Consider the following 226,166-nt stretch of genomic DNA (forward strand, 5'->3'; position numbering starts at 1 on the left):
GGTTACATTCCGAACCCGGAAGCTAAGCCTCACAGCGCCGATGGTACTGCAGGGGGGACCCTGTGGGAGAGTAGGACGCCGCCGAACAATCATTCCAGAGAACCCCCACCCGATTCCGGGTGGGGGTTCTCTGCGTTTACCCCTTGACGTATGGTCAGAGCCATGGACGATCAGGACGCTCGGCAGGAACGGCTCTACAGCGGAAGCGGAACGTCGGCGGCCGGCGAGGGTGTGGTCGTCGCGTACGAGGTGCTGCGACCGGACCGGCGCGACGGCGCGCTCGGCGTCCTGGCGGATGCGCAGTCGGCGGACGGCCGGGCGGCGGTGTCCGAGCAGGGGCGGCTGCGGTTGCGCTCCTCGGAGACGGCTCGGCCGGGGGTGGTCCACCTCGTCCAGCACGCGAGCGGTCCGGACGCCGGCGGCCAGGCCGTCGTCGGATACGGGCAGCTGGAGGTTCCGCAGGGGCAGGGCTCGGACGCCAATCCGTCGGCCGAGCTGGTGGTGGCTCCGGCTGCCCGGGGGAACGGCTTCGGCCGTCACCTGGTGGACGCCGTGCTCGCCGAGGCCCATGGCGCCGGCCGTGACTTCGTCGACTTCTGGGTGCACGGCGGCCATCCGGCGGCCCGCCATCTCGCCGAGCGCTACGGTGCCGAGCTGGTCCGCGAGCTGCGGCAGATGCGCCGGACCGGTCCGCAGACCGAGGCCGTGCCGCTCCCGGACGGCATCGAGCTCCGTACGTTCCGGCCCGGCGAGGACGACGCCGAGTGGCTGCGGCTGAACGCGCTGGCCTTCGCCCACCACCCGGAGCAGGGCGCCTGGACCGGGCAGGACCTCGCCGACCGGCTGGCCGAGCCGTGGTTCGACCCGGCGGGCTTCTTCCTCGCCACCCGGGACGGCAGGGCGGTGGGTTTCCACTGGACCAAGGTGCACCCGGCGACCGCCACCGAGCCGGCCCTCGGCGAGGTGTACGTGGTCGGGGTGGACCCGGCGGAGCAGGGCAGTGGTCTCGGCCGGGCGCTGACCGCGGCCGGTCTGCGTCATCTGACCGGCGGCGGCCCGGCCGAGCGGGGGCTGGAAACCGTACTGCTGTACGTCGACGCGGACAATCCGGTCGCTGTGCGGGTATATGAACGACTGGGGTTCACCGTTCACGAGGTGGACCTGATGTACCGCGCCCAGTACCGCGAGGACAGGACGGCATAGCGGAGGGATGGGCCCGGGGCAACGGTTCGGCACCGTCGGACCGGCCCCGACCGATTCAGCTTTCCTCCTGGCCATGCGGTGTTTACCGTGGATTCAATTGCTGCCGCGAAGATCACAGGATGAAGTCCGTGGTGTCTCGCTCGTGCAGCGTCGGCCGACATCCGCTGGCCGGTCCTGTACGGACCGCGCCGGGCGGGTGGGCGTTGGCGCTGGGCGAGGACGACGGCCCGCAGAGCAACTCGCGTCCGGACGCCGTCCTGCTGGAGGAGCTGGAGCCCATGAGCATCCCCCGCCCTGTCTCTGCACCGCTGCCCCCGCCGGCCCGGATGTCCAGCGCGCTCGCGATACCGCCGGAGCTGCCGGCCGCGGACGAGCAGGACTTCGACGAACTGCCGCAGGGCCGCTTCCTGGACCGCGAGCGCAGTTGGCTGGCCTTCAACGAGCGCGTCCTGGAGCTGGCCGAGGACCCGGAGATCCCGCTGCTGGAGCGGGCCAAGTTCCTCGCGATATTCGCGAGCAACCTGGACGAGTTCTTCATGGTCCGGGTGGCCGGCCTGAAGCGCCGGATCGCCACCGGCGTCGCCCAGCGCAGCGCGTCCGGCCTTCAGCCGCGCGAGGTGCTGGACCTGATCTGGACCCGCTCCCGTGAGCTGATGGCGCGGCACGCCGCCGCCTTCCAGCAGGAGGTCCTGCCGGACCTCGCCGCCGAGGGCATCGAGCTGGTCCGCTGGGCCGAGCTGGCGGAGAAGGAGCAGGCCCGCCTGCACACCCTCTTCCGGCAGAAGATCTTCCCCGTGCTCACCCCGCTGGCGGTGGACCCGGCGCACCCCTTCCCGTACATATCGGGGCTCTCGCTCAACCTCGCGGTCGTCGTGCGCAACCCGGTCTCCGGGCACAAGCACTTCGCCCGGGTGAAGGTGCCGCAGTCCCTCGCCCGCTTCCTGGAGGCCTCCCCGCAGCGGTACGTCCCGCTGGAGGACGTCATGGGGGCGCACCTGGAGGAGCTCTTCCCCGGCATGGAGGTGCTCGCGCACCACGCCTTCCGGGTGACCCGCAACGAGGACCTCGAGGTCGAGGAGGACGACACCGAGAACATCCTCAAGGCCCTGGAGAAGGAGCTGATGCGGCGGCGCTTCGGCCCGCCGGTGCGGCTGGAGGTCGAGGAGTCGATCGACCCCTACATCCTGGACCTGCTGGTGCGGGAGCTGAACATCACCGAGGCCGAGGTCTTCCCGCTGCCCGGCCCGCTCGACCTGACCGGCCTGTTCGGCATCGCCGACCTGGACCGGCCCGAGCTGAAGTACCCGAAGTTCGTGGCGGGCACCGCCCGTGGCCTGACCGACGTGGAGTCGGCCTCCCAGCCGGACATCTTCGCCGCGATGCGCGAGCGGGACGTGCTGCTGCACCACCCGTACGACAGCTTCTCCACCTCGGTGCAGGCGTTCCTGGAGCAGGCGGCCGGCGACCCGGACGTCCTGGCGATCAAGCAGACGCTGTACCGGACCTCCGGTGACTCGCCGATCGTGGACGCGCTGATCGACGCGGCGGAGTCCGGCAAGCAGGTCCTCGTGCTGGTCGAGATCAAGGCGCGCTTCGACGAGCAGGCCAACATCAAGTGGGCCCGCAAGCTGGAGGAGGCCGGCTGCCACGTCGTCTACGGCCTGGTCGGGCTGAAGACGCACTGCAAGCTGTCGCTGGTGGTCCGCCAGGAGGGCGACACCCTGCGCCGCTACTCGCACGTGGGCACCGGCAACTACCACCCGAAGACGGCCCGGCTGTACGAGGACATCGGGCTGCTGACCTCGGACCCGCAGGTCGGCGCGGACCTCTCGGACCTCTTCAACCGGCTCTCCGGCTACTCGCGCCGCGAGTCGTACCGGCGGCTGCTGACGGCGCCGCGCGGCCTGCGCGACGGGCTGGTCGCGCGGATCCACAACGAGATCGCCCACCACCGGGACGGCCGGCCGGCGTACGTGAAGCTCAAGGTCAACTCGATCGTCGACGAGGCCGTGATCGACGCGCTGTACCGGGCCTCGCAGGCCGGAGTGCCGGTGGACGTCTGGGTGCGCGGGATCTGCGCGATCCGCCCGGGGGTGCCGGGGCTGAGCGAGAACATCCGGGTGCGCAGCATCCTGGGCCGCTTCCTGGAGCACTCGCGGATCTTCGTGTTCGGCAACAGCGGCGATCCGGAGGTGTGGATCGGCAGCGCCGACATGATGCACCGCAATCTGGACCGCCGGATCGAGGCCCTGCTGCGGATCACCGATCCGGCGCACCGGGCCGAGCTGTCCGGGCTGATCGACCTCGGGGTGTCGGACGAGACGGAGTCCTGGCACCTCGGGCCGGACGGCACCTGGACCAGACGCTCCCAGGCCGCCGACGGGAAGCCGCTGCGGCACGTCCAGGACCTGCTGATCGACTCCCGCCAGCGCCGCCGGGCCGCTGCCGCCCGCTGACCGCGGGTCCCCGCCCACGACCCGACGACGCGATGACCCACTGACGCGACGACCCACTGAAGCGAGCCGCTGAGCGGTCGGGACCCGCCGCAGCGGTCGGCCACCAGCCCCGGGGGACGGCCCCGGGGGAACGGGGATCTACCTAGTCATGACCGATGCGCCGATGACGGCCCAGGCGGCCTCCACCGCGACCGCCGGGGACATCCTCTCCAGCCATCTCACCGCCCAGGCCGGCGCGTTCCTGCGCACGCTGCCGCTCGCGGTGGGCGAGGTCGGCGCCAGACCGGGGGCGGTCGCCGTCCCGTCCGCCGGTACGGCCGACCTGCTGCGGGCGGTGCGGCGGATCGGGGGGCTGCTGCACACCTTCGGCGGGAGCTTCGAGCAGGCCTGGGCGCACGAGTCGCGCACCGAGCTGCGCTGGCTGCTCAATCTGCTGGCGCTGGAACCGGGGTACGTCCGCCGCTCGGCCCGGCTGCTGGGCGCGCTGGACTCACTGAACGGGACGGAGCCGGACGGGCCCGGGATGCTCGCCGGACACGCCGGGGCGCCGAAGGCCCGGGCGCTGCTGGACCGCCAGCTGACCCTGGCCCGGACCAGGGCGCACTCGACGGTGCTGCAGGAGCTGCGGTCGGCCCGGCTGCACGCGCTGGCGGACCGGATGACGCTGCTGGTCGGCGAGGCCCCGCTGCTGGAGTCGGCGGGCGGCCGGGCGGGGACGGTGCTGCTGCCGCAGGCCGCGGCCGCGTTCACGGCGCTGACGGTCGGCGCCCAGCAGCTGCCGCTGCGGCGGGCCGCGAGGCCGTACGGCGGGGACGGACTGCGTCGGCTCGGCACGGTGCAGCCCACGCTCCCCGGCGCAGGGCCGGAAGCGCCGGCGGTCAGGGGCGCGGTCGACGCGGACGCGGCGCTGGCGGCGGACGACGCGCCGTGGCTCCGGGTGCGGATCCTGGTGAAACGGGCCCGGTACGCGCTGGAGGTGTGCGGTCGGCCGTCCGTCGAGCTGGACGAGCTGGACGAGGTGCTCGGCCGGCACCAGGAGGCGGCGGACGCGGCGGTCACCGCGGCCACCGCGGCGCGGACACCGCGGATCACCCCGGCGACCGCCTATGTGCTCGGCGTGGTGCATGCTGATCAGCGACTGGAGGTGGAGGCGGCGCGGTACGCCTTCGGCCGCCGGTGGCCCGAGCTCCCACCCGGCCCGGACGGCTGGCTGGAGATCCCCCCTGCCGAGGGCTGGGGGCAGACCCCCGCACCACGGATGGCCTGAATTGCGCAACCGCCTGAGCACCGAGCAGGCCGACGGCCCCGGCACGGGCGGAACCCGTACGAGCGCCCCCGCCGGGCGCGGCCCGGGCGCGAACGGGTCCGGTGCCGCGCGGGGGAGGGTCGTCCTGGCGGCGGGCGCGGTGCTGTGGCTGCCGGGCCGGCCGAAGAAGAGCGGCCGGCTCGGGCGGCCGCGGATCGCGGTGATCCACCGGCCCAAGTACGACGACTGGAGCCTGCCGAAGGGGAAGCTCGACCCCGGTGAGGGGGTGGTCGAGGCGGCGCTGCGCGAGGTGCGGGAGGAGACCGGGTTCGACTGCCTGCTGGGGCCGGAGCTGCCGGCCCAGCACTATCTGGCGCAGGGCCGGCCCAAGGAGGTCCGGTACTGGGCGGCGGTACCGTCCGCCGGGGCGTTCCGCCCGAACCGCGAGGTGGACCGGCTGGAGTGGCTGCCGGCGGGCAAGGCACGTACCCGGCTGACCCACGAGCGCGACCGGTTGCTGGTCGACGCGCTGTTGGAGATCCTGACGGAGAAGCCGGTGCGGGCGGCCGACCCGGGCGCGGTGAAGGAACGGTGGAAGTGATCTCTCCGCGCCCTTGCCGTGACGCAACCGTTACTACCTGACGTAGTTTCCTGTCATCCGTTCGAGGTTCACTCCCCGTTCACTTCTGACCGGCTGTCGTGTCACCTACCCGGCCTAACTTCGGGTTTACCGGAGGGCCGAACGGGCCCCGGACCACAGCAAAACCCGCGCTCCCCCGTCCTCGGACGGCCCGCGCGACGGGCAATGCCACAGAAAGGGACACCCCAGTGAAGCTCCAGCGGAACGGCCGCTCCAAGGCCCTCGCCATCGGTGCCATGGCGCTCGTCAGCTCGCTGTCGCTCGCCGCCTGCGGCTCGGACAACAACAACGACACCAAGGCGTCCGGTGGCTCCAGCGGCGCCTCGTCGGCTGCGGCGATCAACTGTGGCAAGCCGGGTGCGCTGCTCGCCTCGGGCTCCACCGCCCAGGGCAACGCGATGGACGTCTGGAAGACCAACTTCGGCGCCGCCTGCTCCGGCACCACCATCAACTACGGCGGCGGCGGCTCGGGCACGGGTGTCCAGCAGTTCACCCAGGGCAAGGTCCAGTTCGCCGGTTCGGACTCGGCCCTGAAGCCGGCCGAGGTCGACGCCACCAAGGCGGTCTGCACCGGTGGCCAGGGCATCGACCTGCCGCTGGTCGGTGGCCTGATCTCGCTCGTCTACAACATCGATGGCGTCGACAACCTGGTCCTGGACGGCCCGACCGCCGCCAAGATCTTCGACTCGCAGATCACCAAGTGGAACGACCCGGCGATCGTCGCCCTGAACCCGGGCGCCAAGCTGCCGGACGCCGACATCCAGGCCTTCCACCGCGCGGACGACTCCGGCACCACGGAGAACCTGACCAAGTACTTCGCCAAGACCTCCGGTGGCGCCTGGTCGTACCCGCCCGCCAAGGCCTGGGCGGGCAAGGGCGGCCAGTCGGCCAAGGAGTCCGCCGGTGTCTCGGCGCAGGTGAAGCAGGTCAAGAACTCGATCAGCTACGCCGAGCTCTCCTACGCGCAGACCAACAACCTGAAGAGCGCCTCCATCGCCACCGGCGCCTCCAAGCCGGTCGAGGCCACCGCCGCCAACGCCGCCAACACCTTCGCCAAGGCGAAGGTCGCCGGAACCGGCAGCGACCTGGCGCTGACCCTCGACTACGCGACCAAGGACGAGGGCTCGTACCCGCTGGTCCTGGTCACCTACGAGATCGTCTGCGACAAGGGCAACAAGGCCGACACCCTCGACACCGTCAAGGCCTTCCTGACCTACGCCGCCAGCGACGCGGGCCAGAAGGCCATCGGCGACACGGGCTACGTGCCGCTCCCCAAGGAGCTGACGGACAAGGTCAACGCCGTCATCCCGACGCTGGCCTGATCCAGTAGGACCTCCCGGTGGGGCGGCCCCGTGAACGAGGGGGGCCGGGGCCGCCCACCGGGAAGCACTGACGAAGAAGCACGTCCGGGGCACCGCCGCCAGGGTGCCGCCCCCTCGGGGCAGCACCACCAGACCGGAGTAGACCAATGACTTCATCCTCCCCTGCCGCCCCGCGAGGCAGGGAACGCCGCAAGCGTGACAGCCGGGTCGGCGACAAGATCTTCATGAACGCCGCTCGTGGGTCGGGCATCCTGCTGCTGGTCATCATGGCCGCCATCGCGGGCTTCCTGGCCTGGCGCTCGGGCATCGCCCTGAGCAAGAACGAGGGCAACTTCCTCACCACCTTCGAGTGGACGCCGGACGCCCCGAAGCCCGTCTTCGGCATCGCCGTCCTCGCGTTCGGCACCATCGTCAGCGCGGTCATCGCCATGGCGATCGCCGTTCCGGTGGCCATCGGGATCGCGCTGTTCATCTCGCACTACGCGCCGCGCCGGATCGCCCAGCCGTTCGCCTACCTGGTGGACCTGCTCGCCGCCGTCCCCAGCATCGTGTACGGCCTCTGGGGCACGCTGTTCCTGGTGCCGCACCTGGACGGGCTGACCAGCTGGCTGAACGACTACCTCGGCTGGACGTACATCTTCGACCAGTCCAGGGCCGGCACCACCCCGCGCAACCTGTTCACCGTCGGCATCCTGCTGGCCATCATGATTCTTCCGATCATCACTGCGGTCAGCCGCGAGGTCTTCCGGCAGGTGCCGCGGATGCACGAGGAGGCGGCGCTCGCGCTCGGCGCGACCCGCTGGGAGATGATCCGCACCGCGGTGCTGCCGTTCGGCCGCCCCGGCATCATCTCGGCCTCGATGCTCGGCCTCGGCCGCGCGCTCGGCGAGACCATCGCGGTGGCGATCGTGCTCTCGTCCAACAGCGTGCTGTCGCTGCACCTGCTCGACCCGGGCGGCGGCACCTTCGCCCAGAACATCGCGCTGAAGTTCAACGAGGCCGGCGATACCGGCCGCGACGCGCTGATGGCCTCCGGCCTTGTCCTGTTCGTCATCACCCTGCTGGTGAACGGTGCCGCGCGGCTGATCGTCGCCCGCCGCAAGGAGTACTCGGGGGCCAACGCATGAGTGCCGCGACCACGTCCGTCCCGGCGGACACCCGGCCGGTCAGCCGGCCGCTGACCGCCAACCGGCTGCCCAAGTGGACCCCGGCCGCCGTCGCCGGCGGCTCCATCGCGCTCGGCTGCGCGATCGGCGCGCTCGGCGGCCTGGCCAGCCACCTGCAGTGGGGCCTGATCTCGGCCACGCTGTTCCTGCTGATCAGCTACGGGCTCTCGGCCCGGATCGAGGGCCGCCGCCAGGCCAAGGACCGGTTCGCCACCTCGGTGATCTGGGTCGCCTTCATCCTGGCTGTCGTCCCGCTCGTCGCCCTGACCGTCTACACGGTCCAGCAGGGCGTCGGCGTGGTGAACGGCAACTTCCTGAGCCACTCGATGAAGGGCGTCCGCTCCGCCGGCGCCGGCGGTGGTATCTACCACGCGCTGATCGGCACGCTGGAGCAGGTCGGCCTGGCCACCGCGATGGCCGCCCCGGTGGGTCTGCTGACCGCCGTCTACCTGGTCGAGTACGGCCGCGGCAGGCTCGCCAAGGTGGTCACCTTCTTCGTCGACGTCATGACGGGCATCCCGTCGATCGTCGCCGGTCTGTTCATCCTCTCGCTCTGGAACCTCGCCCTCGGCTTCAACTACTCGGGCTTCTCGGGCAGCCTCGCGCTGGCGATCCTGATGATGCCGGTCGTGGTCCGCTCCACCGAGGAGATGCTCAAGCTCGTCCCGAACGAGCTGCGCGAGGCCTCGTACGCGCTCGGCGTGCCGAAGTGGAAGACCATCCTGCGGATCGTCCTCCCCACCGCGATCGGCGGCATCACCACCGGCGTGATGCTCTCGGTCGCCCGCATCACGGGCGAGACCGCCCCGGTGATGATGCTGGTCTTCGGCGCCGACTACATCAACAGCAACCCGTTCGACGGACCGCAGCAGTCCCTGCCGATGTACATCTGGCAGCAGTACTCGATGGTCAACAACGACTTCGGCTACGCCCGCGCCTGGGGCGCCGCGCTGGTGCTGATCGCCTTCGTGATGGGGCTCAACCTCATCGCCCGGGGCATCGCACGCTGGCGCTCGCCCAAGGGCGGACACTGAGCGACCGACTGACGTACGAAGACAGACGAGAGAAGCAACGATCATGGCCAAGCGCATCGACGTCAGCGGACTGTCCGCCTACTACGGCACCACCAAGGCCATCGAGGACATCTCGATGAGCATCGAGCCCCGCTCGGTGACGGCCTTCATCGGCCCCTCCGGCTGCGGCAAGTCGACCTTCCTGCGCACCCTCAACCGGATGCACGAGGTGATCCCCGGCGCCCGCGTCGAGGGCAAGGTGCTCCTGGACGACGAGAACCTGTACGGCGCCAGCGTCGACCCGGTAGCCGTCCGCCGTTCGGTCGGGATGGTCTTCCAGCGCCCGAACCCGTTCCCGACCATGTCGATCTACGACAACGTGGTCGCCGGGCTGAAGCTCGCGGGTGTGCGCAAGAAGTCCACCCTGGACGGCGTGGTGGAGAAGTCCCTCAAGGGTGCCAACCTGTGGAACGAGGTCAAGGACCGGCTGAACAAGCCGGGCGCCGGCCTCTCCGGCGGCCAGCAGCAGCGCCTCTGCATCGCCCGCGCCATCGCGGTCGAGCCGCAGGTCCTGCTGATGGACGAGCCCTGCTCCGCGCTCGACCCGATCTCCACCCTCGCCATCGAGGACCTGATCGGCGAGCTGAAGTCGGAGTTCACCATCGTCATCGTGACCCACAACATGCAGCAGGCGGCCCGCGTCAGCGACCGCACCGCCTTCTTCAACCTGGCCGGCGTCGGCCAGCCGGGCAAGCTGGTCGAGCTGGACGACACCCAGCGGATCTTCTCCAACCCGTCGGCCCAGGCGACCGAGGACTACATCTCCGGCCGCTTCGGCTAGGAGCAGCGACTGCTTCGCGGTGCTGCATGGCGGTGCCGCCGCGAAGTACGGGACAGGGCCCGCCCCCGAGATGTGGGGGCGGGCCCTGTCGGTTCTGCGGGGCGTCAGCCCCAGAACAGGTGGACGAACCAGTACATCAGCGCCGCGACGACGGCGGCCGCCGGCATCGTGATGAACCAGCCGAGCACGATGTTCTTCGCCACGCCCCAGCGCACCGCGCGGATCCGCTTGGTGGCCCCCGCGCCCATGATCGCCGAGGTGATCACGTGCGTGGTGGAGATCGGCGCCTTGAAGACGAACGAGGTGACGTACATGACGGTCGCGGCGGTGGCCTCGGCCGCGAAGCCCTGCGGCGGGTCCAGCTCGATGATCTTGCGGCCGAGGGTCCGCATGATCCGCCAGCCACCCGCGTAGGTGCCCAGCGAGAGCATGGTGGCGCAGGAGATCTTGACCCAGACCGGGATGCCGTCGGAGTCGTGGTGGCCCGAGATGGTGAGGGCCATCACCACGATGCCCATGGTCTTCTGGGCGTCCTGGAGGCCGTGCGCGAGGGCCATGGCGGCGGCCGACGCGGTCTGGGCGACCCGGAAGTTGCGCTTGGCCTTGTGCGGGTTGGCCCGCCGGAAGATCCAGAGGATCGCCAGCATCACCAGGAAGCCGCCGATCAGGCCGACGATCGGGGAGACGATCATCGGGATGACGATCTTCTCCAGGACGCCGTTCCAGATCACCTCGGTCCCGCCGGCCATCGCCGCGCCCACCATGCCGCCGAACAGCGCGTGCGAGGAGGAGGAGGGGAGACCGAAGTACCAGGTGACGAGGTTCCAGGCGATCGCGCCGACCAGGGCGGCGAACAGGATCGCCATCCCCTGGTTGCCGACCGGGGTCGCGATGATGCCCTGCGAGACGGTGTGCGCCACGCCGCTGCCGAGGAAGGCGCCGGCCAGGTTCATCACGGCGGCCATCGCGAGCGCGGCCCGCGGGGTCAGCGCCCGGGTGGAGACCGACGTGGCGATGGCGTTCGCCGAGTCGTGGAAGCCGTTGGTGTAGGTGAAGAAGAACGCAACGCCGATGACGGCGATGAGTGCTGCCGTGTCCACGAGGGTCAGGACTCCTTGACGGCGATGGTCTCCACCGTGTTGGCGACGTGCTCGAACGCGTCCGCCGCCTCCTCAAGGACGTCCACGACCTGCTTCAGCTTGAGCACCTCGATGGCGTCGTACTGACCGGAGAAGAGGTGGGCGAGCAGCTTGCGGTGGATCTGGTCGGCCTGGTTCTCGAGCCGGTTGACCTCGATCCAGTACTCGGTCAGGTTGGACATGCTGCGCAGGTTCGGCATCGCCTCGGCGGTGAGCTCGGCGGCGCGGGCCAGGACCTCGATCTGCTGCTCGATGCCCTTGGGGAGGGTCTGGATGTCGTACAGCACGACCAGGTCGACGGCCTCCTCCATGAAGTCCATGATGTCGTCCAGCGACGAGGCGAGGCTGTAGATGTCCTCGCGGTCGAAGGGCGTGATGAAGGACGAGTTCAGCTGGTGGAAGACCGCATGGGTGGTGTCGTCCCCGGCGTGTTCGGCGGCGCGCATGCGCTCGACGATCTCCGCACGAGCCGACACGTCTGCTCCCAGCAGTTCCAGCAGAAGCTTTGATCCGACGACGAGGTTCTCCGCTGCGGCGGCGAACATGTCGTAGAAGCTCGTCTCCTTCGGGGTCAGGCTAAAACGCACGGAAATCTCCGATGTGCGGGGTAGGGACTGAACGATGCTAGGTGCAACCAGGCGCAATTGCGCAAACGGGGTGGTGGTGGGGGAGGCGGAACCTCCCCTTCCGTTTGGCTGCCGCACCAGTGGAACCGGCCCGCACAGCCATGTGCGGACGTGAGCCCCCAGTCTGACGGAACCTCGCCCGGATTGCCCCCGTCGTGCGCGCGGAAGAACCGGGGCGCCGCCCGTACGGGGGAACCGTCCGGCCTGCCGCTCCGGGCCCGTCGGGCCCGCCGGAGGAACACCGTGACCGGCCCGGGTGTTGGACACTGGAGGCCGACGCAGCCACCCAGGCACTCAGGAGAAGGCGGGCCGATGACCACGACGCAAGCGCGAACCGAGCCGGACCACGCGCACGGGAGCGAGCCGCCGGCCGACCACACCGCCGAGGCCGCGGCCCCCGCGGCGGCCGGTCACCACGGGCCGCACGGGTACAGCGCGCAGAAGGACGCCCACCTCAAGCGGCTGCGCCGGATCGAGGGCCAGATCCGCGGTCTGCAGCGCATGGTCGACGAGGACGTCTACTGCATCGACGTGCTCACCCAGGTCTCGGCCGGCACCAAGGCGCTGCAGTCCTTCGCGCTCTCGCTGCTGGAGGAGCACCTGCGGCACTGCGTCGCCGCGGCCGCCGAGGAGGGCGGGGCGGAGCTGGACGCCAAGGTGGCGGAGGCCACCGCCGCGATCGCCCGGCTGCTGCGCAGCTGACACCGGGCCGAGCGCCGGTCGCTCCGGCCGTCCCGTCGCGGTCGGCCCTGGCCGTTTTCAGCCGTCTCTAGTCGTCCCGCTCGGCCGGGGGCCCGGCGGCCGAACCGCCGTCGGGCCGGTCGAGCAGCACCTCGTCGATCCGCTCGGTCGGCAGCCGCTCGCCGGCGCTGGCCGTCGCGGCGATCATCAGCTCGCCGGCCAGCTCGATCTCGTCGAGGGCCGCGTCGTCGTGGCCGCCGCTGCGGCCGCCCGTGGACGACACCACCTGCACCACCCCTTCAGCGCCTCGCCAGCCCGGGCGGCAGCCACCCGACATCCAGCCTAGGCACTTCGGAGCCCGTCCACATGGCACGGACGGGCCATCTCGGCGCCGCCGAAACGGGTGGGCGCCAGGCGCCGGACACCCACCCGGTCCGGCGGCGCCCCTCCCCGAGCCCTCCTCGCCCCCGGCCGCTACTTCGGGCTCTCCGTGGGCTTCGTCGCGAAGATGTCCGCGGTGGCCGGCTCGGCCGCCTCCACCGGCTTGCCGAAGTCCGTCAGGGAGGTCGTCGAGGTCACCTTCACCTGGTCCTTCGCCTCCTTGGAACCCGCGACCCCGGCGAAGGTGAACACCTCGACCACCTTGTGCAGCCGGCCCTGGTCGTCCAGCCAGGCGTCGTACGGGACGTCCCGGACGGTGAAGGTCTGGGCCGCCATCCGCAGGCCGTCCCCGCCCCGGCCACCGGTCGCGTCGGCCGCCTTCGACAGGTCGAGAACGCCGCGGTAGTGCTTGAGCGCCACCCCGCCGACCGTCTCGGTACCGACCAGGTCCGCCTTCTGCGCCCCGCGCAGCGCGCCCGCGGCGGAGGCCGGGTCGGTGGCACCGCTGCTGACGAGGTTGCCGTCGGGCAGCTGGCGCACGTCCAGCTTGACCCACTTGCCCTCGGGCACCTTGGCCCCGCTGTTCTGCAGATAGACGGTGCCGGGCAGGACCACCTCGACGATCTTCCCGGTGGTCGCCGCGCCCGGCGGCACCGCCACCTCCAGCCGGCCGATCCGCTTCACGTAGTCGTAGCCGCCGCTGCCGGTGAAGACGGCCTTCTTCTCGGCCGACTCCGTCACCAGCTCGGTGGCGGTGTGCGCGGAACCCGTCCGGCCGGTGATGTCGGCGGCGCTGCGGACGGCCGTCACCGGGTCGCCGGAGAGCTGGTCGGGGGTGCTCGACCGCTGGTCGGACGAGCCGCCGGGGCCGTCCGAGCAGCCGGCCAGCCCGGTCAGGGCGGCGGCGAGCACGGCGGCCCCGGCCGCCGCGCGCAGGTGCGGCAGCGGACGGCGCCGCTGCCGGCCGCTGCGCTGCTGGTCGGTCATCTTCATCCTCGCGACAACCCCCTTGGGCCCGACTGCCCCGCCGACCACCACCAGGTGGGCAGAGCTCTTTCCGGGCAAACGAGTTGAGGCGCGCCGGGTTACGCGAAACCCGGCGCGCCGGAGGCATCGCGCGCCGGGGCCCCCGGGCGTTACCGTGAACCACGTGCACAGTGAGCTGCCGGCTGCCCCCGGCACCACCCGGATGCCCGAGCACCGCGTCGAGATCGACGAGCGCGGTTCCTTCTCCTTCGCGACCTGCGCCTGTGGCTGGTTCTCCCCGGCCCGCCGGTCCCGCGACCTCAGCCGGCGGGAGGCCGCCGACCACCTCACCGAGCACGCCGGGGAGTCCCCGTAGCGGCCGCTAGGCCGCCAGATCGGACTCCGGCGGCTGCTCGTCGGCCCGGAGGGTGCCGCGCTCGCCGCCGCGCCGCCGGCCGCGCGGACGCGGGCCGCTCCGGGGCGCCCTGATCAGCGGGGCGACGACGGTCCGGCTCAGCGCGTGGCAGAGCGGGACCAGCACGGCCATCGCGATCGGCGCCAGCAGCAGGACGACCGCGGTGGCGAGCGCGAACCCGCCGATCACGTCGGTGGGGTAGTGGACGCCCATGAACATCCGGCAGAAGCCCTGCAGCAGGGCGAGGCCGCCGGCGATCCAGCCCAGTCGCCGGTTCACCAGGAACAGCGCCACCGCGATGCCCATCGACATCGTCGAGTGGTCGCTGACGAAGGAGTGCGTGCCCGCCTTGCCGTCCACCAGCACGTCCAGGCCGGTGTGATCGACGAAGGGGCGCGGGCGGTTCACGATGGCGGCGATCGGCAGGTTGGCCAGCTCGGCGATGGCGACCGAGAGCGGTGCCCAGAGCAGCCCGGCGACCGCCACCGGGGCGTCCGGACGGCGTCTGGCCTGCAGCCAGCCGACCAGGCCCAGCAGGGCCAGGCCGAGCAGGATGCCGTACTCGCCGATCCACGAGACCAGGTGGTCCAGCCACTCCGGAGAGCGTTTGGCCAGGCCGTTGACGGCGTAGAGCAGACCGAGGTCGGGGTTGGTCGTGTCGGCAAGCGGCGTCGACACGCCGCACCTCCTTCTGGTCCGCTGCACCTGTTCGTTCCGGCCGAGGTCCGCCCGGCCCAGGGGGCTGACGGTGGACCATCGGACACAACGTCATAACCGGGGCGCGGCGTTCCACGGAAACGCACTGTTATCGAAAATTGACTCAGCGTCCACAGTGCGCTCACACCGTGCGGCCCGGGGGTTCAGCTTTTCACGGCGGGTTGACCCGGACCTGTCGGACCGGGACCTGCGGGGTCGGGGCCGGCCGGCCCCGCGGGTGCGGCCGCGGCGGCCTGGCCGGCCGACGGGTTGGCCAGTGGGCTGCCGGTGCCGCTCGGAGGTGTGGCCGGATCCTGGGTGGCCGCGCCCGGACCGCCCTTGCCGGTGATGGTGCCGTCCGCGTTGCGCACGGGCAGGGCCTCGGCGCCGTCCGAGGTGATCCGGGTGGCGCCGATGTACTCCCTGGTGTCGATCTTGTCGTAGCGGATCACCGCGCCGGTGTGCGGCGCGTTGATCATGTACCCGCCGCCCACGTAGATGCCGACGTGGTGGATGCTGCGCGGGTCGTTCAGATCCGTCGCCCAGAAGACCAGGTCACCCGGGCGCAGTTGGTCGCGCGAGGGGTGCGGCCCGGCGTACCACTGGTCGTTGGCGACCCGGGGGAGCGTGATGCCCACACTGGCGAACGCGGCCCAGGTGAGCCCGGAGCAGTCGAACCGCCCGTTCTGCGACGGCAGGCCCTCGCCGCCCCACAGGTACGGCGTGCCGAGCTTGCCCTGGGCGAAGTAGATCGCGCCGGCCGACTGCTGGACCACCTCCACCGGCGCGGTGGGCGCGGTGAAGCTGCGGGCCAGCGCCTTGATGCTCCGCACGTACCCCTGGGTCTCCCGGTACGGCGGCACGCCGTCGTACTTCTCCACCGCGTACGGGCCCGCGTTGTAGGCGGCCAGCATGTTGTCCTGCCGGTCGCCCGGCACCTTCGCCACGTCACGGGCGAGCGCGCAGTCGTACGTCGCCGCCGAGGCGATCGCGTCCGCGGGGTCCCAGATGTCCTTCTTGCCGTCGCCGTTCGCGTCGGTGCCGTAGATCGCCCAGGTGCTCTCCAGGAACTGCGCCATTCCGTACGCCTTCGCGGGCGATCGGGCGCCCGGGTCGAAACCGCTTTCCTGGTACAGCTGTGCCGCGAGCATCGGCGGGGAGATCTCCGGGCAGAGCGTTCCCCACTGCTGGATCAGCCCCTGGTAGGCGGCCGGCACGGTTCCCGCCGAGAGGTTGGCGCGATTGGCGGACGGTTGCGGTGTCCCACTTGCCGCATACGTCCCGACGGTCACCAGACCGACGAAGCCGAATGCGACAACTCCCGCTGCTGCGGCGGCCATCCCGGCCTTGCGGAGTACCATCAGCACCATCCCGACGAATCGTCAGTCGAAGTGTCCCGGAAGGCGTTGCTCACCGCAATCATCAGAGATACAAAGAGTGAGCGCTATCCTTCGTACGGTGGACATCCTCGCGCACGTGTCCGATGCCTCACGACCAATCCGCGAGAAGCAGCCAAGTCGACGTCAGATCTGGCCAAGAATAGGTACCGACCCTTCGCGCGGACGGGGTCTGGGCCCTTGAATTTGCCTGATCGGGCGGTGAGATGGAAATGAACCTGAGCAGCGTGGACAGTATCGCGATCGGCCACCTGGCCGAAGACCCTCCTAAGAAGCCGAATATCGACACCATCATCGGCGGGATCGCCCCGGACTGGGGCCCGTTCGCGAGCCTCGGGTCGGAGGCCCGGGTGATGGTCGAGGTCGTCATGGCCGTGGCCATCCTGGCCTGCCTCGGCCTCGCCGTCTGGGGCGCGGCCAAGCAGCGGATCGGCGCCACCGCCATGCGTGACAGCTTCGGCGCCGAGCAGGGCAAGGGGCTGATCATCGCCGGGCTGACCGGCGTGTTCATCATTGGATCACTTGGCACTCTGTTCACCATTGTGTACGGCATGGCCATCTGACGATCGGACAGCAGGCGGTGCCCCCGCCTGACGTCCGTCCCGTCAGGACCTTCCGGAGCCCCCGCCGGGGGTCCACCCACCTCACCTCCCTTCCCGCCCGTCCACGGGCGGAGGGGCCCCCGGAGCCGCCCAGGCTCCCCGCACCAGGAGGGCCGCCGTGCCGTTGTCCGACGACCAGCCGCACACCCGTACGCGGCTGCCGGTCGGCGAACAGCCCTCCTCACAGGTGAGCGCTCGTCAACCGAGGCCGTTGCGAACGCTGCTGACCGTCCTGGTGGTCGTCACCCTGCTGGTGGTGGCGATCTCCATCGCCAACCGGGGCAAGGCCGACCCCGGCGCCTCCGGTACCGCCGGCCGCTCCGCCGACGGCGCCACCGCCACCGCCGGCGCGGGTCCCGGCCCCAGCGGCGAGCAGCCGGTCAGCACCACCACCAACGGCATCGCCGGCGGCTTCCCGCACACCGACCAGGGCGCGCAGTCGGCCGCCGTCAACTACGCGGTGGCCATCGGCTCCGCCGACATGTTCCGCGCCGAGAGCCGCCACACCATCGTCGCCACCATCGCCGACCCGGGCGCCGCCGCAGCCCTCCAGGCCCGCCTGGACCAGGGGTTCTCGCCCGAGACCGCAGCCAGGTTCGGAGTCGATGCGCAAGGGCGACCGCCCAAGGGGCAGACGTTCGTCAGCCGGACCATCCCGGTCGGTGCGAAGAGCAGTGCCTACAGCGAAGAGAGTGTCAAGGTCGAGGTCTGGTGCACGGGACTCTTCGGCCTCGCCGGCGAGCGATCGATCCGGCCGGTCTCGGAGGAATGGTTCACCCTGACGCTCAACCTGCGGTGGACCGGAACGGACTGGAAGCTCACTGACTTCAGTCGGGTAGCCGGCCCCGCACCTGTCCCGCCGGACCAGCAGGCTGCGACCTCTGAGGAAATCACTGGTGCTGTCGAGCAGTTCGGAGGCTTCCGCTATGCACGCTGACGGTGGTTCGGCTCGGGCAAGGCGACGTGCGGGTCGATTGGCCGGAGGGACGGCGGCAGGCCTCATCTCCGTCGTGCTGACGGCCTCACGTGCGTTCGCCGAGCCGTCGGCCGCACCGAGCCCCGGCGCGACCAACACAAGCTGCCCTGGGGTTCCGCTTCCGGGGAACGATGTCTACTGCGCTCCTGGTGGCAACGGCTCCCTTCCCGGCAGCGGGACCGTCGGGAGTGTGGCCGATCCGCTCGGGTCGTTGGCGAAGGGGTGTGCGCAGGCGGCGGCGTGGGTGGTGCGGAAGCTGTCGAGTGCGATCGACGGGACGACGCAGGTGGACTTCACCAATGCGTCGTTCCTGCAGCAGTACGCGGTGGTGTTCGCCGCCTCGACGATCATCACGTTGGTGCTCTGGCTGCTGGCGGTGACGAAGCGGGCGGTGCGCGGGGCGCCGCTGACGACGGCGATCTCGGAGGCGATCGGCTTCCTCTGGCTGACCGTGGTGGCGTCGGCGTTCACGCCGCTGATCCTGTACACGGTGGTGAGCGCGACGGACGGGCTGACCAAGGCCGTCGCGGTGGGGACGAAGTCGGACACCGGGACGTATCTGGGCGGGTTCGCCGACACCTTGGAGAAGGGTGACATGGGCGGTGGGCCGCTGATCCTGATCATCGTGTCGCTGGTGGCCGTGCTGGCCGCGGCGGTGCTCTGGATCGAGCTGCTGATCCGGGCGGCGATGCTGTACGTGGGTGCGCTGCTGGGGACCGCGGTGTACGCCGGGCTGGTGGACAAGCAGCTGTGGAAGCACGTGCGCCGCTGGGCGGGGGTGATGGTGGCGGTGGACCTGGCCAAGCCGATCATCGTCATCATCCTCGGGCTGGCCGGTGCGGTGGCGACCGGTGCCGGGGCGAACGACGACTTCGCGCGGGTGCTGTCGGGTCTGGCGATCCTGTTCCTGTCGATCTTCGCGAGCACCGCCGTCTACCGTTTCGTGCCGGGCTTCGGCGACGAGATCATGAACATGCGCTCGGCCCGGGCGAGCGCGGTCTCGGCCGGCTCGGCGATGATCAACGGCACCGCGAACCTGATGAAGCAGGGCATCAGCACCCACGGCGACCGCGGCCCGCAGGGGGCGGGCGGCGGCGGTGGGGCCGGCGGCGGTTCGGTCGCGCCGGGCATCGCCGCGCACGCCGGCCGCACCCCGGCCCCGCCGCCGCAGGGCGGGCCGCCGGCCTCGGCAGCGATCCGCGACAGCAATCCAGCGAAGGGAGGGTGACGGGTAAGTGAGCAGCGAACCACTCGGCCAGTACGGCGCCCAGTACGCCCAGCCGTACGTGCACCAGCGCCGCACCTACCTGATCGGCAAGGCCCGCCCGAACGCGCCGATCGGCCGGAACCGGGAGTCCGGCGAGATCATCCTGATCATCTTCGGGGCGTTCCTCGGCATGCTCTGGGGCCTGATGATGCCCGTGCTGCCGCTGCGTATCGCGGGTCTGATCGGGCTGCCGCTGCTGGCGATCGCCGCGGTCTACGTGCCGTACCGCCGCCGGACGTTCTACAAGTGGGTGGAGATCAACCGCACCTACCGCCGGACGGTCCGCAGCGGCCGGGCGGTGTGGAAGTCGGACGCGATGGACGCCGGCACCCGGCTGGACGGGCGCGAGGTGGAGGTCGGCCCGCCGCCCGGGGTGGGCCGGCTGCGCTGGCTGGCCGCGCCGTTCGGGCCGGACGAGGTCGGGGTGCTGATGCACCTGGAGCGGCGCACGGTGACGGCGGCGATCGAGATCGAGGGTCCGGGTGTCGGCCTGCGGGACTCGGAGGACCAGGAGGCCCTGGTCGACCGGTTCGGCACGCTGCTGAAGCACGTCGCCAACGGGGACGGCTTCGTGACCAGGCTGCAGATCCTCGCCCGGACGCTGCCCGCCGACCCGGACGCACACGCCAAGGACGTGGAGCGGCGCGGGGACCACGACGCGCCGCGGTGGCTGCAGGACTCGTACGACCAGTTGCAGTCGATGGTCTCGACCTCCTCCGAGCAGCACCGGGCCTACCTGGTGGCCTGCATGCACTACACCCGTGACCTGGCGGCCGAGGCGCACGCCATGGGCCGGACCGCGACCGGACGGCGGGCCCGGGACGACGAGGGGCTGGCCGCGGTGATGGCGCGCGAGCTGACCGACATCTGCGCGCGCCTCGCGGAGGCGGACATCCGGGTGCGTCAGCCGCTCGGCCAGGCCCGGCTCTCCTCGCTGCTGCACTCGATGTACGACCCGGACCACCCGATCGACCACATCCAGGCGATGTCGAAGCGCAACGCCTGGCCGGCCGAGCTGGACGCCACGCACCCGCAGTACCTGCAGGCGAAGACCAGGGAGTCGGCGACCCGGGCCCCGTGGTGCCACGCCACCGCCTGGATCAAGGAGTGGCCGCTGACCCCGGTCGGCGTCAACTTCCTGGCCCCGCTGCTGGTCCACACCCCGGACGTGATCCGGACGGTGGCGGTGACGATGGACCTGGAGCCCACCGACGTGGCCATCGAGCGGATGCTCACCGAGAAGACCAACGACGAGGCGGAGGCCAGCCGCGCGGCCAAGATGAACCGCACGGTCGACCCGCGCGACCTGGCCCACACCGGCCGGGTGGACCAGCGCGGTGACGACCTGGCGTCCGGTGCGGCCGGGGTCAACCTGGTCGGTTACATCACGGTCTCCTCGCGCAGCCCCGAGGCGCTGGCCCGCGACAAGCGGACCATCCGCGCCTCGGCCGGCAAGAGCTACCTCAAGCTGGAGTGGTGCGACCGCGAGCACCACCGGGCCTTCGTCAACACCCTCCCGTTCGCCACCGGCATCCGCCGCTGACCGGCGCACCAATCCACCAGGAGGCCGCCCATGGCGATCGGCAACCTCACCGACGCGTTCACCAGCCTGATGTTCGGCAAGGTGGAGACCACCCGTCTGCCGGTGCGTACGTCCACCGGCCAGGCGCAGGCGGTCTACCTGCCGACCGCCGCACCGGGGCTGGGCGACTCCGGCGTGATCATCGGCCGTGAGGTGTACAGCGGCAAGGGGTATGTGTACGACCCCTTCCAGCTGTACGGCCAGCAGCTGCCGGCCCCGCACTGGCTGGTGCTCGGCGAGTCCGGCAACGGCAAGTCGGCGCTGGAGAAGACGTATGTGCTGCGCCAGCTGAGGTTCCGGGACCGGCAGGTCGTGGTGCTGGACGCGCAGGGCGAGGACGGCGTCGGCGAGTGGAACCTGATCGCCAACGCGCTGGGCATAAAGTCGATCCGGCTCGACCCGATGGCGGCCCGGGACGGCGGGGTGAAGCTCAACCCGCTGGACCCGGCGATCACCACGACCGGCCAGCTGTCGCTGCTGCGCACCATCATCGAGGTGGCGATGGGGCACGGTCTGGACGAGCGGGCCGGCTTCGCGCTGAAGGCCGCGCACGCCCATGTGGTAGCGACGGTGACCGGCCGTCAGCCGGTGCTGAACGACATCATCGACACCCTGCGCAGCCCCGAGCTCTCCTCGGTGGAGTCGCTGGGCGTGGCGGTGAACGAGGTGCAGGCCTGGGGCCTGGACGTGGCGCTGGTGCTGGACCGGCTGGTCGACGGCGACCTGCGCGGCATGTTCGACGGCTCGACCACGGACGGCATCGACCTGGACGCGCCGCTGATCGTCTTCGACCTGTCGCACATCGACCGCAACTCGATCGCGATGCCGATCCTGATGGCGATCGTCGGGGTCTGGCTGGAGCACACCTGGATCAGGCCGGACCGGAAGAAGCGCATCTTTCTGGTCGAGGAGGCCTGGCACATCATCAACAGCCCGTTCGTGGCCCAGCTGTTCCAGCGGCTGCTGAAGTTCGGGCGCCGGCTCGGCCTCTCCTTCGTCGCGGTGGTCCACCACCTCTCGGACGTGGTGGACGGCGCGGCGGCCAAGGAGGCGTCGGCGATCCTGAAGATGGCCTCCACCCGGACGATCTACATGCAGAAGGCCGAGGAGGCGAGAGCCACCGGCCGGGTGCTGGGTCTGCCGCGCTGGGCGGTGGAGATCATCCCGACCCTGTCGCCGGGTATCGCGGTCTGGGATGTCAACGGCAACGTCCAGGTGGTCAAGCACATCATCACCGAGGCCGAACGGCCGCTGGTGTACACCGACCGGGCGATGACCGAGGACGCGGTGGCCGAGCGGGTCCGCGCCGAACGCCAGTTGGCGGCCGAGCCGGGCGTCTGAGCGGGTGCCGGAGAGGGCGGGGAGCCGGGCGGTCCGGGCGGGGTGAGCCGGCTGTCCGGGGCGATTGTCCGGCGACGATTCGTCAGTAGGTAACCCTGTCGTTACGTCCGGGGTCCTGACAGCTACGCGCGTTGACTCTAGGCTGCATTCGCGCAACGACATCTTCGCCCACCCGGACCTGTCCACAGCTGGGCGCTCTCTCAAGGTGCAGGGGACCCTCATGCTCACCGTCAGATCCCGACGCGCGGCGCTCGCCGTCGCGGCCGCCGCCGGCCTGCTCGGCACGGTGGTCGTGCCGACCGCCGCCCAGGCCGCGGACGCCAAGCGTCAGAAGACCGTCAACCTCCAGGTGCTGGCGATCAACGACTTCCACGGCAACCTGGAGCCCCCGGCCGGTTCGTCCGGCACCATCCAGGAGATCGACCCGGCGACCGGCCGGCCGGTCAGCACCCCGGCCGGTGGCATCGAGTACCTGGCCACCGCGCTGCGCCAGGCCCGGATCCCCGCCGACGACTCGATCACCGTCGCCGCCGGTGACATCGTCGGTGCCAGCCCGCTGACCTCGGCGCTCTTCCACGACGAGCCGACCATCGAGGCGATGGACAAGCTCGGCCTGGACGTCACCGCGGTCGGCAACCACGAGTTCGACGAGGGCGCCAAGGAGCTGCTGCGCCTTCAGAACGGCGGCTGCCACCCGGTCGACGGCTGCTACGAGAAGGGCCGCAAGTTCAAGGGCGCCAACTTCAACTACCTGGCCGCCAACGTCACCGACGAGAAGACCGGCAAGCCGGTCCTGGCCCCGTACTGGGTGACCAAGTCGCAGGGCGTGAAGATCGGCTTCATCGGCGCGACCCTGGAGGGCACGCCGAACATCGTGACCGCCGAGGGCGTCAAGGGCCTGAAGTTCGGCAACGAGGTCGCCACGATCAACAAGTACGCCGCCGAGCTGAAGAAGCAGGGCGTCAACTCGATCGTCGCGCTGATCCACGAGGGCGGCCTGCCGGCCAGCAGCACCTACAACTACGACTGCGGCACCGCCGGTCAGGGCATCTCCGGCCCGATAGTCGACATCGCCAAGAACCTGGACCCGGCGATCGGCGCCATCGTCACCGGCCACACCCACAACGCGTACGCCTGCACCATCCCCGACCCGCAGGGCGTTCCGCGTTCGGTGACCAGTGCCGCCTCCTTCGGCCGGCTCTACACCGAGATCGACCTGAAGCTCGACAAGACCACGGGCACCATCGTCCGTCCGTCGGTCAAGGCCGAGAACCACATCGTGCGCCGCACGGTCGAGAAGGCCCCGGACATGACGGCGCTGATCTCGCGCTACTCCAAGCTGGCCGCGCCGATCGCCGACCGCCCGGTCGGCTACATCGCCTCGGACATCAACGGCCGCGGCAACAGCGACCCGGAGAAGCCGCTGGGCGACCTGATCGCCGACGCGCAGCAGGAGGGTCTGGCCCCCGCCGACAAGGGCGGTGCGCAGATCGCCTTCATGAACCCCGGTGGCATCCGCTCCGACCTGGTCTACAAGGCCAGCGGCGCCGAGGGCGACGGGGTGGTGACCTACGGCGAGGCGTTCACCGTCCAGCCGTTCACCAACATGATGCAGGTCAAGACGCTGACCGGCGCCCAGCTGCTCCAGCTGCTCCAGCAGCAGGTGAGCGGCGGCAACGAGGCCTCGCCGAAGATCCTGCAGCCGTCCAGGGGCCTGGCCTACACCCTGGACATGCGCAAGAAGGGTGCGGACCGGGTGCTGGTCGACTCGGTCCGGCTGAACGGCGCGCCGATCGACCCGGCCGCCTCCTACCGGGTCGCGGCCAATGAGTTCCTGGCCGGCGGCGGCGACGGCTTCCCGGCCTTCGCGGCCGGCACCGACAAGCTGGTCGGCGCCTCGGACCTGGACGTCTTCGCCGCCTACCTCGGCGCCCACAGCTCGGCCGCCGCGCCGCTGCAGGCCCCGGCACAGGACCGCATCAAGGTCATCGGCCCGGGCGGCGGCATCGGCTGACCGAGAGCCGGAAAGGGCGGGCGGGGCGCTGTCGGGGCGCCCCGCCCGCCCTTTCGCCGTCCGCGGGCGTTACTCGGGAGCCGGGCCGCCCGGCAGCCGTACGGTCGCGAGCGCGCCCGGGCCACCGTCCCCGGCCGGGCCGAGCGACACCTCGCCACCGGCCTCGCGGACGCTCTGCGCGACGATCGACAGCCCGAGGCCGGAGCCGGGGAGCTGCCGGGAGGAGGGCGAGCGCCAGAACCGGTCGAAGACGTACTGCAGCTCGTCCGGCGGGATGCCGGGGCCGTGGTCGCGGACGGTCAGCACGCCCTGGTGGAGCCGTACTTCGACGGTGCCGCCGGGCGGGCTGTACTTGACGGCGTTGTCCAGCAGGTTGATCACCGCGCGTTCGAGGGCGGCGGCGTCGCCGTGGACGAACCAGGGCTCGGTGTCGGTCTCGAAGACCAGTCCCGGCCCGCGCAACTTGGCGCGCTCGACCGCTCGTTGAGCTATCTCGTGCAGCGCGACGACGGTGAGGTTCCGGATCGGTTTGGGGGAGTCGGGACGGGAGAGCTGGAGCAGGTCGCCGATCAGGACGGTGAGCTCCTGCATCTGTGCCTTCATGTTGCCGAGCAGCTTGGTCCTGGTGGCGGCGGGGAGCGGACGGCCGGTGTCGTCACTGCGGATGAGGAGATCGACGTTGGTCCGGAGCGAGGTGAGCGGGGTGCGGAGCTCGTGCCCGGCGTCGGCGATCAGCCGGGTCTGGCGGTCGCGGGAGTTGGCGAGGGCGGTGCTCATGGAGTTGAACGAGGTGGAGAGACGGGCGATCTCGTCGCTGCCGCGAACCGGGATGGTGGCTCCGACCTCCTCGGTGCGGGCGATGTGCTCGACGACGTCGGTGAGGTGGTCCACGGGCCTGAGCGCGGAGCGGGCGACCAGGCGGCCGGCCGCTCCGGCGAGGATGACGCCGCCGAGGGCCACGCCGCCGAGGATGAGGGCGAGTTGGTTGAGGGACTTCTCGACCGCGTCGGTCGGAGTCGCGGTCAGGAGGACGAACCTGTTGCCCGCGTCGTCGTGGACGCCGTTCAGCCGAACCCTGGCGGGAGTGCCGTCGACGTAGCGGCCGTCACGGTAGGTGTACTTGCCCTGGGAGATGGCAAGCAGGTCGGAGGCCTTGACCTCGACGCCCTTCGGGGGCGAGACATCCGGAATGCAGATCTGCCCGTTCGGACTGTAGAGCTCGGTGGTGAACTGACCGGCCCCTCCCGCTGATCCGCCGCCGATCATATCGGGACGAATCTCCCTGGCCTTCGCCTTGGCGGCGGTTTCGGCCGCGGCCTCGGCCTTCGCGACCGAGGTGCTGCAGAATCCCAGACTGTAGGTGCGCCGGATCGGGTCGACCAGCTCAAGGGGTGGCACTTTGGCGCGGGACAGGTTCTCCTGCACCTGGTCGTAGAGCTTCTGCTCCACGATGAACCAGCAGGCCAGCGCCGAGAGGGCGATGGCGACCGCCACCGCCGCCGCCGTCAGGAAGGTCAGCCGGCTGCGCAGCGACTGGGCGCGGTACCAGCGGAGGAGGCGTTGGCGGCGGGGGATCCGGGGCGGCGCCGACGGCGGGGGCGGGAGGGGGGCCGTGCTGCTCACGCGCCGGTGCCGGCGGCCGGGCGCAGGGCGTAGCCGACGCCGCGTACGGTCTGGATGAGGCGGGGCATGCCGCCCTGCTCGGTCTTGCGGCGCAGGTACATCACGTAGACGTCCAGGGAGTTGGAGGAGGGCTCGAAGTCGAAGCCCCAGACGGCCTTGAGGATCTGTTCGCGGGTGAGGACCTGGCGGGGGTGCGAGAGGAACATCTCCAGCAGCATGAACTCGGTCCGGGTCAGCTCGACCGGCTTGCCGGCCCGGGTCACCTCCCGGGTGGCGGTGTTCATGCGCAGGTCCCCGAAGGCCATGACCTCGTTGTCCTCCTCGACGGCCGCGGCCCGGGCGGCGGCCTCGGTGGCGAGGGCGTTGCGCCGCAGCAGGGCGCGGACCCGGGCGAGCAGTTCGTCGAGCTCGAAGGGCTTGGCGAGGTAGTCGTCCGCGCCGACGTCGAGGCCGGTGACCCGGTCGCCGACGGCGTCCCGGGCGGTGAGCATCAGCACCGGGACGCTGTCGCCGCGGGAGCGCATCCGGCGGACGGCGGTGAGGCCGTCCATCCGGGGCATCATGATGTCCAGCAGGACGAGGTCGGGCTTCTCGCGTTCGACGGACTCCAGTGCCTCGTAGCCGTCGGTGGCGGTGGCGACCTCGTAGCCCTCGAAGGCGAGGCTGCTCTCCAGGGCGTCCCGGAGGGCGGGTTCGTCGTCGACCACGAGGAGCCGGGCGGTGGTGGGCCCGGACTCGGCGGGGGTGCGGTCGTCGGCGGACGGGGTCATGGGCGGTTGCCCTTTCTCGTGGTCGGAGGGCCGGGATTACTGCAATTGTCCGTCTAGATGTTCTGGCCGGCCTGCAGTTTCGGGAGTACCTGCTTGATGTCGTTGATCGGGATGGCGAAGCCGAGGCCGACGCTGCCGGCGCTGCTGCCACCGGCGGTGGAGTTGGAGCCGTTGGCCGAGTACATCGCCGAGTTGATGCCGATGACCTGTCCGCTCGCGTTGATCAGCGGCCCGCCGGAGTTGCCGGGGTTGAGCGCGGCGTCGGTCTGGAAGGCCTTGTAGGTGGTGGTGTCGCCGCTGCTCTGCGGGGTGCCGCCGCGCAGGCCGGGCAGGTTGGGGAAGCCGAAGCCGCCGTTGCCGCTGGTGCTGCTCTCGTCGACCTGGACGGTGACCTCGCGGTTCTCGGCGCTGATGATGCCCGAGGTGACGGTGCCGGTGAGGCCCTCGGGGTTGCCGATGGCGACGACCGGGTCGCCGACCGAGACGGCGGAGGAGTCGCCGAGGACGGCGGGGGCGAGGTTCCTGGCGCCGCTCGCGGTGATCACGGCGACGTCCAGGGCCTTGTCGGTGCCGGTGACGGTGGCCTGGGTGGTGGAGCCGTCCTTGAAGGTGACGGTGAGCCGGCCGCCGTCGACCGCGCCGGAGATCACGTGGTAGTTGGTGAGGATCTGGCCGTCCTTGTTGAGGACCACGCCGGTGCCGGTGGCGGTGCCGCTCGCGCCCTGCACGGTGATCTGGACGACGCTCGGTGCGACGGCGGTCGCGACGGCGGCGACGTCGGCGCTGCCGTCCGAGCGGGCGGAGACCGGGCTGGCGATGGTGGTGGTGCGGGTGCCGGAACCGTGCTCGTCGGCGGCGACGACGCCGCCGGTGACCCCGCCGAGGACGGCGGCGACCGCCGCGACGGCGGTGACCAGGGCGACCCGGCCGCGCAGCAGTCCGCGCCTGCCCCGGCCGCCGTGGCCGCCGGGGGTGCCCGGTCCGCCGGCGGCGGGCGGGGCCGGCGGCACGGGGGGCGCCGCGGGCGGGGGAGGCGGCGGGCTGTCGAAGCCGCCGCGGGAGTGGTCCTCGCGGTAGCCGTGGCCGGCGGTGCTCTCGGCGACGGTGCTCCCGAGGACGGTGCCCGGGATGATCCGGTTCTCGTGCGGAGCCGGGTGGGCGGCGTAGGCGCCTTGGGCGGTGTCCGTGCCGTACGGCTCGTGGGGCTGGGAGGGCCGGGCCGGGTCGTACGTGCCGTAGGGGTCGTACCGGTCGTCCTGCCCGCGCTGTCCGTACTGCTCGCTGCCGTGCTGCTGATCGCTCATGTCGACCAACGTCCGCCCGCTGGATGAGGATCGGATGAGAGCGGGCTCAGAAGGGCCCGAGAAGCCCGTTGACTTCTCATAAAGCCTGGTCAGGCGGTAGATGGCGGATGCCGGGCCGGATCGCGCTATTCCGCTTCGGCGGTGGCGCCCGGGGCCGTTCCGCCGCAGCCGCAGGAACGGCGGATGACCAGGCGGGACGGGAACTTCCGGACCCGTTCGGTGTCCGAGCCCGGCACCATCAGCGAGTCGTCGAGCACCAGGTCCACGGCGGCCCGGGCCATCGCGTCGCGGTCGGAGGCGACGGTGGTCAGCGGCGGGTCGGCGAGGGCGGCCTCGGGCACGTCGTCGAAGCCGGCCACCGCGAGGTCCTCCGGCACCCGCAGGCCGAGTTCGCGGGCGGCCCGTAGCACGCCGATCGCCTGGTCGTCGGTGGAGCAGAAGATCGCGGGCGGGCGGTCGGCCGAGCGCAGCAGCCCCAGCGCGACGTCATAGGCGCCGTAGCGGTGGAAGGGCGCGTCGATCAGGTGCGGCTCGGTGGGCAGGCCGTGGGCGTCCATGGCGCGCTGCCAGCCCTCGACGTGGTCGATGACCGGGTCACCGGGGGCCGGGGATTCGACCGGGCCGCCGAAGCAGGCCACGTACGGGTGTCCGTGTACCTCCAGCAGGTGGCGGACGATGGCCTCGGCGCCGCCCACGTCGTCGGTGACCACCGCGACATCGTCGATCGCCTCGGGACGGCGGTGCAGCAGCACCACCTTCGCCCCCTCCATCGCGGCGAACTCCTCGGCGGCCCGCTGCGAGGGTCCCTGGCTGACCAGGATCAGGCCGGAGACCCGCATACCGAGGAAGGCGCGGACGTAGTGGACCTCGCGGTCGTCCACGTAGTCGGAGTTGCCGATCAGCACGAGCTTGCCGCGCTCGGAGGCGGCGCGTTCCACCGCGTGCGCCATCTCGGCGAAGAACGGCTGGCGGGCGTCGGGGACGACCATGCCGATCAGGTTGGTACGGCGGGAGGCCATCGCCTGGGCGACGCTGTTCGGCCGGTAGCCGAGCTGCTCGATCGCGGCGAGGACCTTCTCCTTGGTCGCGGGCGCGACCGGGCGCGGCCCGTTGTTGATGACGTAGCTGACGACCGCGGTCGAGGTACCAGCCAGTCGGGCTACATCGTCGCGCGTCACTTTGGCCACGGAGGGGAGTCTACGCGTGTGGTGTCCGCCCGGGCAGTGCCACCTGGGGCTATCGGCGGGCGGGGTGCGGACGCGGCGGGGCGAATACGGACAAGCCGGGCGAGAAGCCTCGCCCGGCCGACCGGTCAGGCCTCCAGCGGCGCCGAGGAGCGCTGCGAGAGGTCCGGGCGCTCGCCCTTGTCGGGCTTCTCCGGTACGACGAAGCGGTAGCCGACGTTGCGTACGGTGCCGATCAGCTGCTCGTGCTCGACGCCCAGCTTGGCGCGCAGCCGCCGGACGTGGACGTCGACCGTCCGGGTGCCGCCGAAGTAGTCGTAGCCCCAGACCTCCTGCAGCAGCTGGGCCCGGGTGAAGACCCGGCCGGGGTGCTGCGCGAGGTACTTGATCAGCTCGAACTCCTTGAAGGTGAGGTCGAGTGCCCGGCCCTTGAGCTTGGCGGAGTAGGTGGCCTCGTCGACCGTGAGGTCGCCGGTGCGGATCTCCATCGGGCTGTCCTCGGTGGCCACGTTGAGCCGGCCCAGGGCGAGCCGCAGCCGGGCCTCGACCTCGGCGGGGCCGGCGGTGTCCAGCAGGACGTCGTCGATGCCCCACTCGGCGGTGACGGCGGCCAGGCCGCCCTCGGTGACGACCAGGATCAGCGGACAGCCGATGCCGGTCGAGCGCAGCAGCTGGCAGAGGCTGCGGATCTGCGGCAGGTCGCGCCGGCCGTCGACCAGGATGACGTCGGCGCCGGGCGTGGTCACCAGGGCGGAACCCTCGGCTGGCGCCACGCGGACGTTGTGGAGCAGCAGGCCGAGGGCCGGCAGCACCTCCGCGGACGGTTGCAGCGCATTGGTGAGGAGGAGGAGAGAACTCATACCCGGTAGTCCCCTTTCCGGGTCGTCGCGGTCGCGTCACGGCTGCCGCCACAGCCGGATGGCGCTCGTGCTGAGGAGGGGGTGGGGGCGGGCGCCCGGCAGGGACCGGAGGGTTTGCCGGCGTGCGCGGCGGAGCGGGGCGTACGACAGAGGTCCCGCAACCCCTGCTGCACCGTTTCTGCCCTGCTCATCCCGCGAACCTTCCGGTCTGTCCCCGTGTCGGGCGGCGGCCCGGCGTCGGGTTTCCGACACCCCGGCCGGCCCGGGCACGTCGTTGTGCCTCGAATGGCGGGGCGGTTCCTGCTCCGCGCCGGGGGTGGGCCGACGATTCGCACGAACGTCCGTACTGGCGTCCTGAAAGCACAAAAGGATCCGGGGGCGACTCTGCCCGGATCCCTCAGGGATCGAGGATAGCCGACCCGGTCCCGCGTCGGGAGGGTCGGAAAGCGGCGCTCCGGCTGTTCCGGGCGCGCTCCGGGTGTGCCCGGCCACCGTGCGAGCGGGCCGTCGGCGCTCGCCGGGCCAGGGCGATTGCCGGTCGCGGCGGCGGACACGCCATCATGGGACGCGCATCGACGGCACCGTGCGCGTACCTCTTTCGGGTGGTGGCGCGGCCGCCCCGGTGTGGACCCGGACCGGGGTACCGGGACGGGGCGAGGACGACGAGAAGGGGTTGCCATGGGCGCGACCACCGAGCCCGCGAGCGCCGCTCGGGTGCGCGGGACGATCCGCTACTGGGCGGCGGCGAAGTCCGAGGCCGGGCTGGCCGAGGAGCCGTACGAGGCGGCGACCCTGGCGGAGGCGCTGACGGCGGCCCGGCGGCGGCACGCCGACCGGCCGAAGCTCGTCCAGTTGCTCGGGCACTGCTCCTATCTGGTCGACGGCTCGCCCGTCGGTGGCCGTGACCACGCGACCGTCGCCCTCACCGAGGGCGGGACGGTCGAGGTGCTCCCGCCGTTCGCGGGAGGGTGAGCGGCGTGACCGACATGAGCGACGCGAACGAAGGCCGCGGCAGACGTCGGCGGCGGCCCGGCGGCCCGCAGGACGCCCAAGCGGGCGGCCTGCCGTACCCGCAGGCGCAGCACCCGTACGCCCCCCAGCAGGGGTACGCGCCGGAGCCGTACTCGCAGCAGGGGCGTGAGGCGCAGCCGTACGCCCCCGGCACGGGCCACGCGCCTGGCTACCCGCAACCGGGCGCGCCCGGGGGGCAGGCTCCGTACGGCGGTTACCCGGCGTACGAGCAGTACGGTCAGCAGCCGCACGGTCAGCAGGAGTACGGGCAGCAGTACGGCCAGCCGCAGCACGGAGAACCACAGCCCGGACAACCACAGCCCGGACAAGCGCAGTACGGCCGGCCGCAGTACGCGCAGCCGCCCGTCGGCGACGCGGCGACGACCCTGCTGCCGCCGGTCCCGCCGGTGGACGACGCGCCGACGGCGCTGATCCCGCCGGTGCCGCCCCTCGACGACGCGCCGACGGCGCTGATCCCGCCGGTGACCGCGGCGGCCCCGGGGCCTGCCCCGGGGCCGGCCCCGGTGCCCCCGCCGGCCCCGGTGCCGGTCTTCGACCCGCCGACCATGACGCTCAAGCTCCCGAAGGCCCCCGCACCTCCGGGCGCCTTCGCGGGTCAGCCCCCGGCCGGCCGGCCGGCCGCCGGGCCGCGTCACGGGGTCCCGGCGCAGTCCGTTCCCGCCCCTGCCCCCGCTTCCGCACCCGCCGCGCCCGGCGCCCGGACCGGCTCGCCGATCATCGACCCGGGTCTGCAGCCCGCGCTGATCACCGCCGGCGCGGCCGCGCTGCTGGCCGCCGGAGCGGCGCTCGGGCAGGTGGCGCTGGCCCTGGTGGTCGCGCTGCTCCAGGCGCTGACCGCGGCCGGCTGGTTCCGGCTGAACGGCATGTGGCCGGCCCGTCAGGGCATCGCCCTCGCCGCGCTGGCCGGCTTCACCGCGGACGCGGCGGTGCTGCTGGCGGACTCCGACGGCGGCGCGGCGGCCGTGGTCGGCGCCCTCGGCGGGTTCTTCCTGCTGGTCCTGGTCCTTCAGACGTTCCGGCCCTCGGACCCGAAGGAGCGGTTCTACGCGCTCACCGTGCTCGGCTCGGCCACCGTGGTGACCGTGCTCTGCACCGCGCTGCTGCTGGCCGACTGGGTGCCGGCGGCGGTCGGCGCGGTCGCGCTGGCCACCGTGCTGGCGGCGGCGCCGCTGCCCGGTCCGAAGCGGCTGGGCCCGGTGCTCGGTGTGCTGGCGGCGGTGCTGCTGGGCCTGGTGGTGGGCGCGCCGCTCGCGCTGGGCGCCCTGGCCGGCCTCGGCGCGCTGATCGGCCGCCGGGTGGCGGGGTACGACTTCCCGTCCCGGTTCGTGCACATGACGGCGGGTGTGGCGTTGCCGCTGGCGGTGGCCTCGCCGTTGATCTGGATCGCCACCCGGCTGCTGGCCGGCTGACATCCGCTGGCAGCCGTACGACGTCCCGCGCCGGAACCATGCTCCGGGGCGGGACGTCGTACGGTCGTACGAGGGCGGTCGCATCGGAGCGGCCGGCGGACACCGGACCGGAACGACGAGCAGCGGCGACGAGAACGACGACGGCGACAGGCCACGACGGGGGAGAGCGATGCGCGGTTGGCTGAAGGCGACGATCGGCCTGGTGGTGCTCTCCGGCCTGCTGGTGGGCGCCGACCGGATCGCGGTCGGGGTGGCCGAGGACGAGGCCGCCGACCAGATGGTGAAGAGCGGCCGGATGAGCCAGCGCCCGGACGTCTCGATCGCGGGCTTCCCCTTCCTGACCCAGGTGCTGTCGATGAAGCTGGACGACGTCCGGGTCTCCGCCGAGGGGCTGACCGTCGGGGACGGCGGCCACCAGGTGGCGCTGCACTCGTTCAAGGCCGAGCTGTCCGGCGTCGCGGTGAGCAGCAGTCTCTCCAGCGCGACGGTGGACAACGGCACCGGCAGCGGCCTGATCACTTATGCGGACCTGGCCCAGCTGCTGCCGCCGGCGGCCCAGATGGTGCCGAACGCGGCCCGGCTCTCGGGGGGCTCCAGCACCCGGCTGAACCTCTCCTACGGCGGGCCGGGCAAGATCAAGGCCTCGCTGGGCCCGCTCCCGATCGGCGAAGGCTCCTTGCACAGCCAGGGCAACACGGTGACGGTGGACGGCTTCCAGCTCAGTGGTGTGGCCGGAGCGGTGGCCGGTCTCACCAACCAGAAGATCGAGCCGGTGAGTTTCACCCTCGACGCGATGCCGGCCGGGCTGCACCTGGCCGGCGTGTCGCCGCAGGAGGAGGGCGTCCGGCTGACCTTCGACGGCAAGGGCGTCAAGGTCATCGGCTGACCCCTCCCGCCGCCGGCCCCTCCTCCGGCCCTCCCGCGGTCTCCGCACCGTTCCGCTCCGCGAGACGCGCTGTCCATCGTCGGCCGCGGAGCGGCGTCGTTCCCGCCCGGTGAGGGGCCCGGCACGGCCGGTGGCCGGTTCCCACCGGCCGTGAAATCCTCAAATCTCAACATTCGAAGCATCTGGTCTCACCATTCGATACGCTGATGACAGCAGGTGTCCGATGTCCCTAGCATCGTCCGCATGAAGCGACAGACGGACCTCACGAAGCGGCGGGCGGTAGACCTGTGCCGCGTGGCCGCCTGTCTGTGTCGAATGCGCTAACTCGGCGTCCTGGCAGGGCAGTTGCCGCCCGCCGCCGATTCCCCCGGTGACCTGGCCCGGTATGTGTGGCCGATCGTCGCCCCTGCACTCCGCAGACCAGCGCCCGGCCGTACCGGACACCTCTCCCCGTCCCAGTATTCGGACGGAAATTCGGACCGCCGCCACCGGGCAGCCCGCAGCATCCTGATAGCAGCACCTTCCGCCAACCGCCCCCGGATGGAGAACATCACCATGAGCCGCAGCGACGTCCTGGTCGACGCCGACTGGGTCCAGGCCCACCTGGACGACCCGAAGGTCGTGATCGTCGAGGTCGACGAGGACACCTCCGCGTACGAGAAGAACCACATCCGCAACGCCGTCCGGATCGACTGGCAGAAGGACCTGCAGGACCCGGTCCGCCGCGACTTCATCGACCAGGCCGGCTTCGAGGCGCTGCTCAGCGCCAAGGGCATCGCCAACGACGACACCGTCGTCCTGTACGGCGGCAACAACAACTGGTTCGCCTCGTACGCCTACTGGTACTTCAAGCTGTACGGCCACGGTGACGTCCGCCTGCTGGACGGCGGCCGCAAGAAGTGGGAGCTGGACTCCCGCGACCTGGTCGCCGAGGTGCCGGAGCGCGCCGCCACCGAGTACCGGGCGCAGGCCGCCGACTCCTCGATCCGCGCCTTCCGCGACGAGGTCATCGAGGCCATCGGCAACCTCAACCTGGTCGACGTCCGCTCGCCCGACGAGTTCTCCGGCAAGCTGCTCGCCCCGGCCCACCTCCCGCAGGAGCAGTCGCAGCGTCCCGGCCACGTGCCGACCGCCAGCAACATCCCGTGGGCGAAGAACGCCAACGACGACGGCACCTTCAAGAGCGACGACGAGCTCAAGGCGCTGTACGAGGCCGCGGGCGTCGACCTGGCGGTCGACACCATCGCCTACTGCCGGATCGGCGAGCGCTCCGCGCTCACCTGGTTCGTGCTGCACGAGCTGCTCGGCCAGGAGAACGTGAAGAACTACGACGGCTCCTGGACCGAGTACGGCAGCCTGGTCGGCGTGCCGATCGAGCTCGGTAACTGAGCCACCGGCTCCACGCGTAAGTCAGAAGGGAAGACCCAACATGTGCGGTGCGAAGGCCGGCGGCCCGGACCTGGCAGGAGTTGACGTGGCTAACGAGACGATCATCCAGGGTTCCGTGACCCGCGACGGCGAGCCGGTCAACGGCTACGTCCGGCTGCTCGACGAGGGCGGCGAGTTCACGGCTGAGGTGCCCACCTCGGCGACCGGCCAGTTCCGGTTCTTCGCCCGCCCGGGCAAGTGGACGCTGCGCGCGCTCGTCCCGGGCCAGACCGTGGACCGCCAGGTGGTCGCCGCCCAGGGCGTCCCGGTCGAGGTCGCGATCGCGGTCTGATCCGGCCGCGGAAAGACGGTGAGGGCCCCTGCTCCGGCAGGGGCCCTCGGCCGTACCGTGGAAGTGTGCAGGCACGCCGGCGGCATCGCTACTACTTCGCCATGATGGGCGTCTGCCTCGGGCTGTTCGTCCTGGCCTGGGGCCTGGTGCGGTTCTGGTCCGTCCCGGCCGCGATCGGTATGTGCGTCTTCGCGATGGTCATCCCACCGGCCGCCGCGGTCTTCGCCAACAAGCGGGACCCGGAGGACGACTGGTGGAACGACCCGCGCTGGGACGACCCGAAGTGGGACGACCCCGGCCACGACCGGGACCGCCCCGACCACGAGGAACGTCAGTAGACGAGCGCCTGCACGCCGTCGGCCATGATCTCGCTGACGAAGACCTGCGCGCCCGCGATCCGGACACCCTCGACGGTGTCCTTCTGCTCGATCCCGCGCCGCACCGCGCACTGGGTGCACAGGGTGACCGTGCCGGCCGCCAGGACCGACTCCAGCAGGTCCGGCAGCGGCGCCGCGTGCGGCAGCTCGAACTCGGCCGCCCGCCCGGGCAGGGCGAACCAGGAGGACTCCCCGGTGAGCCAGAGCGAGACCTCGATCCCGCTGGCGACGGCCACCGCGGCCACCGTGAAGGCCTGCGAACAGCGCTCCGGCGCGTCCGCCCCGGCGGTGACCTTGATGACGAGCTTCTTCTGGCCCGGCTTCGTGTTCGACGACATGCCGACACCCTAGGGTGTCGGCGAAATTCCGACGGGGTGGGGCTCACCGAGACCCGTCGACGACCGGCGGATAGAGTGAGCGGCAGCAAAATCCACCACACTGTCGCCGCCCTGGGAGCCCCCCGTGTCCGGTCTGGAAATCTTCTTCGACGGTCTGCTGGCCCTCATGGCCGTGCTGATCACCTGGTTCGCCATCTTCTCGGTGATGAAGCTGTACCAGGGCCAGCGCTGAGTCGACTGCCGTACGGTTGAAGCAGCCCCACACCGACGACAGCGACCAGGAACATGATCGAGATCCCCTCTGACCTCCACAAGGACGTCGTCCCGCTCGCCTTCCTCCTCGGCACCTGGGAGGGCGCGGGCGTCTACGCGCCGCTGCCCGGTGAAGAGGGCGCCGGCACCGAGAAGTGCAACTTCGGCCAGGAGATCGTCATCCGGCACGACGGCCGGCCCTTCCTGGAGTTCCGTTCCCGCACCTGGGTGCTGGACAACGAGGGCGAGAAGGTCCGCCCCCTGGAGAACGAGCACGCGTTCTGGCGCATCACCAGCAACCAGCACGGCACCGGCGGTGCCCGCGGGATCGAGATCTCCTCCGTCCGTGACGACGGCACCGTGGAGATCTGGTACGGCGAGCTGGCCGACGGCAAGCCCCAGATCGACGTCTCCACCGACGCGGTGGCCCGGATCGAGGGCTCGGCGCCGTACTCCGGCGGCAAGCGTCTGTACGGCTTCGTCAACGAGGAGCTGCTCTGGGTCGGCGAGAAGGCCGCGCCCGAGGTGCCGCTGCGCCCGTACATGTCGGCGCAGCTGAAGAAGGTGCTCAGCCCGGCCCAGCTGGTCAAGGACATCAACGACCTGCCGGACGACGGCATCGCGTTCTTCCGCTGAGCACGACTCGTCAGCGCTTGAGGTAGGGACCGGCCGCGGGCCGGTCCCTACACTTGCATCAGGACTCCCCGACCTTGGCAGGGACAGCACCGTGGCGGACACCGGAACCACCGACTGGCAGCTCTCCGGCGACTGGAAGGCCGACCTGCGCGAGCGCGGCTACCGCCTCACGCCCCAGCGGCAGCTCGTCCTGGAGGCGGTCGACGTGCTCGACCACGCCACCCCGGACGACATCCTCTGCCATGTCCGGCAGACCGCCAGCGGTGTCAACATCTCCACCGTCTACCGCACCCTGGACCTGTTGGAGGAGCTGGGCCTGGTCTCGCACGCGCACCTCGGCCACGGCGCCCCCACCTACCACCTGGCCGGCCGGCACCACCATCTGCACCTGGTCTGCCGGGACTGCCAGAAGGTCACCGAGACCGGGACCGAGATCGCCCAGCCGCTGATCGACAGCCTGCGCGCCCAGCACGGCTTCGACACCGATCTCAAGCACTTCGCCATCTTCGGCCGCTGCGCCGACTGCGCCGCCGAGCACCGGCGGGCCCAGTCGTAAGCTGGCCGGTATGAAGAGCCCGCTGCTTGCGCTGCCCGGTGCCGTCCCCGCCGAGGGAACCGACGAGGGCGTGGCCGCCCACTACGGCGACATCTTCCGCGAGCAACGCGAGCTGGCCCGGGGCACGGGCTTCGTGGACCTCTCGCACCGGGGCGTGGTCACCGTCACCGGCGCGGACCGGCTGGCCTGGCTGCACCTGCTGCTGACCCAGCACGTCAGCGCGCTGCCCGCGCAGCAGGCCACCGAGGCGCTGGTGCTCTCCCCGAACGGGCACGTCGAGCACGCCCTCTACCTGGTCGACGACGGAACCACCACCTGGGCGCACGTCGAGCCGGGCACCCAGCGGGAGCTGGTCGGCTACCTGGAGAGCATGAAGTTCTTCTACCGGGTGGAGGTCGCCGACGCGACCGCCGACTACGCGGTGGTCCATCTGCCGGCCGGTTCCACCGCCTCCGCCGAGGGCGCCGCCGCGGTGCGCGAACTGCCGTACGGGCGGGACCTCTTCCTGCCGCGCGCCGAGCTGGAGACGCTGGTCGAGGGGTACGGACCGGCGGCCGGGATCTGGGCGTACGAGGCGCTGCGGATCGAGGGCCACCGGCCGCGGCTCGGCTTCGAGACCGACCACCGGACCATCCCGCACGAGGTGGACTGGCTGACCACCGCCGTCCATCTGCAGAAGGGCTGCTACCGGGGGCAGGAGACGGTCGCCCGGGTGCACAACCTGGGCCGGCCGCCGCGCCGGCTGGTCTTCCTGCACCTGGACGGCACCGAGGAGACGCTGCCCCCGCACGGGACGCCGGTGCATCTCGCCTCGGACCCGGACGGGCGGGCGCTGGGCTTCGTCACGTCCTCGGCGCGCCACTACGAGCTGGGGCCGATCGCGCTGGCCATCGTCAAGCGGAACGTCCCGGTGGACGCCGTCCTGCTGGCCGGGACGGTCCCGGGCACGCAGGACGTGATCGTCCCGCAGTAGCGCTCGGACCCGGGCAGCGGGGCTCAGACCTCGACGAGGACGGTGAAGGGGCCGTCGTTCACCAGCGCCACCCGCATGTCGGCGCCGAAGCGGCCGGTCTCGACCTTGGCGCCGAGCGCGCGCAGCTGGGCGACCACCTCGTCCACCAGCGGTTCGGCGACCGGGCCGGGGGCGGCGGCGTTCCAGGTGGGGCGGCGGCCCTTGCGGGCGTCCCCGTAGAGGGTGAACTGGCTGATCACCAGCAGCGGGGCGGCCAGGTCGGAACAGGACCGCTCGACCCCGTCGGAGTCGGCCTCCAGCAGCCGCAGGGTCCAGAGCTTGCGGGCCAGCTGGGCCGCCTTGGCGGGGGTGTCGTCATGGGTGACGCCGACCAGGACGCAGAGCCCGGGTCCGTCGATCGCGCCGACACTCTCGCCGGCCACCGTCACCCTGGCCTCGGTCACTCGCTGCACCACTGCTCGCATGCGGCCATTGTGCCGGAGGCGGGTGGTTCGTTTGAGGGCGCACTCCACTATGTGCACGCCGGGCAGTGTGCGCCTGCGCCACGAAGGGCGCCACTCTTGCTGCGGAAAGCCCCGGTCATATCAGCCACCCCGGTTCGCCAGGGGGCCGTTCGGGTGCACAGGCGGTGCACCGGCGCCGGGCGGGGTGGCACGCTGGTGGACCGTACAAGGGGTCCGGGGCGTCAAGGTCCGCCGCGCCGGGCCCGGTTCGGTCGGGAGGCCGGACCGCTGGGTCAGGCGTTCCGGCGGTGCCGTCCCCGAGGGGTGGCACCGGCCGGGGGCGGGAACCTTCGGGGGTGTCCGGGCGTGCTGTCCGTCGGGCGGGGAGCAACAGCCCGCCGGGGGGACGGGACCGGACCGGCGGCAGGCGACGGGGTGCCGCGAGCGGGCGGGATCGGGACGACGGCAGGTGGTTGGTTGATGGACGCGAGCAGCGCGGCGCAGCAGCGGTCCGGGCGGGTGCCCGAGGGCCCGGAGCCGGCGGCGGCGCCCGATCTGGAGCGGCTGGGCCTGGACCGGTTGCGGACCCTGCGCCGGGAGACCCTGGAGCAGGAGGCCGACCTGTCCTATCTGCGGCGGCTGCTGCACGGGCGGATGGACATCCTGCGGGCCGAGCTCGACCGGCGGCCGGACGACGGCCCGGTCCGGGAACCGGCGGCGGGCGAGGAGCCGGCCGGGGCCCTGCTGGACCGGCTGCCGGCCATCCTCACGGACGCGCCGTCCACGGTGCGCCGCTCCGCCCGGCACGTCACCTTCGGGCCGCCGCGCGGCGAGCAGTCCCAGCTGGAGGCGGACACCCTGATGGGCGATGTCCAGCTGGCCGATCTGGCCGCGCACCCGGCCGAGGAACTGCTGGCGGCGCTGGAGCGGCTGCGCGCGCACGAGCGCGAGGTGTCCGGGCGGCGGCAGCTGCTGCTGCGGACGGCGGACGGCTGCAGCGCGGAGATCACCCGCAGGTACCGTGATGGGGAAGCACGGGTCGACGACCTGCTCCTGGGTGGCCCGCTCTGACCGGGTGAGGCGCCCTGGGCGGGAGCGGTGCCCGGCTCGCCCCCGGCCCACCCTCGCCCCCGGAAGGCATCCGCCATGTCCCAGTCCGCCGCCCTGCCCGTTCTCGCCGAGGTCATCCGCTCGGGCTTCACCGAAGGGGGGCACCGCGGCTCCCTGGTGCTGCTCGCCGCCGACGGTTCGGTCGAGTTCGCGCTGGGCGACCCCGATGCGCCGGTCTTCCCGCGCTCGACCGCCAAGCCGTTCCAGGCGGTGGCCACCCTGCGGGCCGGCCTGGCGATCGGGGGCGAGTTGCTGGCACTGGCGGCTTCCAGCCACTCCGCAGAAACGTTTCACCTCGACGGCGTACGGCGGATCCTGGCCGGCGCCGGGCTGGACGAGACCGCCCTGCGGACCCCGGCGGACCTGCCGCTGGACGAGACCGAGGCCGAACTCCTCCTGCGGGCCGGCGCCGGGCGGGCACCGATCCTGATGGACTGCTCGGGCAAGCACGCCGGCTGGCTGGCCGCCTGCGTCGCCAACGGCTGGTCCACCGGGAGCTACCTCGACCCGGCGCACCCTCTCCAGCTGCTCGCCCGCGAGGCGCTGGAGGAGGCCACCGGTGAGCCGGCCGGGCACCTCGGGGTGGACGGCTGCGGCGCGCCTCTGCTGGCCGTCAGCCTGACCGGCCTGGCCCGCGGCTACCGCGGCCTCCTGCTGGCGGAGCCCGGCACTCCGGAGCGCCGGGTGGCCGACGCGATGCGCGCGCACCCCGAGTACGTGGCGGGCACCCGCCGGGCCGACACCTGGCTGATGCGGGCGGTCCCGGGCCTGCTGTCCAAGATGGGCGCCGAGGCCGTGCAGGTCGTGGCGCTGCCGGACGGCCGGGCACTCGCCTTCAAGATCGAGGACGGCGCGGAGCGGGCCCGCGGGCCGGTCCTGGCGGCCGCGCTGCGCCGGCTCGGTGTGACGACGGCGGACGACACCCTCGACCGGATCGGCGCGGCCCCGCTGCTCGGCGGCGGGGTGCCGGTGGGCCTGATCAGGGCGGCGTTCTAGGCCCGGGAGAGGGCGGGCAGAGGACGGGGAGCGGCGGGGTCCGGTCGGCTTAGACGCCTCCGGACGGCGGTCGGCGTGCGGGCGGACCCCCCTCGGTGCACGGTGGACCGGGGGCCGTCACACAGCTGAGGGAGTCCGTCATGAGCGAGCACGTGTACCGGGTGACCGAGATCGTCGGGTCCTCGACCGAGAGCGTCGACGACGCGATCCGCAAGGGCGTCGAGCGGGCGTCCCGGACGCTGCGCAACCTCGACTGGTTCGAGGTGACGCAGATCCGGGGCCACCTCGCGGACGGCCGGATCAAGCACTACCAGGTCGGTCTGAAGGTCGGTTTCCGGCTGGACGACGAGGGCTGACCGCGCCCCCGCACCGGGTGGTCAGCGGTCCCGCTCCGGCAGCACCAGCGGGACGCCGGTGCGCGGGTGCGGCAGCACCTCGACCGGGTGGCCGTACACCTCGCTGAGCAGCGGCGCGCGCAGCACCTCGGCCACCGGCCCGTCCGCGACCGTGGCACCGGCGGTCAGCAGCACCACCCGGTCCGCGTAGGCCGCCGCCAGTGAGAGGTCGTGCAGCACCACGACCACGCCGTCCCCGGCGGCGGCCCGCGCCCGGGCCACCCCCAGCACCAGCTCCTGGTGGCGCAGGTCGAGGGCGGCGGTCGGCTCGTCCAGGAGCAGCAGTGGGGCGCGCTGCGCCAGGACCCGGGCGAGCGCCACCCGGGCCCGTTCGCCGCCGGAGAGCGCGGTGAACGGGCGCTCGGCGAAGGCGGTGGACTCGGTGGCGGCCATCGCCTCGGCGATCACCGGTTCGTCCTCGGCGGCGGCCGCCGTACCGGACCAGGGGGCGCGGCCCATCCGGACCACCTCGCCGGCCGGGAACGGGAAGGACAGCGCGGCGGACTGCGGCAGCAGCGCCCGGTGCCGGGCGAGTTCGGCGGTGCCGTACCCGGCCAGCGGGCGGCCGTGCAGCCGGACCTCGCCCGCGGTCGGCGGGAGGTCCCCGGCGAGGACGGAGAGCAGGGTGGACTTGCCGGCGCCGTTCGGGCCGAGCAGCGCCAGCACCTCGCCCGCCGCGACCCGGACCGAGGCGCCGGCCAGCAGTTCGCGCCCGCCGACGGTCAGCCGGACGGCGTCGGCGGTGAGCAGTTCGTCCCCGGGCAGCGGGCGTCGGGGTACCGACCGGTCGGTGCGCAGTCTCATGCCCAGCCTCCCTGCTTGGTCCTGGTCCGGCGCAGCAGCCAGAAGAAGAACGGGCTGCCGATCAGCGCGGTGAGCACGCCGAGCGGCAGTTCGGCGGGCTCGGCGAGGGTGCGGGCGGCGAGGTCGCCCGCGACCAGCACCAGGGCGCCGCCGAGGGCGGAGGCGGGCAGCAGGAAGCGGTGGCCCGGGCCGGCCGCCATCCGCAGCAGGTGCGGGACGACCAGCCCGACGAAGCCGATGATGCCGCTGACGGCGACGGCGGCGGCGGTCAGCAGCGCGACGACGGTGATCAGCACCAGCCGCATCCGCTCGACGTCCACCCCGAGGTGGCGGGCCGGGCGTTCGCCGAGCGCCAGCAGGTCCAGCTTCCGCGCGTGGAGCGGTGCCACGGCGAGGCCGACGGCGGCGAACGGGAGGACGGCGAGCACCTTGCCCCAGGTGGCCTGGGAGAGCGAGCCGAGCTGCCAGAAGGTGACCTGGCTGATCGCCGCGGAGTCGGCGGTGAACAGGAAGATGCCGATCAGGGCGCCGCAGAAGGCGTTGACGGCGGCCCCGGTGAGGATCAGCGTGACCACCTCGGTGCGGCCGCCGGAGCGGGACATCGCGTACACCGCGAAGACCGTGACCAGGCCGCCGGCGAAGGCGAAGACGGTCACCGTCCAGTTGCCGAGGGCGTCCAGGCCGAGCACGATGCAGGCCACCGCGCCGACCGCGCCGCCGGAGGAGACGCCGATCACGGCCGGCTCGGCGAGCGGATTGCCGAACACGCCCTGCATCAGCGCGCCCGCGCAGCCCAGCGAGCCGCCGACCAGCAGGGCCAGCACCACCCGGGGGAGGCGGACGTTCCAGAGCACCGACTCGGGGACGCGGTCCAGCGCGTGCCCGCCGAGGCCGAGCCGGTGGGCGAAGGAGGCGAGGATGTCGCCGAGCGGGATCCGGTAGGCGCCGATGCCGGCCGCGAGCAGGGCGCAGAGCACCAGGGCGGCGGCGAGCGCGGTGGTGATCAGGGCGGTGCGGCTGCGGGCCCTGGGCGGCGGGACGGGCTTCTCCCGTACGGCGGTGCTCACTTGGCGGCCGTCGGGTAGAGCTGCTCGGCGATCTCGCGCAGCACCTGCGGGGTGCGCGGGCCGTAGCTGAGCAGCTGGCCGTCCTCGATCGAGACGATCCGGCGGTCCAGCCCGGCCGGGGTCTGGGCGACACCGGGCAGCTTGAGCAGGCCGTCGACGCCGCCGACCGAGTCCAGGCCCTTGCTCATCACCAGGATCGCGTCGGGCGCGGCCTTGACCAGGGCCTCGCTGGTGAGCGGGGTGAAGTCGCCGGTGAGCCCGGCGGCCTGGCCCGCGTCCTCGCCGCCGACGGCCTCGATCAGCGAGGTGGCGCCGGAGGCGGGGCCGCCCAGCAGGAAGACGGAGGCGCTGCCGCGCAGGTAGAGGAAGGCGACCCTGGGACGGCGGTCGGCGCCGGGGAGCGCGGCCCTGGCCTCGGTGATCCGCTGCTCGGTGCGCTCCTTCAGCTGCCGTCCCGCGTCCGGGACGCCGAGGGCGGCCGCGACGGTGTCGATCCGGGGGCCGACGTCGGCGAGCCGCTTGGCGTCGTCCAGGACGATCAGCGGGACGCCGGCCGCCCGGATCTGCGCGATGGCCTCGGCCGGGCCGGTGGAGCGGTCGGCGAGGACGACGGTGGGGTGCAGCGAGAGCACGCCCTCGGCGGAGACGTCGTGGGCCTGGGTGATCACCGGCAGCGCGGAGGCCTGCTGGAAGGTGGTGGAGACGTCCCGGGCGACCACCTTGGGGCCGAGGCCGAGGCTGAACACGATCTCGGCGAGGCTGCCGTTCAGCGGGATGATCCGGTCGGCGCTGGTGACGGTGACCGATCGGCCGTCGGCGGAGGCGGCGGTGGCCGGCAGCTGCGGGGCGGGCTCGGCGGGCAGCGGCTCGACCGCGTCCGGGGCGCGCGAGGTGCCGGCCGAGCCGGCCGCTCCGGTGGCGCCGGTGGCCGCGCCGCAGGCGGTCAGGGCGAGCAGCAGGCCGAGGGCGAGCAGCAGGAGGGCGGGCCCGCGGGTGGCCCGGGTTCGGATCGTGCTGCTCAACATGCGGCCCTTCACTGGGAGTTGTCACCACCGGCGGCCGGGTGCGAGGGGCGGCAGGGGGACTCTTGACTCATATATTAGGTTAGCCTTACCTCAGTTTCGCAAGGGGGTCGGCGTCGTGCCGACCCCTTCCCCCGTTGTGTCCCCTGTCGTGCCGAGGAGTGATCCCCCGTGCCTCTGCCCAGACGGCTCCGTCGCCTGGCCGCCTCCCTGGTGGCCGCTCTGGCAGCCCTCCTCACCGCGGCGCTGCTGCCCTTCCAGGCGGCCGCCGCCGAGGGGAAGGTCTCCGGCGGGAGACTGGACTGGGGGATCAAACAGTCCTTCCTGACGTACGTCACCGGGCCCATCGCCAAGGGGAGTTGGGGGCTGACCGGAGGCGCGGCCACGGTCGGTGGCAGCACCTTCCGGTTCCACTCCGCCACCGGCACGTACGACCCGGCGAGCGGGGCGCTGAGCGCCGGGTTCTCCGGCGGCGTCCGGTTCACCGGGCACCAGGAGAACGGCGTCAACGCGCTCGACCTGAGCGTCGGACGGATCACCTTCCGGGCCGTCCAGGGCGGCGCGGCCGGGCTCTACGCGGACGTCAGCAGCAAGTCCAGGGAGACCGGACAGGTCAGCAGCGCCAGTCAGGCGAAACTGGCCGATCTCTCGCTGGCCGGCGTCGATCTGCGCGGCGCGGCCGGGACCCTGACGCTCAGCAATGTGCCCGCGACGCTGACCGACGCCGGGGCCAAGGCCTTCGGCAGCTTCTACACCGCCGGGACGGCGCTGGACCCGGTCACGCTCTCGGTCAACCTGCCCGCGACGCAGCCCGCCGCGACGCAGCCCACCACCGCGCGGGGCACGCCCTCCCCGGCCGCCACCACGCCGCCGGCCACCACGCCGGCCGCCGAGCCGCCGACCGCGCAGCCGACGACCGGTCAGCCGTCGAGCGCCGCCCCGCAGGCCCCTGCCCGCACCGAGTTCGCCAACGGCGCGCTCGACTGGGGCGTACGGCGGACCTTCCGCGACTACGTCACGGGTTCGATCGCCAAGGGCCGCTGGGAGCTCGGCGGCGGCGCGGCGGACGGCGGCGCGTTCTACCGCTGGACCCCGGCCAGGGGTGGCTACGACGCCGCCACCGGAGAGCTCACCGCCGCCTTCTCCGGCAGCGTCCGCTTCACCGGGATGCGGAGCGGCGACGGCTACGGGCTGGATCTCACCCTCGCCAACCCGGGGGTGACGGTGGCCGGCGGCCGGGGCCGGCTGGTCGCGGACATCTCCGGCCGGACGCCGGACGGCGGCTCGCAGCAGCTCACCGGCGTGAGGCTGGCCGTCTTCGACGCGGCCGGCCTCACGCCCGAGGGCGGTCTGCTGAAGGCCGTCGAGCTGCCGCTGAAGCTCACCGAGGAGGGGGCCAAGGCGTTCGGCAACCTCTACCCGGCGGGCACCGACATGGACCCGCTGAGCTTCGCGGTCGCCCTCGACCCGGCCGCCGCCCTGCCCCCGCTGCCCGACATCGGCAGCGCCCCGGCCGCCACCGCGACGCCCTCCGCCGCGCCGGTCGCCTCCTCCGCTTCCTCCTCGGGCGGTGTCCCGGTGGTGGCGGTGGCCGGCGGCCTGCTGGTGGCGGCGCTCGCCGCGGCCGGCGGCGTGCTCGCCCGGCGCCGGAGCCGCCGGTCCGCCCCCGGCGACGCGTCCTGACCCGGCCCCGCCCCGGTCTGACGCCGCACCACCTTCCCCCGCCCACCGAACGGAGTACCACCATGTCCCGCAGCACCGCCCAGCGGCCGGGCCGCCGCAACCGCACCCGCCTCGCCGCCCTCGCGGCCGCCACCGCCGGCCTCGGCCTGACCGCCTTCGGCGCCCCCGCGCTGGCCCTCGCCGCAGGCGGCCCCGGCAGCGTCACGTACGACACCGGCGGGCTGGACTGGGGGGTGAAGGCCAGCTTCCGTAGCTACGTCACCGGGCCGATCGGCCAGGGTGGTGTGGAGCTGACCGGGGGCGCCACCACCAACGCCGACGGCAGCTTCCACTTCGGCCTGGCGAGCGCCACGTACGACCTGTCCACGCACGTCCTCAGCTCGGCCTTCACCGGTGGCGTCCGGTTCAGCGCCCACCACGGCGCGCTGGACGTGGCGCTGAGCGACCTGAGGATCAGCACCTCGGGGACGGCCGGCACGCTCACCGCCGACACCGCGTCCAAGGAGACGGCCGGCGCCGAGATCACCCGACGGGACGACGTGCCGCTGGCGACGTTCACCGTCGGCCGGGACACCACCACCGGCGTGCCTACGGCGGCCAAGCTCACCGAGGAGGGCGCCAGGGCGTTCGCGGGCTTCTACCAGGCCGGCGCGGACCTCGACCCGTTGTCGCTGCTGCTGAAGCAGAGCCCGGCCACGCCCTCGCCGACCGCCACGCCGTCCGCCACGCCGTCCGCGACCCAGTCGCCGAGCCCCACCCGGTCGCCGTCCGCCACGGGTACCCCGGCGCCGACCGGTTCGCCGTCCGCGACCGGCACCCCGTCGCCGACCGCCTCCGCCACCACGACCGGTACTCCTTCGCCGACCGGCTCGCCGTCGGCGAGCGCGACGGGCACCGGTACCCCCTCGCCGACGGGTACGCCGTCCGCCACCGGCACCCCCTCGGCCACCACCGCGCCGAGCGGCAACGGCGAACTCGCCATCGTCAACGGCACCCTGGACTGGTCGGTCAAGGCGAGCTTCCGCAAGTACCTGGAGAGCCCGGTCGCCAACGGCAAGGTCGAGTTCGGCGGCGGCGCGGCCGACTACCGCTTCGCCGGCGCCACCGGCACGTACGACACCGCGACCCACTCGGTGGCGGCCGGCTTCAACGGCTCGGTCCGTTTCCTCGGCCACCCGGAGAACGGCGGCTACAAGCTGGACACCACCATCTCCAAGCCGGGCCTGACGATCGACCGGGACGGCGCGTACCTGACCGCCGACGTCAACGCCAAGTCCATGGACGGGAAGAGCACCTCGCTCTCCGCCGCCAGGATCGCCAAGCTGGACCTCTCGAAGGCCGACCTCGCCCCGGTCGACGGCGTGGTGACGCTCTCCGCGGTGCCCGCCACGCTGACCGCCGAGGGCGTGCCCGCGTTCGCCAACTACCAGGCGGGCGAGGCGCTGGACCCGGTCTCGGTCTCGCTGGCCTTCGACCGGAACGCCCAGCTGCCGACCACCCCGCCGGCCGGTGGCACGACCGGTGGCACGGCGGGTGGCACGACCGGCGGTGCCGACTCCGGTACGGGCGGCGCGGGTACGGCCGGTGGTGCCACGCTGACCACCGGCGGCGCCGGCCTCGGCGGTGGCGGCCTGCTGGCCTCCACCGGCTCCGGCACCCCCGTGGTGCCGCTGCTGGCCACCGCCGCCGGACTGCTGCTGGTCGGCGGCGGCGCCACCGTCCTGGTCCGCCGCCGCGGCGCGCAGGCCTGACGGACCCCCGCCCGAAGCGGCCCGCCCACGAAACGGCCCCGGCGAGCGGTTGCTCGCCGGGGCCCACGTGTGCGGGGAGAAACGTTTATGCACTCAGCGGGTAGCGCGCGTCCAGGTCGCGGAAGACCGCGCCGTTGAGCACGAAGGCGCGCTTGCACTCGTCGACCACCCGGCGGCGCTCGATGTCGTCCAGCGCCAGGCCGGCGGCGTCCAGCCTGGCCCGGTACTCGCGCTTGAAGGCGGCCGGGTTGTCGACCTCCTCGAAGACGTAGAACCGCACGCCGTCGCCCTTGCGCTCGAAGCCCCAGGTCTTCTCGGCTATGCCGCGGATGATCTGACCGCCGGACAGGTCGCCGAGGTAGCGGGTGTAGTGGTGCGCGATGTACCCGGCCGGCCACTCGGCCGCCAGCTCCTCCACCCGGGCGACGTACGCGGCGGTGGCGGGCAGCGGCGCCAGCCCCGCGCGCCAGTCGGCTCCGCGCAGGTGCTCCAGATCGCGCTCGATGGCGGCGGTGCGCAGCAGCGCGCGGTCGATGAACGGTCCGGCCACCGGATGGTCCGCAAGCTCGGCGGTCCGGCCCTCCAGCGCGCGGTAGACGTACCAGAGCTGGCTCGTGAGGTCGGCGTAGGCGTCGATCCCGAGCCGTCCGCCGAGCAGGTGGCTCATGAACGAGGACTGTTCCGCGGTCTCGTGTTCCTCGCTGCTGGCGGTGCGGAGCACGGTGGAGAACGGAGCGGGCTGCTCGGGCGTGGGCATGCGGGCCTCCAGGGGATCGGGATCACCCCCGATTGTTATGGTTAGCCTAACCTAAGTCAACGTCATGCCGACAGGTTGTCGGTAAACCCGGACCATAGTCCCGGCCCCGGACACGGCGAAGGCCGGGGCCCGCGGATCGCTCCGCAAACCCCGGCCTCCGACTGCCTCGACCTGCCTCGAACGGCCCTGGACGAACGAGATCGGTACGACGGCTCAGTGACCGCCGGACTCCGCCAGACGCTTGATCGAGGCGGTGACCTCGGCCTCGGCCTCGGCGCGGCCGACCCAGTTGGCGCCCTCGACCGACTTGCCCGGCTCCAGGTCCTTGTAGACCTCGAAGAAGTGCTGGATCTCCAGGCGGTCGAACTCCGACACGTGGTGGATGTCGCGCAGGTGCTCCCAGCGCGGGTCGGTCGCCGGGACGCACAGCAGCTTGTCGTCGCCGCCGGCCTCGTCCGTCATCTGGAACATGCCGATGGCGCGGCACTTGATGAGGCAACCGGGGAAGGTCGGCTCGTCCAGGATGACCAGCGCGTCCAGCGGGTCGCCGTCCTCGCCGAGCGTGCCCTCGACGTAGCCGTAGTCGGCCGGGTAGCGGGTCGAGGTGAAGAGCATCCGGTCAAGCCGCAGACGACCGGACTCGTGGTCGACCTCGTACTTGTTGCGGGAGCCCTTCGGGATTTCGATAAGGACGTCGAACTCCAACGGTTCCTCCAAGGTAGGGACTGACAGAATCCAAGTGTCTCCTACGGGAGTGAGTGCTCGGGAAAGGGGCCGTCGGTGAGAGCTGGGGTCGGGGCGGGGCATCGCCGCCGGGGAACGGCCGCAGGGCTGTTCGGAGCGGCGGTGCTGGTCGCCGGTACGGTCCTGACCTCGGGTGGTGCGTACGCGCAGCCGTCCCCCTCGCCCGGCGGGCACACCGCCGGGCACGGCGAGGGCGACGAGCGGTCCCCCGTCCCGTCCGGCTCCGCGGCCCCGTCCGCCGCCGGCCGCCCGGCGCCCGCCGCGACGGGCGTCCTGACCGCCGCCGAGGCCGGTCCGACGGCCGGGGTGCCGACCCTCCAGGGCCTCCAGCAGGCGCTCGCCGGCGCGCTCGGCGACAAGAGCCTCGGCACCGTCACCTTCGCCGTCGCGGACGCGGCCGGCGGCCGGCTCCTGTACGGCTCCGGGGCGGACACGCCCGCCACCCCCGCCTCCACCACCAAACTGGCGACCACGGTGGCCGCGCTCTCGCTGATCCCGGCGGACACCCGGCTGAGCACCCGGGTCGTCAAGGGAACGGACCCGGACCGGATCACCCTCGTGGGTGGCGGGGACCCGACGCTCACCGCGCTGCCCGCCGACCAGGTGCAGATCGGCGGGCTCCCGGCCGACGCCGACACCGCGCCGGCCTCGCTGGACGCACTGGCGCGCCAGACCGCCGCCGCCCTGAGGGCCGTCGGCACCACCACGGTCAGGCTGGACTACGACCTCTCGCTCTACTCCGGCAACCCGCAGCACAAGAACCACGACGCGGCGAACATCGCCCTGGTCACCCCGCTGATGATCGACGAGGGCAGGGTCGACCCGAAGAGCCGCGAGGAGGCGCCGGCCCGGGTGGCCGACCCGGCCGCCCAGGCGGCCGACGCCTTCGCCGCCCTGCTCAAGGCCCAGGGCATCACCGTCGACGGCAAGGCCAGGCCGTCCGCCGCCCCGGCGCCCGCCGCCGCACCGGTCCTCGGCCGGGTGGACTCGCCGACCGTCGCCCGGCTCGTCGAGCGGCTGCTGACCACCTCGGACAACACCCTCGCCGAGGCGATCGCCCGTCAGGCCGCGCTGGCCGCAGGCCAACCGGCCAGCTTCGAGGGCGCCGCCACCGCCGTCACCCAGGAGCTCGCCCGGCTCGGCGTGCCGACGGCCGGAGTGGTGCTCAACGACGGCAGCGGGCTGCACCCCGACAACGCGATCCCGCCGGCCGTCCTGGTCCACCTGCTCGCGCTGGCCGCCTCGGACCAGCACCCGAAGCTGCGCCCGGTGCTGACCGGCCTGCCGATCGCCGGTTTCACCGGCACCCTCGGCAAGCGCTTCGGCGTCAACTCCGGTGCGGCGGAGGCGGCCGGTCTGGTCCGCGCCAAGACCGGCAGCCTGAGCGGCGTCAACACGCTGGCCGGGACGGTGGTGGACGCCGACGGCCGGCTGCTCTCCTTCGCCGTGATGACGAGGACCGCCGCCCCCGCCGACACCGCCCGCGCGGCCATGGACCGCATCGTCGCCCGGCTGGCCGCCTGCGGCTGCCACTGACCCGGACGCACCGGAGCGGTCCACTCCCCAGGACGTCGGCGCCTGTGGCTCCCCCCGACGGACGGGAGCACGTACGGTGAGGGCATGACGAGCGCGAGCGGCGGTGCTGACATGGTCGACTGGAATCTCGCGGTCGCAACCGCGACCAGGCTGGTACGGCCGGGGCCGGAGGTGAGCCGCGCCGAAGCGGCGGCCGTGGTGGCGGAGCTGCGCCGGCACGCCCTGGAGGCCGAGGAGCACGTCCGGGGGTTCACCGGGATGCGCTCCAGCAGTCTCACCGAGGCGGCCGCGACCCCGGTGCTGATCGTGGACCGCCCCGGCTGGGTGCGGGCCAACGTGGCGGGCTTCCGCACCATCGTCCAGCCCCTGGTGGAGAAGCTCCAGGCCCGCCGGGCGGGCAGCACCACGGCGGGCGTCCTCGGCACGGTGGGGGAGAAGGCCACCGGCATCGAGGTCGGCGCCCTGCTGGCCTTCCTCTCCACCAAGGTGCTCGGGCAGTACGAGACCTTCGCCCCGGCGGAGCCCTCGCTGGAGGCGCCGGACAGCCCGGCCGCGCTGTTCGACAAGCCCCGGCTCGGCCCCGAGGACCCGGGCCCGGGCCGGCTGCTGCTGGTGGCCCCGAACATCGTGCACGTCGAGCGCGAGCTGGACGTCGACCCGTCGGACTTCCGGCTCTGGGTCTGCCTGCACGAGGAGACCCACCGCACCCAGTTCACCGCCGTCCCGTGGCTGCGCGACCACATCCAGTCCGAGGTGCAGTCCTTCCTGGCCGAGACGGACGTCGACCCGGGCGCGCTGCTGGACCGCCTGCGGGACGCGGCCGGTTCGCTCGGCGGCGGCCTGCCGGGTCTGGCCGGCCGCGGCGACGGCTCGGCGTCCACCGGTCTGCTGGAGGTCGTCCAGTCGCCCGCGCAGCGCGAGATCCTGGGCCGGCTGACGGCCGTGATGTCGCTGCTGGAGGGCCACGCCGACGTGGTGATGGACGGCGTCGGCCCGGCCGTGGTGCCGAGCGTGGCGGAGATCCGGGAGAAGTTCCAGCAGCGCCGGGACCGCGGCGCCAACCGCCTCGACCTGGTGCTCCGCCGACTGCTCGGCATGGACGCCAAGCTCCGTCAGTACCAGGACGGCGCGGTCTTCGTGCGCGGTGTGGTCGAGCGGGTCGGCATGGACGGCTTCAACCGGGTCTGGACCTCGCCGAACACCCTGCCGACCAAGGACGAGATCCACGACCCGGCCGCCTGGGTCGCCCGCGTCGCCCACTGATCCGACCAGCCGACCAGCCGCCGATCACGCGAGCTGCTGATCAGATTGGCCACCGAAGGGTGGCCGACGGCGGTCAAACCCGTTCGTACGAGTGGTCCAATCGTGCAGATGGCGGGTGAAGATACGTTTTTCCATTCACCCGTACGTGGGACGGTGGTCGTACTGGTGGCGCGGGTGGCGTAGCGGGTCGCTCCTTTCTGCCACCATCTGTGAGCGCCCGGTAACGAGGCGCTTACGGAGGGTGCGGTTCCCGCCGCGCCCGCCGCCGTCCTGTCCCCTCCGCCGAGGAGTCGTCCGCCGTGGGCCCACACCCCGCCGTCGCAGCGATACGCCTGGCCGTACGCCGCACGCTCACCGACCTCGCCGCCGAGGCCGGCACCACCTTCACCGCCCCGGTCCGGGAGCCGCGCGAGCGTTCGAGCGGAGCGCCGCTGGTCGGCGCCGCCGTCGGGACCACCCTGATCGGCAACGCCCACCGCCACCCCTCCGGGCTGCCGCGCACCCCGGCCGCTCCCGGCTCGCCGCTGGTCCTGGTCGCCGTCAGCGGGGGCGCGGACTCCATGGCCCTGGCCATCGCCGCCGCCTTCGAAGCCCCCAAGATCGGCCTGCGGGTCGGTGCCGTCACCGTCGACCACGGCCTCCAGGACGGCTCCGCCGACCGCGCCGCCCAGGTCGCCGACCGGCTGCGCTCGCTCGGGCTCGACCCGGTCGAGGCGGTCCCGGTCCGGGTCGGCCGGGCCGGCGGACCGGAGGCCGCGGCCCGGGACGCCCGCTACGCGGCCCTGGACGAGGCCGCCGAGCGCCACGGCGCGGTCGCCGTCCTGCTCGGCCACACCCGCGACGACCAGGCGGAGACGGTGCTGCTGGGCCTCGCCCGGGGTTCGGGCTCCCGTTCGCTGGCCGGGATGCCCGCCCAGAAGGGCCGCTACCGCCGCCCGCTGCTGGAGCTGGACCGGGCCGCCACCCGGCAGGCCTGCTCCGCCCAGTCGATCCCGGTCTGGGACGACCCGCACAACTGTGACCCGGCGTACACCCGCTCCCGGGTGCGCCACGAGGTGCTGCCGGTCCTGGAGAAGCATCTCGGCGGCGGCGTGGTGGAGGCGCTGGCCCGCACCGCCCGGCTGTTCCGCGACGACGCCGACGCCCTGGACCAGTGGGCCGCGCTGGCCGAGCGCGATCTCCGGTCCGGCGAGGGCGCCCTGGAGGTCGTGAAGCTGGCCGAACTGCCGCCCGCGGTGCGCCGCCGGGTCCTGCGCAGGGCCGCACTGCGGGCGGGCTGCCCGGCCGGGGACCTCTTCGCGCGGCACCTCGAAACGATCGACCTGCTGGTCACCGGATGGCGCGGTCAGGGGCCGCTGCACCTACCCGGGGGCGTCGAGGCCACCCGCAGGTGTGGCACGCTGGTCTTTCGGCGACAGGGCGACTGACGGGCAGGCATGCTCCCGGGGCGCCGGGCCGCCGGCCACACAGACCCCGAACGTTTGAGGACGTATCCCCGGTGGATCAGAACGACATGGGCGCTGACCTCGCGAAGGTGCTCATCAGCAAGGACGAGATCGACGCCAAGCTCCTGGAGCTGGCCGAGCGCATCGACCGGGATTACGCAGGCAAGGATCTGTTGATCGTCGGTGTCCTCAAGGGGGCCGTGATGGTCATGGCGGACCTCGCCCGCACCCTGCACTCGCAGGTGACCATGGACTGGATGGCGGTCTCCTCGTACGGCATGGGCACCAAGTCCTCCGGTGTGGTGCGGATCCTCAAGGACCTCGACACCGACATCGCCGGCCGGGACGTCCTGATCGTCGAGGACATCATCGACTCCGGGCTGACGCTGTCCTGGCTGCTGGGCAACCTGGGCTCGCGCGGCCCGGCCTCGCTGGAGGTCTGTGCCCTGCTGCGCAAGCCCGACGCCGCCAAGGTCGAGATCGACGTCAAGTACGTCGGTTTCGACATCCCCAACGAGTTCGTGGTCGGCTATGGCCTGGACTACGCCGAGAAGCTGCGCAACCTCCCGTTCATCGGCACCCTCGCCCCGCACGTCTACGGCGGCTGAGAGCTCCGTTCGGGCTACGGGCGGGAACAGTACGCCGTTCCCGCCCGTTGAGTCGGGGGACAAAGAAATACGTCGTGTCGCTGTGCTCCCGCCACGGGCGGGTCGGACTGCGGTACGGTCCAATAAAACCGCTCTTCACATGAGCACAGACCGGATGCGCCGGCGGCCACGGCCCCGCGGCGCCGTTGAGTGGCAGGAGGGACGGGGCGGCAACGCCCCGCATGGATGGACGTCAAGCGATACTTCCGTGCGCCGATCATGTGGATCGTGCTGGCCGTCCTCGCCGTCATCGTCTTGATGCAGGTCGTTTCGGATTCGAACGGCTACAAGACGGTGGACACCGGGCAGGTCGTCGCCGCGATCGACGCCAAGCAGGTCAAGTCGGCGCAGATCACCACCGGTGACTCGAACACGATCAAGATCCAGCTGAAGGACGGCGCAAGCCTGTCCAACGCCGGTACGGGCAAGGTTCCGTCCGGCAGCAAGTTCCAGGCCTCGTACATCGGCGACCAGGGTGTCGCGATCGCCGACAAGCTCCAGGCCCAGATCAACGACAACGACCAGAGCACGCTCTCCGAGGGCTACACCATCAGCCCGGAGAAGCAGAGCACCTTCGTCAGCCTGCTGCTGTCGATGCTGCCCATTGTGATCATCGTCCTGGTCTTCCTGTTCCTGATGAACCAGATGCAGGGCGGCGGCTCGCGCGTCATGCAGTTCGGCAAGTCCAAGGCCAAGCTGCTCACCAAGGACACCCCGAAGACCACCTTCTCGGATGTCGCCGGTGCGGACGAGGCGGTCGAGGAGCTCCACGAGATCAAGGAGTTCCTGCAGGAGCCGGCCAAGTTCCAGGCGGTCGGCGCCAAGATCCCCAAGGGCGTGCTGCTGTACGGCCCGCCCGGTACCGGTAAGACCCTGCTGGCGCGTGCCGTCGCGGGCGAGGCCGGGGTGCCGTTCTACTCGATCTCGGGTTCCGACTTCGTCGAGATGTTCGTCGGTGTCGGCGCCAGCCGGGTCCGCGACCTCTTCGAGCAGGCCAAGGCGAACGCCCCGGCGATCGTCTTCGTCGACGAGATCGACGCCGTCGGCCGGCACCGCGGTGCGGGCCTCGGCGGTGGCCACGACGAGCGCGAGCAGACCCTCAACCAGCTGCTGGTCGAGATGGACGGCTTCGACGTCAAGGGCGGCGTCATCCTGATCGCCGCCACCAACCGCCCCGACATCCTGGACCCGGCGCTGCTGCGCCCGGGCCGCTTCGACCGCCAGATCGCGGTGGAGCGTCCCGACCTCCAGGGCCGGCTGGACATCCTGAAGGTGCACCAGAAGGGCAAGCCGATCGCGCCGGACGTCGACCTCTCGGCCGTCGCCAAGCGCACCCCCGGCTTCACCGGCGCGGATCTGTCGAACGTCCTCAACGAGGCCGCTCTGCTGACCGCCCGTTCGGACAAGAAGCTGATCGACAACGGCATCCTGGACGAGGCGATCGACCGCGTCGTGGCCGGTCCGCAGAAGCGCACGCGGATCATGTCCGACCGGGAGAAGAAGATCACCGCGTACCACGAGGGCGGCCACGCCCTGGTGGCGGCGGCGTGCCCCAACAGCGACCCGGTGCACAAGATCACCATCCTGTCCCGCGGCCGGGCCCTCGGCTACACTATGGTGCTGCCGGACGAGGACAAGTACTCCACCACCCGCAACGAGATGCTGGACCAGCTGGCCTACATGCTGGGCGGCCGCGCGGCGGAGGAGCTGGTCTTCCACGACCCGACCACCGGTGCGTCGAACGACATCGAGAAGGCCACCGCGACGGCCCGCGCCATGGTCACCCAGTACGGGATGACCGAGCGGCTCGGCGCGATCAAGTTCGGTTCGGACAGTGCCGAGCCGTTCCTGGGCCGTGAGATGGGCCACCAGCGCGACTACTCGGAAGAGGTCGCCGGGCTGGTCGACGAAGAGGTCAAGAAGCTCATCGAGACCGCGCACAACGAGGCCTGGGAGATCCTGGTCGAGAACCGCGACGTGCTCGACAACCTGGTCCTGGAGCTCCTGGAGAAGGAGACCCTCAACAAGGAGCAGATCGCCGAGATCTTCGCGACGATCGTCAAGCGCCCGGCCCGGCCGGCCTGGACGGGCTCGTCCCGGCGCACGCCGTCCACCCGGCCGCCGGTGCAGTCCCCGAAGGAGCTGGCGCTGACCAACGGCGCCGCCGCTGCGGAGACCACCCCGGTCGACGTGGTGAAGCTCCCGCCGCTGCCGACCGAGCCGCCCGCCGAGGGCTGATCCGGCCGCCTGGCAAAGGACGGAATGGATGCCGCGTCACCAGGGTTTGTACCCTGGAGGCGCGGCATCCGTGCTGTTAAGCCAAGTCCCACCTAGTTAGCGAGGCCCGCATGATCGACCCGGTGACGCTCGACGGTTCGTCCACCGTCGGGACCTTCGACCAGAAGCGGGCCGAGAACGCCATTCGCGAGCTGCTGCTCGCCGTGGGGGAGGACCCGGACCGCGAGGGTCTGCTGGAGACCCCGGCCCGGGTGGCCCGGGCGTACAAGGAGATATTCGCCGGCCTCTGGCAGGAGCCCGAGGACGTTCTGACCACCACCTTCGACCTCGGCCACGACGAGATGGTGCTGGTCAAGGACATCGAGCTGACCTCGGTCTGCGAGCACCACCTGGTGCCGTTCCGGGGCGTCGCGCACGTCGGGTACATCCCGTCCACCAGCGGCAAGATCACCGGGCTGTCCAAGCTGGCCCGGCTGGTCGACGTCTACGCCCGCCGCCCGCAGGTGCAGGAGCGGCTCACCAGCCAGGTCGCGGACGCGCTGATGCGGATCCTCGAACCGCGCGGCGCGATCGTCGTGGTCGAGTGCGAGCACATGTGCATGTCGATGCGCGGCATCCGCAAGCCCGGCGCCAAGACGATCACCTCCTGCGTGCGCGGCCAGCTGCGCGACCCGGCCACCCGGGCCGAGGCGATGAGCCTGATCATCGGGCGGTAGCGGTAGCGGTGGCGGGCGGCGGATGCGCTCAGAGCACCCCGTGCGGTGCGGGCGAGCCCGGCCGGGAGGGTGGCCATCCTCCCGGCCGCGCCGCCGGTCAGGCCCAGTTGAGCCGGGCGCTCATCCACTCCAGGGCGGCGGGCAGCTCGCGGACCCAGCTCTCGAAGTTGTGGCCGCCGTCGTCCAGGTAGAGCGAATCGACCTTGAACTGCGGGTTGGCGGCCGCCACCTGCCGGGCGTGGTCGACGAACCTCAGCGTGTCCGGGTAGTCCGACTCCTTGCGGGTGCTGATCACCAGCAGTGAGAGGGCCGGCGCCGGGAGGTTCTGCAGCCGCCAGTCGAGGTCGCTCTGGGCGGCCAGGGTCTGATCGCCGCCGAAGAGGTTGCCGCCGGTGAACTGGTCCTCGGCCACCTTGAAGTCGGCGTGCATGCCGGTGCCGTTGCCGTAGACCTCCGGGAAGCGCATCGCCAGACGGAGCGCGCAGCTCCCGCCGGAGGAGAAGCCGAGCACACCCCAGGAGGAGGGCGAGCGGCTGACCCGGTAGGCCGAGCGGAGCGCCTCGGGCACGTCCTTGGCGAACCAGGACTCGGTGCGCGGCCCGCCGGGCACGTCGACGCACTCGGTGTCGCGGGGCGGGGCGACGGTCGGGCGGGCCAGCACGATGATGGCGGGTGCCATCCTCCCGGTCTTCCGCAGCTCCCAGGCGGTCTGCGGGACGGGCAGCTCCTTGAGCAGTTGCAGGGTGGTGCCGGGGAAGCCGGCCAGGGCGAGCAGCACCGGGAAGCGGACCATGGCGAGCTTCGGGTCGAAGTACTCGGGCGGCAGGTAGACGAACATCTGGTCGGAGAGGCCGCTCTCCGTGCCGGTGATCTCGACCGACTCCACCTTGCCGACCTCCTTCGGGGGACCCTTGGGCAGGTCGGTGACGGTCTCCAGGCCGCCCTCGGTGCTCGGCTGGACCAGCTCGTCGGAGGCCGGTGCGCCGCCCTTGTGGTTCTCGTTGCTGGTGAGGGTCAGTTTGGCGCCGCCGGGGTTCAGCAGGTCGTCCCACGAGGTGTAGAAGCCGAAGGAGTTGTTGACGGACAGCGCCAGCACGGCCAGGACCAGAGCCTGAGTGACCGTCATCAGTCCGATCCGGCCGAGCACCGGCAGCGGGCGCTGGCGGGCCAGCCGGGGCCAGAGCCAGAGGGTGGCGACCAGGGCCGCCGCGCCGAGTGCGAGCAGCGAGTTCACCAGCGCGTTGCTGGTCAGTTCCATGCCGTCGGCCTTCCGGTAGGACACTGCGGTGCGGGCTTCATCGTCTGGCGGTCCGTCAGTCGGGGCCACCGCGGCTAGGCTGTCCGGACGCCGGGGCAGGCAGGGGAGGCCGGGAGTGACCGGACGCAACCGGAGCCCTAGAATGCGGCGTCCACCGTACGTACCGCGTACGTGAGGGCCCCGTCGCGCCACGCGGCACCGGGGCTCCGGCTCCCACCCTCGGCTCAATCGCAGCGCGTGCTCGGTTCCGGTTTACCTTCCGTTTCCGGTTCCTTGGTATGCGTATTGCCTGATGAAGGAAAAGGCATGAAGGTCCATCACAACTCCTCCCCCGGAGTGACAGGACACCGCTCCACAGCCTCTACGCTGAGCTTCCATGAGCGTTCCCGTGTCCGTTGAGCCGAGCCCCGAGCAGCCGCGTCGTCGGCGCAGTCTGCAGACGCTTCGCACCCAAGCCGCCGCCGTTCCGAGGGCCTGGCTCCCCGGCGTGGTCGGCTACGCCTGTCTGCTGATCGGGCTGGTGGACATCGCCAGCGCGGTGTTCCCCAGGCTCCGGCACAGCAAGGTGCACAGCTTCGCCGGGCAGCTGCCCGGCGGTACCACCACCCTGGCCGCGGCCGGGACGCTGATGATCGGCCTGCTGCTGGTGCTGCTCGCCCACGCGCTGCGCCGGCGCAAGCGGCGCGCCTGGCGCGCGGTCTGCGTGCTGCTGCCGGTCGGCGCCGCACTGCACATCCTGCGCTGGCACCAGATCGGCCCGGCGGTGGTCTCGCTGGTGCTGTTCGCGGTGATGCTGGTGCACCAGCGCGAGTTCTACGCCAAGGCGGACCCGCGCACCCGCTGGCGGGCCGTGGTCAACCTGGTCGTCATGGGCACCGTCAGCGTGCTGCTCGGCCTGCTGATCGTGAGCACCCGGGCCAAGTACGAGATCGGCCACCCGGGCCTGTTCGAGCGGCTCCAGCATGTCGGGTACGGGCTGTTCGGCTTCGAGGGGCCGGTCCACTACAACGCGGACCGGATGTCCGACCTGGTCGCCTACCTGCTCGGCGGCATGGGCCTGTTCACCGCCTTCACCACCGCCTACCTGGCGCTGCGCCCGGAGAAGCCGAAGCCGGAGCTGACCCCCGAGGACGAGGAGAAGGTCCGCGGGCTGCTCGACCGGCACGGCGAGCGGGACTCGCTGGGCTACTTCGCGCTGCGCCGCGACAAGAGCGTGCTCTTCTCGCCCACCGGCAAGGCGGCGATCTCCTACCGGGTGGTCTCCGGCGTGATGCTCGCCTCCGGTGACCCGGTCGGCGACGTGGAGGCCTGGCCGGGCGCGATCAAGGTGTTCATGGCCGAGGCCCGCGAGCACGCCTGGGTGCCGGCCGTGACGGGCTGCAGCGAGGTCGGCGGCGAGGTCTGGACCCGCGAGGCGGGCCTGGACGCGCTGGAGCTGGGCGACGAGGCGATCGTCGACACCGGCACCTTCTCGCTCGCCGGGCGGGCCATGCGCAACGTCCGCCAGATGGTCAAGCGGATCGAGCGCAACGGCTACTCCTGCCAGGTGCGGCGGGTCGCCGACCTCAGCCAGGAGGAGAAGTACCGGATCGCCGATGCCGCCGCCCGCTGGCGCGGCACCGACACCGAGCGCGGCTTCTCGATGGCCCTCGGCCGCTTCGGCGACCCGGGCGACGACGCCTGCGTGGTGGTCACCGCCCACAAGGCCCCGGAGGAGGGCGAGACCGGGGACGACCTGAAGGCCGTGCTGCACTTCGTGCCCTGGGGGCCGGACGGCATCTCGCTGGAGCTGATGCGCCGCGACCGGGCCGCCGACCCGGGCCTGAACGAACTGCTGATCGTCGCCGCCCTGCAGGCCGTGCCCGCGATGGGCGTGCGCCGGGTGTCGCTCAACTTCGCGATGTTCCGATCGGTGCTGGCCCGCGGCGAGCGGATCGGCGCCGGCCCGGTGCTGCGGGCCTGGCGCGGGCTGCTGGTGTTCCTCTCGCGCTGGTTCCAGATCGAGTCGCTGTACAAGTTCAACGCCAAGTTCCAGCCCGAGTGGGAGCCGCGCTTCCTGGTCTTCCCCAACACCCGCGACCTGCCGCGGATCGGATTCGCCGCGATGCAGGCCGAGGCCTTCATCACCCTCGGCATGCCGCGCCTGGGCCGCAGGCGCCAGCGGGAGGGCCTGATGCCCGCCCCGGCCCGGCCGGAGGTCGGCGAGGCCGCCTGACCACGCCGCCGCCGACCTGGACGGTGCCCCCGCCGAGAATCCTCGGCGGGGGCACCGTTCGATAATGGGGGTATGAGCGATTTGCTGTCCTTCTCCCTTCCGGCCGGACTGCCGCGGCTCGACCGCTGCGCCGTGATGGGCGTGGTCAACGTCACGCCCGACTCCTTCTCGGACGGCGGGATGTGGCACGACCCCGCCCGCGCGATCGCGCACGGACTCGCGCTCCGGGCCAGGGGCGCGGACCTGGTGGACGTCGGGGGCGAGTCCACCCGGCCCGGCTCGCAGCGGGTGTCCGAGGAGGAGGAGCTCCGCCGGGTGCTGCCGGTGGTGCGCGAACTGGCCGACGCCGGGGTGGTCGTCTCCATCGACACCATGCGCGCCGCGGTCGCCGAGCAGGCCGTCGCGGCCGGCGCCCGGGTGGTCAACGACGTCTCCGGCGGCCTCGCCGACCCGGCGATGGCCCGGGTGGTGGCCGAGACCGGCGCGCCCTTCGTGGTGATGCACTGGCGCGGGCAGTCCGCCGACATGGACGCCCTGGCGGTCTACGACGACGTGGTCGCGGACGTGGTCGGCGAGCTGACCGCCCGGGTGGAGGCGCTGCTGGCGGCGGGCGTCAAGGAGGAGCAGCTGATCCTCGACCCCGGTCTGGGCTTCGCCAAGACCCCCGAGCACAACTGGGCCCTGCTCGGCCGTCTCGACGCCCTCACCGCGCTCGGGCGTCCCGTGCTCGTCGCCGCATCGCGCAAGCGGTTCCTGGGTACGCTGCTCGCCGACCCGGAAACCGGGGAACTGCGCCCGGCCCGGGAGCGCGACGACGCGACCGCCGCGGTGTCGGTGCTGTCGGCCCGGGCCGGTGCCTGGGCGGTGCGGGTGCACGACGTGTCCGGCACGGCGGACGCCGTCCGGGTGGTCGCGGCCTGGCAGCGCGCGGCTCGGTAGGGCTCCTCCTGCCCGTTGGCAGGCAAGGAGGGAGGCGAGACGGGAGGGCCAGTGGCAGGTGACGGCAGGGTGAGTGGCGAGACCGCGGGACAGCGGGCCCGTGAGGCGGACCGGGAGGCCGTACTGGCGGCCAACCAGGCGCTGTACGAGGCCCTGGAGAACGGCGATCTGGAGGCGGTCGAGAACGCCTGGCTGGGGGCCGCCGACGCCGACGACAAGGGCGGCGTGGTGTGTGTGCACCCCGGCTGGCCGGTGCTGCGCGGACGGGCCCAGGTGACCCGCTCGTACATGCTGATCATGATGAACACGGAGTACATCCAGTTCTTCCTGACCGATGTCGAGGCCGAGGTGCACGGCGATGTGGCCCTTGTCACGTGCACCGAGAACATCCTCTCCGGCGGTGAGGCCGAGGAGGAGGGCGAACTCGGCCCGCTGATCGGCGGAAAGGTCGTCTCGACCAATCTCTTCCGCCGCACCCCGGCCGGGTGGAGGCTCTGGTCGCACCATGGTTCACCCGTCCTGACCAGCGGCGACGAGGACGACGAGGACTGAATCGGGCGCCGGCGGGAAATCAGTACCGGGCGGTGGCCCGGGAATGCCCGAATGGTCACCGAACGTTCATGTCAATTGCCATTGGGGTGTGCGTGGCGACGGTTCGTGCCGGGTAGGACGGTCAGGCGTTGTCAGCGCTCGCGGGTAGATTCGAAACGGAGTGGCGAGCGCGATGCCCGCCTTCACCCTGCCTGCCCACGTCTTTTTCACGGGGGCGGGGCCCGTCCGACTGGGAGCAGTGATTCGTTTGCTGGACCGCGTCACCCTGCGGGGCCTGCGAGCCCGGGGCCACCACGGCGTCTTCGAGCGCGAGCGCATCGAGGGCCAGACCTTCGTGGTGGACCTGGTGCTGTACCTGGACACCCGCCCCGCCGCGGCCGGAGACGACCTCACCCGTACGGCGCACTACGGCATCGTGGCCGAGGAGGTCACCGCGATCATCGCCGGCGAGCCGGTCGACCTGATCGAGACCCTGGCCCAGCGCATCGCGGACCAGTGCCTGAAGCACGACCCGGTCGAGGGGGTCGAGGTCACCGTGCACAAGCCGGACGCCCCGATCACCGTGCCGTTCGACGACGTGACCGTGACCATCCACCGGGGCCGCGCATGACCCACGCCGCGTACCCCGTTCCAGCCGCAGAGGGAATCCGATGAGCACCAGCGACCCGACCGCCCCGCCGACCACGTTCGACCTGGAGAGCCGGGTGGACTCGGCCGACACCACGCTGCACAGCCAGCGCTGCGCCGTGATCGCCCTCGGCAGCAACCTGGGCAACCGTCTGGACACCCTCCAGGGCGCCGTGGACGCCCTCGCCGACACCCCCGGCCTCAGGATCAAGGCCGTCTCCGCGGTGTACGAGACGGCGGCCGTCGGCGGCCCCGACGAGCAGCCCAACTACTACAACGCGGTGGTCGTGCTGCGCACCTCGCTGCCGCCGCAGGACCTGCTGGAGCGCGGCAACGCGATCGAGGACGCCTTCGGCCGGGTCCGCACCGTCCACTGGGGCCCGCGCACCCTGGACGTCGACATCCTCACCTACGAGGGCGTCACCAGCGACGACCCGCAGCTGCTGCTGCCGCACCCGCGCTCGCACGAGCGGGCCTTCGTGCTCGCTCCCTGGCTGGACGCCCAGCCGGAGGCCGAGCTGCCCGGCCGGGGCCAGGTCGCCGAGCTGCTGGCGGCGCTCGGCGGTCCGGACTCCCAGGGGGTCCGGCGGCGTGAGGACATCCGGCTGACCCTGCCGGAATAACCGGCACCGGCCGCGGCCGGGGAACTCGGGCGGGGGCTCCGGCCGTACGAGTAGGTGTCCGCCCTCCGTGCGGGTGTCCGCCCGGCCGGGCCCGGTACGGTGGCCTGACGCCGTCGTACCCGCCCTCGGCTCCTGCCCGTCAACGGGCCGGGGGCACGCTCCCGGCCCGGCTGCCGGGGGAGAGGGCCCAGCCCGGGGGCGGCCGCCCGTCTCCGGTACCCCGGGAAAGGACCTCGTCCGAGTGAAGCTGCTTCGCCTCCGTCTGCTGGTCGGCATCACCGCCGCTACGACGGCGCTGTCCTGGGCCGGCTCCAAGCTCTGGGCCTCCCTGGACACCCTGCCGGCCGTGCCCGGCGCGGCGCCGGTGGTGCTGGCCGCGGTGGCGGTGATCCTGCTGGCCACCGCGCTCTCGTTGCGGTCCCGGCTGAAGGCGGCGCGTGAGCGGCAGCCCGGGGCGAAGGGGGTCGACCCGCTCGGCGCGGCCCGGGCGGTGGTGCTGGGGCAGGCGAGCGCGCTGGTCTCGGCGGTGGTCACCGGCATCTACGCGGGCGCGGGGATCTACCTGCTGGGCGAGCTGGACGTGTCGGCGCGCAAGGACCAGGCCGTCACGGCCGGCTTCGCGGTGCTGGCCGGTGCGGCGGTGATCGCGGCGGCGCTCTGGCTGCAGCACGTCTGCAAGCTGCCGGAGAACCACGACGACCCGAGCGGCCCGGCGGCATCCCCCCGCTGAGCGGGCGGCACTCGGTGATCTTGAGTGAGGGGCCGGGCACGTGCGGTAAAGGTTGCGTGCTGTCAAGGGCTAAAGGGGACCCTGGGCTGACACGGCCCCAATTCGCACGCTAGTTTCTTGGCATGTCTCGCGGACGCCACCGTCATTCCTCCGTCCTCGGCCGGGTCTTTCCCCCCACCGCCGCCGGCGTGCTCATCGTCGCCGCGGTGGCCGCGCTGCTTTTCAGTCAGGACACCGTCCTGGTGCGTTCGGTGGGTGTCGCCGCGGTGCTCGCCACGCTCGGGATCGCGGTGCTGCTGCGCCAGCGCGACCGGGCCGCGCGGGCGGCCGCCGAGGCCTCCGCCGCGCAGCGGCTGCGGGCCGAGGAGCGCTTCGAGGAGCAGCTCGCCGAGGCCGAGTACGCGGCGGAGGTCGCCGAGGAGCGGGCCACCCGGTTCGGCCGCCGGCTGACCGCCGAGAAGTCTCGGCTGGCGAAGGCCGAGACGGAGATCGCCCGGCTGCTGCGCGAGCGGGCCGTCGCCGTCGCCGAGCAGGCGCTCAAGGAGGCCGAGGCGACCCAGCGGGCGCTGGCCGCGAGCCGTCCCAGGTACCCGGCCAGCCCGGCGGCGTTCGTCCGCGCGGCGGCCGTGCTGCGGCAGCTGGAGCGGCGTGCGGCGGCGCAGGAGGCGCAGCGTGAGCGGGCGGCCGGTGCGCAGGTCGCGCTGCGGGCTCGTACGGCGCCCGCCGCACCGGTTCCGGCCCCCGCGCCCGTACCGGCTCCGGTGGTGCCCGCAGTGCCCGCTCCGGTGGCTCCTGCGGTGCCTGCCCCGGCGTCGGCCGCGTCCGTGGCGGCGGAGGACCAGGCCGTGGGCGAACGGCCGACGGTCGGCGGGTCACCCGCGCGGCCGGTGCTGACCGCGACCGTCGAGCAGCTGGGCGGGACGCCCGCCGCGCCCGTGGTGCCGGCCGAGCGGCAGCGGCCGCGGCCGGTGCAGTCCGGGCAGGTCCGGGGGCAGGGCTTCAGCTTCTTCGGCCGCAGCTCCGGCGCGGCCGTCCGGGCGGCGGCTCCGACGCCGGCCGTCGGGAGCGTCTCGGAGCTGGGCGAGCGCGCCGATCTGGCGGACGTGGTGGGGGACGAGGCCGTCGCCGCTCAGGCCCAGGCCCAGGCAGAGGCGCAGGCGCACGCCGCTTCGATGGTGCAGGCAGGGTCTCCCGCGCCGGAGGAAGCGGCGGTGGAGCCCGAGGTCGTCGATCTGACCCCGCACGACGAGACCGAACTGCTCCAGCTTCCGGAGCTGCGCGCCTCGCGCTGAACCCGGCGCCGTCGGCGCCGTCGGCGCGGGCGGCCGGTCCGACCGGCTGCCCGCGCCGCGGTGTTTCCGGTGGCCGTCAACGCCGAAGCGCCCGGCCCTCCGTGGTGGAGGGCCGGGCGCTTCGGCGTGTCCGGGGTGGCGTCAGAGCTGGACGCCGAAGTCCTGGGCGATGCCCGCCAGACCGGAGGCGTAGCCCTGGCCGACGGCGCGGAACTTCCACTCGGCACCGTTGCGGTAGAGCTCGCCGAAGATCATGGCGGTCTCGGTGGCGGCGTCCTCGGAGAGGTCGTAGCGGGCGATCTCGGCCCCGCCGGCCGCGTTGATCACGCGGATGTAGGCGTTCCGGACCTGGCCGAAGTTCTGCGAGCGGGCCACGGCGTCGTAGATCGAGACCGGGAAGGTGATCTTGGCGGCCTCGGCCGGCAGGCCGGCGAGGTTGACGTTGATCGCCTCGTCGTCGCCCGCGCCCTCGCCGGTGCGGTTGTCACCGGTGTGGACGACGGTGCCGTCCGGGGTGCTGGTGTTGTTGAAGAAGACGAAGTGGCCGTTGGACAGCACCTTGCCGTCCGCGTTCAGCACGATCGCGCTGGCGTCGAGGTCGAACTCGGCACCGGTCGTGGTCCTGACGTCCCAGCCGAGTCCGATGGTGACCGCGGACAGGCCGGGGGCCTCCTTGGTCAGCGAGACGTTGCCACCCTTGGAGAGGCTCACTGGCATGGTGTTTGCTGTCCCTTCGTTGCTTTGACCCGGATAACGCGAGAGCCCGGTGACTTGGTTCCGTACCGGGTGGCCAATTTCCGCGGTGAATCACGGTTGGGCAAAGACGAGGGCAATGAACCGTCGGAACAGGCCGATCGGGGCGGGCACGCGAAGTGGTCAGATTCGGCGGTAGCGGCCCTGAAGTGACCAGATGTTCGGATTGTCGGCCAGGTCGGGGTGCATGTCGAAGAGATCGGCGAGGGTGTCCTGGAGGAAGTCCCTGGCCTCGCGCCGCAGCTCGCTGTGGCGGACGACGGCGGGCGGCTCGTCCGGCAGCCAGGTCGCGGTGACCTCGACCCAGTTGAAGCGGCGGGCGAACCGCAGCAGCTCGGTGTTCTGGGTGAAGTCGAGGTCGGCCGTCTGCACCCGGGCCGCGCGGCTGCCGTCCGGGTCGCGGTCCAGCTGCTCGGCGATGTCGCACAGGGCCCAGGCGAAATCGAGCACCGGCACCCATTTCCAGTCGGTGGACAGTTCCGTCCCGTCGGCGTCGAGGTAGACGTCGCCGCAGAAGAGGTCGTACCGCAGGGTGTGCACGGAGGCGCTGCGGTAGTCGGTCTGCGGGGGGTCGGGGAAGCGGTTGGAGAGGGAGTAGCCGAGCTCGATCACGTACGCCATTGTCGGGGTTGCGGGCGCGGCCGGATAACCGGGTGACCGGCGGCCCCGGGCACGGGATGATGGGCGCATGCCCGAGCCCATCCGCGTACGGGGCTCGGTGGTCGTCCCCGACACCGAGCTCGTCTGGCGCTTCTCCCGTTCCTCCGGCCCCGGCGGCCAGCACGTCAACACCTCCGACACCCAGGTGGAGCTGCGCTACGACCTGGCGGCCTCCGCGGCGCTGCCCGAGGTCTGGAAGCAGCGCGCCCTGGAGCGGCTGGCCGGCCGGCTGGTGGACGGGCGGGTGCTGGTGGTGCGGGCCTCGGAGCACCGCTCGCAGTGGCGCAACCGCGAGGTCGCCGCGGCCCGGCTGGCGTCGCTGCTGGGCGAGGCCACCGCGCCGCCGCCGAAGTCGCGCCGGGCCACGAAGCCGAGCCGGGGCATGGTCGAGCGGCGGCTGTCCAACAAGCGGCACCGCTCCGAGCTGAAGCAGGGCCGGCGCGCTCCGCACTCCGACTAGCCCGAGGCCGGGGAGCGGGTCAGCCCAGCTGCCGGTAGGAGCCGCGGAAGTAGAGCAGCGGGCGGCCGCCCGGGTTCGGCACCACGGCCTCCAGGACGCGGCCGAGCAGCAGGGTGTGGTCACCGGCGGCTATCCGCTGCTCGGTGCGGCACTCGACGGTGGCGAGCGCCCCGTCGATCAGCGGTGCGCCGGTGAGCGGGCCGCGGTGGTGCGGCGCGTCGGCGAACAGCAGCCGGTCGCTGAGCCGGCCCTTCATGGCGAACCGCGAGCCGAGCGCCTTCTGCTCCTCGGCGAGCAGCGAGACCGCCCAGGTGTCGGTCCGGGAGAGCACGTCGTCCATCCGGGAGTCCTCGCGGACGGAGATCAGCACCAGTGGCGGCTCCAGCGAGACGGAGAGGAAGGACGTGGCGGTCATGCCGACGTCCTCGCCGTCCTCCGGGTCGTGGACGGTCACCAGGCTCACGCCGGAGGCGAGCTGGGAGAGCGCTGCCCGGAACTCGTCGGGCGTCGCTTGGGGGGCAGCTTCGGGCTGCGGGGACGAGTACACGTACCGCACGGTAGTCGGCGGCCGGGCAGAACGGCATCGGGCCGTGGTCGTAGGACCAACGGCGCAGAGGTTACGGTTCGCCGCCGGACTCACCCGCAGGAGTGAAGCAGGGAGCCCGCCGGCCGTCAGGTGGCTTCAGTGCGCGGTCAATGCGGCCGACCAGGAGAAATATCCCGATGAAGCCTTATGTCCCCATACGGGACGGATGAACTGATTAAGGGCGCATAAGTCTTGTGTGATTTAAGTCACAAGTGACGGCCTATTGCTGACCGAGCGTGCCGAACGCTGTGCTCCCTGTGATTCAGTTCTTCTGGCAATCGGACGATAACCATTCAAGAACTATCCGAAGCAGCCGGGGAGCCCCCGCATGGAAGCCGAGTCGGAGCCGTACGTCCGTCTCGCGACCCTCCGCACCTTGCACCGGGTCGTGGCGGACCTCAACGCTGCCCGCAGCCTGGCGGGCACGCTGCAGGCCGTGGTCGAGGGCGCGGTGCACGGGCTCGGCTTCGACGCCGCCGCGGTCAGCCTCGTCCGCCCGGACGGCGACCTCGTGGTGGCGGCCGTCTGGGAGCTGGAGGAGAGCGCCATGGGCGGCCCCTCCGTCCTGCTCGGCCAGGTCGGTTCGCGCGAGTCCTGGGACCGGCTGCTCGGCGTCAGCGACCACTGGGGCACCCTGCGCTTCCTCCCCTACGACCGGGGCTGGGCCGTCGCCAGCGACATCCCGCGCTGGATCGGGGACGGCCCGCAGCCCGTCTACGCCAACGACTGGCACCCCGCCGACGGGCTGCTCGCCCCGATGTACAGCGCCGGCGGCGACCTGCTCGGCGTCCTCTCGGTGGACCGTCCGCGCAGCGGCAAGCGGCCCGGCGCCTGGACCCGCGAGGCGCTGGAGATGTTCTCCCTCCAGGCCTCCATCGCGATCGGCAACGCCCGGCTGCGCGCCGAGATGCAGCGTGCGCTGGCCCGCCTGGAGAAGGAGCAGCAGGCGCTGCGGGCCAGCGAGGAGAGCTTCCGCCAGGCCTTCGAGTACGCGCCCAGCGGGATGGCCATCACCGAGCTGCACGGTGCCGGGCGCGGCCAGCTGACCAGGGTCAACGACGCGCTCTGTCGGCTGCTCGGCCGCCCCCGCGCGGTGCTCCGGCAGCAGAGCTTCGCCGATCTCGTCCACCCCGAGGACCGTGCCCTGCTGGAGCGCACCAGCGCCGAGAGCGGCCGGGCGGAACTGCGGCTGTCCCGGCGGGACGGCGGCTACCAGTGGGTCTGTCTGCGGAACTCGATCGTCGCCGACGCCGCCGAGGGCCCGAGCTTCCTGCTCACCCATGTCGAGGACATCGAGGACCGCAAGCGCCACGAGCTCCAACTGGCGCACCGGGCCAGCCACGACGCGCTCACCGGCCTGCCCAACGGCGCCGAGCTCAAGGCCCGGCTGGGGCGGCGGCTCTGCAACGAGCCGCAGGCCGTCGGCGCCGTCGCCGGGCACGGCGAGGGGGCTTACCCGCAGGCGTACCCCGGCTACCCGGCCGACTCCTACAGCGCGCACGCCGCGTACGGGGGGCTGGAGGGGACGGACCCGCGGTCCGGGCCGGTGCACGGTTACGGCGCGCCCGACGGGCAGCCCGGGCCGGACTTCCCCCCGGGCGGGACGGACTGGCCGGGCGGCTACGGCGAACATGTGCACGCCGTGGTCCCCGCCGACCAGGGTGCGGGCGGCGAGGTCTGGTCGGGCCCGTTCCGCTCGGGCGGCGCGGCCGCGGTGGAGAAGGGGCTCGCGGTGCTCTTCTGCGACCTCGACGGCTTCAAGTCGATCAACGACCGGTTCGGCCACAACGCGGGCGACGCCGTCCTGGTCGAGGTCGCCCGCCGGCTGAGCGGGGCCGTCCGGGACGGCGACACGGTGGCCCGGCTCGGCGGCGACGAGTTCGTGGTGCTGGCCGACGGCATCGGCCGGGAGGAGGCCAAGGACCTCGCCCACCGGCTGCGCAACGCGATCATCCCGCCGATGCGGATCGACGGCCGGGCGATGCGGGTCGGCGTCAGCCTCGGCGTCGGCTGGGCGGGTTGCGGGATGAGCATCGAGGAGGTGCTGCACACCGCGGACGAGCGGATGTACGACGAGAAGCGGGCCAGGGGCGGCTCGGTGCGCGGGGCCCGGGGAGAGCGCTCGCACCGACGGGCGGGCTGAGCAGCGGCGCGGCCCAGCCGGGCGCGAGCTACCCGCCGGTTGTCAAGGGCTCTTTCCCCGCTGTGGGAGACGGCAGGTAGGGTTCCCGGGTACGAGCGACCATGACTTGCGCCGGCGGCACGGCAGCCGGGCGGCGCGACCGCGATGGGGAGTTGACCACCGTGACGACCGCCGGCAGCAACGGAGTGCCCGAGAGCCCGGAGGGCGGTGCACCGCAGGACGACGATCCCTTCGGCTATCTCTACCGCCCGGCCGACGGCAGCGCCGCGCAGTCGGCCGAGCCGCAGCAGGGCGTGCCGCGCACGTCGTACAGCCGCCCGATGGAGGTGGGCCGTGCCCAGTACGGGCAGCAGGCCCCGTACGGTCAGCAGCCGTACCCGCCGCAGCAGCCCTACCCGCCGCAGCAACAGCAGGGGTACCCGCAGGGGCAGCCCGCCCAGCCGTACCCGCAGCAGCAGCCCGAGTACGGCGGTGTGCCGACCCAGCAGACCCGCTACGCCGAGCACTCCCGCCCGCAGCCGGGGGAGGAGCGGCCGAGCAGCGGCCGGAGCAAGGGTGCGGTGATCGGTGCCGTGGCGGTGGTCGCGGCGATCGCGATCGGGGCCGGGATAGCGCTCTCCACCGGTGACCCGGAAGGCGACAAGGACGACAAGCCGACGCCCTCGGCCAGCGCGCCCGTCACCCCGACCACCACGGCGGGCAGTACCGCCCCCTCGCCCTCGGCCAGTGCCGCCCCGGCCAACGGCCCCGGCACCGTGGACGCGAGCCAGCTGCAGGGCCAGAACGCGCCGTCCGGGAACACCGTCAAGGGCGCCAAGTCGGCGGACGGCAGCTATCTGACGCTCCAGGCCGGGTCCTCGGTGACCTGGACCGGCGAGGTCGCCGCGGCCGGGACGTACAAGCTGACCGTGCACTTCAACAACCCCGGGGCCGATGTGAAGGCGACGGTCGCCGTCAACGGCAAGGACTGGCCGAGCGGTCTGGCGTTCCGGAACTACTCGCCGGGCAAGGACGCGGCGTCCTCCTGGTACACCACCTACATAACTCCGCCGCTCCAGGCCGGACCGAACACCGTGACCGTCTCGGCCCCGGTGGGCGGCACCGTCCTGATCGACCAGGTGACGCTCGAACCCAGCGCCGGCTGACCGGCCCCGGACACACCACGGCCGCCCGTCCCCTCTGTGCGGAGGGGGCGGGCGGCCGTGGCCGTCGGTCAGACGGACGTGACCGGGGCGAACTTCTCGGCGCCGGTGATCCACTCGCCGCGGCGCATCACGGCGACCAGGTCGTAGCTCTCGGAGTCGACGACCACCAGGTCGGCGTTCTTGCCGGTCTCCAGCGAGCCGATCGAGTCGGCGAGGCCGAGCAGGCGGGCCGGCGCGGCGGAGAGCGACTCGGCGGCCTGGTTCAGCGTCAGGTTGTTGACGGTGACGGACCGCTTGAACGCCACGTCCAGGGTGAGTGTGGAGCCGGCGATCGCGCCGCCCTCGACCAGACGGGCCACGCCCTCCTTCACCTCGACCTGGAGCGGGCCGAGCGGGTAGAGGCCGTCGCCCATGCCGGCCGCGCCCATCGCGTCGGTGATCAGCGCGACCCGGGAGGCGCCGGCGGTGCCGTAGGCGAGGTCGAGCACCGAGGGGTGCAGGTGGATGCCGTCGTTGATCAGCTCGACGGTGACCCGCTCGTCCTCCAGCAGCGCCACGATCGGGCCGGGCGCGCGGTGGGCGATGCCGGGCATGGCGTTGAAGAGGTGGGTGGCGACGGTGGCGCCGGCCTCGATCGCCTCCAGGGTCTTGGCGTAGTCGGAGTCGGTGTGGCCGACGGCGGCGATCACACCGAGGTCGGCGAGCATCCGCACGGACTCCAGGCCGCCGGCCAGCTCCGGCGCCAGGGTGACCATCCTGGCGTGGCCGCGGGCGGCGTCGACCAGCTTGCGGACCAGCGCCGGGTCGGGGTCGCGCAGCAGGTCGGGGCGGTGGGCGCCGCAGCGGTTGTGCGAGATGAACGGGCCCTCGAAGTGGATGCCGGCCAGGACGCCGTCCTCGACCAGCTCGGAGAGCACGGAGGCCTGGCGGGCGACCTCGTCGATCTCACCGGTGACGGTGGACGCCATGGTGGTCGTGGTGCCGTGTTCCAGGTGGGTACGGGCGACCTTGAGGGCCTCCTCGGCGATGCCGGAGGTGTACGAGGCGCCGCCGCCGCCGTGGACGTGCAGGTCGACGAAGCCGGGGACGACGGTGTACCCGGTCAGGTTGAGGTCGCCGGGCTCGGCCGCGCCGCCGAAGCCGGCGATCAGCGGGCCGTCGATCGAGAGCCGGTCGCCCTCGACGACACCGCCGGGCAGGACGAGTCGGGCGCCGGCCAGTGCGGTACGCCGCGGCAGAGCCGCTGATTGAATCCGCGTGGTCACGCGGTCACCTCCATGGAGAGCAGGTCCCAGGCGAGCAGGCCCGCGCCCAGGGATGCGGCGGTGTCTTTGAGCATGGCCGGTACGACCTCGGGGGGCATCTGGAAGGTCAGCCGCTCGTTGACCGCCGCGCGCAGGGGAGTGAAGAGGGTGTCACCGGCCTCGGCCAGCCCGCCGCCGACGATCACCGTGGACGGGTCGAGCAGGCTCTGGGCGAGCACGATGCCGTCGGCGAGGGCGTCCACCGCGTGCTGCCAGACCGCGACGGCACGGTCGTCCCCGGCGTCCACCGCGACGGCGCAGGATGCCGCGTCGGCGTCGGGGTCACCGCAGGCCGCGGCCCAGGCCCGGGAGACGGCGGAGGCGGAGGCGAGCGTCTCCAGGCAGCCCCGGGCGCCGCAGCCGCACTGCGGGCCGCCCGGCCGGACCACCACATGGCCGATCTCGCCGCCGTAGCCGTGGGCTCCGGCCTCGATCCGGCCACCGATGCCGATGGCGCCGGCGATGCCGGTGCCCAGCGCGATGAACAGGAAGCGCTCGACGCCCCGGCCGGCGCCGAGCCGGCCCTCGGCGAGACCGCCCGAGCGCACGTCGTGGCCGAGCGCGACCGGCATGGGCGGGCCGCCCGGGCCGGCCAGGCGCTCGCCCAGCAGCTTGCGCAGGGGGAGGTCCCGCCAGCCGAGGTTGGCGGAGAAGACCGCGATACCGTTCCTCTCGTCGATCGTCCCCGGGACGGCGACGCCCGCCGCCAGCGGGGCGACGCCGAAACGGCTTCGGCCCTCGTCCGCCAGATCGGCGGCGAAGTCGAGGATGGCGGCGACGACGGCGTTCGTGCCGTGCTCCCGCCCGGTCGGTCGGCGTGCTTCGAACAGCACGGAGCCGTCCTGGGCGAGCAGCGCGGCCTTCATGCCGGTGCCGCCTACATCGAGTGCGATGACGTGCTTCACGGAGGACAGTTTCCCTTGGTCGGGTCGGAGAGGTCTAGTCCAGTTGTCGGATTGGTCTGGTCCAAAGTAGGTGAGCTTTGTCGCAGAACCATGTGGTGTGCGGCACTTTGCGCGTCCTGCTGCGGCTCGCCGCCATTGCGCATCGTGCAATGACCTCCGCACTTCGATAACTACCCGGCACGTACCGGCCAGAGGTGTGGACCACCGTGCGGTGGGTTTGACAGTGTTACGCCTCCCCCTGCCGGATTCCCCCGTCCGGCCGCTTTTCAGACAACTCCGACGTCCATCGGACTCCCCCCTCGAAGGCGGTACCCGCGTTGAACAGGCGCGCCCAGGTCCCCACCCGTCTGCTCGGCACCGCGCTGGCCGGAGCGCTGCTGCTCACCGGCTGCGGTGGGCAGGGCGACAGCACGGTCACCCTCAAGCTGGTCGCGGCCGACTACGGCGAGAGCGCGGAGACCAGCTCCAAGCCGTACTGGGACGACATCGCCCACCGCTTCGAGGCCGCCAACCCCGGGATCAAGGTCGATGTCGAGGTGGTCGGCTGGACCGACATCGGCAAGCGGGTCGACGACCTGATCGCCGCCGGCACGTCGCCCGACCTGCTGCAGACCGGCGGGTTCGCCGACCAGGCCGCCGCGGACCGGCTCTACCCGGCCACGGACGTGCTGTCCCTGGAGACCCAGGCCAACATGATGGATTCCTTCACGCACGCCGGGCAGATGCTCGGCACGCAGTACGGCATCCCGTTCGTCTCCTCCTCGCGGGTGCTGTTCTACAACAAGGCGGTCTTCCAGAAGGCCGGGATCAGCCAGCCGCCGGCCACCTGGAGCGAGCTCAAGCAGGACGCCGAGAAGATCAAGGCCAAGGTGCCGGGGGTCACCCCGTACGGCCTGCCGCTCGGCCCGGAGGAGGCCCCGGCCGAGTCGATGCTGTGGACGCTCAGCGGGGGCGGCAGCCTCTCCGACGACGTCGGCAACTACACCATCGACAGCCAGCAGAACCAGGCGACCTTCAGCTGGCTGCGCACCAACCTGGTCGACACCAAGCTCACCTACGCCGAGCCGGGCAAGATGAACCGCACGCCGGTGTTCACGGACTTCGCGGCGGGCAAGGTCGGCATGCTGAACGGGCACCCCACCCTGCTGCGGATGGCCGCCGCCGGGAAGATCGACTTCGGTACGGCGCCGATACCGAAGCGGGACGGGGTGGCCAAGACCGGCAGCCTCGGGGTCGCCGACTGGATGATGGCGTTCAAGGCCAACGGGCACAAGAACGAGATCAAGAAGTTCCTCTCCTTCGTGTACACCAAGGAGAACCAGCTGAAGTTCGACGAGACCTACAACCTGCTGCCGGTGACCCAGGACGCCTTCACCCAGATGACGACGGACGGCAAGCACGACGACCTGAAGCAGTTCGCGACGGGTCTGACGAACGCCAGCTTCTACCCGTTCGGGGATCCGGCGTGGACCGACGTCAGCAACCGGATCAAGGCGGGGATCGGGGAGGCCGTCACCGGCGACGCCAAGAAGGTGCTCGAGGGGCTGCAGGGGGCCGCGCTGAAGGAGGCCGCGCGGGTCCGGAAGTAGCCGGACCGGCGCGCGGGCCCCTCGGCGGCCACGGGCGTGGCGGGTGGTCGGAGCGCTCCGTCAGAGCGTGATGGCGTAGGCCTTGCGGAGGGTCTCGTGGACCGTCCAGGTGGTGCGGTCGCCGGCCCGGAGCACGGCGCAGTCGCCCGGGCCGACCTCCAGGGTCGGGCCGCCGTCGATCTCGATGGTGGCCCGGCCGCCGAGCACCACGAACAGCTCGTCGGCCTCGACGTCGGTGACCACCCCGGGGGTGATCTGCCAGATGCCGCGGAGCTGGCGGCCGTCGGGGGACTCCGAGAGGACCTTGCCGGAGACCTCGGGGGTGCCGGAGACGATCTGGGCCGGGTCCAGCGGGTCGGGTTCGAGCTCGGCGGTGGGGATGTGCAGGGCGAAGCTGGTGGTCATGCCAGCGACGGTAGCGGCGCGGGCGGGGAGCGCGGGGGCGCAGAGTGTGTCGGACCGGCGGGGGAGAATGACAGGTCGTAGCGGACCGGGGCGTCGGAGGCGGTGACGGGGCATGGGTGAGCTGACCGGGCGGGACCGGGCGGTGCTGGAGCTGGAGGGACGGCAGTGGCGCACGGCCGGGGCCAAGGAACGGGCGATCCGGGAGGAGCTGGGGCTCTCCAGCACGCGGTACTACCAGCTGTTGAACGGGCTGCTGGATCGGCCGGAGGCCCTGGCCCACGCGCCGGTGCTGGTGAACCGGTTGCGGCGGGTACGGGCGGCCCGGCGGGCGGCCCGGTAGCGGGTCGGCAGTGGGTCGGTAGCGGTCGGTGGCGGTCGGTAGCCGACCGCCGGCCGGGTGACGGCGCGGCCGCGTGGGTAGGGTCCGGGCATGGTCTTCAAGGAGATTCCGCAGCCGGACACGGACGCCGGGCGCACGGGGCTGGAGGCGGTGCTCGCCTCGCCCGGGGACGCGGTGGTCGCCCTCGACTTCGACGGGACGCTGGCACCGATCGTGGCCGATCCGAGCCTGGCGCGCGCGCATCCGGGCGTGGCGGGGGCGCTGCGGGGGCTGGCCCCGCACGTCGGCTCGATCGTGGTGGTGACGGGCCGGCCGGCCGCGCTGGCGGTCGAGTACGGCGGGTTGGCGGCGGTCGACGGGCTGGTGGTGCTGGGGCACTACGGCGCCGAGCGCTGGGAGGCCGGAGAGGTCACGGCGCCGCCGGTGCACCCGGGGGTGGCGGGGGTGCGGACGGCGCTGCCGGACGTGCTGGCGGGGGCCGGGGCGCCGGCCGGGACCTGGGTGGAGGACAAGGGCCGCTCGCTGGCGGTGCACACCCGGCGCACCGGGGCACCGGAGGAGGCGTTCGAACTGCTGCGGGCACCGGTGGCGGCCCTGGCCGCCGAGTACGGGCTGGTGGTGGAGCCGGGCCGGCTGGTGCTGGAGCTGCGGCCACCGGGGGTGGACAAGGGCGCCGCGCTGACCGGCTTCCTGCGGGAGCGGGCCGCCCGGTCGGTGCTGTACGCCGGGGACGATCTGGGCGATGTGGCGGCCTACGCGGCGGTGGAGAAGCTGCGCGGGGAGGGGCTGGCCGGGCTGCTGGTGTGCAGCGGGACGACCGTCCGCGAGCTCGCCGACCGGGCCGACCTGGTGGTCCCGGGCCCGGCCGGCGTGGTGGAGCTGCTGGCGGCGCTGGGGGAGGAGCTCAGCCGAGCGCGTTGAGCTGGTCGAGGAACCACTGCTGGGGCGGCAGGGCGGTCGCGGCGGCGGCGAGGCGCTTGGTGCGGTCGGCGCGTTCGTCGGCGGGCATGGTGAGCCCGGCGTGCAGGGCGTCGGCGGTGGCGATGATGTCGTACGGGTTGACGGTGATCGCGTCGTCGGCGAGTTCGGCGTACGCGCCGGCCTCGCGGGAGAGGACCAGGGCGCAGCCGTGGTCGGAGACCACCGGGACCTCCTTGGCGACCAGGTTCATGCCGTCCCGGATCGGGTTGACGAGGGCCACGTCGGCCAGCCGGTAGGCGGCCAGGGAACGCGGGAAGTCGTCGTCGACGTGCAGGATCAGCGGCTGCCAGGTGGGGGTGGCGAACTCGTCGTTGATCTCCTGGGCCAGCCGCCGGACCTCGGCGGTGTAGGCCCGGTACTCGGCGAGGTCGGTGCGCGAGGGGTAGGCGAAGGCGACGTGCACGACCCGGTCGTGCCACTCGGGGCGGGTGCGCAGCAGGTGCCGGTAGGCGAGCAGGCCGCGGACGATGTTCTTGCTCAGTTCGGTGCGGTCCACCCGGACGACGGTGCGCCGGCCGCCGACGGCCTCACGGAGGGCGGCGAGGCGCTCGTCGACGTCCGGGCGGTGGGCGCGGTCGCGCAGGAAGTCGGCGTCGGCGCCGAGGCCGTGGACGCCGAGGAACGTGGTGCGGCCGTCGTGGGTGACCGTGAGGGCGGTCCGGTCGACGGTGGCGCCGAGCAGCGCCTCGCAGCAGTCGGCGAAGGCCAGGGCCCAGCGGCGGGTGAGGAAGCCGGCCCGGTCGGCGCCGAGGATCCCGGTGAGGACGGCGGCCGCGACATCGTCGGGCAGCAGCCGGAAGTACTCGGGCGGGGCCCACGGGGTGTGCGAGAAGTGGCCGATCCGCAGGTCGGGTCGGGCCGCGCGGAGCAGGGCGGGGACGAGGGACAGGTGGTAGTCCTGCACCAGGACCGCGGCGCCGGGGGCCGCCTCGGCGGCGAGGGCGTCGGCGAAGGCGGCGTTGTAGGCCAGGTAGGCCTGCCACTCGGTGCGGAAGCCGGCGTCGAAGGCGGGGGCGGTGGGGGTGGCGTACAGCAGGTGGTGGACGAACCAGAGGGTGGAGTTGGCGACCCCGTTGTAGGCCCGGGCGAAGGTCTCCGGATCTATGTCCAGCATCCGGACGGCCTGTCCGCCGACGTCGTGGCCGGCCAGGTCGAGGCGGCCGTGCGGGGCCTCCGCGGCGGCCCGGCGGTCGGCGTCGCCGAGGGCGGCGCAGACCCAGACGGCGCTGGGGTCGGCGATGGCGGAGAGCCCGGAGACCAGGCCGCCGCCGCCCCGGCGGAGGGTCAGCGTGTCGTCGTCCGCGGTGCTGAACGACACCGGTCCCCGGTTGGAGGCCACCAGTACGGGGGCGGTGCCGGTCGGACTCGAACGTTCGGTCGTGAGATCGCCCATGGTTGGTACGTTGCCGGGGGCCAGGGTCGGCAAACCCCGGTCAGTGCGGCAGGTGGCGGCTCACGTACTCGGGGACGGTGTGCATCGGGGGCCGTTCCAGGCCGGTGACCGGGTGGGTGTGGGCGGTGAAGGCACGGGTTTCCGGGTCGCGGGTGAACTGGGTGAGCAGCGGGTGCACCAGGTCGGCGGAGGCCTTGAGGCGGTGGGTGCGGTCGAGGCGTTCCAGGGCCGTGCGGTAGATGGTGGCGGCCATCCGGCCGAGCGCCTGGCCGTCCTGGTGGCGGTGGTGGCGCACGCCCACGTCCACCTGGGCCAGGGCGTCCAGACCGGCGGTCTCCAGGGCGTCGACCAGCAGGCCGAGCTCGACGCCGTAGCCGGTCGGGAACGGCAGCCGTTCGAGGAGCGAGCGGCGGGCCGCGTACTCGCCGCCGAGGGGCTGGACGAAGCCGGCCAGCTCCGGCCAGTGCAGGTTGAGCAGCGGGCGGGCGACCAGCTCGGTGACCCGGCCGCCGCCGGAGGGGACGACCGCGCCGCCCGCGTCGGACGGGCCGCTCGACGGCACTTCGAGCGGCCGGTCGTACATGGCCTTGACCAGCTGGATGTCGGGTTCGGTGAGCAGCGGGCCGATGATGCCGGAGACGAAGGCCGGGTCGAACTCGCGCAGGTCGGCGTCGACGAAGCAGACGATCTCGCCGCTGGTGACCAGCAGGGAGCGCCAGAGCACCTCGCCCTTGCCGGGGGCGGCGGGCAGCCGGGGCAGGATGTCGTCACGGTGCACCACCCGGGCGCCGGCCCCGGCGGCGACCGCGGCGGTGGCGTCGGTGGAGCCGGAGTCGACCACGACGAGTTCGTCGACCAGCGGGAGGCGCTCCATCAGCTCGCGGCGGACGGTGCGGACGATGTCGCCGACGGTGGCCTCCTCGTCCAGCGCGGGCAGGACCACGCTGACGGTGCCCGCCCGGCCCGCCGCCCGTTTGGCGTCCAGCAGCGTGCCGACCGGGCGGTCGGCCGCGCTCCAGGAGCGGCGGCGCAGCCAGGACGCCGCCTGCGGAAGGAGCGCGGGGGTCGGTTCGGCGGGCACGGGTCTCTCCTCGGCGGGTTCGGGTGGGACGGGTTCGGACGGGACGGGGCATCTCGCGTGGCGGACGGTCCCGTTCGGGGTTGACGCCTTCGGATACAGTCTTCGTACAGCGATCGGACCTTCGCACGCCGGGGTCACCGCTGAGCAGGACCACAACTTCACAGAGCTCATCCAGAGGGACTGAGGGAACGGCCCGTTGACGTCCCGGCAACCTTCTCGCGCGGCTGTCGTACAGGCCCGGCGGGACAGGTGCCAATTCCGGCCTGTGGCGCGACCGCGTCACGGGGAAGATGAGGAGAGAGGCCTCCGCCATCATGGCTATCGACACCGCCGCACCCGCATCCCTCACCGTTGACCTCGGCCCCGCCGCCGCGCTGTCCTGTCGGGAGTGCGGCACCCGCTTTCCGCTCGGTCCGAGCTTCGCCTGCCTGGAGTGCTTCGGGCCGCTGGAGATCGCGTACGACTTCGGCGGCGAGGCCGCGGAGGACCTGCGCAAGCGGATCGAGGCCGGCCCGGCGTCGATCTGGCGCTACGCCCCGCTGCTGCCCGTTCCGGCCGATGTCGCCGGGAAGCCCAACCTGAACCCGGGCTGGACCCCGCTGGTGAAGGCCGACAACCTGGGCCGTGAGCTGGGCTTCACCGCTCAGCTGCACATCAAGGACGACTCGGGCAACCCCACCCACTCGTTCAAGGACCGCGTGGTGGCCTGCGCCATCGAGGCGGCCCGCGCGTTCGGCTTCACCACGCTGTCCTGCTCGTCCACCGGCAACCTGGCCGGCGCGGTCGGTGCGGCGGCGGCCCGGGCCGGATTCAAGTCCTGCGTGTTCATCCCGCACGACCTGGAGCAGGGCAAGGTCGTGATGGCCGGGGTCTACGGCGGCGAGCTGGTCGGCATCGAGGGCAACTACGACGACGTCAACCGCTTCTGTTCGGAGCTGATCGGCGACCCGGCCGGCGAGGGCTGGGGCTTCGTGAACGTCAACCTCCGCCCGTACTACGGCGAGGGCTCCAAGACGCTGGCGTACGAGATCTGCGAGCAGCTCGGCTGGCGGCTGCCGGAGCAGATCGTCATCCCGATCGCCTCGGGCTCCCAGCTCACCAAGATCGACAAGGGGCTGCAGGAGCTGATCAGGCTCGGTCTGGTCGAGGACCGGCCGTACCGGATCTTCGGGGCGCAGGCGGCCGGCTGCTCGCCGGTGTCGGCCGCGTTCAAGGCCGGCCGGGACGTGATCCGCCCGGTCAAGCCGGACACCATCGCCAAGTCGCTGGCGATCGGCAACCCGGCCGACGGCCCGTACGTGCTGGACATCGCCCGCCGCACCGGCGGCGCGGTCGAGGACGTCACCGACGCCGAGGTGGTGGCCGCGATCAAGCTGCTGGCCCGCACCGAGGGCATCTTCGCCGAGACCGCGGGCGGGGTGACCGTCGGCGTGCTGAAGAAGCTCGTCGAGACCGGGCAGCTGGACCCGGCCAAGGAGACCGTCGCGATCAACACCGGCGACGGCCTGAAGACCCTGGACGCCGTCTCCGACTCCGGCATGACCACCGTCATCCGCCCGACGCTGGAGTCCTTCCGCGACGCCGGCCTCGCCTCCGCCTGACCACCACCCCGCTAGGAGAGCCCCCGCCATGAGCGCCAACGTCCGCATTCCCACCATCCTGCGCACCTACACCGGCGGCTCCGCCGAGGTCGCCGCCGAGGGTGCCACCCTGGGCGATGTCATCGCCGACCTCGACAAGAACCACCCGGGCATCGCCGCCCGCGTCCTGGACGACGCCGGCAAGCTGCGCCGCTTCGTGAACGTCTACGTCAACGACGACGACGTGCGGTTCGCGGAGGGGCTGGCGACCGAGATCAAGGACGGCGCGAGCGTGTCGATCATCCCGGCGGTGGCCGGCGGCTGCTGAGCCCGTCCGCCGCTCTTCCCGGCCGGCCGTTCCCGCGTACGGAATTCCGAATTCCGTACGCGGGGGCGGCCGGCCGCATTTCGGCGGGAATATTTCCGGGTCCAGTCGGAGTAGAGTGTCGCTCGGCTGGGAACAGGGCTCCCCTTCCCCTTTCACCGGCGCCCGAATCCGGCTGAACCCGTATCGCCGGTGACCGTCCGGCCGCTGAGACCGGCGCCGCGCGCACGGCCGTGAAACATGTCAGGCAGATGTCAGAATTCTCAAGGGGATTTGAGTAATTCGTCCGCTATGTCCGGCGTGAAATGCCGATTTCCTCCTGATTTCACCTGAGGTGTCCCCTGGCGGGCCCGGGGAATTCCCTGCGGCTGACCCTGTTGCAGAGGGCGTCGATCCGGATACATTCAGCCGCGATCGACGCGATCGCCCGCCCATCGGATGCCGTCCGGTGGCTCGGCGGGGGACCGCGGCGTGCACGGCTGCGTCCAGGGGGGGTTCCCCGGGCCGGCCTCGAAACCAGACCCGGGCCCGCGACCTGCGGGCGCGTGAAGGGCCAGCACAGCACTAGGGGAGTTCGGAATGGCTCAGGGCACCGTCAAGTGGTTCAACGCGGAGAAGGGCTACGGCTTCATCGCGGTCGACGGTGGTGCGGACGTCTTCGTCCACTACAGCGCGATCCAGATGGACGGCTACCGCACCCTTGAGGAGGGCCAGCGGGTCGAGTTCGAGATCTCTCAGGGGCAGAAGGGCCCGCAGGCGGACATGGTCCGCGCCGCGGTCTGACCTTTCCGACCCCAGGAGTTCGGCTCGGCCCATCGGCTGGTGCGCCTCTTGCTTCGCGACGGGCCCGTACGACACACGTCGTACGGGCCCGTCGGCACGTGCGGCGGCGGGCGCCGCCGCACGTGGCGCCCGGGGCCCGCCGCACGTCCGCCCGCGGGTGGCCGGTGCGGCTCGCGGGTTGCCGATTGGGCTTGCACTCGCCCTGCCAGAGTGCTAATCATTGGCGTTAGCACTCACAGCGTGAGAGTGACAGCGGACCGGGTCGGTGAGGCCCCCGGGAGCGGTAGGGGAAAGGACCCCCGCACACCAGGGCCGTCCGTCGCGGGCACCCCTTGGTCCGAGCAGTCGACCGTGTCCCGGAGGACCACTTCAGATGGCCAAGATCATCGCCTTTGATGAGGAAGCTCGCCGCGGCCTTGAGCGTGGCATGAACCAGCTCGCCGACGCAGTGAAGGTCACGCTCGGCCCCAAGGGTCGCAACGTCGTTCTGGAGAAGAAGTGGGGCGCCCCCACGATCACCAACGACGGTGTCTCCATCGCCAAGGAGATCGAGCTCGAGGACCCGTACGAGAAGATCGGCGCGGAGCTCGTCAAGGAGGTCGCCAAGAAGACCGACGACGTCGCGGGTGACGGCACCACCACCGCCACCGTGCTGGCCCAGGCGCTCGTCCGCGAGGGTCTGCGCAACGTCGCCGCCGGCGCCAACCCGATGGCCCTGAAGCGCGGTATCGAGAAGGCCGTCGCCGCCGTCTCGGACCAGCTGCTGGCCCAGGCCAAGGACGTGGAGACCAAGGAGCAGATCGCCTCCACCGCCTCCATCTCGGCCGCCGACACCCAGATCGGCGAGCTCATCGCCGAGGCCATGGACAAGGTCGGCAAGGAAGGCGTCATCACCGTCGAGGAGAGCAACACCTTCGGTCTGGAGCTTGAGCTCACCGAGGGCATGCGCTTCGACAAGGGCTACATCTCCGCCTACTTCGCCACCGACCTGGAGCGTATGGAGGCGAGCTTCGAGGACCCGTACATCCTCATCGCCAACTCCAAGATCGGCTCGGTCAAGGACCTGCTCCCGCTGCTGGAGAAGGTCATGCAGAGCGGCAAGCCGCTGGTCATCATCGCCGAGGACGTCGAGGGCGAGGCCCTGTCGACCCTGGTCGTGAACAAGATCCGCGGCACCTTCAAGTCCGTCGCCGTCAAGGCCCCGGGCTTCGGCGACCGCCGCAAGGCCATGCTCGGCGACATCGCCATCCTCACCGGTGGCACCGTGATCTCCGAGGAGGTCGGCCTCAAGCTCGAGAACGCCGGCATCGACCTGCTGGGCACTGCCCGCAAGGTGGTCATCACCAAGGACGAGACCACCATCGTCGACGGTGGCGGTGACAGCGAGCAGGTCGCCGGCCGCGTGAACCAGATCCGCGCCGAGATCGAGAACAGCGACTCGGACTACGACCGCGAGAAGCTCCAGGAGCGCCTCGCCAAGCTGGCCGGCGGCGTGGCCGTCATCAAGGCCGGCGCGGCCACCGAGGTGGAGCTCAAGGAGCGCAAGCACCGCATCGAGGACGCCGTCCGCAACGCCAAGGCCGCCGTCGAGGAGGGCATCGTCGCCGGTGGTGGCGTCGCCCTGCTGCAGGCCTCGGTCGCGTTCGACAAGCTGGAGCTCGAGGGCGACGAGGCCACCGGTGCCAACATCGTCAAGGTCGCGCTGGAGGCCCCGATCAAGCAGATCGCGACCAACGCCGGCCTGGAGGGTGGCGTCGTGGTGGAGAAGGTGCGCAACCTTCCCGCCGGTCACGGCCTGAACGCCGCCACCAACGAGTACGTCGACCTGGTCGCCGCGGGCATCATCGACCCGGCCAAGGTCACCCGCTCCGCGCTGCAGAACGCCGCCTCCATCGCGGCGCTCTTCCTCACCACCGAGGCCGTCATCGCCGACAAGCCGGAGAAGGCCGCCGCGGCCGCCGGCGGCGGCATGCCGGGCGGTGACATGGACTTCTGATCCGACTCGATCGGATCGGGCAGTTCCTCGCTCGCATGGGCGGTTCCCTCCGGGGAGCCGCCCGTGCGGCGTTCTGCGGGAGAATGGACGGATGGCTTCCACCGGTGACACCGCTGACATCGAGACCGCCCTGCACAACGCGCGGGCGCTGATCCTCGCCGACCTCTCCGCCCGGGACGTGGCGGACGCCGCCGTGGTGTCGCTGGTGGAGAGCGCCGTGACACACCGGCGCTGGTGGCTGGAGCAGTGGCCGGACGGCGCCGAGTACGTGCTCGGGCTGGTCGCCCAGGACGTCCAGGACGCGCTGCTGGAGGAGTACGGGCGGTGGCCGCTGTGCACCGCGTGCGCGGCGGACGGGGACCCGCACGCGCTCGGCGTGGAGCCGGAGCTCGGGCCCGAGCCGCACTGGGTGTGCGGCAAGGAGGGGGCGGTGGTGTCGCCCGTCGGCCGGCTGTCGTAGACCGCGCCCGGCCGGGACCGCTTTCGGCCGCCGTCGCGCTCCGGGGCGCGACGGCGGCCCTTGTGCCGCCCGGGGCGTTCGCGGTCCGTGGCGTCCTACTCGGAGCCCTCCAGGAGGCCGAGTTCGGCGGCCAGGTTGGCTCGGGCGGGGGCGTCGAAGCGTTCGCGGGCGGCTGGGGTGCGGTAGAGCGCGGGGAGCGCGAGGAGCCGGCGCAGGACCGCCGCGCGCCCGGCCCGGAAGTCCGGCTCGGGGACGAAGGCGTACTCCGCGCGTACGGCGGCCGCGTACGCCGCGTACGCCTCGGGGGTGCCGCCGAGGACGGCGAGGTCCGCGTCACAGAGCACCTCGCCGTCCCGGTCGCCGGGGGCGGGGCGGTGGGTGGTGGTCAGCCGGACCAGCCGCGCGACCTCGGCCACCCGGGCGGCCGGCAGAGCGGCCTCGGTGAGCGCCCGGACGGCGAGGGCCGCGCTGCGCTCCTCGTTCTCGGAGCGGTCGGGGCGGTAGACGGCGTCGTGGAACCAGGCGGCCAGCCGGACGGTGTCCGGTGCGTCGGCGTGTCCGGCGAGCGTGTCGACGTGGCTCAGCACCGCCCGCAGGTGATCGGTGGTGTGGTAGCGGCGCTGCGGCTCGGCCCAGCGGCGCAGCAGCTCGCGTCCGTACGGTTCGGGGTCGGTGCCGGTGCCGCAGCGGTGCAGCAGGGCGGTCCAGTCGGCGAGCAGATCGGCGGCGGCGGGCGGGCCGGCGGCGGCGGACGTGTTCGGCATGGGGTTCATTGTGCTGGCCCGGGCGGACGGTGTGGCCGGGGCGTCGGGATCGGTCGGGTCGTCCTGATCAGTCTGGGCGTCCGGGTCGGGCGGGTCGGGCGGGTCGGCCGGTGGGAGTTCCACTGGACCTATATGTAGGTTAGCGATATATGTAGTCCTATGACAGAACGTGCGATGCAGGAGCCCACGCTGCTTCTGCTCACGGCATTGGCCGATGCCCCACGGCACGGCTACGCGCTCATCCAGGAGGTCGCCGCGATCTCCGGCGGCCGGGTCACGATGCGGACGGGCACGCTCTACGGCGCCCTCGACCGGTTGCTGCAGCAGGGGCTGATCGAGGTCGCGGCCGAGGAGGTGGTGGACGGCCGGGCCCGGCGCTCGTACGCGCTGACCGGGGCCGGCCGCGCCGCCCTGGCCGGTGAGGCCGAACGGCTGCGTGCCGTCGCCACCGAGGCCGAGCGGCGCCTCGCCGTTGTCCGACCGAGGGTCAGGGGGACCTTCACATGACCACACCCACCGTCATGACCACACAGACGGTCGTCCTGCGGGTCGCGCTCCAGCTCTACCCGGCCCGCTACCGCCGCGAGCGCGGCGACGAACTGGCCGCGGTCTTCGCCGACACCACGGCCGAGGCGGGCAGGCAGGCGCTGGCCAGGGAGGCGCTCGACCTCGCCGCGTACGGCCTGCGGGTGCGGACCAGGCTGACCTCCAGCTCCCTCGGCGGGCGGCTGCTCGGGGCGGCCGCGCCACTGATCGCGGCCGCGGTCGCGGGGGCGAGTCTGTCGCCGTGGTTCAGCGATGTGGACGCCGTCGCCTGGAACTTCGCCGGGGAGACGAGCCTGGGCCGGGCGATCATGATCGCGCAGCCGGTGGTGGCGCTCCTGCTGGCCCTCGCCGCGATGGTGGGGAGCTGGACGGTGGCGCGGATCTTCGCGGTGGGGGTGGTGGTCACCGGGCTGCTCGGCATGAGGGACGCGTTCGCGCCGGAGGCCATGGGCTGGTGGTGGACCCTCTACACGAGCACCTCGGTCGTGCCGTTCGTGCTCTCCGGGCTGCTGGTCATCGCCGCGCCACGGGACCTGCTGAGCCGCCCGACGGGGTGGCCGCGCGCGCTGATGGCGGCGTCGGCGGTCCTGGGCGGACTCATGGTCGCGGCCCAGGGGAACTACGACACCCGCTACCTGATGAACGCCCCGTGGTCGACCGTTCTGGTGGTCGTTCCGCTGTTCCTGGTGCTCACCGTGGTGCGCGGCTGGCTGCTGCCCGCCGCGGCGGGGCTCGCGATGCTGCCGCTGAGTGCGGCCTTCAGCGTGTTCAGCCTCTGGGAGGAGACCGGCGGTATCTGGCGGCTGCTCCCGGTCGGTACGGCGGCGGTGGCGCTGATGCTGGCGGCGGTTCTGGTCAAGCGGCGGCGCGGCGGCGTTCCCCCGGGTACGGAGGGATGGCGCACCGCGATCTGATCGGACCGGGCCGGGCCGCCGCCGGGTGGCCCGGCCCGGCGGCGTGACGACCGGAGGACGGGCCGCGACCGGAGGGCAGGTCCCGGCCAAACGGCCGCAGGGGGCTCGCCGGGGGGCCGCGGGATGTGGCAGTCTACCGATATGTCTAGACCAATTCTCGAAGTCATCGCGCTGACGCCCCAGGACGCCCAGGCCGCCGAGTCGGGCGGCGCCGACCGGCTCGAACTGGTCACCGACATGGCCGCCGACGGGCTCACCCCGTCGGTCGAGGACTTCGCCAAGATCCGCGCGGCGGTGGACATCCCGCTGCGCGTGATGCTGCGGATCCGGGACGGCTTCGCGCCGGGCGACCTGGACGAGCTGCGCGCCCGCGCGGCCGCGCTCCGGGCCGAGGGCGCCGACGAGTTCGTCCTCGGCTTCCTGGACGCCGACGGCGCCGTCGACCTGGCCGCCACCGAGGCCGTCGCCGAGGCCGTGGCGGGCTGCCGCTGGACGTTCCACCGGGCGATCGACCACAGCGCCGACCGCGCCGCCGTGCGCGCCGCCGTCGGCGCGCTGCCCGGGCTGGACACCTTCCTGACGTCCGGTGCGGTCGGCGGCGTGGACGCGGGCCGAGAGGTGCTGCTGGCGGAGCTGGCCGCGGCCGGGAAGCCCGGTTACGGCCAGCGGATCCTGATCGGCGGCGGGCTGCGGGCCGAGCACCTGCTGAGCCTGCGGGCGGCCGGCTTCGACGCCTTCCACGTCGGTGGCGCGGTGCGCGTCGACGGGTGGCAGTCGCCGGTGGACGCGGGCAGGGTCGCCGAGTGGCGGGCGCTGATCGACGGCTGAGGGGTGGGTGACGGGTGACAACTGACAGATAACAGACTCTGTTATCTGTCAGTTGTCACCCGTCGTCCGGCTGTCGTCAGCGCAGCTGTTCGGGCAGCGGTTCGGCGTGCAGCACCGTGAGCCCCGAGACCGCGCGGGTGAGCGCCACGTACAGGCGCCGCAGGCCGGTCCGCCGGTCGGGCTCGCCGGCGATCACGGCGGCCGGCTCGTCGAGCACCACGTAGTCGTACTCCAGGCCCTTGGCCAGCGAGGCCGGGACGAGGGTCAGCCGGGCCTCCGCGCTGGTCTCGGCGCCGGGGGAGAGGTGCGGCAGACCTGCGGCGGCCAGCGCCTCGGCGAGCAGTGGGACGCGCTCGTCGGCGGCGATCAGGCCGGTCGAGCCCTCGTGCTCCAGCGCCCGGTGACAGGCCGCGATCACCGCCTCCGCCAGCACGCCCCGCTCGACCTGACGGATCGTCAGCGACCCGGGCGCCTCGCGGACCGAACTGGCCGGAGCCAGGCCCGGGGCGATCGCGGGCAGCAGCCGGGAGGCGTACGCGATGACCTCCTCCGGCACCCGGAAGCCCTTGGTCAACTCCTCGATGTGGGCGGCGGGTTTGCCCAGGTGGTGCAGGGCGTCCGGCCAACTGGCCGTCGCCCAGGGGGTGGTGCCCTGGGCGAGGTCGCCGAGGACGGTCGCCGAGCCGGTGGTGCAGCGGCGGCCGACCGCGCGGTACTGCATCGGGGAGAGGTCCTGCGCCTCGTCCAGCACCACGTGGCCCAGCGAGGGGGTGCGCTGCACCAGGTCGGTGGCCTCGTCGACCAGGACGGCGTCGGCGGCCGTCCAGCGGGCGGTCTTCACCGAGCGGCCGGGCCTGGGCCGGAGCACCGTCCGCTGCTCCTCGGGGGTGAGGACGCCGTCCGCGCACTCGGCCAGGAACTCCGGTTCGGAGAGCAGCCGCAGGACCAGCTTGGCCGGTTCGACCAGCGGCCAGCACTGCTTGACCACCGCCTTGACCGCCGGGTTGCGGGCCACCGCGTCCTGCACCCGGTCGTCGGGGGCCTCGCCGCCCTGCTCCATCTTCAGCAGCACGGTGTGCGCGATCCGCTGCGGCAGCGCGTCCCTGGCGGCACCGTAGCGGATCGCGCGGCCCTTCAACTCCTCGATGATCTCGACCAGTTCGTAGGCCGGTACGCGCCAGCGCCGGGAGCCGCGGACCACCACGCAGGGCTCGGTGGGCAGCGTGATGCCCGAGCGCACGGCCCGGCGCAGCACCTCGGCCATCCGGGCGTCGCCCTTCAGCCGGGCCGCCTCCGCGGTGTCCTCGCCCCGGACCTCGACATGCGCGACCAGCTGCTGCACGGTGGCCTGCGCCACCTCCAGCTCGCCCAGGGCGGGCAGCACCTGCTCGATGTAGGAGAGGAAGGCGTTGTTCGGGCCGATGACCAGCGTGCCGGTCCGGGCGAGGCGCTCGCGGTGCGCGTACAGGAGATAGGCGACACGGTGCAGGCCGACGGCGGTCTTCCCGGTGCCGGGGGCGCCCTGGACGCAGACCGTGCCGCTGATGTCGGCACGGACGATCTCGTCCTGCTCGGGCTGGATGGTGGCGACGATGTCGCGCATCGGCCCGACGCGGGGCTTCTCGATCTCGGCGGCGAGCAGGGCGGAGGCGGTGTCCGACTCGGCGGGGTCGGTGAGGTGCTCGTCCTCGTAGGCGGTCAGCTCGCCGCCGGTGTAGCCGAAGCGGCGGCGCCGCTCGACGTCCATCGGCGCGGTCCGGCTGGCCCGGTAGAACGGCTGGGAGACCGGCGCGCGCCAGTCGATCACCATCGGGTCGCCGTCGGCGTCGTGGACGTGCCGCCGGCCGATGTAGAAGTTCTCCCCTCCGCTGCCTTCGGACAGCTCCTCGCTGATCGCGTGCAGGTAGTCGAGGCGGCCGAAGAACAGCGGGGTGTGCGAGAGGTCGGCCAGGGCGGCGATCCGGGCCTCGATCTGCTTCTGGAGGACGATGGCGGTGACCCAGGTGCCGGTCACGTCGCGGATGTCCAGCGACTGGACGTCCTCGCGCATCGCTCGCAGCGCGGCCCTGGAGGCGGCCAGATGGTCGCGTTCGCGCTGGAGGGGGTCGGTGGTGGGGGTGGCGGGCACAGCGAACCTTCCCGGCTGCCCCGGAAGCGGGCGCAGCGGATCGTTGGAGCTCACAGTGGGTACAGCCGACCGGTTGCCGAACGGTCGGCGCCTCCCCCGGCTGCCTGCGGGACTCAGCAGGTACCACGGTTCGGGAGGGGGCAGACGAACGATCCTAGACCCGGTGGCCCCACGGTTCCACCCCCGGTTTCCCCGGACGGGGCCCTCAGGGCCTCCGTACATCGGGAGGACGACCTCCGTCCTGCCGGATACGGCCTTTGGGGTGATGTGTCCGGCGCGCCCGGGTTCTACCGTTGAAGACATGAGCACCGTACACATCACGGCGCCCCGGGCAGCGGCCACGACCCCCCGGGTGCCGACCCAGAAGTCCGTCGCCCGCCCCGCCGGAGCGACCGCCGCGACCGTCCCCGGCCGCCGCCGCAACCCGCTGGCCAGGGCCGTCCGCAACGTCGGCATCGCCCTGGACACCGCCGCGCGCGTGGTCTTCCTCGGGCGCGACGGCGTCGGGTACTGATCCTCGGCGGGTACGGACCGGCGGGTACGGACCCGCTAGAGCACGTCGTCCGCGTCGATGATGCGGTAGGCGTAGCCCTGTTCGGCCAGGAAGCGCTGGCGGTGGGCGGCGAAGTCCTGGTCGACGGTGTCGCGGGCCACCACGGAGTAGAAGTGGGCCGCGTGGCCGTCGGCCTTGGGGCGCAGGACGCGGCCGAGGCGCTGGGCCTCCTCCTGGCGGGAGCCGAAGGTGCCGGAGACCTGGATGGCGACGGTCGCCTCGGGCAGGTCGATGGAGAAGTTGGCGACCTTGGAGACCACCAGGACGCTGATCTCCTTGTTCCGGAAGGCCTCGAAGAGCTTCTCCCGCTGGGCGTTGCTGGTCTCGCCCTTGATCACCGGGGCGTCCAGGACCTCGCCGAGCTCGTCGAGCTGGTCGATGTACTGGCCGATGATCAGCGTCTGGTCCTTCTCGTGCTTCTTGACCAGGGCCTCCACCACCCGACGCTTGGTCGCCGTGGTGGCGCAGAAGCGGTAGCGCTCCTCGGGCTCGGCGGTGGCGTAGGCGAGCCGCTCGGTGTCGGTCAGGGTGACGCGGACCTCGCAGCAGTCGGCGGGCGCGATGTAGCCCTGCGCCTCGATCTCCTTCCAGGGCGCGTCGAAGCGCTTGGGGCCGATGAGCGAGAAGACGTCCCCCTCGCGGCCGTCCTCGCGGACCAGGGTGGCGGTCAGACCGAGGCGGCGACGGGCCTGGAGGTCGGCGGTGAACTTGAAGACGGGCGCGGGCAGCAGGTGCACCTCGTCGTAGACCACCAGGCCCCAGTTGCGGGCGTCGAAGAGCTCCAGGTGGGCGTAGACGCCCTTCCGCTTGGTGGTCATCACCTGGTACGTGGCGATGGTGACCGGGCGGATCTCCTTCTTCGTCCCGCTGTACTCGCCGATCTCGTCCTCGGTGAGCGAGGTGCGCTTGACCAGTTCGTGCTTCCACTGCCGGGCCGAGACGGTGTTGGTGACCAGGATCAGGGTGGTCGACTTGGCCTCGGCCATGGCCGCCGCGCCGACCAGCGTCTTGCCGGCACCGCAGGGCAGGACGACGACGCCGGAGCCGCCGTGCCAGAAGCCCTCGACGGCCTGGGCCTGGTACGGGCGCAGCTGCCAGCCGTTCTGGTCGAGCTCGATGGGGTGCGCCTCGCCGTCCACGTACCCGGCGAAGTCCTCGGCGGGCCAGCCGAGTTTGAGCAGCACCTGCTTGATCTGGCCGCGCTCGGACGGGTGGACGACGACGGTGTCGGGGTCGATCCGGGCGCCGACCAGCGGGGCGATCTTCTTGGAGCGCAGCACCTCCTCCAGCACCGGCCGGTCGGTGCTGGTGAGCACCAGGCCGTGGGTCGGGTGCTTGGAGAGCCGGAGCCGTCCGTAGCGGGCCATGGTGTCGGCCACGTCCACGAGCAGCGCGTGCGGTACCGGGTAGCGCGAGTACGTCACCAGGGCGTCGACCACCTGCTCGGCGTCGTGCCCGGCCGCGCGGGCGTTCCAGAGCCCGAGCGGGGTGATCCGGTAGGTGTGCACGTGCTCGGGGGCGCGTTCGAGTTCGGCGAACGGCGCGATGGTGCGGCGGCAGTCGGCGGCCTTGGGGTGGTCGATCTCCAGGAGAAGAGTTTTGTCGCTCTGGACGATGAGCGGTCCGTCGTTCACGCGGGGAAGCCCTCCACTGGCTGACACTGACAGGCTGGACTGATGACCGGCCGACCGGCCGGGTCGACCGGTTGGTCTGACCGGTTGGTCTGACCGGCTGGTCCGACGCAGACCCTCCAGTGTCGCGCATTTCGTGGCGGACGCGGGCGGCCACCGTGGTTCGGCCGCCTTCGAGGGGCCGGAGCCGCTGTCCGCCGCCCGGGCGGTCGGTGGGCCGGGCGGTAACCGGGGGGCCGCTCCGTCGTTGAGCCGGGCATGAACAAGTCGAAGCGCGTCCTCACAGCCCTCGCCCTCGCCGGTACGGCCTTCGCCGCCACCGCCTCCTCCGCCGGTTCCGCCCACGCCCTCGCGGGCCTCGGCGAGACCGGCGGCCCGTTCGCGGCCGGCGGGTTCCTGCTCGCCGATCTGGTCAGCGGCGGCAGCCTGCCGGTCGGCCAGAGCGAGATCGGCACGCTGGCCGATCAGGCGATCAAGGAGAAGATGCAGCAGGGGCAGGCGCACTGACCCGCTGCGGTGAGCAGGGCCCGCCCCGGGGAGCGGGCTCCGTCCCGGCGGCCGGGCTCCGTTCCGGCGGTCAGGCGGAGTCCTCCAGTTCGGCCACGCCGGTGATCCGGTGGAGGGCGAAGGTGCGGAGTTCGTCGGCGTGGTGGTCGAAGGCGGTGACGTAGCCGCCTTCGACCTTCACCGGGTCGATGATGCGCTGGCTGGCGAGGCCCTCGGCGTTGAGGTAGCCGATCCACATCCGCTCGCCGAGCAGGACGGCGGTCTGCAGAGCGGCGAGGGTCTCGGCCGCGGCGGTGCGCGGCAGCTGCCGCGGGTCGGGGGTGGGCTCGCGGCGGATGGCGGTGGCGGCGCGGTCGCCGGCCCGGATGGCCTTGATGGCGGCCGCGAGGAGAGTGTCGTCGGGCGTGGGCGGGCCGTCGGGGACGGGGACGGGGGCCGCGCGCGGCGGGGTGCGGTGGCGGTCCGGGCGGGTGATCAGGACATCGCCCTCGGCCGACTCGGCGGCGGGCGCGTAGCCCATGGTGCGCAGGGCGGCGAGCAGGGCGTCGGGGGCGGCCTGGGAGGCCAGGACGGTGGGGGCGAGCAGGCGCAGCCGCAGATCGACGGAGCGCCGGTCGGCCAGCACCTCGGCGAGCAGCGCCGGGTCGTCGCAGCGCAGGTACGAGGAGGCGGCGCCGACCCGCAGCACGCCGTGCCGGCGGGCGACGTCGTCGATCAGATAGGTGAGCGGCTGGGGTACGGGCGTGCGGGAGTGCTGCTCCAGGAAGACCTGCAGGTCGGCGGCGGTGCGGCCGGCGTCGAGCGCGCGGCGGACGGACTCCGGGGTGAACCGGTAGACGGTGGCGCCGCCCTTGGACTCGATGTCGGCGCAGAGCGCGAGGGCCTGGCCGAGCGGGGCGAGCAGCGGGCCGGGGGCGATCGCGGTGAGGTCCGGCTGGAGGATGACGTGGTCCAGCGGGCGCGGCAGCAGCGGGGCGAGCACCTCGGCCGGGTCGGCCTCGGCGGTCAGCAGGGCGCGGGCGGGGGCGGCGAGGGCGCCGCGGCCGGTGACACCGAGGAGTTCGGCCTCGGCGAGGGTCCAGGCGGTGAGGTCGTCGCGCAGATCGCGGCCCTCGCCGGTGGCCGGGCCGCCGCGCAGCGGGCGCTGCCAGCGCAGGGTGGGCAGCAGTTCGTCGGCGGTGGCGGGGGTGCCGGGCGGCAGTTCGGCGAGCAGGGCGAGAGTGGCCCGGCGGACGGACGGGGCCAGGGTGCGGTCGAGTTCGGGGCCGAGCGCGGCCCGCGGCTTGCCCTTGCCGTCCGGGCTGCCGGTGAGGGCGGCGACGCGGGTGGCGGTGAGCCAGCAGCCGGCCAGCCGGGCCCAGCGTCCGGCGGTGTCCTGCTGGAGCCAGGCGTCGTACCCGGGGGTGGGGGCCCAGCGTTCGTCGGCCTCACCGTCGGGGGCCAGCAGGCCCGCGGTGTAGGCGAGTTCGAGCCAGAAGGCGGCCTGGCGCTCGGTGGTTTCGAGGGCCTGGGCGGTGCGCTTGAGGTCGCGGACGCCGACGCCGCCGGCCCGCAGGGTGGCGGGCGGGGTGAGGCCCCAGAGGTCGAGCAGTTCCTCGACGATCCGGACGGCGGTGTGGGCCTGGCCGGCGGCGGCACTGTCCACAGCCTGTGGATCGCGCGGTGGAGCGTCGGGTACGGGCTCGGGCTGGACCGGTTCGGTCATGCGGTGGGTGCGGCCGCCGCGCAGGTGCAGAGCGAGTTCGCGGGGCAGCACGACGCTGCCGGGGCTGGTGGGCAGCAGCAGACCGCGGGCGAGCAGCCACTCGACCGGGCTCTGCGCGTCCTCGGCGGTGACCGGGCGGGTGGCGTCCGGGACGGTCCCGGTGGGCGGGCCCCAGACCAGGCGGTCCAGCAGGCGCAGGGCCGGTTCGGGGGCGCCGGCGAGCAGGGCGTCGCAGCGGGCGCGGTCGGTGAGCAGCGCGGTGAGCGCGGCGACGGCGGTGACCGGGTCGGGGGTCGCGGGCAGGCCGGCGGAGGCGAGCAGTTGCTGCAGCCGGGCCGGGGACATTCCGGGCGTGGCCTCGGCGAGGGTCGGGCCGAGGCCGGTGCGGCCGGGGTTGGCGGCGGTCGGGGTGAGGGCCTCGCGGACCGCGATGACCAGGCGCAGTCCGTTGTCGGGGCCCCAGAGCAGGGCGCGGTCGCGCAGTGTGGCGAGGGCCCGGGGGAGGGCGGCGGCGACGGCGGCGCGGTCGGCGGTGGTGAGCGGGGTGGCGCCGGGGTGCGGCTTCACCTTGGCGGGGCCGGCCAGCAGGGTCCGGACGGTGGCGAGCGACGCGCCGTCGGGGGCGGCGGCCAGGGCCTCGGCGACCTGGAGGGTGAACCGGTCGAGGCGTTCCAGGGCGCGCAGCGCGGAAGCACGGGAGGAGAGCCGGGCGGCGAGCTGGGTGAGGTCGCCGGGGACGGGATTGAGCAGGTCGGGGCGGGACCGGAGCAGGGCGGCGAGGTCGTCGTCGGGGCGGGTGCGGAGCTCCTCGGCGAGGGTGCGGGGGCCGGCGGCGGACTTCCCGGGGCGTTGGGGGCCCTGCGATGTGGTCATTCGACCTAGGTTAGTCGCGTCGGGTGGCGGTGCGGGATGAGTCGCGGGCGGCTGTCGATCATCCGGGCGGCCCGGGCTCGCGTGGGCGGGGGCCGGATGGGTAGCGTCACGATCGGCGGGGACGGGCTCGGGCAAGGCGGGGTGTTGGGTGATGTCGGACGGCGAGTGGTGGCGTAAGCGCGGGCCGTGGAGCGAGCCGCCGGGCGGAGGCGGGCCGGCGGACGGGGACAGTGTGTACGCGGCCGGGCCGCCCGGTGTGCCGGGGATGCCGTCCGTCCCGCCGGCCCCCGCGGCTCCGCCCAGGGTGTCGGAACCGTTCGGCGAGACGTCCGAGGGGCCGCTCGCGGGGTCGTCGGCCGGTGCGGACGCTCCGCCGGCGTCGCAGCTGTACTCGGCGGACCCGGGCGGCTGGGACCTCGTGATGCTCAACTTCTCGGACGCGCCGCAGGCGCCCCCCAAGCCGATCCCGGAACAGCGGACGCCCGCGGAGGACACGCCGGACCCGGCGCCAGCCGAGGAGACGGCAGCGGGGAAGGCGGCGGGGAAGGGCGGGCGCAGGAACAAGAGGAAGGCCAGGGCCAAGTCCGGGAGCGAGGGCGGCGGGGCCCCGGCGGGGGCGCCGCGGCAGAGCGTGCTGGCCGGCCGCCGCCCGTCGCCGTTGCTCCTGCTGTCCTCGGTGACGCTGGTCGGCGGTGCGGTCGTCGGGCTGGTCCCGGCGCTGCTGGTGGGCTGGGCGCTCGGCTACCTGTCCCGTCAACTGACCGACTTCACCCGTAAGTTCGCCATTCTCGGCATTCCGCTGATCACGATGAGCGCGACCACCGTCTGGTTCTGGGGCCGCGCCCAGGGCCGCTGGGGCGAGGCGCTTCAGCCGGGCGAGCAGGTCGGCCAGGTGACCTGGTCCGCGGCCCCCGGGGCGCTGCGGGTGGCGGCGGTGCTCTCCGCGCTGTTCCTGCTCGGGGTGGCCATGCGGCGGGCGGCCCGGACGGAGGGCTGAGGCCGGGGCCTCGCGTGCCGCGCCTACCGGCTGTTCTCGCCGGTCCCCGTCCGCGCCGATCACGGGTGGAGCCGGACGGGCGGCACGCGGCCGGCCAGGCCTACGCCCCCAGAAAGCGCTGGAGCTGGGCGAGGACGAAGTTGGCGCCGGTGTAGCCGATGCCCTGGAACCAGAGCTGGTCGTCGACGGGGAAGGCCCGGTGGGCGTGGACGGCGCCGAGGGCCTGCCAGCCGGGGCTCGCCAGGGTGGCGGTGGTGCCGGCCCGGCCGGGGTTGCCGTAGGTGGCGTAGAGCAGCAGGTCGCCGTCGGCCCTGGCGATCTGGTCCAGGGGGATCTCGATGTCGGCCTGGTCGACGTTCTGGGCGTCCGGGCGGCCGAGTTGGACGTCGGTGAGCAGGGTGCCGGGGAAGCTCTGTTTGCCGTACAGCCGGATGCCGCCGCCCTCGACGAAGCGGACGAGGCTGATCTTCCGGCCGGACGCCTTGGCGCCGGCCAGCGCCTGGATCACCTGGGAGACGTGCCGCTGGTAGGCGCCGGCGAAGGCGGTGGCCGCGTTCTGACGGCTGAGCGCCTGGGCGTGCAACTGGACGTTGGCCTTCCACGGGGCGCCGGTGGTCTGGGTGAGGACGGTGGGGGCGATCTGCCGCAGCGTGTCGTAGCGGTCGCCGTCCCGGGCCTGGTTGGAGAGGATCAGGTCGGGACGCACGGCGCGGATCGCGTCGAGGTCCGGGGCGCCGGGAGCGCCGACCGGGGTGATCCCGGCGACCCGGGAGGCGGGCCAGTAGTCGGGGAACGTGGGGTCGACGGCTGCCCGGGCCGCGCCGACCGGGGTGATGCCGAGGGTCAGCGCGGAGTCGAGTTCGGCGGTGTCCAGGGTGACGACACGCATCGGCGCGCCCGGTACCGTCACCGGGCCCATCGCGGTGTTGACGGTGACGGCGGGCAGCGGGGTGGGGGAGAGGACACCGGCGGCGTTGTCGGCGAGCGGGGTGCCGCGCCGCGCGGTGCACCCGGTGAGGGCGGCGCCGCCGAGCCCGGTGAGCAGGGTACGGCGGGTGATCGGGGGCATCGGCGGTCCTCGGACGGGGGCGAACGGGCGGCGGCGCGTCGATTATGTCCGAAATGATGCTATGCGTCCTCGTCTGCGGCCTGTGGCGCGCCCCCCGCCGGTCGTGCCGTGGCCGTGCCGTGGCCGTCAGGCGTCCGCCTTCACCGCCCACGGCGAGCCCGGGACGACCAGGGGTGTGCCGGTGACCGGGTCCGGCACGACCACCGAGTCCAGCCCGAAGACCTCCCGGACCAGCTCCGCCGTGACGACCTCGCCCGGCGCGCCCTGGGCGACGATCTGCCCGTCCCGCATCGCGACCAGGTGGTCGGCGTACCGGGCGGCCTGGTTGAGGTCGTGCAGCACGGCGACCACCGTCCGGCCGCGTTCGACGTTGAGCCGTCGTACCAGGTCCAGGACCTCGACCTGGTGGGCGATGTCCAGGAAGGTGGTCGGCTCGTCCAGCAGCAGGATGTCGGTGCCCTGGGCGAGCGCCATCGCGATCCAGGCCCGCTGGCGCTGCCCCCCGGAGAGCTCGTCCACACTGCGTTCGGCCAGCTCGGCGGTCGACGTCCGCTCCAGTGCCTCGGCCACCGCCTCCTCGTCCTCCGCCGACCACTGCTGCCACCAGCTCTGGTGCGGCTGGCGGCCGCGCGAGACCAGGTCGGCCACCGAGATGCCCTCGGGCGCGGTCGGGGACTGCGGCAGCAGCCCGATCCGCTGGGCGATCCGCTTGGTGGGGATCCGGGCCAGCTCGGCGCCGTCCAGCAGTACCGCGCCCCGGACGGGCTTCAGCAGCCGGCCGAGCGCGCGCAGCAGGGTGGACTTGCCGCAGGCGTTCGGGCCGACGATCACCGTCACCCTGCCGTCGGGAATCCGCAGGTCCAGCCCCTCGGCGACGGTACGCGCCTCGTAGGCGAGGGTCAGGCCCCGGGCTTCGAGGCGGTGGTCGGGCGCCGGGCCGGCGGGCACCAGGTGATCGGGCATCAGGAACCTCCACGGCGGGATCGGACGAGCAGCCACATCAGGTACGGCGCGCCGACCAGGCCGGTCACCACGCCGACCGGCAGTTCGGTGGGCGCGAGCAGCCGTCGGGCCAGCAGGTCGGCCAGGACGACCACCAGCGCGCCGGTCAGCGCCGAGCAGAGCAGCGGGATCTGCGCCGAGCGGGCCAGCCGCAGGGCGATCTGCGGGGCCATCAGCGCGACGAAGTCCACCGGCCCGGCCGCGCCCGCCGCGCACGAGGCCAGCACGATGCCGAGCAGCGCCATGCCGAGCCGGATCCGGTCCAGCCGCAGGCCGAGCCCGACGGCGGTGGTGTCGTCGAAGGAGATCGAGCGCTGTGCCCGCGCCGCCCAGAGCGCCACCGGGACGGCGGCCAGCAGCACCTGGGCCAGCCAGCCGGCCTGGTCGTAGCCGGAGCCGTTGAGGCTGCCGGTCATCCAGACCTTGGCGGCCTGCGCCTGGAAGCCGTCGCCCTTGGTGAGGAAGACCGAGGTGAGCGAGGAGAGCGCGACGCTGATGCCGATGCCGATCAGTACGAAGCGCTGGGCGTGCAGGCCGCGCCGCCAGGCCAGCGCGTACACCAGCAGGCCGGCCACCAGCCCGCCGGCCACCGCCGCGTAGGGCACCTGGCCGGTGGAGCCGACCACGCCGTACGCCATCAGGCCGACCACCGTGGCGGTGGCGCCCCAGGAGACGCCGACCACGTCGGGGCTGGCCAGCGGGTTGCGGGCGACGGTCTGGATCAGCGCGCCGGCCAGCCCGAGGGCGGTGCCGACCAGCAGACCGACCACCACCCGGGGCAGCCGGAACTCGCCGACCACCAACTGGTGCGCGCTCGGCTGCCCGAGCACCACCTTCACCACCTCGGCGGGCGAGACGGTGGACTCGCCGAGGCAGAGCGAGGCGACGACGGTGACGGCCAGCGCCAGCAGCAGACCGGTGGCCACGAACGCGGAGCGGCGGTGCAGCAGGAAGGAGGCGCGGCCGGCCCGCAGCACGGTGTACCCCCGCAGCGCGACGGAACTCATGCCGCCACCACCTTCCGGCGGCGGACCAGGGCGACCAGCACCGGCACCCCGACCAGTGCGGTCATCACACCGGCAGGCACCTCGGAGGGCGGGAAGAGCACCCGGCCGAGCGCGTCGGCGAGCAGCAGCAGCGCCGGGCCGAGCACGGCGGAGAAGGCGAGTACCCAGCGGTGGTCGGCGCCGGCCACCGCGCGGGCGGCGTGCGGGACGGCGAGGCCGACGAAGGCGATCGGGCCGGCCGCGGCGACCGCCGAACCGGTCAGCACGGTGGCGCCGAGCGCGCCGACCGCCCGGACCAGCCCGGTCTTCGCGCCGAGCCCCCTGGCGGTGTCGTCGCCGAGCGCCAGCGCGTCCAGCCCGCGCGCCACCGCGAACACCAGCACCGTGCCGACCAGCAGGAACGGCATCAGCTGCCAGGCCACGTCGGCGGTGCGCCCGGAGAGCGAACCGACGTGCCAGAAGCGGAACCGGTCCATGGTGGCCGCGTCGGTGGTGAGCACCAGGGTGTTGAGCGAGGCGATGAACGCGGACATCGCGGAGCCGGCCAGCGCCAGCTTGATCGGGGTCGCCCCACCCCGCCCGCGCCCCGCCAGCCCGTACACCAGCACGGTGGCGATCACCGCCCCGGCGAAGCCGAACCAGACGTAGCCGGTCAGGGAGGAGATCCCGAACCCGGAGATCGCCACCACTACGCCGGCCGCCGCGCCCTGGCTGACGCCGAGGATGCCCGGGTCGGCGATCGGGTTGCGGGTGATGCCCTGCATGACGGCGCCGGCCAGGCCGAGCGCGGCGCCGACCGCGAGGCCGACCACCGTCCGCGGCACCCGCAGCTCGCGGACGACCACGGCGTTGGTGCTGTCCCCGCCGTGCAGCAGGGCGTCGACGGTCTCACTGAACGGGATGGTGCGGCTGCCGACCGCCAGGCTCAGCAGCACCGCGGCGACCAGCACGGTCAGCGCGGCGGCGAGCCACAGTGCGCGGCGGCGCAGCAGGCGCCGTTTGCCGGGCGCGGTGGTGTCGGTCATGGCTCTCTCTCGCAGATAACTGAGGCAAACCTAAGTTCCGCGGAGAAGCCGGGGCAAATCACCCCCGTGTCCATGGTGGACGGGTTGGATAACCTGGCGGTATGCCCTCGACCCCGCCTGCCGCCCCGCTCACCGTCGGCTTCGACCTCGACATGACGCTGCTCGACACCAGGCTCGGCATCCGGGCCACCTATCTCGCGCTCTCGGCCGAGACCGGCACGTACATCGACGCCGACCTGGTGGTCACCCGGCTCGGCCCGCCGCTCCTGGACGAACTGGGCAACTGGTTCCCGGCCGACCGGCTGCCCGGCATCGCCGACCGCTACCGCACGCTCTACCAGGAGCACGCCTTCGCCCCCACCGTCGCCCTGCCCGGCGCCCACGCGGCGGTCGAGGCGGTCCGCGCGCACGGCGGCCGGGTCGCGGTGATCACGGGCAAGTACGAGCCGAACGCCCGGCTGCACCTGGAGCACGCGGGTCTGCACGCCGACGCGCTGGCCGGCGACCTGTGGGCGGAGACCAAGGGCGACGCGCTGCGCGAGCACGGTGCGACGGTCTACGTCGGCGACCACCTCGGCGACATCCGGGGCGCCCGGCACGCGGACGCGGTCGCGGTGGGCGTGGCCACCGGCCCCTACCGCGCGGACGAACTGCTGGCGGCGGGCGCGGACGCGGTGCTGGCCGACCTGACGGAGTTCCCGGCCTGGCTGGCCGGGCACCTGGCGGAGACGCTCTAGCGCCAGGGCCGGAGCGGGTGCCGCCGGGCGGTCAGGCCCCGACCCGGCGGCGCTGGGCGCGGGCCGAGAGCAGCAGGCCGGCCAGGGCGAGCAGGAAGCCCAGCGGCATCAGCATGCTCAGCCAGTACGCGGCCGTCGGCAGCGGGGTGAGGTGCAGGAACAGCGGGACGAAGGTGACCAGGGTGGCGAGCGCGCCCAGCCCGAAGACGATCGCTCCGGCCTTGACGTAGGCGTCGCCGTGGTCGGCGCTCTGGCTGCTCACTCTGGTCGCTCCTCTGCGGTCGGTCCTTCCCCCAGTCTGGCAGAGCGCCCGGACCGGTCGGTCGGAGCGTCCGGTCCGACCCGGCAGGGCGTCCGGTCCGACCGGCCCGCGGACCGCTTCGCGGACGGGCGGTCCGGTCACGTTGTGCAGTTTCCCGGCAGCTGGGAGTTTTGATCCCTGTTGAGCGGGGGTATGCAGGCTGTGCCGAGGGGTGCGACAAGTGCGCCCCGTCTCCTCAGACCGGGGGTGTGAGCCAGTGGACTGCGCCGCGTCGCGCCCCGGCCATGCCAGTACCGGGTCACCCGTGGCCGTCAGAGCCCCGCACGGATCTTTCGCGGAACGCGGATGAGGCAGTGACGGACCGTTAGTCTGCTTTCTACAGCGTGCTGACCACGAGCGCCCACCGGGCGTGCACGGAAGGTCGGCCCGCCCTCCCACCACCCAGTGATCCCCGGCCAGGGCCGGGATCCCTCACACCCACATCGAGGACTGTTCGAGATGCCCACCGGCCAGGTCAAGTGGTTCAACGAGACGAAGGGCTTCGGCTTCCTGTCGCGCGACGACGGCGGCGACGTCTTCGTCCACACCAAGGCGCTGCCCGCCGGTGTCACCGCGCTGAAGCCGGGCCAGCGGGTCGAGTTCGGCGTGGTCGCGGGCCACCGGGGCGACCAGGCGATGGCCGTGCAGCTGCTGGACGCACTGCCGTCGGTGGCCGCCGCCCAGCGCAAGAGCGCCGACGACATGGCGCCGATCGTCCAGGACCTGATCACCACGCTGGACGCGGTGCTGCCAGGCCTCCAGCACGGCCGTTACCCGGCCAAGCCGACCGGCCAGAAGCTGGCCGGCCTGCTGCGCGCGGTGGCGGACCAGTTCGACGTGTAGCCCCGCCCGGGCGCCCGGCTGGTCGGGCGCCCGGTCCTTGGGCGTCGGACCGGTCGGGCGTCGGACCGCTCAGAAGTCGAGCGCGCCCGGGGCGAGCGGGGGCACCAGCCCCTCGGCGGCGGCCCGGGTGAGCAGTGCGCGCACGGCCGCGTAACCCTCCTCGCCGAGGTCCGCGGTGAACTCGTTCACGTACAGCCCGATGTGCTGCTCCGCGACGGCCGGGTCCATCTCCTGCGCGTGCGCCAGCACGTACTCCCGGCCGGCCCGCGGGTCCGCCCAGGCCTGCCGGACGGAGGCGCGGATCGCCTCGCCGATCGCCCGCAGCCGCTCGGCGCCGAGCGAGCGCCGGGCGATGATCGCGCCGAGCGGGATCGGCAGGCCGGTCTCCCGCTCCCAGGCCTCGCCCATGTCGGCGAGGCTGTGCAACCCGTACTGCCGGTACGTGAAGCGGGCCTCGTGGATCACCAGGCCGGCGTCCACCCGGCCGTCCCGGACGGCGGGCATGATCTCGTGGAACGGCAGGACGACGATCTTCCCGAGCCCGCCGGGCACCGCCCTGGCCGCCCAGAGCCGGAACAGCAGGTAGGCGGTGGAGCGTTCGGAGGGCACCGCGACGGTCCGGCCGCTGAGGTCCGCCGGCTCCGGGGTCTCGTCGGCGGGGCCGGGGCGGGTGAGCACCAGGGGCCCGCAGCCCCGGCCGAGCGCGCCGCCGCAGGGCAGCAGGGTGTACTCGTCCAGCACCCAGGGCAGCGCGCCGTAGCTGATCTTGAGGACGTCCAGCTCGCCGCGTTCGGCGAGGCCGTTGGTGATGTCGATGTCCGCGAAGGTGACCTCGGGGGCCTCCGCGCCCGGCACCAGGCCGTGGGCCCAGGCGTGGAAGACGAAGGTGTCGTTCGGGCACGGCGAGTAGGCGATGCTCAGCCGTTCAGCCACGGCCGGCCTCCTTGAGCAGCTCGGGGTACGGGAGTTCGGCGAAGGCCCGTTCCAGCGTGGCCAGCGCCTCGCCGATCCGCCAGGCGGCCCGGTCGCGCGGGCCCACCGGGTTGGAGACGGTGCGCAGTTCGAACGCCGGCACCCCGTGCCGGGCGGCCGCCTCGGCCACCCCGAAGCCCTCCATCGCCTCGGCCACCGCGCGGGGGTGGCGGGCGGTCAGGGCCGCGGCGCGGTCGGCGCCGCCGGTCACCGTGGAGACGGTGAGCACGGTGCCGGTGACGGCCCCCAGTGCCTCGGCGGCGCGGGCCACGGCGGCGGCGGGCGGGGTGTGCCGGACGGTGCCGAAGCCCAGTTCGGTGACGTCGGCGAAGCCCTCGGGGGTCTCGGCGCCCAGGTCGGCGGCGACGATCGCGTCGGCGACCACGGTGGCGCCCACCGGCGCGTGCGGGGCGAAACCGCCGCCGATGCCGGCCGAGACGGCCAGCCCGTAGCGGCGGGCGCCGAGCGCGGCGGACGCGGCCGAGGCGGCGGCGGCCGGGCCGACCCCGCCCGCCAGGACGTCCACCGTCACGCCCGAGGAGTGCTCGGCGCGGTGCAGTTCACCGCCCGGTACCGGCAGCGGGCGGGCGGTGCCGGCCAGGCCGCGCAGCACCGCCTCCGCCTCGGCCGGCACCGCGACGACGACGAGCAGCCGGGCCCGCTCGGGGCTCGACCGCTCGTCGGGGAAGGCGTGTGCGGTCATCGGGTGACCGTCAGGCGTCCTTGGTGTTCAGCTGGAAGTACCAGACGCCGTAGATGGCGTCGGGCTGCTTCGGGTCGGCCTCGACCACGGTGATCAGGGTCTTGCCGGAGGCGTTCAGCGCCTTGGAGGCCGGCACCATGCCCGAGAAGGTCGAGTTCTTGGCCGAGGAGGCCAGGATGAAGCGGCCGCCCTGGCTCGTCTGGCCGCCGTTGGTGTTCGCCCACCAGCCGCGGTCGGAGACGGTCGGGGTCACGCCGACGCCGATCCGGTCGCTGGCGACCACGTCGGACTTGGGGAGCCTGCCCTCGTCCAGGGCCTTGCTCGCCTTGTCCTGGCAGTCCTCCTGCTGCTGGTCCGTGAGCGGCTTGCCGTCGTTGAAGCAGAACGGCTCCGCCTCGGTCGAGGAGGTACCGACGGTGAGGGTCGCGCGGTGGTCGCTGGGCGCGGTCTGGCCCGTCGCGTAGGCGATGGACCCGCCGACCGTGCCGGCGCCGATCACGACGACGGCGCCGACGGCGGCGATGACACGGGTGCTGAGGCTCATGCGTCAGAGGCTACCGGGCTTTGCCGGTCACGCTACGCGGGGGTCGGCAACCGCGTGTTGTACCCGGGCGGGGGAGCCCCGCTCAGGCGACCCGGGGCGTGGCCGCCCGGTGGCGCAGCCCCACCTTGAACAGGCTGCGGACCGTCCAGAGCAGCACCACGCCGACCACCCCGGCGGCCACCGAGAGCCCCAGCGCGCCGTCCAGCGGCAGCAGGATGCCGACCGCGCCGCCGGCCACCCAGGACAGCTGGAGCAGCGTCTCCGAGCGGGCGAAGGCCGAGGTCCGCACCGCCTCCGGGACGTCCCGCTGGATCAGCGCGTCCAGCGCCAGCTTTCCCAGCGAGGCCGCCACCCCGGCCGCCCCGGCGACCACCACCACCGTCACCACGCCGTACCAGAGCGCGGCCGCGGCCGTCGCGCAGGTCGCCAGCAGGATCATCGCGGTGATCGTCGCCTCGGTGCCCCGGGTGCGCAGCCACGAACCCAGCACCGAGCCCAGCGCGTTGCCCGTCCCTGCCGCCAGCGCCACCAGGCCGAGCGCCAGGGTCGGCCGCAGGCCGCCGACCGGATCGTCACGGAGCAGGAACGCCAGGAACATCACCAGGAAGCCGACCAGCCAGCGCAGCGCCGACATCGCCCGCAGCGCGAGGATCACCGACGGGCCGACCGTGCGCAGGGTGGCCTTCGGCGGCTGTACGGCGGCGGCCCCGCCGTCGGCGGGCGGCAGGGTGCCCCCGGGTGCCTCGGCGTGCAGGACGGCGCGCTGCTCGCCCTTGGCGGAGTCCACCGCGTGCGGCAGGTGGAAGGCCATCAGGGTGCCGATCACGAAGACCAGGAAGGCGCCGCGCAGCGGCCAGCCCGGGCCGATCAGATGAAGCAGCCCGCCCACCCCCGCCGCGACGCCGGTGGCCAGCAGCCCGGCCAGGGTGACCCGGGAGTTGGCCTTCACGAGCGACAGCCGGCTCGGCAGCAGCCGGGGCACCACGACGCTGCGCACCACCCCGTACGCCTTGGACGCCACCAGGACGCCCAGCGCCTCCGGGTAGAGGGCCAGCCCACCGCCCGCCATCGTGCTCGCCATCGTCCACGCCAGCACCGCGCGGGCCAGCATCGACATCGCCATCGCGGCCCGGCGGCCGTGCGGCAGCCGGTCCAGCAGCGGGCCGATCACCGGGGCCAGGACGGCGAACGGCGCCATGGTGATCAGGAGGTAGAGCGCCACCCGGCCACGGGCCTCGCCGGTCGGCACGGAGAAGAAGATGGTGGACGCCAGCGCGACGGTGATCAGCATGTCGCCGAAGGAGTTCAGCGCGTGCAGTTCGATCAGTTTGGCCAGGCCCGACTCGCCGGCGCCCTCGGCGGAGGTCGCCTTGCGGATCCGGCGGCCGGTGCCGTGCACCACCCGCCCGGTCTGGACGCCGGCGGCGGAGGCGGAGCGGACCAGGAAGTTGCGGCGGGGTCCCTCGGTCGCGTCGGCCCCGTCGGCCCCGTCGGCCCCGTCGGCCTCGTCGGTCCCGTCCGGCGCGGCGGGATCCGCCGGATCCGCGGGAGAGCCCGCAGGGCGCCGGCCGGGTGCGGGCGCCCCGGATGCGCCCACTGGCGGCGGTTCACCCGCGCCGAGGGCCGAAGACTGCTGTCGCGGCACGGCGTCCGCCTCGTCGGGGCTGCCTGCCTGCGAGGGGCGCAGTGCGTGCTGCGACGGGTGTTCGTCCGCCACAAGCCCATCCTGCCCCAGAATCGGGAACGCAACGCGGGATTCCGCTCCGCTCGGCGCGGCCCGATCGGCCCCGGCGGACGCCCCGGACTGTGCCGGGTGGCCGCCCGGCGGGTAGCCTGCCCAAGGTCCGCCCGAAGGCCCCGCCGGTGCCGGCCGGACGGACGGGCGGCGCGGCCGGTACCCGCAGCGGCCCGTGGTCGCGCAGAATGGACGAGGGACACCAAGCCGCGACGGACCATGCAACACGCCGTGGGCAACAGAAGAACTGGGAGAGAATCGACGCCGTGAGTGCTGCGATGCGAAGCCGTACCCCCGATCGGCTCTGTGCCGAGGCCGTCGAACTCGCCCGGCAGGCAGCGGACGAGGCCGTCGGACCGGAAACCGTAGGGGCGCACCTCGGTGTCCAGGCGGACGCCGACCGCGTCGTCACCCACACCTTCGAGTGCCTCGACGCCGCCTACCGAGGCTGGCACTGGGCCGTCACCGTGGCGCGCGCCCCGCGCGCCAAGAACGTCACCCTGGACGAGGTCGTGCTGCTGCCCGGTCCGGACGCCGTCCTCGCACCGCAGTGGGTGCCGTGGAGCGAGCGGCTGCGCCCCGGCGACATGGGCCCGGGCGACCTGCTCCCCACCGACGCCGACGACCTGCGCCTGGAGCCGGGCTGGACCGGCGAGGACGAACTGGCGCCGAACTCCGCGGTCGCGCTGGCGGCCGAGGAGGACGTGGTCGTCACCGACCCGCACATCCAGCCCGCCCCGGCCCGCGCCCAGATCAGCGCCGTCGCCGAGGAGCTCGGCCTGGGCCGCAGCCGGGTGCTCTCCCGGCTCGGCCTGCACCTCGCCGCCGACCGCTGGGAGAAGACGCACGGCGCGCAGACCCCGATGGCACAGGCCGCCCCCGCCTCCTGCAACAGCTGCGGCTTCCTGATCCCGATCGGCGGCTCGCTCGGCCAGGCCTTCGGCGTCTGCGGCAACGAGTTCGGCCCGGCCGACGGCCAGATCGTCTCCTTCGCGTACGGCTGCGGCGGGCACTCCGAGGCCGCCGTCATCCCGGCCCCGCCGGCGCCGTCCGAGCTGATCCTGGACGAGCTGGTGGTCGAGCCGCTGCAGCTCCACCCGGACCGCCTGTCGGGCTCGGTCGAGCCGGACGCCCCCGCCGAGGAGCTCGGTCACTCCTGAGCCCGTACCGCCCGCGGCCCGCCCACCCCCGAGGTGCGGCGGGCCGCGGCGTGTCCGGCCCGGCGGGTGCGGCCCGCGGGGGCGCGGCCGGTGTGCCGGAGCCCGTCGCGGTCGGGAGCACTGCCCGGGGCAGGGAAGAATGCCCCCGTACGAAGTACAGGGCGGCGGAAGGTGGCAGGTCCAGTGGAACCTCGGATCATCGGCAGCGGCACGGGCGGACACCTCGCGGACCTCTTCGGCAGTGCCGGGCTGCGCCGCCGGGTGCTGGACGCCTGGGCCGCCTCCCCGGCCCGGTTCCGGGAGGACGCCAACGCCGAGGAGGAGCTCGCCCTCGGCGGTTACCGCGACCGGCTGGTCGTCGAGTTGGCGCAGAACGCCGCCGACGCCGCCGTCCGGGCCGGCGGCGGTCCCGGCCGGCTGCGGCTCACCTTCGCCGGTGGTGTGCTCGCCGCGGCCAACACCGGCGCCCCGCTGGACGCCGCCGCCGTCGAGTCGCTGTCCACCCTGCGCGCCTCGTCCAAGCGGGACGCGGCCGGCCCCGAGGCGCCCACCGTCGGCCGGTTCGGCGTCGGCTTCGCCGCCGTCCTCGCCGTGACCGACGAGCCCGCCGTGCTCGGCGCCGCAGGCGGGGTGCGCTGGTCGCTGGGCGAGGCCCGCGCGCTGGCCGAGGAGCAGCCCGCGCTGGCCGAGGAGCTGCGCCGCCGGGACGGCCATGTGCCGCTGCTGCGCCTGCCGTTCGCGGCCGAGGGCCCGGCCCCCGACGGATACGACACCGTGGTCGTCCTGCCGCTGCGCGACGCCGCCGCCGAGGACCTCACCCGCCGGCTGCTGGCCGGTATCGACGACGCCCTGCTGCTCACCCTCCCCGGCCTCGCCGAGGTCGTGGTGGAGACCCCGGACGGCACCCGCACGCTCACCCGCTCCGCCGCCGAGCCGCGCCCGGACGGGGTCGTCGAGGTCACCGTCACCGACGACGCCGGCGGGCGGTCCCGGCGGACCGTCTGGCAGACCGCCGGAGCCTCCGGCCCGCTGGACGCCGCGCTGCTCGCCGACCGCCCCACCGAGGAACGCGCCCGCCCGCACTGGACGGTGACCTGGGCCGTCCCGGTCGCCGCCGACGGCACCCCGCAGCCGACCGGCATCGAACCGGTGCTGCACGCCCCCACCCCCAGCGACGAGCCGCTCGGTCTGCCCGCGCTGCTGATCGCCTCCTACCCGCTGGACTCCACCCGTCGGCACGTCGCCCCCGGCCCGCTCGCCGACTTCCTCACCGAGCGCGCCGCCGACTGCTACGCCGACCTGCTGCGCGCCCGTGGCGGCGACCTGGGCTCGCTCGGCCTCGTCCCCGGCCCGCTGGGCCAGGGCGCGCTGGACAACGCGCTGCGGGCCGCCGTCCTCGGCCGGCTGCCCGGCACGCCGTTCCTGCCGCACCCGACGCCCGTCGAGGAGGGCACGCCCGCGCTGCGCCCCCGGGACGCCACGCTGCTGGAGGGCGCGGACGGTTCGGTGGTCGAGGCGCTGGCGCCGATCTTCCCCGGGCTGCTGCCGGCCGGCCTGGAGCGCCGCAGCGAGCTGCGGGTGCTGAACGTGCGCCGGGTCCCGCTCGCCGAGGTGGTCGACCAGCTCGGCGGTCTGGACCGCGAGCCCGCCTGGTGGCGCAACCTGTACGCGGCGCTCGGCGCGGCCGACCCGGAGGCGCTTGGCGCGCTGCCCGTCCCGCTCGCCGACGGGCGGACGGTCACCGGTCCGCGCCGCGTCCTGCTGCCCTCCGAGGACGCCGACTGGGCCGCCTACCCCGGCTACCCCGAGTCGCTGGCCGGCGCGCTCGCCCTGCTCGACCTGCGGCTCGCCCACCCCGAGGCGGCCCACCCGCTGCTCGCCAGGCTCGGTGCGGCCACCGCCACCCCGGCCGGCGTCCTGGACACCCCCGAGGTGCGGGCCGCCGTCGCCCGCTCCTACGAGCTGGCCGAGGACGACCTGGACGCCGCCGTGGACCTCGCCGACTCGGTGCTCGCCCTGGTCAGGGCGGCCGCCCCGGCGGCCGGGGAACACCCGTGGCTGGCCCGGCTGGCGCTGCTGGACGACGAGGGCGAGCCGGCCCGCGCGGGCGAGCTGATCCTGCCCGACAGCCCGTTCGCGGCCCTCGCCCGGGAGGACGAGGCCGGGTGGGTGGACGACGAGCTGCTGGACCGCTGGGGCCCCGAAGTCCTCACCGCCGTCGGCGTGCTGGCCGACTTCGTCCTGGTCAGGGCCGAGGACGTGGTGCTCGACCCGGACGACCTGGAGCGGCTCGACCCGACCGTCCCCGCCGACCGCGCCGCCGGCGGCCACCCCACCGGGCTGCTCGACGAGGCGCCCGACGGGCTGGCCGAATGGGCCGAGGACGCCCTGGAGGCGCTGCACGCCGACGACGCCGACACCGCGGGCGTCCCGCCGGTCGCCGCCGAACTGCTGGCCGTCCGCGACCTCGACCTGGTGGACGACGACGCCTGGCCGCAGGCGCTGGCCGCGCTCGCCCGGCCGCCGTACCGGGACGCGGTGGTCAACCCCGTCCGCACCCTGCTGCCGGACGGCTCCTACACCGACCTGCCGCCGTACACGGCCTGGTGGCTGCGCGACCACCCGGTGCTGGACGGCCGGGAGCCGGCCGGTCTGCGCGCGGCCGGGGCCGACCCGCTGCTGCGCGGCCTCTACGAGGAGGCCAGGACCAGCCTGGACGAGCAGTTCCTGCACGCGCTCGGCGTGCGCACCACGCTGACCGCGCTGCTGGCCGAACCGCACGGCCCGGACGAGGTGCTGGACCGGCTCGTCGACCCGGCGTCCGAGATCGGCCACCGCCAACTGCACGGTATCCACAGCGCGTTGGCCCGCGTGCCGGTCGAGCGGATCGACCCGCTGGACGTGGTGCGGGCGTTGCCGCCACTGGATCCGGGCACCGGCCGCCGCCCGGCGCACACGGTGATCGTCGACGCCACCGAGGTGGTCGTCGCCGACGCCCCCGACCTGGTCCAACTGCTGCACCCGTACCCGCTGTTGCCGGTGGCCCCGGCACTCGCGGCCGACCTCGCCGAGCGGCTGCACGTCTCGCTCGCCAGCGAGGTGGCCGGCGGCCGGGTGCTCTCCGAGGGCCGGCTGCACCGCGTTCCGGCCGTGGTCCGCGAGCTGCTGCCCGGCTGCCCGGTCGCCTACGAGGAGCACGACGAGCTGCTGGTGGTCGGCCCGGACGGCAACGAGGCGGCCGTGGACTGGCGTTGGGACACCTCGGCGGACACCCCCGAGGCGCCGTACGACCCGGACGAGGCCGAAGCGGCGGACGAGGACGACGAGTTCGAGCTGCCGCCGGTGCCCGGGCTGCTGCACGCCGCCACTCCGGAGGGGCTGGCGGCCGGTCTGGCCTGGTCGGTCGGTCAGTGGCACCGCCGGTTCGAGGTGCTGGCCGCGCTCACCGAGCCCGACCGGGCCTACGAGCTGTCCGCCGCCCGGGACTTCGAGGGCTGACGCGGGCTCCTGGCGGTTCCTGGCGCACCGGGCCGGTCAACTGCCGCGCCGGTCGGCCTCGGTGCCCTGGCCCTACGGCCGGTCGTCTCCCGGCCCGGGGCGGCGCCGGCCGGCCCGGGGCAGCAGCCGGCGGTAGATCCCGACCGTGCTGCTCAGCCAGGCCGTCACCATCAGCACCTTGGCCGCGTCCCGCTGCCAGGGGGCCGGCTCGATCAGCGCGCCGATCCCCGCCAGCGCCAGGGCCAGCAGCCCGACCGTCAGCACTCCGCCGAGGAAGGCGGTGAACGCCTCCAGCTCCCTGCCACCGCGCGCCATTCGGCCCCCTTCCCGGGGCCATCATCCGCTATTCGGCCGACTTCCGCCGCATGATCCGCCAGACCACTTCCAGCATCAGACCGGCCGTCACGGCGATGCCGACGCCGACCAGAGGGTCGCGGGTGCCGACCAGCGAGAGCTGGAAGAAGTCCGACAGCCAGGGCACCAGCAGCACCAGGGCGAACGCCCCGCCCATCGTCCCGATCAGCAGCAGCCGCCACCAGTTGTACGGGCGGGCCACGATCGCCAGCACCCAGATCGCGACCAGGAACAGCGTCAGGGTGGCGACGCTGCTGTCGGCCTTGAGGTCGGTGGCGTGGTCGGACCGGGCCAGCGCGTACGCCGTGAAGGTCGCGGTACCGGCGATGATCCCGCCCGGGACGGCCAGCCGCAGCACCCGCTTCACAAAGCCGGTCCTGGCCCGCTCACTGTTGGGCGCGAGCGCCAGGAAGAAGGCCGGCACGCCGATGGTGAGGGTGGAGAGCACGGTGGAGTGGCGGGGGAGGAACGGGTACGGCGAGTGGGCGCAGATCACCAGCAGGGCGAGCAGCACCGAGTACACCGTCTTCACCAGGAAGAGGCCGGCCACCCGCTCGATGTTGCCGATCACCCGGCGGCCCTCGGCGACCACCGAGGGGAGGGTGGCGAAGGAGTCGTCGAGCAGCACGATCTGGGCGACGGCCTTGGTCGCGTCGCTGCCGGTGCCCATGGCCACGCCGATGTCGGCGTCCTTGAGCGCCAGCACGTCGTTGACGCCGTCGCCGGTCATCGCCACGGTGTGCCCGCGCGACTGCAGGGCGCCGACCAGCTCGCGCTTCTGCTGCGGGGTGACCCGGCCGAAGACGGTGGTCCGCTCGGCGGCGTCGGCGAACTCCTCCGGCTCGGCGGGCAGCGTCCGGGCGTCCATCGGGTGGTCGGCGCCGGGCAGGCCGAGGTGGGAGGCGACCGCGCCGACCGAGACGGCGGCGTCGCCGGAGATCACCTTGGCCTGGACCTGCTGCCCCTCGAAGTAGCGCAGGGTGTCGGCGGCGTCCTCGCGCAGCCGCTGCTGGAGCACCACCAGGGCGAGCGGCCGGAGGTCGGCGGCCGGGTCCGGGGCGTCCAGCGGGACGGTGGTGCGGCCGAGCAGCAGCACCCGCAGGCCCTTGGCGCCCAGCTCGTCCACCTCGGCGAGGGCGGGGTGCCCGGCGGGCAGCAGGACGTCGGGCGCGCCGAGCAGCCAGCTGGCCTCGCCGCCCTGCGGCTCCAGCAGCTGTACGCCGCTCCACTTGCGGGCGGAGGAGAACGGCATCGCCTCGATCACGCGCCAGCCGCCGGCCGCGGTGTTGCCGCCGGTGCCGTTTCCGTCGCCGCTGCCGGCGCCGTCACCGCTGCCGTAGGCGTCGATGACGGCCTGCATGGACGGGTTGGGCCGGGCGTCGGCGCCGGCCATCACCGCGAGCGCCCGTTTGATCGTCTCCGCCTCGTCCGGGCGGTCCTGGCCGCTCCGGCCGGCCTGGTCCTCCTGCTCGTCCTGGCCGCCCTGGCCGTCGGCCAGGACGCGCAGGTCGATGACGTCCATGCCGCCCTCGGTGAGGGTGCCGGTCTTGTCCAGACAGACGGTGTCCACCCGGGCCAGCCCCTCGATCGCGGGCAGCTCCTGCACCAGGCACTGCTTGCGGCCGAGCCGGACGACCCCGATCGCGAAGGCGACGGAGGTCAGCAGGACCAGTCCCTCGGGCACCATCGGCACGATGCCGGCCACCATCCGGCGAACGGCCTCCCGCCAGTCGCGCCCCTCGACCGCCAGCTGGCTGATGATCAGCCCGATCGCGGTCGGCACCAGCAGCCAGGTGATGAACCGCAGGATGCTGTTGATACCGCTGCGCAGCTCCGACTTCACCAGGGTGAACCGGCTGGCCTCCTCGGCCAGCTGCGCCGCGTACGCCGCGCGGCCGACCTTGGTGGCGGTGAAGGCGCCCGCGCCGGCCACCACGAAGCTGCCGGACATCACCTGGTCGCCGGGCTGCTTGAGGACGGAGTCGGGCTCGCCGGTGAGCAGGGACTCGTCGATCTCCAGGCCGTCGGCCTCGGTGACCTCGCCGTCGACGATCACCTTGTCGCCGATGCCGAGCAGCACGGTGTCGTCCAGCACGATCCCGCCGACGGCGATCTGCTGGACCGTGCCGTCCCGGCGGACCTGCGGTCTGGCCTCGCCGATCAGCGCGAGGCTGTCCAGGGTCTTCTTGGCGCGCAGTTCCTGGATGATCCCGATCGCCGTGTTGGCCACGATCACCAGGCCGAACAGGCCGTCCTGGAGCGGTCCGACGATCAGGATGATCCCGAACATGACGCCGATGAGCGCGTTGAACCGGGTGAAGACGTTGGCCCGGACGATCTCCCGGGTGGAACGGCTGGACCGGACGGGCACGTCGTTGACGTCCCCCCGCGCGACCCGTTCGGCGACCTCGGCGGAGGTCAGCCCGCCTCGCCGACCGGGCAGCAGCCCGAGTGGGTGGGCGCCGTCGGGCCGGTCTCCGGGCGTCTCTTCCTCGGGATGCGCTGGGTGCGTCATGGCACCGACTCTACGGGCGCCTTATGTCCGGTGCGTGCTACTAAAGGACTATTCAGTCCGACCGGGTGGCCGGGTTCTGGCCGTTCTCCCCGTCGGCCTGTCCGGCCTCCGCCCCGGCCGCGGCGGCGCGGTCGCGGGCGATCGCGGCCCGGCGGGCGCGGCAGTACCAGAGGCCGATCAGGCCGAGGACGGCGCCGGACAGGCAGATCCACGGCCAGTTGCCGTGGCCCTGCTCGGAGAGGGTGCCCTGGAAGGGGAGCAGCACCAGGAAGGCGACGAACCACAGCACCGTGCCGCCGCCGACGATGGCGACGTCGTTGGCCTCCAGCGGCGGGGGAGAGGGGTGCAGTGGCGTCTTGGGCATGGGGCCTAGCGTACGGGGCGGCGCCCGGTTGTCCGAGACCCCGCCGGGCCCCGTCGTTCTACGCGCGAAGATAGCGCGTGTGCGATCGGGGAATTCATACTTGAGGTTCCGGTTGGCCGTGCCATGCTCAGCGCGACTGTGTCTGCGTCCGCCCCGCCGGGCCGCCCGGCCACCGTCGCTCCGGGTGTCTCCCCTCTCCTCAGCCCCCACAAGAGGACGCACGCCCATGTCAACGGCCCAGCCGACCACCGAGTCGCCCGAGCCTGCCCCCACGGTGCCCACTCCCCCGAACGGCACCCTGGACCGCTTCTTCCGCATCTCCGAGCGCGGCTCCAGCCTGCCGCGCGAGATCCGGGGCGGTGTCGCCACCTTCTTCACGATGGCGTACATCCTGGTGCTCAACCCGATCATCCTGGCGAGCGCCACGGACATGACCGGGGCCCACCTGGACAGCGCCCAGCTGGTCACCGCCACCGCGCTCACCGCCGGCCTCACCACCCTGCTGATGGGTGTGATCGGCAACGTCCCGATCGGTCTGGCGGCCGGCCTCGGCGTCAACACCATCGTGGCCCTCCAGCTCGCCCCCAAGATGACCTGGCCGGACGCCATGGGCATGGTGGTCCTGGCCGGCTTCGCGATCATGCTGCTGGTCGCCACCGGTCTGCGCGAGCGGGTCATGAACGCCGTGCCGCTCGGCCTGCGCAAGGCCATCGCGATCGGTATCGGTCTGTTCATCAGCCTGGTCGGGCTGGTCGACTCCGGCTTCGTCAGCCGCATCCCGGACGCCGCCCACACCACCGTCCCGCTCCAGCTCGGCGCCAACGGGCACCTCCTCGGCTGGCCCGTGCTGATCTTCGTGCTGGGCCTGCTGCTGACCCTGGTCCTGCTGGTCCGCAAGGTGCCCGGCGCGATCCTGATCAGCATCGTGGCGATGACCGGCCTCGCCGTGGTCATCGACAAGATCGCCGACGTCCCCGCCCTGAAGTGGGGCCTCACCGTCCCGTCCTGGCCCGGCAACCCGGTCGCCGCGCCCGACTTCGGCCTGGTCGGCAAGGTGAGCCTGTTCGGCGGCTTCGAGAAGGTCGGGGTCCTGACCGGGATCCTGTTCGTCTTCACCGTCCTGATGTCCTGCTTCTTCGACGCGATGGGCACCATCCTCGGCGTCGCCGACGAGGCCCACCTGCTGGACGAGAAGGGCGACCTGCCCGGCATCAACAAGATCCTGATGGTGGACGGCATCGCCACCGCCGCCGGCGGCGCGACCTCCTCCTCCGCCAACACCTGCTTCGTCGAGTCGACGGCGGGCGTCGGTGAGGGCGCGCGCACCGGGTTCGCGTCCATCGTCACCGGCGCGCTCTTCCTGGTCGCGCTCTTCCTCACCCCGCTCGCCACCATGGTCCCCGCCCAGGCCGCCACCCCGGCCCTGGTCACGGTCGGCTTCCTGATCCTGGCCAACTCGATCAAGGAGATCGACTGGGCCGACTACACGATCGCGATCCCGGCCTTCGTCACCATCGTGATGATGCCCTTCACCTACTCGATCACCAACGGCATCGGCTTCGGCTTCATCACCTTCTGCGTGCTGCGCCTCGCCGCCGGCCGCGGCCGGAGCGTCCCGGTGCCGCTCTACGGGGTGGCGGCGGTCTTCGCCTTCTACTACCTGATGCCGGCCCTCGGCCTGCTCTGACGCCTACGTCCTTCGTGAGCCCTCCCGCGCGTCGCGCGGGAGGGCTCACGGCGTTCGCGGTCGGCCCGAGTAGCGGTTTCCGGGGGCGGGTCGCGTCACATGTTCCAGAGGACGGTGGCCGGCCGGGGCGTGGGCTCGACGTCGACGGGCGGGTGCCAGTCGCCGGTCTTGAAGAACTCCTCGATGGTGGGGACCCAGGGCTTGTAGTCGATCCCCTTCTCCTTCAGCCAGGCGTCGTCGTAGTACTCCTTCTGGTAGCGGTCGGCGGAGTCGCACATCAGGGTGGCGACCTTTCCGCTCCGGCCGCTCTCCTGCATCGTGAGCAGGATCCGGATCGCCCCGAACAGACCGGTGCCGGTCGACGGCCCGGCCTTGATGCCCCACCCGGCGTCGGCGGCCACCCGCATGGTCGCCACGGACGCCGCGTCGTGCACCTGGATCATCCGGTTGACCATGGGGAACAGGAACGACGGCTCGACCTCCGGCCGGCCGATCCCTTCGATCCGCGAACCCTGGTCCTTCACCGTGCGGTCGTCGTCGCGCCAGCCGCGGAAGTACGCCGAGTGGTCCGGGTCCGTGACGCAGACCCGCAGCCTGGTCTGGGCGTACCTGGCGTAGCGGCCCACCGAGGTCGCCGTGCCGCCGGTGCCCGCGCCCATGACGAACCAGTCCAGTTCCGGCACCGCGCCGAGCAGTTCCGGCGCGAGGCCGTGCTCGCCGCGCCAGTCGTAGGCCCGCTCGGCATAGGTGAACTGGTCCAGGAAGTAGCCCTTCTTCGTCACCGCCAACGCCCGGGCCTGGGCGACGATGTCGCCCTTCACCGGGACCGGGGTGCCGCCGTACTGCTTGATCAGCTCCAGCTTCTCCTTCGAGGTGCTCTCCGGCACCACCGCGTAGAACTCGATGCCGAGCTGCTGGCAGTACCACGCCTCGGAGACGGCGGTCGAGCCGCTGGACGCCTCGATCGCGGGCGTCTTGGCGGTCAGCTGCCCGCTGGCGAGGGCGTTGGTGAGCAGCGCCTCGGCGAGGCGGTGCTTGTGGCTGCCGGAGGGCTGCTCGGACTCCTTCTTGATGTGCAGCTCCAGTCCCGCGAGCTTCGGTGGCAGCGGGATCCGCTGCACCGGCGTCTTCAGGGGCTGAAGCTTCTCCCGGATCAGCTGGATGCGGGTGTCGACCCACTGGCGGTCGTCCGGGTAGACGTCAGAGATGTCGTCGTCATCGTTCTGGTCCCCCGGGGTCCCGCCCGTTGTCACGCGCTGTGCCACGCTCATCTGCGTCCTCCACCGGTCCGGCATCCACCGCCCACGGGAGAGGGCGGAATGACGCCATCCCTAGCAGTCCGGGCGTCCGTCGGGTGGGACGCGCGGGGCGGAGCCGTGCGCACATCACCTGTGCGGTGGAACGCCGTCCCGGTTCGGCGGCAACCGCGTTGACGGCCAGGGCGGTTGTCCGCCGGGCGGACCTGCCCCCGGGCAGGCGCCCTGGTGGGCCGACGCGATCGGTGGCTACATTCGGCCGTGGCAGTGCCGAAGCGGATGCTTCTTGCCCGGGGAGGCCTGATGGTGCGTGGTGGATCCGGCGGGCGCGGCGGACGGTTGCCGTCCTCGCAGTGTTGTGCGGGGTGCCGGCGGGCTCGCCGGGGGTAGGCGAGGCGGCCGAACAGGGCGTCTTGCCGGGCCAGTTGACGGTGAGTGCAGCCCGCACCAGCCCCGGGTCGGTCGACGCGGGAGGCGTCTACAACTACGTTCCCTCGGTGATGCGGGACGGGCTGTACCGGATGTGGTGGTGCGGGTCGGACGCGGCCCACCCGGGCGACCACATCTTCTACGCCGAGTCGTCCTCGCTGGACGGCCCGTTCCACGCCCGCGGCAGCAACGCCCCCTACCAGGTGGTCTTCTCGCCCACCGGCGGGGCGACCTTCGACGGGCAGCACACCTGCGATCCGTCGGTGCTGAGGGTCAACGGCATCTACTACCTGTACTACGGCGGCCTGCGCGGGCCGGGGGCGTCCACCGGGATCGGGGTCGCCACCAGCGCCGACGGCATCAACTGGACCAGGGCCAACGGGGGTGCGCCGATCGTCACCCCGGCCTACCGGCAGGACACCGGAAACGGCTATGGCGCCGGCCAGCCGGCCGTCTCGTACCTGGACGGGCGCTTCTACCTCATGTACACCGACACCACCGGGGCGGCCTCCTCGCCGAAGAACGGCCAGGGCTTCCCCGAAGGCGCGGGCCAGTACCTCCTGCGGTCCGCCGATCCGGGCTTCCAGTCCGGGGTGGAGGAGCTGACCGCCGGCGGATTCCAGCCCCGGACGGCGGCCAACCACACGGCGTACAACGGCATCGGCAACTACTACAGCGTCGACCTGCAGTACAGCGACGCCCTGGACTCGTGGATCGTGGCGCACTCCGACGGCCCCGACTCCAGGCTGACCTTCCTCTCGCCCGACTTCTCGTCCCGGACCTTCGCCGATGTCGCCATGCCGCGGTCCGTGGTCGAAGGGCCGGGGCTGGTCTCGCGGCCGGACCGGCACGCGGTCGCTCCGGTCGGCGGCCGATGCGGCGTCGTCCCGGTCGACATCGTCAACGCGGCCGCCAGCCCCGTCGCTCCGACCGGCCTCGCGCATGCGGGTGTGGACGTGTCGGCGGGTCGGTCCTGCGCATCGATGGCTCCCGGCCAGGTCGCCCGGGTGTTCGAAGGCTATGGCATCCAGGTGCCCGGTCTGCCGCCGGCGTTCATCGACGGAGGCCTGCGGCTGCAGTCCGCCGGTCTCCCGCCGATCCAGGACGTGACCAGGAACTTCGTCGTCACCACCCCCGAGGTCTTCTACAGCATCCCCTACGGGGCCTCGCTGTTCGTCGGGCAGACGGTGGTGGGTGCGCCGGGCCGGCCGGCGGCCTTCCTGCTGGACAACTCCACCAAGTGGCCGATCAGCGCCCTGAAGATCATCACCGACAACGGCTCGACGATCACCATGGTCGGTACGGCGCAGTACGACGCCTACCCGAGTGGGCCCGCCCTCTACCTGGTGCAGTAGTGGTCGCCGGGCGGGTGGACAACCGCCGGTTGACGGGGAGTGCCAAAAAGGTCCCTGTGTAGGGAAGTTGACGGCGGGCATACTGCCTGAACGGGAGACGTGGAGGGGGCGCGGCCGATGGTGCAACAGGATCCGCCCGGGGGAGACGAGGCGAAGCTGCTGCCTGAGCTGTTCTGGACGGCCGACAAGGCGTCCCTGGACGGCCAGCGCGAGACGCTGCGCTGGTACCGGGGGCTGATCGCGATGCTGGTGGTCGCGGCGGTGGTGGGCTCGCTGCCGGGGCCCGAGCACCGGGGGGACAGCGACATCACGCCGCTCTTCTCGGTGGTGGCGTTCCTCGTCGCGGGCTACTTCTGGTCCCGGCTGCGGCGCGGCAACCCGCAGGGGCGCTGGTACGAGGCCAGGGCGGCGGCCGAGTCGGTGAAGACGCTGGCCTGGAAGTACTCGATGCGGGCGCGGCCGTTCGACGGCGAGGCGGAGTCGGCGGAGGTGGACCACGGCTACCTGCTCCAACTGGAGGACGTGCTAAGGGCCTTCGAGGACCCGGAGATCGTGCCGCCGGGCACCGTTCCGGAGATCACCGCGGAGATGCGCCGGGTCCGGTCCGACAGCCTGATCGCACGCCGAACGCTCTATCTGCGCACCCGGGTCGAGGGCCAGCGCACCTGGTACCGCTCGCGGGCCGAGGCGTGCGAGTCGCAGGCGGTGTCCTGGGGGCTGGGCATCGCCACGCTGATCATCGTCGGTGCGGCGGCGGCGATCGCGCAGGCGGTCGGCGCGCTGCCGGTGCACATCTTCGGCGCCAGCTCGGCCGCGGCCGCGGCGGTGATCGCCTGGACCCAGCTGAAGCAACTGCGTCCGCTGGCCGCCGCGTACCAACTGGCCGCGCGTGAGCTGGAGAACGTCGGCAACCAGCTCTCCGACCTCGACCTGAAGGCTCCGGACGCCGAGGCGCGCTGGGGCCGGCTGGCCGCGGAGGCGGAGGACGCGGTCTCACGCGAGCACACCACCTGGCGGGCCCGCCGCGCCTTTCCGCGCTGAGACGGGGCGCGCGGGGCGCTTTGCGGGAACAGGGGGTCGTGAGGAGTTCAAGCAGGGTTCGCGGGCTGCCGAAAACAAGGTATGCGCGGTTCGCGAAAACCGGGCCGGACAGCGCCGACCGTAGTCGTCGGGGGTTTCCGGATCCTGGTCGCATCGCCTCCGCGCACTGACATCCGTCACTGCCTGGAGGCACCCTTGCGCATTCTCCTGATCGCCGACGCGTTCAACAGCCTGACCCAGCGGATCCACACCGAGCTCCGCGAGCGGGGCCATAAGGTCGGCGTCCAACTCGCCCTCGGTGACGATCAGATGAGGGCCTCCGTCACCTGGACCGACCCCGAGCTGATCGTCTGCCCGATGCTCACCAGGGCGATCCCGGAGGACATCTGGTCCACCCGGACCGTCCTGATCGTGCACCCCGGTCCCAAGGGCGACCGCGGTCCGTCCTCGCTCGACTGGGCGATCATCGGGGGCGCGGAGCGCTGGGGCGTGACCGTCCTCCAGGCGGTGGGGGAGATGGACGCCGGGGACATCTGGGCGTCCGTCAACTTCCAGGTGCCGGAGTGCGGAAAGAGTGAGCTGTACCGGTGCGAGGTTGCCGACGCGGCCGTGGAGGCCGTGCTGCTGGCGGTGCGGCGGTTCGAGGGCGGCCTCTTCACCCCCGAGCCGCTGGACTACGACCGGCCGGACATCCGCGGCCGGCAGCGGCCCTTCCTCACGCAGGAGATCCGCCGGATCGACTGGGCCGTCGACGACACCGACACCGTGCTGCGCAAGCTGCGTGCGGGCGACTCGCAGCCGGGCGTGCTGGACGAGCTCTACGGGCGCGAGTACTTCCTGCACGGCGGCCACCCCGAGGACCAGCTGCGCGGCAGCAGGCCCGGCGCGGTGATCGCCGTCCGGGACGGCGCGATCTGCCGCGCCACCGTGGACGGCGCGGTCTGGATCCCGCAGCTGCGTCCGCGCCGCACCCCGGGCGGGCCGGCGACCTTCACGCGGCCGGCCGCGGCCGTGCTGGCCGAGAAGCTGTACGGGGTCCGGGAGGTGCCGGTCAGCCCGGTCGACGCGGCCCGCCGGGAGACCTGGTCGGAGATCCGGTACCACGAGCAGGACGAGGTCGGGTTCCTCGAATTCTCCTTCCCCGGCGGGGCGATGAGCACCGACCAGTGCCGTCGGCTGCTCGCCGCCTACCAGGCGGCGGTGGACCGGCCGACCGCGGCGCTGGTGCTCGGTGCGGCCCGGGACTTCTTCTCCAACGGCATCCACCTCAATGTGATCGAGGGGGGCTCGTACCCGGCGCTGGAGTCCTGGGAGAACATCATCGCGATGGACGACCTGGTCGAGGCCGTGCTCACCACCACCGACAAGCTGACCGTCTCGGCGCTGTCCGGGAACGCGGCCGCGGGCGGGGCGATGCTGGCCATCGCCGCCGACGAGGTCTGGTGCCGCGAGTCGGTGGTGCTCAACCCGCACTACCGGCTGCTCGGCCTGCACGGCTCCGAGTACTGGACGTACACGCTGCCACGCCGGGTCGGCGCCGAACAGGCGGAGCGGCTGACCTCGGCCGCCCTGCCGGTCGGCGCGGTGCGGGCGAGAAGGCTGGGACTGGTGGACCGGACCTTCGGCGGTGACGCGGCGGAGTTCCGCCGCTGGGTGACCCGGGAGGCGTCCCGGCTGGCCGGTGCGCCGGAACTGGCCGGCCGGCTGCTGGAGAAGAAGCGCCGCCGGACCGAGGACGAGGACGTCAAGCCGCTGGCCCAGTACCGGGCGGAGGAGCTCCGGCGGATGCACCGCAATTTCTTCCGGGACGGGGAGCCGTACCACGAGCTGCGACGCGGCTTCGTGCACAAGGTCACCCCGCTCCGGACGCCGGAGCGCCTGGTGGGGCTGTTGGGACGCGCGGACTGACCGGGCGGCGAGGGCGCCGCACCGTGGGCCGACGGTGCGGCGCCCTCACCGTCGGCGCGCCACGCAGCGCGCCACGCAGCGCGGCACACGGCGCGGCACACGGCGCGCCACACGGGGTGGGCGCCCGCGTCGTGGCGTCACTCCAATGGCGCTAGGCCGAACGGGTGGCCGGCCGGATCGATCAGCACCTTCAGCGTGCGGCCGTGCTGGTACCGCGGCTCGGTCGCGCCGAGGGCGAGCGCGCGGACGGTGGCCTGCTCCAGGTCGTCGACGTAGAAGTCCAGATGGAAGTGCTTGCCGCCGTCCGGCTCGGTCCACTGCTCCGGCCGGTACCCCCGCACCCGGCCGAACCCCAGCGGACTGCCGCCCTCGGGGTTGTCCAGGATGGCGAAGTTCTCGTCCACGTGCCGGGTCTCCCACCCGAGCAGCTCGCCGTAGAACGCGGCCAGCGCGACCGGGTCGGCGCAGTCGATGGTGACCATGGCGAGGCGGGCGAAGCCGGTGTCGTTCTGCTCGGCGGCGGCGTCGGACATTTCTGGTCGGCCCTTCTGCTGAGGGGTGGTGCAGATCGGATCACGACCAGCATCGCGCTCACGGTGCCGCTCGGCGCGGTCAGGAGGTGGGGATGGTGCCGCGCGGGGGAACGCATTTTCCTTAGCGAGAGTAATGACGTAGGCTAAAGAACATGCCCGAGATGTCCGAGCAGGACCTCGCAGCGATCAGTCAGCTGCGATCGTCCACCATGCGCCTCTCCCGTCGTCTGCGTCACCAGCGTGTCGAGGAGTCGCTCAGCCCTACCGAGATGGGGGTGCTGGGCACCCTCGCGCGATGCGGCAAGGCCACGCCGGGTGAGCTCGCCCGGAAGGAGCACGTGCAACCGCCCTCGATGACCAGGATCGTCGCGATGCTGGAGGAGAAGGGCCTGGTGCGGCGGGAGCCGCACCCCGAGGACCGCCGGCAGGTGGTCGTCAGCAGCACCGAGCAGGCCGAGGTGATCCTGGCGGAGAGCCGCCGGCGTCGCAACGCCTGGCTCGCCGAGCTCGCCGAGGGGCTCGACGAGGACGAGTGGGCCGCCCTCCGGCAGGCCGCGCCCGTGCTCTACAAGCTCGCACACCTGTAGGCATATCCGTTCCGGTCAGCCGCCGGAGGGCAAAGGAGTACCGCATCACCGCAGGACCGATCACTGACACCAGGAGCGCGACGACCACCCCACGGGTCGTCGCGCCGCGAGGGGAGACCAACGTGACACCGCCGGCCGCAGCCAGCGCCGCCGCCATCCGCACCGACGACCCGACCACCGACCCCGCCGCGGCCACCGCCGCGGCCGCCGATTCCCAGGCACCCGCCCCGACGGGGCTGCCCGGCAACGGCGACGACGACCCCGACGAACGCACCGCGGCGGCCACCCCCGCCGCTTCCGTCCCGCCCGCCGCCCGCTTCACCCGGCCCGGGGGGATGTTCTCCTCGCTGCGCGTCCGCAACTACCGCTACTACTTCGCCGGCCAGGTGGTCTCCAACACCGGGACCTGGATGCAGCGGATCGCCCAGGACTGGCTGGTCCTCAGCCTCACCGGCAGCCCGTTCGCCGTCGGTATCACCACCGCCATGCAGTTCCTGCCGATGCTGCTGCTCGGCCTCTTCGGCGGTGTGCTCGCCGACCGGATGCCCAAGCGCCGGCTGCTGATCTGCACCCAGGGCGCGATGGGCCTGCTTGCCGCGGGCCTCGCCGTCCTGACCATCGGCGGCGTGGTGACGCCGTACTACGTGTACGTGTTCGCGCTGCTGCTCGGCCTGGTTACGGTGGTGGACAACCCGACCCGGCAGGCCTTCGTCTCCGAGATGGTCGGTCCGAAGGACCTCGCCAACGCGGTCAGCCTGAACGCCGCCAACTTCCAGACCGCCCGGCTGGTCGGCCCCGCCGTCGCGGGCCTGCTGATCGCCGCGGTCGGCAGCGGCTGGGCGTTCGCGGTGAACGCGCTCTCGTTCGCCGCCGTGATCGGCGGGCTGCTCGCGATGCGGCAGAGCGAACTGCGCCCGATCGAGCCGATCGCCCGCCAGAAGGGGCAGTTGCGCGAAGGGCTGCGCTATGTGAAGGAGCGGCCCGAACTGCTCTGGCCGATGGTGCTGGCCGGGTTCATCGGCACCTTCGGGTTCAACTTCCCGACGCTGCTCTCCGGTTTCGCCTACGACACCTTCAAGGTGGGTGCCGGGCAGTACGGCCTGCTGAACACCGCGATGGCGGTCGGCTCGCTGGCCGGCGCGCTGCTGGCGGCCCGCCGGGGCGTGCCGCGGCTGCGCCGGCTGGTGGCCGCGGCGCTGGCCTTCGGGATGCTGGAGGTGGTGGCCGCCTTCGCGCCCGGCTACTGGACCTTCGCGGTGCTGCTGACCCTGATCGGGGTGTTCGGCCTGAGCTTCAACACCTCGGTCAACGCCACGCTGCAGCTGGCCACCGATCCCGAGATGCGGGGCCGGGTGATGGGTCTGCTGGTGCTGGTGTTCACCGGCGGCACCCCGATCGGCGCGCCGGTCGTCGGCTGGGTGACGGCCTCGTACGGGCCCCGGCTCGGGCTGCTGGCCTGTGGCGCGGTCTCGGCGCTGGCGGCCGTCACGGTCGGCCTGGTGCTGGCCCGCAGTGCGGACCTGAGGGTGCGGGTGGACCTGCACCCGGGACGCGGTGGCCGGGTGGTCGCCTTCGTGCCGCGGACCACCGCGCCCGCCAGGTCGGAGCTCGCCGCCGCCTGCTGATGACGCGTCAGTCGCCGGATGCGCCTCGCGCGCCCGGTGGCTGACTCGACGTCAGATCCGGATCGCCAGGATCTGGCCGTGCCAGGTCCCGTTCGGCTGGTCGACCTCGAAGGTCTCCGTCTCGGTGAAGCCGAGCGCCAGGTACTGGCCGACCAGCCGGCGGTCGCCGCCCGCGTAGCAGTCCACCCGGAGCAGCCCGATGCCCCGGGCTCGGGCCTCCTCGACGGCGTCGGCGACCAGCGCGGCGCCGATGCCCGAGCCCGAGCGGGCCCGGTCGGTCACCAGGCTGCGGACGTACAGCTCGCGCTCGCCGGCGGGGGTGGCGTACTCGGGCGCCTGTTCGGACAGGACGCAGGATCCGACGGCCCGCCCGTCGCCGTCCACCGCGAGCCGGATCAGGAACGGCTCCCGGCCGTACTGCTCGACGCGCTCGACGGCGGCCGGCCGGCTGCTCCAGGGCTGGTCGCCCCACTGGCCGGTGCGTCCGCGGGCGACGAGCCAGGCGACGGCGCCGTCGAGCAGGGCGAGGACTTCGGCGATGTCGTCGGGGCCGCCGGTGCGGATCTTCAGGTTGCTCGTGTTGTTCACGACAGCCGTTCTAGCCCAGACCGGCTCGCGCGGGAAGATGGCTTCATGAGGCTTTTTGTGGCGGTGCTGCCACCGGTCGAGGCGCTGCAGGGGCTTGCCGACGCGGTCGCCCCGGTACGCGAGCTGCCGGGGGCGGACCGGCTGCGCTGGACGGCCGTCGAGGGCTGGCACCTGACGCTGGCCTTCCTCGGCGGGGTGGCGGCCGAGCGGCTGCCGGAGCTGGAGGCGGGCCTGGCCGCCGTGGCGGAGCTGCACCCGGCGCACCGGCTGCGGCTGTCCGGCGCCGGGCGGTTCGGCGACCGGGTGCTCTGGGCCGGGGTGGAGGGGCAGACCTGGGCGCTGCGGCGGCTCGCCGAGGCGGTGAACGAGGCCACCGCGGAGCTGGTCGGCGAGGTGGACGCGTTCCGTTTCCACGCGCATCTGACCCTGGCCAGGGCCGGCTCCTCCCGGGGCCACCGGCGGGCCGTGCAGCGGGTCGCGGCGGCCGAGCTGGAGGGCATGGCCGAGGCGCTCGGCGCGTACCGGGGGCCGGAGTGGGAGGCCGCCGGGCTGCACCTGATGAAGAGCGACCTGGACGGCGGCTTCGCGCACTACGAGACCGTCCGCCGCTGGCCACTGGCCCGCTGGAGCTGAGCCGCCGCGGGCCGCTCCCGGACCTCGGCGTCCGGCCGGGGGAGGGCCGGGGGTACGCTCGTTGACCGTGGATCCCAAGACTCGTATGCGTATCGTGACCGGCGCCCTGGTGCTGCTGCTGGCCGTCGTGGTGATCAGCTCGCTGATCGGGAAGTGACGCGCCGGCCGGAGTGACGCGTCCCGGCGCCGTGCGCGGCCCCGGGCGGAACGCGAAAGGGCCACCGCCCGCAGGCGGTGGCCCTCACGTGTGCGCGGGTGTCAGAGCTGCTCGACCACGTAGTCGACGCAGGCGGTGAGCGCCTCGACGTCCGCCGGGTCGATGGCCGGGAACATCGCGATGCGCAGCTGGTTGCGGCCCAGCTTGCGGTACGGCTCGGTGTCGACGATGCCGTTGGCACGCAGTGCCTTGGCGACGGCGGCCGCGTCCACCGCGTCGTCGAAGTCGATCGTGCCGACGACCTGCGAGCGCTCGGCCGGGTTCGCCACGAAGGGGCTGGCGAAGGAGGACTTCTCGGCCCAGCCGTACAGCCGGCTCGCGGAGTCGGCCGTCCGGGCGACGGCCCAGTCGAGGCCGCCGTTGCCGTTCAGCCACTCCAGCTGGTCGGCCAGCAGGAACAGGGTGGCGATCGACGGGGTGTTGTACGTCTGGTCCTTCGACGAGTTGTCGATGGCCGTCGGCAGGTCGAAGAAGGGCGGGATGTAGCGGCCGGAGGCGGCGATCTCGGCGGCGCGCTCCAGGGCGGCCGGGGAGAAGGACGCCAGCCAGAGGCCGCCCTCGGAGGCGAAGGACTTCTGCGGGGCGAAGTAGTAGACGTCGGTCTCGGTGATGTCCACCGGCAGACCGCCGGCGCCCGAGGTGGCGTCCACCAGGACGAGCGAGCCCTCGTCGCCGCCGGCCGGGCGGTTGATCGGCATCGCGACGCCGGTGGAGGTCTCGTTGTGGGTGAGCGCGTAGACGTCCACGCCGGCCTCGGCGACCGGCAGCGGGTGGGTGCCCGGGGCGGTCTTGATCACGGTCGGCTCGGCCAGCCAGGGCGCGGCCTTGACCGAGGAGGCGAACTTGGACGAGAACTCGCCGAAGTCGAGGTGCTGGGACTTCTCCCGCACCAGGCCGAAGGCCGCGATGTCCCAGAAAGCGGTGGAACCGCCGTTGCCGAGCACCACCTGGTAACCCTCGGGGAGGGAGAAGAGGCTGCTCACGCCCTCGCGTACGCGCTTGACCAGGTTCTTGACCGGGGCCTGGCGGTGCGAGGTGCCGAGCAGGGAGGTCTCGGTGGCGGCGAGGGCACTCAGGGCCTCGGGGCGCACCTTGGACGGGCCGCAGCCGAAACGGCCGTCTGCGGGCTTGATGTCAGCGGGGATCTGGATCTGAGCCACGGGCGCAGCCTACCGGCCGCGGTTGCGCGGGTGGAACGGCAGTCCGCCCGCTGAGATGTGATCTTCACGGCCACGAGCTGCGGGAACAGCGGGTCCGGGGACGGCCGGACCCGCTGCTCAGCGGGGGTTTCGGTCAGTGCGCGATGGCGTCGTAACCCGCGATCTCGCGGGGGCTGCGCGGGCCCGGGCCGATGTAGCGCGCGGCGGGGCGCACGAGCCGGCCCGTGCGCTTCTGCTCCAGGATGTGCGCCGACCAGCCGGCCGTCCGGGCACAGGTGAACATCGAGGTGAACATGTGTGCGGGGACCTCGGCGAAGTCCAGCATGATGGCGGCCCAGAACTCGACGTTGGTGGCCAGCACGCGGTCGGGGCGGCGGTTGTGCAGTTCCTCCAGCGCGGCCTTCTCCAGCGCCTCGGCGACCTCGAAGCGCGGCGCGCCGAGCTCCTTGGCGGTGCGGCGCAGCACCCGGGCGCGCGGGTCCTCGGCGCGGTAGACGCGGTGGCCGAAGCCCATCAGCCGCTCGCCCTTGTCCAGCGCGTTCTTCACCCAGGCGGTCGCGTCGCCGGTGCGTTCGATCTCCTCGATCATGCCGAGGACGCGGGACGGCGCGCCGCCGTGCAGCGGGCCGGACATCGCGCCGACCGCGCCGGAGAGCGCGGCCGCGACGTCGGCGCCGGTGGAGGCGATGACGCGGGCGGTGAACGTGGAGGCGTTCATGCCGTGCTCGGCGGCGGAGGTCCAGTAGGCGTCGATGGCCTTGACGTGCTTCGGGTCGGGCTCGCCCCGCCAGCGGATCATGAAGCGCTCGACGACCGTCCCGGCCTTGTCGATCTCGCTCTGCGGAACCATCGGCAGGCCCTGGCCGCGGGCCGACTGTGCCACGTAGGAGAGCGCCATCACGGCGGCGCGGGCGAGGTCGTCGCGGGCCTGCTCGGCGGAGATGTCCAGCAGCGGCCTGAGCCCCCAGACCGGGGCGAGCATGGCGAGGGCGGACTGCACGTCCACCCGGATGTCGCCGGAGTGCACCGGGATCGGGAACGGCTCGGCGGCCGGCAGTCCGGGGTTGAACTCGCCGTCCACCAGCAGGCCCCAGACGTGGCCGAAGGAGACGTGGCCCACCAGGTCGTCGATGTCGACTCCGCGGTACCGCAGGGCGCCGCCTTCACGGTCGGGTTCGGCGATCTCACTCTCGAACGCGACGACTCCCTCAAGCCCGGGTACGAAGTCGGACATGCGACGGCTCCTTCAGTTCTGTGATCGGCGGGCCGCCGTGGTGGGACGGTACGCCAGTGACCGATGGGTGGTTGGCACTCGGTGCCAGAGTGACAGGCACGGGGTGCATTGCGCCATACACCACCGTGATGATGTTTTCCGTTGGCCCGGTTGACTTTGCGCCGGGGTTCCGGGCCGTCCGGGGAAATCCGTGGAACCAAACGCCAGGTTACGGACAAATCGCCATATGGCGGGCGGCCAAGCAGTGGCGAGTCACCTTATCTCCCACCGGGGTTTGTCCTGAGGTAGCGGTGCCGGTTGCTTGTCGTACGGGATGATGTTGGCGTGCAGACCCCGGAACGCGCCCAGTCGACGCCCCCGAGCCCCGCCACCCGGATCCTGGCCGACGAGGCCCGGCCCGGGCCGGACCTCACCGTGATGCGCAAGCACTACAGCCATGAGGGCCTGGTCGAGGAGCAGCTCGCCGCCGAGCCGATCGCCCAGTTCACCCGCTGGTTCCACGAGGCGGACGACGCCGGGGTGGTCGAGCCCAACGCGATGGTGCTCTCCACCGCCGACGCCGAGGGGCGGCCCAGCTCGCGCACCGTCCTGCTGAAGGGCTTCGACCCGCGCGGTTTCGTCTTCTTCACCAACTACGGCTCCCGCAAGGGCGCCGAGCTCGCCGTCAACCCGCACGCCGCGCTGCTCTTCCCGTGGATCGCGCTGGCCCGCCAGGTGATCGTCCAGGGCCGGGTGGAGAAGGTCGGCCGGGACGAGACCGCCGCCTACTTCCGCACCCGCCCGCACGGCTCCCAGCTCGGCGCCTGGGCCAGCGAGCAGTCCAGCCCGGTGGGCGGCCGTGAGGTGCTGGAGCGGCGCTACGCCGAGCTGGAGCGCCGCTACCCCGAGGGGGAGGGTGTCCCCGTCCCGCCGTTCTGGGGCGGTTACCGGGTGGTCCCGGCCAGCGTCGAGTTCTGGCAGGGCCGCGAGAACCGGCTGCACGACCGCCTCCGGTACCTCGCCGACCCGTCCGTCCCGACGGGCTGGCGGGTGGAGCGGCTCTGCCCGTGAACCCCGCCGCTCCGGTCGTGAACCCCCGCCGCTCCGGCCGTGATCCGGCCGGCCGGGCCGGTGATTCGCACGGCCGGACGGATGACAGCGGCGCGGCACGGCAGCCGTGCTGAGAAACAGTCAGGTGTAGGATGCCCGTCGCGGACCGGGTCCGATTGCGAACCGAGCCCGCTCCGCCGCGAGACCGAGTGAGGGACTGATGGGCGTCACCGATGCGGAAATCGGCTCCGGAGCCGGCTCTGTGCTCGGCTCCGATCTGGTCGATGTCACCGCGCTGCCGCCCGGTGAGCTGGAGGGGCTGCCCGGCACCGTCCTCGGCGACCTGCTCCGCCGGGTGGTCGGCGACGCCCTCACCCCCGGCGCCGAACCCGTCGCCGCCTTCCAGTCCGCCCTGTAGACCCGCCCCGCAGGCCCGGCCGGGGGCGGCTCTCCGGAGCCCTCGCCGAGGCCTGCCGGCGCCCCCTCCGCGCCCCGCGAGCTTCGCCAACTCCCGCGCGCGACCGGCTCGGTTCACGACATGCTGGGTATGACAGCAGCGCAGTTGTGAACGGGTCCGGGGGGTGCAGTGCGGCCGTACTTCTTCTTCAGTTACGCGCGGCGTGACTACCAGGCGGGGGACGCCTTCGTCGACCAGTTCTTCAACGACCTCAGGGACGAACTGGGCCGGATCGAACCCGCCGCCGGCGCCGGGCAACTCGCCTACCGCGACACCGAACAGCTACGCCTGGGCGACAACTGGGAGCAGCAGCTGGCCCTGATGCTGGCCCGCTGCCGCACCATGGTCGCGCTCTACTCCCCGGCCTACTTCGCCAGCCTGTACTGCGGCAAGGAGTGGACGGCCTTCCGCGGCCGGGTCCGCCGCCACCAGGAGCTGGCCGGCGACATCGTCCCGGCGCTGATACCGGTGCTCTGGGAGACCCTGCCCGGCGGCCTCCCCGACGAGGTCAGGAAGATCCAGTACGTCCAGGAGGACATGGGCGACGCCTACGCCCGCTCGGGCCTGCGCGACCTGCTGCGCACCGACCCGCTCGGCGCCGACTACCGGCAGGTCGTCCGGGTGGTCGCCGAGCGGGTCCGGGACGCCGCCGCCCGGCGGCTCGGCGAACTTCCCGAGTTCGACCTCGGCGCCGTCCGCGGCTACTTCCCGGTGGCGCCGTCGGTGCGGCCCGCGCCCACCGCCGGAATGGTCCGGCTGTTCGTCGCGGCCGGGCGCGCCGCCGACGCGGTGCCGCCGTCCGCCGGGCCCGGCGACGTCCGCGGCGGCGGCTGGTACGGCACCAAACCCTGGCACTGGGCGCCCTACCACCCGCCGACCCAGCCCTCGCTGGTGGTCCGCGCCCAGCAGGTGATCACCTCCGCCGGGCACACCACCACGCTGGACGAGATCGGCGCGGGCCTCGGCGAGAAGCTGGACCAGGCCCGTGAGGACAACCAGGTCAGCGTGCTGCTGGTGGACCCGTGGGTGGCCGGCAGCGAGCTCTACCGGTCCGCGCTGCGCGAGTACGACGACCAGAACCACCCCGTCACCGGGGTGATGGTCCCGGCCGGTACCGACGACCCGACCACCGGGCCGGAGCGCGACGCGCTGTGGGCGGGCGTGCGCGGCGTGTTCCGCCGCAACTGGTTGCGCCGGAGCGATCCGGAGCACTTGTTCCGCGTGGCGGTACCCAGGGAGAGCTTCGACGACCAGCTCACCATCATGGTGACGGTCGCTCAGAACAAGCTGATGGACGCCAACTTCGATTGGGGGGACGATGTCGACGGTGCCGCCTTCGGCTTCGGCCCCGGTGGCGAGGAGGCCGGACCGGCGATGCCCGGTCTGGCCATTCCGGCGGGGCCGCCAGGGCCGCGCCGCAGCCCGGACGGGGCGGCAGTGCCGCTGAAGGGGGAACAGGACGATGTTCGCTGAGACCGGCGCGGAGCTGGAGCGGACCGGCCCAGGTTCGGTCGTCACCTTCTACTCCTTCAAGGGCGGCACCGGCCGGACGATGGCGCTCGCCAACGTCGGCTGGATCCTCGCCAGCCGAGGCCTGCGCGTCCTGGTGGTCGACTGGGACCTGGAGGCGCCCGGCCTGCACCGCTACTACCACCCGCTGCTGGTCGACCCCGAACTCCACGCCACCGACGGCCTGATCGACCTGCTGCGCTCCTACGTCAAGCAGGCGCTGCCCTCCGCCGCCGGGCCGTCCGGCCTCACCCCCGGCGCCTGGCTGGACGAGCCGGGGCGGCTGGACGGCTACATCTGCGGCCTGGCCCTCGACCTGCCGCCCGGCGGCCGGCTCGACTTCCTGCCCGCCGGGCGGCAGAACGCCGCCTACTCCGCCGCCGTCACCAGCTTCAACTGGCGCAGCTTCTACCACGGCCGGGACATCCGGGGCGGGGAGTTCCTGCGCGAGCTGCGCGAACGCTGGGCCCGCGGCTACGACTACGTGCTGATCGACAGCCGCACCGGCGTCAGCGACACCTCCGGCATCTGCACCGTCCTGATGCCCGACACCGTCGTCGACTGCTTCACCTTCAGCGCCCAGAACATCCGCGGCGGCGTGGACGCGGCCCGCACCATCGCCGAGGCCGAGGAGCGGGCCATCCGCGTCCTGCCGGTCCCCATGCGGGTCGAGGACGCGGAGCAGGAACGGCTGGAAGCCGGACGGGACTTCGCCCGCGAGGCGTTCGCCCCCTACCTCGGCCGCTGGCTGCCCGCCGAGCGCCGGGCCGCCTACTGGAGCGACGTCGAGGTCCCCTACAAGCCGTTCTACGCCTACGAGGAGGTGCCCGCCACCGTCGCCGACCGGCCGCAGGAGGCCCGCAGCCTGCTCAACGCCTTCGAACGGCTGGCCGGCTGGATCACCGACGGAAGGGTCCGCGCGCTGCGCCCGCTCAGCGGCGAGGCCCGCCGCCGGCTGTACGGCGCCTACCTGCGCTCGACCCGCGCGGTGCCCCGCCAGGTGTTCGTCAGCTACGCCCCCGAGGACCGGATGTGGGCCGAGTGGGCGGCCGCCACCCTCACCGGCTTCGGCTACCAGACCTCGCTGCACAACGCCGCCGATCCGTACCCCGGCGGCCGGCCGCCGGAGGCCGCCGGGCCGCTCGACGGACAGGGCCGGCTGCTGGCCCTGCTCTCGCCCGAGTACACCGCGCTGCCCCGCGCCGCCGACGCCTGGCAGCTCCTGAGCGGGCGCGAAATCGGCACCGGCGCACCGTCGTTGGTGGCCTTCCGGCTCCAGGACTCGGACGAACCGGTGCCCCGCCCGTTCGTCGGCCAGGCCGTCCCCGACCTGGTCCGCTCCTCCGCCGTGCTCGCCGAGTCGCAGCTGTACGGCGAGTTCGGCCCGCCGCCCAACAGCACCCGCCAACCGGACGGTGACAGCGGTGAGTTCGCCGCCCCGGCCCGGTTCCCCGGGATCGCCCCGCAGGTCCAGGAGGCGCCCTCGCGCAACGCCTCCTTCACCGGCCGCGGCCGGCTGCTCGAACTGCTCCGCAACCGCTTCACCGGCGGGCCCGCCGCCGTCCTCAGCCAGGTCCTCTACGGCTTCGGCGGCGCCGGCAAGTCACAGATCGCCGCCGAGTACGCGCACCGCTTCAAGGCCGCCTACGACGTGGTCTGGTGGGTACCCGCCGAGGAACCCGCCAACATCCCGCAGAAGCTCGCCGAACTCGCCCCCCGGATCGGCGTCCAGAGCAGTGACGACGTCGCGCACACCGCCGCCGCCGTGCTCGACGCGCTGCGCCGCGGCCACCCGTACCGCCGCTGGCTGCTGGTGTACGACAACGCCGGCACCCCGGACGAACTGGCGCCCTGGCTGCCGGCCGGCTCCTCCGGCGGCCATGTGCTGATCACCTCCCGCAACCAGGGCTGGTCCAAGCACGCCGGCCTGGTCGAGGTCGACGTCTTCACCCGCGAGGAGAGCATCCGGCTGCTGCGCCGCTTCAACAGCGGCCTCGGCCCCGACGACGCCCACCAGGTCGCCGCCCTGCTCGGCGACCTGCCGCTCGCCGTCGGACAGGCCGCGGTCTGGCTCCAGGAGACGTCGATGCCGATCGCCACCTATCTCGAACTGCTCGACGAGGCGCTCACCGAGATGCTGGAGCGCACCCGGCTGCGCACCGCCGACTACCCGCACTCCGCCGCCGCAACCTGGCGGATCTCGGTCGAGGAACTGCGCGGTCTCAACGCCCCCGCCGCCCAGATCCTGGAGATCTGCGCCTTCTTCGGCCCGGACGCCATCCCCATGCGGCTGCTCTACAGCCGGGCCGTCACCCACGCGCTGCGGCTGCCCCCGCGCACCCCCCGCGACAAGCTGGCGATCGGCGAATTCCTGCGCGCCATCAACCGGTTCGGCCTGGCCCGCACCGACCAGGGCAGCGAGACCATCACCGTGCACCGGCTGGTCCAGGCGGTGCTCCGGGACCAGGTCGCCGAGGCGGAGCGGCCCGCCCTGCGGGCGGTCGTGCACGCCGCGCTGGCCACCGCCAACCCGGGCGACCCCGACATCCCCGCCAACTGGCCCCAGTACGCCGAACTCCTGCCCCACCTCTGGCCGTCCGGCGCTGTGGGCAGCGCCGACGAGGACGTCCGGCAGTGGATCATCGACTCGGTCCGCTACCAGTGGAAGCGCAGCCTGCACGACGCCGGCCGGGAGCTCGCCGAACGCACCCTGGAGCACTGGCGCCAGGACGGCTACGGCGGCCCCGGCTTCGACGCCGAGAACGACGCCCTGACCCTGATGCTGCGCACCCAGCTCAGCAACATCCGCCGCTCCCAGGGCGCCCTCCAGGAGGCGTACGAGATGGACAAGGACATCCTGGAGCGCTTCACCGCCACCCTCGGCCCCGAGCACTCGCACACCCTCGCCGTCGCCAACAGCCTCGGTGCCGACCTGCGCTTCCTCGGCCGCTACGGCGAGGCCAGGGCGCTGGACCGCAGGACCCTGGACGCCGCCCGGCGCACCCTCGGCCCGGACCACCCGCGCACCCTGATGATCACCAACAACCTGGCCGTCTCCGACTACCTCGCCGGCGACCGCCGGGCCGCCCTGGAACGCCACCGCAGCAACTACCTCCAGCAGCGCGACGCGCTCGGCGCGCACAGCCTCTACGCGCTCTCCTCGGCCAGCAACTACGCCCGCGACCTGCGGGAGACCGGCCGGCTGCGGGAGGCCCTGGACCTGCTGGAGGAGACCGTCCGGATCTACCAGCAGACCATCGGCGACGGCCACACCGACACCCTGCGGGCGCGCAAGAACCTCGCCGTGGCGCTGCGCCGGGCCGGCCGGTACAACGAGGCGCTGGAGATCGACGAGGACATCTACCAGCGCTACCTGGACATCAACGGCCCGGAGCACCCCGACACGCTCGCCTCCGCCACCAACCTGGCCAGCGACCTCAACGCGCTCGGCGACACCGACCGGGCCATCCAGCTCGCCGAGCGGGCCCTCGCCCGCTACCGCGACTACCTGGGCGAGAACCACCCCGTCACGCTGGCCGGTGCCAACAACCTCTCCGTCTACCTGCGGCTGGCCGGCCGGATCGTGGAGGCCAGGGAGCTGTCCGCGCGCACCCTGAACCAGTTCCGGGCCGTCCTCGGCGACCACCACCTCTACATCCCGATCGCGATGATGAACCACGCCAACGACCTCGTCCTGGCCGGGGAGGGGGCCGCCGCCCTGGCGCTGGAGGAGGAGGCCGCGCCGCTGATGAGCGACACCCTCGGGCTCGACCACTACGACGCCATCGGCATCAACTCCAACCTCGCGCTCTCCCTCGCCGCCGACGGCCAGGCCGAACGTGCCGCCCGGCTGCGGGCCGACTGCGTCCACCGGGCCCGGCACACGCTCGGCGAGGAGCACCCGACCACGGTGGCGGTCAAGGCCGGGCTCCGGCTGGACTCCGACATCGAGCCGCCGGCGGTGTGACGGGGGCGGCCGGCGTGACGGGTGGTGTCAGGGCGACGGGTGGTGTCGGCGTGGTGGGTGGTGCGGCCGGAGTGACAGGGCCGTCCGTGTGACGGCGACCGGACGCCCCGTCAGGCCCGGTGGGGTGGCGCTAGGCTCGCGGGCATGGTGCCGTTCCGGCAGTATCTGCTGAAGATCCACAGTCGGTGCAACCTGGCCTGCGACTACTGCTACATGTACGAGTCGGCGGACCAGAGCTGGCGCCGGCGGCCCCGGCGGATGGAGCTGGCGACCGCCCGGCGGACCGCCCGGCGGATCGCCGAGCACGCGGACGAGTGCGGGCTGGACGAGGTCGGGGTGATCCTGCACGGCGGTGAACCGCTGCTCGTCGGAGCGGATCATCTGGACGCGCTGCTGGGGGAGTTGACGGCGATCGGGCCACGCGTCCGGTTCAGCCTGCAGACCAACGGGCTGCGGCTGCTGGACGAACCGGCGCTGCTGGAGGTGCTGCACCGGTACCGGGTCGCGGTCGGGGTCTCGCTGGACGGGACGGCGGCGGACCACGACCGGCACCGGCTGCTGCCGTCCGGCGCGGGCAGCTGGGCGCGGACGGCGGAGGCGGTGCGGCTGCTGGGGACGGCCGAGCACCGGGAGCTGTTCGCCGGACTGCTCTGCGTGGTCGACCTCGCCGCCGACCCGGTGGCCTGCTACGAGGCGCTGCTGGAGTTCGCCCCGCCCCGGATCGACCTGCTGCTGCCGCACGGCACCTGGGAGGCCCAGCCGCCCGGCGTACGGCGCTCCGTGCCCGTCGCGCCGCCCGGGGGCGGGGCGGCGGCGCCGTACGGGGAGTGGCTGATCGCCGTGTTCGACCGCTGGTACGACGCGCCGCGCCGGGAGACCGGGGTACGGCTCTTCGAGGAGCTGGCCGTGCTGCTGCTCGGCGGCCGGGCGGCGAGCGAGGCGGTCGGGCTGGCGCCGGTGGACCTCGTGGTGGTCGAGGCCGACGGCACCATCGAGCAGGCCGACAGCCTCAAGGCCGCGTACGACGGAGCGGCGGCAACGGGGCTGGACGTCCGGCGGCACGGCTTCGCCGAGGCCGCCGCGCACCCGGCCTTCCGGGCCCGCCAGCGCGGTCGCGCCGGGCTCGGGCCGGTCTGTGCCGGCTGCCCGCTGGCGGCGGTCTGCGGCGGTGGGCTCTACGCCCACCGCTATGCGGCGGGGGGCTTCGGGCACCCCTCGGTGTACTGCGCCGATCTGGACCGGCTGATCCGCCATATCGCGGGCCGGCTGCGGGGGGACGTGGCGGGGCTGGCGGCGGGTGCGCCGGCCGTGGCAGGTGCGGGACCGACAGGGTGAGGAGCGTGGGCGATGGGTGCCAGTGCGGGCGTGGGTGCGGGGCCGGGTCCGGGCGTTGACCCGGGTGCGGGTGCGGGTGCGGGTGCGGGGGTGGCGGCCGGGGTGCCCGGTGCCAGGGTCGCGGCGGAGCTTCCCCGGCACGGGCTGGACCGGGCCGTCTTCATGGCGATCGCGGCCGCTCGCGGTGGGCCGGAGGCCGTACGGGCGCTCCGGGCCGGGCAGGTGAGCAAGCGGGCCCTGCTGCTGCTCGCACTGGAGCGGGCGCTGCCGGACGGGCCCGGGCGGGCGGACTTCGAGCAGGCGTACGCCGAACTCCGCGCACTGCGGGCGACGGACCCGCCGCGCTGGGAAGAGGTCCTGCTGCGGCCCGAGTTGGACGCCTGGACGGCCGACTGCCTGCGTGGGCTCACGGCCGGTGAGGCGGTGGCACCGGGCGTCCTCGGGGAGTTCGTGCGGGCCGGGCGGCGGGGGGAGCCGGTGCCGCTGGAGTGCGACGGGCTGCGCTGGACGCCGGTGATCGACCATCTGGGCCCGTACCGGGCGAGCTACGGGCGGCCGACCTCAGGCCCCCTCGAAGCGGCCGAACTCGCGGCCTGGCGTGACGCGTTGGCGCAAGCCTGGCGGATCCTGGCCACTCGCCACCACCGGCACGCACAGGCCGTCGCGGCCTGCGTGACCACCCTGGTGCCGCTGCGTCCGGCGCCCGGAGGGGAGGCGGTCAGCGCCGCCGCCCGGCGGGCGTACGGCTCGGTGGCGGCCTCCCGGCCGGACGATCCGGTGCTGCTGGCGCTGGCCCTGGTGCACGAGTTCCTGCACATCCAACTCGGCGCCTTGCTGGACCTCGTGCCCCTCCACCGGCCCAACGGCGCCGCCGTCTACCACGCCCCCTGGCGCCCCGACCCCCGCCCGGTCGGCGCGCTGCTCCAGGGTGCCTACGCCCACCTCGGCGTCGCCGGCTTCTGGCACGCCGAGCTGGTCGCCGGAGCCTCGGACCAGGACCGCGCCGAGCGTGAGTCCAGTCGGTGGCGGTCCCATACGGCCGCGGCGGTCGGTACCTTGCTGGACAGCGGTGAACTCACGACCCATGGCCGGGACTTCGTCTCCGGGCTGGGGCGTGCGGTGCGCCGCCTCGGCTGATCGGCGGCCGTGCGGCGATCGCGGTCCGGGCTGTGGGGGCGGGTCGTCGCCCGCCGGGCGGGAACACCGGCCCGTCGGTCGAACGCATGACTGAAGATGGCCGATGCGGCGCGTACGACGGCGAGTGCGCGACCGCTGAACGGGTGAAATATCGCGGCCCCGGGCCTCCATTCAGGGCCCAGGCGGCTGCGGAGCCCGGATCGGGACCGCAGGGTGCCGCGCCGGTGCGCCGCTGCCACTACATTGGTAGCCGAGTGGGATACCCACCCCCGGCAGGTCCTAACCGCGCCAAAAGGAACGAACATGACACCGGTAACCAGCACCAGGCCAGCCAGCGAACTGACGGACACTCAGGACACGCTGGACCGCCCCTCCCTCTCCGACCTGGCCGCGCTCGGCGCGGAGGAACTGGCCGCCCGACTGCACCGCGCCCTCCCCGGCTCGGAATCCGGCCTGGTGCCGGTCGCGGCGTTCAACTCCTCGATCTGACCGACCCGCCCTTTCCCCGGCCGAGGTCCGGTCCGACCGAATCCACCTGAAGCAGATCTGTGATGACGCGAATTCCGCTTCCCCTGACGCAATTCGTGGTCAAGATGCACAGCCGTTGCGATCTCGCCTGCGACCACTGCTATGTCTACGAGCACGCGGACACCAGTTGGCGCGGACGCCCGAAGGTCATCGGCGAAGAGATCCTGGCCAAGGCCGCCGAACGCATCGGCGACCATGCGGCCGCGCACCGGCTGTCCGCCGTCCGGGTCGTCCTGCACGGGGGAGAACCCCTGCTGGCCGGCCCGGAACGGCTGCGCCGCGCGGCCGAGTTCCTCCGGTCCGCGCTCCCGTCCGGCTGCGCCCTCGACCTGCGGATCCACACCAACGGAGTGCTGCTGAGCCGCGAATTCTGCGCGCTCTTCGACGAGTTGGGGATCAAGGTCGGCGTCTCGCTCGACGGCGACCGCGCCGCCAACGACCGCCACCGCCGCTACGCCGACGGGCGCAGCAGCCACCCGCAGGTCCTGCGGGCGGTGGCGCTGCTGCGCGAGCCCGCGCACCGGCACCTCTTCGCCGGCCTGCTCTGCACCATCGACGTGGAGAACGACCCGGCGGCGGTCTACCACGCGCTGGCCGAACTCCAGCCCCCCGCCGTCGACTTCCTGCTGCCGCACGCCACCTGGGACGATCCGCCGAAACGTCCCGCCGGCCAGGGCGAGAACCCCTACGCCGACTGGCTGCTGACCGTCTACGAGCGCTGGGAGGCGGACGGGCGGCCGTTCGCCGTGCGCACCTTCGAGTCGGTGCACCGCACCCTGCGCGGGCTGTCCAGCCTCACCGAGTCGCTCGGCCTGGAACCGTCCGACCTGGTGGTGCTGGAGACCGACGGCACCTTCGAGCAGGCCGACAGCCTCAAGACCGCCTTCGACGGAGCTCCCGCCACCGGTCTCGACGTCTTCCGCCACTCCCTCGACGAGGTGGCCCGCCACCCGGGCATCGGCGTCCGCCAGGCCGGCCTGGCCGGTCTGAGCGCCGTCTGCCGCGCCTGTCCCGTCGTCCGCTCCTGCGGAGGCGGTCTGTACGCCCACCGCTACCGGGGCGACGATGAGGGTGGCGGCTTCGACAATCCCTCCGTCTACTGCGGGGACCTCATGACGCTCATCAACGGCATCGCGGACCGCGGCAACCCGGTGGGCCGCCCGGTACCCGCCCAGGCGGCCGAGCCGGTGGTGCCGACGGCCCTCACCGACCGGCAGCTCGACGAACTCGCCCGGGGCCACGGCGGCGCGGACACCGTCCGGGCGCTGGCCCGCTCCCAGCTCGCGCTGACCCGGGCCATGCTGGCCGCCGCCTGGGGAGCCTCCGGGCAGCGGCGGTCGGCGGCCTGGGACCTGCTCTCCGCCCTCGACCGCACCGCGCCCGCCGCGCTGGACGCCGTCCTCGGCCACCCGTACGCGCGGGCCTGGGCGGCCCGCCGGCTCGCCGGGGACCTCGGCGCCGGGCTGGGCCCGCTGGCCGCGCTGGCCGCCGCGGCGGCGGTCCGGGCCGGGCGGGGGGACACGCTGGCCGTCACCGTCCGGGGCGGTGTGCTGCATCTGCCGACGCTGGGGAGCCTGGCGGTGCCGGACGGGGAGACGGTGGTCACCGGGTCGGCCGGTGGATTCCGTGTGCGGACCGCCGACGGTGAACTGATCACCGGTACCGACCCGCGCTGGCAGCCGGTGCGCCGGGTCCGGCTGGCCGGCGGCTGGACGGTGGCGCTGGAGGACCTCGATCCGCAGCGCGACAGCCATGACCACCCGGTCGAGGGCCGGCTGTCCGACACCGAACTGCTCGACTGGACCGGCGCGTTGCGCGAGGCCTGGGAGCTGCTCGGGCACGACCTGCCCGGGTACGCCGAGGGCGTCCGGGCCGGTCTGACCACCGTCACCCCGCTGCGGCCCGGACCGCCGGGGCGGGATGTCAGTGCGGCGGCCCGGCAGGCCTTCGGCGCGGTCGGGATCGCCCGGCCGGCCACCGCGCCGATCCTCGGGCTGCTGCTCGCGCACGAGTTCCAGCACGTCAAACTGGGCGCCGTACTCGACCTGCTGGACCTCTACGACCCCGCCGACACCGCGCTGTACTTCGCCCCCTGGCGGCCGGATCCACGCCCCCTCGAAGGGCTGCTCCAGGGCACCTACGCGCATCTGGCGGTCACCGAGTTCTGGGGCACCAGGAGCCTGGCGTACGACGGGCTGCCGGGGGAGGCCGCCGACCGGGCGCGCACCCGGTTCGCGCTCTGGCGGCAGTACACGGCGGAGGCCGTCGACCGGCTCGCCGGGTCGGGCTCCCTGACCCCGCTCGGCCTGCGGTTCACCGACGGCATGCGTGCGACGGTGGCTCCGTGGCTCGCCGTACCGCTCCCGGCCGCCGCCGAACGGGCGGCCGGGCGGGCCCGACAGGAGAGATCACCGGTCGGCGGCTGAACCCCGACCCGCTCCCCGCCCTCCCCCCGTCCCGCCCCGGGCGCCCTCACCCGGGGCCCTCACCCTGAGGAACCGTCATCCTCACCGAACCCCGCGCTCCCAGCCTCCTGCCGGCGCTCGACCGGACCCTTCTGGCCGGGCACTTCACCGAACTCGGCGTCCGCCCGGGCATGGTCCTGCATGTCCAGGCCTCCCTGCGCGCCCTCGGCCCGGTGGCCGGCGGCGCCGCCACCGTGGTCGAGGCGCTGCTCGACGCCCTCGGCGGCCCGCGGCGCGGCACCCTGGTCGCGTACACCGCCACACCCGAGAACTCGGCCACCTCCCGTCTCCACACCACCGCCACGGCCGGCCTCTCCCCGGAGCAGGTCGCCGCCTACCGTGCCCGGATGCCCCCCTTCGACCCGGCCACCACCCCCTGCTCCCCGACGATGGGCGCCCTCTCCGAACAGATCCGCACCCACCCCGGCGCCCTGCGCAGCCCGCACCCCCAGACCTCCTTCGCCGCCCTCGGCCCGCTCGCCCGCGAGATCGCTGAACAGCACCCCCGCGAGAGCCACTTGGGCCCGGACTCCCCTCTCGGCCGCCTCTACGACCTCGACGCCCGGGTCCTGATGATCGGCGTCCCGATGTCCCGCTTCACCGCCTTCCACCTGGCGGACCTGCGCCTGCCCGACGTCCCCCTGCGCGAGTACCGCTGCCTGGGCCCGTCCGGCTGGATCTCCTTCAGGGCACCGGACTTGGACGACCTCCACTTCGACGCCCTCGGCAGGGAGGTCCTGCGCGAGGCCCGGGGCGTCACCGAACGGCACGTGGGCGGCGCGGACTGCCGCCTGGTCCCGATGCGGGAGGCGGTGGACCTGGCCGTACAGGTGCTGCGGCGCTCCCGGCAGCCGGCTTGAGGGCCCTTCCCGCGACTCCGGCGCGTGCCGAGATGAGCGAAATCGAACACGGGTGGCCGTGCTGGTCATACGATCTGAGTATCCGTATGGATGCGTAGCGCATTGTGGTGGGCGTACGTCTCGTGCCCCGATGAGTGCGGTTCGCACACGCTTGCATGGTGTCTCCGGGGGGAGATCGCATTGGCTGACATCAAGGTCGGTCCGGAACTGCGGCAGTCGGCAGGGGTCGCGCGGGCCCTCGGGGAGGAACTGGCCGAGCCGGTGAGGGCGGCGCTCACCTCGGCGGCGACGGCCTCGGGCCAGTTGGCCGGCTGGTCGGTGGCCGGCGCGCTGGAACAACTGGGGAAGGGCTGGGCCACGCCGCTCGGCCAGGTGCGGCAGAGACTCGCCGCAACGGCAGGCAAGCTGGAGACCAACGCCGAATCGCACCAGCAGAACGAGCGGGCGATAGCCGGCGGCTGGAAAGAGGGCGTGGAGTGAGCGGCCTCTACGAGCTGCTGCTGACCTTCGACCCGCACGGGCTGCGCGACGCGGCGAAGAGCTGGAAGGCGCTCGCCCACGCTGCGGACGGCGTGGACTCCCGTCACCGCACGCAGGTCAACGGGCCGTTGCGGCTGCACTGGCAGGGTGGCGATGCGACTGCCGCGTTCGCGTACATGGAGCGCACCGAACAGCAGTTGGACATCGTTCGGGTCGAGGCCGAGACGGTGGCACTGACGCTGAACACCGTCGCGGACCGGATGTACCAGGCGCAGACGAACCTGACCAACGCCGTCCACCGCGCGCAGGAGGCCGGGCTGACGGTGTCGGTGGAGGGCGTCGTCGATCTGCCGGCCCAGACCTGGGACGACCGCCACGACCAGGACACCCAGGACGCGCGCCGTGCTCTCGCCTCGGCCAGGAGTACCTACCAGGACCGGATCAACACCGCCGTGAAGGCTGCCCAGGATGCCAGCGACCAGGGCAGGACCGCCCTCGGGCGCCTGGCGGGGGACATCCTGGGCGAGAAACGGGGAAACGGCGGTATGGCGGAGACCGGAGTCGACGCCGCGGCCGTGATGAGCGACCTCGGCCTGGCCGGCGACCATCTGCCGGACGGCAAGGACCCGAAGAAGTCCGCAGACTGGTGGAAGGGGCTGACCCCGGAGCAGCAGGAGTCCTTCCTCGCGCTTCGTCCGGCCGAGCTGGGCCGCATGGACGGCCTGCCGTCGACGGTCCGGGACAAGGCCAACCGGCTCGTCCTCGACCAGAAGCTCGACGCCCTCCAGGCGGGGAGCGCCGCCGATGCCGGCCTCGATCAGGAGACGTACCAGAAGCGGCGGGACGCGCTGGAGACGATCAAGAGGAAGCTCGACGAGAAGGACGGCAACGACGAGGCGCACCAGCTGTTCCTTCTCGCCGTCGATCCTGAGGCCTATGACTCCGACGGGCGCGCGATCGTCGCCACCGGTAATCCCGACAAGGCTCAGCACACGGCCGTGTTCGTGCCCGGTACGAACACCGACCTCAATGGCGTGCCGGGCCAGATCGACCGCGTTCAGCAGCTACAGAAGCAGGCGGAGAGTCTCACGAGAGCCGGCGAAGCCGTCTCGGTGATCTCCTACTTGGGCTACGACACTCCCGAGAGCCTTCCGGAGGCATCGAACCCCATGCGAGGGATTGACGGGGCCAAGGACATGCGGCAGTTCTCCGAAGGTCTCAGGGTGACGCACGGCGAGCCCAAGAGCCATGTCACGTACCTCGCCCACAGCTACGGAAGTTACGCCGTAGGCGTCGCGGCCTCCCAAGGAGGCGGCCTGCATGCCGACGACATCGTCGCCCTCGGCAGCCCCGGCATGGGCGTTCTCCAAGCCGACCAGTTGAACATCGACCCCGATCACGTGTGGATCGGCGAGGCCGACGACGACCCCACTCGTCTCGTCGGTGGCGCCACCCTTGGTCCCAGCCCGCATATCTGGGGATTCGGTGGAAACAACATCGAGATCGACACCGAGGGGCACGGTGGCTACTGGAATGACCGCAGCACCAGCCTGCTCAACCAGGCGAAGATCATCGCCGGACTGAAGCCGTCGACATCCCCGAAGGAGCCCCCGGTGCTGGGCCAGATTCCTCTTCTCTGAGGCCGGGCCCGGCCGAAGGACCCATCCATGGCAACCACACACACCACCATGTCCCGCATCGGCCGTCTTGTCGTTGCTGTGCTGACAGCCGTAACCCTTGGAGCCTGTATGTCCTCAACTCCCGCCCCGGGAAGTGGAAAGGACGACCCGCTGCCGGTCAAGTCCAAAGAGGAAAGCGAAGCCTGGGCCCGCCAGCTCGTCGAGCATCTGGCCCAGGTGGCCGGCATCGAGATCAACGACGAACCCGTCCGGCCTGGCTTCACCTCCTGTGTCGGCAGGAACGGTGAGTCGGCGCCCGATGACCGGTTCACCCTTACATACGGGGTGCACAGCAACGTTCCCAACGCCCGACACAACGAGGTCGTCCGCAAGGTACGGGACCGGCTGAAGGACGAAGGCCTGAAGATCGTCGGCTACCGCGAAATGCCCGACGGCTCGCCGGAGTCGACGGTGAGTGCTCGCCATCCCGTCAGCGACTATCTCGTCGACGTCTCCAGTACGGCAGGTGATGACCGCATCTCTCTCCTCGTCGTCACCCCCTGTCTCAAACCTCCGCCGCAGTGACGGGGGAGGGCAGCGGCCCGTGCTTCGTGCAGTGCTGCTTTGCGGCACACCGCGTGGAACGGGATGCGTTCTCGTGCTCGGCACCCGTGCCCCGAGCCGAGGCCGGCCATCACCACCGTCGCCTCTTCGGCCTGCCGAAGAGGCGACGGTTCCAGGCCGGTGGCCCTTGACCGGTCGGTCAGCCGGGCGGCGCGGAATCGAGGTAGGCCTGCACCGGCTCGAAGAGTCCGTACGGCACGCACCCGGGGATCTCCGCGTGTGCGACCCAGGCCGGCGCGTCCAGCTCTTCGGCGTCCACCACCCGGGCGGTTCCGCTCACGGTCTCGCAGGCCGTGTACGACATGAGCCGCCCGGCCTTCGGGTGAACGCGCTCGCCGAGGAACTTGACCGCGGCCATGCCGAGTCCGGTCTGCTCCCCCGCGACCAGGAGCGCGAAGCGCTGCCGGGCTGCGTTCGACGTCCTCTCGTACAGCACATCCAGGAACTGCTGTATCTCGGCCCTCGGAACCACGGCGGGATCGGCGCACCACGTGGCCACCGTGTCTACAGAGAAACCGAGTTGGTCAAGGAGGGCTCACTGCGGCGAGGCGGTGTTTCGTCAACACGCGCTTGAGCTGCCCTTGTTGAACGGTAGTTTCCCTTCTGAGCCCTATGTTCCGCAAATGTGTCGCTCAGTTTGGACGAGATCCGGAGGCAAGCCGTGTTCGAGAGCGTAGTAGCCGTGATGGCGTTCGCCGACTCGCCCGATGAGGCTGCTGCCTGGTACGGCAGCCTGCTGGGGGTGCCGGTCCATCGCGAGGTGAGCGAGAGCGGGGCGGTCTTCGCGTGGGTGGAGCACGCCGGCGTCGAGATCGGGTTCCACCCGGCGGATGATGAGCGCAACCCGCGCGGTGGCAGCCCCGTGGTCTACTGGCGGGTCGCCGACGTGGATAAGGCCCTGGCGTGGTTGTTGGAGGCGGGCTGCACGCATCACCGCGGCCCGCTGCGACTGTCCCCCCAGCGCCAGATTGCGCAGGTCATTGACCCCTTCGGGGTGGTGCTGGGGGTTGACGACGGCCGCTGAGCAGTGCGGCGGTCAGGCCAGGCCGTGCAGATCGTGCCGTCCTGGCGCGCACCGACGGCGGCGAGCCCGTCGGTATGGCCTATGGTTACCCGCTGCCCGCTTCCACCGGGTGGTGGGACACCCTGACCATGCCTGTACCGGATCGGGTGAGTCGCGAGGACGGCCACCGGACCTTCGGTCTGTTCGAGCTCGCAGTCCGCCCCGCCTGGCGCGGGCAGCGTGTCGCCACGGCGGTGCACCACGCTCTCGTGGACGGCCTCACGCAAGAGCGCGTCCTGCTCAACACTCGACCCGAAGCCGAAGCGGCCGGCCGAGCGTACCGGTCCTGGGGCTACGAGAAGGTCGGCGAGAACCGTCCCTGGACAGGTGCCGCGCTACATGACGTGCTGGTCCTGGTCTTGACCGGGAAGAACCCGGCAACGCGATAGCCGCCGGCGCCGCCCGCTGGCAGTGGCAGTGGCAGTGGCAGAGGTTTGGGCCAGGGTGTGCTGCGGCTCCTGCACCGTCAGCTTCCGGTTGACAGTGCGCTGGTAGGTGTTGTCGACCGGGTCGCATTCGGTGTCCCAGCTCGATCACCCGGCCGTGATCCTTGAGACAGGACCTGTCTGATCGGCAGCTATCCTCCTGAGACATTCCGGGTGGAGCTGATGCGAGCGGTTCGCGGACATGCCCGGGCTGGATGTCATCCCGATGCCCGACGGGGTGATTCCGTCCTGGTACGGGTTGACGCTCACCTACCGGCCTGCCGAGCTGGGCGGACTGGGTGTCGAGCAGTTCCATCGCGCTCTGGTGGCGGAAGGCGCCACCGAGTTCGACCGGCCCGGCTCGACGTGCCCGATGAATCAGCTCCCCCTGTACCGGCGACCCGGCCCGTTGTTCCCCGACCACCCGAACTCTCACCGGCGGTACGTGGACGGGGACTTCCCGGTCGCCGAGCACACCTACCGGCACGCGATCAAGCTGCCTGTCTGGCATCGTGAGGAGGATCTTCCGCTGGCCGAGCAGTACGTACGCGCGGCCCGTAAGGTGATCGATCACCACAAGGAGTTGTTGTGACCTCTCTCTTTGCCACGGAACCCGACTTCGTCCCTGGCCTGTTGGCCGAAGCGGTGGGCGCGGGTGTCGGGCAGTTCGTCGTCGGCGCGCTGATCACCGATGAGGCGGGCCGCGTGTTTCTGCTGCGGCGGAAGCCCGATGACTTTCTCGGCGGCTTGTGGGAGCTGCCCGGCGGCGGAGTCGAGCCGGGCGAGCATCTGGAGGCGGCCCTGGGGCGGGAGGTCATGGAGGAGACCGGCCTCACCGTCGCCGAGGTCACCGGCTACGTCGGTGCCTTCGACTACACCTCTGACAACGGCCTGCTGACGCGGCAGTTCACCTTCGCGGTCGCCGTGGGGAAGTGCGGGCCGATCGTGCTCACCGAGCACGACGACTCGACCTGGGCGGACCGGAGTGACCTGCCCGAGGTGAGTGACGAGACGCGTGTGCTCCTCGCGGGCTGACATCCTGTGCGGCGGCCCGCTTCAGCCGGACTTCCGGACGTGGCTGGACCCAGATCCTGCAGGGGAGCCGTAGGCGTGCGGGCAGGTTCGAGGGCCGCGCTCCTGGGCTGAACGACGGCGGCCCGTGCCCCGGGTTGTCGGGGCACGGGCCGCGAATCCAACGGAGCCCGGGTCAGGGGGCGAAGTGGTCGAACTCGCCGGCCTTCGCGCCGCGGATCCAGGCGTCGAGTTTGGCTTTGGTCGTGGTGACGACGGTGGAGGGGTTGTCCGACTCGCGGATGTGGACGAGGTCCCCGTCCGTCGCGATCTCGATGCAGTCGGCTCGGTCGCCGCTGAAGCTGGACTTCTCCCAGGTGAGCTGGGCCATGGCTGCCTTCCTCGGGCCTTGTGGCGGATGTGCCGGATCAATCCCCTCAAGTCCCGGGAGGCCGGCGACGGTGAGGTGGTGGCAGCGTCCAGCGGAGCGAGTGCCAGGCTGTCGAGCCGGCCGGACTTCCGCCGGTACGAGGCTACTCCTTCGGGATCGCCAGGAACGACGAATGGGTGCGGGTGGCGGGCCATCGGGCGCGCCTCCCCGCGCGCCGGGACAGCGCCGGAGCAGCGCCGGAGTGCCGTTGGGGCGGAGGGCAGCGCCCGGGCGGCCCGTGTGGGGGCGATCGTTTCGGGCATGTCAATTGGTGCGGCTTGTTGTGCTATTCCATTGGGGTGTCGTTCGTTCCTACACTGAAGCCCCGCGCACGGGGGCTGCGGGATCAAGGTTGCCGACGGGCCAGGGGGAGGCGCGTGTGAACGACCGTGGCTGGGACGAGGACTCCGCCCGGCCGTACTTCTTCCTCAGCTATGCCCACACCCCGAAGTCCGGTGCCCGGGGGGCCGGTGACCCCAACCACTGGGTGCGGCAGTTGTACCGGGATCTCTGCGAGGCGGTGCTGCAGTTGACCACCGCGCCCGCCGGGGTGTCGGTGGGGTTCATGGACGAGTCCATGCACCAGGGCGAGTTGTGGGCCGAGCGGCTCTCGGAGGAGTTGGCCACCTGCCGGGTGTTCGTGCCGCTGTACTCGCCGCGGTACTTCAACAGCGTCCCGTGCGGGCAGGAGTGGTACTCGTTCACCCGGCGGCCGGTCTATCCGGCGAACATCGACTCGGAGCGGACAAGCGGTATCGTACCGGTGCTCTGGGCGCCGATGAGCCGTTACAAGCTTCCGCAGGTGGCCAGCGAACTCCAGTTCAACCACGCCAGTTTCGGCCCGGACTACGCCACCGAGGGCCTGTACGCGCTGATGAAGCTCAGCTACTTCCGGTCCGCTTACGAGCTGGCCGTGCACCGGCTGGCCCGGCGGATCGTCGAGGTGGCCGAGGAGACGGTGATTCCGGTCGGCCGCCGGCTGGAATTCCAGTCGCAGCCCAGCGCGTTCAATGTGGCCGCGCCCACCAAGCAGCTGCGGATCTCCGTACTCTCCTACCACCAGGGCGAGTTGCCGCCCGACCGGAACCCCGACTTCTACGGGCCCAAGCGCACCGACTGGCACCCGTACCGGCCGGCCGCCGGTCGGTCACTGGCCGACCACGCGGTGCGTCTGGCACGGCAGCTGGGGTTCCAGGCGACCGTGCACGAGTTCGACGACGAGGCCGAGGCGATCACCGGGGGCGGCGACCCGGCCGCGCCCGGTCTGCTGCTGCTGGACCGCTGGGCGCTGCGGGACGAGCGGCGCCGTGAGCTGGTCCGCCGCTTCGACCGCTCCGACTCGGCCTGGGTGAGTGTCCTGGAGCCGTGGAACCTGGAGGACCCGGACTGCGTCGAGCGCCACGGTGAGCTGGGCGAACTCAGTGACCAGGCGCTGAAGTTCACCCATCGTTCGGCTCGTCCGAGCTTTCTCGGCGCGACCGGAGGACCGCCCGGGCTGGCCAGCCTGGAGGAGTTCGACGACGCGCTGCCCCGGGCCGCGATGAAGGCCAAGTACGCCTTCGAGGGCCGGACCAGGAACGAACCGGACGAACCGGCGGCGCCGAGGCCCAGTCTGCGGGACGCTTTCCGGTACGGGCGCGGACGGGACGGACCCGGACCCGGATCCGGATCCGCACCATTCGGCCACGACCATCCAGCACGTGACGGAGGCGACCGCCCGGACGACGGGATGCCGCCCGGGGGAGGAACCCTATGAGCGACAACCGCACCAGGAACCTCCGCATCGGCGGCCTCAGCGCCGCCGACCTCGCCGCCCAGCGCGAGGCGGAGCAGGACCGGAACGGCCGGATCATCACCTTCTACTCCTACAAGGGCGGCACCGGGCGCACCATGGCGCTCGCCAACACCGCCTGGATCCTGGCGGCCAACGGCTTCCGGGTGCTCACCGTGGACTGGGACCTGGAGGCGCCTGGCCTCGCCAAGTTCTTCCACCCGTTCCTCGACCCGACGGCGCTGGCCGGCACCACCGGGATGATGGACCTGATCGCCGAGTACCGGGAGGAGGCGCTGCGGCCGGTCGAGCACGCCGAGGGCTGGCACCTCGACTTCGCCCGGGTGCACCCGCACGCCCTCTCGCTCGCCTGGCCAGGCTTCCCCGGCGGCGGCAGCCTGGACTTCCTCTCCGCCGGCCAGTTCAACCGGGACTACTCCGAGGCCGTCACCCACCTGGACTGGGACATCTTCTACGACCGCTTCGACGGCGGGCAGTTCTTCGACGCGCTCCGCGCCGACATGCGCAAGCGCTACGACTACGTGCTGATCGACTCCCGGACCGGCCTCTCCGACATCGCCGAGATCTGCACCGTGCAGATGCCCGACGACCTGGTGGTCTGCTTCACCCTGAGCGACCAGTCGATCGACGGCGCCTCCCGGATCGCCCAGCACATCCACGACCGCTACCGCGAGCGCGGCATCCGCATCCTGCCGGTGCCGATGCGCATCGACGAGGGCGAGAAGGAGAAGGCGGACGCCGGCCGGGCGCTCGCCCGGATCCGCTTCGACGGGCTGCCGGCCGGCCTGAGCGGCGATGAACTCGCGCACTACTGGGGCTCGGTGGAGATCCCGTACCGGCCGTTCTACGCCTACGAGGAGATCCTGGCGACCTTCGGCGACCAGGGCGGCACCCCGACCTCGATGCTCGCCGCCTGCGAGCGGCTGACCGGTGTGATCACCGAGGGCCGGGCCGCCTCGCTGCCGACCGTCGACGAGGAGGTCCGGCTGCGCTATGTGGACGCCTTCACCCGGCGCCGCCCGTCCGTGCCGGCCGACCTCTACCTCTCCTACGTCCCCGAGGACCGGATGTGGGCGGACTGGATCGAGTCCGTCCTGACCCGGGCCGGGTTCCGGGTACTGCCCCGCGACCTGAGCGCGGGCTCGGACCCGCGGCAGGAGACCGAGCGCGGCATCGACGCCGCCTACCGGACGGTCGCCGTGCTCTCGCCCGCCTACCAGCGCTCGCCGCAGGCCCGCGCGCTCTGGGAGTCCGTGGTCAGCTCCGACCCGTCCGGCACCCGCCGCCAGCTGGTGCCGGTCCGGGTCGGCGACGTCCGGCTCACCGCGCCGTTCAGCAACCGCAACCCGGTCGACCTGGTGGGCCGGGACGAGGTGCAGTCCGTGCAGACCCTGCTGCGCGCGCTCGGCCGGTCCGAGGTCACGCTCGCCGACACCACCGGCACCGGGCCGCGCTTCCCCGGCAGCAAGCCGCAGGTCTGGGACGTGCCGCCGCGCAACCCGTCCTTCACCGGCCGCTCCGCGGTGCTGGAGCAGCTGCGCAACCAGCTGCGCGGCGGCATGGCGGCGGTGCTGCCCACCCCGCAGACCCTGTACGGGCTCGGCGGCGTCGGCAAGACCCAGGTGGCGCTGGAGTACGCGCACCGCTTCATGTCCGACTACGACCTGGTCTGGTGGATCGACGCCGAGCAGACCGAGCTGGTCGCCCCGGCCCTGGCCGATCTGGCCCGTCGGCTGGGCCTGCGGGTCGGCGACTCGGTCACCGAGGCCGCCGAGGCGGCCCGGGAGGCCCTGCGCCGCGGGGTGCCGACCTCCCGCTGGCTGCTGATCTTCGACAACGCCGACGAGCCGGCCGAGATCCGCCGCTTCTTCCCCGGCGGCTCCGGCCACATCCTGGTCACCTCCCGCAACCAGGCCTGGTCCGGCCACGCCGAGGCGCTGGAGGTGGACGTCTTCACCCGCGGCGAGAGCGTCGAGCACCTCTGCCGGCGCGCCCGCGGGCTCTCCCGGGCCGACGCCGACCGGGTCGCGGAGGCGGTCGGCGACCTGCCGCTGGCCGTCGAGGTCGCCGCCGCCTGGCTGGACACCACCGGCACGCCGGTCGGTACCTACGTCGCCCAGCTGCACGCCGAGGCCGCCCGCGCGCTGGCCGTCGCCCGGCCGGCCGACTACCCGACGCCGGTCGGCGCAACCTGGAACGTCTCCATCGCCCGGCTGCGCACCCAGTCGCCCGCGGCGGTACGGCTGTTGCAGCTCTGCGCGTTCTTCGCGCCGGAGCCGATCTCGATGAACCTCTTCTACAGCGACCAGATGATCCGCGCGCTGGTGAAGTACGACGAGGACCTCAACGACAAGTTCATGCTGGGCAAGGTGATCCAGGCGATCGGCCGGTACGCGCTCGCCAAGGTCGACGCCGGCAGCAACAGCTTCCAGGTGCACCGGCTGGTCCAGGCGGTGATCCGGTCCGAGATGAGCGACGAGGAGCAGGAGACCGCCGTCCACGAGGTGCACCGCATCCTCACCGGCGCCCGGCCCGTCCTCGGCGACACCGACGACCCGGCCAACTGGCCCGCGTTCGACGAGATCTGGCCGCACCTGTCGCCGTCCAAGGCGCACAACTGCGACGAGGCGGACACCCGCCAGCTGCTCATCGACCGGGTCCGCTACCTGTGGAAGCGCGGCGAGCTGGACCGCGCCCGCGACCTCGGCCACGCGCTGGACGCGGAGTGGACCCGCAAGCTCGGCACGGACGACCGGCAGACCCTGCTGCTGCGCTTCCAGCTCGCCAACGTGCTGCGCTCGCAGGGCAATTACGCCGACGCGCTGGCCCTGGACGAGTCCACCCTGGAGCGCCAGCGGGTGCTGCTGGGCGAGCACCACCCGTACACCCTGATGACCGCGGGATCGCTGGGGGCCGACCGCCGGGCGCTCGGCCGGTTCCAGTCCGCGCTCGACATGGATCGCGAAATCCTCGATCAGTTCAGGGAGTTGTTCGGCGAGGAGCACCCGCGCACGCTCTCCATGGCGAACAACCTGGCGATCGACTACCGGCTGGTCGGCGACAGCGAGGCCGCCCGCGACCTCGACCGGGAGACCCTGGACCGGCGCACCGCCGTGCTCGGCGCGCGCCACCCCTACACCCTCTCCACCAAGTCCAACCTCGCCCGGGACCTGCGCGAACTCGGCGACTACAAGGGCTCGGCCGACCTGCTCCAGGAGGTCACCAACGACTTCGGCGACGTGCTGGAACCCGACCTGCCGGAGAACCTGCGCAACGCCAAGTCGCTGGCCGTCTCGCTGCGCAAGGCCGGCCAGCTCGCCGAGGCCCGCCGGATCACCAAGGAGACCTACGAGCGCTACCTGGAGCGCTACGGCGCCGACGCGCCCGACGCCCTGGCCTGCGCGCTCAACCTGGCCGCCGACTACAGCGCCTCCGGTGACAAGGAGGCCGCCCGCGACCTGGCCGTCACGGTGTTCGAGGGCCACCGGCGGCTGTTCGGCGACGAGCACCCGTTCACCCTGGCCTGTGGCAACAACCTGGGCATCTACCTGCGCGGCAGCGGGGACATCCGGGAGGCGATCGACCGCGGCCAGGCCACCGTGGAGGCGCTGCTGCGGACCGTCGGGGGGCAGCACCCGTTCACCCTGAACGCGATGATCAACCTGGCCAACGCCTACGGCGACGACGGCCAGTACACCCGGGCCGAGGAGCTGGAGCGCACCGCCTACGAGGGCCTCTGCGCGCGGTACACCCCCCGGCACCCGGACGCGGTGGCCTGTCAGGCCAACCTGGCCGTCACCCTGCGCTCGGCCGGCCGGCACACCCAGGCCGCCGAGCTGCGGGCCAAGGCCGTCGCCGAGCTGATCCGCCAGTTCGGCGAGGAGCACCCCAACACGGTCTCGGCCCGGGGCTGGAAGCGGATCAACCGCGACCTCGAACCGCAGCCGGTGTGACCGGCGGCCCGGCCGGCCGGCGTACCCTGCCGCAGGCGCCCGGGGGCCCGCGGCAGGGTACGCTGCGGGCCCTATGACCCAACTGTCCTCTTTGCCCCCGGTCCTGGTCACCCGACGGCTCGCGCCCGGGGTGGCCGAACGGCTCACCGCGCACCATGCCGCCACCTGCCACGACACGGACCTCCCGATGGCCCGCGGTGACCTGCTGGCGGCCGTGCGCGGCCGGTCCGCCGTCATCACCACCCTGGACGACGTGGTGGACGGCGAGTTCCTGGACGCGGCCGGCCCGGGGCTGCGGATCGTCGCCAACCACGCGGTCGGCCACCACAACATCGACCTCGCGGCCTGCGCCGAACGCGGGGTGCAGGTCAGCAACACGCCCGGCGTGCTCACCGCCGCCACCGCCGACATGGCCTGGGCCCTGCTGCTGGCGGCCACCCGGCGGCTCGGCGAGGGCGAGCGGTGGCTGCGTTCCGGGCGGCCGTGGGCCTGGGCGCCGAACTTCCTGCTCGGCCTGGAGCTGGCCGGCACCCCGCTCGGCATCCTCGGCATGGGCCGGATCGGGCAGGCGGTAGCCCGCCGGGCCCGGGCCTTCGACATGCCGGTCGCCTACCACAACCGCCGTGAGCTGCCGCCCGGGGAGGCGGACGGCGCCACCTGGCTGCCGCTGGACGACCTGCTCGCGCGGTCCGCCGTCCTGGTGGTCACCTGCCCGCTCAGCGCCGCCACCCGGCATCTGCTGGACGCCCGCCGGCTGGACCGGCTGCCGCCCGGCGCGGTCGTGGTGAGCATGACCGCCGGAGTGGTGGACGAGCTCGCGCTGGCCGCCGCACTGGAGTCCGGGGCGCTGTTCGCGGCCGCCGTCGACAACTTCGAACGCGAGCCCGAGGTGCCGTCGGCGCTGCTCGCCCAGGAGCGGGCGGTGCTGGCCCCGCACCTGGGCAGCGCCACCGTCCGCACCCGGCAGGCGATGGGCGGCCTCGCGGTGGACAACGTGCTGGCGGTGCTGGCCGGCGGCGCCCCGGTGACGCCGGTGACGGCGGTGACGGCGGCCCGGTAGGACCGGCAGGACCGGCCGCGGCGGCTACCCGGCCGCCCAGCTGAGCGCGGTGGTCATCATCCGGAAGGCGCCGAAGTGGGCGGCGCCGGGCTCCAGGAAGAGCGCGGCGCCGGGGATGTGGTCGGCCAGCCAGCGGGAGTGCTCGACCGGGGAGAACTGGTCGTCGGCGCCGTGCCAGAGCCAGGCGGGCACGGCGATGTCCTCGACCTTGAAACCCCAGTCGGTGGTGAACGCCAGCACGTCGTCGATCCAGCCGTCGGCGCTGTGCCGGAACGCCTCCCGGTAGTTGCTCTGCAGCATCCTCCGCAACCCGGTGTCGGCGACCACCTCCCGGTCGGTGGACGGCAGTTCGGACCGCAGGCCCTGCAGGAGACTGACCGGGTCGTCCTTGATCTGCTGGGACCGGAACTGCATGGCGTCCGCGATCCGCTCGCGGCCGCGCTCGGCCTCCTGGTACGCCCGGACGTTGGACGGGGTCATTCCGGCGTACCAGTCCAGGCCGGCCGCGTTCCGCGGCGCCAGGCTGACCAGCACGGCCACCCGGCTGACCCGCTCGGGCAGCAGTGCCGCGCAGGCCAGCGCGTGCGGGGCGCCGCCGGAGCGGCCGAGCACCGCGAACCCGGCCAGCCCGAGCTCGTCGGCGATGGTCCGGACGTCCGCCGCCGCCGCGCTCACCCGGCGGCCGGGCAGCCGGGTGGAGTCGCCGTAGCCGGGCCGGTCGAAGGAGATCAGCCGCACGCCCAGCCGGTACAGCACGGTGCTGCGCGGGTGCGGGCCGACCCGGCTGCCCGGCATGCCGTGCAGCAGGAACACCGGCCGGCCGCGCGGGTCGCCCAGGGTCTCGACGGCGAGGACGCGGTTGTCCGCGGCCTTGACCATCCGTAACGACACGCGCGGCCTCCTCAGTGGTCCCGGTCGGTGGTGGCGCGGACCTCACGGCGGGCCTGCCAGGTGGTGTGCTCGCGGGAGACCGCGTCCTCGGCGTCGCGGGCCAGCCGGGCCCAGCTCTCCTCGGCGCCGGCCGCCCCGACGTCGAGCCGGGCGAGCTGGTGCCGGATCAGCTCCAGCTCGTCGGCGGCGAGGCGGTAGGCGGCGGCCAGCGGCCGGTACTGGCGCAACTGCGCCCAGGCGGTGACCGACGCGGCCACCGCCGAGACGGTGCCGAGGGCGTCGTAGCCGAACTCGCCCATCGCCCGCAGCACCGCCAGCACCAGGCCGAGCAGCGGCAGCACCACGCCCAGCACCCCGGTCCAGAAGCCCGCCCGGGCGCAGTACCGGGCCTTGGCCCGGTACCAGTCGTGCTGCACCTGGATCCGCTCCCTGAGGTACACCTCGCGGCGCACCGCCAGCGGCCGGCCGCGCAGGTCGCGCATCGCGTCGGTGATCTCCGTGCCGGTGCCCGCGCCCACCGCACGGCTGCCCCGGAAGGCGTGCAGCACCCGGCCGAGCTGGAAGCTGTACAGGCCCTCGGCGTCCGGCAGGCTGCGCGGCGGCGGCTGGTAGGCGTCGGCGCGGACGGCGTACTTCCACGCCAGCGTCTTCACCGACTCGGCGGCGGCCCGGCCCTCGTACCAGAGGCCCTGCGGGTTCTGTCGGCTGATCACCAGGGCGAGCACGATGGCGCCGAGATAGGCGAGGGCGGCCAGCCAGGCCCAGGGGTCGCCGTCGGCGGAGCCGGTCGCGGCGGCGGCGACCAGCAGGACCAGCTCCCAGGCGGAGAGCAGCACGGCCCGCCGCTGCCCCTGCTGCGAGGCCGAGTCGGCGGCCCAGAACAGCTCGGGCAGCAGCTCGTGCTCGCGCACCCACCCCATCGGACCCGCATCCGACGCCATTCTCGGCCCCCACCCGTCGCTCCGGTCGCACCGCTCTCCTGCCCCGGGCGGCGGGCCGGTACGCCTGGTGGGGCGTCCGGCCGGGCCGCAATGGCCGGGAAGCCTCCGAGGTTGTCCCATATCGCGGTGCCGGGGCGGGGACCGGCACCGGGAGCCGCGAGCGCGGCCCCGGCGCCGGATCGGAACGTGCGGACCAGAACGTGGACCGGAGCGTGCGGATCAGAACGTGTAGAAGATCCGCTCCGCGTTGTCGGCCATCTGCTTGGCGTTCCACTCCATGCCGCCCGGCACGTTGCCGGAGCGGAACAGCGGCGGGGTGGCGCCGGTGCCGGCGGCGGCCGCGTCGGCCAGCCGGCCGACCGCCGAGGCGACCACGGCCTGCATCAGCGCGCCGGCGACGATGGTGGAGACCGGGCCGAAGGTGGTCTCGGCGGCCGGATGGGTCAGCTCGCCGTCGCCGACCGCGATCTTGTTGTCCAGCACCACGTCGCAGTGGTCCTTGAGATAGGTGCCGGAGGGGTGCGCCGAGGCCACCTCGGCCGGGTACGCCAGCGAGGTCAGCCCGATCACCTTCAGACCGCGGGCACGGGCGTACTGGGCCAGTTCGACCGGCATGATCTGGCGGCCGGAGAGCGAGATGACGAACAGCAGGTCCCCGGCGGTGGCGGGAGTGAGGTCCAGGGTGGTGGTGGCCAGGCCGGAGACCCGCTCCAGCGCGCTGGAGAGCGGGGCCGGCATCACCGTCACCCCGGCCATCCCGGGGACGTCGAGCAGGTTCACCGGAACGAGTCCGCCGGCCCGGTAGACCACGTCCTGGGCGGCCAGCGAGGAGTGGCCGGAGCCGAAGGTGAAGACCCGGCGCCCCTCGGTGACAGCCTCGGCCAGCAGCGTGGCGGCCGCCTCGATGGACTCGGCCTCCTCGGTGCGGACCCGCTGAAGGTGGGCGATCGCGGCATCGAAGTACCGGTCGACCAGCTCGTTCATCGGTTGCCTTCGCTCTCTGCCGGTGGGGGCGCCGGCCGGGTGGGGCGGCCCGGACGATCCGGACCGCCGGTGGAGAAAGCTACGGCGAGCACCGTGCTGCCTGACCGGCGCCGCTGTCAACAGCCACGGGAACGGCGACGAAAACCGGGGCCCGTGTCCGTCGTGCGGGCCCGGTAGTCGGTGCGGTACGTCAGAATTGGCGGTGAGGACACCGAGGAACGGAGCCAGCGGCGATGTCTGGGCTGATCGACACCACTGAGATGTACCTTCGCACCATCCTGGAGCTGGAGGAGGAGGGCATCACCCCGATGCGCGCCCGGATCGCGGAGCGCCTGGAACAGAGCGGCCCGACGGTGAGCCAGACCGTCGGCCGGATGGAGCGGGACGGACTGCTCCAGGTCGCGGGGGACCGTCACCTCGAACTCACCGAGGAGGGCCGCAGGCTCGCGGTGCGGGTGATGCGCAAGCACCGCATCGCCGAGTGCCTGCTGGTCGACGTGATCGGCCTGGAGTGGGAGCAGGTGCACGAGGAGGCCTGCCGCTGGGAGCACGTGATGAGCGAGACGGTCGAGCGCAAGGTCCTGGCCATGCTCGGCCACCCCACCCAGTCCCCGTACGGGAACCCGATCCCGGGCCTGGACGAGCTGGGTGACACCAAGGCGGAGGGCGAGGGCTTCGACGCCGCGCTCGTCACGCTGGACGCGGTGCGGCCGGGGGACGGCGGCGCCAGCGTGGTGGTCCGCCGGATCGGGGAGCCGATCCAGACGGACGAGGAGCTGATGCGCACGCTGCGCCGGGCCGGCATCCGGCCGGGCTCGACGGTCCGGGTCTCGGCCGGGGTCGGCGGGGTGCTGGTGGGCACCGGCGAGGACGCGGCGGAGCTGGGCAAGGAGATCGCCCAGCACGTGTTCGTGGCCCAGGTCTGACGCCGGCGAGGCCGGCGAGGCCGACGGCGGACCGGTGGGCGCGGGTCGACGGACCCGGGCGACGAGCCGATGAGCAGGGCCCGGTGCCCCGTGCACCGGGCCCTGCTCGCCCCCAGCCCCTCCCCGTCCCCTCCTGTTTCCGCGCCACCGGACCTCCCCGAGCTCGGCCGGTGGCGCGGCCCCTCCGTCCCCTCCCGGTCCCTCCCGTTCCCCTCCGTCCCTCCCGACCGCCTCGCCCGGCTTCCCCGTCCGAGCGACCCTTCCGGCGTCCCCTCTCGGTGAAATTTCTCCCCTCGGCAGATCATGGCAATCCTTGAGCGCTGTCACTCGTACGAGGGGCTTCCGCCGTTGATCAGCGGGTACACGGAAGCCTTATCCGCACAGGCGTGTGACGGACCCCGTCTCCGGTGGGAGACAAGGCCCGTCAGCCGTGCGCGGGGTGTCGCGCATCGCACGCCCTCACCCGATAGGCGTAGGGCGGCCGTTCACGGGACGGTGAATCAGTGGGCCGGCCGGCCTCAGCGCACCGCCGTCGGCTGGGCCGGCCGGGCGTCGGCCGCGGGGGCCTCGCGCCCGCACGCGTACGCCAGCGGGCTGATCAGCTCGGCGCCGTCCGGCAGCCAGCGGTTCGCCGCGGAGGGCGGGCGGGCCCACTGGGCGAAACCGGCGGGGCCCACCCTGGACGGCGGTGCCACCGTCCAGTCGCCCTCGCCGCGGGCCACCAGGTCCAGCCGCCCCGGCGGCCAGCCGAGCCTGCGCAGCAGCTCCGGCAGCCTGGCCGCGACTCCGGGGAGCGCCAGGAAGTGCAGCCGCCGGCCCACCCGCCCGGGCGCGGCCGGCACGGCGATGACCGGGCCGAGCTGGAGGTTCATCCGCTCCATCCGGGCCAGCGCCAGACAGCCCGCCACCTCCGGCACGTCCAGGACGTCGAAGGACCGGCCGGTGGGAAGCAGGATCGAGGCCTTCGGCCGGTCGGTCCACCAGTGCCGCACCGCGCCCGGACCGGCGCTCGCTCTGCGGGCCCAGTCCGCGTCGACCGGGTGGGCGCCGGGAAGCGCGCAGCGCGGGTCACCGCACGAGCAGTCGGCCGGTCCGTCCCCGTCAACCAGCCAGGTGCCCGGGGTGATCTCCCAGTGGCGGTTCTCGGCGTGGCCGACGGCTTCGGTGAGCAGTTGGGGCGGTCCGGCGTTCAGGCCCTGGTCGGGGGAGTCTGGGATGTCTTCCACGGGCTGATCAACTACCGTGCGTGAGGCTGGTTACGGCCCGTCGGGGGACGGCGTGTCGCACGGCGGCAATGTCACCCGAACCGGTGAGGCAACCGAGTTGGGGCGGCCCGGGACGGGCGCAGTGGGGGCGCATGGGAGCATTTACCAGGGCGCGTGGGGGGTGGGGATCGTCACCGTGGGTATCCCGCTGGCGTTGCTGATCGCTAACCTGGTGTCAGATTCCTTGGACGGTCGGACAGTCGGCAACAGATCAGCAGAATCTTCGCCCACCGGCCGGGACCGGAGGGTGTGGGGAGGCGAAGCCCAATGGCCGCGAGACCACTTGTCGCACGACAGCCCAACGAGCGTCTGCAGCAGCTGATTCAGGAGGCCAGCTGCTCCAACGCGGGCCTGGCGCGGAGAGTCAACCTCTGCGGGGCCGAGCACGGCCTGGACCTGCGGTACGACAAGACCTCCGTCGCCCGCTGGCTCCGCGGCCAGCAGCCGCGTGGGCAGGCGCCGGCGGTGATCGCCGAGGCGCTCGGCCGCAAGCTCGGGCGGAGCGTGTCGGTCGAGGAGATCGGCATGGCCGACGGCAAGAACCTCAGCTCCGGGATCGGGCTGCAGTTCGCGCCGACGCTGAACGCCGCGCTGGAGCAGGTCTGCGAGCTCTGGCGCAGTGACGTCGGCCGGCGGGACTTCCTGACCGGGGCGACGGTGGCGGCCTCCGCCCTGGTCGAGCCCAGCCGGGACTGGCTGATCACCCCGCCCGACCCGGTGGTGGCGCGGACCGGCGGGACGCGGGTCGGCCCGACCGATGTCGCCGCCATCCGGGCGACCACGGCGATGCTGGTCGACCTCGACCACCGCTTCGGCAGCGGGCACGTCCGCCCGGTGGTCGTCCACTACCTCAACAGTGTGGTCTCCGGGCTGCTCGGCGGCGCCTACCGGGAGGAGACCGGGCGGCAACTGTTCGCGGCGGTCGCCCGGTTGACGGAGCTGGCCGGCTACATGGCGGTGGACACCGGGCAGCCGGGCCTGGCCCAGCGGTACTACATCCAGGCGCTGCGGCTGGCCCAGGCCGCGGACGACCGCGGGTACGGCGGCTATGTGCTGGCCGCCTCGATGAGCCATCTGGCGGCGACGCTGGGGAACCCGCGGGAGATCGCCCAACTCGCCCGCGCCGCGCAGGAGGGCACCCGCGCGGTGGCCACCCCGACGGCGATGGCGATGTTCTACGCGGCCGAGGCGCGCGGCCACGCCCTGCTCGGGGACGCCCGCTCGTGCGAGGCGGTGGCCGCCAAGGCGCTGGAGGCGATGGAGCGGCGCCGTCCGGAGGACGACCCGGACTGGATCGTCCACTTCGACGACGCCTACCTGGCGGACGAGCTGGCCCACTGCCACCGGGACTTGGAGCAGGCCGGCCAGGCCGAGCACTACGCCCGCCGGGCGCTCGACCTGCACCCACCGACCAGGGTCCGGCGCCGCGCGGTGGACTTGGTGCTGCTGGCCACCGCGCAGTTGCAGCAGCGGGACCTGGAGCGGGCCTGTGAGACGGGCGCGCAGGCGATGCGGCTGCTGAGCGGGCTGCGGTCCAACCGGGGCGTGGAGTACCTGGACGAGTTCCGGCGCCGGCTGGAGCCCTTCCGGGAGCAGCGGGTGGTCCGCGAGTTCCAGGCCCGGGTGGAGGCGGAGGCCGCCTGACCAGGTGTCGGTACGTCGCGTGAGGGGCCGGTGAGGGATGTCCCGCCCACGTGGTCACCTGCTTCGGTGAACCGGTAGCGTGGGCGCGACGTCCAAGGAACTGTGATGCTCCCAAGAACCGACGAGATGTGGTCCGCCGTCAGCGCGCGGTCGTGCACAGGTGAGGAATCGCGTTGAGCCAGCGCCGCTCGTATCCCAACTCGGGTGACTTCAACCTGGACGATCTGTTCCGCCCCGAGCCGGGCCGGCAGCCCGGACAGCAGCCGGGCCAGCAGCCGGGCCAGCAGTCCGGCCCGCCGCAGGGTCCGGGGCCGGGGCAGCCGGGCGTCCCGCCGGTGGGGCAGCCGTCCGGACAGCCGGAGTACCTCGGCGAGGACATGCACACGCCGCCGACCCAGGCCGTCCCGCCCCAGGGCGGCGGCTCGTGGGGCGGCGCGCCGCAGCCCGGGTACGGTGCGCCGCAGGCCGATGCCGCCCAGGCGACCCAGTACCTGCCGCCGTACCCCGGCGCGGACCCGCAGGGCGGCGGCTACCCGGTCCAGCCGGGCCACCAGCAGCCCGCGCCGGGCTACCCGCAGCAGCCGGACCACGGCTACCAGGCGTACCCGCAGGCCGCCCCGTACCACCCCGCCGCCCCGGAGTACCCCGGGCAGGACTACGCCGGTCACGACTACCCCGCGCAGGACTACCCGACCGGCCAGGTCCCGACCGGCCAGGGCGGCAGCGGGCGTTCCTCCGGAAAGCTGATCATCGGCGGTGTGGTGGCCGGCTGCGTGGCGGCCGGGATCCTGGTCGCCGTCCTGATCAACGGGGACGACCCCAAGCCGGGCAAGGAGAAGCAGGCCGCCCCGGTGGCCACCGGCAGCAGCACCGGCGCCGCGACGCCGACCGCGAGCGGTTCGGCCGCCGCGGCCGTCAGCCCGGAGGTCAAGGCCCAGGCCCAGTCGCTCTCCGACCTGCTGGGCACCGCCAGCGACAGCCGCCAGGCGGTGGTCGGCGCGGTGGCCGCGGTGCAGAAGTGCGACAAGCTGCCCGAGTCCCAGCAGGCGCTGACCGAGGCCGCGGGCAAGCGCCGGGAGCTGCAGACCAAGCTCGCGGCGCTGAAGACGGACAAGCTGCAGGGCGGCCCGCAGCTGGTCGAGCAGCTCAACGCGGCCTGGCAGGCCTCGGCGACGGCCGACGACGAGTACGCCGCCTGGGCGGGGGACTCGCAGGCCCCGGGCGCCTGCGACCCGAAGAAGCTGGACAACCAGCACTACAAGAACGCGGTCCAGGCCAGCGGCAGCGCCACCACCGCGAAGAAGCAGGCCTCCGGTCTGTGGAACGCCATCGCGGCCCAGACCGGCCTGCCGACCCGGGGCGACGGGGACCTGTAGGCGGGGCCGACAGTCCAGGGGCCGACAGTCCAGGGGCCGGTGGCCCCCCGGGAACGGACGACGGAGGGCCGGACCGGTCGGCCGGTCCGGCCCTCCACCGTCGGGCCCGCGGCGATCACGCCGGCGGCTTGCTCCCGGTGAGCACCCAGCGGACGTCCACGAAGCCCGGCTGCTGGAGGGTCATCCGCCCGCCCTTGACCACCTGGTAGGTGACCCAGGTGTTCACCAGCCGCGGCGACTCGGTGCTGGGCAGCATGTTGGTGGTGCCCCAGTTGAGCGGCGGGGTGACCCCGACGTCGACCTGGTCGCCGCTGTCCAGCAGCGCGGTCACCGTCTTGGCGGTGACCGGCCGCCCGGCCGCGCCCAGCCGGTCGGCCACCTGCCGGAACACCTCGTACGCGACCCAGGTGCTCTGCACCCCGGGGTCGGCGACGTCGATCGTCCCGCCGACGGTGTCGCCGCGGACCACGGTGCGCAGCGGGTCCCAGATCTTGGCCGACTCCGGCGGGTACCAGCTGGTCACGTAGGCGCCGGCCAGCGGGCCGCTGTCGCCGCCGGTGGAGTCCACCACCGACTGCTGGACACTGCCGATCACCGAGGCGATCCGGGTGTTCTTCGGGCCCAGCCGGCGGTACGAGTCCAGCAGGCTGCCGGTCGGCTCGGCACCGAGCGCGCTGGTGATGCAGTTCCCGGCCTCGTCCTTGCCGAGTGCCTTGCGGGCCACCGCCGTGTAGTCGGTGGACTGCTCCGGCGCCTTGACGTCCAGCAGCTTGATCCCGGCCGGCTTGAGGGCGTTGGCCAGGTAGCCGAGCAGGTTGTCGCCGGCCGGGGTGTCCGGGCGGACCAGGGAGACGGCCCGGCACCCGGCGTCGACCAGCTGGCGGCCGCTGCCGCCGATCAGGGCCGGCATGCCGCCGCCCACCGGGTACGACAGCGGGCTGCTGAACTCGGGCTGGGACAGGCCGTACCCGCCGATCAGCGGGATCCCGGCGCGCTCCAGGATGGGCATGAAGTTGTCGCCGTACTGGCTGTACGAGCCGATCACGGCGACCGCCTTGGCGTCCACGGCCTGCTGCGCGCAGGCCGTCACACCGTCCGCGGTGTTGTGCTCGTTGCAGGTCAGGACCCGCAGCTTGCGGTTGCCGAGACCGCCCTTGGCGTTGATGTCCCGGCCGATGGCCTCGGCCAGCGCGGTCATCCCGGGCCGGTCGGTGGAGCCGGTGCCGGACGGGGCCCAGGTCATCACAGTGAGGTCGCCACTGCCGGTCGAGGCATCGGCCGGTCCGCCGCACGCGGAGGCCGAGAAGAGGGTTGGGAGCAGGGCCACGGTGGTGACCGCTGCGGCGATCGGGCGGCGGCGACGGTGCCGCGCGATCGGGTTCTGAGCCTGGAACGAGCCCCTTCGGCTGGTCATCGGTCTTCCCTCCCTGGGCGCTGTGCTGCGCACCGGCACCAGCCAAGCCCGCACGCCGCAAGGAGAGAGGGCGGAAAAGCGAAGGGACGGCGAACGAGGGCTGAAATCAGGGCGGGGACGCGTGTAGAGGAGGCGGAGAACGGGAGGAATGTGGAAGTGGAGCCCGAACGGTCGAGGAACGTACGATCGTTCTTCATGTCCGCCAGCACAGATTCTTCGCACCGGTCTGCCCGAAACCCTTCTCGTCCGGGCCACCGCTCCAGCACGATGGGCGGCATGCCGCTCAACGACCTGCCCTGGTGGCGCTGGCGAGCCCGACTGCGCTCGGCGCTGCACATGCTGTCCGATCCCGGTTTCCAGCAGGACACCTGGCTGGCCGGCCGCGAGGGCTACGGCGACGTGACCGACGCCGTCTACCGGCTGGTCGAGGACACCTGGCTGGACCGCTGGTCGGCGGAGAAGTACGTGGGCACGATCTTCCGGGACTCGGCCGAGGCCGCCGTGGTGGACGTCGCGGTGCTGCGGGTGGTCCGGATCCTGCACCAGGTCGGCGCGGACGCCCCGGCCTCCGCCTACCTCGGTCACCACGGCTGGCCGGAGGCCGTCCGGGCGGCCCGGGAGGCGCACGTCAAGCTGGCGGTGAACGACGGCGAGGACCCGGACACCCCGCCCCGGTCGCTGGACGTGCTGCGCATCCTGACCCAGGTCTGAGCCGTCCCGCAGTGCGGGCACCGGGACGGCCGCTGTCCGGAATGTGACACGCTGGACCGTCCACACGACGCAACGACCTCAGGACGGGACAACCCCACCGTGGAACAGCAGACGGCCAGCGCCCAGTACGTCCTCACGCTGTCCTGCCCCGACAAGCAGGGCATCGTCCACGCGGTCTCCAGCTATCTCTTCATGACCGGCTGCAACATCATCGACAGCCAGCAGTTCGGGGACGGGGACAGCGGGCTGTTCTTCATGCGGGTGCACTTCTCCGCCGCCGAGCCGGTCACCGCCGACAAGCTGCGGGCCAGCTTCGCCGCGATCGGCGCCTCGTTCGGGATGGACTGGCAGATCCACCCGACCGAGGAGAGGATGCGGATCGTCCTCATGGTCAGCAAGTTCGGCCACTGCCTGAACGACCTGCTGTTCCGCACCCGGATCGGCGCGTTGCCGGTGGAGATCGCCGCGGTGGTCTCCAACCACACCGACTTCCGCGACCTGACCGAGGGCTACGGCATCCCGTTCCGGCACATCCCGGTCACCCGGGACAACAAGGCCGAGGCCGAGCAGGAGCTGCTGGACCTGGTGGCCAAGGAGAACGTCGAGCTGGTCGTGCTGGCCCGCTACATGCAGGTGCTCTCGGACGGGCTCTGCACCGCGCTCTCCGGCAAGGTGATCAACATCCACCACTCCTTCCTGCCGAGCTTCAAGGGCGCCAAGCCGTACCACCAGGCGCACACCCGGGGCGTGAAGCTGATCGGTGCCACCGCGCACTACGTCACCGCCGACCTGGACGAGGGCCCGATCATCGAGCAGGAGGTGGCCCGGGTGACCCACGACATCACGCCGGACCAGCTGGTCGCGCTCGGCCGGGACGTCGAGTGCCAGGCGCTGGCCCGTGCGGTGAAGTGGCACAGCGAGCACCGGGTGCTGCTCAACGGCACCCGGACGGTCGTCTTCGGCTGAGCCCGGCACGCTCCCCGGGCGGCGGCCGGTCGCGGATCAGGGCCGGGACAGCAGCGGCGCCGCCCGGAGCACCTCGCGGATCGCGGCCCGGTCCCCGTGCTCGCCCACCAGCAGCCGGTCCGGGTCGCGGTGCGCGGCGGCGAGCTGGCAGAACTCCAGCCCGTCCAGCACCATCGAGGCCACCGGCTCGCCGAGGGGCGGGCCGCTGTCCGGGCCGTCCAGGGGTATCAGCCACTCGCCGGCCGCCGGGCCGTCGATCACCAGCCGCAGCCGCCGGCCGGGGCGCCCGTCGTCTCCCGGCCAGTGGGCGGGGGCGGCGGCGGGCCCGGGCCGGGAGGCGCGGAGCCCGGCCAGCGCGGGCGGGAGCATCCGGACGGCCAGGTCCACCATCTGCCGCAGGTGCTGCGGTGCGGGCGGGGCGTACGGGTACGCGACCGCGCGTGCCACGTCCTCGCCGTGGACGTAGCACTCGAAGGCCCGGTCCACGAAGGCGTCGCGCAGCGGGACGACGGCGAAGCCGAAGTCGACGGGGGTGTTGCCCTGCGGGGCGAGGGCGGCGGAGCGGACCAGTTCACGGGTCTGCCGGCGCCAGCGGGCGCGCACCGACTGCGGTGGCCGGTCGGCCTGTTCGGCGGTCAGCCGGGCGGTGCGCCCGGTGATCCCGGCGAACGGCGGGCCGCCCTGCGCGGGCACCCGGGGGACCGGCGGGGCCAGGGTCTGCGGCGGCACCCGGCGGTCCGGTGGCGGCGGTGCGCCGCCCGGGACGGGGTCGGGCAGACCGAGGGCGAGGGCCAGATAGCCGTCCACGGCGGCGAGATGGCAGAGCACCTCGGCCGGGCGCAGGTGCTCGGTGCCGCCGTGCCAGGGGAGTTCGGCCACCTCCTGCCACTCCTCCGGGCCGAGGTCGCGCAGCAGGGCGTCGAGCTTGGCGGTCTCGGCGGTGTAGGGGGTGCCCCAGGCGGGGACGGGCAGGTCGGCCGGGCGCCGGGAGAGGCACCAGCCGAGCACCTGCTGGCGCAGTGAGCCGGGCTGGTCGAGGGGTTCGTCGGCGGCGAGCCAGTCGGCCGCGTCCCGCAGCCGGGCGGCCTCCCCGACGCACTCGGGGCAGGCCCGCAGGTGCTGTTCCCGGTCGGCGGCCTCGCGGGGCGGGCAGGCGCCGAGGGCCCAGGCGCCGGGCCGTGTCCGCAGCCGGTCCACCGCGCGGCGGTGGGTCAGGGCGCCGAGCCAGGAGCGCAGTGTGTCCTGGGCGGGGTCGAAGTCCTCGGGGTGCTCCCAGAGATGGGCGAACATCTCGCGGGTGAGCCGGTCCGTGGCGGTCTGGTCGGCCAGGATCCGCCCGGCCAGGCCGTGCACCATCGGTGCGAGCTGGTCGTAGAGTTCGCCCAGCGCCGTCTCCTCGCCGCGGGCGAGGCGCCGTTGGAGCTGTTCGTCCCAGCGCGGGGCGCTGCCGGGGGTGGTCATCGGTCACCACCCTCCTGCCGTGGGGTTTTCCGCCGTGGGGCCGCTGCCGTGGTCAACGGTATCCCGCGGTCTTCCGGGGACGGACGGATTCCGTGAAGAATGGAACCCCGGGCTTCGGATCGTCACATCGTGCGATCGACCGCCGATCCCGCTGTTCGAAGGCCGTTGGACATATGTCGCACGGGTGGTTCGCGAGTGGCGGGCACGGTGTCGGGGGCGTCCGGCGGTAGGTTCGCCACTGCGTGTCCGGTGGCTCGGTCCGGGCCGGACGGCAGCCGGCGCGGGGCTCGCGAGAGTGAACGGGACAGTATGCACTGCCCTGTCCCCCGATCGCTGGAATATGCCCGAAGCGCTTGCTGCGGTCCGCTCGCCGAACCATCCTGAGGCGTATTCGTGACGCAGCCAGTGCGCGACGGACGGGATGGCGCGGGCGAGTTGTACGGCGGCCCGGCCTTCGGCGGGCGTCAGGGCCGGCCGGCTGGACGATCCGGCCTCGATCGAGACGATGGCCGAACTGCGAGTGCGGGTGGTGGAGCGGTGCAGGTTCTTCAAGTACAGCTTGCGGTGCAGGCGGACCCCGCCGAGGTCGGCCGGGCCCGCCGGTGGGTGCGCTCACGGCTGCTGAACCACGGTGTGGACCCGGACGCGCCGATCGCCGAGACGGTGGTGCTGGTGGTCTCCGAGCTGGTGACCAACGCCGTGGTGCACACCGGTTGTCCGGCGGTGCTCCGGCTCTGCTTCCCCGTGGACGGGGAGAGTTGCGGCTCCGGTGCGGGCGGGGTGCGACAGTCGGCGACGGTGGGCCCGCTGCGGGTCGAGGTCGCGGACGCCAGCCAGGTGGCCCCCGCCCCCCGGCACGCCGGAGCGGACGCGGACGCCACCAACGGGCGCGGACTGGAGCTGGTCGAGCTGCTCTGCGACCGCTGGGGCTGGTACCCGGACGGTTCGGGCAAGCGGGTCTGGTGCGAGATCGGCGCGGACGCCCGGCCGGCGGATCCGTTGGCCGGTGCGGACTGGGCCGCGCTGGCGCCCTGAGACCCGGGCGGCTCCTCGGGCGGCTCCTTCTTCCCGGCCTGCGATCATCGGGCCGAAACCTGACGCAACCATTCCGAATTTCTGACAAACCATTGACGTGACGTATCCGACTGATCACTCTTGGGAGCAGCTCTCCGTCGCGAGGGGACGCCGAGGGAACACTTGAACGCCGCTGCGGTGCTGCTGTCCAGGGGGATCATGTCAGCAGGGGGGTCGCGGTCTGCCGGTCGTGTGGTGGCTCCTTGGCGAGTGCGGAGTGTCGGTGCGCGGGTTCAGGGCCCGTGCGTCGCGATTGGATGGCGGCCTGCCGTGCCGTGCTCGGGGTGCGTGCGGCCTGCCGCCATCCAAATCGCCCGTACCGGACACCGGCTTTCGGTCACTTGACCACTCGGCCCGCAGCCGCCCGGCTCGCCCGGTCCGGTCGGCCCGTCGTGGCTCAGGCCGGCTGCTCCACCGCCCGGAAGGCCTGCCGGTATCTGCTCGGCGCCACGTCCAGGCGTCCGCGCAGCTGGAGCCGGAGCGAGGCCGCGGTGCCGAAGCCGGACTCCCGCGCGATCTGGTCGATCGTCAGGTCCGTTCCCTCCAGCAGTTGCCGGGCCCGCTCGGTGCGCTGCACCGTCAGCCACTGGCCCGGGCTGCTGCCCGTCTCCTCGCGGAACCGCCGGGTGAAGGTCCGTACGCTCATGCCCGCACGGTCGGCGAGTTGGCGCAAAGCGAGCGGTCGGTCCAGGTGTTCCAGCGCCCAGGCGCGGGCGGACGCGGTGCCGGCGCCGCCCTCGTCGGCCGGGCCGGGCACCTCCACGTACTGCTTCTGGCCGCCCTCCCGCCACGGCGGCACCAGACAGGTGCGGGCGACGGCGTTGGCCACCGCGCTGCCGTGGTCGCGGCGCACCAGGTGCAGACAGAGGTCGACCCCGGCGGCCACCCCGCCGGAGGTGAGGACGTCGCCGTCGTCGGTGAACAGCACGTCGGGGTCGAGCCGGACCTTCGGGAACAGTGCGGCGAAGCGGTCGGTGTAGCGCCAGTGGGTGGTGGCCGGGCGGCCGTCCAGCAGGCCGGCGGCGGCCAGGACGAAGGAGGCGGTGCAGATCGACACCAGCCGGGTGCCGGGCCTGATCCGGGCCAGCGCGGCGGTCAGTTCGGGCCCGACCACGGCGTCCACCTGCATCGGGCCCGGGTCCATGGAGGCCGGGATCACCACGGTGTCGGCCTGCTCCAGCAGTTCGGGGCCGTGCTCGACGGCGATCCGGAAGTCGGTGCTGGTCTCGACCGGGCGGCCGTCCACGGTGCAGGTGGCCACCCGGTAGAGCGCTTCGCCGGCCGGGTCCTTGGCCGACTCGAAGATGCGGGAGGGGATGCCCAGTTCGAAGGCGACCACCTGGTCGAGGGCCAGTACCGCTACCCGGTGCGTCATTCCGGCGTCCTTTCGTCGGCTCTGAGCGTCGGTCCAGCGTACGCCCCGTCGGTGGCCCGATCCTTGCGAAAGCTGGCAGTCAGGCCACTCGTGGCGGTCGGGGCCGTTCGGGAGACTCGGCCTGGTGAACGAACGGAACGCCCCCACCGCCCCCAGCGCCCCCGCACCGCCCACCGCCCCCGCACTCCCCACCGCCCCCGCACTCCCCACCGCCGGGCCGACCGCCCGTTGGTGCCGGCCGCACTACGCCTGGGTGGTGACCGCCGTCGCCCTGCTGGTCCTGCTCGGCTCGGCCGGCTTCCGCTCCACGCCCAGCCTGATGATGGAAGCGCTGCACAACGAGTTCGGCTGGTCGACGGCCACGATCTCCAGCGCGACCTCCGTCAATCTCGCCCTCTACGGCCTCACCGCCCCCTTCGCCGCCGCCCTGATGGACCGTTTCGGCGTCCGGCTGGTGGTGGTCTGCGCGCTGCTGACCATCTCGGTCGGCTCCGGCCTCACCCTGCTGATGCGCGAGCCCTGGCAACTGGTGCTCTGCTGGGGCGTGCTGGTCGGCCTCGGCAGCGGTTCGATGGCCGGCGCCTTCGCCACCACCGTCACCGGCCGCTGGTTCCAGGCCCGCCAGGGGCTGGTCACCGGTGTGCTCACGGCCGCCGGCGCGGCCGGCAACCTGGTCTTCCTGCCGATCGGCGCCTGGCTGGTGGAGCAGCACGGCTGGCGCTCGGCGGTGGTCGTGGTCTCGCTGGCGGGCAGTGCGGTCGCCGTCCCGGTGCTGCTGCTGATGCGCGAGCGGCCCGCCGACCTCGGCCTCCTTCCCTACGGGGCGACCGAGGCGCCGCCCGCCCCCGCCGTCCAGGGGCGGGTGCTGACCCGCTCGCTGAGGGTGCTCCGCGACGCGGCCCGCAGCCGGGCGTTCTGGCTGCTGGCGGGTTCCTTCGCGATCTGCGGCGCGACCACCGCCGGACTGGTCGGTACCCACTTCATCCCGGCCGCCCACGACCACGGTCTGCCCGTCACCACCGCGGCGAGCCTGCTGGCCCTGATCGGCGTCTTCGACGTGATCGGCACGATAGCCAGCGGCTGGTTCACCGACCGCCTCGACTCCCGGACGCTGCTGGTCGTCTACTACGCCCTGCGCGGTTTCTCGCTGTTCCTGCTGCCGCAGCTGTTCGCGGGCTCGCTGGAGCCGCCGATCCTGGCCTTCGTGATCTTCTACGGGCTGGACTGGGTGGCCACCGTGCCGCCGACCGTCGCGCTCTGCCGCCGGCACTTCGGCGAGGACGCGCCGATCGTCTTCGGCTGGCTGCTCGCCTGCCACCAGATCGGCGCCGCCCTGGTGGCCGGGCTGGCCGGCCTCGCCCGGGACGCGCTCGGCGACTACGACCTCGCCTGGTACGGGGCCGGCGTCCTCTGCTTGGTCGCCGTGCTGCTCTGCCTGGCGCTGCGCCCGGACCGCCCGGACCGCCCGGACTGTCCGGACCGCACGGACCGCACGGATCGCACGGACTGTCCGGGCCATCCGGACCGTTCCGTTCCGGCATTGTCGTAAGGGGCGGTTAGGCTCTGCGCCCATGACGCTTTCCTTCACCCTGGACCCCAAGCTCGACCCCGACCTGCGCGCCGCCATAGTCCGGCTCTGGACGGACGTCACCAACGCCGGCGGCGCGGTCGGGTTCGTGGCACCGGTGACGGAGGGCGAGGTCCGGGACGTCGCCGAGGAGCAGTTCGCCGGGGTCGAGCCGGGGCGGCCCGACCGGCTGCTGATCGCCCACGAGGAGGGCACCGGCCGGCTCGCCGGCCTGCTGTTCTTCGAGTCCATGCGGTTCGGGCCGATGGACCACTGGCGGATGCTCAAGCGGGTCATGGTGCACCCGGACTTCCAGGGCCGCGGCTACGGCGCCGAGCTGATGGCGGAGGCCGCGCGGGTCGCCCGGGACTGGGGCCTGGACGGCCTGCGGCTCACCCTGCGCGGAGGGCTCGGCCTGGAGGCGTTCTACGCCCGCTCCGGCTATGTCGAGGTCGGCCGGGTGCCCGCGGCGATCCGGGTCGCCCCGGGGGACGACCGCGACGACGTCACCATGTGGCTCGACCTGCGCTGACACCGGGGCCGGTGGGGGGGTGGTGGAGCGAGGGGGACGGCCGACCCGTTCCCCGTGGCGCCCGTGGGGCATGCTTCACTGGGAGACCGGCCCACTCCCCGCGCAGTGAAGGATGTGTCACCCCAGTGAGCAGCAATGTGAGCACCAAGCCGCACGCCACGCTCCGCTACACCTCCCTGCGGGTCAGCATCTTCCTCGGCTGCCTGCTGGTCGCCCTGCTGCTCGGCCACTTCGGGGTGATCCCGGTCAGCGGCCAGGCCGGCGTGATCTTCCTCTTCCTGCTGGCCGCCCTGGTCTCGGCGCCGCTCAGCTACGTCCTGCTGAGCAAGCAGCGCGACGAGATGTCGGCCCAGATCTCCGACAAGGTCACCGGCATCCGCTCCCGGACGGCCGACCGGATCGCCGCCCAGAACGCCGAGGAGGACGCCGCCGACGACGCCGCCCGCGCGGCGACCGCCCTGCAGAACTGACCCCCGCCGCAACCGTGCCCGTTCCCGCCGCCGCCCCCGGGGCCGACCGTGAGCAGCCGGCCGGCCCGGCCGCCCGTGCCGGGAGCGTCGCCGGCACCTGGCCGGCCCCCGTCCGCCGGCCCACCGGGCGGGACGTGGCCCGGCTCGCCGGCGTCTCGCAGGCCACCGTCTCCCTGGTGTTCTCCGGCTCCGAGGCCGGCCGACGGGTCTCCGAGGCGACCCGTGAGCGCGTCCGGGAGGCCGCCCGCAGCCTCGGCTACCGCCCGCAGGCGGCCGGGCGCCAACTGCGTCTGGGCCGCAGCGGCATGATCCTGCTGGCGGTGCCGAACATCCTCGGACCGTTCTTCGGCCGGGTGCTGGAGGGCGTCCACGAGGAGGCGGGCCGGCACGGCCTGGCCGTGGTGGTCAGCTCCGGCTGGGGCAGCGCCACCCTCGCCGACGCCGCCACCACCAGCCGCTTCGACGGTCTGCTGATCTGCTCCCCGGACGACAGCCAGCTCGGTGAGCTGCCCGCCGACACCCCGGCCGTCTTCCTGGACGCCGACCCCGGCACCGACCGCGCCCGCCCCACCGTCGAGCTCGACGTGGCCGGCGGGATGCGGGCCGCCGTCGAGCACCTGGCCGGGCTCGGTCACCGCCGGATCGGACGGCTGCGCTCCACCCACGCCGCGTACACCTTCCGGGTCCGCCAGGCCGCGTTCGAACAGGCCGCCGCCGGGCTCGGCCTGGAGGTCGTCGAGCTCGGCGTCAGCCTGAACGAGGGCCAGCCCGCCGCCCGCGGTGCCGCCCGCCGGCTGCTGGAGCGGCCGGACCGCCCGCCCGCGGTGATCTGCGACGACGACGTGGTGGCCTCCGGCGTCTACCAGGCCGCCGCCGAGCTCGGGCTGCGGGTCCCCGCCGACCTCTCCGTGATCGGTATCGACAACATTCCGGTGGCCCAGCTCCTCACCCCGCCGCTCACCACCGTCGACCTGCCCGGTGAGGAGCTGGGCCGGGCCGGGGTCGAGGCGCTCGCCGGGCTGCTCCGCGGCGACCCGGTCGCGCCGGTCCCCCCGCTCACCACCTCGCTGGTGCTGCGCTCCTCCACCGCTCCGGCGGGCGGCCGTCGGGGCTGACCCGTACGGGTGAAATGCCGTCAGCCCGCGGGCACCGCCACCGGCTCGGCGGCCGGGGTGGCCGGCAGCGGCCGGAACCAGCGGCGGGCGCCGAACAGCAGCAGGGCGCCCAGCCCGATCCCGCCCGCCGCGCAGAGCGCCACCGAGCGCAGCGAGTCCTCGGCGAGGTTGCCGGAGACGGCGTAGCCGAGCGAGTTGCCGGTCGCGAACAGCGTCACCAGCCAGGCGAACGCCTCGGTCACCGTCCCGACCGGCGCCAGCTCGGCGACCAGCACGAACGCGGCCGCCAGCAGTGGCGCCAGCCCGATCCCGGAGAGGAAGGCCAGTCCGGCCGTCGGGTAGGGCCCGGGCACCAGCACCGGCGGCAGGTAGCAGAGCGCCATCCCGACCGCCATCACCCAGGTGCGGGTCGCCGTGCTGCTGCGCCACCGCACCGCGCCGTACGCCAGCGCGCCGAGCAGGCCGCCGAGCGCCGCCAGCGCCAGCAGCGTCCCCGCGCCGCCCGGCAGCCCGCCCTCGTGCTCCTCGGCGTAGGCGATGAACAGCACGTTCTGCGCGCCGACCGCCCAGCCGGCCCCGGCCAGTCCGATCAGCAGCAGCACCAGGCCGGGGGAGCGCAGCGGCCCGAGCAGTCCGGAGGAGTGTTCGCGCGGCGGGGCCTGCCAGGCCCGGGCCGGGCCCGCGGTGGCCACGACCAGCGCACCGGCCAGCCCGAGACCGGCCGCCACCCAGAGCGCGGCGACCGGGCTGAACGCGCCCGCGATGCCGGCCACCGCGAGCGGGCCGGCCACGTAGAGGATCTGCTGCGAGGCGGAGTCGAAGGCGTACGCGGTGTCGAGCTGCTTCTCCTCGACCACGTCCGGCCAGAGCGAGCGCAGGCACGGTTCGAGTGGCGGCATGGCCAGCCCGGCTATCGCGGCGCCGGCCGGCGCGGCCAGCGCCGAGCCGGGCGCGAGCGCCAGCAGCGCGTACCCGCCGCCGGCGACCGCGGCGGAGGCGAGCAGGACACGCGGCTGCCCGGTGCGGTCCACGATCCGGCCGAGGACGGGCCCGCCGACGGCGGCCGAGATCGCGTACGCGGCGGTGGCCAGTCCGATCCGGCTGTACGGTGCGCCGGCCTCGCGCAGGGCCAGGGCGATCACCAGGGCGGTCATGCCGGCGGGCAGCCGGCCGAGCAGGGTGCCGAGGAGCAGCCGGCCGACGTGCGGGGCGCGGAGCAGGGCGAGGTAGCCCATGGACGGGTCTCCGGTTCTGGGCAGGGGTGAGCGGGGCGCCGTCAAAGTTATACGTATAACTACTTGCCGGTCAATCGGCCCGGATGGCTGATCTGATGGGGTGTCGGCGTGGTTCGTGTCCGCATCTCAAACAAACACTTTGAAGATCTCAAACCTTTACTGCTAACGTAACGGCCATGACCACCTCAGGCGCACCCCGGACGCACGGCATGGGCTCGACGCCCACGGCCGCCCGCGTGTGCCGCCTGCCGGGTGCTGTGGACAGCCCGCGCCGTTGTCGCGCCATGAGCTGTATCCCGGCGGCACGCCCCTGACGAGGGCTGAGCCCTCCCCGCTCGCCTCGTGCGCCGTGTCGCCTTCCCCGCCTCATCTCACCGTCAGCAACGCCCTTCCCGGAGCCGCACCGTCATGTCCACAGCGCCCGAGGCGACCTCGTCGCCGTCCGTGCTCGCCAGAATCCGCAAGACCCCGTTCTGGGTCCAGATCGTCGCCGGCCTCGTGTTCGGTGTCGGTCTCGGCTACCTGGCCCGCTCCGCCGACATCTCCTGGCTGGCGACCACCCTGGAGACCATCGGCAAGATCTTCGTCCAGCTGCTGAAGCTGGCCGTCCCGCCGCTGGTGTTCACCGCGATCGTGGTGAGCGTCGCCAATCTGCGCAACGTCACCAACGCGGCCCGGCTGGCCGTTCGCACACTCCTCTGGTTCCTGATCACCTCGCTGATCGCGGTCGCGATCGGCCTGGGCCTGGGCCTGCTGACCAACCCCGGCCAGGGCACCAACCTCACCACCGAGGGCCTGAAGGCACCGAAGTCGTCCGGTAGCTGGATCGACTTCCTGACCGGCATCTTCCCGACCAACATCGTCACCGCGTTCACCGAGGTGAACGTGCTGCAGATCGTCTTCATGGCGGTCGTGGTCGGCGCGGCGATCATCAAGCTCGGCGCCAGGGCCGAGCCGGTCCTCAAGCTCAGCGAGTCCGTCCTGGAGCTGACCCAGACCGCCCTGTGGTGGGTCATCCGGCTCTCCCCGCTCGGCACCCTCGGCCTGATCGGCAAGTCCGTCGCCAAGTACGGCTGGGACCTGCTGAAGCCCTTCGCGACCCTGACCGCGGACGTCTACATCGGTTGCGCGCTGGTGATGTTCGTCGCCTACTCCCTGCTGCTGAAGTTCGCCGGCGGCCTCAACCCGCTGAACTTCTTCAAGGGTGCCTGGCCCGCCATCCAGCTGGCCTTCGTCTCCCGCTCCTCGGTCGGCGCCCTGCCGGTCACCCGCCGGGTCACCGAGCGCCTCGGCGTCCCGAGCGAGTATGCGAGCTTCGCGGTTCCGTTCGGCGCCACCACCAAGATGGACGGCTGCGCCGCGATCTACCCCTCGCTGGCCGCGATCTTCGTCGCCCAGGTCTACAACATCGACCTCGGCATCAGGGACTACCTGCTGATCGCCTTCGTCTCGGTGATCGGCTCGGCCGCCACCGCGGGCCTCACCGGCGCGATCGTGATGCTGACGCTGACCCTCTCCACCCTGGGTCTCCCGCTGGAGGGCGTGGGCCTGCTCCTCGCCATCGACCCGATCCTCGACATGATGCGCACCGCGACCAACGTCGCGGGCCAGGCGCTGGTGCCGGTCCTGGTCGCGGCCCGCGAGAAGACCCTCGACCTCGTCGCCTACAACAGCCCCACCGGCGACCTCTACGGGGACGCCCCGGCCGCCGGCATCCCGGCCCAGTCCGCCAAGGGCGGTACGCCGGCGACCGCCTGACCCCGGCTCCTCAGGCCGACGCGGGCGGGCCGGGGCACAAGGCAGGGGGCCCGCCGGATCGGTGGGCCCCCTTGGGTGTTGCTCTTGTGCTCATGGTGACGGCCGTCGGGGGCCGTCGGCGGACCCGATGGGGTCCCGAGCGATCAGAACATCAGAGGATGGTCAGATAGCGGTGACGTTCTCCGCCTGCGGGCCCTTCGGGCCCTGGGTGACGTCGAAGCTGACCGCCTGGTTCTCCTCCAGCGAGCGGAAACCGTTCGCGTTGATGGCGGAGTAGTGGACGAAGACGTCGGGGCCGCCGCCCTCCTGGGCGATGAAGCCGAAGCCCTTCTCAGCGTTGAACCACTTGACGGTTCCCTGAGCCATGCCGTTCTCCTTGCGAGGCGTGTTGGGGACCACACCGTGTGGTGCCCGGTCCGCTGCGCTGATCGCCCTGCCTCCGGACGGGTCCGGAGTTTTTCGATATTGCTGAAAAACTACAAAAAGCCTGCGGTTACATGCTCCGCAGGCTTCAAGTACTGCAAGGGGAATCAAACTGCAACTGAGGGCAACGCTAGCATGCGGTCGCTGTGACGACCAGGGGTGACTTGCGGGGTGGACAGGGCGTGTCGTAAGGGCGGTGAGGGGCTTCCCGGAGGGCGGGCATACCCTGCGGGGAGGCGCACGAACAGCAAGGGAGCGGCGCAGTGTCAGCAGCGGATGCGCAATCGCGGGAGCCCCGGGAGAACACCCCGGTCAGGCCGCGGGTCGGGCATATTCAGTTCCTCAACTGCGTCCCTCTCTACTGGGGTCTGGCCAGAACCGGCAATCTGCTCGATCTCGACCTCACCAAGGACACCCCGGAGAAGCTGAGCGATCAGCTGGTCGGGGGTGCGCTGGACATCGGGCCGATCACCTGCGTGGAGTATCTGCGGCACGCCGACGAACTGCTGGTCCTGCCCGACATCGCGGTCGGCAGCGACGGCCCGGTGATGTCCTGTGTGATCGTCAGCAAGGTGCCGCTCGCCGACCTGGACGGCCGCCGGGTCGCCCTCGGCTCCACCAGCCGGACGTCGGTGCGCCTCGCCCGGCTGCTGCTGGAGGAGCGGGAAGGGGTGCGGCCGGAGTACTTCAGCTGCCCGCCCGACCTGGACGCGATGCTCGCCGAGGCGGACGCCGCCGTACTGATCGGCGACCCGGCCCTGCGCGCCTACCTCGGACAGGCCGCCGCCCAGGGGCTGACGGTGCACGACCTCGGCGAGATGTGGAAGGAGTGGACCGGGCTGCCGTTCGTCTTCGCCGTCTGGGCCGCCCGCCGCGACTTCGCCGAGCGCAGCCCGGAGTTGACGGCGGCGGTGCACCGGGCGTTCCTGGAGTCCCGGGACCTCTCGCTGGTGGAGGCCCGCGAGGTCGCCGAGCACGCGGCCCGCTGGGAGGCGTTCGACGCCGAGGTGCTGGAGCGGTACTTCAGCGAGGCGCTGGACTTCTCGCTCGGCGAGCGGCAGTTGGCGGGCGTCGCCGAGTTCGCCCGCCGGGTCGCCCACGACAGCGGCTTCGCCCCGGACGTCGCCGTTCGACTGCTGGACGCCGAACCCGTACCCGTGGCCGTCGCCTGATCCCGGTACGGTGCTGGTCCCGGGCGGGCCGGACGTGCCGGACGTCCTGGGCGGGCGGCGAGGGGAGCGTGCGGGATGCAGGCACTGGGGTCGGAGGATCCGCGCCAGGTGGGCGAGTACCGGCTGCTGCGGCGGCTCGGTGCGGGCGGGATGGGCCGGGTCTACCTCGGCCGGACGGCCGGCGGCCGCACGGTCGCCGTCAAGCTGGTCCGCGGCGAACTGGCCGAGGACGCCGAGTTCCGGGCCCGGTTCCGGCAGGAGGTCGCCGCGGCCCGCCGGGTCGGCGGCGCCTGGACGGCGCCCGTCCTGGACGCCGACACCGAGGGCGAGCACCCCTGGGTCGCCACCGGGTACGTCGCCGGGCCGGCCCTCGGCGAGGCCGTCCGGGCGGTCGGGCGGCTCCCCGAACCGGCCGTGCGCAGCCTCGGCGTCGGGCTGGCCGAGGCGCTGGCGCACGTCCACGCGCTCGGGCTGGTGCACCGGGACGTCAAGCCGTCCAATGTGCTGCTCACCCTGGACGGGCCGCGCCTGATCGACTTCGGCATCGCCCGCGCGCTGGACGCCACCAGCGGCGTCACCCAGTCCGGTTATGTGGTCGGCTCGCCCGGCTTCATGTCGCCGGAGCAGGCGGAGGGCCGGCCCGCCGGGCCGCCGAGCGACGTCTTCTCGCTCGGCGCGGTGCTCGCCTACGCCGCCACCGGCGTACCGCCGTTCGGCGAGGGGGTGAGTGTGGCGGTGCTGCTCTACCGGGTGCTGCACGAGGAGCCCGACCTCGCCGGGCTGGGCCCCGCGCTGCGCCCGGTCGTCGCCGCCTGCCTGGCCAAGGACCCGGCCGACCGGCCCACCCCGCGCGGTCTGCTCCAGTGGCTGGACGCCGACGGCGCGGCCGCCGGGCGGCTGGCCCGGGGCGGCTGGCTGCCGCCCGGGCTGGCGGAGGAGGTCGGGCGCGGCGCCGTCCGGCTGCTCGACCTGGAGGGGGAGACCGGCCCGGACACGGCCGGGGCGCCGCCGGCCGCGCCGCTCACCGTGCCGCCGGAGGACGCCCGGCCGGTGGACCGGACGCCGACGCTGGTGCCGGCGGCGGAGCCCGGCCGGACGGCGGAGCCCGGCGGCCGGCGCTGGATCGCCGGGCTGGTGGGCGGCCTGGTCCTCGCGGCCGTGGCCGCCGTCCTCGGCCACCAGGTCTACCGGGGGCTGGAGCAGCCCGACGCCACCGCCACCGCCGAGACCACCTCCTCTTCCTCCTCCTCCGTGGACATCTCGGTGACGGCGTCGACCTCGACGACGACCTCCTCCACCACCACGACCGTCACCCAGCCGCCGCCCGGCACGGCCGCCGGCCCGAGCGTCGTCCCGGCGGCCTTCGTCGGCACCTGGAGCGGCGACATGACCACCGAGAAGGGGCTGCCGGCCGGCACCACCACGCTCACCATCGGCCCGGCCGCGCTCGGGCAGGCGAACACCACCAGCCGCAACGCCGCCACCGGCCTGATCCCGGTCAGCTGCGAAGGGTCCTGGACGCTCCGCTCGGCCTCGCCGGAGAAGCTGGTCTTCGTCTCCCGGCTGGTCCGCTCCTCGCTGCCCGGGGCGTGCACCGGCGGGTCGAACGCGGAGACGCTCACCCTCCAGAAGGACGGCACGATCCGGTTCACCTCGGACGACCCGGCCGCCGGGAACCCGTCCGGAACGCTGCGGAAAGCGGGCTGACGCGGGGGCGCGCGGACGCTGGCGTAGGCTGGTTCGGCCGTACCGGTACGCCGTGCTGAGCAGGGCGTACCGAGAACCACGCAGCAGTACCCGAGAGAGAGAAGGCCGCCAGGTGTCCGAGCTCGCAGCGACCACCCTCGATGCGCCCAGCACCGACCTGCAGGCCGTGCTCGACCGGGCCGCGGCCGGGGGCCGGATCAGCCCGGAGGAGGCGCTGGAGCTGTACCGCTCGGCGCCGCTGCACGCGCTCGGCTCGGCGGCCGACACGGTGCGCCGCCGCCGCTACGCCGGTACCGAGCACATCGCGACGTACATCATCGAGCGCAACATCAACTACACCAACGTCTGCGTGACGGCGTGCAAGTTCTGCGCCTTCTACGTGCCGCCGAAGAGCGACAAGGGCTGGTCCCGCGACCTCGACGAGATCCTGCGCCGCTGCGCGGAGACGGTCGAGCTGGGCGGCACCCAGATCATGTTCCAGGGCGGGCACCACCCGGACTACGGCGTGGAGTACTACGAGCGCGCCTTCTCGGCGATCAAGGCGGAGTTCCCGCAGCTGGTGATCCACTCGCTGGGCGCGTCCGAGGTCGACCACATGGCCAGGATCTCCGGGGTGTCGGTCGAGGAGGCCATCACCCGGATCCACAAGGCGGGCCTGGACTCCTTCGCGGGCGCCGGCGCCGAGCTGCTGCCGGAGCGGCCGCGGAAGGCGATCGCGCCGCTCAAGGAGTCCGGCGAGCGCTGGCTGGAGATCATGGAGGCGGCGCACGGCCTCGGCGTGGAGTCCACCTCCACCATGCTGATGGGCACCGGCGAGACCAACGCCGAGCGGATCGAGCACCTGCGGATGATCCGCGACGTGCAGGACCGCACCGGCGGCTTCCGGGCCTTCATCCCGTACACCTACCAGCCGCAGAACAACCACCTCAAGGGTTCGACCCAGGCGACCGTCTTCGAGTACCTGCGGATGATCGCCATCGCCCGGCTCTTCCTCGACAACGTGGCGCACATCCAGGGCTCCTGGCTGACCACCGGCAAGGAGGCCGGCCAGCTGTCGCTGCACTACGGCGCGGACGACCTCGGCTCGGTCATGCTGGAGGAGAACGTGGTCTCGGCGGCCGGCGCCAAGCACCGCTCCAACCTCACCGAGCTGATCCACCTGATCCGGGCCGCCGGCCGGGTGCCCGCCCAGCGCTCCACCACGTACGAGCACCTGCGGGTGCTGGACGACCCGGCGAACGACCCGGTCGACCCGCGGGTCGCCTCGCACATCGCCTCCACCGCGATCGAGGGCGGCACCGCGCACCCCGAGCTGAAGATCCTCGACAACGGCTGAGCGCTCCCGACCGTGCTCACCCTCCACCGGGCGGCCCTGCTGCTGCCCGATCCGGCCGACCCCACCGCCCCGTCCGTCGCCGACGGGGCGGTGCTGGTGCGCGGCGAGCTGATCGAGGCGCTCGGTCCGTACGCCGGGCTGGCGGCCGCCCACCCGGCGGCCCGGCTGCGCGACTGGGGGGAGGGCCTGCTCACCCCCGGCCTGCGCAACCCGTACGGGCACTGGCTGCTGGAGCGCGCGTACCACCCCGACCCGCGGGAGAACGCGGGCAGTGAGCCGGTGCCCGGGGGCGTGACGGACGCGACGGACGAGACGGCGTGCGGCGCGAGCGCCCGGCGCGGGCTGCAACGGATGCTCGGGTTCGGCGTGACGGCGGTGGCCGGGCCGTTCGAACGGGCCGCGGTCCGGACCGCGGTGGCCCGCTCGGGGCTCACCGCGCTGCCCGGCGAGGGTGCCGAGGGCCCGCTGGACCCGCTGGCCGTCCTGCCGCTCGCGGCGGCCGTGCACGGCCCGCTGGGGGCCGGGGGCCGGGCCGACTTCGCGGTGTTCGCCCCCGGTGGCGCGGGCCCGCTGCCCGGCGGCTGCCTGGCCACCGTCCTGGCCGGGCGACTGGTGTACCGGCGGCGCTGAGCCCGGCATTCTACTCGCCGGTAGTCGGATGTGCGTACGGGGCAGGGGACTTCCTTCGTGTGCCGTCGAACTCCGGTGCCGGGTGGATGGTCTGATTCGCCCTTCGCCGTGACCTGAGGGCCCGCCAGCGGATACGATCCCGGACAGCTCACTCCGTACCCTCACCACGTACCGCCCGCCCCCGCGGGTGGCGGGGCCCCGTGCCAGGCCCCGACGGCAAGCCAGGACAGGAACCATGCGATCCGCGACCGTCCCCCCGCCGCGATCCCCGCGGATGGGCCGTGGCTGGTACCTCGCCGCCGTGCTCAGCGCCGTGCTGGCCGTCGGCATGTGCCTTCTCGGCTGGCGTCAGGCCGACCAGGCGGACAAGATCGGCGCCAACCCGGTGAGAGTCGAGGGGGTCGTCACCCAGTTGCCCACCGGCGGCGGCTCCTACAGCAGCGTCAGCTACCGGGCCGTCGGCCAGCCGCACACCGCCGCCGGGCTGCCGGTCGCGGACGGGGCCAGGGTGGGTGACGCGGTCTGCCTGGAGCACGCCGCCGACGATCCGGGCGCCGTCCGGATCTGCGGCGACACCTACCCGCAGCCGGTCGGCGTCGGACTGGCCCGGTTCAGTGTGCCGGTGGCCGTGGTGCTCTTCGTCGTCTGCGTCGTGCGCATCCGCCGGCACCACCGGGCGCTCGCCCTCCGCGGCGGCCAGGGCCGGATCGCCAGCACCATGGCCCTGGCGACCGACGCGCTGGCCGACGGGATGCCGGCGATAACGCACGGCAAGCGCTCGCGCCGACGGCGCCGCTCCGGCGGGCGGCGCGCCCTGCACTGAGGCCGTCGGCGCCGCCCCGGCCCGGGTCGGCGTGCCCCCTTGCCCGGCCTGTCGGGGCCAGGGTGAACAATGGGGGAGTGACCCGAGCCTCTCTGGACAAGCAACCGCACGAAGTCGCCGCCATGTTCGACGACGTCGCGGCCAAGTACGACCGCACCAACGACGTGCTCTCCCTCGGCCAGGCCCGCGCCTGGCGGCGGGCGGTGGCCGAGGCAGTGGCCGCCGGACCGGGGGACCTCGTGCTCGACCTCGGAGCCGGCACCGGCACCTCCTCGCTGCCCTTCCAGGAGGCCGGCGCCAAGGTCGTCCCGTGCGACTTCTCGGTCGGCATGCTGGCCGAGGGCAAGCGCCGCCACCCCGAGCTGCCGTTGACCGCCGGGGACGCCACCAGCCTGCCGTTCGCCGACGACACCTTCGACTCGGTGACGATCTCCTTCGCGCTGCGCAACGTCCAGGACACCGACGCCGCGCTGCGCGAGCTGTTCCGGGTCACCAAGCCCGGCGGCAAGCTGGTGATCTGCGAGTTCTCCACCCCGACCTGGACGCCGCTGCGGACGGTCTACACCGAGTACCTGATGCGCGCCCTGCCGCCGGTCGCCACCGCGGTCAGCAGCAACCCGGACGCCTACGTCTACCTCGCCGAGTCCATCCGGGCCTGGCCCGACCAGCCCGCGCTGGCGGCGAAGCTGCAGGAGGCCGGCTGGTCCAAGGCCGCCTGGCGCAACCTCACCGGCGGGATCGTCGCGCTGCACCGCGCGTACAAGGTCGCGTAACGCCGTGCTCCGGCCGCGCGGGCCGGGGGGTGTCCGGCACCCCCCGGGTCAGCCGCGCGGCCAGACCACGCCCTGGAGGGCCTCGATCGAGCGGTTGAGCCGGGTCAGCGACTCGGCCAGGACCGCGACCTCGGCGTCCGTCCAGTCCGCCAGGACGCGGCCGAGCCCCTCCTGGTGACGGCGGCGGTCCGCCGCCAGTGCCTCGGCGCCGGCCGGGGTGATGGCGAACTTGCGGGCCATCCCGCCGTCCGGGTCCGGGATCCGCTTCACCACGTCCGCGCGCAGCATCGCGGCCGCCTGCCGGTTGACGGTGGAGGTGTCCAGCTGGAACGCCTCCGCGAGCTGCCCGATCGACATCGGCCCCTGCGTCTCGATCCGGGAGAGCAGCAGATAGGCGGAGCGCTCCAGCTCCCCGCCGCCGCGCCCGCCGGCCATCGCGTGGTGGCGTCCGACGAGCATCAGCTCCCGTTCGATGTCGTCCAGATGGTCCCTCACGCGTGCCTCCGGGCGGCTGTTTCTCCCTGCGACGTCCGCATTCATGGTAACCACGGGGGGTTTATGTGCATGGTGCACGCACTATGCACGGCTGGGCCGGCCGGGCTTCGGTACCGCCCTCGGATCCCGTGCCGGGGGCGGCAACTAGACTGCCGGGGACAACGCCGCCGTCCCCCAGCCGCAGCTCCAGGAGAGTGCCCACCGTGTCCGAGACCGCAGTCGACCTCAGCGACCTGAGCACGGGGACCGTCGAGAGCACGGCCGATGTCATCGTGGTCGGCGCGGGCCCCGCCGGTGCCACCACCGCGTACTACCTCGCCCAGGCCGGCCTGGACGTGCTGCTGCTGGAGAAGACCGCGTTCCCGCGCGAGAAGGTCTGCGGCGACGGCCTGACCCCGCGTGCCACCAAGCAGCTGGTCGACATGGGCATCGACGTCTCGACCGAGAACGGCTGGCTGCACAACAAGGGCCTGCGGATCATCGGCGGCGGTGTCCGGCTGGAGCTGGACTGGCCGGAGCTGTCCGCCTTCCCCGACTACGGACTGGTCCGCAAGCGGGCCGACTTCGACGAGCTGCTGGCCCGTCAGGCCGTGAAGGCCGGCGCCCGGCTGTACGAGCGCTGCAACGTCAGCGGCCCGGTGCTCGACGACCGCACCGGCCGGATCGTCGGCGTCACCGCCAAGCTCGGCGAGGAGAAGCGGCCGGTCACCTTCCGGGCGCCGCTGGTCGTCGCCGCCGACGGCAACTCCACCCGGCTCTCGCTCGCCATGGGCCTGCACCGCCGCGAGGACCGCCCGATGGGCGTCGCCTACCGGACGTACTTCACCTCCCCGCGCCACGACGACGACTACCTGGAGTCCTGGCTGGAGCTGTGGGACACCCGGGACGGCCAGCGCAAGCTGCTGCCCGGCTACGGCTGGATCTTCGGCATGGGCGACGGCACCTCCAACGTCGGCCTCGGCATCCTCAACTCCTCGCCCGCCTTCGGCGAGCTGGACTGGCGCGAGGTGCTCAAGGCCTGGTGCGCGAGCATGCCCGGGGAGTGGGGCTACACCCCCGAGAACATGACCGACCCGATCCGCGGCGCCGCCCTGCCGATGGCCTTCAACCGGCAGCCGCACTACACCCGGGGCCTGCTGCTCGTCGGTGACGCCGCCGGCATGGTCAACCCGTTCAACGGCGAGGGCATCGCCTACGCGATGGAATCCGGCCAGATCGCGGCCGGCGTCATCGTCCAGGCCCACGCCCGGGTCACCCCGACCGGCCGCGAGCGCGCCCTCCAGGCGTACCCGCGCATCCTCAAGGACGTCTACGGCGGGTACTACACGCTCGGCCGCGGCTTCGTGAAGATGATCGGCAACCCCAAGGTGATGCAGCTCGCCACCCAGCGCGGGCTCACCCACCCCGTCCTGATGAAGTTCGTCCTCAAGATGCTCGCCAACCTCACCGACCCGCAGGGCGGCGACGCCATGGACCGCATCATCAACGGCCTCGCGAAGGTCGCGCCGAACGCCTGACCGCTGGGCGGGTGCGCGGAGCGCCTCGTTGTCGGCCGCCGAGCCGTCCTCCACGCTGTCCGGGACGGCGGGCGCGCAGCCGGGTGACGGGTGTGCCCGGGGCGCCGGGGGTGCTTCGCCGGCGCCTCCGGCGTGTGCGCGGGGCCCTGGTGCCGGGGGAAGGTTTCGAACCCTCACGCCCCCTGGGGGACGCTCGACCACAGGGGTCGAGCGCGTCTGCCAGTTCCGCCACCCCGGCCGGCCCGCCGGCGACCGTGCCCGGGGTGATCTGGCGCGACCGCGGCACCGTACGGGTCAACCACCGCACGCCCGCCCCGACCGACTACGAGTCGCTGCCCACGCCCGTCTTCGACCGGGAGATCCGGCAGTGGAGCCCGGACTTCGTGCCGCCGCTCCACACGATGTCCAACTGCCCGATGCGGTGCGGCTTCTGCTCCATCGCCGCGGGCAGCGACACCTTCCTGGGCAAGCCCCGGGTGATGTCCGAGCGCCGCGTCGCGGAGCACATTGCCGCGCTCGGCGTCGAGCGTGTCGACTTCGTCGACGAGTACCTCACCATCCCCCGGCAGATCAGGATCGGCCGGGAACTCGCCCGCATCGGGCACCGCGCCACCTGGCAGTGCTATCCGACCGCCGGGGACCAGCTGCTCGACCCGAGGAACTGCGAGGCGCTCGCCCAGGCCGGCTGCCGGGCGGTGCAGCTCGGCCTGGAGTCGCTCGATCCGCAGACCCTGCGGCAGGAGGCCAAGCCCTGGAACCACCCGGCGAACTACGGCCGCATCCTGGAGAACCTGTACAACGCCGGGATCCAGGTCCACGTCTTCATCATCGTGGGCGTTCCCGGTGAGCCGATCAACTTCTCACTGCGCTGGCTCTCCTTCCTCGAAGAGCACGGCGCGCACATCCTGACCATCAAGTCCGGCCGCTACCGGCTCACCCGCCGCGCCCCGGACGAACGGCGGTCCACCGTCGACGAGTTGCACGGCCTCCAGGTGACCGGTCAGGACAACCAGCTGCTCAACCTCAACCGCGACCAGTTCCGGTACACCACCAACGGGCTCAGCCGGAAGCGCGTCGAGGCCGTCCGCGACCTCCTCGAAGAGGCCTGCCGCCGGCACTGGGCCTACCAGGTCACCTCGTCGCTGCCCTGGTGGATCAACCGCGGCCGCTTCAGTCTGGAGCAACTACACCAGGTCGCCGACCAGTTGAGCGCGCACCGACCCGCCGAGCCGTCCATCCCGGGCAGCCACCTCAAGCGCGGGCTCTCCAAGATCACCAGTGCCGTGCACGAGGAGCTGGGCCTGCGCACCGCGCCCATCTCGTACGAGGACGTGCGCGACCTCGCGGCCCGGCTGCGGGCCGGGGACGAGACGGTGGCGGCGGGCGGCCGGCGGGGGTGACTCCGGGCGCGGCGGGGTGCCCTACTCGGGGCCCTTCTTCTCCTCGGGCGGGCGGCGGCCGGCGGTCGAGCGCCGCTCGACGTAGGCCAGCCGTTCGGCGAAGACGCGGGCGGCGTCCGGGGTGAGGGTGCGCAGGGCGACGAGGGCGGTGAAGACCACGTCGCAGAGCTCGTGCTGAACGTCCTCCCAGCTGTGGGTGACACCCTTGCGCGGGTTCTGGCCGGTGGCGCCGATCACCGCGGCGCCGACCTCGCCGACCTCCTCGGAGAGCTTGAGGATGCGCAGCAGGCGCTCCTCCTGCGGGGAGGCCGCGTTCTCCGCGTCCAGCCAGGCGACGAGCTCGTCGACGCTCTCCCAGATCCTGCTGTCCATGCGGCGCTGCTCCCGTACGGTGTCGATGGCGGGTCTCGATGGCGGGTGTCCACCGTACGGGAGCGGGGTGACGGGCCCGCTCGGCGGCTGCCGGTTCTCACCCGGCGGTTCTCACCCGGCGGTTCTCACCCGGCGGTCCTCACTGGCCGGTTCTCACTGGCCGGTTCTCACTTGGCGATCTTCACGTTGCGGATGTTCACCGGAAGGGTGGGGAAGCCGTCGCCGGGGCTGTTCTGGTCGTCCTCGCCGCCCGCCGCGATCTTCTGCAGCACGTCCAGGCCGGCGGTGACCCGGCCGAAGGGCGTGTAGGCGGGGGAGAGCCTGGTGTCCTTCCAGACGAAGAAGAACTGGCTGCCGTTGGTATCCGGGCCCGCGTTGGCCATCGCGACGGTGCCGGCGGGGTAGGTCGCGCCGGTGAGGTTCTCGTCCGGGAAGGAGTAGCCGGGGCCGCCGCTGCCGGTGCCGGTCGGGTCGCCGCACTGCAGGACGAAGATCCGCTGGGTGGTCAGGCGGTGGCAGTGGCTGCGGTCGAAGTAGTCGTGCTCGGCGAGGAAGCGGAACGAGAAGGTGGTGCAGGGTGCCTGGCCGGTCAGGGCCTGGAAGGTGATGGCGCCCTGACTGGTCCTCAGGGTCGCGCTGTAGGGCTTGGCGGCCTTCTCGGCGTCGAAGACCGGGATGCCCTTGAAGTTGTCGGCGGGCACGGCCGGGGTGTACGTGCAGGTGGTGGCCGGGGGCGCGGGCGGCGGGGTGTCCGCGGCGGCGGTGCCGGTGGTCGCGGCGAGCGGGAGGACGGTGGCGGTGGCGAGCAGCGCCCAGTGTTCGCGCTTCACGTGACGGGCCTTCCGGGGGGTGGTGGGCGGCAGCGTTGTCATGGCGACATCATCCATGCCGTCGTGGGGATCCGGTAGACGTCAGTCGCCCGTCGGCGCGAACAGCCCGGCGCGGGCGGCCAGTGCCGCGGCGTCGGCGGCCCGCTCGGCGGCCCGGGCATCCAGTGGCTCGCCGGTCACGAACAGCCGGTAGTAGAGCGGCGCGGTCGCCGCCCTGACCACCTCGGCGCCGTCCGTGCCGGGGGGCAACTCGCCGCGGGTGACGGCTCGTTCGGCCACGGCGGCGGCCTGCTGGTGGCGGGCGGCGAAGAAGGCGCGCAGGGCGGCGGCGCCGGCGTCGGAGCGCTGGGCGGCGGTGATCAGGGCGGTGGGGGTGGAACCCAGCTCCGGATCGGTGAAGACGGCGAACACCTCGCGGGTGATGCGGCGCAGGTCCTGCCCGAGGTCCCCGGTGTCCGGCAGCGGCCAGACCTGGTCGGCCGAGGCGGTGAGGGCGTCCGCGACCAGCCCGTCCACCCCGCCCCAGCGGCGGTACAGCGTCGCCTTGTGCACACCGGAGCGGGCGGCGACCGCGTCGACGGTCAGCCCGTCGTACCCCCTGGCGGTGACCTCGGCGAGGGTGGCGGCGACCACGTCCGCCCGCACCCGGGCGCTGCGGCCACCGGGGCGGGGGGTCGGGGCCCTGGGGGGCTCGGGCTGGGCGTGGCCCGGCTGGGGGGCGCGGTCGCTCAAAGTGGACTCCTGTCGCGTCAGCGCTTGCTCCGGCGGTGCCGCCGCGCCATCCTCATCCTAATGCGACTCCAGTCGCATTTCGAGTGGAGTCCGGCACCCCGGCCGACATCGAGGCCGCCGCCGAAGGCCCACGGGCCGCTCACCCCCCTGAGCGCCGGGCCCCGCCAGTGGAAGGAGCTCAGTTGTAGGAGTCCAGCTGGTGGTCGAGCGTCTTCGGGATCTTCAGGATGTTGCGGAGGACGGAAGTGTCGACGAAGGTCACCAAGCGGGCCACAGGTCAGCCGATCCCGAGAAGACGGTCGAAGTCGGAGTAGTCGCGGGGGCTTTCGGCCGCGTCCAGGATGCCCCGGGTCACCACGTCGCCGAGCTTTCCCTCGGCCATGGCGGCGGCGTAGCCGGCCAGTTCGGGGAGTGGACGCAGGCGGCCGGCCCCGGTGGCCGGGTCACGGTCGCAGACCACGACACCCCGGTGATCGGCCCCGCTGAGCTGCTCGTGGACGATGCGGATGTCCGGCCGGACCTGGATCGTGACATCGAGCGTGGCGGGCAGGCTCCATGGCGTGCTGACCGTGCAGCCCAGGGTGAAGACGTCCTCGCCGTGCGGGGGGCAGCCTTCCAGCCCTCCCCGAACCGGGCCCGCGTCGCGCCGCCGGCTGTCCAGGGCGTCGCGGATGTCCTCACCCTGCGCGAGTCGCGAGAGCACCTCCAGGGCGTCCAGCGCGTTCGACTTGCCGCTGCTGTCGCGGCCGATGAGCAGGGTGAGCGGGGTCAGCGGCAGCACGGCGTCGTGGAAGGTCTTGAAGGCGGTCAGCCGTACCTCGGTCACCGCCCGGCGTCGCGGCGTCGTGGCCGGTCGCCGCGACGCCTTCCGGATCCGCCTTGCTCACTCCGAACTCCTCGCAGTTGCCCGCAGTGGACGTGTTGCCGCCACCTCGTGGTCCACGATAGGGCTTGTCGCCGGACGACCCGGGGCGCTGCCGGGCAGGGCGTGGAAAAGCCTTGATCGGCCAGGGCCGGTGGGCAAGGATGGCGCCGCCGTCCGCGGCTCTGTCCGCGCCTCTGTCCGCCGCTCCGTTCGATGTCGCACGGGCTGCTCACCCTGCCTCTTGCTCGGAGGAACCTTGCCCATGCGCGCCTCACTGTTCTCGTCCTCGTCCTCGTCGCCGTTGCGTGATGTGCCCGTGCTGCTGGTGGCGGTGGTGTGGGGGTCGAGCTTCATGGCGGTGCAGCGGGTGGCGGAGCCGGGGACGGTGGTGGCGGTCCTGGTGCTGCGGTTCGGGCTGGTGCTGCCGGTGCTCGGGGTGTTCGCGTGGCGGGCGCTGCGGGGGATGGGGCGGCGGGAGTGGCTGGGCGGGGCGGTGCTGGGGCTGGTGCTCGGCGGGATCTTCCTGCTGGAGATGTACGGCGCGGTGCACACCTCGGCGACCAACGCCGGTCTGATCGTCAGCCTCACGATGGTGACCACGCCGCTGGCGGAGAGCGCCGTCAACCGGACGCCGCTGCCGCGGGCCTTTCTGGCGGCGGCGGGGCTCTCCGTGCTCGGGGTGGCGCTGCTGACCGGGGGAGGCGGGCTGAAGCCGCCCTCGGCGGGGGACCTGCTGGTGCTCGGCGCCGCCCTGGTGCGGACGGTGCACGTGCTGGCGATGTCCCGGATCCGGGCCATTCGTGACACCGACTCGCTGGCCGTGACCTGGGTCCAACTCGCCGCCGCCGCCGTGGTGTTCGTCGCCGTCGCGCCGTTCGCCGGGCCCGCGCCGTGGACGGTCGCGGCCGGGTACGGGCCGGCGCAGTGGGCCTGGCTGCTGCATCTCGCCCTGCTCTGCACGCTGTTCGCCTTCTTCGTGCAGATGTGGGCGGTGCGGACGACCTCGCCGTCCCGGGTCAGGCTGCTGCTGGGCACCGAGCCGCTCTGGGCCGCCGTCTTCGGCATCACCCTGGCCGGTGACCACCTCGGCCCGCTCGCTCTGCTCGGCGGTGTCCTCGTGCTGGCCGGCACCGCCTGGGGCCGCCGCACCGCCGTCCCCGCCCCGGCTCCCGCTCCGGCTCCCGCTGCGGCCCGGGCGGAGGACCAGGCCGAGGACCGGGAACCCGTAGCCGGCGGTCGGTAGCCGGCCCGGCCCCCGGGCCCCCGGGCCCCCGACCGGCCCCTGACCGGCCCCCGGCACCCCCGACGGCTGCCCGCCGGAGCGGTTCGCGCGCTTGTGAACGAAGGGTCAAGCGGGCGTTCGGAGGGCCGCCACCCCTGCGGGTGAGGCGCTATAACACGTCAAAATGAAGTCCAGAAATTTGCCCTGGAAGGCGCATAGTTGATATAGGAGCACCGCTCTGACCAGCCGCTTCACCGATGAATGCGACTGTTTGTGATCATTTGACTTCTTTGGGTCGACAACTCTGGTCATGTTCACTTTCGTCACCATTCCGGGGGTGGCGTAGATCACAAAGATCACCGTGAACTGCGTGTCGCAGATCACAAGCCGACGGGCATAGGATGCGCTCGTTCCGGGCTTTGTGAACTGCCTCACATGGGGTGGATCTCGGGAACCGGAACGCGGGTCCACCACAGCGTGACCCGTCGGTTCCGATCTGCAGTCAAGGACGACTGGACGGAGGGAGCGGGGGCTATGAATGCCTACGCGCCGATCCTCGTACTCGGTGCCATCGCGGCGGCGTTCGCGGTCGGTTCCGTTGTGATGGCCTCACTGACCGGCCCCAAGCGCTACAACCGGGCCAAGTTGGAGGCGTACGAGTGCGGCATCGAGCCGACCCCGCAGCCCGTGGGCGGCGGTCGGTTCCCGATCAAGTACTACCTGACGGCGATGCTCTTCATCGTCTTCGACATCGAGATCGTCTTCCTCTACCCATGGGCGGTGAGTTTCGACGCCCTGGGGATCTTCGGGCTGGTCGAGATGCTCCTGTTCATCGCCACCGTCTTCGTCGCCTACGCCTACGTGTGGCGGCGCGGCGGTCTGGAGTGGGACTGAGCGCGGGGCTGCCGCTGACTTTGTGAACGGGCGGACAAGCCTGAACGGGCGGACGAACCACCGGACTTGATGGCATTGAGAGGGATCTGATGGGAATCGAGGAGAAGCTGCCGAGCGGCTTTCTGCTCACCAGTGTGGAGACGGCCGCGGGCTGGGTGCGCAAGGCGTCGCTCTTCCCGGCCACCTTCGGACTGGCCTGCTGCGCGATCGAGATGATGACCACCGGGGCCGGCCGCTACGACCTGGCCCGGTTCGGCATGGAGGTGTTCCGGGGCTCACCCCGGCAGGCCGATCTGATGATCGTGGCGGGTCGGGTGAGCCAGAAGATGGCCCCGGTGCTGCGCCAGGTGTACGACCAGATGGCCAACCCGAAGTGGGTCATCTCGATGGGCGTCTGCGCCTCCTCGGGCGGGATGTTCAACAACTACGCGATCGTGCAGGGCGTCGACCACATCGTCCCGGTGGACATCTATCTGCCGGGTTGTCCGCCCCGCCCGGAGATGCTGATGGACGCCATCCTGAAGCTGCACGACAAGATCCAGCACGAGCCGCTGGGCGTGAACCGGCGCCGGGCCGAGGAGCTGGGCGAGGCGCTGGCGCTGCGGGCCACCCCGGTGAGCGAGATGCGGGGGCAGCTGCGATGAGCGAGCCGACCAAGCCCACCGGACCCGCCGAGTCCGCCGAGCTCACCGGGGCCGGCGTCCCCGTCACCCGCCGGGAGATCCCGGTCGAGGTGGTCGGCACCCGCCAGGGCATGTTCGGCGCCCGGGACAGCGGTGACACCTCCGGCTTCGGCGGCCTCACCGCCCCCGTGGTGCTGCCCGGCCCGAGCGAGCGCCCGTACGGCGGCTGGTTCGACGAGGTCGCGGACGAACTGGAGGGCGCCCTGGAGGAACAGGGCCTCGACCCGGTCGACGTGATCGGGAAGACCGTCGTCGACCGCGGCGAACTCACCTTCCACATCGACCGCGAGCACCTGCTGCGGACCGTCCGCACCCTGCGCGACGACCCGGCGCTCCGCTTCGAACTCTGTCTCGGGGTGAGCGGCGTGCACTACCCCGGTGACAAGGGCCGCGAGCTGCACGCGGTCTACCACCTGCGCTCGATCACCCACGGCCGGCTGATCCGGCTGGAGGTCACCGCGCCGGACTCCGATCCGCGCGTCCCGTCGGTGGTCAGCGTCTACCCGACCAACGACTGGCACGAGCGCGAGGTCTACGACTTCTTCGGCCTGGTCTTCGAGGGCCACCCGGCGCTCACCCGGATCATGATGCCGGACGACTGGCTGGGCCACCCGCAGCGCAAGGACTACCCGCTCGGCGGCATCCCCGTCGAGTACAAGGGCGCCCAGATCCCGGCGCCCGACCAGCGGAGGTCGTACAGCTGATGAGCACCCGGCACTACGAAGAGGCAGCAGAGGCAGAGGCCCGTGAGACCACCGAGGGCCGGGTCTTCACCGTCACCGGTGGCGACTGGGGCGAGGTGGTGGAGGCGGTCGGCCGGGCCGACGACGAGCGCATCATCGTCAACATGGGCCCCCAGCACCCGTCCACCCACGGCGTGCTGCGGCTGATCCTGGAGATCGACGGCGAGACGGTGAAGGAGGCCCGCTGCGGCATCGGCTACCTCCACACCGGCATCGAGAAGAACATGGAGTTCCGCAACTGGGTCCAGGGCACCACCTTCGTGACCCGGATGGACTACCTGACCCCGCTGTTCAACGAGACCGCGTACTGCCTGGCGGTCGAGAAGCTGCTCGGCATCACCGACGACATCCCGGACCGGGCCACCGTCATCCGCGTCCTGATGATGGAGCTCAACCGGATCGCCTCGCACCTGGTCTGCCTGGCCACCGGCGGCATGGAGATCGGCTCCACCACGCTGATGATCTACGGCTTCCGCGACCGCGAACTCATCCTGGACGTCTTCGAACTGGTCACCGGCCTGCGGATGAACCACGCGTACGTCCGCCCCGGCGGCCTCGCCCAGGACCTGCCGCCCGGCGCCGTCGACCAGATCCGCGAAACGGTGAAGACCATCCGCTCGCGGATGCACGAGTACGACAAACTCGCCACCGGCAACCCGGTGTTCAAGGCCCGCCTGGTCGACGTCGGCTTCCTCGACCTGGCCGGCTGCCTGGCCCTCGGCGCCACCGGCCCGATCCTGCGGGCCACCGGCCTGCCGCACGACCTGCGCAAGTCCGACCCCTACTGCGGGTACGAGAACTACGACTTCGAGGTGGCGACCGCCGACAGCGCCGACTCCTACGGCCGCTTCCTGATCCGTCTGGAGGAGATGAGGCAGTCGCTGCGGATCGTCGAGCAGTGCCTGGACCGGTTGCGGCCCGGCCCGGTCATGGTGGCCGACAAGAAGATCGCCTGGCCCGCCCAACTGGCCGTCGGCCCGGACGGGGTGGGCAACTCGCTCGACCACATCCGCAAGATCATGGGCACCTCGATGGAGGCCCTGATCCACCACTTCAAGCTGGTCACCGAGGGCTTCCGGGTCCCGGTGGGACAGGCGTACACGGCGGTCGAGTCGCCCAAGGGCGAGTTGGGCGTGCACGTGGTCAGCGACGGCGGGACACGCCCGTACCGGGTCCACTTCCGGGACCCGTCGTTCACCAATCTGCAGTCGATGGCGGCGATGTGCGAGGGCGGCCAGGTCGCCGACGTGATCGTCGCGGTGGCCGGGATCGACCCGGTGATGGGAGGCGTGGACCGGTGACAGACGTCCAGTTGGGGATGCCGGCGATGCCGGCCGGGCCGTACCCGGAGGAGGTACGCGCCCGGCTGGCCGCCGACGCGAAGGAGCTGATCGGCCGCTATCCGGTGGCCCGGTCGGCGCTGCTGCCGCTGCTGCACCTGGTCCAGGCCGAGGAGGGCTTCGTCAGCCCGACCGGCATCCGGTTCTGTGCCGAGCAGTTGGACCTCACCACCGCCGAGGTCACCGCCGTCGCCACCTTCTACACCATGTACCGGCGCCGGCCGGCCGGGAAGCACCACGTCGGGGTCTGCACCAACACCCTCTGCGCGGTGCTCGGCGGCGACCAGATCTTCGAGGAGCTCCAGCAGCACCTCGGGATCCGCAACAACGAGACCACCGAGGACGGCGAGATCTCGATCGAGCACATCGAGTGCAACGCCGCCTGCGACTACGCCCCCGTGGTGATGGTCAACTGGGAGTTCTTCGACAACCAGACCCCGGAGAGCGCCAAGCGGCTGGTCGACGAGCTGCGAGCGGGCCGGGAGGTCCGCCCCACCCGCGGCGCCCGGCTCTGCGACTTCAAGGAGTCGGCCCGGATCCTGGCCGGCTTCCCCGACGAGCGCCCCGGTGCCGTGGACGAGTCCGGAGCGGGCGGCGCGCCCTCGCTCGCGGGCCTGCGCCTGGCCAGGGGCGAGGCCCTGCCCGGCACCGGCGGCACCAAGGTCGTCTCGCCCCGGCACGAAGGGACGGAAGCGTGATGACCTCCGCCGAGCCGGCCGAGAAGCTGCTCACCCCGGTACTCTCCGCCTCCTGGGACGACGCCCGGCCCTGGACGCTCGACACCTACCGCCGCCACGCCGGCTACGAGGGCCTGAAGGCCGCCCTCGCGATGGCACCGGACGACGTGATCGCCCTGGTCAAGGACTCCGGTCTGCGCGGCCGCGGCGGCGCCGGCTTCCCCACCGGCCTGAAGTGGCAGTTCATCCCGCAGAACGACGGCAAACCGCACTACCTCGTGGTCAACGCGGACGAGTCCGAGCCGGGCACCTGCAAGGACATCCCGCTGCTGTTCGCCAACCCGCACGCGCTGATCGAAGGCATGATCATCGCCTCCTACGCGATCCGCTGCGACCACGCCTTCATCTACCTGCGCGGCGAGGTCGTCCCGGTGCTGCGCCGGATCCAGGCCGCCGTCGCCGAGGCCTACCGGGCCGGGCTGCTCGGCAAGGACATCATGGGCTCCGGCGTCGACCTCGACATCACCGTGCACGCGGGCGCCGGCGCGTACATCTGCGGCGAGGAGACCGCGCTGCTCGACTCGCTGGAGGGCCGCCGCGGCCAGCCCCGGCTGCGGCCGCCGTTCCCGGCCATCGCCGGCCTCTACGCCTGCCCGACGGTGGTCAACAACGTCGAGTCGATCGCCTCGGTGCCGCCGATCCTGGCCAAGGGCAAGGAGTGGTTCAAGGGCCTGGGCACCGAGAAGTCCCCCGGTTTCACGCTCTACTCGCTCTCCGGGCACGTCACCAACCCCGGCCAGTACGAGGCCCCGCTCGGCATCACCCTGCGCCAGCTGCTGGACGTCAGCGGCGGCATCCGGCCCGGGCACCGGCTCAAGTTCTGGACCCCGGGCGGCTCGTCCACCCCGATGTTCACCGACCAGCACCTGGACGTCCCGCTCGACTACGAGGGCGTCGGCGCGGCCGGCTCGATGCTCGGCACCAAGGCCCTGCAGATCTTCGACGAGACCACCTGCGTGGTCCGCGCCGTCACCCGCTGGACCGAGTTCTACGCCCACGAGTCCTGCGGCAAGTGCACGCCCTGCCGCGAAGGCACCTACTGGCTGGTCCAGTTGCTCAAGCGGATCGAGGGCGGCTCGGGCGTCGACGGCGACCTGGAGAAGCTGCTCGACATCGCCGACAACATCAACGGCAAGTCCTTCTGCGCGCTCGGCGACGGCGCGGCCAGCCCGATCGTCTCCTCGCTCCAGTACTTCCGGGCCGAGTACGAGCAGCACCTCGCCGAGCGCCGCTGCCCGTTCGACCCGGCCGCCTCCACCGTCTGGGCCGACGCCCACCGCTCCGGCCACCAGTCCGCCACCGAAAGGGAGGTGCACGCGTGACGATCACAGAGCCATCCACCTCCAAGGCCGCGGTCGACCTGGTCACGCTCACCATCGACGGCGTCGAAGTGCAGGTCCCCAAGGGGACGTTGGTGATCCGGGCCGCCGAGCAGATCGGCACCCAGATCCCGCGCTTCTGCGACCACCCGCTGCTCGACCCGGCCGGCGCCTGCCGGCAGTGCATCGTCGAGGTCGAGGGCCAGCGCAAGCCCGTCGCCTCCTGCACCATCCCGGTCGCCGAGGGCATGGTGGTCCGGACCCAGCTCAGCTCGCCGGTCGCCGAGAAGGCGCAGCGCGGCGTGATGGAGCTGCTGCTGATCAACCACCCGCTGGACTGCCCGGTCTGCGACAAGGGCGGCGAGTGCCCGCTGCAGAACCAGGCGATGTCCTCCGGCGCCGCCGACTCCCGCTTCGAGGGGATGAAGCGCACCTATGAGAAGCCGATCCCGCTCAGCACCCAGGTGCTGCTGGACCGCGAGCGCTGCGTGCTCTGCGCCCGCTGCACCCGCTTCTCCCAGCAGATCGCCGGGGACCCGTTCATCGACCTGATCGAGCGCGGCGCGCTCCAGCAGGTCGGCATCGGGGACGCGGAGCCGCTCGACTCGTACTTCTCCGGCAACACCATCCAGATCTGTCCGGTCGGCGCGCTCACCTCGGCGGCCTACCGCTTCCGCTCCCGGCCGTTCGACCTGGTCTCCTCGCCGAGCGTCTGCGAGCACTGCTCCTCCGGCTGCGCCCAGCGCACCGACCACCGGCGCGGCAAGGTGCTGCGCCGGCTGGCCGGCGATGACCCGGCGGTCAACGAGGAGTGGAACTGCGACAAGGGCCGGTTCGCCTTCCGCTACGCCCAGCAGCGGGACCGGATCACCACCCCGCTCGTCCGCGACCCCGCGACGGGTGAACTCGTGCCCGCCTCCTGGCCGGAGGCGCTGGCCAGGGCCGCCGAGGGCCTGCGCGGCACCCGGGCCGGGGTGCTCACCGGCGGCCGGAGCACCGTCGAGGACGCCTACGCCTACGCCAAGTTCGCCCGGGTGGTGCTCGGCACCAACGACGTGGACTTCCGGGCCCGCCCGCACAGCGGCGAGGAGGCGGACTTCCTGGCCGCCGCCGTCGCCGGGCGCGGTACCGATGTCGACGGCACGGGCGTGACGTACGAGGAACTGGAGGCGGCGCCGGCGGTGCTGCTCGCGGGCTTCGAGCCCGAGGAGGAGTCGCCGATCGTCTTCCTGCGGCTGCGCAAGGCCAACCGCGCCCGCGGCCTGAAGGTGTTCTCGGTCGCCGCGTACGGCTCCCGCGGCCTGGCCAAACTGCGCGGCGCGCTGCTGCCCGCCGCCCCCGGCACCGAGACCGAGTGGCTGACCGCGCTCGCCGCCGACGAGCCGCTCGGCGACGACGCCGGCCGCGCGGCCGAACTGCTGCGCACCCCCGGCGCCGTCATCCTGGCCGGTGAGCGGCTGGCCGCCGTCCCCGGTGCGCTCACCGCCGCGCTGCGCCTCGCACACGCGACCGGCGCCCGGCTGGCCTGGATCCCGCGCCGGGCCGGTGAGCGCGGCGCCGTCGAGGCCGGCGCACTGCCCGGGCTGCTGCCCGGCGGCCGTCCGGTCCACGCCCCGGTCGCCCGCGCCGAGGCCGCCGCCGTCTGGGGCGGGGCCGAACTGCCGACCCGGGTCGGCCGGGACACCGCGCAGATCCTCGCGGCCGCCGCCCACGGCGACCTGGACGCGCTGCTGGTCGGCGGCGTCGACCCGGACGACCTGCCGGATCCGGCGCAGGCCGAGGAGGCGCTGGCCGCCGTCCGGTTCCTGGTCTCGCTGGAGCTCCGCCCGTCCGCCGTCACCGCGCACGCCGATGTGGTGCTGCCGGTCGCCGCGGTCGCCGAGAAGGCCGGCACCTTCCTGGACTGGGAGGGCCGGGTGCGGATGTTCGAGGCCGCGCTCAAGCCGGACCAGCAGATGGGCCGTCATCTGCACCCGGACCTGCGGGTGCTGAACATGCTGGCGGACGCGCTGGGCCACCGGCTCGGCCTGCCCGACGTGCGGGCCGCCCGGCTGGAGCTGGACCGGTTCACACCGTGGACCGGCGACCACCAGACGGCCCCCGCCGCGCACCCCGCGCCGCTGCCCCGGCCGGCCACCGGCCAGGCGGTGCTGGCGGGCTGGCGCCAGCTGCTGGACAACGGCTCGCTCCAGCAGGGGGACCAGCACCTCGCCGGCACCCGGCACGCGGCCGTCGCCCGGATCTCCCCGGTCACCGCGAAGGAGGTCGGCGCGGTCGAGGCCCTGCGGCTGACCGGGCCGGCCGGCTCGCTCACCCTGCCGCTGGAGATCACCGGCTCGATCCCTGACCGCACGGTCTGGATCCCGCTCAACTCCACCCCGGGCGGCGCCTACCGGACCCTCGGCACCACGGTCGGCCACCTGGTCACCATCGCCGCGGCCACCGTCTCCGACAGCGCCCCCGACAGCGCCACCGCCGCGACCCCCGAGGAGGAGCAGTGAACCTCGCCGCGTACGAGACCCTGGGCTTCTTCGGCCGCGACCCCTGGTGGCTGGTGCTGCTCAAGGCGGTCTTCTGCTTCGCCTTCCTGGTCGGCACCGTGCTGATCGCGATCGTCTGGGAGCGCAAGGTGGTGGCCTGGATGCAGCTGCGCATCGGGCCCAACCGGCACGGCCCCTGGGGCATGCTGCAGTCGCTCGCCGACGGCGTGAAGCTGGCGCTGAAGGAAGACCTGGTGGTCAAGGGCGCCGACAAGGTCGTCTACATCCTGGCCCCGATCGTCTGCGCGATCCCCGCCTTCATGGCCTTCGCGGTGATCCCGTTCGGCCCGGCCGGCGACGAGGTGTCGATCTTCGGCACCCGGACCCCGCTGCAGCTGACCGACTTCCCGGTGGCGCTGCTGTACATCCTGGCCACCGCCTCGGTCGGCATCTACGGCATCGTGCTGGCCGGCTGGTCGTCCGGCTCGACCTATCCGCTGCTCGGCGGGCTGCGTTCGTCCGCGCAGATGATCAGCTACGAGATCGCGATGGGCCTGTCCTTCGCGGCGGTGTTCATCTACTCGGGTTCGATGTCCACCTCGGAGATCGTCTCCTCGCAGCAGCCGACCTGGTTCGCGGTGCTGCTGCCGGTGTCGTTCATCGTCTACATCATCTCCATGGTCGGCGAGACCAACCGGGCGCCGTTCGACCTCCCGGAGGCCGAGGGCGAACTGGTCGGCGGCTTCAACACCGAGTACTCCTCGCTGAAGTTCGCGATGTTCATGCTGGCCGAGTACGTCAACATGGTCACCGTCTCGGCCGTCGCCTCCACGCTCTTCCTGGGCGGCTGGCGGGCGCCCTGGCCGGTCTCCACCTTCTGGGAGGGGGCCAACCACGGCTGGTGGCCGATGCTCTGGATCATTCTGAAGATCCAGCTGCTGCTCTTCTTCTTCATCTGGCTGCGCGGCACCCTGCCCCGGCTGCGCTACGACCAGTTCATGAAGCTGGGCTGGAAGGTCCTGATCCCGGTCTCGCTGGTCTGGCTGGTGATGGTGGCCAGCGTCCGGGCCCTGCGCAACGAGGGCTACGGCTTCGGCGAGGTGGTGCTGTACGTCGGCGCCCCGGTCGCCGCGATCCTGCTGCTCGCCCTGGTGCGGGACTTCGCGAAGCGCCCGCCGGAGCCCGCCGCGACAGCGGCCGAGGGGGCGCCGCCCGCCGAGCGGTTCGACCCGATGGCGGGCGGGTACCCGGTGCCCCCGCTGCCCGGGCAGGAGCTCCCGCCGGTCCCGCGCCGGCGCAGCCGCGCCCCGAAGCAACTCCAGGACGCCCTCAACGGGGCCGACCATTCCGAAGGGAGCTGACCGCGATGTCGTCCGACGAGACAACCGGGCCCGACCCGACCGAGAGGCCGTCCGTCCTCGGACCGGCCGCCGGCTTCGGCGTGACCTTCAAGGCCATGTTCAAGAAGCGGCTCACCGAGCAGTACCCGGAGCAGAAGAAGCCCACCGCTCCGCGCTTCCACGGCCGCCACCAGCTGAACCGGCACCCGGACGGCCTGGAGAAGTGCGTCGGCTGCGAGCTGTGCGCCTGGGCCTGCCCGGCCGACGCGATCTACGTCGAGGGCGCGGACAACCGGGACGAGGAGCGCTACTCGCCCGGCGAGCGGTACGGCGCGGTCTACCAGATCAACTACGCCCGCTGCATCCTCTGCGGGCTCTGCATCGAGGCCTGTCCGACCCGCGCGCTCACCATGACCAACGAGTACGAGCTGGCCGACTCCTCCCGCAAGGACCTGATCTTCACCAAGGAGCAGCTGCTGGTCGGCCTCTCCGAGGACATGGTCGACACCCCGCACGCGATCTACCCGGGCGCCGACGAGGGCGCCTACTACCGGGGCGAGATCATCGCGGCGGCGCCCGGGACGGTCCAGCAGGAGCGCACCGAGCGCGAGAAGGAGGTGCGGTAGTGGCCGCCACCGTCCTGGCCGGGAGCAGCACGGTCCTTGCCGTCACCGGGACGACCTCTACCGGGGAGGCCGTCCAGTTCTGGGTGCTCGCGGTGATCGCCGTCGGCGGCGCGCTCGGCATGCTGCTGATGAGGAAGGCCGTGCACAGCGCGCTCTGCCTGGCCGCCACCATGATGGCGCTGGCGGTCTGTTACATGGCGCAGGGCGCGGTCTTCCTGGGCGTGGTGCAGATCGTGGTCTACACCGGCGCGATCATGATGCTGTTCCTGTTCGTGGTGATGCTGGTCGGTGTCACCAGCGCCGACTCGATGAAGGAGCAGCTGAAGGGGCAGCGGTTCGCCGCGCTCCTGTGCGGGCTCGGCTTCGGCGTGCTGCTGGTCGCCGGCCTCGCCAACGCCAAGCTGGACACCTTCGCCGGCCTCGCCGAGGCCAACGCCGAGGGCAACGTCCAGGGCCTGGCCCGGCTGATCTTCACCAAGTACGTCTGGGCCTTCGAGGTCACCGGCGCGCTGCTGATCACGGCGGCGATCGGCGCCATGGTGCTCACCCACCGCGAGCACGTGAAGGCCCCGAAGACCCAGCGCGAGCTGGCCGCCCAGCGGGTCAAGGACAACATCCAGCTGCCGCCGCTGCCCGCGCCCGGCGTCTACGCCCGGCACAACGCGGTGGACATCCCCGGCCTGCTGCCGGACGGCACCGTCGCCGAGGACTCGGTGATGGAGACCCTGCGCGAGCGCGGCCAGATCCGCGACGTCAGCCAGGAGATGCTGCGGCGGATGGCCGAGCTGGAGTCCACCACCGCCGACTGGCTGGGCCGCCCGCCGTCCGAGCGCCCGCCGGCCACCGGCCCGCGCAGGTCGCTGGAGCCGGTCCCGACCAACCACGAGGAGGGCACGGAGTGAATCCGGTCAACTACCTGTATCTCTCCGCCCTCCTGTTCACCATCGGCGCCTCCGGCGTCCTGATCCGGCGGAACGCGATCGTCCTGTTCATGTGCGTGGAGCTGATGCTCAACGCCTCGAACCTCGCCCTGGTCACCTTCTCCCGGCTGCACGGCAACCTGGACGGCCAGATCATCGCGTTCTTCACCATGGTGGTCGCGGCGGCCGAGGTCGTGGTCGGCCTCGCCATCATCGTCGCCATCTTCCGGACCAGGCACTCCGCTTCGGTCGATGACAGCAACCTGATGAAGCTGTAGGCGGAGGACCTTCGGTGAACTCTCTCATTCCGCTGCTCGTGGCGGCTCCGCTGGCCGGTGCGGCTCTGCTGCTGCTCGGCGGCCGGGCCTTCGACCGGTTCGGCCACTGGCTGGCCACCGCGCTCGCCGCGCTCTCGTTCGGCTTCGGGCTGGCGCTGTTCGCGTCCATGCTGGGCCGCGACGCCGAGCAACGCGCCGTCACCACACGCCTGTTCAGCTGGGTACCGGTGAACGGCTTCCAGGCCGACATCGCGTTCCGGCTCGACCAGCTCTCCATCACCTTCGTCCTGCTGATCACCGGTGTCGGCACGCTGATCCACCTCTACTCGGTGGGGTACATGGCGCACGACGAGCGCCGGCGCCGTTTCTTCGCGTACCTCAACCTGTTCCTGGCGGCCATGCTGCTGCTGGTGATCGCGGACAACTACCTGCTGCTGTACTTCGGCTGGGAGGGGGTCGGGCTCGCCTCGTACCTGCTGATCGGCTTCTGGCAGCACAAGCCGAGCGCCGCGACGGCCGCCAAGAAGGCGTTCATCGTCAACCGCGTCGGCGACCTGGGCCTCTCCATCGCGATCATGCTGATGTTCGCCGAGTTCGGCTCCTTCGCCTTCGAGCCGGTCTTCGGGGCGGCGGACCAGGCGAGTGAGGGCAAGCTGACCGCGATCGGCCTGATGCTGCTGCTGGCGGCCTGCGGCAAGTCCGCCCAGGTGCCGTTGCAGTCCTGGCTCGGGGACGCCATGGAGGGCCCGACCCCGGTCTCGGCCCTGATCCACGCGGCCACCATGGTGACCGCCGGCGTCTACCTGATCACCCGCTCCGGTGCGATCTTCAACCTGGCGCCGGACGCCCAGACCGCCGTCGTGGTGGTCGGCGCGGTCACCCTGCTCTTCGGTGCGATCGTCGGTTGCGCCAAGGACGACATCAAGAAGGCCCTGGCCGGCTCGACCATGTCGCAGATCGGCTACATGGTGCTGGCGGCCGGCCTCGGCCCGATCGGCTACGCCTTCGCGATCATGCACCTGGTGACCCACGGCTTCTTCAAGGCCGGGCTCTTCCTCGGCGCCGGTTCGGTCATGCACGGCATGAACGACGAGGTGGACATGCGGCACTACGGCGGCCTGCGGAAGTACATGCCGGTCACCTTCGTCACCTTCGGCCTCGGCTACCTGGCCATCATCGGCTTCCCGGGGCTGTCCGGCTTCTTCTCCAAGGACAAGATCATCGAGGCGGCCTTCGCCAAGGGCGGCACCGAGGGCTGGATCCTCGGCCTCTGCGCCCTGACCGGCGCCGCGGTCACCGCGTTCTACATGACCCGGGTGATGCTCCTGACCTTCTTCGGCGAGAAGCGCTGGCAGCCGGACGAGAAGGGCCAGGAACCGCACCCGCACGAGTCGCCGAAGACCATGACCATTCCGATGATCCTGCTCGCCTTCGGCTCGGTCTTCGCCGGTGGGCTGTTCACCCTGAACAGCGGCTTCCTCACCTGGCTGGAGCCGGTCACCGGCCACGACGAGGGCCACTCGCCGCTCGCCCCGCTGGTGGTCACCCTGCTCACCACGGCCTGCATGCTCGCCGGGGTGGCGGTCTCCTACCTGATGTACGGCCGCTCCGCCGTCCCGGTGGTGCCGCCGGTCGGCTCACCGCTCACCCGGGCCGCCCGCCGGGACCTCCTCCAGGACGACTTCAACCACGCCGTCCTGGTCCGCCCCGGCTCGGCGCTCACCGCGGCGCTGGTCTACTTCGACAGCCGGGGCCTGGACGGCTTCGTCAACGGCCTGGCCGCCGTCATCGGCGGCGTCTCCAGCCGCCTGCGGCGGATCCAGAACGGCTACGTCCGCTCGTACGCGCTCTCCATGTTCGGCGGCACGCTGGTACTGGTCGCCACGACTCTCCTGATGAGGTCCGTCTGATGGACAGGAAACAAACAGGCCGTCAGGGAGGTAAGGCATGAGTGCCCTGCTGACCGCCACCTGCGCCGTCCCGGCGGCCGGCGCGGTGCTGACCGCCGCGCTGCCGGCCGGGTCCAGCGAGGCCCGGCGGCGGACCACCAAGGCCGTCGCCCTGGGCGTCTCGGCCGTCACCCTGGCGCTGGCGGCCGTGGTGACCGCCCGCTTCGAGCCCGGCGGGGCGCGCTACCAGCTGACCGAGTCCTACAGCTGGATCCGCTCCTTCGGCATCACCTTCTCGCTCGGCGTGGACGGCATCGGCGCCGTGCTGGCCCTGCTCACCGCCGTCCTGGTGCCGGTCGTGATGCTGGCCTCCTGGCACGACGCCGATCCTGGAGCGGCCGCGCCCGCCAACGGGCAGGAGGGGCCCGGCCCCACCGCACCGGACGGCACCTTCGAGAACAGGCGTCGCACGCAGGGCTTCTTCGCCCTGATCCTGGCGGTCGAGGCGATGGTGATCGTCTCCTTCTACGCCACCGACGTCTTCGTGTTCTACGTCTTCTTCGAAGCCATGCTGATCCCGATGTACTTCCTGATCGGCGGCTTCGGCGACCGGGCGGGCGGCCCCGACTCGGCGCGCCAGCGCTCGTACGCGGCCGTGAAGTTCCTGCTCTACAACCTGCTCGGCGGCCTGGTCATGCTGGCCGCCGTGATCGGCCTGTACGTGATCGCGCAGGAGCAGGGCTTCGCCACCTTCGACCTGCCGACCCTCACCTCGGCGATCGCCGACGGCCGGCTGGTGCTCGGCGGCACCGCGGAGAAGGCGCTGTTCCTCGGCTTCTTCTTCGCCTTCGCGGTGAAGGCCCCGCTCTGGCCGCTGCACACCTGGCTGCCGAACGCGATGGGCGAGTCCACCGCCGGAACGGCCGTCCTGATCACGGCGGTGGTGGACAAGGTCGGCACCTTCGCGATGCTCCGCTTCTGCCTCGGGCTGTTCCCGGACGCCTCCAGGACCTTCGCCCCGGCGATCCTGGTGCTCTCGGTGATCGGGATCATCTACGGCGCGCTGCTGGCCATCGGCCAGAAGGACATCAAGCGGCTGGTCGCGTACGCCTCGATCTCGCACTTCGGCTTCATCATCATGGGCATCTTCGCGCTGACCAGCCAGGGCCAGAGCGGGGCCACCCTCTACATGGTCAACCACGGCATCTCCACCGCCGCGTGGATGCTGGTGGCCGGCTTCCTGATCTCCCGCCGCGGCTCGCGCCTGATCGCCGACTACGGCGGGGTGCAGAAGGTCGCCCCGGTGCTCGCCGGGACGTTCCTGATCGGCGGCCTGGCCACCCTCTCGCTGCCCGGGCTCGCGCCCTTCGTCAGCGAGTTCCTGGTGCTGGTCGGCACGTTCACCCGCTACCCGGCGATCGGCATCGTCGCCACCTTCGGCATCGTGCTCGCCGCGCTGTACGCCCTGATGCTCTACCAGCGCACCATGACCGGCCCGGTCAAGGCCGAGGTGCGCGGGATGCCCGACCTCAAGGTGCGCGAACTCGCCGTCGTCGCCCCGCTGGTGGCGCTGACCATCCTGCTCGGTGTCTACCCGAAGCCGCTCACCGACATCATCAACCCGGCGGTGGACGCGACGCTGTCGCAGGTCCACGAGACCGACCCGGCACCGGCCCACCCGGTCGCCGCCACCTCAGGAGGTGAGCACAAGTGAGCACCACCGGATGGCTCGCCGCCGCCGGCGGCAGCACGCCCAGCATTCCGGCGCCGCACATCGAGTACGGCCAGCTCTCCCCGATGCTGGTGGTGTTCGGCGCCGCCGTGGCCGGCATCCTGCTGGAGGCCTTCCTGCCCCGGCGCCACCGGTACTGGGCGCAGGTCTCGCTGGCCCTGGCCGGCCTGGCCGGCGCGTTCACCGCCGTGGTGGTGCTCGCCGCGCAGGGCTACGGCTCCACCAAGGTCGACCTGCTCGCCATGGGCTCGGTCGCGCTCGACGGCCCCGCGCTCTTCCTCCAGGGCGTGATCCTGCTGGCCGCCGTGGTCGCGGTGCTCACCTACGCCGAGCGGAGGCTGGAGCCGAGGGCCGGGGGAGTGGCCGTCGACGCGTTCGTCGCTCAGGCCGCCGCCACCCCGGGCGGCGAGCAGGAGCGGTCCGCGGTCCGGGCCGGCTTCGCCACCACCGAGGTCTTCCCGCTCACCCTGTTCGCGGTCGGCGGCATGCTGCTCTTCCCCGCCGCCAACGACCTGCTGACCATGTTCGTGGCGCTGGAGGTCTTCTCCCTCCCGCTCTACCTGCTCTGCGCGCTGGCCCGGCGCCGCCGGCTGCTGTCCCAGGAGGCGGCGGTCAAGTACTTCCTGCTCGGCGCCTTCGCCTCGGCGTTCTTCCTGTTCGGCACCGCCCTGCTGTACGGCTACGCGGGCAGTGTCCGGCTCGGCGACATCTCGGACGTCATCTCCGGGAAGGCGCTGGCCACCCCGGCGCTGCTGAACACCACCCAGAACGACGCGCTGCTGCTGATCGGCCTGGCGCTGCTCGCCGTCGGCCTGCTCTTCAAGGTCGGCGCGGTGCCCTTCCACTCCTGGATCCCGGACGTCTACCAGGGCGCGCCGACCCCGGTCACCGGCTTCATGGCGGCCGCCACCAAGGTCGCCGCCTTCGGCGCCTTCCTGCGGCTGTTCTACGTCGCCTTCCCCGGCCTGCGGCTGGACTGGCGGCCGGTGATGTGGGGCGTGGCCATCCTCACCATGGTGGTCGGCGCGGTGCTGGCCGTCACCCAGCAGGACGTGAAGCGGCTGCTCGCCTACTCGTCCGTCGCGCACGCCGGGTTCATCCTGACCGGCGTGATCGCCACCAACAAGCAGGGCCTCGGCTCGGTGCTGTTCTACCTGCTGGCGTACTCCTTCGTGACGCTCGGCGCCTTCGCCGTGGTCACCCTGGTGCGCGACTCCAAGGGCGAGGCCACCCACCTGTCCAGCTGGGCGGGGCTGGGCCGGCGCTCGCCGCTGCTCGCGGCGGTCTTCGCGCTGTTCCTGCTGGCCTTCGCGGGGATCCCGCTCACCTCGGGCTTCACCGGGAAGTTCGCGGTCTTCCAGGCCGCGGCGGCCGGCGGGGCGACCCCGCTGGTGATCGTGGGTGTGCTCAGCTCGGCGGTGGCCGCGTTCTTCTACATCCGGGTCATCGTGCTGATGTTCTTCTCCGACCCGCAGCCCGGCGGCCCGACCGTCGCCGTGCCCAGCGCCTTCACGATCACCGCGATCGGGGCCGGCGTCCTGGTCACCCTCGGCCTCGGCCTGCTGCCGCAGTACTTCCTGGACCTGGCGTCGAAGGCCGCGCTCTTCGTGCGCTGAGACCCCCGGCCGGAGGCATCCGTCGTCCGGGCCGCGCCGTTGTCCGCGCGGCCCGGACGCGTCGTGTCCGGCATCCGTCCTGATCAGGGCATCCGGCCCGATCATGACAGGATCCGCACGCCCGTGCAGTGATCCACTCGTGACCGGATACCCTGCCTGTATGGCCAGCGGCGGCACTCAGGGACCAGGCCGCTAGATCGACCAGGGACAGAGGAGTGGTCTTCGTGACCGTCGTGGGACCCTTTGGGCTCAGCGTGCAGGACCGCGATCTCACCCGCGACGTCCAGGCCGGGATGGACGCGGTGGAGACCGCGCTCACCGAGGCGGTGAAGAGTGACGTCCCCTTCATCACCATCACCGCCAGCCACCTGATCGAGGCGGGCGGCAAGCGCTTCCGCCCGCTGCTGGTGATGCTCGCCGCCCAGTTCGGCGACCCGGGCGCGCCCGGCGTGGTGCCGGCCGCCGTCGTCGTCGAGCTCACCCACCTCGCCACGCTCTACCACGACGACGTCATGGACGAGGCCCCCGTGCGCCGCGGCGCCCCCAGCGCCAACTCGCGCTGGGACAACTCGGTCGCCATCCTCACCGGCGACTTCCTCTTCTCCCGCGCCTCCCAGGTGCTCGCCGACCTCGGCCCGGAGGCCGTCCGGCTCCAGGCCGACGCGTTCGAGCGGCTGGTCACCGGCCAGATCCTGGAGACCGCCGGCCCCGGCCCGGACGACGACCCGCTGGACCACTACCTGGCCGTGCTGGCCGGCAAGACCGGTTCGCTGATCGCCGTCTCCTGCCGGATCGGCGCGCTGATGGCCGGCGCGGAGCCGTGGGTGACCGACATCCTCGCCGAGTACGGCGAGCGGATCGGCACCGCGTTCCAGCTGGCCGACGACGTGCTGGACATCGCCAGCGACGGCGACGAGTCCGGCAAGACCCCCGGCACCGACCTGCGCGAGGGCGTGGCCACGCTGCCGACCCTGCTGCTCCAGCAGATGCCGGTGGACGAGTCCGACCCGGCCGACCGGCGGCTGCACGAGCTGCTCACCCTCGACCTCGCCGACGACGAGCTGCACGCCGAGGCGCTGCGGCTGCTGCGCCGCCACCCCGCGCTGGAGCGCGCCCGCCGGGAGACGCTGCGGCAGGCCGAGGCGGCCCGGGCCCTGCTCGACCCGCTGCCGGACTGCCCGGCCAAGGCGGCGCTGCAGGAGCTCTGCGACTCGGTGGCCATCCGCACCATGTGAGGTGTCGCCCGTGAGGTGCTGCGGTGAGGTGCTGCGGTGAGGTGCTGCCCCGGCATGATTTTCCGCCCGGGCAGGACCGAGGATAGGGGAGACTGACACCCGTCAGCCCAGCCCAGCCCAGCCCAGCCCAGCCGGAAGGCCACCATGCTTCGCGTCGTCATCGCCGAGGACTCCGTACTGCTGCGGGAGGGCCTGACCCGGCTGCTCACCGATCGTGGCCTGGAGGTCGTGGCGGGCGTCGGGGACGCCGAGGCGCTGCTGAAGGCCATCCACGGCCTGGCCGCCGCCGGCGCCCTGCCGGACGTCGTGGTCTCGGACGTCCGGATGCCCCCGACCCACACCGACGAGGGCGTGCGGGCCTGTGTCGCGCTCCGTGCCCAGTACCCGGAGCTGGGTGTGCTGGTGCTGTCGCAGTTCGTGGAGGAGCGGTACGCCTCCGAGCTGCTGGCCGGCTCCACCCGGGGCGTGGGGTATCTGCTGAAGGACCGGGTCGCCGAGGTGCGTGAGTTCGCGGACGCGGTGGTCCGGGTCGCCGGGGGCGGCACCGCGCTGGACCCCGAGGTGGTGCAGCAGCTGCTCATCCGCAGCCGCAAGAGCGATGTGCTGGCGGGCCTCACCCCGCGTGAGCGCGAGGTGCTGGGGCTGATGGCCGAGGGCCGGACCAACACGGCGGTGGCCAGGCAACTGGTCGTCTCGGACGGCGCGGTGGAGAAGCACGTCAGCAACATCTTCCTCAAGCTCGGCCTCGCCCAGAGCCCCGAGGACCACCGCCGGGTGCTGGCGGTGCTCACCTATCTCAACTCCTGAGCGTGCTTGACCACTTTTGAGCGCCCTTGAGCGCTGTTGAGCCCGGGGGCCGGGGGCCGGGGGGGGGGCTTGGGGGCGTTTGCCGGGGGGCCGCTCGTTCCCGGCCCCGGCTGCCCCGACTCCCGTTCCGGGCCTGCGCGGTATGACCGTCACCCCGGTCGGTGTTCTATCGAAAGTGTGGTGTCGTTCTGTATTTCCCGCCGCATGCGGCCGTTCCCGCCAGCGGCGATACCCGGCCGCATAGGATGCGAGAGGTGCACCAGGCGGACGGGGCACACGGCTCACGCCCGCGGCTGGTGCCCACGAGGAGGTCCGCGGCAGTGACCAGTCAGGTCGATCAGTCAGAGGCAGTGGACGGCTCGGACGGCGACGAGGGCCGCTCCGGGCCCGGTGCGGGCCAGGCCGGTCCCACCGCGCCGGACAGTCCGCAGCCCAGGCGTCCCAAACCGATCCGCCGGCTGGACCGGGTGATCATCCGGTTCGCCGGGGACTCCGGTGACGGAATGCAGCTCACCGGCGACCGTTTCACCTCCGAGACGGCGTCCTTCGGCAACGACCTCTCCACCCTGCCCAACTTCCCGGCCGAGATCCGGGCCCCCGCCGGTACCCTGCCCGGCGTCTCGTCCTTCCAACTGCACTTCGCCGACCACGACATCCTGACCCCGGGGGACGCGCCGAACGTCCTGGTCGCGATGAACCCGGCCGCTCTCAAGGCCAACGTCCCCGATCTGCCGCGCGGCGCGGAGATCATCGTCAACACCGACGAGTTCACCAAGCGGGCGCTCGCCAAGGTCGGTTACCCGGCCGACCCGCTGGCCGACGGCTCGCTGGAGGCGTACCACCTGCACAAGGTGCCGCTGACCACGCTGACCCTGGAGGCGCTCAAGGACAGCGGACTGGCCCGCAAGGACGCCGAGCGGGCCAAGAACATGTTCGCCCTGGGCCTGCTCTCCTGGATGTACCACCGCCCCACCCACGGCACCGAGTCCTTCCTGCGCGGCAAGTTCGCCAAGAAGCCGAAGATCGCCGAGGCCAACATCAGCGCCTTCCGGGCCGGCTGGAACTTCGGCGAGACCACCGAGACCTTCGCCGTCTCCTACGAGGTGCCGCCGGCCAAGCTGCCCGCGGGCCGCTACCGCAACATCTCCGGGAACCTCGCGCTCTCCTACGGCCTGATCGCCGCCGCCCAGCGCTCGGGGCTGCCGCTCTACCTCGGCTCCTACCCGATCACCCCGGCCTCGGACATCCTCCACGAGCTGAGCCGGCACAAGAACTTCGGCGTGCGCACCTTCCAGGCCGAGGACGAGATCGCGGGTATCGGCGCCGCCCTCGGTGCGGCCTTCGGCGGCGCGCTCGGCGTGACCACCACCTCCGGCCCGGGGGTGGCCCTGAAGAGCGAGACCATCGGCCTGGCCGTCTCGCTCGAACTCCCGCTGCTGGTGGTCGACATCCAGCGCGGCGGCCCGTCCACCGGTCTGCCGACCAAGACCGAGCAGGCGGACCTGCTCCAGGCGATGTTCGGCCGCAACGGCGAGGCGCCGGTGCCGATCGTCGCCCCCGCCACCCCGGCCGAGTGCTTCGACGCGGCCCTGGAGGCGGCCCGGATCGCGGTCACCTACCGCACCCCGGTCCTCCTGCTCTCGGACGGCTACCTGGCCAACGGCTCCGAGCCCTGGCGGATCCCCGAGGTCGACGAACTCCCCGAGATCGCACCCGACTTCGCCACCGGCCCGAACCGCGAGGACGGCGCCTTCTGGCCCTACCAGCGCGACCCGCGGACGCTCGCCCGCCCCTGGGCGGTGCCCGGTACGCCCGGCCTGGAGCACCGCATCGGCGGCATCGAGAAGCAGGACGGCACCGGCAACATCTCCTACGACCCCGCCAACCACGACTTCATGGTCCGCACCCGGCAGGCCAAGATCGACAACATCGCCGTGCCGGACACCGAGGTCGACGACCCCGACGGCGAGGCCCGCGTCCTGGTGCTGGGCTGGGGCTCGACGTACGGTCCGATCACCGCGGCGGTGCGGCGCGTCCGGGCGGACGGCGGCCGCATCGCCCAGACGCATCTGCGCAACCTCAACCCCTTCCCGGCCAACCTGGGGACGGTGCTGAGGAGTTACGACAGGGTGATCGTCCCCGAGATGAACCTCGGACAGCTGGCGCTGCTGCTGCGCGCCAAGTACCTGGTGGACGCGGAGTCCTACAACCAGGTGCGTGGACTTCCCTTCAAGGCGGCCCAGTTGGCGGACGTGCTGTGGGCGGCGATCGGCACCCTGGACGAGGAGGACAACCGATGAGTGACACGTTTCCCTCGTTGAAGCTCGTGCCGAAGGACGAGGCGAAGCAGACCGCCAGGGACTTCAAGACCGACCAGGAGGTGCGCTGGTGTCCCGGCTGCGGGGACTACGCCATCCTGGCGGCCGTGCAGTCCTTCATGCCGGAGCTGGGGATCCGGCGGGAGAACACCGTCTTCGTCTCCGGGATCGGCTGCTCCTCGCGGTTCCCGTACTACATGAACACCTACGGAGTGCACTCGATCCACGGGCGCGCGCCGGCGATCGCGACCGGGCTCGCCTCGTCGCGGCAGGACCTCAGCGTCTGGGTGGTGACCGGGGACGGCGACGCGCTCTCGATCGGCGGCAACCACCTGATCCACGCGCTGCGACGGAACGTCAATCTGAAGATCCTGCTGTTCAACAACCGGATCTACGGTCTCACCAAGGGCCAGTACTCGCCGACCAGCGAACTCGGCAAGATCACCAAGTCCACGCCGATGGGCTCGCTGGACGCCCCGTTCAACCCGCTCTCGCTGGCCATCGGCGCGGAGGCCACCTTCGTCGCCCGGACCATCGACTCCGACCGCCAGCACCTGCAGTCCGTGCTGCGGGCGGCCGCCGAGCACGAGGGCACCGCGCTGGTCGAGATCTACCAGAACTGCAACATCTTCAACGACGGCGCCTTCGAGGTGCTGAAGGATCCGGGCACGCGGGATGAGGCGCTGATCCGGCTGGAGCACGGGAAGCCCATCCGGTTCGGCGCGGATGCCGCCCAGGGCGTCTTCCGGGCCGCCGACGGCGAGCTGTTCGTGGGCGCGGTCACCCCGGAGAACGAGTCCGCCGTGCTCGTCCACGACGCGCACGCGGCCGGCCCGGCCACGGCGTTCGCGCTCTCCCGGATCGCCGACGCGGACGCCCTGCACCACACCCCGATCGGCGTCCTGCGGAGCGTCCGGCGCCCGGTCTACGACGAGCTGATGGCGAGCCAGCTGGCCACCGCCGCCGCCCACCGCGGCCCCGGCGACCTGGCCGGCCTGCTGGCGGGCAACGACACCTGGACGGTCGACTGATCGTCCCTGGTCCTGCTCGTCGTTCAGCCTCGTGGTGAGGCGGTGCCCCTGGCCCGGCCAGGGGCACCGCTGTCTGCCCGCTACCGCTGGACCCACTCGACGAGCTGGACCACCACGCCGTTGGGGTCGGTGACCTGGAACAGCCGCTCACCCCACGGCTCCTCCCGCAGCGGCATGGTGATCTCCACGCCCTCCCCCCGCAGCCGCTCCTCCTCCCCGGCCAGGTCGTCGACGGTGAACGCCAGGATCAGCCCGGCGGCGTGCTGGTCCCGGAACCCCTCGGGCAGCACGTCGAGGCCGCGCCGCAGGTAGACGACGTTGAGCCCGGCGCTCTCGTGGCCGAGCGAGACGAAGCCGTCGGCCGCCATCTGCTCGGCGAACCCGAAGTGCCGCTGGAGGAAGGCGGAGGAGGTGGCGACGTCCTCGACGGTGAGTGAAACGGCGGAGGAGTTGATCTGCACGATGGGCCCTCTCGTCGGCGATTATCCCGTACGCAGTACACTATACATAGTACGGAGAATTTCGCCGGAGATCGGCCAGGTGCGATCGAGAGCGGTTTCCGAGGGGCGGTCGGGTCCGGTGGACGTGGTCTCGACGACTCGGGAACCAGCCTGCCCTCGGTGTCGTCGATCTCCCCGGTCCGGACCCGGACGGACACGCTCAGCCATATGTTCACTCTGGAACCGGCGTGCTTCCAGCGGCTCGTCCTGGCGTCAGCCGACGGGGTGGTCGGGGCTGTCCAGCCAGACGGTCTGGCCCCCGTCCGGGCCGACGGTCAGCCCGAAGCGGGTCAGTTCCGGCTTGCCTTCCTTCAGCCACCACAGCCGGGCGGCGCAGACCTCGTCCCAGATTCGGCGGGGCCCGGTCTGCTGAACGGCGTCTCCGGCATCCCATCGCCGATGGCGCGCGGAGGCCCAGGAGCCCTCGCTGTCGGAGAGCTGCACGCGGTAGGTGCCCTGCGGATCCTCGCTGTCCCAGGTGTGCACGGAGCGAACTCCGGGCACCCGCAGGCCGATGGCGAACGCCGCGTGGACGTTCTCCTCGGCAAGGTCCGGATCCATCGGGGACGCGCTGTCACGTACCGGCCCGACGCCCGGAGCCGTCACGGCGTGCGGTCGTTGTGCCCGCATCCACATGAAGCTGACGTTCTCCACGAACCGGCCGTGCGACTCCCGGCCCGGACCGCCGACGACCAGCCGGAGCAGCCCGGCGTTGGCGTACGGCGTACCCCAGGGCGTCACGACGACCCCGCCGGGCTCGGTCTGCTCGATCCATGGGAGAGGCACGTGCCGTACCGCTGCCGTGGAGTGGATGCGGTTGTAGGGGGCGGTGGAGGCATGGCCGGCCAGGCCGTCGCCCACCGCGAGGCGGGGCGTGAACCGGGCGGCCTTCAGCCGGCGCGCCGCCTCGGCGGCGACGCCCGGGTCGATCTCCACCGTGGTCACGCCGGCGTCGCCGAGTCGGGCGGACAGCAAGGCGCTCGTCCAGCCGGTACCGGTGCCGATGTCCAGCACGGTCTGCCCCTCGGCGAGGTCGAGGTGGCGGAGCATCATCGCGACCAGGGAGGGCATGGAGGCCGACGAGGTGGCGACGCCGGGGCCGTCGGAATCCCCGTCGTCCAGCTGCGTCACGACCACGTCGTCGGCGTTGACCAGCTCCCACCAGCCGTGCGGATCCCGGCCCTTGGCGACCAGGCGATAGCCGCTGGGTGTGCCCTCGTCCGGCGCCCAGACGGCATCCGGAATGAAGGCAGAGCGCGGGGCGCGCTCGAACGCGCCCCGCCACTCTTCGCCCAGCGCACCGGACTTGGTCAGTTCGGCGACCAACTGCGCGTTCTTGTTCATCGGCTCGCGCCTACTTCTTCTCCTCGTCCGGGCCGGGCGGCGGTACGGGCCTCTTCCACTGGCCGTCCGACTCCTTCGGCGACTGCTGCTTGTCGCCGGAGCTGCCGCCCTTGCCGTCGTCGTGCTTACCCATGGGGGTTCTCCGCTCGTGTACGGGTTTGCCCGTCGGTCCTGACACGGCTCGGGCCGGTGCCGCGCCGAGGAGCCGCCGTTCTGTGGCGGTTTCTCCTCCTGCTGAATCCCTTTCCTGGAGAAGAAGATAAGGGAGTGAGTTCGTGCCCTTCAAGGGGATTTCCGTAGTGGACTAAAGATCTTTCCGATGTGTCGCAGCCCGGGTCGCCAGGGGCTCTCTGGAGTTTTCTCCGAATATTGCCAGGTCTTCGTACAGTGTGAATATGTCCAAGTGTTCGGCGAAATCCCGGGCATTGCTAAATGCGATTCGCCCGGTGAAGGTCTCCACGGTCGCCAATCGATCGTCATGAACGGTGAAGGTATTCATCGGGCCACGCCCCGGAACCGCTCCTCGGCCAGATCCGCGGGCGCTTCAAGCGCTCGAAGGCCGCGGAGCATTTCCGCCAGATCGGCTGTGGACCGATCCAGCTGCTCGGGGTCGAACGTCACTCACCCACGCTCTTCCAGGAATTCCAGAAAGGGCGGGTCGAGGATCCGGATGTCCTCCCCGGCCGCGATGTTGTGGCGGTAGTGCGCGAACTCGAATCGAAGGTGGTCCGTCAGGGGCCGGGTGAGGACGTGGACCCGGCCCACGCGGCGCCCGGTGCTGCGGCAGCCCTTGACACGGTCGGTCCGCGCGGCGGTGTCGGCAGGGCCGGCCGGCAAGAGGGCCGTCCGGCCGCCCCGGAGGGAAGCCGGAGCGGCTTCGGCGGGGTGAACCGCTCGACTGCTCCTGCGTCTGCGCTTCACGCGGCTGCGGTACAGCAAGGTGAACATCTGGAGGGATTCCGAGGCGGCGGCGTTCGTCCGCTCGGTCGCGGACGGGAACGAGACCGTGCCGACCGTGACCGTGGCCGGCCGGGCGATGGTGAACCCGTCGAAGAGGCAACTGATGGAAGCGGTCGAGAAGTACGCGCCGCACCTGCTGCCCACGGCTGCCGACTGACCTCGTGGCGGCGCGTCCGTTCGGGCACACGGCGGTGAGCGCGGCGCTCGGGGGCGCCCTCACGGCGGCGGGGGGCGGTGGCTTCGTGGTTGCTCCGGTGGATCGCCGGCCCCTTGAGCGGCGGTGGTGTCGTGCCAGCTGACGGGGAGGGTGAGCGGTGACTTGCTCGGGGATTCGTCGTCCCAGGTGGGGGCCTGTCCTTCGGCGAGGCGCAGTCGGGGGAGGCGGTCGAGCAGGGCCTCCAGTCCCACGGTCAGCTGGGCCCGGGCCAGGTGTGCGCCGATGCAGTTGTGCGCGCCCCGGCCGAAGGTGAGGTGCGGGTTCTCCGCTCGGCACAGGTCGAGCCGGTCGGCGTCGGTGAACACCCGTTCGTCGCGGTTGGCCGAGGCGAGGACGGGCAGGACGGCGTCGCCCGCGCGGATCCTGCGGTCGTGCAACTCGATGTCCTCGACGGCCTGGAGGACCACGACGCCGTTCATGACCGGGATGTACCGCAGGAGTTCCTCCACCGCGCCGGGCAGGAGGCCGCGGTCGTCGCGGAGCCGGGCGTACCGGTCGGGCACGGTCAGCAGGGCCACCACGGCGTCGGCCAGGAACATGGTGCTCGTGCGGTAGCCGGCGACCAGCATCGAGAGCCCGAAGTTCACCACGCTCTCCCCGTCCGGGGTGCCGGGCCCGCACGCGTGGACCAGCCCGGTGAGGACGTCGTCGGCGGGCTCGCGCCGCTTGCGGTCGAGCAGTGACGCGATGTACTCGCGCAGTTCGGAGGTGACCTCGCGGCCCTCGTCCAGGGTGACCATCGCCCCGAGGGCGGCGTCCGCCCTGGGCAGGAAGTACTCGCGGTCCTCGTAGGGGATGCCCACCAGCTCGCACATGGCCAGCAGCGGGAAGGGCTCCAGGAAGCCGCCGACCAGGTCGCCGGGCTGCCCGGCGGCCATGAAATCGTCCAGCAGCCCGTCGGCCGACCGGCGCAGGCGCGGCAGCCGGGACCGGACGGAACGGACGCTGAACGGCTCGGCCAGAGCGTGCCGCAGGGCCTCGTGGCGGGGGCCGTTCAGTTCCATCATCGTGATCAGGCCCGGCTCGTCGTCGATGGCCCGGTCGGGCCGGGGCGGCCAGTCGTTGATGGTGGGCCGGATCAGCCGGGGGTCCGCGATCAGGTCCCGGACGTCCTCGTAGCGGGTGGCGTACCAGGCGGTGGCGCCGATCGGCAGCCGGACCTCGGCCAGCGGACACTCCCGGCGCAGCCACCCGTACTGCGTGGGCGGGCCCATGGTGCCCGGCGGCGGGAGGGGCAGGTCGATGACGGGCGGGTCGACGGCGGGTCGCGGCGGTGTGCTGCTCACTGGCGGTGCTCCCTGATCGCGTACGAGGTGATCGCGTACGAGGTGGCCGGGTACGAGGTGATCGCGTACGAGGTGGCCGGGTACGAGGTGGCCGGGTGTGAGGTGGCCGGGTGTGAGGTGGCCGGGTGTGAGGTGGCCGGGTGGGTCTCACCAGCTGACCGGGAGGGTCAGCGGTGACTTGGTCACGGATTCGTCGTCCCAGGCGGGTTCCTGTCCTTGGGCGAGGCGCAGCCGCGGGAAGCGGTCGAGCAGCGCCTCGACTCCCGTGGTCAGTTCGGCGCGGGCCAGGTGGGCGCCGAGGCAGTTGTGGGCCCCCCGTCCGAAGGCGAGGTGGCCCCCGCGGCCCGTGGTCGCGCCGGCCCGGTCCAGGTCGAGCCGGTCGGCGTCGGCGAAGACCCGCTCGTCGCGGTTGGCGCAGGCCGGTACGGGGATGACGGCGTCGTCCTCGCGGATCGTCCGCCCGTGCAGTTCGATGTCCTCGGTCGCCAGGAGGATCACGGTGCCGTTCATCACCGGCATGTAGCGCAGGAACTCCTCCACCGCGCCGGGCAGGAGGCCGCGGTCGTCGCGCAGGCGGGCCCAGAGGTCCGGCCGGTCGAGCAGGGTGTGCACGGTGTCGGCCAGGAAGAAGCTGCTGATGCCGAAGCCGACGGTGAGCATGGACAGCCCGAAGGCCAGTACGTCGTCGTGGGTCAGCTCGCCGTCGTCGCACCGGCGGACCAGCAGGGTCAGGACGTCGTCGCCGGGCCGGCCCCGCTTCCGGGCGATCAGTCCGGCGACGTACTCGCGCAGCAGGCCGGTGACCCGGCGGCCCTCCTGGGAGGTCACCATGCCGCCGAGGGCCGCGTCCAGGACCGGGAGGAACCAGTCCCGGTCCTCGAAGGGGATGCCCACCAGGTCGCAGAGCACGAGCAGGGGGAAGGGGTCGGTGAAGCCGGCGACCAGGTCGCCGGGCGGGCCGTTCTCCTCGAACGCCCGCAGCAGTCGCCCGGCGAGCCCGCGGATGCGCGGCAGGTGGTCGCGCACGGCCCGGGAGCTGAACGGCTCGGCCAGGGCCCGGCGCAGGGCCGCGTGCCGGGGGCCGTCGAGTTCGGCGATCGTGACCAGGCGCGGCCCGTCGTCCGCGGGCTGCCCGGGGCGCGACGGCCAGTCGTTGATGGTCGGCCTGATCAGCCGGGGGTCCGCGAAGAGCATCCGGACGTCCTCGTACCGGGTGGCGTACCAGGCGGTCGCGTCCATCGGCATCCTGACCCTGGCCAGGGGGCAGCTCTCGCGCAGCCGCGCGGACTCCCCGGGCGGCCCCATGGTGCCCGGCGGCGGGAGCGGGAAGTCCAGGACGTCCGGCTCGGCGCCGGGCCGCCGCGCGCTCATGTCCGCTCCCCTTCGGGGTGGCCGCGGCCGGGGCGTTCGATGTAGCCGGTGGCGTAGAAGTACTCCAGGTAGCGGTCCAGCAGCTCCGCGTCGACGGGAGGGCAGTGCAGGCCCGAGGTGGCCAGGTCGCGCTCGACGTTGGCCCGCCCGACGGTCGGGAAGGTGCCCTCGAAGTACATCTCCTTGACGGACATGTCGGCCTGCTTGCAGCGGTCCACGCACAGCGAGACGAACGGGGCGGTGGGGCTCGTGGGGTGCCGCGCGACGTGGCGGACGAGCTCGCCCACCCACTCCTCGTAGGGGAGCCGGGAGATCCGGTGGCCGGCCGTGTCCATCCGGTCGAGCATGTCGCGCAGGCCCGCGGGGCGGGGGTTGGTCATGTGGTAGGTCCGGCGGGTGGTGCGGTGGGTGGTGGCGATGTGCACCAGGGCGTCGGAGAGGAAGTCCACCGGGACGAAGTCCAGCGGCAGCGGGATGTCGGGGGCCAGCCCGGTCTCGCTGATCGTCTTGAACAGCGAGCAGATCGCGGTGTCGGTGTTGCAGGCGCCGGTGCGCCGGTCTCCGGTGATCTCGTACGGACGGTAGACCGCCACCGGCAGGCCCTGGGCCTGGTCCGCGGCGTCGCGCAGCACCTCCTCGGCGACCCACTTGCTCTCGGCGTAGCCCATGGTGAGCCGGTCGGCGTGGTCGAGCGGCAGGTCCTCGTCGACGTGCCGTACGCCGGCGGTTCCGAAGCCGGCGAGCACCGCGATGGTGGAGAGGAAGTGCACCGGCACCCGGCGTCCGGCCGCCAGCCGGACGAGCTCTCTGGTGCCGTCCACGTTGGTGCGGCGCAGCGCGTCGTACGGATAGATGAAGTTGACCTGCGCGGCCGAGTGGATCACCAGGTCGAGGGTGTCGGCGAGTTCGTCGGCGCGGCCCGGCTCCAGTCCGAGGCCGGGCTCGGCGAGGTCGGCGGGGAGGCAGACGACGCGGTCGGCGGTTTCGGGGGTGGCGAGGCCGAAGCGGGCGAGGTTCCGCATCACCTTCTGCCGGGCGTGGGCGGGGGCCCGGCTTCGTACCGGGCAGTGCACCCGGGCGTCGGTGCGGCGCAGCAGCGCGGCCAGGAGGAAGGCGCCGACGAAGCCGGAGGCGCCGGTGAGCAGCACCTCCGCGGGGTGGCGCCAGTCCGGCTCCGGCCCGCGCGGCGGCGGGAGGGTGAAGCCCAGCCGTGCCTCGGCGCGGAAGTCCACCGGGCCCGCGTCGGCGTTCACCCCGCCGGGCCGGCCCTGGACGGCGGTGACGGCGGCGGTGAAGTCCTCCAGTGTGGGGGAGCGCAGCAGGCTGTGGACGAGGGTGCGGCCGTGCCGGGCGTCGAGGTCGAAGGCGGTCAGCGTACGGGTGACGGCCTCGGCCGCCAGCAGGGAGTCGCCGCCGATGTCGAAGAAGCTGTCGCCCGGTGCCGGGTGCACACCCAGCACCACCTGCCAGATCCGGGCCACCGCGCCTCGCGGGCCGGGCGCGGTGCCGTTCACCGCCGGCTGGGCGGCGGCCTCCTCGGTCGCCGCCAGCCCGCGCAGCCGGTGGCGGTCGACCTTGCCGCCGGCCGTCACCGGGAACCGCGCGAGTTCCACCAGCCGCGCGGGCACCGCGGCCGCAGGCAGCCAGGTGGCGAGACCGCCGCGGATGCGGTCCAGGGGCAGCGCCCGGCCGGGGCGGGCCGGTGTCACGTACCCGATCAGGGAGTCGCCGTCCCGTTCGACGACGGCCTCGCCCACCGCGTCGTCCGCGCGCAGCCGCGTCTCCACCTCGTCCGGCTCGATGCGGTGCCCGCGCAGTTTGATCTGCCGGTCCACCCGGGACCGGTACTCCAGTAAGCCGTCGGGGCGCCGGACCACGCGGTCACCGGTGCGGTAGAGGCGCGTACCGGGCTCGACGAGGTCGTCGACGAAGCGCTCGGCGGTCAGCTCGGGGTCGCCGAGGTACCCCAGTGCGAGCCCGTCCCCGCCGACGAGGAGTTCGCCCTCCTCGCCGGTGCCGGCGAGTGTGCCGTCCGGGCGCAGCACATGACAGGTGGAGTTCTCCAGGGGGAGGCCGATCGGCACGGCCGTCGCCTCGGGAGGCAGGTCGTGCAGCATGTGTGCGGTGGAGACCACGCTGTTCTCGGTCGGGCCGTAGAAGTTGACCACGGTGGTGTCCGGGCAGGCCGCCAGTATCGCGCGGGCCAGCTCCGCGTCCATCGCCTCGCCTCCGGCCGAGGCGAACCGCAGGGACCGCAGCGCCGAGGGCCTGGTGCGCGCGATGTGGTGGAACACCCCGGTGGTCAGGTAGGCGACGCCGACCCGTTCGGAGAGCAGGAGCGACTCCAGGGCGGCCGGCGACAGCAGTTCCTCCTGGTCGGCGATCACGAGGCAGGCGCCGGCGAGCAGCGCGGGCCAGATCTCGATCGAGGAGGCGTCCGAGGAGAGGCCGTAGGCGTGCAGCACCCGCTCACCGGGTCGCGGCCGCTGCCGGACCAGGTCGGAGGCGGCCAGCCGGACGACTCCGCGGTGCGGGATCGCCACCGGTTTGGGGCGGCCGGTCGAGCCGGAGGTGAACATCACGTAGGCGCAGTCCGCGGGGAGTGCCCGGGCCTGCGGTACCGCGGCCGGGGCGGTCGGGGCGGGCGGTCCGGTCCGGGCGGCCGGGGCCGGGCCGCCCAGGTCGATGCGGGAACGCACGCGCCGGATGCGGCGGGAGCTGCCGGGCAGTGCGACGACGGTGTGCACCCCCGCGTCCTCGGCCATCGCCTGCAGACGCGCGGGCGGTGAGGCGTCGTCGAGCGGGACGTAGGCCGCACCGGTCTTGAGGATGCCCAGGAACGCGACCAGCGCCTCCGGAGAGCGGGCCCCGCACACCCCGACCGTGTCGCCGTACCGCACGCCGGAGTCGTACAGCCGGGCCGCCAACGCGTCGGAGCGGAGCTTGAGTTCGCCGTAGCTGATGCTGCGGCCGTGCTGGACGGAGGCGATGGCCCGCGGGCGGTGCGCCGCCCTGGAGTCGAACAGCTCATGGAGGCACCGATCGCGTGGATACGGCACCGCCGCGGCGTGCTCGGCCGTCGCCTGATGCGTCGTTGTTCGGGTGTTCATCGGGATGTCACGCTCTCTGCCGCGCACCGACCGCGTGCGCGGGAAGCTACGGTTCGAACTCCTCGGCGAAGGCGGCGAAGTCGGCGGTCCGCCATCTCTCGGGCCTCATGCGGATGAGGACGTCGTCGGCCAGCTGCCGCTGGTTGGCGTCCAGGTAGGCCGCCGCCGTGTCCGCGTCCAGATACCGGTGGGCCAGCTCCTCGCGTTCGGCCGGCGGCAGCGGGTCCTCGACGGCCACCACCGGCCCCTCCACGCTGACGTAGCGGTAGGGCGCCGACTCGACCTGCGCGCAGAGGCTGAACCGGCCCGCACCGCGGATGAGCCGGGCCTTCAGCGTCTCCCGCCCGGTCTGGATCGTCACCGGCCCGCCCGGCCGGTAGGAGTACCAGAGCGGGACGAGCAGCGGTCCGCCGCCGTCGCGCGTGTCGTCCACCCCCAGGATTCCCACGTGCGGGCCGGCGAGGAACGCCTCCCGGGCTTCGACCGACATCCTGAGATCCACTGGTACCGCCTCGATTCGGCAGAGCACGCATCCGGCATCGATTCGCGCTACGGAGGGTGAGCGACGGGGGCCTCCGGGCGGTCGGCGTGTGACCGCCGCAGGTCTGTGCGAGTCCTCGGTCGTCCTCATCCGGTGCACACGGCCTTCGGGAACCCGGTGGCGCGGCCAGGGCAGGGGGCCGGGGCCGTGCCGGGCTCTCTCTTCCACATTTCCACCACACCCGGGTGGCTCGCATCCCGGCGGCCGCGCACGCGGCGCCTCCGCGCCCCTTCCGGGGCCGGGCGGCGCCGGTGGACACGGAACGCCCCGGGGAATTCCCGGCGGGGGTTCGGCGCTCCCACCAGAAGCAGCTCCAGTGATGGTCGAAGCAGTGCTGGTCAAGGGAGTGGAAACCATGGGACAGCTGGATGGAAAGATCGCCCTGGTGACCGGGGGCTCGGCCGGGATCGGTCTTGCCGTCGCCCGCCGGTTCGCCGCCGAAGGCGCCACCGTCTACCTCACCGGCCGGCGCAAGGCCGAGCTGGACGAGGCCGTGGAAGCCATCGGCGGACGGGCCGTAGGCGTCCAGAGCGATGTGTCGAACCTCGATGACCTCGACCGGCTCTTCGCGGCGATCGAGGCACGCAGCGGACGGCTGGACGTCGTGGTGGCCAACGCCGGTGTCGGCGCGTTCGCCCGGCTCGGGGAGATCACCGAGGAGCACTACGACAGGACCTTCGGCATCAACGTCAAGGGGGCGATCTTCACCGTCCAGAAGGCGCTGCCCCTGCTGTCGGACGGCGCCTCGGTGGTCGTGCTCTCCTCCACCAACGCGTCGAGGGGCGTCGAGTCGATGAGCGTCTACAGCGCCACCAAGGCTGCCGACCGCAACCTCGTCCGCACGTGGGCCGCCGAGCTCGCGGGCCGCGGCATCCGGGTCAACGCCATCAGCCCCGGCCCGATCGAGACTCCCGCCGTCAGCGGTCTGGGCGCGGGGGAGGCGCCCGTGGTGGACGAGCTCGTCGCCAGGATTCCGCTGGGCCGGATCGGGCGCCCCGACGAGGTCGCCGCCGCGGCCCTCTTCCTCGCCTCGGACCAGAGCTCCTTCACCACCGGAGCCGAACTCTTCGTCGACGGCGGCCTCAACCAGGTCTGACCGGCCCGGCGCGGGCGGGGTTCGGCGGCCGCACATCTCCTCGCGGCCCGGACCCGGACCGGCGCCGGGTCCAGACCGGCCCCTCGGTCAGCGGCTAGGGGCGCAGCTGGTCGGCTTCGCGGATGCGGTGGAGGTGGATGAGGACGTCGTAGCTGGAGGCTATCCGGATGTCGGCGAGGGGGACGGGGTATTCGGTGCCGATGCTGCGGGTGGGGCGGGCGGTGTCCAGCCAGGTGCGGGCGGCGGGTGGGGCGGTGCGGATGTCGAGGTAGTAGTCCCGGTGGCGGACCTTGTCGAGGGTTTCCTCGTTGGTGCCGGGCCCGGCCGCGTCGACGGTGTACTTCTTCCACGGGCCGCCGAGGCTCTGGTCCTTGGACAGGAAGGAGCCCCGGTCGAAGGTGAATCCGATGGGGAGGTAGTCCTTGCCGAGCAGGTCGCGCAGGAACGCGCCCTGCACCTTGGGGTAGGTCTCGGGGATGTCGGTCACGTACCCCACATGGGAGTTGTGCGCCGACAGCAGCATCCGGTGGCCGGTGTGCCGTTGCCACCAGGCGGTGTTGTCGGCCATCAGCTGGTCGCGGTAGAGCATCGCGACGGGGATGACCGCGGGGTCGGCGAGGTCGAAGGCGAGGAACGTGGCGGTCTGGGCGATGGACCGGGCGTGCTGCACCGTCCACTCGAACTCGGTTCCGCCTGCGCCCTGTCGGCCGGTGAGCAGCTCCAGGGCCTGCCGGGCGTTGGCGGCGAGCCGCTGTCGTTCCGCGAGCGGGCCGGCCAGGTAGGCGAAGCTGTCGTCGAGGGGGCGCAGGCCGGTGTAGAGCTCGGTGAAGCGCGGCAGCAGCTCCGGGTGCTGCCGCTGCACGTAGCCCGTCACCCGCGCGAAGAGGTCGTCGCCCACCTTGGGGGCGCCGATGTCGTCGCCCATGAAGTGGACCTTGTGGCCGGGGTGGCGGCGGTTGTGGTCCCGCATCCACTCGATGAGGCTGACGAACTCCTCGCGTTCCCAGGGGGATTCGCCCAGTTCCTCCTTGACGATCCGGCGTGCGTCTCCCCGGCCGCCCTGGAGGTACTCGTCGATCCGCAGTCCGGCGGGCCAGCTCATCTCCAGGGCGAAGGTGGTGAATCCCCTCTCCTCGACGAGGTACCGGAAGACCCGTTCCTTCATGGCGAAGAACTCGTGCGAGCCGTGCGTGGCCTCGCCGAGGCCCACCACCTTGGCGCCGCCGATCATCGCCCCCAGGGGCCGCAGGTCGGCCGTGTCCGTCCCGGGCTCCGTCGACCGCAGCGGGTGGGCCGCCCGCTCCAGCGTGCGGACCGGGCCCTGCCCGCCGCCGCCCGTCGCCGGGGCTGCCGGGGCTCCCTGGGTCGTCGGCGCTGCCTGGGCCGCGGCGGGAGCCAGCAGGGCTCCCGCCGCGACGGCCGTCGTGGTCAGCAGCGTCCGTCGCCGCAGGTGCTTTCCCGTCATGCCGATCACTCCTCAACTCGCTCTCGCGGAACTGAGGATGATCATTTCCCGGGAAGCGTTCGTCGCGCGCTGCGGCCAGCATCAGACTTTCGCGGGGGGATAGCCACACCCCGCCCGGGGGCCTCGGGGCGCCTCACCTGCCGCGATACCGTTCCGGACCCTGCCGGGGTCAGGTCGCCGCGCTGTCCCGGGCGGCGATCGCCTGGCGCAGGGCGCGCGGGACCGGGCCGCAGAGCGCGGCGAGTGCGGCGATCCGTTCCCGCTGTTCGCGGCGCAGCTTCCGGGGCAGGACCAGGGCGAGCCGGGCCGCGTCGGCGAGGGCGACCAGCGCCGCGTCGCCCGGCTCGACCCGGGAGAGCGGTCCGTGCAGGGCCGAGGAGACCGCGGCGGCCAGGGCCTTGCGGACCCGGGGGTCGCGCGGGGTGGGCCGGACGGTGCGGAAGAGGCCGAGCACACGGTGCTCGTCGAGGCGGATCCAGCCGGTGGCCGCGAGGCCGTCCCGGACGGCGCGGGTGGTGCGCCGGCGCCGTCCGATCCAGTTCCTCCAGCGGCGGGGCCGGCCGTCGGCGAGCTCCGTGAGGATGCCGGCGAGCACCGGGTCGAGCCCGGCCGGGGCCCGGCCGGTGACCTCCGGCCTGCCGTTCGCGTCGCGGAGCAGGCCGCGCTGGAGGAGGTCGGTGAGGGCCGCGGCGCGCAGCAGCGGTTCGAGGTTGTGCGTACCGGTCAGGCGGCCCCGTTCGGGGTCGTGGGCCAGCAGGTAGAGCTGGCCGGGCAGGGTGCCGGGCAGTTCCATGGCGGGACTCCAACCGTCCTCAGGGAGCTTGGTGTTGGTCCGGTTCCGGCTCGCCGTTCCTGGGCGGGCGGCCGCGCCTGGGCAGGCGGGGTACGCCGCCCGGCATCCGGCCGCCCTCGGTCAGGGCCCGGCGGAGCAGGAACTCGATCTGCGCGTTGGTGCTGCGCAGTTCGTCCGAGGCCCAGCGGGCCAGTGCGTCGTGGACGGCCGGGTCCAGGCGCAGCAGGATCTTCTTTCGCTCCGGCGCCACCTGGACGCACCTCCTACTGGTACAGGGAGCCGGTGTTGACCACCGGCTGGGTGCCCCGGTCGCCGCAGAGCACGACCAGCAGGTTGCTCACCATGGCGGCCTTGCGCTCCTCGTCCAGCTCGACCACGTCGCGCTCGGCGAGACGGTCCAGGGCGAGCTCCACCATGCCCACCGCGCCCTCCACGATCAAGCGGCGGGCGGCGACCACGGCGCTGGCCTGCTGGCGCTGCAGCATCACCTGCGCGACCTCGGGGGCGTAGGCGAGCCGGGTGATCCGGGACTCCACCACCCGCACGCCGGCCGAGGCGACCCGGGTGGAGATCTCCTCGGAGAGCTTGCGGGTGATCTCGTCCGCGCTGTCGCGCAGCGACAACTGCCCGGGCTGGTGGGCGTCGTACGGGTAGCTGTTGGCGATGTGGCGCACCGCGGTCTCGGTCTGGATGGCGACGAACTCGGTGAAGTCGTCCACCTCGAAGGTGGCCTTCGCGGTGTCCTCGACCTGCCAGACGACCACGGCGGCCATCTCGATCGGGTTGCCGTCGGAGTCGTTGACCTTGGTGGTCTCGGTCTCGTGGTTGCGGATCCGGGTGGATATCCGCCGGCGGGAGGTGAAGGGGTTGACCCAGGTCAGCCCGTCGGCGCGGATGGTGCCCCGGTAGCGGCCGAGCAGCTGCACCACCCGGGCCTGGCCGGGGGCCACGGCGGTCAGGCCGCAGAGCAGGATCACCGAGGCGAGCAGTACGACCGGGCCGGCCGAGGTCAGGGCGATTCCGGCGGCCGAGCCGCTCTGGGCGGCCAGGACGATGCCGACGACGGTCGTCGCGGCGCTGCCGAGGAGCAGCAGCAGGCCGAGCGCGAGCACGGGCAGCCCGGCGCTTCCGGTGATGACGCGTTCGGTGACCTTGGGGGCGGGCATTTCGACGCCCTCGAAGGCGTGGTCTTGAGCGGCCATCGGGCCGGCTCCTCTCGTCCTCGGTCCGCACGGTCACGGACTTAGCAAAGTGATATCACTTTTCAGTCGGACGGGGAAGGACCGGGAAGCGCCGGGGGAGGGGGTGCGAACCGGGCCGGCTTCGGGTGAAGCCGGCCCGGTGTCGTGACACTCAGCGGGTGCGCGGGGTGACGATCGGGAACTTCGGGTCGGGGAGGGTCAGGGTGTCGAAGACGGCGTCGGCCGCCTGCTGAGCCTTCTCGCCGTCCAGCGTGATCTTGTTCTCCCGCACCGCCTGGTCGAAGTTCCTCCGGAAACCGGGGGTCTGAGCCACTTCGTTGAGCGTCTGACGGCTGAGCGTGATGGTGGCGTCCGGCACCTCGAGGAGGCGGTCGCCGTCCGCCACGAACACCAGCACGCCGTTGCGCAGAGTCGTGGTGCACTTCTCGCCGGTGTCCGTGAACACCCAGTTGAGGGCGATCGGGAGGCGGTGCCGGTCCGCGGCCGTCGGCCCGTCCACGCTCCGGGCGAGGGCGGAGAAGAACTGCTCCAGGGTGGTGCTGCGCACCAGGTCGGCCGAGCTCTGGCTGGTGATCAGCGGCTGCGGGCCGTTGACGACCTCCTGGGCGCCGGTGAGGTAGGCGTTGCGCCAGGTGCCGTTGGCGCTGCCGTAACCGAGCTGGGTGAGGACCTTGGCCTGCAACTCCCTGGCCCGGGTGACCTGCGGCTCGGCGAGCGGGCTGCCCGACTCGGCCGCCGCCCCGAAGATGACGTGGTTGAGCAGTTCGGCGGCCCAGCGGAAGCCGTCCGGGGTGTCGGTGTCATAGGCCCGCTGGGCCAGGGCGATCACGGCCTCGGCGCCGCCCATCGCCTCCACGTAGGCCGCGCCCGACTGGACGGGCGGGAGCTGCCACAGGTGGGCCGGGTTGCCGTCGTACCAGCCCATGTAACGCTGGTAGACCGCCTTGAGGTTGTGGCTCACCGAGCCGTGGTAGCCCTGGTTGTGCCAGTGGTCGTTCAGGCCCGCCGGGAGGGTCGGCAACTCCTCGGCGATCTCGGTCCCGGTGCGGCCGGCGTTGATCAGCCGCAGGGCCTGGTCGTTGAGGTAGGCGTACATGTCGCGCTGCCTGTCGAGGAATTCGAGGATGCGCCCGTTGCCCTGCTCGTCACCCCACATCGGCCAGTGGTGCGAGGCGAACAGGACGTCGGTCTCCTTGCCGAAGGTCTGGATCGCCTCGGTGAGGTACTTCGACCACGCGTGCGCGTCCCGCACCTGCGCCCCGCGCAGGCTGAGGATGTTGTGCATGGTGTGCGTGGCGTTCTCCGCGATGCACAGGGTCCGGGCGTCCGGGAAGTAGATGTTCATCTCCGCCGGGGCCTCGGTGCCCGGCGTCAGCTGGAACAGCAT

Annotated in this window: 208 protein-coding genes, 1 tRNA gene, 1 rRNA gene, 1 pseudogene and 1 riboswitch (1 of these 212 running past the window's edge); of the genes and pseudogenes, 132 read left to right on the forward strand and 79 right to left on the reverse strand. The window is 72.7% G+C overall.

All coding sequences use genetic code 11. The features are described 5' to 3' along the window. The 9 genes from rrf to pstB form a co-directional block, all read left to right on the forward strand. A 5S ribosomal RNA gene (gene rrf, locus ACIQIB_RS07765) occupies positions 1-87 on the forward strand; the annotation flags it as partial. A gap of 75 nt (positions 88-162) precedes the next feature. Then, on the forward strand, positions 163-1,203 hold the full coding sequence (gene mshD, locus ACIQIB_RS07770; RefSeq protein ID WP_400757238.1) for a mycothiol synthase: 1,041 nt from the start codon (positions 163-165) through the stop codon (positions 1,201-1,203). A 278-nt stretch (positions 1,204-1,481) separates the two neighbouring features. Further along, positions 1,482-3,659, forward strand: a complete 2,178-nt coding sequence (locus ACIQIB_RS07775) for an RNA degradosome polyphosphate kinase (protein WP_400653764.1) — start codon at positions 1,482-1,484, stop codon at positions 3,657-3,659. A 148-nt stretch (positions 3,660-3,807) separates the two neighbouring features. Beyond that, positions 3,808-4,926 carry a CHAD domain-containing protein gene (locus ACIQIB_RS07780; protein WP_400757240.1) on the forward strand — a complete coding sequence of 373 codons (1,119 nt, stop codon included), beginning with the start codon at positions 3,808-3,810 and terminating at the stop codon, positions 4,924-4,926. 1 nt (position 4,927) lies between these two features. Continuing rightward, complete coding sequence (locus tag ACIQIB_RS07785; protein ID WP_400653667.1) at positions 4,928-5,506, forward strand: NUDIX hydrolase; 579 nt, start codon at positions 4,928-4,930, stop codon at positions 5,504-5,506. Positions 5,507-5,733: 227 nt separating this feature from the next. Further along, positions 5,734-6,867, forward strand: coding sequence for a phosphate ABC transporter substrate-binding protein PstS (pstS, locus tag ACIQIB_RS07790; RefSeq protein WP_363612856.1), 1,134 nt, complete (start codon positions 5,734-5,736; stop codon positions 6,865-6,867). A gap of 146 nt (positions 6,868-7,013) precedes the next feature. After that, a complete protein-coding gene (gene pstC / locus ACIQIB_RS07795; RefSeq protein ID WP_363612858.1) occupies positions 7,014-7,994 on the forward strand; it encodes a phosphate ABC transporter permease subunit PstC in 981 nt (326 codons plus the stop codon). After that, on the forward strand, positions 7,991-9,067 hold the full coding sequence (gene pstA / locus ACIQIB_RS07800; protein ID WP_363612860.1) for a phosphate ABC transporter permease PstA: 1,077 nt from the start codon (positions 7,991-7,993) through the stop codon (positions 9,065-9,067). Before pstC ends, pstA begins: the two co-directional genes overlap by 4 nt. 43 nt (positions 9,068-9,110) lie before the next feature. Next, a complete protein-coding gene (gene pstB / locus ACIQIB_RS07805; RefSeq protein WP_363612862.1) occupies positions 9,111-9,887 on the forward strand; it encodes a phosphate ABC transporter ATP-binding protein PstB in 777 nt (258 codons plus the stop codon). 104 nt (positions 9,888-9,991) lie between these two features. Here the strand turns inward: pstB and ACIQIB_RS07810 are convergent, their stop codons facing one another. Beyond that, positions 9,992-10,987: an inorganic phosphate transporter gene (locus tag ACIQIB_RS07810; protein WP_363612864.1), complete on the reverse strand. Its 996-nt coding sequence runs from the start codon at positions 10,985-10,987 to the stop codon at positions 9,992-9,994. A gap of 5 nt (positions 10,988-10,992) precedes the next feature. Beyond that, complete coding sequence (locus ACIQIB_RS07815) at positions 10,993-11,613, reverse strand: DUF47 family protein (protein WP_363612866.1); 621 nt, start codon at positions 11,611-11,613, stop codon at positions 10,993-10,995. 351 nt (positions 11,614-11,964) lie between these two features. Here ACIQIB_RS07815 and ACIQIB_RS07820 point away from each other — a divergent pair, with 351 nt between their 5' ends. Next, entirely contained in the window at positions 11,965-12,354 is a 390-nt protein-coding gene (locus tag ACIQIB_RS07820; protein WP_363612868.1) for a metal-sensitive transcriptional regulator, read from the forward strand. Between the two features lie 67 nt (positions 12,355-12,421). Here ACIQIB_RS07820 and ACIQIB_RS07825 read toward each other — a convergent pair whose 3' ends face one another. Then, the gene (locus ACIQIB_RS07825) at positions 12,422-12,619 is read right to left on the reverse strand and encodes a hypothetical protein (RefSeq protein WP_363612870.1); all 198 of its coding nucleotides are present in this window, start codon (positions 12,617-12,619) and stop codon (positions 12,422-12,424) included. Positions 12,620-12,807: 188 nt separating this feature from the next. Beyond that, complete coding sequence (locus tag ACIQIB_RS07830) at positions 12,808-13,701, reverse strand: hypothetical protein (protein ID WP_400757242.1); 894 nt, start codon at positions 13,699-13,701, stop codon at positions 12,808-12,810. A gap of 163 nt (positions 13,702-13,864) precedes the next feature. Between ACIQIB_RS07830 and ACIQIB_RS07835 the strand changes: the two genes are divergently transcribed. Further along, positions 13,865-14,056 carry a hypothetical protein gene (locus ACIQIB_RS07835; protein ID WP_400757244.1) on the forward strand — a complete coding sequence of 64 codons (192 nt, stop codon included), beginning with the start codon at positions 13,865-13,867 and terminating at the stop codon, positions 14,054-14,056. A 6-nt stretch (positions 14,057-14,062) separates the two neighbouring features. On the opposite strand, the gene ACIQIB_RS07840 is transcribed toward ACIQIB_RS07835, so the two are convergent. Continuing rightward, positions 14,063-14,773 carry a phosphatase PAP2 family protein gene (locus ACIQIB_RS07840; protein WP_400653668.1) on the reverse strand — a complete coding sequence of 237 codons (711 nt, stop codon included), beginning with the start codon at positions 14,771-14,773 and terminating at the stop codon, positions 14,063-14,065. Positions 14,774-15,156: 383 nt separating this feature from the next. Then, positions 15,157-16,131 (reverse strand): annotated as a pseudogene (locus ACIQIB_RS07845) (NlpC/P60 family protein); the annotation flags it as partial. A gap of 269 nt (positions 16,132-16,400) precedes the next feature. Between ACIQIB_RS07845 and ACIQIB_RS07850 the strand changes: the two are divergent. The 6 genes from ACIQIB_RS07850 to ACIQIB_RS07875 all read left to right on the forward strand — a co-directional run bounded on the left by ACIQIB_RS07850 (position 16,401) and on the right by ACIQIB_RS07875 (position 23,970). Beyond that, entirely contained in the window at positions 16,401-16,751 is a 351-nt protein-coding gene (locus ACIQIB_RS07850; protein ID WP_363612876.1) for a hypothetical protein, read from the forward strand. A gap of 157 nt (positions 16,752-16,908) precedes the next feature. Next, positions 16,909-17,727, forward strand: a complete 819-nt coding sequence (locus ACIQIB_RS07855; protein WP_400653669.1) for a hypothetical protein — start codon at positions 16,909-16,911, stop codon at positions 17,725-17,727. After that, positions 17,687-18,994: a hypothetical protein gene (locus ACIQIB_RS07860; RefSeq protein WP_400757246.1), complete on the forward strand. Its 1,308-nt coding sequence runs from the start codon at positions 17,687-17,689 to the stop codon at positions 18,992-18,994. Before ACIQIB_RS07855 ends, ACIQIB_RS07860 begins: the two co-directional genes overlap by 41 nt. Positions 18,995-19,001: 7 nt before the next feature. Next, positions 19,002-20,576, forward strand: coding sequence for an SCO6880 family protein (locus ACIQIB_RS07865; RefSeq protein ID WP_363612882.1), 1,575 nt, complete (start codon positions 19,002-19,004; stop codon positions 20,574-20,576). A gap of 30 nt (positions 20,577-20,606) precedes the next feature. Further along, on the forward strand, positions 20,607-21,956 hold the full coding sequence (locus ACIQIB_RS07870; RefSeq protein ID WP_363612884.1) for an ATP-binding protein: 1,350 nt from the start codon (positions 20,607-20,609) through the stop codon (positions 21,954-21,956). A gap of 220 nt (positions 21,957-22,176) precedes the next feature. Then, positions 22,177-23,970, forward strand: coding sequence for a bifunctional metallophosphatase/5'-nucleotidase (locus ACIQIB_RS07875; RefSeq protein ID WP_400757247.1), 1,794 nt, complete (start codon positions 22,177-22,179; stop codon positions 23,968-23,970). A 69-nt stretch (positions 23,971-24,039) separates the two neighbouring features. On the opposite strand, the gene ACIQIB_RS07880 is transcribed toward ACIQIB_RS07875, so the two are convergent. The 5 genes from ACIQIB_RS07880 to ACIQIB_RS07900 all read right to left on the reverse strand — a co-directional run bounded on the left by ACIQIB_RS07880 (position 24,040) and on the right by ACIQIB_RS07900 (position 29,711). Then, the gene (locus tag ACIQIB_RS07880) at positions 24,040-25,593 is read right to left on the reverse strand and encodes a sensor histidine kinase (RefSeq protein WP_400757248.1); all 1,554 of its coding nucleotides are present in this window, start codon (positions 25,591-25,593) and stop codon (positions 24,040-24,042) included. Then, positions 25,590-26,363, reverse strand: coding sequence for a response regulator transcription factor (locus ACIQIB_RS07885; RefSeq protein ID WP_363612890.1), 774 nt, complete (start codon positions 26,361-26,363; stop codon positions 25,590-25,592). The genes ACIQIB_RS07880 and ACIQIB_RS07885 overlap by 4 nt, the downstream gene beginning before the upstream one ends. 53 nt (positions 26,364-26,416) lie before the next feature. Then, entirely contained in the window at positions 26,417-27,667 is a 1,251-nt protein-coding gene (locus tag ACIQIB_RS07890) for a S1C family serine protease (RefSeq protein ID WP_400757249.1), read from the reverse strand. Between the two features lie 125 nt (positions 27,668-27,792). Then, positions 27,793-28,854: a LacI family DNA-binding transcriptional regulator gene (locus tag ACIQIB_RS07895; RefSeq protein WP_363612894.1), complete on the reverse strand. Its 1,062-nt coding sequence runs from the start codon at positions 28,852-28,854 to the stop codon at positions 27,793-27,795. 125 nt (positions 28,855-28,979) lie between these two features. Beyond that, positions 28,980-29,711: a response regulator transcription factor gene (locus ACIQIB_RS07900; protein ID WP_363612896.1), complete on the reverse strand. Its 732-nt coding sequence runs from the start codon at positions 29,709-29,711 to the stop codon at positions 28,980-28,982. Between the two features lie 678 nt (positions 29,712-30,389). On the opposite strand from ACIQIB_RS07900, the gene ACIQIB_RS07905 reads away from it, so the two are divergent. The 7 genes from ACIQIB_RS07905 to ACIQIB_RS07935 all read left to right on the forward strand — a co-directional run bounded on the left by ACIQIB_RS07905 (position 30,390) and on the right by ACIQIB_RS07935 (position 35,096). Continuing rightward, on the forward strand, positions 30,390-30,683 hold the full coding sequence (locus tag ACIQIB_RS07905; protein WP_363612898.1) for a MoaD/ThiS family protein: 294 nt from the start codon (positions 30,390-30,392) through the stop codon (positions 30,681-30,683). 5 nt (positions 30,684-30,688) lie between these two features. After that, the gene (locus ACIQIB_RS07910) at positions 30,689-32,152 is read left to right on the forward strand and encodes a hypothetical protein (RefSeq protein ID WP_400757250.1); all 1,464 of its coding nucleotides are present in this window, start codon (positions 30,689-30,691) and stop codon (positions 32,150-32,152) included. A 169-nt stretch (positions 32,153-32,321) separates the two neighbouring features. Beyond that, complete coding sequence (locus tag ACIQIB_RS07915) at positions 32,322-33,038, forward strand: DUF2993 domain-containing protein (protein WP_363612900.1); 717 nt, start codon at positions 32,322-32,324, stop codon at positions 33,036-33,038. Between the two features lie 243 nt (positions 33,039-33,281). Continuing rightward, positions 33,282-33,362, forward strand: a complete 81-nt coding sequence (locus ACIQIB_RS07920) for an Ms5788A family Cys-rich leader peptide (RefSeq protein WP_350517234.1) — start codon at positions 33,282-33,284, stop codon at positions 33,360-33,362. A 231-nt stretch (positions 33,363-33,593) separates the two neighbouring features. Continuing rightward, positions 33,594-34,427 carry a sulfurtransferase gene (locus ACIQIB_RS07925; RefSeq protein ID WP_363612902.1) on the forward strand — a complete coding sequence of 278 codons (834 nt, stop codon included), beginning with the start codon at positions 33,594-33,596 and terminating at the stop codon, positions 34,425-34,427. A 40-nt stretch (positions 34,428-34,467) separates the two neighbouring features. Then, positions 34,468-34,758 (forward strand): DUF1416 domain-containing protein, encoded by a 291-nt coding sequence (locus ACIQIB_RS07930; RefSeq protein WP_363612904.1) that lies wholly within the window; start codon positions 34,468-34,470, stop codon positions 34,756-34,758. A gap of 65 nt (positions 34,759-34,823) precedes the next feature. Beyond that, entirely contained in the window at positions 34,824-35,096 is a 273-nt protein-coding gene (locus tag ACIQIB_RS07935; RefSeq protein WP_363612906.1) for a DUF3099 domain-containing protein, read from the forward strand. Here ACIQIB_RS07935 and ACIQIB_RS07940 read toward each other — a convergent pair. After that, positions 35,090-35,473, reverse strand: coding sequence for a DsrE family protein (locus ACIQIB_RS07940; RefSeq protein WP_363612908.1), 384 nt, complete (start codon positions 35,471-35,473; stop codon positions 35,090-35,092). The two genes, ACIQIB_RS07935 and ACIQIB_RS07940, sit on opposite strands and share 7 nt — an antisense overlap. 285 nt (positions 35,474-35,758) lie before the next feature. Here ACIQIB_RS07940 and ACIQIB_RS07945 point away from each other — a divergent pair, with 285 nt between their 5' ends. The 3 genes from ACIQIB_RS07945 to ACIQIB_RS07955 all read left to right on the forward strand — a co-directional run bounded on the left by ACIQIB_RS07945 (position 35,759) and on the right by ACIQIB_RS07955 (position 37,890). Beyond that, a complete protein-coding gene (locus tag ACIQIB_RS07945; protein ID WP_363612910.1) occupies positions 35,759-36,361 on the forward strand; it encodes an FABP family protein in 603 nt (200 codons plus the stop codon). A gap of 91 nt (positions 36,362-36,452) precedes the next feature. After that, complete coding sequence (locus tag ACIQIB_RS07950; protein ID WP_400757252.1) at positions 36,453-36,917, forward strand: Fur family transcriptional regulator; 465 nt, start codon at positions 36,453-36,455, stop codon at positions 36,915-36,917. Between the two features lie 10 nt (positions 36,918-36,927). Further along, positions 36,928-37,890, forward strand: coding sequence for a folate-binding protein (locus ACIQIB_RS07955; RefSeq protein ID WP_363612914.1), 963 nt, complete (start codon positions 36,928-36,930; stop codon positions 37,888-37,890). 23 nt (positions 37,891-37,913) lie between these two features. Here the strand turns inward: ACIQIB_RS07955 and dtd are convergent, their stop codons facing one another. After that, complete coding sequence (dtd, locus tag ACIQIB_RS07960; RefSeq protein ID WP_400653673.1) at positions 37,914-38,354, reverse strand: D-aminoacyl-tRNA deacylase; 441 nt, start codon at positions 38,352-38,354, stop codon at positions 37,914-37,916. Positions 38,355-38,813: 459 nt separating this feature from the next. On the opposite strand from dtd, the gene ACIQIB_RS07965 reads away from it, so the two are divergent. The 3 genes from ACIQIB_RS07965 (at position 38,814) to ACIQIB_RS07975 (ending at position 40,795) form a co-directional block, all read left to right on the forward strand. Next, the gene (locus ACIQIB_RS07965) at positions 38,814-39,404 is read left to right on the forward strand and encodes an ABC transporter substrate-binding protein (RefSeq protein ID WP_400757254.1); all 591 of its coding nucleotides are present in this window, start codon (positions 38,814-38,816) and stop codon (positions 39,402-39,404) included. Positions 39,405-39,479: 75 nt separating this feature from the next. Then, complete coding sequence (locus ACIQIB_RS07970; protein ID WP_400757256.1) at positions 39,480-40,439, forward strand: asparaginase; 960 nt, start codon at positions 39,480-39,482, stop codon at positions 40,437-40,439. Positions 40,440-40,579: 140 nt separating this feature from the next. Beyond that, positions 40,580-40,795: a dodecin gene (locus ACIQIB_RS07975; RefSeq protein ID WP_363612922.1), complete on the forward strand. Its 216-nt coding sequence runs from the start codon at positions 40,580-40,582 to the stop codon at positions 40,793-40,795. 21 nt (positions 40,796-40,816) lie between these two features. On the opposite strand, the gene ACIQIB_RS07980 is transcribed toward ACIQIB_RS07975, so the two are convergent. Genes ACIQIB_RS07980 through ACIQIB_RS07990 form a run of 3 tightly spaced genes read right to left on the reverse strand, consistent with a single transcriptional unit; the run spans position 40,817 to position 43,730 of the window. Further along, the gene (locus tag ACIQIB_RS07980; RefSeq protein ID WP_400757258.1) at positions 40,817-41,638 is read right to left on the reverse strand and encodes a heme ABC transporter ATP-binding protein; all 822 of its coding nucleotides are present in this window, start codon (positions 41,636-41,638) and stop codon (positions 40,817-40,819) included. Beyond that, on the reverse strand, positions 41,635-42,705 hold the full coding sequence (locus ACIQIB_RS07985) for a FecCD family ABC transporter permease (protein WP_400757259.1): 1,071 nt from the start codon (positions 42,703-42,705) through the stop codon (positions 41,635-41,637). The genes ACIQIB_RS07980 and ACIQIB_RS07985 overlap by 4 nt, the downstream gene beginning before the upstream one ends. Further along, complete coding sequence (locus ACIQIB_RS07990; RefSeq protein WP_400757261.1) at positions 42,702-43,730, reverse strand: hemin ABC transporter substrate-binding protein; 1,029 nt, start codon at positions 43,728-43,730, stop codon at positions 42,702-42,704. Before ACIQIB_RS07990 ends, ACIQIB_RS07985 begins: the two co-directional genes overlap by 4 nt. Before the next feature lie 168 nt (positions 43,731-43,898). Between ACIQIB_RS07990 and ACIQIB_RS07995 the strand changes: the two genes are divergently transcribed. Both ACIQIB_RS07995 and ACIQIB_RS08000 read left to right on the forward strand, forming a co-directional pair. Beyond that, the gene (locus ACIQIB_RS07995; protein WP_400757263.1) at positions 43,899-45,410 is read left to right on the forward strand and encodes an HtaA domain-containing protein; all 1,512 of its coding nucleotides are present in this window, start codon (positions 43,899-43,901) and stop codon (positions 45,408-45,410) included. Positions 45,411-45,472: 62 nt separating this feature from the next. Continuing rightward, positions 45,473-47,161, forward strand: a complete 1,689-nt coding sequence (locus ACIQIB_RS08000; protein ID WP_400757264.1) for an HtaA domain-containing protein — start codon at positions 45,473-45,475, stop codon at positions 47,159-47,161. A gap of 85 nt (positions 47,162-47,246) precedes the next feature. On the opposite strand, the gene ACIQIB_RS08005 is transcribed toward ACIQIB_RS08000, so the two are convergent. Together ACIQIB_RS08005 and ACIQIB_RS08010 are read right to left on the reverse strand one after the other, a co-directional pair. Further along, entirely contained in the window at positions 47,247-47,918 is a 672-nt protein-coding gene (locus ACIQIB_RS08005; protein ID WP_400757266.1) for a heme oxygenase (biliverdin-producing), read from the reverse strand. Between the two features lie 213 nt (positions 47,919-48,131). After that, complete coding sequence (locus tag ACIQIB_RS08010) at positions 48,132-48,623, reverse strand: inorganic diphosphatase (protein ID WP_363612658.1); 492 nt, start codon at positions 48,621-48,623, stop codon at positions 48,132-48,134. A gap of 75 nt (positions 48,624-48,698) precedes the next feature. Here ACIQIB_RS08010 and dacB point away from each other — a divergent pair, with 75 nt between their 5' ends. The 6 genes from dacB (at position 48,699) to folE (ending at position 56,507) form a co-directional block, all read left to right on the forward strand. Next, positions 48,699-50,198: a D-alanyl-D-alanine carboxypeptidase/D-alanyl-D-alanine-endopeptidase gene (gene dacB / locus ACIQIB_RS08015; protein ID WP_400757268.1), complete on the forward strand. Its 1,500-nt coding sequence runs from the start codon at positions 48,699-48,701 to the stop codon at positions 50,196-50,198. Positions 50,199-50,282: 84 nt separating this feature from the next. Beyond that, the gene (locus ACIQIB_RS08020; protein WP_363612654.1) at positions 50,283-51,461 is read left to right on the forward strand and encodes a zinc-dependent metalloprotease; all 1,179 of its coding nucleotides are present in this window, start codon (positions 50,283-50,285) and stop codon (positions 51,459-51,461) included. Positions 51,462-51,760: 299 nt separating this feature from the next. Beyond that, positions 51,761-52,888, forward strand: coding sequence for a tRNA lysidine(34) synthetase TilS (tilS, locus tag ACIQIB_RS08025; RefSeq protein ID WP_363612652.1), 1,128 nt, complete (start codon positions 51,761-51,763; stop codon positions 52,886-52,888). Between the two features lie 71 nt (positions 52,889-52,959). Then, entirely contained in the window at positions 52,960-53,514 is a 555-nt protein-coding gene (gene hpt, locus ACIQIB_RS08030) for a hypoxanthine phosphoribosyltransferase (protein ID WP_049654051.1), read from the forward strand. Positions 53,515-53,739: 225 nt separating this feature from the next. Further along, entirely contained in the window at positions 53,740-55,791 is a 2,052-nt protein-coding gene (gene ftsH / locus ACIQIB_RS08035; protein ID WP_363612649.1) for an ATP-dependent zinc metalloprotease FtsH, read from the forward strand. Between the two features lie 110 nt (positions 55,792-55,901). Next, on the forward strand, positions 55,902-56,507 hold the full coding sequence (gene folE, locus ACIQIB_RS08040; protein WP_363612647.1) for a GTP cyclohydrolase I FolE: 606 nt from the start codon (positions 55,902-55,904) through the stop codon (positions 56,505-56,507). 97 nt (positions 56,508-56,604) lie between these two features. Here folE and ACIQIB_RS08045 read toward each other — a convergent pair whose 3' ends face one another. Beyond that, complete coding sequence (locus ACIQIB_RS08045; RefSeq protein ID WP_400757269.1) at positions 56,605-57,789, reverse strand: alpha/beta hydrolase; 1,185 nt, start codon at positions 57,787-57,789, stop codon at positions 56,605-56,607. 352 nt (positions 57,790-58,141) lie between these two features. Here ACIQIB_RS08045 and ACIQIB_RS08050 point away from each other — a divergent pair, with 352 nt between their 5' ends. The 7 genes from ACIQIB_RS08050 (at position 58,142) to ACIQIB_RS08080 (ending at position 64,743) form a co-directional block, all read left to right on the forward strand. After that, the gene (locus ACIQIB_RS08050; RefSeq protein ID WP_400757271.1) at positions 58,142-59,980 is read left to right on the forward strand and encodes a phosphatidylglycerol lysyltransferase domain-containing protein; all 1,839 of its coding nucleotides are present in this window, start codon (positions 58,142-58,144) and stop codon (positions 59,978-59,980) included. 72 nt (positions 59,981-60,052) lie between these two features. Continuing rightward, positions 60,053-60,919, forward strand: coding sequence for a dihydropteroate synthase (folP, locus tag ACIQIB_RS08055; protein ID WP_400757273.1), 867 nt, complete (start codon positions 60,053-60,055; stop codon positions 60,917-60,919). A 69-nt stretch (positions 60,920-60,988) separates the two neighbouring features. Beyond that, positions 60,989-61,471 carry a nuclear transport factor 2 family protein gene (locus ACIQIB_RS08060; RefSeq protein ID WP_363612638.1) on the forward strand — a complete coding sequence of 161 codons (483 nt, stop codon included), beginning with the start codon at positions 60,989-60,991 and terminating at the stop codon, positions 61,469-61,471. 250 nt (positions 61,472-61,721) lie between these two features. Then, positions 61,722-62,081 (forward strand): dihydroneopterin aldolase, encoded by a 360-nt coding sequence (gene folB / locus ACIQIB_RS08065; RefSeq protein WP_363612664.1) that lies wholly within the window; start codon positions 61,722-61,724, stop codon positions 62,079-62,081. A 40-nt stretch (positions 62,082-62,121) separates the two neighbouring features. Beyond that, positions 62,122-62,721, forward strand: a complete 600-nt coding sequence (folK, locus tag ACIQIB_RS08070; RefSeq protein WP_363612635.1) for a 2-amino-4-hydroxy-6-hydroxymethyldihydropteridine diphosphokinase — start codon at positions 62,122-62,124, stop codon at positions 62,719-62,721. 241 nt (positions 62,722-62,962) lie between these two features. Continuing rightward, positions 62,963-63,451: a DUF3180 domain-containing protein gene (locus tag ACIQIB_RS08075; protein WP_363612633.1), complete on the forward strand. Its 489-nt coding sequence runs from the start codon at positions 62,963-62,965 to the stop codon at positions 63,449-63,451. Positions 63,452-63,573: 122 nt separating this feature from the next. Beyond that, on the forward strand, positions 63,574-64,743 hold the full coding sequence (locus tag ACIQIB_RS08080; RefSeq protein ID WP_400757274.1) for a hypothetical protein: 1,170 nt from the start codon (positions 63,574-63,576) through the stop codon (positions 64,741-64,743). A 141-nt stretch (positions 64,744-64,884) separates the two neighbouring features. On the opposite strand, the gene ACIQIB_RS08085 is transcribed toward ACIQIB_RS08080, so the two are convergent. Together ACIQIB_RS08085 and ACIQIB_RS08090 are read right to left on the reverse strand one after the other, a co-directional pair. Next, positions 64,885-65,460 (reverse strand): TerD family protein, encoded by a 576-nt coding sequence (locus ACIQIB_RS08085; RefSeq protein WP_363612629.1) that lies wholly within the window; start codon positions 65,458-65,460, stop codon positions 64,885-64,887. A gap of 159 nt (positions 65,461-65,619) precedes the next feature. After that, positions 65,620-66,117 carry a hypothetical protein gene (locus ACIQIB_RS08090; protein WP_400653683.1) on the reverse strand — a complete coding sequence of 166 codons (498 nt, stop codon included), beginning with the start codon at positions 66,115-66,117 and terminating at the stop codon, positions 65,620-65,622. A gap of 67 nt (positions 66,118-66,184) precedes the next feature. Here ACIQIB_RS08090 and arfB point away from each other — a divergent pair, with 67 nt between their 5' ends. Next, positions 66,185-66,616 (forward strand): alternative ribosome rescue aminoacyl-tRNA hydrolase ArfB, encoded by a 432-nt coding sequence (gene arfB, locus ACIQIB_RS08095; protein ID WP_363612625.1) that lies wholly within the window; start codon positions 66,185-66,187, stop codon positions 66,614-66,616. Positions 66,617-66,635: 19 nt separating this feature from the next. On the opposite strand, the gene ACIQIB_RS08100 is transcribed toward arfB, so the two are convergent. Beyond that, entirely contained in the window at positions 66,636-67,163 is a 528-nt protein-coding gene (locus tag ACIQIB_RS08100; RefSeq protein ID WP_363612623.1) for a flavin reductase family protein, read from the reverse strand. A 367-nt stretch (positions 67,164-67,530) separates the two neighbouring features. Between ACIQIB_RS08100 and ACIQIB_RS08105 the strand changes: the two genes are divergently transcribed. Next, positions 67,531-69,345, forward strand: coding sequence for a diguanylate cyclase domain-containing protein (locus ACIQIB_RS08105; RefSeq protein WP_363612621.1), 1,815 nt, complete (start codon positions 67,531-67,533; stop codon positions 69,343-69,345). A gap of 161 nt (positions 69,346-69,506) precedes the next feature. Beyond that, on the forward strand, positions 69,507-70,490 hold the full coding sequence (locus tag ACIQIB_RS08110; RefSeq protein ID WP_363612619.1) for a carbohydrate-binding protein: 984 nt from the start codon (positions 69,507-69,509) through the stop codon (positions 70,488-70,490). A gap of 68 nt (positions 70,491-70,558) precedes the next feature. On the opposite strand, the gene nagA is transcribed toward ACIQIB_RS08110, so the two are convergent. Both nagA and ACIQIB_RS08120 read right to left on the reverse strand, forming a co-directional pair. Beyond that, entirely contained in the window at positions 70,559-71,755 is a 1,197-nt protein-coding gene (gene nagA, locus ACIQIB_RS08115) for an N-acetylglucosamine-6-phosphate deacetylase (protein ID WP_400757275.1), read from the reverse strand. Next, entirely contained in the window at positions 71,752-72,699 is a 948-nt protein-coding gene (locus tag ACIQIB_RS08120) for an ROK family protein (RefSeq protein ID WP_363612617.1), read from the reverse strand. Before ACIQIB_RS08120 ends, nagA begins: the two co-directional genes overlap by 4 nt. Before the next feature lie 317 nt (positions 72,700-73,016). Between ACIQIB_RS08120 and ACIQIB_RS08125 the strand changes: the two genes are divergently transcribed. After that, entirely contained in the window at positions 73,017-74,288 is a 1,272-nt protein-coding gene (locus ACIQIB_RS08125; RefSeq protein WP_400653686.1) for an extracellular solute-binding protein, read from the forward strand. A gap of 60 nt (positions 74,289-74,348) precedes the next feature. Here ACIQIB_RS08125 and ACIQIB_RS08130 read toward each other — a convergent pair whose 3' ends face one another. Further along, complete coding sequence (locus tag ACIQIB_RS08130; RefSeq protein WP_363612613.1) at positions 74,349-74,693, reverse strand: cupin domain-containing protein; 345 nt, start codon at positions 74,691-74,693, stop codon at positions 74,349-74,351. Between the two features lie 112 nt (positions 74,694-74,805). On the opposite strand from ACIQIB_RS08130, the gene ACIQIB_RS08135 reads away from it, so the two are divergent. Together ACIQIB_RS08135 and otsB are read left to right on the forward strand one after the other, a co-directional pair. Further along, the gene (locus ACIQIB_RS08135) at positions 74,806-75,033 is read left to right on the forward strand and encodes a DUF3263 domain-containing protein (RefSeq protein WP_363612611.1); all 228 of its coding nucleotides are present in this window, start codon (positions 74,806-74,808) and stop codon (positions 75,031-75,033) included. A gap of 90 nt (positions 75,034-75,123) precedes the next feature. Next, on the forward strand, positions 75,124-75,954 hold the full coding sequence (otsB, locus tag ACIQIB_RS08140; protein ID WP_363612609.1) for a trehalose-phosphatase: 831 nt from the start codon (positions 75,124-75,126) through the stop codon (positions 75,952-75,954). On the opposite strand, the gene ACIQIB_RS08145 is transcribed toward otsB, so the two are convergent. Both ACIQIB_RS08145 and ACIQIB_RS08150 read right to left on the reverse strand, forming a co-directional pair. Further along, the gene (locus ACIQIB_RS08145) at positions 75,938-77,407 is read right to left on the reverse strand and encodes a trehalose-6-phosphate synthase (RefSeq protein ID WP_363612607.1); all 1,470 of its coding nucleotides are present in this window, start codon (positions 77,405-77,407) and stop codon (positions 75,938-75,940) included. The two genes, otsB and ACIQIB_RS08145, sit on opposite strands and share 17 nt — an antisense overlap. Before the next feature lie 40 nt (positions 77,408-77,447). After that, positions 77,448-78,488: a glucosyl-3-phosphoglycerate synthase gene (locus ACIQIB_RS08150; protein WP_363612605.1), complete on the reverse strand. Its 1,041-nt coding sequence runs from the start codon at positions 78,486-78,488 to the stop codon at positions 77,448-77,450. 164 nt (positions 78,489-78,652) lie between these two features. Next, a riboswitch (SAM riboswitch) is annotated at positions 78,653-78,785 on the forward strand. Positions 78,786-78,802: 17 nt separating this feature from the next. Between ACIQIB_RS08150 and thrC the strand changes: the two genes are divergently transcribed. From thrC to ACIQIB_RS08175, 5 genes are all read left to right on the forward strand, one after another. Further along, on the forward strand, positions 78,803-80,089 hold the full coding sequence (gene thrC / locus ACIQIB_RS08155) for a threonine synthase (RefSeq protein WP_400653689.1): 1,287 nt from the start codon (positions 78,803-78,805) through the stop codon (positions 80,087-80,089). Between the two features lie 28 nt (positions 80,090-80,117). Next, a complete protein-coding gene (locus ACIQIB_RS08160) occupies positions 80,118-80,396 on the forward strand; it encodes a ubiquitin-like small modifier protein 1 (protein ID WP_363612600.1) in 279 nt (92 codons plus the stop codon). Between the two features lie 576 nt (positions 80,397-80,972). After that, positions 80,973-81,176, forward strand: a complete 204-nt coding sequence (locus ACIQIB_RS08165) for a cold-shock protein (protein ID WP_030289665.1) — start codon at positions 80,973-80,975, stop codon at positions 81,174-81,176. A 373-nt stretch (positions 81,177-81,549) separates the two neighbouring features. Then, entirely contained in the window at positions 81,550-83,172 is a 1,623-nt protein-coding gene (gene groL / locus ACIQIB_RS08170) for a chaperonin GroEL (RefSeq protein WP_363612598.1), read from the forward strand. A gap of 91 nt (positions 83,173-83,263) precedes the next feature. Further along, entirely contained in the window at positions 83,264-83,632 is a 369-nt protein-coding gene (locus ACIQIB_RS08175) for a hypothetical protein (protein WP_400757278.1), read from the forward strand. Between the two features lie 95 nt (positions 83,633-83,727). On the opposite strand, the gene ACIQIB_RS08180 is transcribed toward ACIQIB_RS08175, so the two are convergent. Beyond that, on the reverse strand, positions 83,728-84,396 hold the full coding sequence (locus ACIQIB_RS08180) for a hypothetical protein (protein WP_400757280.1): 669 nt from the start codon (positions 84,394-84,396) through the stop codon (positions 83,728-83,730). Positions 84,397-84,555: 159 nt separating this feature from the next. Here ACIQIB_RS08180 and ACIQIB_RS08185 point away from each other — a divergent pair, with 159 nt between their 5' ends. From ACIQIB_RS08185 to ACIQIB_RS08195, 3 genes are all read left to right on the forward strand, one after another. After that, positions 84,556-84,903 carry a PadR family transcriptional regulator gene (locus tag ACIQIB_RS08185; protein ID WP_363612592.1) on the forward strand — a complete coding sequence of 116 codons (348 nt, stop codon included), beginning with the start codon at positions 84,556-84,558 and terminating at the stop codon, positions 84,901-84,903. 14 nt (positions 84,904-84,917) lie between these two features. Further along, entirely contained in the window at positions 84,918-85,856 is a 939-nt protein-coding gene (locus ACIQIB_RS08190) for a hypothetical protein (RefSeq protein ID WP_400757282.1), read from the forward strand. 141 nt (positions 85,857-85,997) lie between these two features. Next, on the forward strand, positions 85,998-86,684 hold the full coding sequence (locus ACIQIB_RS08195) for a copper homeostasis protein CutC (RefSeq protein ID WP_400757283.1): 687 nt from the start codon (positions 85,998-86,000) through the stop codon (positions 86,682-86,684). Positions 86,685-86,760: 76 nt separating this feature from the next. On the opposite strand, the gene ACIQIB_RS08200 is transcribed toward ACIQIB_RS08195, so the two are convergent. Beyond that, a complete protein-coding gene (locus tag ACIQIB_RS08200) occupies positions 86,761-88,812 on the reverse strand; it encodes a HelD family protein (RefSeq protein ID WP_400757285.1) in 2,052 nt (683 codons plus the stop codon). Positions 88,813-89,113: 301 nt separating this feature from the next. Between ACIQIB_RS08200 and ACIQIB_RS08205 the strand changes: the two genes are divergently transcribed. Then, positions 89,114-89,326, forward strand: a complete 213-nt coding sequence (locus tag ACIQIB_RS08205; protein WP_363612584.1) for a hypothetical protein — start codon at positions 89,114-89,116, stop codon at positions 89,324-89,326. Positions 89,327-89,361: 35 nt separating this feature from the next. Here the strand turns inward: ACIQIB_RS08205 and ACIQIB_RS08210 are convergent, their stop codons facing one another. Further along, positions 89,362-90,999, reverse strand: coding sequence for a DNA repair helicase XPB (locus tag ACIQIB_RS08210; protein ID WP_363612582.1), 1,638 nt, complete (start codon positions 90,997-90,999; stop codon positions 89,362-89,364). Between the two features lie 255 nt (positions 91,000-91,254). Here ACIQIB_RS08210 and ACIQIB_RS08215 point away from each other — a divergent pair, with 255 nt between their 5' ends. Further along, complete coding sequence (locus ACIQIB_RS08215) at positions 91,255-91,503, forward strand: hypothetical protein (RefSeq protein ID WP_363612580.1); 249 nt, start codon at positions 91,255-91,257, stop codon at positions 91,501-91,503. Positions 91,504-91,573: 70 nt separating this feature from the next. Here ACIQIB_RS08215 and ACIQIB_RS08220 read toward each other — a convergent pair whose 3' ends face one another. Beyond that, on the reverse strand, positions 91,574-94,081 hold the full coding sequence (locus tag ACIQIB_RS08220; protein ID WP_400757287.1) for a helicase C-terminal domain-containing protein: 2,508 nt from the start codon (positions 94,079-94,081) through the stop codon (positions 91,574-91,576). 151 nt (positions 94,082-94,232) lie between these two features. Between ACIQIB_RS08220 and ACIQIB_RS08225 the strand changes: the two genes are divergently transcribed. Next, positions 94,233-95,078 (forward strand): hypothetical protein, encoded by an 846-nt coding sequence (locus ACIQIB_RS08225; RefSeq protein ID WP_400757289.1) that lies wholly within the window; start codon positions 94,233-94,235, stop codon positions 95,076-95,078. A 100-nt stretch (positions 95,079-95,178) separates the two neighbouring features. On the opposite strand, the gene ACIQIB_RS08230 is transcribed toward ACIQIB_RS08225, so the two are convergent. From ACIQIB_RS08230 to ACIQIB_RS08245, 4 genes are all read right to left on the reverse strand, one after another. Continuing rightward, complete coding sequence (locus ACIQIB_RS08230) at positions 95,179-96,147, reverse strand: iron-siderophore ABC transporter substrate-binding protein (RefSeq protein WP_363612574.1); 969 nt, start codon at positions 96,145-96,147, stop codon at positions 95,179-95,181. A gap of 126 nt (positions 96,148-96,273) precedes the next feature. Then, positions 96,274-97,110 (reverse strand): ABC transporter ATP-binding protein, encoded by an 837-nt coding sequence (locus ACIQIB_RS08235; protein ID WP_400757291.1) that lies wholly within the window; start codon positions 97,108-97,110, stop codon positions 96,274-96,276. Next, positions 97,110-98,156, reverse strand: coding sequence for a FecCD family ABC transporter permease (locus ACIQIB_RS08240; protein ID WP_400757293.1), 1,047 nt, complete (start codon positions 98,154-98,156; stop codon positions 97,110-97,112). Before ACIQIB_RS08240 ends, ACIQIB_RS08235 begins: the two co-directional genes overlap by 1 nt. Further along, complete coding sequence (locus ACIQIB_RS08245; protein ID WP_363612568.1) at positions 98,153-99,181, reverse strand: iron ABC transporter permease; 1,029 nt, start codon at positions 99,179-99,181, stop codon at positions 98,153-98,155. Before ACIQIB_RS08245 ends, ACIQIB_RS08240 begins: the two co-directional genes overlap by 4 nt. Positions 99,182-99,282: 101 nt before the next feature. Between ACIQIB_RS08245 and ACIQIB_RS08250 the strand changes: the two genes are divergently transcribed. Next, on the forward strand, positions 99,283-99,918 hold the full coding sequence (locus ACIQIB_RS08250) for an HAD family hydrolase (protein ID WP_363612566.1): 636 nt from the start codon (positions 99,283-99,285) through the stop codon (positions 99,916-99,918). 31 nt (positions 99,919-99,949) lie between these two features. Here the strand turns inward: ACIQIB_RS08250 and ACIQIB_RS08255 are convergent, their stop codons facing one another. Further along, on the reverse strand, positions 99,950-100,180 hold the full coding sequence (locus ACIQIB_RS08255; protein WP_363607906.1) for a hypothetical protein: 231 nt from the start codon (positions 100,178-100,180) through the stop codon (positions 99,950-99,952). 498 nt (positions 100,181-100,678) lie between these two features. On the opposite strand from ACIQIB_RS08255, the gene ACIQIB_RS08260 reads away from it, so the two are divergent. Then, positions 100,679-101,062 carry a cold-shock protein gene (locus tag ACIQIB_RS08260; protein ID WP_363607905.1) on the forward strand — a complete coding sequence of 128 codons (384 nt, stop codon included), beginning with the start codon at positions 100,679-100,681 and terminating at the stop codon, positions 101,060-101,062. A gap of 69 nt (positions 101,063-101,131) precedes the next feature. On the opposite strand, the gene ACIQIB_RS08265 is transcribed toward ACIQIB_RS08260, so the two are convergent. The 4 genes from ACIQIB_RS08265 to ACIQIB_RS08280 all read right to left on the reverse strand — a co-directional run bounded on the left by ACIQIB_RS08265 (position 101,132) and on the right by ACIQIB_RS08280 (position 104,725). Further along, entirely contained in the window at positions 101,132-101,995 is an 864-nt protein-coding gene (locus tag ACIQIB_RS08265; protein ID WP_400757295.1) for a 1,4-dihydroxy-6-naphthoate synthase, read from the reverse strand. Next, on the reverse strand, positions 101,988-102,737 hold the full coding sequence (locus ACIQIB_RS08270; protein ID WP_400757296.1) for a futalosine hydrolase: 750 nt from the start codon (positions 102,735-102,737) through the stop codon (positions 101,988-101,990). The genes ACIQIB_RS08265 and ACIQIB_RS08270 overlap by 8 nt, the downstream gene beginning before the upstream one ends. A gap of 10 nt (positions 102,738-102,747) precedes the next feature. Then, positions 102,748-103,281: a hypothetical protein gene (locus tag ACIQIB_RS08275; RefSeq protein ID WP_400653698.1), complete on the reverse strand. Its 534-nt coding sequence runs from the start codon at positions 103,279-103,281 to the stop codon at positions 102,748-102,750. An 82-nt stretch (positions 103,282-103,363) separates the two neighbouring features. Further along, positions 103,364-104,725 (reverse strand): MFS transporter, encoded by a 1,362-nt coding sequence (locus ACIQIB_RS08280; protein ID WP_400653767.1) that lies wholly within the window; start codon positions 104,723-104,725, stop codon positions 103,364-103,366. 569 nt (positions 104,726-105,294) lie between these two features. Here ACIQIB_RS08280 and ACIQIB_RS08285 point away from each other — a divergent pair. Together ACIQIB_RS08285 and ACIQIB_RS08290 are read left to right on the forward strand one after the other, a co-directional pair. Beyond that, entirely contained in the window at positions 105,295-106,176 is an 882-nt protein-coding gene (locus ACIQIB_RS08285; RefSeq protein ID WP_363607913.1) for a DUF3027 domain-containing protein, read from the forward strand. A gap of 183 nt (positions 106,177-106,359) precedes the next feature. Further along, the gene (locus ACIQIB_RS08290) at positions 106,360-109,674 is read left to right on the forward strand and encodes a sacsin N-terminal ATP-binding-like domain-containing protein (protein ID WP_400757298.1); all 3,315 of its coding nucleotides are present in this window, start codon (positions 106,360-106,362) and stop codon (positions 109,672-109,674) included. 72 nt (positions 109,675-109,746) lie between these two features. Here the strand turns inward: ACIQIB_RS08290 and ACIQIB_RS08295 are convergent, their stop codons facing one another. Genes ACIQIB_RS08295 through ACIQIB_RS08305 form a run of 3 tightly spaced genes read right to left on the reverse strand, consistent with a single transcriptional unit; the run spans position 109,747 to position 112,907 of the window. Continuing rightward, positions 109,747-109,989, reverse strand: a complete 243-nt coding sequence (locus ACIQIB_RS08295; protein ID WP_363607900.1) for a hypothetical protein — start codon at positions 109,987-109,989, stop codon at positions 109,747-109,749. A gap of 28 nt (positions 109,990-110,017) precedes the next feature. Further along, the gene (locus ACIQIB_RS08300; RefSeq protein WP_400757300.1) at positions 110,018-112,543 is read right to left on the reverse strand and encodes an HAD-IC family P-type ATPase; all 2,526 of its coding nucleotides are present in this window, start codon (positions 112,541-112,543) and stop codon (positions 110,018-110,020) included. Positions 112,544-112,595: 52 nt separating this feature from the next. After that, positions 112,596-112,907 (reverse strand): DUF2530 domain-containing protein, encoded by a 312-nt coding sequence (locus tag ACIQIB_RS08305; protein WP_363607898.1) that lies wholly within the window; start codon positions 112,905-112,907, stop codon positions 112,596-112,598. A gap of 226 nt (positions 112,908-113,133) precedes the next feature. Between ACIQIB_RS08305 and ACIQIB_RS08310 the strand changes: the two genes are divergently transcribed. After that, positions 113,134-114,594 (forward strand): NCS2 family permease, encoded by a 1,461-nt coding sequence (locus ACIQIB_RS08310; RefSeq protein WP_363607897.1) that lies wholly within the window; start codon positions 113,134-113,136, stop codon positions 114,592-114,594. Between the two features lie 95 nt (positions 114,595-114,689). Here ACIQIB_RS08310 and ACIQIB_RS08315 read toward each other — a convergent pair whose 3' ends face one another. Continuing rightward, on the reverse strand, positions 114,690-115,865 hold the full coding sequence (locus tag ACIQIB_RS08315; protein ID WP_400757301.1) for a PLP-dependent cysteine synthase family protein: 1,176 nt from the start codon (positions 115,863-115,865) through the stop codon (positions 114,690-114,692). Between the two features lie 410 nt (positions 115,866-116,275). Here ACIQIB_RS08315 and ACIQIB_RS08320 point away from each other — a divergent pair, with 410 nt between their 5' ends. The 3 genes from ACIQIB_RS08320 to ACIQIB_RS08330 all read left to right on the forward strand — a co-directional run bounded on the left by ACIQIB_RS08320 (position 116,276) and on the right by ACIQIB_RS08330 (position 120,583). Continuing rightward, positions 116,276-117,634 carry a hypothetical protein gene (locus tag ACIQIB_RS08320; protein ID WP_400757302.1) on the forward strand — a complete coding sequence of 453 codons (1,359 nt, stop codon included), beginning with the start codon at positions 116,276-116,278 and terminating at the stop codon, positions 117,632-117,634. 117 nt (positions 117,635-117,751) lie between these two features. After that, complete coding sequence (locus tag ACIQIB_RS08325) at positions 117,752-118,675, forward strand: DUF4231 domain-containing protein (protein WP_400653703.1); 924 nt, start codon at positions 117,752-117,754, stop codon at positions 118,673-118,675. A 195-nt stretch (positions 118,676-118,870) separates the two neighbouring features. After that, the gene (locus tag ACIQIB_RS08330; RefSeq protein ID WP_400653704.1) at positions 118,871-120,583 is read left to right on the forward strand and encodes a hydrogenase maturation protein; all 1,713 of its coding nucleotides are present in this window, start codon (positions 118,871-118,873) and stop codon (positions 120,581-120,583) included. Positions 120,584-120,720: 137 nt separating this feature from the next. Here the strand turns inward: ACIQIB_RS08330 and ACIQIB_RS08335 are convergent, their stop codons facing one another. Next, positions 120,721-121,116 (reverse strand): VOC family protein, encoded by a 396-nt coding sequence (locus ACIQIB_RS08335; RefSeq protein WP_363607892.1) that lies wholly within the window; start codon positions 121,114-121,116, stop codon positions 120,721-120,723. Positions 121,117-121,268: 152 nt separating this feature from the next. Here ACIQIB_RS08335 and ACIQIB_RS08340 point away from each other — a divergent pair, with 152 nt between their 5' ends. Beyond that, entirely contained in the window at positions 121,269-121,703 is a 435-nt protein-coding gene (locus tag ACIQIB_RS08340; protein ID WP_363607891.1) for a MarR family transcriptional regulator, read from the forward strand. A gap of 122 nt (positions 121,704-121,825) precedes the next feature. Next, positions 121,826-123,328: an MFS transporter gene (locus ACIQIB_RS08345; RefSeq protein WP_400653705.1), complete on the forward strand. Its 1,503-nt coding sequence runs from the start codon at positions 121,826-121,828 to the stop codon at positions 123,326-123,328. A 51-nt stretch (positions 123,329-123,379) separates the two neighbouring features. On the opposite strand, the gene ACIQIB_RS08350 is transcribed toward ACIQIB_RS08345, so the two are convergent. Continuing rightward, positions 123,380-123,916, reverse strand: a complete 537-nt coding sequence (locus ACIQIB_RS08350; RefSeq protein WP_400757303.1) for a GNAT family N-acetyltransferase — start codon at positions 123,914-123,916, stop codon at positions 123,380-123,382. Positions 123,917-123,961: 45 nt separating this feature from the next. Between ACIQIB_RS08350 and thpR the strand changes: the two genes are divergently transcribed. After that, positions 123,962-124,549 carry an RNA 2',3'-cyclic phosphodiesterase gene (thpR, locus tag ACIQIB_RS08355; RefSeq protein ID WP_363607888.1) on the forward strand — a complete coding sequence of 196 codons (588 nt, stop codon included), beginning with the start codon at positions 123,962-123,964 and terminating at the stop codon, positions 124,547-124,549. A 258-nt stretch (positions 124,550-124,807) separates the two neighbouring features. On the opposite strand, the gene serC is transcribed toward thpR, so the two are convergent. Then, positions 124,808-125,926 (reverse strand): phosphoserine transaminase, encoded by a 1,119-nt coding sequence (gene serC, locus ACIQIB_RS08360; RefSeq protein ID WP_363607887.1) that lies wholly within the window; start codon positions 125,924-125,926, stop codon positions 124,808-124,810. Between the two features lie 133 nt (positions 125,927-126,059). Further along, entirely contained in the window at positions 126,060-127,160 is a 1,101-nt protein-coding gene (locus ACIQIB_RS08365; RefSeq protein WP_363607886.1) for a citrate synthase 2, read from the reverse strand. A gap of 417 nt (positions 127,161-127,577) precedes the next feature. Here ACIQIB_RS08365 and pdxH point away from each other — a divergent pair, with 417 nt between their 5' ends. The 12 genes from pdxH (at position 127,578) to ACIQIB_RS08425 (ending at position 143,131) form a co-directional block, all read left to right on the forward strand. Next, positions 127,578-128,210, forward strand: a complete 633-nt coding sequence (pdxH, locus tag ACIQIB_RS08370; RefSeq protein ID WP_363607912.1) for a pyridoxamine 5'-phosphate oxidase — start codon at positions 127,578-127,580, stop codon at positions 128,208-128,210. A 199-nt stretch (positions 128,211-128,409) separates the two neighbouring features. Then, the gene (gene fxsA, locus ACIQIB_RS08375) at positions 128,410-128,607 is read left to right on the forward strand and encodes an FxSxx-COOH cyclophane-containing RiPP peptide (RefSeq protein WP_400757305.1); all 198 of its coding nucleotides are present in this window, start codon (positions 128,410-128,412) and stop codon (positions 128,605-128,607) included. Between the two features lie 168 nt (positions 128,608-128,775). Next, complete coding sequence (locus tag ACIQIB_RS08380) at positions 128,776-130,119, forward strand: TIR-like protein FxsC (RefSeq protein ID WP_363607884.1); 1,344 nt, start codon at positions 128,776-128,778, stop codon at positions 130,117-130,119. Next, positions 130,109-134,122 carry an FxSxx-COOH system tetratricopeptide repeat protein gene (fxsT, locus tag ACIQIB_RS08385; protein ID WP_400653707.1) on the forward strand — a complete coding sequence of 1,338 codons (4,014 nt, stop codon included), beginning with the start codon at positions 130,109-130,111 and terminating at the stop codon, positions 134,120-134,122. The genes ACIQIB_RS08380 and fxsT (ACIQIB_RS08385) overlap by 11 nt, the downstream gene beginning before the upstream one ends. Before the next feature lie 144 nt (positions 134,123-134,266). Continuing rightward, complete coding sequence (locus ACIQIB_RS08390; protein ID WP_363607882.1) at positions 134,267-135,457, forward strand: FxsB family cyclophane-forming radical SAM/SPASM peptide maturase; 1,191 nt, start codon at positions 134,267-134,269, stop codon at positions 135,455-135,457. Positions 135,458-135,469: 12 nt separating this feature from the next. Beyond that, the gene (locus ACIQIB_RS08395) at positions 135,470-136,594 is read left to right on the forward strand and encodes an aKG-HExxH-type peptide beta-hydroxylase (RefSeq protein ID WP_400757307.1); all 1,125 of its coding nucleotides are present in this window, start codon (positions 135,470-135,472) and stop codon (positions 136,592-136,594) included. Between the two features lie 303 nt (positions 136,595-136,897). After that, a complete protein-coding gene (locus tag ACIQIB_RS08400; RefSeq protein WP_363607880.1) occupies positions 136,898-137,083 on the forward strand; it encodes a hypothetical protein in 186 nt (61 codons plus the stop codon). A gap of 62 nt (positions 137,084-137,145) precedes the next feature. Further along, positions 137,146-139,548 (forward strand): FxsB family cyclophane-forming radical SAM/SPASM peptide maturase, encoded by a 2,403-nt coding sequence (locus ACIQIB_RS08405; RefSeq protein WP_400757308.1) that lies wholly within the window; start codon positions 137,146-137,148, stop codon positions 139,546-139,548. A gap of 170 nt (positions 139,549-139,718) precedes the next feature. Beyond that, on the forward strand, positions 139,719-140,447 hold the full coding sequence (locus ACIQIB_RS08410; protein ID WP_400757309.1) for an aminoglycoside N(3)-acetyltransferase: 729 nt from the start codon (positions 139,719-139,721) through the stop codon (positions 140,445-140,447). A gap of 180 nt (positions 140,448-140,627) precedes the next feature. Next, the gene (locus ACIQIB_RS08415) at positions 140,628-140,927 is read left to right on the forward strand and encodes a hypothetical protein (RefSeq protein WP_400653711.1); all 300 of its coding nucleotides are present in this window, start codon (positions 140,628-140,630) and stop codon (positions 140,925-140,927) included. Next, entirely contained in the window at positions 140,924-142,567 is a 1,644-nt protein-coding gene (locus ACIQIB_RS08420) for an alpha/beta hydrolase (protein WP_400653712.1), read from the forward strand. The genes ACIQIB_RS08415 and ACIQIB_RS08420 overlap by 4 nt, the downstream gene beginning before the upstream one ends. A gap of 27 nt (positions 142,568-142,594) precedes the next feature. Further along, the gene (locus ACIQIB_RS08425) at positions 142,595-143,131 is read left to right on the forward strand and encodes a hypothetical protein (protein ID WP_363607875.1); all 537 of its coding nucleotides are present in this window, start codon (positions 142,595-142,597) and stop codon (positions 143,129-143,131) included. Positions 143,132-143,309: 178 nt separating this feature from the next. Here the strand turns inward: ACIQIB_RS08425 and ACIQIB_RS08430 are convergent, their stop codons facing one another. Beyond that, positions 143,310-143,606, reverse strand: coding sequence for an NUDIX hydrolase (locus tag ACIQIB_RS08430; RefSeq protein WP_400757366.1), 297 nt, complete (start codon positions 143,604-143,606; stop codon positions 143,310-143,312). 225 nt (positions 143,607-143,831) lie between these two features. On the opposite strand from ACIQIB_RS08430, the gene ACIQIB_RS08435 reads away from it, so the two are divergent. The 4 genes from ACIQIB_RS08435 (at position 143,832) to ACIQIB_RS08450 (ending at position 145,693) form a co-directional block, all read left to right on the forward strand. Beyond that, positions 143,832-144,194, forward strand: coding sequence for a VOC family protein (locus ACIQIB_RS08435; protein WP_400757310.1), 363 nt, complete (start codon positions 143,832-143,834; stop codon positions 144,192-144,194). Between the two features lie 41 nt (positions 144,195-144,235). After that, complete coding sequence (locus ACIQIB_RS08440) at positions 144,236-144,622, forward strand: GNAT family N-acetyltransferase (protein ID WP_400757367.1); 387 nt, start codon at positions 144,236-144,238, stop codon at positions 144,620-144,622. Between the two features lie 262 nt (positions 144,623-144,884). Continuing rightward, complete coding sequence (locus tag ACIQIB_RS08445) at positions 144,885-145,250, forward strand: hypothetical protein (protein ID WP_400757311.1); 366 nt, start codon at positions 144,885-144,887, stop codon at positions 145,248-145,250. Between the two features lie 41 nt (positions 145,251-145,291). After that, positions 145,292-145,693 carry an NUDIX domain-containing protein gene (locus ACIQIB_RS08450; RefSeq protein WP_400757312.1) on the forward strand — a complete coding sequence of 134 codons (402 nt, stop codon included), beginning with the start codon at positions 145,292-145,294 and terminating at the stop codon, positions 145,691-145,693. Between the two features lie 172 nt (positions 145,694-145,865). Here the strand turns inward: ACIQIB_RS08450 and ACIQIB_RS08455 are convergent, their stop codons facing one another. Beyond that, positions 145,866-146,060: a DUF397 domain-containing protein gene (locus tag ACIQIB_RS08455; protein ID WP_400757314.1), complete on the reverse strand. Its 195-nt coding sequence runs from the start codon at positions 146,058-146,060 to the stop codon at positions 145,866-145,868. Between the two features lie 418 nt (positions 146,061-146,478). Between ACIQIB_RS08455 and ACIQIB_RS08460 the strand changes: the two genes are divergently transcribed. The 3 genes from ACIQIB_RS08460 (at position 146,479) to ACIQIB_RS08470 (ending at position 152,904) form a co-directional block, all read left to right on the forward strand. Then, on the forward strand, positions 146,479-147,855 hold the full coding sequence (locus ACIQIB_RS08460) for a TIR-like protein FxsC (RefSeq protein ID WP_400757315.1): 1,377 nt from the start codon (positions 146,479-146,481) through the stop codon (positions 147,853-147,855). Further along, the gene (fxsT, locus tag ACIQIB_RS08465) at positions 147,852-151,844 is read left to right on the forward strand and encodes an FxSxx-COOH system tetratricopeptide repeat protein (RefSeq protein ID WP_400757316.1); all 3,993 of its coding nucleotides are present in this window, start codon (positions 147,852-147,854) and stop codon (positions 151,842-151,844) included. The genes ACIQIB_RS08460 and fxsT (ACIQIB_RS08465) overlap by 4 nt, the downstream gene beginning before the upstream one ends. A 73-nt stretch (positions 151,845-151,917) precedes the next feature. Then, positions 151,918-152,904, forward strand: coding sequence for a 2-hydroxyacid dehydrogenase (locus ACIQIB_RS08470; RefSeq protein WP_400757317.1), 987 nt, complete (start codon positions 151,918-151,920; stop codon positions 152,902-152,904). Positions 152,905-152,928: 24 nt separating this feature from the next. Here ACIQIB_RS08470 and ACIQIB_RS08475 read toward each other — a convergent pair whose 3' ends face one another. The 3 genes from ACIQIB_RS08475 to ACIQIB_RS08485 form a co-directional block, all read right to left on the reverse strand. Next, positions 152,929-153,783 carry an alpha/beta fold hydrolase gene (locus ACIQIB_RS08475; protein WP_363607908.1) on the reverse strand — a complete coding sequence of 285 codons (855 nt, stop codon included), beginning with the start codon at positions 153,781-153,783 and terminating at the stop codon, positions 152,929-152,931. A gap of 23 nt (positions 153,784-153,806) precedes the next feature. After that, positions 153,807-154,706, reverse strand: coding sequence for a DUF4231 domain-containing protein (locus tag ACIQIB_RS08480; protein ID WP_363607868.1), 900 nt, complete (start codon positions 154,704-154,706; stop codon positions 153,807-153,809). 249 nt (positions 154,707-154,955) lie between these two features. Beyond that, complete coding sequence (locus ACIQIB_RS08485; protein ID WP_363607867.1) at positions 154,956-155,720, reverse strand: SIS domain-containing protein; 765 nt, start codon at positions 155,718-155,720, stop codon at positions 154,956-154,958. Positions 155,721-155,953: 233 nt separating this feature from the next. Here ACIQIB_RS08485 and ACIQIB_RS08490 point away from each other — a divergent pair, with 233 nt between their 5' ends. Then, positions 155,954-156,646, forward strand: coding sequence for a metal-dependent transcriptional regulator (locus ACIQIB_RS08490; RefSeq protein WP_363607866.1), 693 nt, complete (start codon positions 155,954-155,956; stop codon positions 156,644-156,646). A 518-nt stretch (positions 156,647-157,164) separates the two neighbouring features. Here ACIQIB_RS08490 and ACIQIB_RS08495 read toward each other — a convergent pair. Next, entirely contained in the window at positions 157,165-157,872 is a 708-nt protein-coding gene (locus ACIQIB_RS08495; RefSeq protein WP_363607865.1) for a bifunctional DNA primase/polymerase, read from the reverse strand. Between the two features lie 306 nt (positions 157,873-158,178). Here ACIQIB_RS08495 and ACIQIB_RS08500 point away from each other — a divergent pair, with 306 nt between their 5' ends. After that, entirely contained in the window at positions 158,179-159,555 is a 1,377-nt protein-coding gene (locus ACIQIB_RS08500) for a transcriptional regulator (RefSeq protein ID WP_363607864.1), read from the forward strand. A 173-nt stretch (positions 159,556-159,728) separates the two neighbouring features. Then, positions 159,729-160,931 carry a hypothetical protein gene (locus tag ACIQIB_RS08505; protein WP_400757318.1) on the forward strand — a complete coding sequence of 401 codons (1,203 nt, stop codon included), beginning with the start codon at positions 159,729-159,731 and terminating at the stop codon, positions 160,929-160,931. 115 nt (positions 160,932-161,046) lie between these two features. On the opposite strand, the gene ACIQIB_RS08510 is transcribed toward ACIQIB_RS08505, so the two are convergent. After that, positions 161,047-162,345 carry an ABC transporter substrate-binding protein gene (locus ACIQIB_RS08510; RefSeq protein WP_363607862.1) on the reverse strand — a complete coding sequence of 433 codons (1,299 nt, stop codon included), beginning with the start codon at positions 162,343-162,345 and terminating at the stop codon, positions 161,047-161,049. A 195-nt stretch (positions 162,346-162,540) separates the two neighbouring features. On the opposite strand from ACIQIB_RS08510, the gene ACIQIB_RS08515 reads away from it, so the two are divergent. Together ACIQIB_RS08515 and purU are read left to right on the forward strand one after the other, a co-directional pair. Beyond that, positions 162,541-163,056, forward strand: coding sequence for a hypothetical protein (locus ACIQIB_RS08515; protein ID WP_363607861.1), 516 nt, complete (start codon positions 162,541-162,543; stop codon positions 163,054-163,056). Between the two features lie 99 nt (positions 163,057-163,155). Continuing rightward, positions 163,156-164,022: a formyltetrahydrofolate deformylase gene (gene purU / locus ACIQIB_RS08520; RefSeq protein ID WP_363607860.1), complete on the forward strand. Its 867-nt coding sequence runs from the start codon at positions 163,156-163,158 to the stop codon at positions 164,020-164,022. Positions 164,023-164,058: 36 nt separating this feature from the next. Here the strand turns inward: purU and ACIQIB_RS08525 are convergent, their stop codons facing one another. After that, positions 164,059-165,483, reverse strand: coding sequence for a sigma factor (locus ACIQIB_RS08525; RefSeq protein ID WP_400757319.1), 1,425 nt, complete (start codon positions 165,481-165,483; stop codon positions 164,059-164,061). A gap of 537 nt (positions 165,484-166,020) precedes the next feature. Between ACIQIB_RS08525 and ACIQIB_RS08530 the strand changes: the two genes are divergently transcribed. Continuing rightward, a complete protein-coding gene (locus ACIQIB_RS08530) occupies positions 166,021-166,518 on the forward strand; it encodes an ATP-binding protein (RefSeq protein WP_363607858.1) in 498 nt (165 codons plus the stop codon). Between the two features lie 436 nt (positions 166,519-166,954). On the opposite strand, the gene ACIQIB_RS08535 is transcribed toward ACIQIB_RS08530, so the two are convergent. Further along, complete coding sequence (locus ACIQIB_RS08535; protein WP_400757320.1) at positions 166,955-167,932, reverse strand: GlxA family transcriptional regulator; 978 nt, start codon at positions 167,930-167,932, stop codon at positions 166,955-166,957. A gap of 124 nt (positions 167,933-168,056) precedes the next feature. On the opposite strand from ACIQIB_RS08535, the gene ACIQIB_RS08540 reads away from it, so the two are divergent. The 4 genes from ACIQIB_RS08540 to ACIQIB_RS08555 all read left to right on the forward strand — a co-directional run bounded on the left by ACIQIB_RS08540 (position 168,057) and on the right by ACIQIB_RS08555 (position 171,616). Then, positions 168,057-169,481 carry an MFS transporter gene (locus ACIQIB_RS08540; protein ID WP_400757322.1) on the forward strand — a complete coding sequence of 475 codons (1,425 nt, stop codon included), beginning with the start codon at positions 168,057-168,059 and terminating at the stop codon, positions 169,479-169,481. A gap of 22 nt (positions 169,482-169,503) precedes the next feature. Then, positions 169,504-170,031, forward strand: coding sequence for a GNAT family N-acetyltransferase (locus ACIQIB_RS08545; RefSeq protein WP_363607856.1), 528 nt, complete (start codon positions 169,504-169,506; stop codon positions 170,029-170,031). Between the two features lie 125 nt (positions 170,032-170,156). Beyond that, positions 170,157-170,501, forward strand: a complete 345-nt coding sequence (locus ACIQIB_RS08550) for a DUF4229 domain-containing protein (protein WP_363607855.1) — start codon at positions 170,157-170,159, stop codon at positions 170,499-170,501. A gap of 14 nt (positions 170,502-170,515) precedes the next feature. Beyond that, positions 170,516-171,616, forward strand: coding sequence for a LacI family DNA-binding transcriptional regulator (locus tag ACIQIB_RS08555; RefSeq protein WP_400757323.1), 1,101 nt, complete (start codon positions 170,516-170,518; stop codon positions 171,614-171,616). A gap of 20 nt (positions 171,617-171,636) precedes the next feature. Here ACIQIB_RS08555 and ACIQIB_RS08560 read toward each other — a convergent pair whose 3' ends face one another. Beyond that, positions 171,637-172,851, reverse strand: coding sequence for an MFS transporter (locus ACIQIB_RS08560; protein ID WP_400757324.1), 1,215 nt, complete (start codon positions 172,849-172,851; stop codon positions 171,637-171,639). A gap of 408 nt (positions 172,852-173,259) precedes the next feature. Here ACIQIB_RS08560 and ACIQIB_RS08565 point away from each other — a divergent pair, with 408 nt between their 5' ends. Next, positions 173,260-174,609, forward strand: coding sequence for a dicarboxylate/amino acid:cation symporter (locus tag ACIQIB_RS08565; protein ID WP_363607852.1), 1,350 nt, complete (start codon positions 173,260-173,262; stop codon positions 174,607-174,609). 162 nt (positions 174,610-174,771) lie between these two features. On the opposite strand, the gene ACIQIB_RS08570 is transcribed toward ACIQIB_RS08565, so the two are convergent. Beyond that, positions 174,772-174,975, reverse strand: a complete 204-nt coding sequence (locus ACIQIB_RS08570) for a cold-shock protein (RefSeq protein ID WP_057227626.1) — start codon at positions 174,973-174,975, stop codon at positions 174,772-174,774. A gap of 320 nt (positions 174,976-175,295) precedes the next feature. On the opposite strand from ACIQIB_RS08570, the gene ACIQIB_RS08575 reads away from it, so the two are divergent. From ACIQIB_RS08575 to ACIQIB_RS08600, 6 genes are all read left to right on the forward strand, one after another. Further along, positions 175,296-176,204 carry a menaquinone biosynthesis protein gene (locus ACIQIB_RS08575; RefSeq protein ID WP_363607851.1) on the forward strand — a complete coding sequence of 303 codons (909 nt, stop codon included), beginning with the start codon at positions 175,296-175,298 and terminating at the stop codon, positions 176,202-176,204. Between the two features lie 75 nt (positions 176,205-176,279). Next, positions 176,280-177,911, forward strand: a complete 1,632-nt coding sequence (locus tag ACIQIB_RS08580) for a serine/threonine-protein kinase (protein WP_400653729.1) — start codon at positions 176,280-176,282, stop codon at positions 177,909-177,911. A gap of 112 nt (positions 177,912-178,023) precedes the next feature. Beyond that, the gene (gene mqnC / locus ACIQIB_RS08585; RefSeq protein ID WP_363607849.1) at positions 178,024-179,247 is read left to right on the forward strand and encodes a cyclic dehypoxanthinyl futalosine synthase; all 1,224 of its coding nucleotides are present in this window, start codon (positions 178,024-178,026) and stop codon (positions 179,245-179,247) included. Between the two features lie 12 nt (positions 179,248-179,259). Next, positions 179,260-179,877 (forward strand): imidazolonepropionase-like domain-containing protein, encoded by a 618-nt coding sequence (locus tag ACIQIB_RS08590; protein ID WP_363607848.1) that lies wholly within the window; start codon positions 179,260-179,262, stop codon positions 179,875-179,877. Positions 179,878-180,112: 235 nt separating this feature from the next. Next, positions 180,113-180,700, forward strand: a complete 588-nt coding sequence (locus ACIQIB_RS08595) for a hypothetical protein (RefSeq protein WP_363607847.1) — start codon at positions 180,113-180,115, stop codon at positions 180,698-180,700. 77 nt (positions 180,701-180,777) lie between these two features. Further along, positions 180,778-181,473, forward strand: coding sequence for a demethylmenaquinone methyltransferase (locus ACIQIB_RS08600; protein WP_363607846.1), 696 nt, complete (start codon positions 180,778-180,780; stop codon positions 181,471-181,473). A gap of 48 nt (positions 181,474-181,521) precedes the next feature. On the opposite strand, the gene ACIQIB_RS08605 is transcribed toward ACIQIB_RS08600, so the two are convergent. After that, positions 181,522-181,932: a MarR family transcriptional regulator gene (locus tag ACIQIB_RS08605; protein ID WP_400653770.1), complete on the reverse strand. Its 411-nt coding sequence runs from the start codon at positions 181,930-181,932 to the stop codon at positions 181,522-181,524. 239 nt (positions 181,933-182,171) lie between these two features. Here ACIQIB_RS08605 and ACIQIB_RS08610 point away from each other — a divergent pair, with 239 nt between their 5' ends. Beyond that, the gene (locus ACIQIB_RS08610; protein WP_363607844.1) at positions 182,172-183,485 is read left to right on the forward strand and encodes a geranylgeranyl reductase family protein; all 1,314 of its coding nucleotides are present in this window, start codon (positions 182,172-182,174) and stop codon (positions 183,483-183,485) included. A gap of 147 nt (positions 183,486-183,632) precedes the next feature. Here the strand turns inward: ACIQIB_RS08610 and ACIQIB_RS08615 are convergent. After that, positions 183,633-183,723 (reverse strand) — tRNA-OTHER (locus tag ACIQIB_RS08615). Positions 183,724-183,748: 25 nt separating this feature from the next. On the opposite strand from ACIQIB_RS08615, the gene ACIQIB_RS08620 reads away from it, so the two are divergent. After that, positions 183,749-184,885, forward strand: coding sequence for a B12-binding domain-containing radical SAM protein (locus tag ACIQIB_RS08620; protein ID WP_400757326.1), 1,137 nt, complete (start codon positions 183,749-183,751; stop codon positions 184,883-184,885). A 21-nt stretch (positions 184,886-184,906) separates the two neighbouring features. On the opposite strand, the gene ACIQIB_RS08625 is transcribed toward ACIQIB_RS08620, so the two are convergent. The 4 genes from ACIQIB_RS08625 to ACIQIB_RS08640 form a co-directional block, all read right to left on the reverse strand. Next, positions 184,907-185,257 (reverse strand): MazG-like family protein, encoded by a 351-nt coding sequence (locus ACIQIB_RS08625; protein ID WP_400757327.1) that lies wholly within the window; start codon positions 185,255-185,257, stop codon positions 184,907-184,909. 167 nt (positions 185,258-185,424) lie between these two features. Then, positions 185,425-186,129, reverse strand: a complete 705-nt coding sequence (locus ACIQIB_RS08630; RefSeq protein WP_400653732.1) for a peptidylprolyl isomerase — start codon at positions 186,127-186,129, stop codon at positions 185,425-185,427. A 39-nt stretch (positions 186,130-186,168) separates the two neighbouring features. Beyond that, on the reverse strand, positions 186,169-186,819 hold the full coding sequence (locus ACIQIB_RS08635) for a TetR/AcrR family transcriptional regulator (RefSeq protein WP_400653733.1): 651 nt from the start codon (positions 186,817-186,819) through the stop codon (positions 186,169-186,171). Positions 186,820-187,096: 277 nt separating this feature from the next. Next, entirely contained in the window at positions 187,097-187,645 is a 549-nt protein-coding gene (locus ACIQIB_RS08640) for a hypothetical protein (protein WP_400757328.1), read from the reverse strand. 301 nt (positions 187,646-187,946) lie between these two features. Between ACIQIB_RS08640 and ACIQIB_RS08645 the strand changes: the two genes are divergently transcribed. The 19 genes from ACIQIB_RS08645 (at position 187,947) to ACIQIB_RS08735 (ending at position 210,894) form a co-directional block, all read left to right on the forward strand. Beyond that, a complete protein-coding gene (locus tag ACIQIB_RS08645) occupies positions 187,947-188,927 on the forward strand; it encodes a DMT family transporter (RefSeq protein WP_400757330.1) in 981 nt (326 codons plus the stop codon). A 513-nt stretch (positions 188,928-189,440) separates the two neighbouring features. After that, positions 189,441-189,800: an NADH-quinone oxidoreductase subunit A gene (locus tag ACIQIB_RS08650; RefSeq protein WP_014137597.1), complete on the forward strand. Its 360-nt coding sequence runs from the start codon at positions 189,441-189,443 to the stop codon at positions 189,798-189,800. A gap of 89 nt (positions 189,801-189,889) precedes the next feature. Further along, the gene (locus ACIQIB_RS08655; RefSeq protein ID WP_363607835.1) at positions 189,890-190,444 is read left to right on the forward strand and encodes an NADH-quinone oxidoreductase subunit B family protein; all 555 of its coding nucleotides are present in this window, start codon (positions 189,890-189,892) and stop codon (positions 190,442-190,444) included. Further along, the gene (locus tag ACIQIB_RS08660; RefSeq protein ID WP_400653736.1) at positions 190,441-191,187 is read left to right on the forward strand and encodes an NADH-quinone oxidoreductase subunit C; all 747 of its coding nucleotides are present in this window, start codon (positions 190,441-190,443) and stop codon (positions 191,185-191,187) included. The genes ACIQIB_RS08655 and ACIQIB_RS08660 overlap by 4 nt, the downstream gene beginning before the upstream one ends. After that, positions 191,187-192,527, forward strand: coding sequence for an NADH-quinone oxidoreductase subunit D (locus ACIQIB_RS08665; RefSeq protein ID WP_400757331.1), 1,341 nt, complete (start codon positions 191,187-191,189; stop codon positions 192,525-192,527). The genes ACIQIB_RS08660 and ACIQIB_RS08665 overlap by 1 nt, the downstream gene beginning before the upstream one ends. A gap of 17 nt (positions 192,528-192,544) precedes the next feature. Continuing rightward, a complete protein-coding gene (gene nuoE / locus ACIQIB_RS08670) occupies positions 192,545-193,264 on the forward strand; it encodes an NADH-quinone oxidoreductase subunit NuoE (RefSeq protein ID WP_400653771.1) in 720 nt (239 codons plus the stop codon). Then, positions 193,264-194,625: an NADH-quinone oxidoreductase subunit NuoF gene (gene nuoF, locus ACIQIB_RS08675; RefSeq protein ID WP_363607831.1), complete on the forward strand. Its 1,362-nt coding sequence runs from the start codon at positions 193,264-193,266 to the stop codon at positions 194,623-194,625. Before nuoE ends, nuoF begins: the two co-directional genes overlap by 1 nt. Beyond that, positions 194,622-197,123, forward strand: a complete 2,502-nt coding sequence (locus ACIQIB_RS08680; RefSeq protein WP_400757333.1) for an NADH-quinone oxidoreductase subunit G — start codon at positions 194,622-194,624, stop codon at positions 197,121-197,123. The genes nuoF and ACIQIB_RS08680 overlap by 4 nt, the downstream gene beginning before the upstream one ends. After that, on the forward strand, positions 197,120-198,463 hold the full coding sequence (gene nuoH / locus ACIQIB_RS08685; RefSeq protein ID WP_363607829.1) for an NADH-quinone oxidoreductase subunit NuoH: 1,344 nt from the start codon (positions 197,120-197,122) through the stop codon (positions 198,461-198,463). The genes ACIQIB_RS08680 and nuoH overlap by 4 nt, the downstream gene beginning before the upstream one ends. A gap of 5 nt (positions 198,464-198,468) precedes the next feature. Continuing rightward, a complete protein-coding gene (gene nuoI / locus ACIQIB_RS08690; RefSeq protein ID WP_400653738.1) occupies positions 198,469-199,068 on the forward strand; it encodes an NADH-quinone oxidoreductase subunit NuoI in 600 nt (199 codons plus the stop codon). After that, entirely contained in the window at positions 199,068-199,970 is a 903-nt protein-coding gene (locus tag ACIQIB_RS08695; protein WP_400653739.1) for an NADH-quinone oxidoreductase subunit J, read from the forward strand. Before nuoI ends, ACIQIB_RS08695 begins: the two co-directional genes overlap by 1 nt. Next, the gene (gene nuoK / locus ACIQIB_RS08700; RefSeq protein ID WP_363607827.1) at positions 199,967-200,266 is read left to right on the forward strand and encodes an NADH-quinone oxidoreductase subunit NuoK; all 300 of its coding nucleotides are present in this window, start codon (positions 199,967-199,969) and stop codon (positions 200,264-200,266) included. The genes ACIQIB_RS08695 and nuoK overlap by 4 nt, the downstream gene beginning before the upstream one ends. A gap of 14 nt (positions 200,267-200,280) precedes the next feature. Then, complete coding sequence (gene nuoL, locus ACIQIB_RS08705; protein WP_400653740.1) at positions 200,281-202,176, forward strand: NADH-quinone oxidoreductase subunit L; 1,896 nt, start codon at positions 200,281-200,283, stop codon at positions 202,174-202,176. Between the two features lie 37 nt (positions 202,177-202,213). Further along, complete coding sequence (locus tag ACIQIB_RS08710; RefSeq protein ID WP_363607825.1) at positions 202,214-203,869, forward strand: NADH-quinone oxidoreductase subunit M; 1,656 nt, start codon at positions 202,214-202,216, stop codon at positions 203,867-203,869. Beyond that, entirely contained in the window at positions 203,866-205,503 is a 1,638-nt protein-coding gene (gene nuoN / locus ACIQIB_RS08715; protein WP_400757335.1) for an NADH-quinone oxidoreductase subunit NuoN, read from the forward strand. The genes ACIQIB_RS08710 and nuoN overlap by 4 nt, the downstream gene beginning before the upstream one ends. Before the next feature lie 224 nt (positions 205,504-205,727). After that, positions 205,728-206,738 (forward strand): polyprenyl synthetase family protein, encoded by a 1,011-nt coding sequence (locus tag ACIQIB_RS08720; protein WP_363607823.1) that lies wholly within the window; start codon positions 205,728-205,730, stop codon positions 206,736-206,738. A gap of 144 nt (positions 206,739-206,882) precedes the next feature. Continuing rightward, positions 206,883-207,545, forward strand: a complete 663-nt coding sequence (locus tag ACIQIB_RS08725) for a LuxR C-terminal-related transcriptional regulator (protein ID WP_400757336.1) — start codon at positions 206,883-206,885, stop codon at positions 207,543-207,545. A 320-nt stretch (positions 207,546-207,865) separates the two neighbouring features. After that, the gene (locus ACIQIB_RS08730; protein WP_400757338.1) at positions 207,866-209,845 is read left to right on the forward strand and encodes a 2-oxoacid:acceptor oxidoreductase subunit alpha; all 1,980 of its coding nucleotides are present in this window, start codon (positions 207,866-207,868) and stop codon (positions 209,843-209,845) included. After that, positions 209,842-210,894, forward strand: coding sequence for a 2-oxoacid:ferredoxin oxidoreductase subunit beta (locus ACIQIB_RS08735; protein ID WP_363607820.1), 1,053 nt, complete (start codon positions 209,842-209,844; stop codon positions 210,892-210,894). The genes ACIQIB_RS08730 and ACIQIB_RS08735 overlap by 4 nt, the downstream gene beginning before the upstream one ends. Positions 210,895-210,974: 80 nt before the next feature. Here ACIQIB_RS08735 and ACIQIB_RS08740 read toward each other — a convergent pair whose 3' ends face one another. The 5 genes from ACIQIB_RS08740 to ACIQIB_RS08760 all read right to left on the reverse strand — a co-directional run bounded on the left by ACIQIB_RS08740 (position 210,975) and on the right by ACIQIB_RS08760 (position 213,575). Beyond that, on the reverse strand, positions 210,975-211,355 hold the full coding sequence (locus ACIQIB_RS08740; protein ID WP_363607818.1) for a VOC family protein: 381 nt from the start codon (positions 211,353-211,355) through the stop codon (positions 210,975-210,977). Positions 211,356-211,607: 252 nt separating this feature from the next. Continuing rightward, on the reverse strand, positions 211,608-212,738 hold the full coding sequence (locus ACIQIB_RS08745; RefSeq protein ID WP_363607817.1) for a methyltransferase domain-containing protein: 1,131 nt from the start codon (positions 212,736-212,738) through the stop codon (positions 211,608-211,610). Between the two features lie 10 nt (positions 212,739-212,748). After that, positions 212,749-212,871, reverse strand: a complete 123-nt coding sequence (locus tag ACIQIB_RS08750; protein ID WP_363607816.1) for a hypothetical protein — start codon at positions 212,869-212,871, stop codon at positions 212,749-212,751. A 362-nt stretch (positions 212,872-213,233) separates the two neighbouring features. Then, the gene (locus tag ACIQIB_RS08755; protein WP_400757339.1) at positions 213,234-213,359 is read right to left on the reverse strand and encodes a hypothetical protein; all 126 of its coding nucleotides are present in this window, start codon (positions 213,357-213,359) and stop codon (positions 213,234-213,236) included. Beyond that, positions 213,360-213,575 (reverse strand): DUF6879 family protein, encoded by a 216-nt coding sequence (locus ACIQIB_RS08760; protein ID WP_400653744.1) that lies wholly within the window; start codon positions 213,573-213,575, stop codon positions 213,360-213,362. Positions 213,576-213,678: 103 nt separating this feature from the next. On the opposite strand from ACIQIB_RS08760, the gene ACIQIB_RS08765 reads away from it, so the two are divergent. Beyond that, positions 213,679-213,855 carry a hypothetical protein gene (locus ACIQIB_RS08765; RefSeq protein ID WP_400757341.1) on the forward strand — a complete coding sequence of 59 codons (177 nt, stop codon included), beginning with the start codon at positions 213,679-213,681 and terminating at the stop codon, positions 213,853-213,855. Between the two features lie 59 nt (positions 213,856-213,914). On the opposite strand, the gene ACIQIB_RS08770 is transcribed toward ACIQIB_RS08765, so the two are convergent. From ACIQIB_RS08770 to ACIQIB_RS08785, 4 genes are all read right to left on the reverse strand, one after another. Beyond that, a complete protein-coding gene (locus tag ACIQIB_RS08770) occupies positions 213,915-215,201 on the reverse strand; it encodes a cytochrome P450 (protein WP_400757342.1) in 1,287 nt (428 codons plus the stop codon). 147 nt (positions 215,202-215,348) lie between these two features. Then, positions 215,349-216,572 (reverse strand): cytochrome P450, encoded by a 1,224-nt coding sequence (locus ACIQIB_RS08775; RefSeq protein WP_400757344.1) that lies wholly within the window; start codon positions 216,570-216,572, stop codon positions 215,349-215,351. Continuing rightward, the gene (locus tag ACIQIB_RS08780; protein WP_400757346.1) at positions 216,569-219,682 is read right to left on the reverse strand and encodes an amino acid adenylation domain-containing protein; all 3,114 of its coding nucleotides are present in this window, start codon (positions 219,680-219,682) and stop codon (positions 216,569-216,571) included. Before ACIQIB_RS08780 ends, ACIQIB_RS08775 begins: the two co-directional genes overlap by 4 nt. Positions 219,683-219,728: 46 nt before the next feature. Next, positions 219,729-220,172 (reverse strand): pyridoxamine 5'-phosphate oxidase family protein, encoded by a 444-nt coding sequence (locus tag ACIQIB_RS08785; RefSeq protein WP_400757348.1) that lies wholly within the window; start codon positions 220,170-220,172, stop codon positions 219,729-219,731. A gap of 406 nt (positions 220,173-220,578) precedes the next feature. Here ACIQIB_RS08785 and ACIQIB_RS08790 point away from each other — a divergent pair, with 406 nt between their 5' ends. Further along, positions 220,579-221,319, forward strand: coding sequence for an SDR family oxidoreductase (locus ACIQIB_RS08790; protein ID WP_363607810.1), 741 nt, complete (start codon positions 220,579-220,581; stop codon positions 221,317-221,319). Between the two features lie 94 nt (positions 221,320-221,413). Here the strand turns inward: ACIQIB_RS08790 and ACIQIB_RS08795 are convergent, their stop codons facing one another. The 5 genes from ACIQIB_RS08795 to ACIQIB_RS08815 form a co-directional block, all read right to left on the reverse strand. After that, positions 221,414-222,784, reverse strand: coding sequence for an erythromycin esterase family protein (locus tag ACIQIB_RS08795; protein ID WP_400757349.1), 1,371 nt, complete (start codon positions 222,782-222,784; stop codon positions 221,414-221,416). A gap of 169 nt (positions 222,785-222,953) precedes the next feature. After that, positions 222,954-223,577 carry a GPP34 family phosphoprotein gene (locus ACIQIB_RS08800; protein ID WP_363607808.1) on the reverse strand — a complete coding sequence of 208 codons (624 nt, stop codon included), beginning with the start codon at positions 223,575-223,577 and terminating at the stop codon, positions 222,954-222,956. Between the two features lie 19 nt (positions 223,578-223,596). After that, positions 223,597-223,827 carry a hypothetical protein gene (locus ACIQIB_RS08805; protein WP_400653750.1) on the reverse strand — a complete coding sequence of 77 codons (231 nt, stop codon included), beginning with the start codon at positions 223,825-223,827 and terminating at the stop codon, positions 223,597-223,599. A gap of 13 nt (positions 223,828-223,840) precedes the next feature. Beyond that, positions 223,841-224,779 (reverse strand): SPFH domain-containing protein, encoded by a 939-nt coding sequence (locus ACIQIB_RS08810; RefSeq protein ID WP_400653751.1) that lies wholly within the window; start codon positions 224,777-224,779, stop codon positions 223,841-223,843. A gap of 151 nt (positions 224,780-224,930) precedes the next feature. Further along, a protein-coding gene (locus tag ACIQIB_RS08815) for an alkyl/aryl-sulfatase (protein WP_400757351.1) crosses the window boundary here: on the reverse strand, positions 224,931-226,166 show its 3' portion. The gene runs 882 nt beyond the window's last position; only the last 1,236 of its 2,118 coding nucleotides appear in the window; its start codon lies off the right edge, out of view; the stop codon is at positions 224,931-224,933.

The organism is Kitasatospora sp. NPDC092286 (assembly GCF_044755565.1).
Classification (GTDB): Bacteria; Actinomycetota; Actinomycetes; order Streptomycetales; family Streptomycetaceae; genus Kitasatospora.

Excerpts from the sequence above, each read along its gene's own strand:
- mshD (WP_400757238.1), top strand. The coding sequence starts at position 163 with ATGGACGATCAGGACGCTCGGCAGGAACGGCTCTACAGCGGAAGCGGA.
- ACIQIB_RS07775 (WP_400653764.1), top strand. The coding sequence starts at position 1,482 with ATGAGCATCCCCCGCCCTGTCTCTGCACCGCTGCCCCCGCCGGCCCGG.
- ACIQIB_RS07780 (WP_400757240.1), top strand. The coding sequence starts at position 3,808 with ATGACCGATGCGCCGATGACGGCCCAGGCGGCCTCCACCGCGACCGCC.
- pstC (WP_363612858.1), top strand. The coding sequence starts at position 7,014 with ATGACTTCATCCTCCCCTGCCGCCCCGCGAGGCAGGGAACGCCGCAAG.
- pstA (WP_363612860.1), top strand. The coding sequence starts at position 7,991 with ATGAGTGCCGCGACCACGTCCGTCCCGGCGGACACCCGGCCGGTCAGC.
- pstB (WP_363612862.1), top strand. The coding sequence starts at position 9,111 with ATGGCCAAGCGCATCGACGTCAGCGGACTGTCCGCCTACTACGGCACC.
- ACIQIB_RS07820 (WP_363612868.1), top strand. The coding sequence starts at position 11,965 with ATGACCACGACGCAAGCGCGAACCGAGCCGGACCACGCGCACGGGAGC.
- ACIQIB_RS07830 (WP_400757242.1), bottom strand. The coding sequence starts at position 13,701 with ATGACCGACCAGCAGCGCAGCGGCCGGCAGCGGCGCCGTCCGCTGCCG.
- ACIQIB_RS07850 (WP_363612876.1), top strand. The coding sequence starts at position 16,401 with ATGAACCTGAGCAGCGTGGACAGTATCGCGATCGGCCACCTGGCCGAA.
- ACIQIB_RS07870 (WP_363612884.1), top strand. The coding sequence starts at position 20,607 with ATGGCGATCGGCAACCTCACCGACGCGTTCACCAGCCTGATGTTCGGC.
- ACIQIB_RS07875 (WP_400757247.1), top strand. The coding sequence starts at position 22,177 with ATGCTCACCGTCAGATCCCGACGCGCGGCGCTCGCCGTCGCGGCCGCC.
- ACIQIB_RS07885 (WP_363612890.1), bottom strand. The coding sequence starts at position 26,363 with ATGACCCCGTCCGCCGACGACCGCACCCCCGCCGAGTCCGGGCCCACC.
- ACIQIB_RS07890 (WP_400757249.1), bottom strand. The coding sequence starts at position 27,667 with ATGAGCGATCAGCAGCACGGCAGCGAGCAGTACGGACAGCGCGGGCAG.
- ACIQIB_RS07900 (WP_363612896.1), bottom strand. The coding sequence starts at position 29,711 with ATGAGTTCTCTCCTCCTCCTCACCAATGCGCTGCAACCGTCCGCGGAG.
- ACIQIB_RS07905 (WP_363612898.1), top strand. The coding sequence starts at position 30,390 with ATGGGCGCGACCACCGAGCCCGCGAGCGCCGCTCGGGTGCGCGGGACG.
- ACIQIB_RS07915 (WP_363612900.1), top strand. The coding sequence starts at position 32,322 with ATGCGCGGTTGGCTGAAGGCGACGATCGGCCTGGTGGTGCTCTCCGGC.
- ACIQIB_RS07920 (WP_350517234.1), top strand. The coding sequence starts at position 33,282 with ATGAAGCGACAGACGGACCTCACGAAGCGGCGGGCGGTAGACCTGTGC.
- ACIQIB_RS07925 (WP_363612902.1), top strand. The coding sequence starts at position 33,594 with ATGAGCCGCAGCGACGTCCTGGTCGACGCCGACTGGGTCCAGGCCCAC.
- ACIQIB_RS07930 (WP_363612904.1), top strand. The coding sequence starts at position 34,468 with ATGTGCGGTGCGAAGGCCGGCGGCCCGGACCTGGCAGGAGTTGACGTG.
- ACIQIB_RS07940 (WP_363612908.1), bottom strand. The coding sequence starts at position 35,473 with ATGTCGTCGAACACGAAGCCGGGCCAGAAGAAGCTCGTCATCAAGGTC.
- ACIQIB_RS07945 (WP_363612910.1), top strand. The coding sequence starts at position 35,759 with ATGATCGAGATCCCCTCTGACCTCCACAAGGACGTCGTCCCGCTCGCC.
- ACIQIB_RS07955 (WP_363612914.1), top strand. The coding sequence starts at position 36,928 with ATGAAGAGCCCGCTGCTTGCGCTGCCCGGTGCCGTCCCCGCCGAGGGA.
- dtd (WP_400653673.1), bottom strand. The coding sequence starts at position 38,354 with ATGCGAGCAGTGGTGCAGCGAGTGACCGAGGCCAGGGTGACGGTGGCC.
- ACIQIB_RS07965 (WP_400757254.1), top strand. The coding sequence starts at position 38,814 with ATGGACGCGAGCAGCGCGGCGCAGCAGCGGTCCGGGCGGGTGCCCGAG.
- ACIQIB_RS07970 (WP_400757256.1), top strand. The coding sequence starts at position 39,480 with ATGTCCCAGTCCGCCGCCCTGCCCGTTCTCGCCGAGGTCATCCGCTCG.
- ACIQIB_RS07975 (WP_363612922.1), top strand. The coding sequence starts at position 40,580 with ATGAGCGAGCACGTGTACCGGGTGACCGAGATCGTCGGGTCCTCGACC.
- ACIQIB_RS07980 (WP_400757258.1), bottom strand. The coding sequence starts at position 41,638 with ATGAGACTGCGCACCGACCGGTCGGTACCCCGACGCCCGCTGCCCGGG.
- ACIQIB_RS07990 (WP_400757261.1), bottom strand. The coding sequence starts at position 43,730 with ATGTTGAGCAGCACGATCCGAACCCGGGCCACCCGCGGGCCCGCCCTC.
- ACIQIB_RS08000 (WP_400757264.1), top strand. The coding sequence starts at position 45,473 with ATGTCCCGCAGCACCGCCCAGCGGCCGGGCCGCCGCAACCGCACCCGC.
- ACIQIB_RS08005 (WP_400757266.1), bottom strand. The coding sequence starts at position 47,918 with ATGCCCACGCCCGAGCAGCCCGCTCCGTTCTCCACCGTGCTCCGCACC.
- ACIQIB_RS08020 (WP_363612654.1), top strand. The coding sequence starts at position 50,283 with ATGACGAGCGCGAGCGGCGGTGCTGACATGGTCGACTGGAATCTCGCG.
- ftsH (WP_363612649.1), top strand. The coding sequence starts at position 53,740 with ATGGACGTCAAGCGATACTTCCGTGCGCCGATCATGTGGATCGTGCTG.
- folE (WP_363612647.1), top strand. The coding sequence starts at position 55,902 with ATGATCGACCCGGTGACGCTCGACGGTTCGTCCACCGTCGGGACCTTC.
- ACIQIB_RS08050 (WP_400757271.1), top strand. The coding sequence starts at position 58,142 with ATGAGCGTTCCCGTGTCCGTTGAGCCGAGCCCCGAGCAGCCGCGTCGT.
- folP (WP_400757273.1), top strand. The coding sequence starts at position 60,053 with ATGAGCGATTTGCTGTCCTTCTCCCTTCCGGCCGGACTGCCGCGGCTC.
- folK (WP_363612635.1), top strand. The coding sequence starts at position 62,122 with ATGAGCACCAGCGACCCGACCGCCCCGCCGACCACGTTCGACCTGGAG.
- ACIQIB_RS08080 (WP_400757274.1), top strand. The coding sequence starts at position 63,574 with ATGTCTCGCGGACGCCACCGTCATTCCTCCGTCCTCGGCCGGGTCTTT.
- ACIQIB_RS08085 (WP_363612629.1), bottom strand. The coding sequence starts at position 65,460 with ATGCCAGTGAGCCTCTCCAAGGGTGGCAACGTCTCGCTGACCAAGGAG.
- ACIQIB_RS08090 (WP_400653683.1), bottom strand. The coding sequence starts at position 66,117 with ATGGCGTACGTGATCGAGCTCGGCTACTCCCTCTCCAACCGCTTCCCC.
- arfB (WP_363612625.1), top strand. The coding sequence starts at position 66,185 with ATGCCCGAGCCCATCCGCGTACGGGGCTCGGTGGTCGTCCCCGACACC.
- ACIQIB_RS08105 (WP_363612621.1), top strand. The coding sequence starts at position 67,531 with ATGGAAGCCGAGTCGGAGCCGTACGTCCGTCTCGCGACCCTCCGCACC.
- ACIQIB_RS08130 (WP_363612613.1), bottom strand. The coding sequence starts at position 74,693 with ATGACCACCAGCTTCGCCCTGCACATCCCCACCGCCGAGCTCGAACCC.
- ACIQIB_RS08135 (WP_363612611.1), top strand. The coding sequence starts at position 74,806 with ATGGGTGAGCTGACCGGGCGGGACCGGGCGGTGCTGGAGCTGGAGGGA.
- otsB (WP_363612609.1), top strand. The coding sequence starts at position 75,124 with ATGGTCTTCAAGGAGATTCCGCAGCCGGACACGGACGCCGGGCGCACG.
- ACIQIB_RS08145 (WP_363612607.1), bottom strand. The coding sequence starts at position 77,407 with ATGGGCGATCTCACGACCGAACGTTCGAGTCCGACCGGCACCGCCCCC.
- thrC (WP_400653689.1), top strand. The coding sequence starts at position 78,803 with ATGGCTATCGACACCGCCGCACCCGCATCCCTCACCGTTGACCTCGGC.
- ACIQIB_RS08160 (WP_363612600.1), top strand. The coding sequence starts at position 80,118 with ATGAGCGCCAACGTCCGCATTCCCACCATCCTGCGCACCTACACCGGC.
- ACIQIB_RS08165 (WP_030289665.1), top strand. The coding sequence starts at position 80,973 with ATGGCTCAGGGCACCGTCAAGTGGTTCAACGCGGAGAAGGGCTACGGC.
- groL (WP_363612598.1), top strand. The coding sequence starts at position 81,550 with ATGGCCAAGATCATCGCCTTTGATGAGGAAGCTCGCCGCGGCCTTGAG.
- ACIQIB_RS08175 (WP_400757278.1), top strand. The coding sequence starts at position 83,264 with ATGGCTTCCACCGGTGACACCGCTGACATCGAGACCGCCCTGCACAAC.
- ACIQIB_RS08180 (WP_400757280.1), bottom strand. The coding sequence starts at position 84,396 with ATGCCGAACACGTCCGCCGCCGCCGGCCCGCCCGCCGCCGCCGATCTG.
- ACIQIB_RS08185 (WP_363612592.1), top strand. The coding sequence starts at position 84,556 with ATGACAGAACGTGCGATGCAGGAGCCCACGCTGCTTCTGCTCACGGCA.
- ACIQIB_RS08190 (WP_400757282.1), top strand. The coding sequence starts at position 84,918 with ATGACCACACAGACGGTCGTCCTGCGGGTCGCGCTCCAGCTCTACCCG.
- ACIQIB_RS08195 (WP_400757283.1), top strand. The coding sequence starts at position 85,998 with ATGTCTAGACCAATTCTCGAAGTCATCGCGCTGACGCCCCAGGACGCC.
- ACIQIB_RS08205 (WP_363612584.1), top strand. The coding sequence starts at position 89,114 with ATGAGCACCGTACACATCACGGCGCCCCGGGCAGCGGCCACGACCCCC.
- ACIQIB_RS08215 (WP_363612580.1), top strand. The coding sequence starts at position 91,255 with ATGAACAAGTCGAAGCGCGTCCTCACAGCCCTCGCCCTCGCCGGTACG.
- ACIQIB_RS08220 (WP_400757287.1), bottom strand. The coding sequence starts at position 94,081 with ATGACCACATCGCAGGGCCCCCAACGCCCCGGGAAGTCCGCCGCCGGC.
- ACIQIB_RS08225 (WP_400757289.1), top strand. The coding sequence starts at position 94,233 with ATGTCGGACGGCGAGTGGTGGCGTAAGCGCGGGCCGTGGAGCGAGCCG.
- ACIQIB_RS08230 (WP_363612574.1), bottom strand. The coding sequence starts at position 96,147 with ATGCCCCCGATCACCCGCCGTACCCTGCTCACCGGGCTCGGCGGCGCC.
- ACIQIB_RS08235 (WP_400757291.1), bottom strand. The coding sequence starts at position 97,110 with ATGCCCGATCACCTGGTGCCCGCCGGCCCGGCGCCCGACCACCGCCTC.
- ACIQIB_RS08240 (WP_400757293.1), bottom strand. The coding sequence starts at position 98,156 with ATGAGTTCCGTCGCGCTGCGGGGGTACACCGTGCTGCGGGCCGGCCGC.
- ACIQIB_RS08245 (WP_363612568.1), bottom strand. The coding sequence starts at position 99,181 with ATGACCGACACCACCGCGCCCGGCAAACGGCGCCTGCTGCGCCGCCGC.
- ACIQIB_RS08250 (WP_363612566.1), top strand. The coding sequence starts at position 99,283 with ATGCCCTCGACCCCGCCTGCCGCCCCGCTCACCGTCGGCTTCGACCTC.
- ACIQIB_RS08260 (WP_363607905.1), top strand. The coding sequence starts at position 100,679 with ATGCCCACCGGCCAGGTCAAGTGGTTCAACGAGACGAAGGGCTTCGGC.
- ACIQIB_RS08270 (WP_400757296.1), bottom strand. The coding sequence starts at position 102,737 with ATGACCGCACACGCCTTCCCCGACGAGCGGTCGAGCCCCGAGCGGGCC.
- ACIQIB_RS08275 (WP_400653698.1), bottom strand. The coding sequence starts at position 103,281 with ATGAGCCTCAGCACCCGTGTCATCGCCGCCGTCGGCGCCGTCGTCGTG.
- ACIQIB_RS08285 (WP_363607913.1), top strand. The coding sequence starts at position 105,295 with ATGCGAAGCCGTACCCCCGATCGGCTCTGTGCCGAGGCCGTCGAACTC.
- ACIQIB_RS08295 (WP_363607900.1), bottom strand. The coding sequence starts at position 109,989 with ATGGCGCGCGGTGGCAGGGAGCTGGAGGCGTTCACCGCCTTCCTCGGC.
- ACIQIB_RS08300 (WP_400757300.1), bottom strand. The coding sequence starts at position 112,543 with ATGACGCACCCAGCGCATCCCGAGGAAGAGACGCCCGGAGACCGGCCC.
- ACIQIB_RS08305 (WP_363607898.1), bottom strand. The coding sequence starts at position 112,907 with ATGCCCAAGACGCCACTGCACCCCTCTCCCCCGCCGCTGGAGGCCAAC.
- ACIQIB_RS08310 (WP_363607897.1), top strand. The coding sequence starts at position 113,134 with ATGTCAACGGCCCAGCCGACCACCGAGTCGCCCGAGCCTGCCCCCACG.
- ACIQIB_RS08315 (WP_400757301.1), bottom strand. The coding sequence starts at position 115,865 with ATGAGCGTGGCACAGCGCGTGACAACGGGCGGGACCCCGGGGGACCAG.
- ACIQIB_RS08325 (WP_400653703.1), top strand. The coding sequence starts at position 117,752 with ATGGTGCAACAGGATCCGCCCGGGGGAGACGAGGCGAAGCTGCTGCCT.
- ACIQIB_RS08335 (WP_363607892.1), bottom strand. The coding sequence starts at position 121,116 with ATGTCCGACGCCGCCGCCGAGCAGAACGACACCGGCTTCGCCCGCCTC.
- ACIQIB_RS08340 (WP_363607891.1), top strand. The coding sequence starts at position 121,269 with ATGCCCGAGATGTCCGAGCAGGACCTCGCAGCGATCAGTCAGCTGCGA.
- thpR (WP_363607888.1), top strand. The coding sequence starts at position 123,962 with ATGAGGCTTTTTGTGGCGGTGCTGCCACCGGTCGAGGCGCTGCAGGGG.
- ACIQIB_RS08365 (WP_363607886.1), bottom strand. The coding sequence starts at position 127,160 with ATGTCCGACTTCGTACCCGGGCTTGAGGGAGTCGTCGCGTTCGAGAGT.
- pdxH (WP_363607912.1), top strand. The coding sequence starts at position 127,578 with ATGCGCAAGCACTACAGCCATGAGGGCCTGGTCGAGGAGCAGCTCGCC.
- fxsA (WP_400757305.1), top strand. The coding sequence starts at position 128,410 with ATGGGCGTCACCGATGCGGAAATCGGCTCCGGAGCCGGCTCTGTGCTC.
- fxsT (WP_400653707.1), top strand. The coding sequence starts at position 130,109 with ATGTTCGCTGAGACCGGCGCGGAGCTGGAGCGGACCGGCCCAGGTTCG.
- ACIQIB_RS08390 (WP_363607882.1), top strand. The coding sequence starts at position 134,267 with ATGGTGCCGTTCCGGCAGTATCTGCTGAAGATCCACAGTCGGTGCAAC.
- ACIQIB_RS08395 (WP_400757307.1), top strand. The coding sequence starts at position 135,470 with ATGGGTGCCAGTGCGGGCGTGGGTGCGGGGCCGGGTCCGGGCGTTGAC.
- ACIQIB_RS08400 (WP_363607880.1), top strand. The coding sequence starts at position 136,898 with ATGACACCGGTAACCAGCACCAGGCCAGCCAGCGAACTGACGGACACT.
- ACIQIB_RS08405 (WP_400757308.1), top strand. The coding sequence starts at position 137,146 with ATGACGCGAATTCCGCTTCCCCTGACGCAATTCGTGGTCAAGATGCAC.
- ACIQIB_RS08410 (WP_400757309.1), top strand. The coding sequence starts at position 139,719 with ATGGTCCTGCATGTCCAGGCCTCCCTGCGCGCCCTCGGCCCGGTGGCC.
- ACIQIB_RS08425 (WP_363607875.1), top strand. The coding sequence starts at position 142,595 with ATGGCAACCACACACACCACCATGTCCCGCATCGGCCGTCTTGTCGTT.
- ACIQIB_RS08445 (WP_400757311.1), top strand. The coding sequence starts at position 144,885 with ATGCCCGACGGGGTGATTCCGTCCTGGTACGGGTTGACGCTCACCTAC.
- ACIQIB_RS08455 (WP_400757314.1), bottom strand. The coding sequence starts at position 146,060 with ATGGCCCAGCTCACCTGGGAGAAGTCCAGCTTCAGCGGCGACCGAGCC.
- fxsT (WP_400757316.1), top strand. The coding sequence starts at position 147,852 with ATGAGCGACAACCGCACCAGGAACCTCCGCATCGGCGGCCTCAGCGCC.
- ACIQIB_RS08470 (WP_400757317.1), top strand. The coding sequence starts at position 151,918 with ATGACCCAACTGTCCTCTTTGCCCCCGGTCCTGGTCACCCGACGGCTC.
- ACIQIB_RS08475 (WP_363607908.1), bottom strand. The coding sequence starts at position 153,783 with ATGGTCAAGGCCGCGGACAACCGCGTCCTCGCCGTCGAGACCCTGGGC.
- ACIQIB_RS08485 (WP_363607867.1), bottom strand. The coding sequence starts at position 155,720 with ATGAACGAGCTGGTCGACCGGTACTTCGATGCCGCGATCGCCCACCTT.
- ACIQIB_RS08490 (WP_363607866.1), top strand. The coding sequence starts at position 155,954 with ATGTCTGGGCTGATCGACACCACTGAGATGTACCTTCGCACCATCCTG.
- ACIQIB_RS08500 (WP_363607864.1), top strand. The coding sequence starts at position 158,179 with ATGGCCGCGAGACCACTTGTCGCACGACAGCCCAACGAGCGTCTGCAG.
- ACIQIB_RS08510 (WP_363607862.1), bottom strand. The coding sequence starts at position 162,345 with ATGACCAGCCGAAGGGGCTCGTTCCAGGCTCAGAACCCGATCGCGCGG.
- ACIQIB_RS08515 (WP_363607861.1), top strand. The coding sequence starts at position 162,541 with ATGTCCGCCAGCACAGATTCTTCGCACCGGTCTGCCCGAAACCCTTCT.
- ACIQIB_RS08525 (WP_400757319.1), bottom strand. The coding sequence starts at position 165,483 with ATGACCACCCCCGGCAGCGCCCCGCGCTGGGACGAACAGCTCCAACGG.
- ACIQIB_RS08535 (WP_400757320.1), bottom strand. The coding sequence starts at position 167,932 with ATGACGCACCGGGTAGCGGTACTGGCCCTCGACCAGGTGGTCGCCTTC.
- ACIQIB_RS08545 (WP_363607856.1), top strand. The coding sequence starts at position 169,504 with ATGACGCTTTCCTTCACCCTGGACCCCAAGCTCGACCCCGACCTGCGC.
- ACIQIB_RS08560 (WP_400757324.1), bottom strand. The coding sequence starts at position 172,851 with ATGGGCTACCTCGCCCTGCTCCGCGCCCCGCACGTCGGCCGGCTGCTC.
- ACIQIB_RS08565 (WP_363607852.1), top strand. The coding sequence starts at position 173,260 with ATGTCCACAGCGCCCGAGGCGACCTCGTCGCCGTCCGTGCTCGCCAGA.
- ACIQIB_RS08570 (WP_057227626.1), bottom strand. The coding sequence starts at position 174,975 with ATGGCTCAGGGAACCGTCAAGTGGTTCAACGCTGAGAAGGGCTTCGGC.
- ACIQIB_RS08580 (WP_400653729.1), top strand. The coding sequence starts at position 176,280 with ATGCAGGCACTGGGGTCGGAGGATCCGCGCCAGGTGGGCGAGTACCGG.
- ACIQIB_RS08595 (WP_363607847.1), top strand. The coding sequence starts at position 180,113 with ATGCGATCCGCGACCGTCCCCCCGCCGCGATCCCCGCGGATGGGCCGT.
- ACIQIB_RS08605 (WP_400653770.1), bottom strand. The coding sequence starts at position 181,932 with ATGCTCGTCGGACGCCACCACGCGATGGCCGGCGGGCGCGGCGGCGGG.
- ACIQIB_RS08625 (WP_400757327.1), bottom strand. The coding sequence starts at position 185,257 with ATGGACAGCAGGATCTGGGAGAGCGTCGACGAGCTCGTCGCCTGGCTG.
- ACIQIB_RS08630 (WP_400653732.1), bottom strand. The coding sequence starts at position 186,129 with ATGACAACGCTGCCGCCCACCACCCCCCGGAAGGCCCGTCACGTGAAG.
- ACIQIB_RS08645 (WP_400757330.1), top strand. The coding sequence starts at position 187,947 with ATGCGCGCCTCACTGTTCTCGTCCTCGTCCTCGTCGCCGTTGCGTGAT.
- ACIQIB_RS08650 (WP_014137597.1), top strand. The coding sequence starts at position 189,441 with ATGAATGCCTACGCGCCGATCCTCGTACTCGGTGCCATCGCGGCGGCG.
- ACIQIB_RS08655 (WP_363607835.1), top strand. The coding sequence starts at position 189,890 with ATGGGAATCGAGGAGAAGCTGCCGAGCGGCTTTCTGCTCACCAGTGTG.
- ACIQIB_RS08660 (WP_400653736.1), top strand. The coding sequence starts at position 190,441 with ATGAGCGAGCCGACCAAGCCCACCGGACCCGCCGAGTCCGCCGAGCTC.
- ACIQIB_RS08665 (WP_400757331.1), top strand. The coding sequence starts at position 191,187 with ATGAGCACCCGGCACTACGAAGAGGCAGCAGAGGCAGAGGCCCGTGAG.
- nuoE (WP_400653771.1), top strand. The coding sequence starts at position 192,545 with ATGCCGGCGATGCCGGCCGGGCCGTACCCGGAGGAGGTACGCGCCCGG.
- nuoF (WP_363607831.1), top strand. The coding sequence starts at position 193,264 with ATGACCTCCGCCGAGCCGGCCGAGAAGCTGCTCACCCCGGTACTCTCC.
- nuoI (WP_400653738.1), top strand. The coding sequence starts at position 198,469 with ATGTCGTCCGACGAGACAACCGGGCCCGACCCGACCGAGAGGCCGTCC.
- ACIQIB_RS08710 (WP_363607825.1), top strand. The coding sequence starts at position 202,214 with ATGAGTGCCCTGCTGACCGCCACCTGCGCCGTCCCGGCGGCCGGCGCG.
- ACIQIB_RS08725 (WP_400757336.1), top strand. The coding sequence starts at position 206,883 with ATGCTTCGCGTCGTCATCGCCGAGGACTCCGTACTGCTGCGGGAGGGC.
- ACIQIB_RS08735 (WP_363607820.1), top strand. The coding sequence starts at position 209,842 with ATGAGTGACACGTTTCCCTCGTTGAAGCTCGTGCCGAAGGACGAGGCG.
- ACIQIB_RS08745 (WP_363607817.1), bottom strand. The coding sequence starts at position 212,738 with ATGAACAAGAACGCGCAGTTGGTCGCCGAACTGACCAAGTCCGGTGCG.
- ACIQIB_RS08750 (WP_363607816.1), bottom strand. The coding sequence starts at position 212,871 with ATGGGTAAGCACGACGACGGCAAGGGCGGCAGCTCCGGCGACAAGCAG.
- ACIQIB_RS08775 (WP_400757344.1), bottom strand. The coding sequence starts at position 216,572 with ATGAGCGCGCGGCGGCCCGGCGCCGAGCCGGACGTCCTGGACTTCCCG.
- ACIQIB_RS08780 (WP_400757346.1), bottom strand. The coding sequence starts at position 219,682 with ATGAACACCCGAACAACGACGCATCAGGCGACGGCCGAGCACGCCGCG.
- ACIQIB_RS08785 (WP_400757348.1), bottom strand. The coding sequence starts at position 220,172 with ATGTCGGTCGAAGCCCGGGAGGCGTTCCTCGCCGGCCCGCACGTGGGA.
- ACIQIB_RS08790 (WP_363607810.1), top strand. The coding sequence starts at position 220,579 with ATGGGACAGCTGGATGGAAAGATCGCCCTGGTGACCGGGGGCTCGGCC.
- ACIQIB_RS08795 (WP_400757349.1), bottom strand. The coding sequence starts at position 222,784 with ATGACGGGAAAGCACCTGCGGCGACGGACGCTGCTGACCACGACGGCC.
- ACIQIB_RS08800 (WP_363607808.1), bottom strand. The coding sequence starts at position 223,577 with ATGGAACTGCCCGGCACCCTGCCCGGCCAGCTCTACCTGCTGGCCCAC.
- ACIQIB_RS08810 (WP_400653751.1), bottom strand. The coding sequence starts at position 224,779 with ATGGCCGCTCAAGACCACGCCTTCGAGGGCGTCGAAATGCCCGCCCCC.